The organism is Streptomyces sp. NPDC005803, assembly GCF_040630435.1.
In the GTDB taxonomy this organism is placed as follows: Bacteria; Actinomycetota; Actinomycetes; order Streptomycetales; family Streptomycetaceae; genus Streptomyces.
In genome coordinates this window covers 172488-398283 of record NZ_JBEXXO010000003.1, presented here as the reverse complement: position 1 = coordinate 398283, position 225796 = coordinate 172488, and the positions used below count along the sequence as shown (strand labels likewise).

General features: G+C 71.8%; 216 protein-coding genes, 1 tRNA gene and 3 pseudogenes (2 of these 220 only partly in view). 116 read left to right on the top strand and 104 right to left on the bottom strand.

Features of this window, described 5'->3' with window-relative positions; genetic code table 11:
- The 7 genes from ABZ454_RS07210 to ABZ454_RS07180 all read left to right on the top strand — a co-directional run.
- Positions 1-282 carry the final stretch of an MFS transporter gene (locus ABZ454_RS07210; RefSeq protein ID WP_359536436.1) on the top strand. The gene continues 924 nt to the left of window position 1, outside the view, so only the last 282 of its 1206 coding nucleotides appear in the window; its start codon lies beyond the left edge, outside the window; it ends in the stop codon at positions 280-282.
- A complete protein-coding gene (locus tag ABZ454_RS07205) occupies positions 251-1423 on the top strand; it encodes an acetoin utilization protein AcuC (RefSeq protein ID WP_356314334.1) in 1173 nt (390 codons plus the stop codon). The genes ABZ454_RS07210 and ABZ454_RS07205 overlap by 32 nt, the downstream gene beginning before the upstream one ends.
- A 109-nt stretch (positions 1424-1532) precedes the next feature.
- A complete protein-coding gene (locus ABZ454_RS07200; RefSeq protein WP_359536435.1) occupies positions 1533-2348 on the top strand; it encodes a phosphatase in 816 nt (271 codons plus the stop codon).
- Between the two features lie 128 nt (positions 2349-2476).
- Positions 2477-2689 carry a helix-turn-helix domain-containing protein gene (locus ABZ454_RS07195; RefSeq protein WP_123460011.1) on the top strand — a complete coding sequence of 71 codons (213 nt, stop codon included), beginning with the start codon at positions 2477-2479 and terminating at the stop codon, positions 2687-2689.
- A 110-nt stretch (positions 2690-2799) separates the two neighbouring features.
- Positions 2800-2898, top strand: a complete 99-nt coding sequence (locus tag ABZ454_RS07190) for an AURKAIP1/COX24 domain-containing protein (RefSeq protein WP_003948845.1) — start codon at positions 2800-2802, stop codon at positions 2896-2898.
- Between the two features lie 232 nt (positions 2899-3130).
- Positions 3131-4216 (top strand): NAD-dependent epimerase/dehydratase family protein, encoded by a 1086-nt coding sequence (locus tag ABZ454_RS07185; protein ID WP_356314325.1) that lies wholly within the window; start codon positions 3131-3133, stop codon positions 4214-4216.
- A 15-nt stretch (positions 4217-4231) separates the two neighbouring features.
- Positions 4232-5260, top strand: a complete 1029-nt coding sequence (locus ABZ454_RS07180) for a lysophospholipid acyltransferase family protein (RefSeq protein WP_359536434.1) — start codon at positions 4232-4234, stop codon at positions 5258-5260.
- A gap of 70 nt (positions 5261-5330) precedes the next feature.
- Here ABZ454_RS07180 and ABZ454_RS07175 read toward each other — a convergent pair whose 3' ends face one another.
- From ABZ454_RS07175 to ABZ454_RS07165, 3 genes are all read right to left on the bottom strand, one after another.
- Positions 5331-6527, bottom strand: a complete 1197-nt coding sequence (locus ABZ454_RS07175) for a DUF5667 domain-containing protein (RefSeq protein ID WP_359536433.1) — start codon at positions 6525-6527, stop codon at positions 5331-5333.
- A gap of 225 nt (positions 6528-6752) precedes the next feature.
- Positions 6753-7529 carry an ECF subfamily RNA polymerase sigma factor, BldN family gene (locus ABZ454_RS07170; RefSeq protein WP_123460007.1) on the bottom strand — a complete coding sequence of 259 codons (777 nt, stop codon included), beginning with the start codon at positions 7527-7529 and terminating at the stop codon, positions 6753-6755.
- Between the two features lie 365 nt (positions 7530-7894).
- Positions 7895-8848: an HAD-IB family hydrolase gene (locus ABZ454_RS07165; RefSeq protein ID WP_356314315.1), complete on the bottom strand. Its 954-nt coding sequence runs from the start codon at positions 8846-8848 to the stop codon at positions 7895-7897.
- Between the two features lie 148 nt (positions 8849-8996).
- Between ABZ454_RS07165 and ABZ454_RS07160 the strand changes: the two genes are divergently transcribed.
- From ABZ454_RS07160 to hemB, 6 genes are all read left to right on the top strand, one after another.
- On the top strand, positions 8997-9272 hold the full coding sequence (locus tag ABZ454_RS07160; RefSeq protein ID WP_359536432.1) for a glutaredoxin family protein: 276 nt from the start codon (positions 8997-8999) through the stop codon (positions 9270-9272).
- Between the two features lie 272 nt (positions 9273-9544).
- On the top strand, positions 9545-10312 hold the full coding sequence (locus ABZ454_RS07155; protein WP_359536431.1) for a redox-sensing transcriptional repressor Rex: 768 nt from the start codon (positions 9545-9547) through the stop codon (positions 10310-10312).
- Complete coding sequence (locus ABZ454_RS07150) at positions 10309-11805, top strand: glutamyl-tRNA reductase (protein WP_359536430.1); 1497 nt, start codon at positions 10309-10311, stop codon at positions 11803-11805. The genes ABZ454_RS07155 and ABZ454_RS07150 overlap by 4 nt, the downstream gene beginning before the upstream one ends.
- Positions 11802-12788, top strand: a complete 987-nt coding sequence (hemC, locus tag ABZ454_RS07145) for a hydroxymethylbilane synthase (protein WP_356314303.1) — start codon at positions 11802-11804, stop codon at positions 12786-12788. Before ABZ454_RS07150 ends, hemC begins: the two co-directional genes overlap by 4 nt.
- Entirely contained in the window at positions 12785-14452 is a 1668-nt protein-coding gene (locus ABZ454_RS07140) for a bifunctional uroporphyrinogen-III C-methyltransferase/uroporphyrinogen-III synthase (RefSeq protein ID WP_359536429.1), read from the top strand. The genes hemC and ABZ454_RS07140 overlap by 4 nt, the downstream gene beginning before the upstream one ends.
- A gap of 127 nt (positions 14453-14579) precedes the next feature.
- Entirely contained in the window at positions 14580-15578 is a 999-nt protein-coding gene (gene hemB, locus ABZ454_RS07135) for a porphobilinogen synthase (protein WP_356314297.1), read from the top strand.
- A gap of 19 nt (positions 15579-15597) precedes the next feature.
- Here the strand turns inward: hemB and ABZ454_RS07130 are convergent, their stop codons facing one another.
- Genes ABZ454_RS07130 through ABZ454_RS07115 form a run of 4 tightly spaced genes read right to left on the bottom strand, consistent with a single transcriptional unit; the run spans position 15598 to position 18073 of the window.
- The gene (locus tag ABZ454_RS07130) at positions 15598-16128 is read right to left on the bottom strand and encodes a HEAT repeat domain-containing protein (protein ID WP_359536428.1); all 531 of its coding nucleotides are present in this window, start codon (positions 16126-16128) and stop codon (positions 15598-15600) included.
- A gap of 50 nt (positions 16129-16178) precedes the next feature.
- Positions 16179-16967 carry a DUF4253 domain-containing protein gene (locus ABZ454_RS07125; RefSeq protein WP_359536427.1) on the bottom strand — a complete coding sequence of 263 codons (789 nt, stop codon included), beginning with the start codon at positions 16965-16967 and terminating at the stop codon, positions 16179-16181.
- A gap of 45 nt (positions 16968-17012) precedes the next feature.
- Positions 17013-17252 carry a DUF397 domain-containing protein gene (locus ABZ454_RS07120; RefSeq protein ID WP_359536426.1) on the bottom strand — a complete coding sequence of 80 codons (240 nt, stop codon included), beginning with the start codon at positions 17250-17252 and terminating at the stop codon, positions 17013-17015.
- Positions 17249-18073, bottom strand: a complete 825-nt coding sequence (locus ABZ454_RS07115) for a helix-turn-helix transcriptional regulator (protein ID WP_359536425.1) — start codon at positions 18071-18073, stop codon at positions 17249-17251. The genes ABZ454_RS07120 and ABZ454_RS07115 overlap by 4 nt, the downstream gene beginning before the upstream one ends.
- A 113-nt stretch (positions 18074-18186) precedes the next feature.
- Between ABZ454_RS07115 and ABZ454_RS07110 the strand changes: the two genes are divergently transcribed.
- Positions 18187-18582: an ATP-binding protein gene (locus tag ABZ454_RS07110; RefSeq protein WP_359536424.1), complete on the top strand. Its 396-nt coding sequence runs from the start codon at positions 18187-18189 to the stop codon at positions 18580-18582.
- A 27-nt stretch (positions 18583-18609) separates the two neighbouring features.
- Here ABZ454_RS07110 and ABZ454_RS07105 read toward each other — a convergent pair whose 3' ends face one another.
- From ABZ454_RS07105 to ABZ454_RS07095, 3 genes are all read right to left on the bottom strand, one after another.
- Positions 18610-19419, bottom strand: coding sequence for a HEAT repeat domain-containing protein (locus ABZ454_RS07105; RefSeq protein WP_359536423.1), 810 nt, complete (start codon positions 19417-19419; stop codon positions 18610-18612).
- A gap of 190 nt (positions 19420-19609) precedes the next feature.
- The gene (locus ABZ454_RS07100; RefSeq protein WP_359536422.1) at positions 19610-20347 is read right to left on the bottom strand and encodes a DUF4232 domain-containing protein; all 738 of its coding nucleotides are present in this window, start codon (positions 20345-20347) and stop codon (positions 19610-19612) included.
- A gap of 151 nt (positions 20348-20498) precedes the next feature.
- The gene (locus tag ABZ454_RS07095) at positions 20499-21254 is read right to left on the bottom strand and encodes a DUF4232 domain-containing protein (protein ID WP_359536421.1); all 756 of its coding nucleotides are present in this window, start codon (positions 21252-21254) and stop codon (positions 20499-20501) included.
- A 417-nt stretch (positions 21255-21671) separates the two neighbouring features.
- Here ABZ454_RS07095 and ABZ454_RS07090 point away from each other — a divergent pair, with 417 nt between their 5' ends.
- Positions 21672-23120, top strand: a complete 1449-nt coding sequence (locus tag ABZ454_RS07090) for a helix-turn-helix domain-containing protein (protein WP_359536420.1) — start codon at positions 21672-21674, stop codon at positions 23118-23120.
- A gap of 110 nt (positions 23121-23230) precedes the next feature.
- The gene (locus tag ABZ454_RS07085) at positions 23231-23656 is read left to right on the top strand and encodes a hypothetical protein (protein ID WP_359536419.1); all 426 of its coding nucleotides are present in this window, start codon (positions 23231-23233) and stop codon (positions 23654-23656) included.
- Positions 23657-23740: 84 nt separating this feature from the next.
- Here the strand turns inward: ABZ454_RS07085 and argS are convergent, their stop codons facing one another.
- Positions 23741-25513 carry an arginine--tRNA ligase gene (gene argS, locus ABZ454_RS07080; RefSeq protein WP_359536418.1) on the bottom strand — a complete coding sequence of 591 codons (1773 nt, stop codon included), beginning with the start codon at positions 25511-25513 and terminating at the stop codon, positions 23741-23743.
- A 134-nt stretch (positions 25514-25647) separates the two neighbouring features.
- Here argS and lysS point away from each other — a divergent pair, with 134 nt between their 5' ends.
- Positions 25648-27411, top strand: a complete 1764-nt coding sequence (gene lysS, locus ABZ454_RS07075) for a lysine--tRNA ligase (RefSeq protein WP_359536446.1) — start codon at positions 25648-25650, stop codon at positions 27409-27411.
- A gap of 146 nt (positions 27412-27557) precedes the next feature.
- On the opposite strand, the gene ABZ454_RS07070 is transcribed toward lysS, so the two are convergent.
- Together ABZ454_RS07070 and ABZ454_RS07065 are read right to left on the bottom strand one after the other, a co-directional pair.
- Positions 27558-28496 (bottom strand): ACP S-malonyltransferase, encoded by a 939-nt coding sequence (locus tag ABZ454_RS07070; protein ID WP_359536417.1) that lies wholly within the window; start codon positions 28494-28496, stop codon positions 27558-27560.
- 308 nt (positions 28497-28804) lie between these two features.
- Positions 28805-29635: a UbiA family prenyltransferase gene (locus tag ABZ454_RS07065; protein WP_359536416.1), complete on the bottom strand. Its 831-nt coding sequence runs from the start codon at positions 29633-29635 to the stop codon at positions 28805-28807.
- A gap of 395 nt (positions 29636-30030) precedes the next feature.
- On the opposite strand from ABZ454_RS07065, the gene ABZ454_RS07060 reads away from it, so the two are divergent.
- From ABZ454_RS07060 to ABZ454_RS07050, 3 genes are all read left to right on the top strand, one after another.
- On the top strand, positions 30031-30834 hold the full coding sequence (locus ABZ454_RS07060; protein ID WP_359536415.1) for a hypothetical protein: 804 nt from the start codon (positions 30031-30033) through the stop codon (positions 30832-30834).
- A 62-nt stretch (positions 30835-30896) separates the two neighbouring features.
- The gene (locus ABZ454_RS07055) at positions 30897-32003 is read left to right on the top strand and encodes a histidine kinase (protein WP_359536414.1); all 1107 of its coding nucleotides are present in this window, start codon (positions 30897-30899) and stop codon (positions 32001-32003) included.
- Complete coding sequence (locus tag ABZ454_RS07050; protein WP_356314251.1) at positions 31987-32661, top strand: response regulator transcription factor; 675 nt, start codon at positions 31987-31989, stop codon at positions 32659-32661. Before ABZ454_RS07055 ends, ABZ454_RS07050 begins: the two co-directional genes overlap by 17 nt.
- Positions 32662-32686: 25 nt before the next feature.
- Here ABZ454_RS07050 and ABZ454_RS07045 read toward each other — a convergent pair whose 3' ends face one another.
- Entirely contained in the window at positions 32687-34087 is a 1401-nt protein-coding gene (locus tag ABZ454_RS07045) for a PLP-dependent aminotransferase family protein (protein WP_356314248.1), read from the bottom strand.
- 107 nt (positions 34088-34194) lie between these two features.
- On the opposite strand from ABZ454_RS07045, the gene ABZ454_RS07040 reads away from it, so the two are divergent.
- The 15 genes from ABZ454_RS07040 (at position 34195) to ABZ454_RS06970 (ending at position 49961) form a co-directional block, all read left to right on the top strand.
- Positions 34195-35535, top strand: a complete 1341-nt coding sequence (locus ABZ454_RS07040; RefSeq protein WP_359536413.1) for a nucleotide sugar dehydrogenase — start codon at positions 34195-34197, stop codon at positions 35533-35535.
- A complete protein-coding gene (gene trpD, locus ABZ454_RS07035; RefSeq protein WP_359536412.1) occupies positions 35535-36653 on the top strand; it encodes an anthranilate phosphoribosyltransferase in 1119 nt (372 codons plus the stop codon). The genes ABZ454_RS07040 and trpD overlap by 1 nt, the downstream gene beginning before the upstream one ends.
- Positions 36653-37450 carry an indole-3-glycerol-phosphate synthase gene (locus tag ABZ454_RS07030; protein ID WP_359536411.1) on the top strand — a complete coding sequence of 266 codons (798 nt, stop codon included), beginning with the start codon at positions 36653-36655 and terminating at the stop codon, positions 37448-37450. Before trpD ends, ABZ454_RS07030 begins: the two co-directional genes overlap by 1 nt.
- On the top strand, positions 37447-38634 hold the full coding sequence (trpB, locus tag ABZ454_RS07025) for a tryptophan synthase subunit beta (protein WP_359536410.1): 1188 nt from the start codon (positions 37447-37449) through the stop codon (positions 38632-38634). The genes ABZ454_RS07030 and trpB overlap by 4 nt, the downstream gene beginning before the upstream one ends.
- Positions 38631-39428, top strand: coding sequence for a tryptophan synthase subunit alpha (gene trpA / locus ABZ454_RS07020; RefSeq protein ID WP_356314236.1), 798 nt, complete (start codon positions 38631-38633; stop codon positions 39426-39428). The genes trpB and trpA overlap by 4 nt, the downstream gene beginning before the upstream one ends.
- The gene (locus ABZ454_RS07015; RefSeq protein ID WP_359536409.1) at positions 39425-40585 is read left to right on the top strand and encodes a DegT/DnrJ/EryC1/StrS family aminotransferase; all 1161 of its coding nucleotides are present in this window, start codon (positions 39425-39427) and stop codon (positions 40583-40585) included. The genes trpA and ABZ454_RS07015 overlap by 4 nt, the downstream gene beginning before the upstream one ends.
- Entirely contained in the window at positions 40582-41706 is a 1125-nt protein-coding gene (locus ABZ454_RS07010; RefSeq protein WP_356314230.1) for a DegT/DnrJ/EryC1/StrS family aminotransferase, read from the top strand. Before ABZ454_RS07015 ends, ABZ454_RS07010 begins: the two co-directional genes overlap by 4 nt.
- A 5-nt stretch (positions 41707-41711) precedes the next feature.
- Positions 41712-42614 carry a sugar phosphate isomerase/epimerase family protein gene (locus ABZ454_RS07005; protein ID WP_356314228.1) on the top strand — a complete coding sequence of 301 codons (903 nt, stop codon included), beginning with the start codon at positions 41712-41714 and terminating at the stop codon, positions 42612-42614.
- Positions 42607-43914, top strand: a complete 1308-nt coding sequence (locus tag ABZ454_RS07000) for a M20/M25/M40 family metallo-hydrolase (protein ID WP_359536408.1) — start codon at positions 42607-42609, stop codon at positions 43912-43914. The genes ABZ454_RS07005 and ABZ454_RS07000 overlap by 8 nt, the downstream gene beginning before the upstream one ends.
- A gap of 33 nt (positions 43915-43947) precedes the next feature.
- A complete protein-coding gene (locus ABZ454_RS06995; RefSeq protein ID WP_356314222.1) occupies positions 43948-45063 on the top strand; it encodes an Ldh family oxidoreductase in 1116 nt (371 codons plus the stop codon).
- A gap of 56 nt (positions 45064-45119) precedes the next feature.
- Positions 45120-46433, top strand: coding sequence for a Gfo/Idh/MocA family oxidoreductase (locus ABZ454_RS06990; RefSeq protein ID WP_356314219.1), 1314 nt, complete (start codon positions 45120-45122; stop codon positions 46431-46433).
- Positions 46430-47095 (top strand): phenylalanine--tRNA ligase beta subunit-related protein, encoded by a 666-nt coding sequence (locus ABZ454_RS06985; protein WP_359536407.1) that lies wholly within the window; start codon positions 46430-46432, stop codon positions 47093-47095. Before ABZ454_RS06990 ends, ABZ454_RS06985 begins: the two co-directional genes overlap by 4 nt.
- Positions 47096-47236: 141 nt before the next feature.
- The gene (locus ABZ454_RS06980; protein WP_359536406.1) at positions 47237-48730 is read left to right on the top strand and encodes an anthranilate synthase component I family protein; all 1494 of its coding nucleotides are present in this window, start codon (positions 47237-47239) and stop codon (positions 48728-48730) included.
- A complete protein-coding gene (locus ABZ454_RS06975; RefSeq protein WP_356314210.1) occupies positions 48727-49326 on the top strand; it encodes an aminodeoxychorismate/anthranilate synthase component II in 600 nt (199 codons plus the stop codon). The genes ABZ454_RS06980 and ABZ454_RS06975 overlap by 4 nt, the downstream gene beginning before the upstream one ends.
- Positions 49296-49961 (top strand): NAD(P)H-dependent oxidoreductase, encoded by a 666-nt coding sequence (locus tag ABZ454_RS06970; RefSeq protein WP_356314207.1) that lies wholly within the window; start codon positions 49296-49298, stop codon positions 49959-49961. Before ABZ454_RS06975 ends, ABZ454_RS06970 begins: the two co-directional genes overlap by 31 nt.
- Positions 49962-49984: 23 nt before the next feature.
- On the opposite strand, the gene ABZ454_RS06965 is transcribed toward ABZ454_RS06970, so the two are convergent.
- The 8 genes from ABZ454_RS06965 to ABZ454_RS06930 form a co-directional block, all read right to left on the bottom strand.
- Positions 49985-51256: an amidohydrolase family protein gene (locus ABZ454_RS06965; RefSeq protein ID WP_356314203.1), complete on the bottom strand. Its 1272-nt coding sequence runs from the start codon at positions 51254-51256 to the stop codon at positions 49985-49987.
- Positions 51257-51258: 2 nt separating this feature from the next.
- Entirely contained in the window at positions 51259-51981 is a 723-nt protein-coding gene (locus ABZ454_RS06960) for a hypothetical protein (protein ID WP_359536405.1), read from the bottom strand.
- Positions 51978-53390: an AMP-binding protein gene (locus tag ABZ454_RS06955; protein WP_356314197.1), complete on the bottom strand. Its 1413-nt coding sequence runs from the start codon at positions 53388-53390 to the stop codon at positions 51978-51980. Before ABZ454_RS06955 ends, ABZ454_RS06960 begins: the two co-directional genes overlap by 4 nt.
- 187 nt (positions 53391-53577) lie before the next feature.
- A complete protein-coding gene (locus ABZ454_RS06950) occupies positions 53578-54177 on the bottom strand; it encodes a phosphoribosylanthranilate isomerase (RefSeq protein WP_359536404.1) in 600 nt (199 codons plus the stop codon).
- A 58-nt stretch (positions 54178-54235) separates the two neighbouring features.
- On the bottom strand, positions 54236-55510 hold the full coding sequence (locus ABZ454_RS06945; RefSeq protein WP_359536403.1) for an MFS transporter: 1275 nt from the start codon (positions 55508-55510) through the stop codon (positions 54236-54238).
- Entirely contained in the window at positions 55497-56780 is a 1284-nt protein-coding gene (locus tag ABZ454_RS06940) for a hypothetical protein (protein WP_359536402.1), read from the bottom strand. The genes ABZ454_RS06945 and ABZ454_RS06940 overlap by 14 nt, the downstream gene beginning before the upstream one ends.
- A gap of 39 nt (positions 56781-56819) precedes the next feature.
- Complete coding sequence (locus ABZ454_RS06935) at positions 56820-58034, bottom strand: ATP-grasp domain-containing protein (protein WP_359536401.1); 1215 nt, start codon at positions 58032-58034, stop codon at positions 56820-56822.
- Positions 58031-59047, bottom strand: coding sequence for a Gfo/Idh/MocA family oxidoreductase (locus ABZ454_RS06930; protein WP_356314182.1), 1017 nt, complete (start codon positions 59045-59047; stop codon positions 58031-58033). The genes ABZ454_RS06935 and ABZ454_RS06930 overlap by 4 nt, the downstream gene beginning before the upstream one ends.
- A 244-nt stretch (positions 59048-59291) precedes the next feature.
- Between ABZ454_RS06930 and ABZ454_RS06925 the strand changes: the two genes are divergently transcribed.
- Positions 59292-60062, top strand: coding sequence for a 3-oxoacyl-ACP reductase family protein (locus ABZ454_RS06925; protein WP_356314179.1), 771 nt, complete (start codon positions 59292-59294; stop codon positions 60060-60062).
- A 79-nt stretch (positions 60063-60141) separates the two neighbouring features.
- Here the strand turns inward: ABZ454_RS06925 and ABZ454_RS06920 are convergent, their stop codons facing one another.
- The 13 genes from ABZ454_RS06920 to ABZ454_RS06860 all read right to left on the bottom strand — a co-directional run bounded on the left by ABZ454_RS06920 (position 60142) and on the right by ABZ454_RS06860 (position 74166).
- The gene (locus ABZ454_RS06920) at positions 60142-61818 is read right to left on the bottom strand and encodes an NAD(P)/FAD-dependent oxidoreductase (protein ID WP_359536400.1); all 1677 of its coding nucleotides are present in this window, start codon (positions 61816-61818) and stop codon (positions 60142-60144) included.
- A gap of 65 nt (positions 61819-61883) precedes the next feature.
- On the bottom strand, positions 61884-63008 hold the full coding sequence (locus ABZ454_RS06915; protein WP_359536399.1) for a beta-ketoacyl synthase N-terminal-like domain-containing protein: 1125 nt from the start codon (positions 63006-63008) through the stop codon (positions 61884-61886).
- The gene (locus ABZ454_RS06910) at positions 63005-64228 is read right to left on the bottom strand and encodes a beta-ketoacyl-[acyl-carrier-protein] synthase family protein (protein WP_359536398.1); all 1224 of its coding nucleotides are present in this window, start codon (positions 64226-64228) and stop codon (positions 63005-63007) included. Before ABZ454_RS06910 ends, ABZ454_RS06915 begins: the two co-directional genes overlap by 4 nt.
- Entirely contained in the window at positions 64221-64487 is a 267-nt protein-coding gene (locus ABZ454_RS06905) for a phosphopantetheine-binding protein (protein WP_356314167.1), read from the bottom strand. Before ABZ454_RS06905 ends, ABZ454_RS06910 begins: the two co-directional genes overlap by 8 nt.
- Positions 64488-64566: 79 nt before the next feature.
- Entirely contained in the window at positions 64567-65001 is a 435-nt protein-coding gene (locus ABZ454_RS06900) for an ester cyclase (RefSeq protein ID WP_359536397.1), read from the bottom strand.
- Positions 65002-65080: 79 nt separating this feature from the next.
- On the bottom strand, positions 65081-65785 hold the full coding sequence (fabG, locus tag ABZ454_RS06895; RefSeq protein ID WP_356314161.1) for a 3-oxoacyl-ACP reductase FabG: 705 nt from the start codon (positions 65783-65785) through the stop codon (positions 65081-65083).
- A gap of 76 nt (positions 65786-65861) precedes the next feature.
- Positions 65862-66518 carry an HAD-IA family hydrolase gene (locus ABZ454_RS06890; RefSeq protein WP_356314158.1) on the bottom strand — a complete coding sequence of 219 codons (657 nt, stop codon included), beginning with the start codon at positions 66516-66518 and terminating at the stop codon, positions 65862-65864.
- 9 nt (positions 66519-66527) lie between these two features.
- Positions 66528-67565 carry an AfsA-related hotdog domain-containing protein gene (locus ABZ454_RS06885; protein WP_359536396.1) on the bottom strand — a complete coding sequence of 346 codons (1038 nt, stop codon included), beginning with the start codon at positions 67563-67565 and terminating at the stop codon, positions 66528-66530.
- A 50-nt stretch (positions 67566-67615) separates the two neighbouring features.
- Complete coding sequence (locus ABZ454_RS06880) at positions 67616-69052, bottom strand: MFS transporter (protein ID WP_356314152.1); 1437 nt, start codon at positions 69050-69052, stop codon at positions 67616-67618.
- Positions 69049-70176, bottom strand: a complete 1128-nt coding sequence (locus tag ABZ454_RS06875; protein ID WP_359536395.1) for an SMP-30/gluconolactonase/LRE family protein — start codon at positions 70174-70176, stop codon at positions 69049-69051. The genes ABZ454_RS06880 and ABZ454_RS06875 overlap by 4 nt, the downstream gene beginning before the upstream one ends.
- A gap of 482 nt (positions 70177-70658) precedes the next feature.
- Positions 70659-72059 (bottom strand): DUF2637 domain-containing protein, encoded by a 1401-nt coding sequence (locus ABZ454_RS06870; protein ID WP_359536394.1) that lies wholly within the window; start codon positions 72057-72059, stop codon positions 70659-70661.
- A 259-nt stretch (positions 72060-72318) separates the two neighbouring features.
- A complete protein-coding gene (locus tag ABZ454_RS06865) occupies positions 72319-73110 on the bottom strand; it encodes a DUF3558 domain-containing protein (protein WP_359536393.1) in 792 nt (263 codons plus the stop codon).
- 192 nt (positions 73111-73302) lie between these two features.
- Positions 73303-74166 carry a DUF3558 domain-containing protein gene (locus ABZ454_RS06860; RefSeq protein ID WP_359536392.1) on the bottom strand — a complete coding sequence of 288 codons (864 nt, stop codon included), beginning with the start codon at positions 74164-74166 and terminating at the stop codon, positions 73303-73305.
- Positions 74167-74336: 170 nt separating this feature from the next.
- Between ABZ454_RS06860 and ABZ454_RS06855 the strand changes: the two genes are divergently transcribed.
- The gene (locus ABZ454_RS06855) at positions 74337-75530 is read left to right on the top strand and encodes an RtcB family protein (RefSeq protein ID WP_359536391.1); all 1194 of its coding nucleotides are present in this window, start codon (positions 74337-74339) and stop codon (positions 75528-75530) included.
- A 45-nt stretch (positions 75531-75575) separates the two neighbouring features.
- Here ABZ454_RS06855 and ABZ454_RS06850 read toward each other — a convergent pair whose 3' ends face one another.
- From ABZ454_RS06850 to ABZ454_RS06840, 3 genes are all read right to left on the bottom strand, one after another.
- A complete protein-coding gene (locus ABZ454_RS06850; RefSeq protein ID WP_359536390.1) occupies positions 75576-76460 on the bottom strand; it encodes a hypothetical protein in 885 nt (294 codons plus the stop codon).
- A gap of 157 nt (positions 76461-76617) precedes the next feature.
- The gene (locus ABZ454_RS06845) at positions 76618-77376 is read right to left on the bottom strand and encodes an SDR family oxidoreductase (RefSeq protein ID WP_359536389.1); all 759 of its coding nucleotides are present in this window, start codon (positions 77374-77376) and stop codon (positions 76618-76620) included.
- A gap of 55 nt (positions 77377-77431) precedes the next feature.
- Positions 77432-77767 carry a YnfA family protein gene (locus ABZ454_RS06840; protein ID WP_356314113.1) on the bottom strand — a complete coding sequence of 112 codons (336 nt, stop codon included), beginning with the start codon at positions 77765-77767 and terminating at the stop codon, positions 77432-77434.
- Between the two features lie 89 nt (positions 77768-77856).
- On the opposite strand from ABZ454_RS06840, the gene ABZ454_RS06835 reads away from it, so the two are divergent.
- Both ABZ454_RS06835 and ABZ454_RS06830 read left to right on the top strand, forming a co-directional pair.
- Entirely contained in the window at positions 77857-78366 is a 510-nt protein-coding gene (locus ABZ454_RS06835) for a hypothetical protein (protein ID WP_359536388.1), read from the top strand.
- Positions 78367-78424: 58 nt separating this feature from the next.
- A complete protein-coding gene (locus tag ABZ454_RS06830) occupies positions 78425-78934 on the top strand; it encodes a MarR family transcriptional regulator (RefSeq protein ID WP_359536387.1) in 510 nt (169 codons plus the stop codon).
- A gap of 20 nt (positions 78935-78954) precedes the next feature.
- Here ABZ454_RS06830 and ABZ454_RS06825 read toward each other — a convergent pair whose 3' ends face one another.
- The 4 genes from ABZ454_RS06825 to ABZ454_RS06810 form a co-directional block, all read right to left on the bottom strand.
- Positions 78955-79710: a Mut7-C RNAse domain-containing protein gene (locus ABZ454_RS06825; protein ID WP_359536386.1), complete on the bottom strand. Its 756-nt coding sequence runs from the start codon at positions 79708-79710 to the stop codon at positions 78955-78957.
- A gap of 58 nt (positions 79711-79768) precedes the next feature.
- On the bottom strand, positions 79769-80608 hold the full coding sequence (locus ABZ454_RS06820; protein WP_359536385.1) for an NAD(P)H-binding protein: 840 nt from the start codon (positions 80606-80608) through the stop codon (positions 79769-79771).
- Positions 80609-80863: 255 nt separating this feature from the next.
- Entirely contained in the window at positions 80864-81394 is a 531-nt protein-coding gene (locus ABZ454_RS06815; RefSeq protein ID WP_359536384.1) for a GNAT family N-acetyltransferase, read from the bottom strand.
- Between the two features lie 39 nt (positions 81395-81433).
- Positions 81434-82255: a helix-turn-helix domain-containing protein gene (locus ABZ454_RS06810; RefSeq protein WP_359536383.1), complete on the bottom strand. Its 822-nt coding sequence runs from the start codon at positions 82253-82255 to the stop codon at positions 81434-81436.
- 89 nt (positions 82256-82344) lie between these two features.
- On the opposite strand from ABZ454_RS06810, the gene ABZ454_RS06805 reads away from it, so the two are divergent.
- On the top strand, positions 82345-82917 hold the full coding sequence (locus ABZ454_RS06805) for a TIGR03086 family metal-binding protein (RefSeq protein ID WP_356314093.1): 573 nt from the start codon (positions 82345-82347) through the stop codon (positions 82915-82917).
- Here the strand turns inward: ABZ454_RS06805 and ABZ454_RS06800 are convergent.
- Both ABZ454_RS06800 and ABZ454_RS06795 read right to left on the bottom strand, forming a co-directional pair.
- A complete protein-coding gene (locus tag ABZ454_RS06800; RefSeq protein WP_359536382.1) occupies positions 82850-83167 on the bottom strand; it encodes a hypothetical protein in 318 nt (105 codons plus the stop codon). The two genes, ABZ454_RS06805 and ABZ454_RS06800, sit on opposite strands and share 68 nt — an antisense overlap.
- A gap of 272 nt (positions 83168-83439) precedes the next feature.
- The gene (locus ABZ454_RS06795) at positions 83440-84306 is read right to left on the bottom strand and encodes a LysR family transcriptional regulator (RefSeq protein WP_359536381.1); all 867 of its coding nucleotides are present in this window, start codon (positions 84304-84306) and stop codon (positions 83440-83442) included.
- A 120-nt stretch (positions 84307-84426) separates the two neighbouring features.
- On the opposite strand from ABZ454_RS06795, the gene ABZ454_RS06790 reads away from it, so the two are divergent.
- Positions 84427-85026 carry a short chain dehydrogenase gene (locus tag ABZ454_RS06790; RefSeq protein WP_359536380.1) on the top strand — a complete coding sequence of 200 codons (600 nt, stop codon included), beginning with the start codon at positions 84427-84429 and terminating at the stop codon, positions 85024-85026.
- 284 nt (positions 85027-85310) lie between these two features.
- On the opposite strand, the gene ABZ454_RS06785 is transcribed toward ABZ454_RS06790, so the two are convergent.
- Entirely contained in the window at positions 85311-85919 is a 609-nt protein-coding gene (locus tag ABZ454_RS06785; RefSeq protein ID WP_359536379.1) for a hypothetical protein, read from the bottom strand.
- Between the two features lie 137 nt (positions 85920-86056).
- On the opposite strand from ABZ454_RS06785, the gene hemL reads away from it, so the two are divergent.
- From hemL to ccsB, 7 genes are all read left to right on the top strand, one after another.
- Positions 86057-87364, top strand: a complete 1308-nt coding sequence (hemL, locus tag ABZ454_RS06780) for a glutamate-1-semialdehyde 2,1-aminomutase (RefSeq protein WP_356313584.1) — start codon at positions 86057-86059, stop codon at positions 87362-87364.
- Complete coding sequence (locus ABZ454_RS06775) at positions 87361-88062, top strand: histidine phosphatase family protein (protein ID WP_356313578.1); 702 nt, start codon at positions 87361-87363, stop codon at positions 88060-88062. Before hemL ends, ABZ454_RS06775 begins: the two co-directional genes overlap by 4 nt.
- A gap of 393 nt (positions 88063-88455) precedes the next feature.
- The gene (locus tag ABZ454_RS06770; RefSeq protein ID WP_356313573.1) at positions 88456-89718 is read left to right on the top strand and encodes a hypothetical protein; all 1263 of its coding nucleotides are present in this window, start codon (positions 88456-88458) and stop codon (positions 89716-89718) included.
- A 67-nt stretch (positions 89719-89785) separates the two neighbouring features.
- Positions 89786-90394 carry a TlpA disulfide reductase family protein gene (locus ABZ454_RS06765; RefSeq protein ID WP_359536378.1) on the top strand — a complete coding sequence of 203 codons (609 nt, stop codon included), beginning with the start codon at positions 89786-89788 and terminating at the stop codon, positions 90392-90394.
- Positions 90395-90398: 4 nt separating this feature from the next.
- Positions 90399-91160, top strand: a complete 762-nt coding sequence (locus tag ABZ454_RS06760; protein WP_356313566.1) for a cytochrome c biogenesis protein CcdA — start codon at positions 90399-90401, stop codon at positions 91158-91160.
- A 6-nt stretch (positions 91161-91166) separates the two neighbouring features.
- The gene (locus tag ABZ454_RS06755) at positions 91167-92960 is read left to right on the top strand and encodes a cytochrome c biogenesis protein ResB (RefSeq protein ID WP_359536377.1); all 1794 of its coding nucleotides are present in this window, start codon (positions 91167-91169) and stop codon (positions 92958-92960) included.
- A complete protein-coding gene (gene ccsB / locus ABZ454_RS06750; RefSeq protein ID WP_356313559.1) occupies positions 92957-94042 on the top strand; it encodes a c-type cytochrome biogenesis protein CcsB in 1086 nt (361 codons plus the stop codon). The genes ABZ454_RS06755 and ccsB overlap by 4 nt, the downstream gene beginning before the upstream one ends.
- Before the next feature lie 69 nt (positions 94043-94111).
- Here ccsB and ABZ454_RS06745 read toward each other — a convergent pair whose 3' ends face one another.
- The 3 genes from ABZ454_RS06745 to ABZ454_RS06735 form a co-directional block, all read right to left on the bottom strand.
- A complete protein-coding gene (locus ABZ454_RS06745) occupies positions 94112-95677 on the bottom strand; it encodes a hypothetical protein (protein ID WP_359536376.1) in 1566 nt (521 codons plus the stop codon).
- Complete coding sequence (locus ABZ454_RS06740; RefSeq protein ID WP_359536375.1) at positions 95670-97790, bottom strand: hypothetical protein; 2121 nt, start codon at positions 97788-97790, stop codon at positions 95670-95672. The genes ABZ454_RS06745 and ABZ454_RS06740 overlap by 8 nt, the downstream gene beginning before the upstream one ends.
- A 166-nt stretch (positions 97791-97956) precedes the next feature.
- Positions 97957-99306, bottom strand: coding sequence for an aldehyde dehydrogenase family protein (locus ABZ454_RS06735; protein WP_359536374.1), 1350 nt, complete (start codon positions 99304-99306; stop codon positions 97957-97959).
- A 135-nt stretch (positions 99307-99441) separates the two neighbouring features.
- Here ABZ454_RS06735 and ABZ454_RS06730 point away from each other — a divergent pair, with 135 nt between their 5' ends.
- The gene (locus ABZ454_RS06730; protein ID WP_359536373.1) at positions 99442-99906 is read left to right on the top strand and encodes a MarR family transcriptional regulator; all 465 of its coding nucleotides are present in this window, start codon (positions 99442-99444) and stop codon (positions 99904-99906) included.
- A gap of 39 nt (positions 99907-99945) precedes the next feature.
- Here the strand turns inward: ABZ454_RS06730 and ABZ454_RS06725 are convergent, their stop codons facing one another.
- Positions 99946-100344 carry a PLD nuclease N-terminal domain-containing protein gene (locus ABZ454_RS06725; protein ID WP_356313534.1) on the bottom strand — a complete coding sequence of 133 codons (399 nt, stop codon included), beginning with the start codon at positions 100342-100344 and terminating at the stop codon, positions 99946-99948.
- 592 nt (positions 100345-100936) lie between these two features.
- On the opposite strand from ABZ454_RS06725, the gene ABZ454_RS06720 reads away from it, so the two are divergent.
- From ABZ454_RS06720 to ABZ454_RS06705, 4 genes are all read left to right on the top strand, one after another.
- Positions 100937-101647 carry a lytic polysaccharide monooxygenase gene (locus ABZ454_RS06720; RefSeq protein WP_359536372.1) on the top strand — a complete coding sequence of 237 codons (711 nt, stop codon included), beginning with the start codon at positions 100937-100939 and terminating at the stop codon, positions 101645-101647.
- 128 nt (positions 101648-101775) lie between these two features.
- Entirely contained in the window at positions 101776-103233 is a 1458-nt protein-coding gene (locus ABZ454_RS06715; protein ID WP_359536371.1) for a menaquinone biosynthesis decarboxylase, read from the top strand.
- Positions 103230-104147, top strand: a complete 918-nt coding sequence (mqnP, locus tag ABZ454_RS06710; protein WP_359536370.1) for a menaquinone biosynthesis prenyltransferase MqnP — start codon at positions 103230-103232, stop codon at positions 104145-104147. The genes ABZ454_RS06715 and mqnP overlap by 4 nt, the downstream gene beginning before the upstream one ends.
- Positions 104148-104229: 82 nt before the next feature.
- Complete coding sequence (locus ABZ454_RS06705) at positions 104230-104895, top strand: UbiX family flavin prenyltransferase (protein ID WP_356313519.1); 666 nt, start codon at positions 104230-104232, stop codon at positions 104893-104895.
- Positions 104896-104906: 11 nt separating this feature from the next.
- Here ABZ454_RS06705 and ABZ454_RS06700 read toward each other — a convergent pair whose 3' ends face one another.
- Positions 104907-105041 carry a hypothetical protein gene (locus tag ABZ454_RS06700; protein ID WP_356313510.1) on the bottom strand — a complete coding sequence of 45 codons (135 nt, stop codon included), beginning with the start codon at positions 105039-105041 and terminating at the stop codon, positions 104907-104909.
- A gap of 132 nt (positions 105042-105173) precedes the next feature.
- Here ABZ454_RS06700 and ABZ454_RS06695 point away from each other — a divergent pair, with 132 nt between their 5' ends.
- From ABZ454_RS06695 to ABZ454_RS06675, 5 genes are all read left to right on the top strand, one after another.
- On the top strand, positions 105174-105629 hold the full coding sequence (locus tag ABZ454_RS06695; RefSeq protein WP_311311891.1) for an Lrp/AsnC family transcriptional regulator: 456 nt from the start codon (positions 105174-105176) through the stop codon (positions 105627-105629).
- A gap of 49 nt (positions 105630-105678) precedes the next feature.
- A complete protein-coding gene (gene mqnE / locus ABZ454_RS06690) occupies positions 105679-106842 on the top strand; it encodes an aminofutalosine synthase MqnE (protein WP_356314355.1) in 1164 nt (387 codons plus the stop codon).
- Between the two features lie 122 nt (positions 106843-106964).
- The gene (locus tag ABZ454_RS06685) at positions 106965-107489 is read left to right on the top strand and encodes a GNAT family N-acetyltransferase (protein ID WP_359536369.1); all 525 of its coding nucleotides are present in this window, start codon (positions 106965-106967) and stop codon (positions 107487-107489) included.
- A gap of 152 nt (positions 107490-107641) precedes the next feature.
- On the top strand, positions 107642-107896 hold the full coding sequence (locus tag ABZ454_RS06680; protein ID WP_356313503.1) for a DUF4229 domain-containing protein: 255 nt from the start codon (positions 107642-107644) through the stop codon (positions 107894-107896).
- 430 nt (positions 107897-108326) lie between these two features.
- Positions 108327-109670, top strand: a complete 1344-nt coding sequence (locus tag ABZ454_RS06675) for a dicarboxylate/amino acid:cation symporter (protein WP_359536368.1) — start codon at positions 108327-108329, stop codon at positions 109668-109670.
- A gap of 133 nt (positions 109671-109803) precedes the next feature.
- Here ABZ454_RS06675 and ABZ454_RS06670 read toward each other — a convergent pair whose 3' ends face one another.
- Positions 109804-111003 carry an alpha/beta hydrolase gene (locus ABZ454_RS06670; RefSeq protein ID WP_359536367.1) on the bottom strand — a complete coding sequence of 400 codons (1200 nt, stop codon included), beginning with the start codon at positions 111001-111003 and terminating at the stop codon, positions 109804-109806.
- Between the two features lie 236 nt (positions 111004-111239).
- On the opposite strand from ABZ454_RS06670, the gene ABZ454_RS06665 reads away from it, so the two are divergent.
- Positions 111240-111875 (top strand): TetR/AcrR family transcriptional regulator, encoded by a 636-nt coding sequence (locus ABZ454_RS06665; RefSeq protein WP_359536445.1) that lies wholly within the window; start codon positions 111240-111242, stop codon positions 111873-111875.
- 6 nt (positions 111876-111881) lie between these two features.
- Here the strand turns inward: ABZ454_RS06665 and ABZ454_RS06660 are convergent, their stop codons facing one another.
- Positions 111882-112730 (bottom strand): MaoC/PaaZ C-terminal domain-containing protein, encoded by an 849-nt coding sequence (locus tag ABZ454_RS06660; RefSeq protein WP_359536366.1) that lies wholly within the window; start codon positions 112728-112730, stop codon positions 111882-111884.
- 2 nt (positions 112731-112732) lie between these two features.
- Positions 112733-114052 carry a 3-oxoacyl-ACP reductase gene (locus ABZ454_RS06655; RefSeq protein WP_359536365.1) on the bottom strand — a complete coding sequence of 440 codons (1320 nt, stop codon included), beginning with the start codon at positions 114050-114052 and terminating at the stop codon, positions 112733-112735.
- 76 nt (positions 114053-114128) lie between these two features.
- On the opposite strand from ABZ454_RS06655, the gene ABZ454_RS06650 reads away from it, so the two are divergent.
- Both ABZ454_RS06650 and ABZ454_RS06645 read left to right on the top strand, forming a co-directional pair.
- A complete protein-coding gene (locus ABZ454_RS06650) occupies positions 114129-115406 on the top strand; it encodes an acetyl-CoA C-acetyltransferase (RefSeq protein WP_359536364.1) in 1278 nt (425 codons plus the stop codon).
- Between the two features lie 97 nt (positions 115407-115503).
- Positions 115504-117417 (top strand): AMP-dependent synthetase/ligase, encoded by a 1914-nt coding sequence (locus ABZ454_RS06645; RefSeq protein ID WP_359536363.1) that lies wholly within the window; start codon positions 115504-115506, stop codon positions 117415-117417.
- Between the two features lie 56 nt (positions 117418-117473).
- Here the strand turns inward: ABZ454_RS06645 and ABZ454_RS06640 are convergent.
- Positions 117474-117932, bottom strand: a pseudogene (locus ABZ454_RS06640) (RNA-guided endonuclease TnpB family protein); the annotation flags it as partial.
- Between the two features lie 188 nt (positions 117933-118120).
- Here ABZ454_RS06640 and ABZ454_RS06635 point away from each other — a divergent pair.
- From ABZ454_RS06635 to ABZ454_RS06615, 5 genes are all read left to right on the top strand, one after another.
- Positions 118121-119074 (top strand): LLM class F420-dependent oxidoreductase, encoded by a 954-nt coding sequence (locus ABZ454_RS06635; RefSeq protein ID WP_359536362.1) that lies wholly within the window; start codon positions 118121-118123, stop codon positions 119072-119074.
- A gap of 10 nt (positions 119075-119084) precedes the next feature.
- On the top strand, positions 119085-119870 hold the full coding sequence (locus tag ABZ454_RS06630) for a glucose 1-dehydrogenase (RefSeq protein WP_359536361.1): 786 nt from the start codon (positions 119085-119087) through the stop codon (positions 119868-119870).
- A gap of 125 nt (positions 119871-119995) precedes the next feature.
- Entirely contained in the window at positions 119996-121117 is a 1122-nt protein-coding gene (locus ABZ454_RS06625; RefSeq protein ID WP_359536360.1) for an LLM class flavin-dependent oxidoreductase, read from the top strand.
- Positions 121118-121284: 167 nt separating this feature from the next.
- A complete protein-coding gene (locus ABZ454_RS06620) occupies positions 121285-123024 on the top strand; it encodes a D-aminoacylase (protein WP_359536359.1) in 1740 nt (579 codons plus the stop codon).
- Positions 123021-124484, top strand: coding sequence for an aldehyde dehydrogenase family protein (locus ABZ454_RS06615; RefSeq protein WP_359536358.1), 1464 nt, complete (start codon positions 123021-123023; stop codon positions 124482-124484). The genes ABZ454_RS06620 and ABZ454_RS06615 overlap by 4 nt, the downstream gene beginning before the upstream one ends.
- Before the next feature lie 6 nt (positions 124485-124490).
- Here the strand turns inward: ABZ454_RS06615 and ABZ454_RS06610 are convergent, their stop codons facing one another.
- The 3 genes from ABZ454_RS06610 to ABZ454_RS06600 are packed head-to-tail and all read right to left on the bottom strand — an operon-like array spanning position 124491 to position 125957.
- Positions 124491-124979 carry a hypothetical protein gene (locus ABZ454_RS06610; RefSeq protein WP_359536357.1) on the bottom strand — a complete coding sequence of 163 codons (489 nt, stop codon included), beginning with the start codon at positions 124977-124979 and terminating at the stop codon, positions 124491-124493.
- A complete protein-coding gene (locus ABZ454_RS06605; RefSeq protein ID WP_359536444.1) occupies positions 124976-125416 on the bottom strand; it encodes a sigma factor-like helix-turn-helix DNA-binding protein in 441 nt (146 codons plus the stop codon). The genes ABZ454_RS06610 and ABZ454_RS06605 overlap by 4 nt, the downstream gene beginning before the upstream one ends.
- A gap of 55 nt (positions 125417-125471) precedes the next feature.
- Complete coding sequence (locus ABZ454_RS06600) at positions 125472-125957, bottom strand: DUF3995 domain-containing protein (RefSeq protein WP_359536356.1); 486 nt, start codon at positions 125955-125957, stop codon at positions 125472-125474.
- A gap of 314 nt (positions 125958-126271) precedes the next feature.
- On the opposite strand from ABZ454_RS06600, the gene ABZ454_RS06595 reads away from it, so the two are divergent.
- Positions 126272-127525 carry an MFS transporter gene (locus tag ABZ454_RS06595; protein WP_359536355.1) on the top strand — a complete coding sequence of 418 codons (1254 nt, stop codon included), beginning with the start codon at positions 126272-126274 and terminating at the stop codon, positions 127523-127525.
- Between the two features lie 85 nt (positions 127526-127610).
- Here ABZ454_RS06595 and ABZ454_RS06590 read toward each other — a convergent pair whose 3' ends face one another.
- Positions 127611-129134 carry a CehA/McbA family metallohydrolase gene (locus tag ABZ454_RS06590; protein WP_359536354.1) on the bottom strand — a complete coding sequence of 508 codons (1524 nt, stop codon included), beginning with the start codon at positions 129132-129134 and terminating at the stop codon, positions 127611-127613.
- Between the two features lie 169 nt (positions 129135-129303).
- A complete protein-coding gene (locus ABZ454_RS06585) occupies positions 129304-129660 on the bottom strand; it encodes a hypothetical protein (protein WP_359536353.1) in 357 nt (118 codons plus the stop codon).
- 97 nt (positions 129661-129757) lie between these two features.
- Between ABZ454_RS06585 and ABZ454_RS06580 the strand changes: the two genes are divergently transcribed.
- Positions 129758-130603 carry an LLM class F420-dependent oxidoreductase gene (locus tag ABZ454_RS06580; RefSeq protein WP_359536352.1) on the top strand — a complete coding sequence of 282 codons (846 nt, stop codon included), beginning with the start codon at positions 129758-129760 and terminating at the stop codon, positions 130601-130603.
- Positions 130604-130697: 94 nt separating this feature from the next.
- On the opposite strand, the pseudogene ABZ454_RS06575 reads toward ABZ454_RS06580, so the two are convergent.
- Together ABZ454_RS06575 and ABZ454_RS06570 are read right to left on the bottom strand one after the other, a co-directional pair.
- Positions 130698-130871, bottom strand: a pseudogene (locus tag ABZ454_RS06575) (NAD(P)-dependent oxidoreductase); the annotation flags it as partial.
- 35 nt (positions 130872-130906) lie between these two features.
- Positions 130907-132412 carry a hypothetical protein gene (locus ABZ454_RS06570; RefSeq protein WP_359536351.1) on the bottom strand — a complete coding sequence of 502 codons (1506 nt, stop codon included), beginning with the start codon at positions 132410-132412 and terminating at the stop codon, positions 130907-130909.
- 130 nt (positions 132413-132542) lie between these two features.
- Between ABZ454_RS06570 and ABZ454_RS06565 the strand changes: the two genes are divergently transcribed.
- A complete protein-coding gene (locus ABZ454_RS06565; protein ID WP_359536350.1) occupies positions 132543-133307 on the top strand; it encodes a MerR family transcriptional regulator in 765 nt (254 codons plus the stop codon).
- 64 nt (positions 133308-133371) lie between these two features.
- On the opposite strand, the gene ABZ454_RS06560 is transcribed toward ABZ454_RS06565, so the two are convergent.
- Together ABZ454_RS06560 and ABZ454_RS06555 are read right to left on the bottom strand one after the other, a co-directional pair.
- A complete protein-coding gene (locus ABZ454_RS06560) occupies positions 133372-133869 on the bottom strand; it encodes a cupin domain-containing protein (protein ID WP_359536349.1) in 498 nt (165 codons plus the stop codon).
- A gap of 188 nt (positions 133870-134057) precedes the next feature.
- Entirely contained in the window at positions 134058-135026 is a 969-nt protein-coding gene (locus ABZ454_RS06555; protein WP_359536348.1) for a hypothetical protein, read from the bottom strand.
- 529 nt (positions 135027-135555) lie between these two features.
- Between ABZ454_RS06555 and ABZ454_RS06550 the strand changes: the two genes are divergently transcribed.
- Positions 135556-136059, top strand: a complete 504-nt coding sequence (locus ABZ454_RS06550; protein WP_359536347.1) for a GNAT family N-acetyltransferase — start codon at positions 135556-135558, stop codon at positions 136057-136059.
- 27 nt (positions 136060-136086) lie between these two features.
- On the opposite strand, the gene ABZ454_RS06545 is transcribed toward ABZ454_RS06550, so the two are convergent.
- Positions 136087-136527, bottom strand: coding sequence for a hypothetical protein (locus ABZ454_RS06545; protein ID WP_359536346.1), 441 nt, complete (start codon positions 136525-136527; stop codon positions 136087-136089).
- Between the two features lie 221 nt (positions 136528-136748).
- Positions 136749-137300 carry a hypothetical protein gene (locus ABZ454_RS06540; RefSeq protein WP_359536345.1) on the bottom strand — a complete coding sequence of 184 codons (552 nt, stop codon included), beginning with the start codon at positions 137298-137300 and terminating at the stop codon, positions 136749-136751.
- A gap of 280 nt (positions 137301-137580) precedes the next feature.
- Between ABZ454_RS06540 and ABZ454_RS06535 the strand changes: the two genes are divergently transcribed.
- Positions 137581-138780 (top strand): serine/threonine-protein kinase, encoded by a 1200-nt coding sequence (locus ABZ454_RS06535; RefSeq protein WP_359536344.1) that lies wholly within the window; start codon positions 137581-137583, stop codon positions 138778-138780.
- A 53-nt stretch (positions 138781-138833) separates the two neighbouring features.
- Here the strand turns inward: ABZ454_RS06535 and ABZ454_RS06530 are convergent, their stop codons facing one another.
- Positions 138834-140006 carry an alpha/beta hydrolase gene (locus tag ABZ454_RS06530; protein WP_359536343.1) on the bottom strand — a complete coding sequence of 391 codons (1173 nt, stop codon included), beginning with the start codon at positions 140004-140006 and terminating at the stop codon, positions 138834-138836.
- 170 nt (positions 140007-140176) lie between these two features.
- On the opposite strand from ABZ454_RS06530, the gene ABZ454_RS06525 reads away from it, so the two are divergent.
- The gene (locus ABZ454_RS06525; RefSeq protein WP_359536342.1) at positions 140177-141064 is read left to right on the top strand and encodes a LysR family transcriptional regulator; all 888 of its coding nucleotides are present in this window, start codon (positions 140177-140179) and stop codon (positions 141062-141064) included.
- Positions 141065-141114: 50 nt separating this feature from the next.
- On the opposite strand, the gene ABZ454_RS06520 is transcribed toward ABZ454_RS06525, so the two are convergent.
- Positions 141115-141537: a MarR family transcriptional regulator gene (locus tag ABZ454_RS06520; RefSeq protein WP_356313397.1), complete on the bottom strand. Its 423-nt coding sequence runs from the start codon at positions 141535-141537 to the stop codon at positions 141115-141117.
- A gap of 170 nt (positions 141538-141707) precedes the next feature.
- Here ABZ454_RS06520 and eno point away from each other — a divergent pair, with 170 nt between their 5' ends.
- A complete protein-coding gene (gene eno, locus ABZ454_RS06515) occupies positions 141708-143015 on the top strand; it encodes a phosphopyruvate hydratase (RefSeq protein WP_359536341.1) in 1308 nt (435 codons plus the stop codon).
- Between the two features lie 261 nt (positions 143016-143276).
- Here the strand turns inward: eno and ABZ454_RS06510 are convergent, their stop codons facing one another.
- From ABZ454_RS06510 to ABZ454_RS06480, 7 genes are all read right to left on the bottom strand, one after another.
- Positions 143277-144116, bottom strand: coding sequence for an HAD hydrolase family protein (locus ABZ454_RS06510; RefSeq protein ID WP_359536340.1), 840 nt, complete (start codon positions 144114-144116; stop codon positions 143277-143279).
- Complete coding sequence (locus ABZ454_RS06505) at positions 144113-144940, bottom strand: inositol monophosphatase family protein (protein WP_359536339.1); 828 nt, start codon at positions 144938-144940, stop codon at positions 144113-144115. The genes ABZ454_RS06510 and ABZ454_RS06505 overlap by 4 nt, the downstream gene beginning before the upstream one ends.
- Before the next feature lie 121 nt (positions 144941-145061).
- Positions 145062-145862: an HAD family hydrolase gene (locus ABZ454_RS06500; RefSeq protein WP_356313383.1), complete on the bottom strand. Its 801-nt coding sequence runs from the start codon at positions 145860-145862 to the stop codon at positions 145062-145064.
- Positions 145852-146655, bottom strand: a complete 804-nt coding sequence (locus ABZ454_RS06495; RefSeq protein WP_359536338.1) for an HAD family hydrolase — start codon at positions 146653-146655, stop codon at positions 145852-145854. The genes ABZ454_RS06500 and ABZ454_RS06495 overlap by 11 nt, the downstream gene beginning before the upstream one ends.
- Positions 146643-147800: an ABC transporter ATP-binding protein gene (locus ABZ454_RS06490; protein WP_359536337.1), complete on the bottom strand. Its 1158-nt coding sequence runs from the start codon at positions 147798-147800 to the stop codon at positions 146643-146645. The genes ABZ454_RS06495 and ABZ454_RS06490 overlap by 13 nt, the downstream gene beginning before the upstream one ends.
- Positions 147801-147804: 4 nt before the next feature.
- Positions 147805-149697, bottom strand: a complete 1893-nt coding sequence (locus tag ABZ454_RS06485; protein WP_359536336.1) for an iron ABC transporter permease — start codon at positions 149695-149697, stop codon at positions 147805-147807.
- 94 nt (positions 149698-149791) lie between these two features.
- A complete protein-coding gene (locus ABZ454_RS06480; RefSeq protein WP_359536335.1) occupies positions 149792-151009 on the bottom strand; it encodes an ABC transporter substrate-binding protein in 1218 nt (405 codons plus the stop codon).
- Between the two features lie 262 nt (positions 151010-151271).
- Between ABZ454_RS06480 and ABZ454_RS06475 the strand changes: the two genes are divergently transcribed.
- The 3 genes from ABZ454_RS06475 (at position 151272) to ABZ454_RS06465 (ending at position 154267) form a co-directional block, all read left to right on the top strand.
- Complete coding sequence (locus tag ABZ454_RS06475) at positions 151272-152585, top strand: phytase (RefSeq protein ID WP_359536334.1); 1314 nt, start codon at positions 151272-151274, stop codon at positions 152583-152585.
- Positions 152586-152657: 72 nt separating this feature from the next.
- Entirely contained in the window at positions 152658-153635 is a 978-nt protein-coding gene (locus ABZ454_RS06470) for an inorganic phosphate transporter (RefSeq protein WP_356313360.1), read from the top strand.
- Positions 153632-154267, top strand: coding sequence for a DUF47 family protein (locus ABZ454_RS06465; RefSeq protein ID WP_356313357.1), 636 nt, complete (start codon positions 153632-153634; stop codon positions 154265-154267). The genes ABZ454_RS06470 and ABZ454_RS06465 overlap by 4 nt, the downstream gene beginning before the upstream one ends.
- A gap of 88 nt (positions 154268-154355) precedes the next feature.
- Here ABZ454_RS06465 and ABZ454_RS06460 read toward each other — a convergent pair whose 3' ends face one another.
- Entirely contained in the window at positions 154356-155099 is a 744-nt protein-coding gene (locus ABZ454_RS06460) for a GntR family transcriptional regulator (protein WP_359536333.1), read from the bottom strand.
- A 160-nt stretch (positions 155100-155259) separates the two neighbouring features.
- Between ABZ454_RS06460 and ABZ454_RS06455 the strand changes: the two genes are divergently transcribed.
- From ABZ454_RS06455 to iolD, 6 genes are read left to right on the top strand one after another with little or no spacing between them, the layout of a single operon-like run.
- On the top strand, positions 155260-156258 hold the full coding sequence (locus ABZ454_RS06455) for a Gfo/Idh/MocA family oxidoreductase (RefSeq protein ID WP_356313351.1): 999 nt from the start codon (positions 155260-155262) through the stop codon (positions 156256-156258).
- Positions 156258-157115 carry a TIM barrel protein gene (locus tag ABZ454_RS06450; RefSeq protein ID WP_359536443.1) on the top strand — a complete coding sequence of 286 codons (858 nt, stop codon included), beginning with the start codon at positions 156258-156260 and terminating at the stop codon, positions 157113-157115. Before ABZ454_RS06455 ends, ABZ454_RS06450 begins: the two co-directional genes overlap by 1 nt.
- A 32-nt stretch (positions 157116-157147) precedes the next feature.
- A complete protein-coding gene (gene iolC / locus ABZ454_RS06445) occupies positions 157148-158092 on the top strand; it encodes a 5-dehydro-2-deoxygluconokinase (protein WP_356314346.1) in 945 nt (314 codons plus the stop codon).
- Complete coding sequence (locus tag ABZ454_RS06440; protein ID WP_359536332.1) at positions 158085-158960, top strand: deoxyribose-phosphate aldolase; 876 nt, start codon at positions 158085-158087, stop codon at positions 158958-158960. Before iolC ends, ABZ454_RS06440 begins: the two co-directional genes overlap by 8 nt.
- An 11-nt stretch (positions 158961-158971) precedes the next feature.
- The gene (iolB, locus tag ABZ454_RS06435) at positions 158972-159811 is read left to right on the top strand and encodes a 5-deoxy-glucuronate isomerase (protein ID WP_359536331.1); all 840 of its coding nucleotides are present in this window, start codon (positions 158972-158974) and stop codon (positions 159809-159811) included.
- Positions 159808-161664: a 3D-(3,5/4)-trihydroxycyclohexane-1,2-dione acylhydrolase (decyclizing) gene (gene iolD / locus ABZ454_RS06430; RefSeq protein WP_359536330.1), complete on the top strand. Its 1857-nt coding sequence runs from the start codon at positions 159808-159810 to the stop codon at positions 161662-161664. The genes iolB and iolD overlap by 4 nt, the downstream gene beginning before the upstream one ends.
- 865 nt (positions 161665-162529) lie before the next feature.
- Here the strand turns inward: iolD and ABZ454_RS06425 are convergent.
- A pseudogene (locus ABZ454_RS06425) lies at positions 162530-163015 on the bottom strand (DUF4157 domain-containing protein); the annotation flags it as partial.
- 229 nt (positions 163016-163244) lie between these two features.
- A complete protein-coding gene (locus tag ABZ454_RS06420; protein WP_356313339.1) occupies positions 163245-163922 on the bottom strand; it encodes an HAD family hydrolase in 678 nt (225 codons plus the stop codon).
- A gap of 116 nt (positions 163923-164038) precedes the next feature.
- Here ABZ454_RS06420 and ABZ454_RS06415 point away from each other — a divergent pair, with 116 nt between their 5' ends.
- Positions 164039-166621, top strand: a complete 2583-nt coding sequence (locus tag ABZ454_RS06415; RefSeq protein ID WP_359536329.1) for a bifunctional FO biosynthesis protein CofGH — start codon at positions 164039-164041, stop codon at positions 166619-166621.
- A 127-nt stretch (positions 166622-166748) separates the two neighbouring features.
- Positions 166749-167156, top strand: a complete 408-nt coding sequence (locus ABZ454_RS06410) for a hypothetical protein (protein WP_359536328.1) — start codon at positions 166749-166751, stop codon at positions 167154-167156.
- Positions 167157-167275: 119 nt separating this feature from the next.
- Here the strand turns inward: ABZ454_RS06410 and ABZ454_RS06405 are convergent, their stop codons facing one another.
- The gene (locus tag ABZ454_RS06405; RefSeq protein ID WP_359536327.1) at positions 167276-168184 is read right to left on the bottom strand and encodes an aminoglycoside phosphotransferase family protein; all 909 of its coding nucleotides are present in this window, start codon (positions 168182-168184) and stop codon (positions 167276-167278) included.
- Positions 168185-168474: 290 nt separating this feature from the next.
- On the opposite strand from ABZ454_RS06405, the gene ABZ454_RS06400 reads away from it, so the two are divergent.
- Positions 168475-169590, top strand: a complete 1116-nt coding sequence (locus ABZ454_RS06400) for an ADP-ribosylglycohydrolase family protein (protein WP_359536326.1) — start codon at positions 168475-168477, stop codon at positions 169588-169590.
- An 81-nt stretch (positions 169591-169671) separates the two neighbouring features.
- On the opposite strand, the gene ABZ454_RS06395 is transcribed toward ABZ454_RS06400, so the two are convergent.
- A complete protein-coding gene (locus ABZ454_RS06395) occupies positions 169672-171243 on the bottom strand; it encodes a sodium:solute symporter family protein (RefSeq protein ID WP_356313320.1) in 1572 nt (523 codons plus the stop codon).
- Between the two features lie 380 nt (positions 171244-171623).
- Complete coding sequence (locus ABZ454_RS06390; protein WP_356313317.1) at positions 171624-172406, bottom strand: SDR family oxidoreductase; 783 nt, start codon at positions 172404-172406, stop codon at positions 171624-171626.
- A gap of 79 nt (positions 172407-172485) precedes the next feature.
- Here ABZ454_RS06390 and ABZ454_RS06385 point away from each other — a divergent pair, with 79 nt between their 5' ends.
- Positions 172486-173415, top strand: a complete 930-nt coding sequence (locus ABZ454_RS06385; RefSeq protein ID WP_359536325.1) for a hypothetical protein — start codon at positions 172486-172488, stop codon at positions 173413-173415.
- A 143-nt stretch (positions 173416-173558) separates the two neighbouring features.
- Here ABZ454_RS06385 and ABZ454_RS06380 read toward each other — a convergent pair whose 3' ends face one another.
- From ABZ454_RS06380 to ABZ454_RS06370, 3 genes are all read right to left on the bottom strand, one after another.
- Positions 173559-173765 carry a DUF397 domain-containing protein gene (locus ABZ454_RS06380; protein WP_356313297.1) on the bottom strand — a complete coding sequence of 69 codons (207 nt, stop codon included), beginning with the start codon at positions 173763-173765 and terminating at the stop codon, positions 173559-173561.
- 242 nt (positions 173766-174007) lie between these two features.
- Entirely contained in the window at positions 174008-174877 is an 870-nt protein-coding gene (locus tag ABZ454_RS06375) for a helix-turn-helix transcriptional regulator (RefSeq protein WP_356313292.1), read from the bottom strand.
- Positions 174878-175138: 261 nt separating this feature from the next.
- A complete protein-coding gene (locus tag ABZ454_RS06370; RefSeq protein WP_356313289.1) occupies positions 175139-175861 on the bottom strand; it encodes a GPP34 family phosphoprotein in 723 nt (240 codons plus the stop codon).
- 179 nt (positions 175862-176040) lie between these two features.
- On the opposite strand from ABZ454_RS06370, the gene ABZ454_RS06365 reads away from it, so the two are divergent.
- The 4 genes from ABZ454_RS06365 to ABZ454_RS06350 all read left to right on the top strand — a co-directional run bounded on the left by ABZ454_RS06365 (position 176041) and on the right by ABZ454_RS06350 (position 182472).
- Positions 176041-178650 (top strand): serine hydrolase, encoded by a 2610-nt coding sequence (locus ABZ454_RS06365; protein WP_359536324.1) that lies wholly within the window; start codon positions 176041-176043, stop codon positions 178648-178650.
- Between the two features lie 303 nt (positions 178651-178953).
- Entirely contained in the window at positions 178954-180780 is a 1827-nt protein-coding gene (locus ABZ454_RS06360) for an MFS transporter (protein ID WP_359536323.1), read from the top strand.
- A gap of 143 nt (positions 180781-180923) precedes the next feature.
- Entirely contained in the window at positions 180924-181811 is an 888-nt protein-coding gene (locus tag ABZ454_RS06355; RefSeq protein ID WP_359536322.1) for an adhesin, read from the top strand.
- A 34-nt stretch (positions 181812-181845) separates the two neighbouring features.
- Entirely contained in the window at positions 181846-182472 is a 627-nt protein-coding gene (locus tag ABZ454_RS06350; protein ID WP_359536321.1) for an ATP-binding protein, read from the top strand.
- 161 nt (positions 182473-182633) lie between these two features.
- Here ABZ454_RS06350 and ABZ454_RS06345 read toward each other — a convergent pair whose 3' ends face one another.
- From ABZ454_RS06345 to ABZ454_RS06330, 4 genes are all read right to left on the bottom strand, one after another.
- Positions 182634-184721: a restriction endonuclease gene (locus ABZ454_RS06345; protein WP_359536320.1), complete on the bottom strand. Its 2088-nt coding sequence runs from the start codon at positions 184719-184721 to the stop codon at positions 182634-182636.
- A 204-nt stretch (positions 184722-184925) separates the two neighbouring features.
- Entirely contained in the window at positions 184926-186140 is a 1215-nt protein-coding gene (locus tag ABZ454_RS06340) for a glycosyltransferase (protein ID WP_359536319.1), read from the bottom strand.
- Complete coding sequence (locus ABZ454_RS06335; protein WP_356313270.1) at positions 186137-186937, bottom strand: MerR family transcriptional regulator; 801 nt, start codon at positions 186935-186937, stop codon at positions 186137-186139. Before ABZ454_RS06335 ends, ABZ454_RS06340 begins: the two co-directional genes overlap by 4 nt.
- A 114-nt stretch (positions 186938-187051) precedes the next feature.
- Complete coding sequence (locus ABZ454_RS06330) at positions 187052-188554, bottom strand: SulP family inorganic anion transporter (protein ID WP_359536318.1); 1503 nt, start codon at positions 188552-188554, stop codon at positions 187052-187054.
- A 525-nt stretch (positions 188555-189079) separates the two neighbouring features.
- Between ABZ454_RS06330 and ABZ454_RS06325 the strand changes: the two genes are divergently transcribed.
- Positions 189080-189532 (top strand): MerR family transcriptional regulator, encoded by a 453-nt coding sequence (locus tag ABZ454_RS06325; protein ID WP_359536317.1) that lies wholly within the window; start codon positions 189080-189082, stop codon positions 189530-189532.
- 306 nt (positions 189533-189838) lie between these two features.
- Entirely contained in the window at positions 189839-191392 is a 1554-nt protein-coding gene (locus tag ABZ454_RS06320; protein WP_359536316.1) for an FG-GAP-like repeat-containing protein, read from the top strand.
- A 132-nt stretch (positions 191393-191524) separates the two neighbouring features.
- Here ABZ454_RS06320 and ABZ454_RS06315 read toward each other — a convergent pair whose 3' ends face one another.
- On the bottom strand, positions 191525-191974 hold the full coding sequence (locus ABZ454_RS06315) for a hypothetical protein (protein ID WP_359536315.1): 450 nt from the start codon (positions 191972-191974) through the stop codon (positions 191525-191527).
- A gap of 383 nt (positions 191975-192357) precedes the next feature.
- On the opposite strand from ABZ454_RS06315, the gene ABZ454_RS06310 reads away from it, so the two are divergent.
- Positions 192358-192810 (top strand): hypothetical protein, encoded by a 453-nt coding sequence (locus ABZ454_RS06310; protein WP_359536314.1) that lies wholly within the window; start codon positions 192358-192360, stop codon positions 192808-192810.
- Between the two features lie 209 nt (positions 192811-193019).
- Here the strand turns inward: ABZ454_RS06310 and ABZ454_RS06305 are convergent, their stop codons facing one another.
- The 3 genes from ABZ454_RS06305 to ABZ454_RS06295 form a co-directional block, all read right to left on the bottom strand.
- Complete coding sequence (locus tag ABZ454_RS06305) at positions 193020-193622, bottom strand: hypothetical protein (protein WP_359536313.1); 603 nt, start codon at positions 193620-193622, stop codon at positions 193020-193022.
- 505 nt (positions 193623-194127) lie between these two features.
- Positions 194128-194826 carry an HAD family hydrolase gene (locus tag ABZ454_RS06300; RefSeq protein ID WP_359536312.1) on the bottom strand — a complete coding sequence of 233 codons (699 nt, stop codon included), beginning with the start codon at positions 194824-194826 and terminating at the stop codon, positions 194128-194130.
- Positions 194816-195682, bottom strand: coding sequence for a GntR family transcriptional regulator (locus ABZ454_RS06295; protein ID WP_359536311.1), 867 nt, complete (start codon positions 195680-195682; stop codon positions 194816-194818). Before ABZ454_RS06295 ends, ABZ454_RS06300 begins: the two co-directional genes overlap by 11 nt.
- A gap of 138 nt (positions 195683-195820) precedes the next feature.
- Here ABZ454_RS06295 and ABZ454_RS06290 point away from each other — a divergent pair, with 138 nt between their 5' ends.
- From ABZ454_RS06290 to ABZ454_RS06235, 12 genes are all read left to right on the top strand, one after another.
- Positions 195821-196150 (top strand): hypothetical protein, encoded by a 330-nt coding sequence (locus tag ABZ454_RS06290; RefSeq protein ID WP_359536310.1) that lies wholly within the window; start codon positions 195821-195823, stop codon positions 196148-196150.
- Between the two features lie 2 nt (positions 196151-196152).
- On the top strand, positions 196153-197502 hold the full coding sequence (locus tag ABZ454_RS06285; protein ID WP_359536309.1) for an FtsK/SpoIIIE domain-containing protein: 1350 nt from the start codon (positions 196153-196155) through the stop codon (positions 197500-197502).
- Positions 197503-197585: 83 nt separating this feature from the next.
- Entirely contained in the window at positions 197586-197774 is a 189-nt protein-coding gene (locus ABZ454_RS06280) for a hypothetical protein (RefSeq protein WP_359536308.1), read from the top strand.
- 77 nt (positions 197775-197851) lie between these two features.
- On the top strand, positions 197852-198529 hold the full coding sequence (locus ABZ454_RS06275; RefSeq protein ID WP_359536307.1) for a DUF2637 domain-containing protein: 678 nt from the start codon (positions 197852-197854) through the stop codon (positions 198527-198529).
- 12 nt (positions 198530-198541) lie between these two features.
- The gene (locus tag ABZ454_RS06270) at positions 198542-198727 is read left to right on the top strand and encodes a hypothetical protein (protein ID WP_359536306.1); all 186 of its coding nucleotides are present in this window, start codon (positions 198542-198544) and stop codon (positions 198725-198727) included.
- Between the two features lie 2 nt (positions 198728-198729).
- A complete protein-coding gene (locus tag ABZ454_RS06265) occupies positions 198730-198918 on the top strand; it encodes a mobile element transfer protein (RefSeq protein ID WP_359536305.1) in 189 nt (62 codons plus the stop codon).
- Positions 198919-198930: 12 nt separating this feature from the next.
- Positions 198931-199266: a SpdD protein gene (locus ABZ454_RS06260; protein ID WP_359536304.1), complete on the top strand. Its 336-nt coding sequence runs from the start codon at positions 198931-198933 to the stop codon at positions 199264-199266.
- Between the two features lie 93 nt (positions 199267-199359).
- Positions 199360-199545 carry a hypothetical protein gene (locus ABZ454_RS06255; RefSeq protein ID WP_359536303.1) on the top strand — a complete coding sequence of 62 codons (186 nt, stop codon included), beginning with the start codon at positions 199360-199362 and terminating at the stop codon, positions 199543-199545.
- 5 nt (positions 199546-199550) lie between these two features.
- The gene (locus ABZ454_RS06250; protein WP_359536302.1) at positions 199551-199745 is read left to right on the top strand and encodes a hypothetical protein; all 195 of its coding nucleotides are present in this window, start codon (positions 199551-199553) and stop codon (positions 199743-199745) included.
- A gap of 2 nt (positions 199746-199747) precedes the next feature.
- Positions 199748-201151, top strand: coding sequence for a replication initiator protein RepSA (gene repSA / locus ABZ454_RS06245; RefSeq protein WP_359536301.1), 1404 nt, complete (start codon positions 199748-199750; stop codon positions 201149-201151).
- Positions 201152-201153: 2 nt separating this feature from the next.
- Positions 201154-201366 (top strand): excisionase family DNA-binding protein, encoded by a 213-nt coding sequence (locus tag ABZ454_RS06240; protein ID WP_359536300.1) that lies wholly within the window; start codon positions 201154-201156, stop codon positions 201364-201366.
- The gene (locus tag ABZ454_RS06235; RefSeq protein ID WP_359536299.1) at positions 201366-202493 is read left to right on the top strand and encodes a tyrosine-type recombinase/integrase; all 1128 of its coding nucleotides are present in this window, start codon (positions 201366-201368) and stop codon (positions 202491-202493) included. The genes ABZ454_RS06240 and ABZ454_RS06235 overlap by 1 nt, the downstream gene beginning before the upstream one ends.
- An 81-nt stretch (positions 202494-202574) precedes the next feature.
- On the opposite strand, the gene ABZ454_RS06230 is transcribed toward ABZ454_RS06235, so the two are convergent.
- The 3 genes from ABZ454_RS06230 to ABZ454_RS06220 all read right to left on the bottom strand — a co-directional run bounded on the left by ABZ454_RS06230 (position 202575) and on the right by ABZ454_RS06220 (position 205109).
- Positions 202575-202647: transfer RNA gene (locus ABZ454_RS06230), tRNA-Arg, on the bottom strand.
- A gap of 360 nt (positions 202648-203007) precedes the next feature.
- On the bottom strand, positions 203008-203631 hold the full coding sequence (locus tag ABZ454_RS06225; RefSeq protein WP_359536298.1) for a glyoxalase: 624 nt from the start codon (positions 203629-203631) through the stop codon (positions 203008-203010).
- Positions 203632-203831: 200 nt separating this feature from the next.
- Positions 203832-205109 (bottom strand): M6 family metalloprotease domain-containing protein, encoded by a 1278-nt coding sequence (locus tag ABZ454_RS06220; RefSeq protein ID WP_359536297.1) that lies wholly within the window; start codon positions 205107-205109, stop codon positions 203832-203834.
- Positions 205110-205400: 291 nt separating this feature from the next.
- Here ABZ454_RS06220 and ABZ454_RS06215 point away from each other — a divergent pair, with 291 nt between their 5' ends.
- The gene (locus tag ABZ454_RS06215; RefSeq protein WP_359536296.1) at positions 205401-206063 is read left to right on the top strand and encodes a TetR/AcrR family transcriptional regulator; all 663 of its coding nucleotides are present in this window, start codon (positions 205401-205403) and stop codon (positions 206061-206063) included.
- A gap of 212 nt (positions 206064-206275) precedes the next feature.
- Complete coding sequence (locus ABZ454_RS06210) at positions 206276-207808, top strand: MFS transporter (RefSeq protein WP_356317801.1); 1533 nt, start codon at positions 206276-206278, stop codon at positions 207806-207808.
- 146 nt (positions 207809-207954) lie between these two features.
- Here the strand turns inward: ABZ454_RS06210 and ABZ454_RS06205 are convergent, their stop codons facing one another.
- On the bottom strand, positions 207955-208467 hold the full coding sequence (locus ABZ454_RS06205) for a MarR family transcriptional regulator (protein ID WP_356317803.1): 513 nt from the start codon (positions 208465-208467) through the stop codon (positions 207955-207957).
- A gap of 135 nt (positions 208468-208602) precedes the next feature.
- Here ABZ454_RS06205 and ABZ454_RS06200 point away from each other — a divergent pair, with 135 nt between their 5' ends.
- Positions 208603-209385 (top strand): class III extradiol ring-cleavage dioxygenase, encoded by a 783-nt coding sequence (locus ABZ454_RS06200; protein WP_356317805.1) that lies wholly within the window; start codon positions 208603-208605, stop codon positions 209383-209385.
- 52 nt (positions 209386-209437) lie between these two features.
- Here ABZ454_RS06200 and ABZ454_RS06195 read toward each other — a convergent pair whose 3' ends face one another.
- Both ABZ454_RS06195 and ABZ454_RS06190 read right to left on the bottom strand, forming a co-directional pair.
- The gene (locus ABZ454_RS06195) at positions 209438-210478 is read right to left on the bottom strand and encodes a questin oxidase family protein (protein WP_359536295.1); all 1041 of its coding nucleotides are present in this window, start codon (positions 210476-210478) and stop codon (positions 209438-209440) included.
- Positions 210479-210549: 71 nt separating this feature from the next.
- Entirely contained in the window at positions 210550-211104 is a 555-nt protein-coding gene (locus tag ABZ454_RS06190) for an N-acetyltransferase family protein (protein ID WP_359536294.1), read from the bottom strand.
- Positions 211105-211251: 147 nt separating this feature from the next.
- Here ABZ454_RS06190 and ABZ454_RS06185 point away from each other — a divergent pair, with 147 nt between their 5' ends.
- Positions 211252-212250: a sigma-70 family RNA polymerase sigma factor gene (locus ABZ454_RS06185; RefSeq protein ID WP_356317812.1), complete on the top strand. Its 999-nt coding sequence runs from the start codon at positions 211252-211254 to the stop codon at positions 212248-212250.
- Positions 212251-212412: 162 nt separating this feature from the next.
- Here ABZ454_RS06185 and ABZ454_RS06180 read toward each other — a convergent pair whose 3' ends face one another.
- Positions 212413-213393 carry a YafY family protein gene (locus ABZ454_RS06180; RefSeq protein ID WP_359536293.1) on the bottom strand — a complete coding sequence of 327 codons (981 nt, stop codon included), beginning with the start codon at positions 213391-213393 and terminating at the stop codon, positions 212413-212415.
- A 62-nt stretch (positions 213394-213455) separates the two neighbouring features.
- On the opposite strand from ABZ454_RS06180, the gene ABZ454_RS06175 reads away from it, so the two are divergent.
- Positions 213456-214994 (top strand): MFS transporter, encoded by a 1539-nt coding sequence (locus ABZ454_RS06175; protein ID WP_356317816.1) that lies wholly within the window; start codon positions 213456-213458, stop codon positions 214992-214994.
- Positions 214995-215112: 118 nt separating this feature from the next.
- Here ABZ454_RS06175 and ABZ454_RS06170 read toward each other — a convergent pair whose 3' ends face one another.
- Both ABZ454_RS06170 and ABZ454_RS06165 read right to left on the bottom strand, forming a co-directional pair.
- Positions 215113-215883: a DUF6227 family protein gene (locus ABZ454_RS06170; RefSeq protein ID WP_356317818.1), complete on the bottom strand. Its 771-nt coding sequence runs from the start codon at positions 215881-215883 to the stop codon at positions 215113-215115.
- Positions 215884-216016: 133 nt separating this feature from the next.
- The gene (locus tag ABZ454_RS06165) at positions 216017-217153 is read right to left on the bottom strand and encodes a P1 family peptidase (RefSeq protein ID WP_359536292.1); all 1137 of its coding nucleotides are present in this window, start codon (positions 217151-217153) and stop codon (positions 216017-216019) included.
- Positions 217154-217567: 414 nt separating this feature from the next.
- On the opposite strand from ABZ454_RS06165, the gene ABZ454_RS06160 reads away from it, so the two are divergent.
- The 6 genes from ABZ454_RS06160 to ABZ454_RS06135 all read left to right on the top strand — a co-directional run bounded on the left by ABZ454_RS06160 (position 217568) and on the right by ABZ454_RS06135 (position 223010).
- On the top strand, positions 217568-218713 hold the full coding sequence (locus tag ABZ454_RS06160; RefSeq protein ID WP_359536291.1) for an MFS transporter: 1146 nt from the start codon (positions 217568-217570) through the stop codon (positions 218711-218713).
- Entirely contained in the window at positions 218710-221034 is a 2325-nt protein-coding gene (locus ABZ454_RS06155) for a molybdopterin oxidoreductase family protein (protein ID WP_359536290.1), read from the top strand. The genes ABZ454_RS06160 and ABZ454_RS06155 overlap by 4 nt, the downstream gene beginning before the upstream one ends.
- Positions 221035-221041: 7 nt before the next feature.
- A complete protein-coding gene (locus tag ABZ454_RS06150; protein WP_356317826.1) occupies positions 221042-221644 on the top strand; it encodes a 4Fe-4S dicluster domain-containing protein in 603 nt (200 codons plus the stop codon).
- Positions 221641-222330, top strand: coding sequence for a Rieske (2Fe-2S) protein (locus ABZ454_RS06145; RefSeq protein ID WP_359536289.1), 690 nt, complete (start codon positions 221641-221643; stop codon positions 222328-222330). The genes ABZ454_RS06150 and ABZ454_RS06145 overlap by 4 nt, the downstream gene beginning before the upstream one ends.
- Entirely contained in the window at positions 222327-222704 is a 378-nt protein-coding gene (locus ABZ454_RS06140; protein WP_356317830.1) for a hypothetical protein, read from the top strand. The genes ABZ454_RS06145 and ABZ454_RS06140 overlap by 4 nt, the downstream gene beginning before the upstream one ends.
- A 96-nt stretch (positions 222705-222800) precedes the next feature.
- Positions 222801-223010 carry a hypothetical protein gene (locus tag ABZ454_RS06135; RefSeq protein ID WP_356317832.1) on the top strand — a complete coding sequence of 70 codons (210 nt, stop codon included), beginning with the start codon at positions 222801-222803 and terminating at the stop codon, positions 223008-223010.
- Between the two features lie 193 nt (positions 223011-223203).
- Here the strand turns inward: ABZ454_RS06135 and ABZ454_RS06130 are convergent, their stop codons facing one another.
- The 4 genes from ABZ454_RS06130 to ABZ454_RS06115 all read right to left on the bottom strand — a co-directional run.
- On the bottom strand, positions 223204-223818 hold the full coding sequence (locus ABZ454_RS06130; protein ID WP_356317834.1) for a hypothetical protein: 615 nt from the start codon (positions 223816-223818) through the stop codon (positions 223204-223206).
- Positions 223819-224082: 264 nt separating this feature from the next.
- Positions 224083-224916, bottom strand: a complete 834-nt coding sequence (locus ABZ454_RS06125; protein ID WP_356317836.1) for an S-methyl-5'-thioadenosine phosphorylase — start codon at positions 224914-224916, stop codon at positions 224083-224085.
- Between the two features lie 118 nt (positions 224917-225034).
- Complete coding sequence (locus ABZ454_RS06120; RefSeq protein WP_359536288.1) at positions 225035-225394, bottom strand: FmdB family zinc ribbon protein; 360 nt, start codon at positions 225392-225394, stop codon at positions 225035-225037.
- A gap of 66 nt (positions 225395-225460) precedes the next feature.
- Positions 225461-225796, bottom strand: the 3' end of a protein-coding gene (locus ABZ454_RS06115) for an MFS transporter (RefSeq protein WP_359536287.1). 948 nt of this gene lie beyond the right edge of the window; only the last 336 of its 1284 coding nucleotides appear in the window; its start codon lies beyond the right edge, outside the window — the gene reads right to left on this strand; its stop codon occupies positions 225461-225463.

Sequence of the window (225796 nt, the reverse complement as noted above, 5' to 3'; positions counted from 1 at the left end):
GGGCTCTGCGTGATCGTGCCTCAGACGTTCGCGGCCGCCGGGCGGATGTTCCCCGGGGCGAGCGATACCGCCATCGCGCGGCTGAACATCTTCAACTACGTGGGGTTCCTGGTGGGCTCGCCCCTGGTGGGGGCGCTCGGCGACGCGTGGAGCTACCGGGGCGCGATGCTCGTACCGATGGTGCTGGTGCTCGCGACGCTGGTGTACGCCAGGTCGTTCGGCGCGGAGCCCGCCCGATACGGTGGCGGGCATGAGCGGCCGCGCACAGCTGATGTGGGATGACGCAGTAACGGGATACGACTTCGGGGACACTCATCCCATGGACCCGGTCAGGCTCGCCCTGACGATGGGGCTGGTGCGGGCGTTCGGTCTCGACCGGGCGGTGGACGTCGTCGCGGCCAAGGCGGCCGGCGACTCGACGCTGCGGCTCGTGCACCGGCCGGACTATGTGGCGGCCGTTCGGGCGGCCTCCGCCGACCCGCGGGCCGCGGACCAGAGCTACGGGATCGGGACGATGGACGATCCGGCGTTCGCGGGCATGCACGAGGTGTCGGCGCTGATCGCCGGGCAGTCGGTGGCGGCGGCCGAGGCCGTGTGGCGGGGCGAGACCGCTCACGCCGTGAACTTCTCCGGCGGCCTCCACCACGCCATGCCGGGCGCAGCGGCCGGCTTCTGCATCTACAACGATCCGGCCCTCGCCATCGCGCGGCTGCTGGAGCTGGGGGCGGAGCGGGTCGCGTACGTCGATGTGGACGTGCACCACGGCGACGGGGTGCAGGCGGCGTTCTGGGAGGACCCGCGGGTGCTGACGGTGTCGCTGCACGAGCACCCGCGCACGCTCTTCCCGCAGACCGGGTGGCCGGAGGAGACCGGTGCCGGGGCGGGGGAGGGCGGCGCGGTCAACGTGGCGCTGCCGGCGGGTACGGGGGACGCCGGATGGCTGCGGGCGTTCCACGCGGTGGTGCCTGAGCTGCTCGCGGACTTCCGGCCGCAGGTGCTGGTGACCCAGCACGGGGCCGATACGCACTTCGAGGACCCGTTGGCGCACCTCGCGGTGTCGCTGGACGCGCAGCGGGCCGTGATGGCGGCCTGCCACGACCTGGCCCATGAGTACGCGCAGGACGGGCGCTGGGTGGCGCTCGGCGGGGGCGGTTATGCCGTGGTGGACGTGGTCCCGCGGTCCTGGACGCATCTGGTGGGGATCGCCGCGCACGCGCCCGTCGACCCGGAGTCGGTGATCCCGACGTCCTGGCGGGACGAGGTCTACGCCCGGACCCGGCAGCTCGGGCCGGCCCGGATGACGGACGGGCGTACCCCGTCGTGGAAGGCGTGGGAGGACGGTTACGACCCCGCGGACCGGCTGGACCAGGCGGTGCTCGCGACGAGGCGTGCGGCGTTTCCGCTGCGGGGGCTGCTGACCTGACGGCGGGTCGGATGCGGGCACGGGCGGGGGGTGTCGAGGGTTACGCCAACTGTGCGGCGTCATCCGGGTTTTGGCCCGTGGGCGCCGCCGGTGGGGCAGCATCGGCAGGGTGTTGAGCACCGGAGCGCTGCGTGCGCATCTGCTGGCGGCCCGGCTGGCCGGGCCCGTGGCCACCTCGCGGGAAGTGAGTCTGCGGAGTTACCGGCTGTTCGCGGCCGGGGACCCGCGGGTGACGCTCGGACTCGATCCCGGACGGCGCTGGGGGGAGCGGGACCTGCTGCGGCTGATGGCCGACAGGTGCGGGGTCTCGGACGATCCCGCGCATGTCTCCGGTCCCGATGTGATCGATCCGGAGCGGACGGTGGCCGGGCTGGAGGCGTTCGCCGAGCGGTTGTCGGACGTCGCGGCGCGGCGGGCGCCGGTGCTGTTCGGTACGGGGCATCCGCACCGTCTGCTCGGCTTCTACGCAGCGCTGGCAGACGCCTTGTCGGCGGTCGGGTGCGCCGTACTCACCCCCGCGCAGGGGCGACGTATCGACATAACGACCCGGTTCGGCGTACGCACGTACCACCTCGACTACGTACGGGGAGTTGCGCTGGTGCGCGAACCCGGCGTGCGGGTGCCCGGCGGTGGCACCGGCGCACACACCCACTCACCGCTGCCGCTGAGGGTGGCGCTGGAGGCGGCCGCGGATGCCCGGGGGCCGTTGCCGGAACTCGTCGTGGGGGACCACGGCTGGGTCTGCGGGGCAGGTCAGCTGGGTATCGAGGCGATCGGTCTGGCCGATACGGACGATCCGGCGCTGTTCGTCGGGGAGGCGGAGGGCCGGGTGGCGGTCGCCGTTCCGCTCGACGACGCGGTGCGTTCCGCGTACTACCTGCCGCTGACGCGCTATGTACTCAATCGGGCGTGTCTGTCACAGTAGGCGGCCGATCGTCTCTCCTCTTCCCCACTCGCATCACCCGCCCCTAATCTGGGGAGTGAGCGCACAACGACGAAGAGTCACCGGAGGGGAAGCCGGTGCGCGTCTCGTGCGGAAGGTACAGGTGGGTCATGGCTGCTGACAGCGAGAGGCCTCTCAACGAGGTCAAGTTTCTGACCGTGGCGGAAGTCGCCTCGGTCATGCGAGTGTCGAAGATGACCGTGTACCGCTTGGTGCACAGCGGTCATCTGCCGGCGATCCGGGTGGGCAGGTCCTTCCGGGTGCCGGAGCAAGCGGTTCACGAGTATCTCCGCGAGTCCTTCGTGGGGGTGGGGACGGCCTGACATTCCCCTCGGATTACGTACCTCACGCGGTGACGGGTAGGCTAGGCCGACGTAGGTCGTGTGGGCCCAGACGCCCCGCACCAGTGAAGAAGAAGTGAGCGAGGGTAGTCGTGGGCTCTGTTATCAAGAAGCGGCGTAAGCGGATGGCCAAGAAGAAGCACCGCAAGCTGCTCAAGCGCACGCGCGTTCAGCGTCGCAACAAGAAGTAAGCGAACGCAGTTCGTGAAATCCGCAGCCCTTCCGCCGATGAGGCGGGAGGGCTGCGGTGCTGTACGGGCGGGTCGCACGGCCGGTGCACGCATTCGGGCCAAGACGCGGCAGAAGGCTGCCGCGCAGGCGTCACAGGGCAACGTCCACCCGCTACGGTGACGACCAGGGGAGGCGCGTCCGAGCAGGACCCCCCTCCCCCTCATCACGGGAGACCGACGGAAGGCGCTGATCTTGGGGAAGGTCGTGCTCGTCACGGGAGCGGCCCGGCAGCTGGGCGGCCGGTTCGTGCGGCGCATCCAGCGTGAGCCGGACGTGGACCGGGTGATCGCGGTCGACGCGGTCGAGCCCGGGCACCAGCTGGGCGACGCGGTCTTCGTCCGCGCGGACATCCGCCAGCCCGCCATCGCCCGGGTCCTCGGTGAGCACGCGGTGGACACCGTCGTGCACCTGGACGTCAGCGGCAAGGCGCTCGGGGCCCAGGGGCGTACCGCGGTCAAGGAGACCAACGTCATCGGCACGATGCAGTTGCTCGGCGCGTGCCAGAAGTCGCCGACCGTCCGGCGGCTGGTGGTGAAGTCCAGTACGAGTGTGTACGGCTCCGCGCCCCGGGACCCGGCGGTCTTCCACGAGACCACCCCGCCCAAGTCCCTGCCCAGCGGGGGCTTCTCGAAGGACGCGGTGGAGGTCGAGGGGTACGTGCGGGGCTTCGCGCGCCGCAGGCCGGACGTGGCCGTGTGCGTGCTGAGGTTCGCGAACATCCTGGGCCCCGACCCGGACTCGCCGCTCGCCGACTATCTGTCGCTGCCGGTGCTGCCGACGGTGTTCGGGTACGACCCGAGGCTCCAGTTCGTCCACGAGAGCGATGTCCTGGACGTCCTCGGCATCGCTTCGGGCGAACCGCGGCGCGGGACGCTGAACAGCGGCACGTTCAACATCGCGGGGGACGGGGTGCTGCTGCTCTCGCAGTGCGCGCGGCGGCTGGGGCGGCCGACGATGCCGCTGCTGCTGCCGGCGGTCACCTGGGTCGGGCAGGCGTTGCGTGCCGTCGGCATGTCGGACATCTCGCCGGAGCAGATCCGGCTGTTGACCCATGGCAGGGTGGTCTCCACGGACCAGATGCGCGAGACACTGGGTTTCCGTCCGCGGTTCTCCACGGCGGAGACGTTCGCCGAGTTCGCGCGCAGCCGGGGGCCTGGGCTGCTGCCGCCCGCGGTGGTGGGCCGGGCCGTCGACAGGCTGGCCGCGATGCCGTTCGGCGGGGCTCCGGAGGTCACCGGGGCCGGCGGCGACACACACCCGAATCCGAGCGCCAGGTAGAGGAGCGCAGCGACGATGGCGGATGCCAAGGTCATTCCGTTCGACGACGACCGTTCGCGGTCGGGGGGCGTGCCGCGCGCCGCGCGCCGGCGGCCCTCGGGGCGCGGCACAGCGTCCGTGAGCGCCCTGCCCGGGCAGGCGGAGGCCGTGGAGCCGCCGGACGGCCCGGAGGAGGCCGTGGGGCCCCCTGGTGAGGCGGGAGGCGGTGGCTGGGACCGGCGGATCGCGGGCGGGCTCGCGTTCCTGCGGCGGCGGGTGACGGGCGAGTACGACGTCGACGAGTTCGGGTACGACGAGGAGCTCACCGACCAGGTCCTGATGTCGATGCTGCGGCCGGTGTACGAGAAGTACTTCCGGGTCGAGGTGAAGGGCATCGAGAACATCCCGTCGGAGGGCGGGGCGCTCATCGTGTCCAACCACTCGGGGACGCTGCCGCTGGACGGGCTGATGCTTCAGGTCGCGGTGCACGACAACCATCCGGCGGGGCGGCATCTGCGGCTGCTCGCCGCGGACCTGGTCTTCATGCTGCCGGTCGTGAACGAGCTGGCCCGCAAGGCCGGGCACACGCTGGCCTGCGCGGAGGACGCGGAGCGGCTGCTGCGCCTCGGCGAGGTCGTCGGGGTGATGCCGGAGGGTTTCAAGGGGCTCGGCAAGCCGTTCGGCGACCGGTACAAGCTGCAGCGCTTCGGGCGGGGCGGCTTCGTGTCGACGGCGTTGCGGGCCGGGGTGCCGATCGTGCCGTGCTCGATCGTGGGGGCGGAGGAGATCTACCCGATGATCGGCAACGCCAAGACGCTGGCGCGGCTGCTGGGTTTCCCGTACTTCCCCATCACGCCGACGTTTCCCTGGCTGGGGCCGCTGGGGGCGGTGCCGTTGCCGACGAAGTGGACGATCCAGTTCGGTGAGCCGATCCCCACGGACGGGTATCCGCTGGAGGCGGCGGAGGATCCGATGCTGATGTTCAACCTGACGGATCAGGTGCGGGAGCAGATTCAGCACACGCTGTACAAGCTGCTGGTGCAGCGGAGGTCGGTGTTCTTCTGAGGACGCCCCGGGGGCGGGGCGCTCGGTCCTCGGCCGCCGGACGGGCCTGACGGCCCGTCCGGCGATCGCGTCAGTCCTTGGCGTCCTCGGCGTCGATCCCGAGGCCGCCGATCAGGCCGGGGAGCAGCGGCGGCAGGGTGATGTCCGGTGCCGGGTCCGTGCTCGGTGTGGACTGCGCCGGTGTGGAGGCGTCGGGCGACGGCGGGTCGAAGAGTCCGTCCGTGCCGCCGCCGATCAGTCCGTCCGCCGGGGTGCTGCCCGAGCCCGACGGCCGGGGCGAGGAGCTGGTGCCCCTGCCGCTGTCGTGCGTGCCGCCCGGGGACGAGGGTGACGGGGCGTGCGAGCGGGAGGACGGGGAGGAGCCGTTGCCGGTGGCGCCGGACTCCTGGGGCCCGTCGTCGGTCTCCCGGGGGCGGGGGAGGAGCGATTGGAGGGGTGCGACCTCTTCGTCTATGGCCGCGAAGACCGAGCTCACCTGGTCGCCGACGTCCGTCAGCTGTACGGGGAGGCGGTCGCGGAGGCTGCTCCAGCTCTTGCGGTGGGCGCGGGAGAAGGAGTCGAGGGTCTGGATGGGCCCGATCGCGCCGTCCCGTTCGTAGGCGGAGTGGAGGAGGCGGTGGCCCTCGGTGGCGTCGTGGGTCATGCCGTTGAGCGTGCGCCTGACTTCGCCGAGCTGTTCGTGGTCGAGGTCGCCGGAGCGGGCGCGCTCCATCAGCCTGCGGGCTTCGCTGAGCCGGGTGGAGGCCTGGTCCAGGTAGACCTCGCCGCGGTCCGTGTCGCCGTCGGCCAGGCCGAGGTGGATGTCCTCCATGCCGCGCTTGAGCCCGTAGAGGGAGTCACCCGGCAGGGCGTCGGAACTGGCAGCGGCCACTCCGCCGAAGGCTCCCGCGGCCACACCGACGGTGAGCCCGCCGGCTGCGAGGCCCTTCGTCCAGCGCGATCTCGGTCGCAGTTTGCGGAGTGGCGAGGCCCGGTGGGCCCCCTTGGCCCGTTGCTCGGGCACCGTAGGGTCCGCGGACGCGCCACCCTCGGCGAACATGGCCTCCATGGCGGCGACGAGCTGGGCTCGCTGCACCACTTTGACCTCGGGATCCAACTCCGGCTTCGGTAGCTCACCGAGGCCGTTCGCCAGGGCCAACAGTGGTCCGGGGCCGGCCTGTTCGGCCGGGTCCTCGGGCTGTACGGCCGTCGCACCGCGGAGCGACTGCTCTTCCATGGCCTGGGCGAAGGCGTTCGCCCGCCGGTGTGCCGAAACGTTTGCGATCACTGGCGGCACCTCCTCTCGTCATGACGGTCGACTCCCCTGTGGGTCCGGAAGGTTGCACACCTTGAGCGCTTCCACTCGATCGAGTGAGTGTCTGCGGACAGGGGGTGACGACAGGGAGCCTGCAACCGGCACAACGAGTGGCGCGGCACTTGGGTTACGCACGAAGGATGATCGGACCAGTGTGTGAGGGGCGTGTCGCCGAGAGTGATTCGGCCCGGGGTGGGATCAGCGGGCATCGTCCGGGAGGAGCCGGGCGAGGGTGCGGACGGCGCGGTACTGCAGGGTCTTGATCGCGCCCTCGTTCTTGCCCATCACCCGGGCGGTCTCGGCGACCGACAGGCCTTGCAGGAAGCGCAGGGTCACGCACTCCTGCTGCTGGGGGTTGAGTCGGCGCACGGCTTGCAGCAGTGCGGCGTTGGAGAGGGACTCCAGGACGGAGTCCTCGGGGCTGCGCTCGACCTCGTTGGCGTCGAGCATTTCGCCGGTGGTCACTTCCAGTCGGAAACGACTGGATTTGAAATGGTCGGCGACCAGGTTGCGGGCGATGGTGACCAGCCAGGCGCCGAAGTCGCGGCCCTGCCAGGTGAAGGTGGAGATGCGCCGCAGGGCGCGAAGGAAGGTCTCACTCGTGAGATCCTCCGCCGTCGCCTTGCCGCCCACCCGGTAGTAGATGTAGCGGTACACGGTGTCGCTGTACTGGTCGTAGAGGCGGCCGAAGGCGTCAGCCTCACCGGCCTGTGCGCGCTCGACGAGATCCATCATGCGCGCGCTGTCGCTGTCGGCGGTCGGCCGACGAACGGTGGACGTGGTCGTTGCGCCGCGGTTGCTGCGTCTTCCGACCGCCGCGCCGCGTTCGGCCAGGGCGTAGCAGGGGCCGGCAGGTGCAGGGGTGGCAAAGGCGGGTACGGCGTACGCGGTGGGGACGAAGCCGCGCAAACGGTCGGCGACCGTTGCGCGCAGCGTAGCCAGGCCCGAGGCGTCAACCCCGACGTGTGGGTACACGGGACTCCCAGAGGCAGAGCTTCCATCACGTGCAGTGCGAAACCGTCACTCGTCGTAGTGAGTGGTGGGTTCCGGAATGCGTCTGAGGAGAATAACGCTTCGTACAGGCTGTGCTACACCCAGTTGCTAAAATCACCGATTACGTCGCTTCTGTAGCGACTAGACGGCGCATCGAGTCGCACGTCATGACCGGTTTCTGATCGGATTGCTTCGCGTTCTGTCGCGGGTGACGACAGGTTGTGGTCGGGCGTGGCTGATCCGACTGGCTGGAGCGGTGGGTGGGTAGGAGGTCCCGATTGGCGGCTGCGGGCCGGGCGTGGCCCGCAGCCGCCCGGGTCACGCCCGGGCGGCGGTGCGGGGCGGTGTCAGCGTCGGCGGCGGTGCAGCGCGACGGCCGCCGCGGTGCCGCCGGCGAGGGCGCCCACGCCGGCCGCGGCCGGGATGCCGACCTTGGCCGCCTTGCGGCCGGTCCGGTAGTCGCGCAGCCGCCAGTCCAGGGCGCGCGCGTGCTTGCGGAGCTTGGCGTCCGGGTTGATCGCGTACGGGTGCCCGACCAGGGACAGCATCGGGATGTCGTTGTGCGAGTCGCTGTACGCCGCGCAGCGGGCCAGGTCCAGCCCCTCCGCCGCGGCCAGGGCGCGGACGGCCTCGGCCTTCGCGGGGCCGTGCAGCGGTTCGCCGACCAGGCGGCCGGTGTAGACGCCGTCGACCGATTCGGCGACGGTGCCCAGCGCTCCGGTCAGGCCGAGGCGGCGGGCGATGATCGTGGCGGTCTCCACCGGGGCCGCGGTGACCAGCCAGACCTTCTGGCCGGCGTCCAGGTGGGCCTGGGCGAGGGCGCGGGTGCCGGGCCAGATGCGGTCGGCCATGTACTCGTCGTAGATCTCCTCGCCGATCGACATCAGCTCGGAGACGCGGTGGCCCTTGACGATCGACAGGGCGCTGTCGCGGGCGTCCTGCATGTGTTCGGGGTCCTCGACGCCGGCCAGCCTGAACCAGGCCTGCTGCCACGCGAAGCGGGTGAGTTCGCGGCGCTCGAAGAACTTCCGTTTGTACAGCCCGCGGCCGAAGTGGAAGATCGCCGCGCCCTGCATGACGGTGTTGTCGAGGTCGAAGAAGGCGGCGGCCCGGTCGTCGCCGACGACGGGGAACGCGGGCTCCCCGTCCTGCGTGCCGGGGGCGGCGAGGCCCTCGGGGCCGGCGGCCTGCTCGGCGGCGAGCGAGGACTTCCGTGCTGCCTCCGCCGCCGCTTCGCCGGCCAGCACGCTGCGTGCTGTCGCGGAACGCCTACGCGGGGTGAGCCATCCAAGAGCGGCCATGCCGTGAGCATAGCCAGTCGCCCGGCTCCTTCCCGGCCTGCCGGGATGCGGTGGCGTGAACTCTGGGAGTCGGACGCGTTGAACGGGTGACCGGGGGTGTGCCGGAGCGGGGCGGGAGCCGGGCCGGGGGCGGCGCAGAATGAGGGGTATGAGTCCGCTGCTGCGTCGTACGAAGAAGAAGCCCGCCGACCGCGTGGTGACCCTGGTCGGGAAGCCGGGGTGTCACCTCTGCGAGGACGCCAGGGCGGTGGTGCGGACGGTCTGCGAGGAGACCGGCGCGTCGTGGGAGGAGAAGGACATCACCGAGGACGAGGAGCTGTACCGGGAGTACTGGGAGCAGATCCCCGTGGTCCTCGTTGATAACGAACAGCACACGTTCTGGCGGGTGGACCCGGCGAGACTGCGCAGCGCGCTGCTTTCCTGAGGGAAACCCGGTTACCATCATGGGCGTTTTGAGTGGTCTCGGGGGCGTGGCTGTGAGGAGTGTGTTCCGCTTTGCCCCCTTCGGGCCTGCAACGGGCTGATGCGATCCAAGGTTCCTGGATCGCACGACGCGTGTGCGTGACCCCGGTCACTTTGACCGGACAAAACGGACACTATCTTTGTGCACGCGTTCACAAAGACATAGCCTGCATTCGACGGGGCGGTCTTGGGACATACGGCCGCCTGCAGCCCCGCTCATCCCGCAGGAGCACCGTGGCAACTGGCCGAAATCACCGACCGGCGACCCGTAGCCGAGGAATTCCCGAGGCCACCGTCGCCCGACTTCCGCTGTATCTCCGCGCGCTGACCGCGCTCTCCGAGCGTTCGGTCCCCACGGTCTCCTCCGAGGAGCTCGCCGCCGCGGCGGGGGTCAACTCCGCGAAGCTCCGCAAGGACTTCAGCTACCTCGGCTCCTACGGGACGCGCGGCGTCGGCTACGACGTCGAGTATCTCGTCTACCAGATCTCGCGCGAGCTCGGCCTCACCCAGGACTGGCCGGTCGCCATCGTCGGAATCGGCAACCTCGGCGCGGCGCTCGCCAACTACGGCGGTTTCGCCTCCCGCGGGTTCCGGGTCGCCGCCCTGATCGACGCCGACCCCGCGATGGCCGGAACGCCCGTCGCCGGGATCCCCGTCCAGCACGCCGACGACCTGGACCGCATCATCAGCGAGAACGGGGTGTCGATCGGCGTGATCACCACGCCGCCCGGCGCCGCCCAGCAGGTCTGCGACCGGCTCGTCGCCGCGGGCGTCACCTCCATCCTGAACTTCGCCCCGACCGTGCTCTCGGTGCCCGACGGTGTCGACGTGCGCAAGGTCGACCTCTCCATCGAGCTGCAGATCCTCGCCTTCCACGAGCAGCGCAAGGCCGGCGAGGAGACCGCCGACAGCGGCCCCGACCCGGCCGCGCCGCCCGTGCGCGCCGCGGCCAGCAGCCGGAAGGGACCCGACGGGGACATGCCCGCCGTGATGCCGGCATGAGTCTCCTTGTCGTAGGGCTGAGCCACCGCAGCGCCCCCGTCTCCGTGCTGGAGCGGGCCTCGCTGCCCGCCGACAGCCAGGTCAAGCTGCTGCAGGACACCCTCGCCGCGGAGCCCGCGGCCGAGGCCGCCGTCCTCGCCACCTGCAACCGCATCGAGCTGTACGCCGATGTGGACAAGTTCCACGCGGGTGTGGCCGAGCTGTCCACGCTGCTCGCCCAGCACAGCGGCGTCGGTCTGGACGAGCTCACTCCTTATCTCTATGTGCACTACGAGGACCGGGCCGTCCACCACCTCTTCTCGGTGGCCTGCGGACTGGACTCGATGGTCGTGGGCGAGGGCCAGATCCTCGGCCAGATCAAGGACGCGCTGGCGCTGGGGCAGGAGCTCCACACCGCCGGCCGGCTGCTGAACGACCTCTTCCAGCAGGCCCTGCGGGTCGGCAAGCGCGCCCACAGCGAGACCGGCATCGACCGGGCCGGGCAGTCGCTCGTCACCTTCGGCCTGGAGCAGCTGGCCGACGGCCGCGACCCCGCGGCCTGGGCGCAGGGCAAGCGCGCCCTGGTGATCGGCGCGGGCTCGATGTCCTCGCTGGCCGCCGCGACCCTGGCCCGTACCGGTGTCGCCGAGATCGTCGTCGCCAACCGCACCCGGGCCCGCGCCGACCGTCTGGTCGAGATCCTCAACCAGGCCGGCGGTACCGGGGTGGCCGCCCACGCCGTGGAGATGGCCGCGGTCGCCGACGAGCTGTCCCGTGCCGACGTCGTCGTCTCCTGCACCGGGGCCACCGGGCTCGTGCTGAGCGCCGAGGCCGTCGCCGGAGCGCTCGGACTGGAGTTCGACCCCGCGTACGAGGTGCCCGCCGCGTCCGTGCCCGCGCCCTCCGCCGAGCCGGACCAGCAGCACGCCGCGTGGGTGGAGAACGGTTCCGCCACCGCGACCGCGCAGACGCGGACCGTCCACCGGATCCCGGCCCAGTCCACCGGCCCCGTCCGCCTCGCCCTGCTGGACCTGGCGATGCCGCGCGACATCGACGGCGGCGCCGCCCGTCTCGACGGGGTGCGTCTCGTCGACATCGAGTCGCTCGCCGAGGCGTCCGCGGACGCCCCGATGGCCGCCGATGTGGACCAGGTGCGCACCATCGTCGCCGACGAGGTCGCCGCCTTCGGCGCCGCCCAGCGCGCCGCCCACATCACTCCCACCGTCGTCGCGCTGCGCACGATGGCCGCCGGAGTGGTCGCGGGCGAGATCGCACGGCTGGACGGACGCCTCCCCGACCTGGACGAGAAGCAGCGCGCCGAGATCTCGCAGACCGTGCGCCGCGTCGTCGACAAGCTCCTGCACGCGCCCACCGTGCGGGTCAAGCAGCTCGCCAGCGAGCCCGGCGGCGCCGGGTACGCGGACGCGCTGCGAGAACTCTTCGACCTCGACCCGCAGACGGTCGCCGCCGTCTCCCGGGCAGACCTGAACGACCCGAATCGAGGGCGGTCATGACCGACAACTCACCCCTGGGCGCGGGGGCCACTCAGCCGCTGAGGCTGGGGACCCGGCGCAGCAAGCTCGCCATGGCGCAGTCCGGCATGGTGGCCGACGCGGTCAGCGAGGTGACCGGGCGCGCCGTCGAACTCGTCGAGGTCACCACGTACGGGGACACCTCCAAGGAACTGCTCGCGCAGATCGGCGGGACGGGCGTCTTCGTCGCCGCGCTGCGCGAGGCCCTGCTGCGCGGCGAGGTGGACTTCGCCGTCCACTCGCTCAAGGACCTGCCGACCGCACAGCCCGACGACCTCGTGCTGGCCGCGATCCCGGCGCGCGAGGACCCGCGGGACGTGCTGGTGGCGCGGGACGGGCTGACCTTCGCGCAGCTGCCGTCCGGCGCCCGCGTCGGCACCGGCTCGCTGCGCCGCATGTCCCAGCTCAACGCGTACGCCCGCAGTCACGGCCTCGACATCGAGACCGTGCCCATCCGCGGCAACGTCGACACGCGTATCGGATTCGTACGAAGCGGTGAACTGGACGCGGTGGTACTCGCCGCGGCCGGGCTCAGCCGTCTCGGACGCAGCGGTGAGGTGACCGAGTTCCTGTCGGTCGACACCGTTCTGCCCGCTCCCGGCCAGGGAGCACTGGCGATCGAGTGCGCTGCCAGCAGCGCCGACCTCGCCGCCGCGCTCGCCGAGCTCGACGACCCGTACACCCGGGCCGCCGTGACCGCCGAGCGTGCCCTGCTCGCCGCCCTGGAGGCCGGCTGCTCCGCACCCGTGGGTGCGCTGGCCGACCTCCTGGCCGACGGTCAGGCTGTCAACGAACTGCGCCTGCGCGGTGTCGTCGGTTCCACCGACGGTTCCTCGCTGGTACAGATGTCCACCACCGGTCCCGTCCCCACGTCGCACGACGACGCGGCGGCCCTCGGTCGCGAACTCGCGGCCGAGATGCTCGCCAAGGGTGCGGCCGGTCTTATGGGGGAGCGAGCACTTTGAGCCCCACCGGCCACGCCGCATCCGATTTCCCGGTCCTGTCCGCAGGGCACGTCACCTTCCTCGGCGCCGGTCCCGGCGACCCGGGACTGCTGACTCTTCGCGCCGTCGAGGCGCTTGCGAGCGCGGACGTTCTTGTCGCCGAGCCGGACGTTCTCGGCGTCGTTCGCTGTCATGTGCGGGCAGGCGTAAGCACGCCTGAGCTGACGGTTGTTGACGCGCAGTCAACAGCCGCCGGTGTGCCCGTTCTCAGGGACGCGGTCAATCTTGTCATGGAGGCCGCGAAGGGCGGCAGGCGGGTCGTCCGTGCCGTCCCGGGTGATCCCGGCCTCGACGGCAACGCGGGCGCAGAGATGCTGGCCTGCGCCGCCGCGGGCATCCCCTTCGAGGTCGTGCCCGGTGTCGCCAACGTCGTGGGCGTACCCGCCTACGCCGGGGTGCCGCTGCGCGACGCGCAGGGCACGGACGTCCGCTTCGTCGACGCCCGTACCGCCTCGGACCGCTGCTGGAGCGAGGTCGGCGCGAGCGATTCCACGTGCGTGATCTCGACGTCGCTCGACTCGGTGGCCGCGGCCGCCGGTGAGCTGGTCTCGGCGGGCCGCAAGCCCGACACCCCGCTGACCGTCACGGTCGCCGGCACGACGACGCGCCAGCGCACCTGGACGGCGACGCTCGGCACGATCGCCCAGGTCTTCAAGCAGGGCAAGGTCCTGCCCTCGCCGGACGGGCACCAGCCCGTCATAGCCGTGGTCGGCGAGCGCAGCTCCGCCGCCCAGCGCGACCAGCTCGCGTGGTTCGAGTCCAAGCCGATGTTCGGCTGGAAGGTGCTCGTGCCGCGGACCAAGGAGCAGTCGGCTTCTCTCTCCGAGCAGCTGCGTTCGTACGGCGCCGTGCCGCACGAGGTCCCGACGATCGCCGTCGAGCCGCCGCGCACGCCGCAGCAGATGGAACGCGCGGTCAAGGGCCTGGTCACCGGCCGCTACGAGTGGATCGCCTTCACCAGCGTCAACGCCGTGAAGGCCGTCCGCGAGAAGTTCGAGGAGTACGGGCTCGACGCCCGCGCCTTCGCGGGGATCAAGGTCGCGGCCGTCGGCGAGCAGACCGCCGCCGCGCTCGTCGACTTCGGTGTGAAGCCGGACCTGGTGCCCTCCGGTGAGCAGTCCGCCGCGGGTCTGCTGGAGGACTGGCCGCCGTACGACCCGGTCTTCGACCCGATCGACCGTGTCTTCCTGCCGCGCGCCGACATCGCCACCGAGACGCTGGTGGCCGGGCTCATCGAGCTGGGCTGGGAGGTCGACGACGTCACCGCGTACCGCACGGTCCGCGCCTCGCCGCCGCCCGCCGACACGCGTGAGGCCATCAAGGGCGGCGGTTTCGACGCGGTGCTCTTCACCTCGTCCTCGACCGTGCGCAACCTCGTCGGCATCGCCGGCAAGCCGCACAACGTGACGGTCATCGCGTGCATCGGCCCGGCCACGGCGAAGACCGCCGAGGAGCACGGGCTGCGCGTGGACGTCCTGGCCCCGGAGCCCTCGGTGCACAAGCTGGCCGAGGCCCTCGCCGAGTTCGGCGCGCAGCGCCGGGACGCGGCGAAGGAGGCCGGTGACCCGGTGACGCGGCCGAGCGAGCGCCGTCCGGGTGCGCGGCGTCGTCGTACGACGACCTGATCCGGTCTGACGCCTGCGGGGCCCGGCTGCTTCTTCGTGAAGCGGCCGGGCCCCGGCCGTTTCCCGGTCCCTTTTTCCGGCAGCGGTGTCGGTAAGAGCGTGATGTGTACGGGTCTAGTCTCGAAGGATGACTGTGTACGGAAACTTCCCCGGCTCTCGCCCCCGACGGCTGCGGACGACCCCCGTGATGCGGCGGATGGTCGCCGAGACACGGCTCGACCCGGCGAACCTGATCCTGCCCGCCTTCGTGCGCGAGGGCATCAGCTCCCCCGTCCCCATCTCGGCCATGCCCGGCGTGGAGCAGCACACCCTGGACACCCTGCGGAAGGCCGCGGTCGAAGCGGTCTCGGCGGGCGTCTCCGGGATCATGCTGTTCGGTGTGCCGCTCGACGAGAAGAAGGACGCCCGGGGCACGGCGGGCACCGACCCGGACGGCATCCTCCAGGTCGGTCTGCGCGCGGTGCGCGAGGAGGTCGGTGACGACCTCGTCATCATGTCCGACCTCTGTCTGGACGAGTACACCGACCACGGCCACTGCGGTGTGCTGACCGAGGACGGCCGGGTCGACAACGACGCGACGCTGGAGCGGTACGCGGAGATGGCGCAGGTCCAGGCCGACGCGGGCGCCCATGTCGTGGGCCCCAGCGGCATGATGGACGGACAGGTCGGCGTGGTCCGGGACGCACTGGACCAGACCGGGCACGAGGACGTGTCGATCCTCGCGTACACGGCGAAGTACTCCTCCGCGTTCTACGGCCCGTTCCGCGAGGCGGTCGGCTCCTCGCTCAAGGGTGACCGCAAGACGTACCAGCAGGACCCGGCCAATGCCCGCGAGTCGCTGCGCGAGCTGGCGCTCGACCTCGACGAGGGCGCGGACATGGTCATGGTCAAGCCGGCCGGACCGTACCTGGACATCCTGGCGAAGGTCGCCGACGCGGTGGACGTGCCGGTCGCCGCGTACCAGATCAGTGGTGAGTACGCGATGATCGAGGCCGCCGCCGAGAAGGGCTGGATCGACCGCGAGGCGGCGATCCTGGAGTCCCTGACCGGCATCCGGCGGGCGGGCGCGCAGATGATCCTGACGTACTGGGCGACCGAGGTCGCGCAGAGGCTGCGCCGCTTCTGACGGAGACCGGTCCGCGCCCTCAGGCCGCGGGCTCCCGGCCCCAGGCCGTGAGGATGCGGGCGGCCTCCCGGCCCAGCGCCCGGTCGTCGGCCAGCCGGTGCAGCACCTCGGCCCGGTCGTCGCTCGGCCCGGCGTGGCTGAGCGCGGCAAGGGCGTTGTCCCGGACGAGCTGGTCCTCGTCGTCGAGGACGGCGGCCGCCATCGCGTCGTGGACCTCGGGGTCGTCCGCGTAGGGGCCGAGCGCCATCGCCGCGTACTGCCGCACCAGGTCCTCGTCGGGGCCGCGCATCACGGCCAGCAGCGCGCGGGCGGCCCGCTGCCGGTGCGCTTCGTCCGTGGGCGGCGACAGCCGCAGGGCCGTGGTGGCCTGCACCCTGGCGAGGTCGTACTCCTCGGTGTCCGCGGCCACCGAGGCGAGGAAGGCGACAGCGGCCGGGTGGTCGGGCCGCTCCGCGAGTATGTCGCTCATCCCCGCGACGAGTTCGCGTCTCCTGTCGCTCTCGGCGGGCTCAGCGCGGAACTCGTCGATGAGGCTCTGTGTCCGGTCCATGATGTGTGGGCTTCCCCGTGCGCGGCGGTGCATTCCCTCGGGGGCGCGCCTCAGTCCCACCAGAAGGACCAGCTTTCCCGGCCGAGCAGCGCGTCACTCGCGTACTTCTCCAGGCTGTCCCGCGTGGACTGCTGGATGTTGTCCGGACAGAAGGCGAAGTGCTCGGCGGCCAGGGCGCGTGCCTCCGCCTCCGTCGTGGGCGGGCGGGCCACGCTGACGGTCAGGGTGTCGAAGCCGAGCGCCACGACGCGTATGCCGAACCGGTCCTCCCAGGAGCGCAGGACCGCGCAGAGCCGGGCGACGTCGTTCTCGTGGTTGAGCGGGCCGCTCCAGCCGATCGCCGCCGGGATGTCCGCACTGCGCCTCGCCGGCACGAGTGCCAGGCGCGCGTCCTGCAGCGCCATGCCGTCGTCCGTCAGCATGTCGGCCATCTCGGCCGCCAGTTCCTCCGGGCTGTCCGGGCCGTCCTTCGCGGGGGCGGGCGCCAGCCCCGGCCAGGCGTTCTCGGTGTCGAGCTCGTCCTCCGCGTAGGCGTCCCAGACTTCGCTGAGGACGTCCTCGGCGTCATGGTCGCCGGGGTACGACGTACCGGCCGGGTCGAGGTCCCAGGCCCCGGGCCACCGGTCGCGGCTGCCGCCGTCGATCAGTACGGGCAGCAGCCCGAGACTCCGCCCCGCGTCGCGCAGCGCGGCCCAACTGCCCGCGGCCGCGGGCCCGTCCGCGTACCAGAGCAGCGGCTCGTGCCACGGCCCGTCGGTCGTGGCGTCCACGAGGGAGCCGGGCGGGAGGTGCAGCCCTGACGTGGCCAGGGACGGGAGCGGGTTCGGAAGCGTCGCCATGTCGAGGAGCGTACGGGCGGCCACTGACAACCGGTCGCTCGTCGCTCAGGAGCCGATGTGCGCGGCGAAGGCCGACCAGGTGGTGGGGGCGAGGGTGAGCGTGGGGCCTTCGGGGTTCTTGGAGTCGCGGACGTGGATGGCGGCGGGGTGCGCGGCGATCTCGACGCAGGCCCCGCCCTCGCTTCCGCTGTAGCTCGACTTCGTCCAGTCGTAGGCGACTTCGAGGCACTCCCCGCCGTCGCTTCCGCTGTAGCTGGACTTGAACCACTCAAGTGCGGTGCTCATAACTCTCCTAGCAGCCGGTCCAACAGGGCCTTCGTCTCTTCGGTGTTGAGGGCCTGTGTTCGCAGCATGGCATACCTCTGCGCGAGGATGCTGATCTCGTCGGGATCGGAGATGAGCTGGCTGCCGCGTTGGCTTTCCGTGTAGGCGATGCGTTGGTAGTCCGGTGTTTCCAGCAGGATGAACGGGCCGTCGAGACCCGCGTGAGTCGTCTGGGCCAGGGGCATGATCTGGAGCGTGATGCCCGGAGTTTCCGCGTAGACCCGCAGATGCCGCAGTGTCTCGTGGTACGTCTCGTCACCCCCGAGGCGGTCTCGGACGACGGCTTCGGAGACGACGAAGCTGGTCGTGGGCGGCACGTCGCGGCGCAAGATCTCCTGGCGCTCCAGCCGCTTGGTGACATGCACGTCGATTTCATGCCTGCTGAAGGTGGGGACTCGGCTGTCGAACACGGCGCGTGCGTAGCGCTCGGTCTGCAGCAGGCCGGGCAGGACCTGATTGGCGAAGAAGCAAAGAGCGAGCGCGCTCCGCTCCAGGTCCATGTACTCCTCAGCCCACGCCGGGATCAGATCCACCTCGGGCATGTTCTCCACCGCCGTCTCCAACGCCCCCTTGGTGTCCAGGACCGTGTCCATACGGCGGGCCATCGGCAACAGGAGGGCGCGCCGTCCCTGCTCGATCGAGGCGATGGTCTCCGGCTGGGCGCACAGCTGTTCGGCCAGCTGACGCTGGGTCAGCTCCGCCGCGACGCGGAACCGGGCGACCAGCGCGCCCACGAGTTTCATCGCCGACGCGTTCCTGCGCTGCCGCTTCCTGGGTTGCATACAGTCCCCACTTCCCACCCGCGTTCGTGCTTCACGCGCGCCAGGCCCGTACAAGAAATCTGTACGGGTGCGCATACTGCGACAGCCTAGTCACCGAGTGTGACGCTCGTCGCATGAACGAGACGATGCAACTTCCGTTGCTGCGCGAGCGGTTCTTCCGGCGTGAGCGCCGGTCGGTGCGGGCGGCCAGGGAGTTCGTGCGGGAGGCGTTGGCCGACTGGGGTGGCGGTGAGGTGCGGGCGGACGACGTGCTGCTGTGTGTCAGCGAGCTGGCCACCAACGCGCTGGTGCACGGCGTCCCACCGGGGCGTGGGTACCGGTTGATGGTGTGGCTGCGCGACGAGGGGCGGGTACGGGTGGAGGTGCACGACAGCGGTGACGGGGAGCCAGGGGTGCGCGAACCCGAGGGTGAGTCGGGGCGGGGGCTGGTGATCGTCGACGCGTTGGCGGACCGGTGGGGGGTGGGGGAGCGGGCGCCCGGGAAAGTCGTGTGGTGCGAGTTCGGCTGACCCGTCCGGCGGTGACACCGGGCCGGGTCAGGCCGGGGACAGCCGGTCGGTGAGGTCCACGGCTTCGCGTACGTCAGCGTCCGGGTCCTCGGACAGGCGCCGGAGCAGCGCGTCGACGCCGGGGGTCGACCAGCCGGCCACCGTTTCGGCCAGGGCCGTCCGGACGGCGGGGTCGGGGTGGCCGGCGAGGTGGGCCAGTTGGCCGACCGGGCCCCGGCGGCGCATCCCGAGCCAGTGGAGGGCCGCGCCCACCTGGGCCGGGTCGCCCGGGGTCCCGGCTTCGGCGATCCGCCTGAGGAGGACGGGGGTCGCGGGGGCGGGGCCGTCGAAGGGGTGCGGGCGGCGGCGGCGCAGGCGCTGCGAGCCGTATTCGCCGCGCATCCGGCAGCCGTGACAGGTGCAGGGCGGCCTGCCGTTGGAGTCGGGGAAGTAGCGCCAGCCGGTGACCTGGCGGACCGCGCGGACGCGGTGGACCTCGGCGCGGGTGACGGCGCGGGGGAGGAAGACCTCCCAGCCGCGCGGGTCCTCCATCGTGGCCACCCGGTGCACGGCGTCGCCCGCCGTGGTGGGGACGTGGGCCCGGCCCGGACGGTTGCTGTAGTGGCCGACGGTGACGGGTTCGTCGTCCGGCAGCCGGAGATGGACCGCGACGAGGCCACGGGGGCCGCTCCGGCGGGCGAGTTCGCGCAGCCACTGGTGGGTCAGCGTGTAGGAGGGCAGGACCGGGAAGCAGAACAGGCCCTTGTCGTCGTCCCGGCCGTGGCTGACGGCCCGTATCCCGGACTTCCGGATGCGGGCGGCGTTCGCGGCGGGAGTCAGGTGGACGAACATGGCCATGCCGCCGATGGTAGGGGCGCACAGCGGTGGGCTTCCGCGATTTTCGACGTGACGCAGGCGCGGCACCCGGGTGCCCGGACCGCGTGCGTGGTCCGCCGGGGCGTCAGGGGCGAGGGCGACGGGGGCGCGACGGCACAGGCGAACCGGCCCTGCCGCGCGTGGCGGAGGACCGGTTCGGGCGGGGCGGGGCTCAGTAGGCGAGCGCGTCCGCCATGTCGCTCTGCCAGTAGGTGACGAAGCCGTTGTCGTCCCAGGAGGTGCCGGCGGGGAGCGTCAGCTCGGCCGGGGTACCCGTGGAGCCCCCCGGGTTCTTGCCGGAGAAGTGCACCTGAAGGTGGCCGGCCTCGCGCGGGGCCGGTCCGGCGCCGGGCTCGCCGGTCAGACCGATGGCGGCGTACGCGGACTCACCCGGGGCCAGCGTCACGACGGCCTGCGGCCGGCTGCTCTCCAGGGTCGGGAAGACGGCCTGGGCATCGTCGAAGCGGAGCATGGGCGCGTAGTACGCGTAGCAGGGGCGGTCACCCGTGTTGGTCACCGTCAGCAGCAGGTGGTTGAGGGGGCGGCTCACCTTGCTGACGCTCGCCTTGGTGTTCCCGCCGGTGCAGGTGACCGGCGTGCGGTCGGTGGTGCCGCCCGTCCGGTGAGCGGAGCCGGTGGTCTTCTTCCCCTCGCTCCCGGCGGGGGGCGCGATGCGCTTGGGCGCGCTGCCGCCGGCGGTGTCGGTGCCCGTCCCGGCTGCGGCGGCCTCCTTCTCGGGGGCGGCGGCCGGAGACGGGGACTGCTTGGCGGCGGTGTGTGCTGCCGGAGCGGCCGCACCCGCCTTCCCACTGTCGCCGCTCCCGGCGTCGCTGCTGCACGCGGTGAGGGAGAGGGCGGCCAGGAGGGCGCCGGCGGCGAGGGTGGCGGTGCGGATGCGGTTGCTGCGCATGGTGGTACTCCCCGTGAAGTGAGATCAAGTGACGTGGTGTGAAGTGCGGTGGTGCGTGGTGCGGTGCTGTGAAGTGCGGTGCTGTGAAGTGCGGTGCTGTGGAGCGGTGGTCTGTGGGCTCGGTGCTCGGCCGGCCGTCCCCCGGGGCGGCTCAGTACTGGAGCGCGTCGTCCATGCTCGTCTGCCAGTAGGTGACGCTCAGGCTGCTGTCCACGTACACGCTCTTGGCGAGCGGCACCGTGACTGCCGAGCCGGTGCCGTCGGAGTTGCCGGCGCGGTTCTGGAAGCTGACGCTCAGGTCCTTGGTGGAGTAGCCGTTCGAGCCGCTGCCGTCGGCGGCGGAGGTCATGACCCCGGTGTAGACGGACTCACCGGGGTTGATGGTCCGTACCGCCTGGGGCTTGCTGTCCTCCACGGTGTTCGGGACGGACTGCGCCTCACCGAACCGCAGGTAGGGGTAGAAGTAGGCGTTGCACGCCTTCGAGCCGGTGTTGGTCATGGTGAGCAGCATGTGGTTGATGGGCCGCTGCACCTGGGTCATCGTCAACTTGGTGTTCGCTCCGGTGCAGGCCACCTGGACGGCTTCGTCGTCGCCCTGCGGCTTGTCGGTGGACGTGCCGCCGGCGGAGCCCGAACCGGAGCTCGACCCGGAACCTGAACCGGAGTCCGAGCCGGAACCGGCTGAGTCCTTGCCCTTGCCGGTGGACGGGGTGGCGGCGCCCTTGTCGCCCGAGGCGCCGGAGCTCCCGGCCGGCGTCCGGGGGGACGAGCCGGGCGAAGCGGAGGCGAGGGCGTCGTACGGCTCGGGGTCGTCGCCCTGGCAGGCGGTCAGGGACAGAGAGGCGATCAGTGCGACGGCTCCGAGAGCGGAGGTGCGGGCGGCGCGGCGGAAGCGGAGGTTACGCATGAGAGGTCTTTTCCCATCGGAAGGTGTCGTCGAGTGTGGAGCGCCGCTTTGGCGCACCGAGGACTGACGGATGTACTGGACAATGACGTGTGGTCAGAGGTTCCACAGGAGTGCGATGACGGTCGTGACCGAGGCGATCAGAACTGCTGTGGCCACTGCGTCGGTGAGGTCGAGTCGAGGACGAGTACGCACGGCGGCTCCCGGGGACGGGCAAGTTGGTGGGTGTACGAGTCGCGCTGCTCGCCCTTGCCGGGGTGCCGCTGCGGTGTGTTCCACCATCGTGTCCGGTGCTTCGATCCGGTGGCAACGGATGCCGGCCGGTACGGGACGCTGGAACAGAAAAGTGGCCTCTGACCTGCGATGACATCACCTGCCTGGGACGCCGTTCCGGGAGGGTACGAGAGGGGAACGGACAGGGTGGGCACGGAGATCCAGGACTTCGCGGCAATGCTCAGGGGGCTGAAGCAGCGCTCCGGCCTGAGCTACGGAGCGCTTGCCCAGAAGCTGCACATGAGCACGTCCACGCTTCACCGTTACTGCAACGGCGAAGCGGTCCCGCCCGACTACGCGCCGGTCGAACGCTTCGCGCGCGTGTGCCGGGCGCCGTCGGACGAACTGGTCGCGCTGCACCGGCAGTGGATCCTGGCCGACGAGGCGAAGCGGCGCGGGGCACGGAAAGAGGAGGCCGCCGGTGCGGCCCCGGCGGCCGGGCCCGTCGAGCCGGCGGCGGTGACGTCGGGCGCCGCGGCCTCGCCGGCACCGGAGGTGGTGGAGCCGTCGGGTCCGCCGGAGCCGGTGGACCGGCGGGGACCGGAAGCGGAACCGGAAGCGGAGCCGGTTCCGGAGTTCGTACCCGATCCGGCGGCGGCCGAGGATGTGACGCCGGATGCGCGGGACGCGTCCCCCGCGCCCGGCCGGGGCCGGCTGTCCGGCAAGAGGACGCGGGTCCTTCTCGCGGCAGTCGCGGTCGTGGCGCTCACCGTGCCCGCAGCCCTGGCGATCAACAACTTCACGGGCGACCGCACCCGCGAGGAGGGGATGAACGCGCCCCGCAGCGACACCCCGGCCATGCCGAGCCGCAGCCGCAGCGCGTCCGCGTCACCGAGTCCTTCGAAGCCCTCGCCGTCCACGACCAGTACCTCGGCGACACCCTCCGCCACGGCCGCGAAGTCCACCGCCCCCAAGGGGACGGGCCGGAAGGGAGCGGCGGGGGCCGGGTTCCAGGGGGTGCCGGTGGCCGCCACCATCAGCTCGTACAACTGGGATTCGCCCTGCGGGCAGTACTACCTGCTCGACCGGGATCCCCAGGGCATGCCGCCGGTGCCCGAGATCCAGGACCGGCGCAGCTGGGCGGCCCGGCTGGGCGGGGTGGACGGGGGAGACATGCTGCTCGAACTCACCCTGCAGGGAGTGTCCCAGCAGGCGGTCGTGCTGAAGTCGCTCCAGGTGCGGGTGGTGAGCCAGGCTCCGGCCAACGACTGGCCCGCGTACTCGATGGGGGAGGGCTGCGGGGGCGGCATCGTGCCGCAGACGTTCGACATCGACCTGGACGAAGCCCAGCCCGTCTCGCATCCGGTCGCCGGTGAGGACGCCGGCAAGGTCGTCCCGGCCAAGAACTTCCCGTACCAGGTGAGCTCCACCGATGTGGAGGTGTTCCACGTCAACGCGCACACGGAGGCCTCGGACGTCACCTGGTACCTGGAGATGGGCTGGTCCAGCGGGGGCCGGAGCGGGACGATGCGCATCGACGACAACGGCAAGCCGTTCCGTACCGCCTCCATGAGGGACCGGCCCGTGTACTCCTACACCCGCGCCACGGCCGAGTGGGAGGACATCTCGGATTCGCTGGAGGGGCAGGGCGACTGACCGGTCGGGAGGCATGCGGTCCCCCCTCCCGGGGAAGGCGAGCGGGACACGACCATGCGGTGCGCACGGATCTGCGTCCGGGCGCGCCGCCGCGGCGAAGGGAACAGCTCATGAACGAGTCCGTAGGGCTCGCACCGGACTCGACCGCGGTGATCACCGAGCCGGTGCCCGATCTTCAGCTCCAGCTGCTGGTCCAGTTGCTCGACCGGGAGATGCGCTCCGGGCTGCCCCTCACGCTGACCGTCCCCGCCGGTGTGCTGCACGGTGACGTGATCGGGCACGAGGCCTGGAAGGCGGAGTGGTCCAGGAGCCTGCGCCAGGTCGAGGGCGAGGGCGCCAACCTCATCGCCGAGTTCCCCGAGACGGTGGACCAGGGCATCAGGGAACTCGGCGCCGCCGACGGTGCGCAGCTGCCCCGGTGGATCCACCTGAGGGACGCCACCCTCCTCTTCGGGGGCACGGCGCCGCTGCGGCTCCCGCTGTGGCGCGGGCGGCTGTCCGACGTGTCCGGCTGGGCGCTCGGCCGGCCGGAGTGACGCGGACCCGCGGACGGAACAGGGGCGGGGCCCGGCACACACGGTGTGCCGGGCCCCGCCCCTGTTCGTCGGGACGCGCGGTGCTCAGAGGCGCTCGGGGGTCCTGATGCCGAGCAGCGCCATGCCCTGGTGCAGGGTGCGGGCGGTGAGCTCGACGAGGAAGAGCCGGTTCTCGACGACCTCGGCCGGGTTGTCGTCGCTCAGGACCTGGCACTGGTCGTAGAACGTGGTGAGGTGCGAGGCGAGCTGGTAGAGGTACGCGGCCAGCTTGTGCGGCTCGTAGCCCGCCGCCACCTCGGACAGCACCTCGCCGAACTGGTCCAGGTGCAGGCCGAGCGCCCGCTCGGCCGGGGCCAGTTCCAGCTCCGGGTGCGCGACCGGCTTCGCGTCGCCGGCCTTGCGCAGGATCGACCGGATCCGGGCGTACGCGTACTGGAGGTAGACGGACGTGTCGCCGTGCAGCGACACCATCTGGTCCAGGTCGAACTTGTAGTCCCGCACGGCGGAGGTCGACAGGTCCGCGTACTTCACGGCGCCGATGCCGACGTACCGGCCGTTCTCGACGATCTCCTCCTCGGACAGGCCCACCTTCGCGGCCTTCTCCCGGACCACGGCCGTCGCCCGCTCGACCGCCTCGTCCAGCAGGTCCTCCAGCCGGATGGTGACACCCTCACGGGTCTTGAACGGCTTGCCGTCCTTGCCGAGCACGGTGCCGAAGGCCAGCTGGTGCGCCTTGACGTCCTCGTTCAGCCAGCCGGCCCGGCGGGCCGTCTCGAAGACCATCTTGAAGTGCAGGGACTGCCGGGCGTCCACCACGTACAGCAGGGTGTCCGCCTTGAGGTTGCGCACCCGGTCGCGGATCGCGGAGAGGTCGGTCGCCGCGTAGCCGTAGCCGCCGTTCGTCTTCTTCACGATCAGCGGGGTCGGGTTGCCGTCCGGGCCCTTCACGTCGTCGAAGAAGACGCACAGGGCACCCTCGGAGCGGACGGCGACGCCCGTCTCCTCCAGGATCCGGCAGGTCTCCTCCAGCATGTCGTTGTAGCCGGACTCGCCGACGATGTCGGGGTCGCTGATCTCCATGTCGAGCTTGTCGAAGACGGAGTAGAAGTAGATCTTCGACTCGTCGACGAACCGCTGCCACATGGCGAGGGTCTCCGGCTCACCGGCCTGGAGGGCGACCACCCGGTCCCGCGAGCGGGCCTTGAAGTCCTCGTCCGCGTCGAAGAGGACGCGGGACGCCTTGTAGAGCCGGTTGAGGGACGACATGGCGGCCTCGCCGTCGGCCTTGCCGCCCTCGTGGTCCAGCTCGTCCGGGTGCTCGATCAGGTACTGGATGAGCATGCCGAACTGGGTGCCCCAGTCGCCGATGTGGTGGCGCCGGACGACGGACTCGCCGGTGAACTCCAGGATCCGCACCATCGCGTCGCCGATCACGGCGGACCGCAGGTGACCGACGTGCATCTCCTTGGCCACGTTCGGCTGGGCGTAGTCGATGACGGTGGTGCCGGCGGAGCCGTCGTACGGCACGCCGAGGCGGCCCCCGGCGTCCGCCGCACGGGCGGCGAGCGTCTCGACGATCGCCTTGTCCGTGAGCGTGATGTTCAGGAAGCCGGGGCCCGACACCTCGATGTCCCTGATCAGGTCGCTCGCCGGGAGAGCGCCGGTGACCTGGGCGGCCAGCTCGCGCGGGTTGCCCTTGAGCTTCTTGGCGAGCGCCAGGATGCCGTTGGCCTGGAAGTCGGCCCGGTCGCTTCGGCGCAGCAGCGGGTCCGCGGTACCGGCATCGGGCAGAGCTGCCGTCAGGGCGTCCGCCAGCTGCTGCTGGAGCGTGGAAGCGAGGGAAGTGACCGAGGCCATGGGCTGGCTGCCGTTTCCGTAGGGGTACAAGGGATGACCCCAAGTATCCCACGGCCCGTAAAGCCGTTTTCGCGCTGCGGGTGGTACCTGGGAGAATGGGCGGTGCCCCTATGAGTCCTACAAGAGAGAAGGACGTGCCGACCGTGGCTCAGAGTCAGAGCAGCACCGAGACCGACTGGGTCTCCCGCTTCGCGGACGAGGTCATCGCCGAATCGGAGCGTCGTGCGCCTGGCAAACCGGTCGTCGTCGCGTCCGGCCTCTCCCCGTCGGGCCCGATCCACCTGGGCAACCTGCGTGAGGTCATGACCCCGCACCTGGTCGCCGACGAGATCCGCCGCCGCGGGTACACCGTCCGGCACCTGATCTCGTGGGACGACTACGACCGCTACCGCAAGGTGCCGAACGGCGTCGAGGGCGTCGACGCGTCCTGGGCCGAGCACATCGGCAAGCCGCTGACCTCGGTGCCCGCCCCGGCCGGCTCCGCGTACGCGAACTGGGCCGAGCACTTCAAGGCCGCGATGACGGCGGCCCTGGACGAGCTGGGTGTCGAGTACGACGGAATCAGCCAGACGGAGCAGTACCTCGCGGGGACGTACCGCGAGCAGATCCTGCACGCGATGCGCCACCGCGCGGACATCGACGCCGTCCTGGACCGCTACCGGACCAAGAAGGACCCGGCGGCGGGCGGTGCCCAGGGCGGGAAGAAGCCGCAGCAGAAGAAGGTCGACGAGGCGGAGCTGGAGGCCGAGGCGGGCTCCGGTGCGGCGAGCGAGGACGACGGCAGCGGCGGTTCGGCCGGCTACTTCCCGTACAAGCCCTACTGCGGCAACTGCGAGAAGGACCTGACGACGGTCACGTCGTACGACGACGAGAGCACCGAGCTGAACTACACCTGCGCGGCCTGCGGCTTCGCCGAGACGGTCCGGCTGAAGGAGTTCAACCGCGGCAAGCTCGTCTGGAAGGTCGACTGGCCGATGCGCTGGGCGTTCGAGGGCGTGATCTTCGAGCCCAGCGGGGTGGACCACTCCTCGCCCGGCTCGTCGTTCGTCGTCGGCGGCCAGATCGTCCGCGAGGTCTTCGGCGGGGTGCAGCCGATCGGACCGATGTACGCGTTCGTCGGAATCTCGGGCATGGCGAAGATGTCCTCCTCCAGGGGCGGTGTGCCGACCCCGGCCGACGCACTGAAGATCATGGAGGCGCCGCTGCTGCGCTGGCTGTACGCGCGCCGCCGGCCCAACCAGTCCTTCAAGATCGCCTTCGACCAGGAGATCCAGCGTCTCTACGACGAGTGGGACTCGCTGGGGCGCAAGGTCGCCGACGGCTCCGTGCTGCCGGCGGACGCCGCCGCCTACGCCCGGGCGATCGGGACGGCCGCCGGAGAGCTGCCGAGCACGCCGCGCCCGCTGCCGTACCGGACGCTCGCGTCGGTCGCCGACATCACGGCCGGGGCCGAGGACCAGACGCTGCGCATCCTCAGCGAGCTGGACCCGGCGAACCCGCTGACCTCGCTGGACGAGGCCAGGCCGCGGCTCGACCGGGCGGAGAGCTGGATCACCACCCAGGTCCCGGCCGAGGCCCGCACCGTCGTCCGCGACGAGCCGGACAAGGAACTGCTCGGTTCGCTGGACGAGCAGGGGCGCGAGTCGCTGCGGCTGCTCCTGGAGGGGCTGGACGCGCACTGGTCGCTGGACGGGCTGACCACGCTCGTCTACGGCGTGCCGAAGACGCTGGCCGGCCTGGAGGCCGATGCCAAGCCGACGCCCGAGCTGAAGACGGCGCAGCGGTCGTTCTTCGCGCTGCTGTACCGGCTGCTGGTCAGCCGGGACACGGGCCCGCGGCTGCCCACGCTGCTGCTCGCGGTGGGGGCGGACCGGGTGCGCAGGCTGCTCGGCGCGTAGCCCTCGGGCGCGCGTCCCCGCGAACGGCGAAGGGCCGTCACCCGGCGAGGCGGGTGGCGGCCCTTCGCCGTCGTGCGCGGGGGCGGCTCTCGTTCGGTGGCGGGGAGGAGCGGGGCGGCGGCGGGCTGCTCGGGCCGGCCGGTGGTTCAGGCCGCGGGGGCCAGGGACGTCTGCGGGTCGGAGAACGTGTCGCGCGGGACCCGCGGGACGGTGGCCTTGGCGAGACCCGTCAGGGTCCTGCCCGGGCCGATCTCCATGAGGCGGTCGCAGGCCAGCTCCGTGGTGAGCGTGTGCAGGGTGTCCGACCAGAGGACCGGTGCCGTGAGCTGGTGGCGCAGCAGCAGCGCCCAGTGCGGTCCGCCGCGGTGGGCGCGGGCGTCCACGTTGGAGACGACCGCCGAATGGCCCGGCATGAACCGTGCCGTGGCCAGGGCTGCGGCGAACGGCTCGACCGCCTCGGACATCAGCGGGGTGTGGAAGGCGCCGCCGACCGTCAGCTCGACCACCTTCACGGCCCCCGCCCGCTCCGCCGCCCGGGAGCAGCGCTCCACGTCGGCCGCGCGGCCGGCGATCACCGTCTGCTGCGGGGAGTTGAGGTTGGCCACCCACACCTGGCCGCCGTCCGCGTGGATGTCGTCGACCACGAGCTGGGTCCGCGCCGCGTCCAGACCGAGGACCGCGGCCATCGCGCCGTCGGCGCGTTCGCAGGCCGTCCGCATCGCCGCACCGCGTGCCGCGATCAGGCGCACCGCGTCCTGCGGGTCCAGGATCCCGGCGGCGACGAGCGCGGAGTACTCACCCAGGCTGTGTCCGGCGCACGCGCCGGGGAAGGCGGCCAGCGGGTGCTGGCGGCGCAGCTCCGTCAGGGCCACCATGGCCAGGGCGAAAGTGGTCAGCTGGGCGTTGTCGGTGCGCCGCAGCGTCGCCGTGTCGGCGTCCAGCAGCAGGGCCTCCATGTCCCGGCCCGCGGCCTCGGAGATCTCCGCCACCACGGACCAGCCGGGGGTGCGGCGCCAGGGCAGGCCCATGCCCGGACGTTGCGCTCCCTGGCCGGGGAACATGAGCGCCAGTCGGGTGCTCGTCATCGTCTTCCGTCTCCTTCCTGCGGCCGGGAGCGATGCGCTACGGCGCGGTGAGGAACGCGTGTCCGTGCACTGCCACGCGTTTCCCGCCACTGGCAGCGGTGACTTTCCCATTCCCGGATCCCGCCGTCCGGACCGCATTGTTGCGATCCGTTGCTTTCTCCGGTGATGAAACCACCTCAACTGCCCCGGAGAGCACGTGCATTGCACTTGAGTGGTGGGTGAATGCGCCTTTGGGAGGGGGAGTGTTCCTTGTGTTTCCCGGGCCGGGTTCCGCGTGTGGTGGGGATTTCCGGCGCCGGACGGTCTGGTCAGACGACGGCTTGGCCGAGCAGGGCCAGATGCGCGCAGTGCTGCGTGACCATGAAGTAGCGGTACGGCCGTCGCCGCAGGTGGCGGGCGTCGCCGGCGTGGCCCGTGAGCGTCACGACGGCCAGGGCGATCCCGCCGGCCAGGACCACGGCGGCGGTGGGCAGTTGCTCCGGCGCCCAGCGCGACGCTCCGGCGGTGAAGGTGCCGCCGACGGTGCACGCGCCCACCGCGACGAGGACGCGGGTGCGCCGTTCGCCCAGGGTGACGGCCCAGGTCCGGCGGCCCGCGGCGGCGTCGCCCTCGATGTCGGAGAAGTCCTTGGCGACCGCGCCGACGAGCGCCATCCACAGGGACATGGCGAGGGCCGTCAGGAAAAGCGCGGGTGAGCGGGGTGAGACGCCGAGCGCGAGGGGCCCGGCGGCGTAGGTGAGCAGACCGGAGAGGAACACCACGCCCATCGCGGCGGGCGTGCGGTTCTTCCAGGCGGTGCGGGGTGCGGAGTAGGCGTGCCCGAGCAGCAGCATGGCCGCGCACAGCAGCGCGGGGCCGAGCCCGGCGCACGCCGCGGACACCAGTGACGCGACGGCCGCACCGCGTGCGACGAGCAGGGCGGTGCGGCGGGGCAGCCGGCCGCTCGCCAGTGGCCGGGCCGAGCCGTTGACCCGGTCCTCGTGGTAATCCATGCACCCGTTGTAGAGGTAGGTGTAGAAGATGGCGCCGAACCACGCGAGGGAGCCGAAGACCGCCTGGAGGGCCGACCGGGCGCCGAGGGCCGGATCCGCCGAAAGTGCCAGCGCGATACCGGCGAAATAGCGGAGCTGGAAAGCCATCAGAACGGCGGGGCGGGATTCTTCGATGCAGAGCCTCAGAATGCTTGGATTCCGGTACTTCGGGCCACTGGGTGCAGTCACAGGCAGTGGCCGTATCGTCGCCATAGGCATGCCCAGGAGCCTAGGCATCAGCAGGGCTGCCTGACTGTTCTGCAAATGAGCCATGGCTACCTCTAAAGGAACACGCAATACCGGCGGGTCGGATTCCGAATTATTCCTTCCGAGGGTCGCCCGCCCGCCGCTCTGGTACGCCGGACCACCGCCGAAGTGGACCCCCCGCCCGTCCGACACCCGCGCTTCGCTGGTGAGCAGGCGGGCGCCGTCCTTTCCGGCGCTCCCCTTCCCGTAACGGGCCGTTGGCAGCCCTGGTCCGTTTCCGACCCCGGGAAGCCGTCATGCGTACCCTGCTGTCCCCGTCCCTGTCCCTCGCCGGGCCTCCGTCCCTCACCCGGCCCCCCTCCCCTCCTCCGCCCCCGCCGCCGAGGGCCCCGGTTCTCGCGGCCGGGGAGATCCATGTCTGGTCCGTCCCGCTGGACCGTGTCCCGGCCGAGGGGGCGGAGGCGGTCCTCGATCCCTTGGAGCGCGCCCGTGCGGCGCGGATCCGTCACCCCGTCGCGCGGTGGCGCTACCGCCGTGCCCATGTCGCCCTGCGTACGGTGCTCGGCGGCTACCTCGGCGTCGCTCCGGGGGCGCCCCGTTTCACCCGCCGCTGCCCCGAGCCGGAGCTGTGCGGCGACTGCGGCCGCGGCCGGCCCGTGCTCGTGGACGGGCCCTGGCCGGACCTCGGCTTCAGCCTGTCGCACTCCGGGGCGGCCGCCCTGGTGGGTGTGGCCGGGGAGCCGGGCGCGGTCGGCGTGGACGTCGAACGGCTCCGCGCGTCCTTCGACTGGAGCCGGGTGCCCGCGGTCGGCGCACAGAACCGGATTGCTGGATTCCGCACCTGGACCGCGATCGAAGCGGTGGGCAAAGCGGCCGGAACGGGGCTGCGCACCCCCGTCTCGGTCGGGGAGCCGGGAGACGGCGGGCTGCGGCGTGCGCGCCGTTCGGGCGATCCGGCCGAGTGGTACGTCCACGATGTGGGCTGCCCCGATGGATATGTCGGCTGCGTCGCCACCGCGATGCCGCAGGCCGTGGTAAGCGTTTTCGCATGGCCTTCGCGCGGCGCGTCTCAAGACGTGGGACGTGTGGAGGCGTGTTGACATAACGTAACCGTAAGATGATGATCCGAGGGGCGGTATTCGTGAGGGTGGGGGATCCTTTGATGCATTCAGGTTTTATTGAATCCGATACGGCCGAACAACTCCTGGCCCGGACACCTGAATTACTGGCCGACTACCGGAGCCGGCTCGAAAAGATCAAAAGTCCCCTGGTCAATAATGCCGACATCTGGCGTACCTGCGCCCTGCAGGCCGAGCGGATCATCCGGGACTGCGCGGACAGCCTGCGGCACGGCCGGGCCGACGTGCGCGACCGGCTGATCCAGCAGGTCGAGGGCCTGGGGGTGGAGCGGGCGACCAAAGGCATCGACGCCGTGCACTCCATCCGCGCCGGGCTCCTCCTCTTCGACATCGTCTTCGACGCGCTCGGCAGGGCGATGGTGGACTCGCCCGCCGCGTTCGCCGGCTTCCAGGCCGGGGTGCGCACGTTGCAGCGGGGGATCGGCAGACGGCTGGAGGCCGGTGCGATCGGCCACGACACCTACCTGCTCAACACCGTGCGGGAGGTCAACGCGGCCAGCCAGCGGCAGTTGGCCCGTGAGATACACGACCACCTCGGCAACCACGTCAGCCTCGCCCTGCGGCGCATAGAGCTGCACGAACTGACCTGGGAATCCAGCCCGGACGAGGTCGCCGAGCGGATCGGGGCCGTCAAGGACACCCTGACCGAGGCGCTCGGCATCATCCGCGACCTGGTGACCCAGTTGCGGCGGGCCGACCGCGAAGGCACGTTGGAGTCGGCGTTCGCCGCGTTCCTGGAGTCCATGGAGATCACCCCCTCCAAGGTGCGGATCCAGGTCAACGGCAGTGAGGAGTGGGCCCCGCAGGACGTGCTCGACGAGGTGTTCCTGGTGGTGCGGGAGTGCCTGCGCAACTCCCTGGCCCACGCGGAGGCCCAGCACGTGCTCGCGGCGGTGGACATCGCCCCGTACAAGCTGGAGGCGTCGGTCGTGGACGACGGCCGCGGCTTCGACGTCTCGGCGGTCGCCACGGCGGGCCGGGCCAACGGGATCGCCTCGGCCACCGAGCGGGTCGAACTGCTGGGCGGGACCATCCTGTTCACCAGCTCCCCCGAGGACGGCGGCACCCGGGTCGCGATCACGATCCCCCTGATGGACCTCCCAGGTGATTCCGTTGAACCCGCGACCTGAGCTGATCCGCATCCTGGCGGCCGACGACCACACCCTGCTGCGCACCGCCCTGGCCGAACTGCTCAACGCGGAGGACGACCTCCAGGTCGTGGCCCAGGCGAGCAGCGGGCGGGGGCTCGTCGAGCTGGTGGAGCGGCACCAGCCGCACGTCCTGCTGCTCGACGTGGAAATGCCGGACCACCACCCCAGGGCGGCGGTACGCGGGCTGCTGGAGCGCTTTCCCGGTCTGCGGATCATCATCCTGACCATGTACGACGACCAGCCGCTCGTGCACGAGCTGCTGCAGCTGGGCGCCCGCGGCTATCTGCACAAGAGCGTCTCGCGCGCCGCGCTGCTGAGCGCCGTGCGCAACGCCGCGCGGGAGGACGACCAGATCACCATCCTGGTGCCGCGCGCGGGTTACACGGGCGGCGGCGAGCAGGCGCACGAGCAGGACGCCGGACCGGTCTCGCCGCGCGAACGCGAGGTGCTGACGTGTGTCGCGGAAGCCATGAGCAACCGTCAGATCGCGGCCCGGCTCGGCATCACCGAGGGCACCGTCAAGCGCCATCTGCGCAATATCTTCGACAAGTTGGACGCGGTTTCGCGCATCGACGCGGTGAACAAGGCGCTGGCCCAGAAGCTGATCGCCGCGCCCCGGGGCCGCTCGATGCGGTGAGAATCCGCCGTGCGGCCGCACCGGCTCAGCGGCGGCGCGCCTCTTCGTACGACGCGCCGATCGCCGCGACGGCTTCCGCGATGCCCGTCAGGGGCAGCGAGCCGTACCCCAGGAGCAGGCCCGGCTCGCCGGGCGGACCGCCGAACCGGAAAGCCCCTCCGCTGCGCACCAGGACCGAGCGGCGCAGGGCGCCGTGCACCACGGCAGCCTCGTCGGTGCCGGGGGGCAGCACGGCGTAGCTGTGCAGACCGGCCGCGCAGCCGATGATCCGGGCCTCCGGCAGGGACTCGTGGACGGCCGCGGCCAGGGCCTCGCGGCGGGAGCGGTAGCGGGAGCGGACGCGGCGCAGGTGCCGGTCCAGCAGGCCGCTGCGCATCAGCTCGGCGAAGGCCAGCTGGGTGAGGGTGTCGGAGCCCTGGTCCTGGCGGGAGCGCACCCGTTCCATCAGGGGGTACAGCTTCGGGGGTATCGCCAGCCAGCCCAGCCGCAGGCCGGGCACCAGGACCTTGCTCGTGGTGCCCGCGTACACCACCCGTTCCGGGTCGCCCTCCTGCAGCGCGGTGGGCCTGACCCCGCGGTCGAACCAGAACTCGCCGTCGTAGTCGTCCTCGATGATCCAGCCGTCCCGGGCCCGCGCCCAGGCCAGGAGCTGCTGCCGGCGCTCCGGCGACATCATGACCCCGGTCGGGAACTGGTGCGCGGGGGTGACCAGGACCGCGCGGGCGCCCGTGCGGTCCAGCGCCTCGACGACCAGGCCCTCCTCGTCGACCGGCACCGGCAGGGGGGTCAGCCCGGTGTCCAGGATGAACCGGCGCTGTCCGCTGTGCCCCGGCTCCTCGATGGCCAGTTCATGGATGCCGAGCCGCTGGAGGGAGTCGGAGAGCAGGGCCAGCCCCTGGGCGAAGCCCGCGGTGACCATCACCTGCGCGGGTTCGGTGTGCACCGAGCGCACCCGGCCCAGATACCCGGAGAGTTCGTTGCGCAGCTCCGCGATGCCGGCGACCGGGGGATAGTCCATGCCTTCGCGGCCGACGTTCTGCAGCACCTTCGTATAGGAGTTGAGCCACTCCTGGCGGGGGAAGTTCGACAGGTTCGCTATGCCGACCCGCAGATCCCAGCGCGCACTCGTCGCCGGACGGGAGTCCAGCAGGGAGGTGTCGCCGGCGCTCTCGGGCAGTTTCCGGGCGACGTGGGTGCCCGATCCGCGGACCGCGTCCAGATACCCCTCGGCGATCAGCTGCTCGTACGCCTCGACCACGACACTGCGGGAAAGCCCCAGGTCCAGGGCGAGTTGGCGGCTGGACGGCAAGCGTGAGCCGGGGTGCAGAACCCGGTCCTCGACCCTGGTCTTGATGGCGTTCTGCAGTTGTGCGGTGAGCGGTACTGCCGAGTCCCGGTCCACTTGGACCGACAGATGCCAGGCCATCTGGTCTGCTCCGTCTCCCCCGCAGTGGTCTGGGTGGTCCCCCTCGCCCACTGGCCTACTTGATCACGCCAACGGCCTTTATTTATAGCACTCAGAGGGAGAACACCATGGCTGAAATGACTGGCGTACTCGCTCCCGTGATCCATGGGCGGGACGGCGCGAGCCTCTTCGACGAGAAGATCGAGCGCCGCACCCTGCGGGTGGGAATCGTCGGCCTCGGATACACCGGTCTGCCCCTCGGGCTCGGGTTCGCCACGGCCGGTCTTCCGGTCCTCGGGCTGGACACCGACGCCGAACGGGTCGACCGGGTGGTGCGCGGCAGTTCCTATCTGCCGGATGTGAGCGATGCCGAACTCGCGGCGGTGAGCGCCCGGTTGAAGGCGACCACCGAGGCCGGCGAGCTGGCCGGCTCGGACGTCCTCATCGTCTGCGTGCCGACCCCGGTCACCGGCGACCAGCAGGCCAACCTGGACTACGTGAAGGCCGCGATGGACTCGGTGGCCCCGCTGCTGCGCCGCGGCACGCTGCTCATCCTGCAGTCCACCGTCCCCCCGGGCACCACGGCGGCGGCGGCGGCCACCCTCGCCCGCGCCACCGGCCTGGAGCCGGGCACCGACTTCCACGTGGCGATGGCCCCGGAACGGGTCGACCCCGCCAACACCAGCGGCTGGAACCTCGCCAACACACCGAAGGTGGTGGGCGGTCTCACCGAGGAGTGCACCCGCCGCGCGGCGGCCCTGTTCGGGCTGGTCTGCGAGACGGTGGTGCCGGTGTCGCGGACGGAGGTCGCCGAGCTGTCGAAGGTCTTCGAGAACACCTTCCGCCTGGTCAACATCAGCCTCACGCTGGAGCTCTCCGACCTGTGCCGGCAGCTGGACATACCGGTCCGCGAGGTGATCGACGCCGCCTCCACCAAGCCCTACGGCTTCCTCCCGCACTACCCGGGACCCGGGGTGGGCGGCGAGTGCATCCCGGTCGATCCGCTGTTCCTGCGCGAGGCCGCGGCGCAGGCCGGCACCGAGATGAAGCTGGTGGCCGCCGCGTTCGAGCGGGTGGAGCAGCGGCCGTGGCAGGTCGTGGAGCGGCTCGCGGAGCTGGTCGAGGCGCGCGGATCCTCGCTGCGCGGCGCCAAGGTGATGGTGGTGGGCGTCAGTTACAAGTCCGGCGTCGCCGACCTGCGCAACGCGCCGGCCCTGGACGTCATCCGCGGCCTGCGGGCCGCCGGGGCCGTCGTCTCGTACCACGACCCGCTCGTCGCGAACCTCTTCGTGGACGGCGAGCCGGTCACCGCGGCCGACTGGGCGGTGGTGGAACTGGCGCAGCTGGACGCGGCGGTGATGGTCACCTCCGTGCCCGGCCTGGAGCAGGACCTGCTGTGGGGCATCCCGCCGGTCGTCCTGGACACCCACAACAAGCTCGCGGCGGCCAGCAATGTGGCGGTGCTGTGATGGCGGCCACCCTGCTCGCCGGCCGTGCGCTCCCCGCCGTCACCCGGGACGCGGTCGCGGGCCGTACGGTGTCGGCCGAGGCGGCCCGGGCGGCGGTGGCGGAGCTGCTGGACGAGACCACGGACGAGGTGGACGCCGCTGCCTTCCTGACCGCCGTGGCGGTGGGCGGCGCGACACCGGTCCTGGTGGCGTCCGCGGTGGAGGCGGTGCTGGCGGTGGCCCGGCCGGTCGGCTGGACGGGCCCGGCGGTCGATGTGGTCGGCACCGGCGGTGACGGCAGCGACTCGGTCAACATCTCCACGCTGGCCGCCCTCGTCGCGGCCTCGGCCGGGGCGACGGTCGCCAAGGCCGGTAACCGGGCGGCGACTTCGCAGTGCGGGAGCGCCGACCTGCTGGAGGCCCTCGGGATCGACATCGACCCCGGGGAGCGGATCACGGAACTGCTGGCCGCGCACCGGTTCGCGTTCCTCTTCGCCCCCGCGCTCCACCCGGCGCTGCGCAGGCTGGCCCCGGTCCGCCGGCGGCTCGGCTTCCGCACCCTGTTCAACCTGTCCGGCCCGCTCGCCAACCCGGTCCCGCTGACGGGCCGGCTCATCGGCACGGCGACCCTGCAGGACCAGGAAGTCCTGGCGCAGGCCGCCCTGCTGCTCGGCCACCGCCGGACCTGGGTCGTCCAGGGTTTCGACGGAATGGACGAACTGACCACGGCGGGCCCCGCGCGGGTGCTCCAGGTGGACGGCGGCACACTCACCGCGTTCACCATCGACCCGGCCGGGCTCCCGCTGCGGCCGGCGGGCCGCGCCGAACTGGCGGGCGGTGACGCGGCACGCAACGCGGTCCTCGCCCGCCAGGTCCTCACCGGGACGGCCCCCGCCCCGCTGCTCGACACCGTGCTGCTGAACGCGGCGGCCGCGCTCCACCTGGCCGGGCGCGCCGACGACATGGCGTCCGCGCTGACCCTCGCCCGGAACGCCGTGGAGCGGGGAGCCGCGGCCGCCCTCGCCGACCGGCTCGCCCGGGCCTCGGACACCGGTCGGCCCGCCCGCACCACGATCACCGACCGGCTCGCCCGGACCCCGATCCACCCGACCGCCCCGATCACCCCGGAGACCACCTGATGGCCACGCACCTCGACGACATCGTCGCCGCGAAACGCGCCGCCTGGAGCGGCCCGGCGGCAGCCGACGCCGCAGCCCGCGGCCGCAAGGCGGCCGCCGTCCCCGGCCGGTTCGCCGCCGCGCTCGGCGGGGACGAGGTCTCGGTCATCGCCGAGATCAAGCCCAAGTCGCCCTCCAAGGGCCAACTGCTCGACCCCGCCATGGCCGTTCCCACCGCGAGGAGTTACCTCGCGGGCGGCGCCTCGGCCATCTCGGTGCTCGCCGACACGCCCTACTTCGGCGGCTCGCCCGAGCTGGTCCGCACCGTCGCGGAACACCCGGACGTCACCGTCCCCGTCCTCTTCAAGGACTTCCTGGTCGACATCCGCCAGGTGACGCTCGCCCACGACAGCGGCGCCGACGGCATCCTGATCATCGCCCGCGCCGTCGGCGACGCCCTGCTGACCGACCTGGTGCAGACCGCGCACGGCCTCGGCCTGGACGCCCTGGTGGAGACCTTCACCCAGGACGAGGTGGACCGGGCGCTGAATGCCGGAGCCCGCATCGTCGGCATCAACAACCGTGACCTGCAGACCTTCTCGGTCGATCTGGACAACTCGGCCAGGCTGCGCCGCGACATCCCGCGCGGCGTGCTGACCGTCAGCGAGAGCGGCCTGTCCGGCCGCCCCGCCATCGAACGCATCGCCGCGCACGGCTTCGACGCCGCGCTGATCGGCGAGTCCCTGCTCAGCAGCCCCGACCCCGCCGCCCAGCTGCGGTCCTACACCGGGGTCCCGATTCTGGAGGTGGCCTCGTGAACGGCCGATTCGGCGAGTACGGCGGACAGTTCGTCGCGGAGACCCTGGTGGGCCCGCTGCAGGAACTGGAGGCGGAGTACCAGAAGACGCTGCTCGACCCGGAGTTCACCGCGGAGCTCGACAAGCTGCTCAAGATGTTCGTCGGCCGGCCCACGCCGATCACCGAACTGCACCGGCTCGGCGCCACGGAGAACGGCGTCAAGCTCTGGCTCAAGCGCGAGGACCTCACCCACACCGGCGCCCACAAGATCAACAACTCGATCGGGCAGGCGCTGCTCGCCCGCCGCCTCGGCAAGAAGCAGATCATCGCCGAGACGGGCGCCGGCCAGCACGGTGTGGCCGTGGCCGCGGCCTGTGCCTACCTCGGCCTCGACGCCACCGTCTACATGGGCCGGGTCGACGCCGAGCGCCAGGCCCCCAACGTGCAGCGGATGAAGCTGCTCGGCGCCCGCGTCGAGCTGGTCGACCTGGGCACGGCGACGCTGAAGGACGCCATCAACGCGGCGATCCGCGAGTGGATCGCGCGGCCCGACACCACGCACTACCTGCTCGGTTCGGTCGTCGGCCCGCACCCCTTCCCGACGATCGTGCGCAACTTCCAGTCGGTCATCGGCCGGGAGGCCCGCGCCCAGTTCCTGGCGGAGAACGACCGGCTGCCCGACGCGGTCGTGGCGTGCGTCGGCGGCGGCTCCAACGCGGCGGGGATGTTCAGCGCCTTCCTCGACGACCCGGTCCGGCTCGTCGGCGTACAGGCCGCCGGTGAGGGCAAGGGCGGGCAGGGCGGTCACGCGGCTCCGCTGCTCTACGGCGACCCCGGCGTGCTGCAGGGCACCCGCACCTACCTGCTGCAGGACGACGACGGGCAGATCCAGCTCACCCACTCCATCGCCCCCGGCCTGGACTACGCGGGCGTCGGCCCCGAGCACTCGCACTACAAGGACACCGGGAAGGTCGAGTACATCTCCGCCTCCGACAACGAGGCCCTGGACGCGTTCGTCGCCCTGAGCTCCCAGGAGGGCATCCTCCCGGCCCTGGAGTCCGCGCACGCGGTGGCCGGCGCCCTGAAGGTGGCCCGCCAGTGCGCGCCCGGCAGCACCGTCCTCGTCAATCTCTCCGGCCGCGGTGACAAGGACCTCACCTCCGCCATGGCCGCCCTGAAGCAGCGTGAGGAGACCTCCCGATGAAGCGCCTCGAACAGACCTTCACCGACAACCGGACCAAGGACGAGACCACCCTGGTCGCCTACATCACCTCCGGCTACCCGCTGCTCGGCGAGACCGTCGGCCTCATCTCGGCCGCGGTGGAGGCCGGCGCCGATGTGATCGAGCTCGGTGTGCCGTTCTCCGACCCGCTGGGCGACGGCCCGGTCATCCAGGCCACCGGACAGGCCGCCCTGGACACCGGCACCACCGCCGCCGCCACCCTCGACGTCGTCGCCGAGGCGCGTGCCGCCGGGGTGGAGGCGCCGATCGTGCTGATGGGCTACTGCAACCCGTTCCTGCGCTACGGCCTCACCCAGCTGTACGACGACGCGAGGTCGGCCGGGGTCGACGGGTTCGTCGTCCCCGACCTGCCGGTCAGCGAGGGCGCCGAGTGGCTGGCGCAGGCCGAGGCCACCGAGCTGGGCCAGACGTTCTTCACCGCCCCCGGCAGCTCGGCCGAGCGCATCGCGGCCTCCGCCGCCGCCTCCCGGGGCTTCCTGTACGTCCTCGCGGCGAACGGCGTCACCGGCGTACGCAAGGACCTCGACCCGGGCATCGACGCCTACCTGGAGCGGGTGCGCGCGGCCGGCGACACCCCGATGGCCGTCGGGTTCGGCATCTCCCGCCCGGAGCACGTGGCGGCGCTGCACGGCAAGACGGACGGCGTGATCGTGGGCAGCGCGCTGCTGCAGGCCGTCGGCGCCGCCCGGGACGCGGCCGGCCGCCGCCAGGCCGTCACCGGGCTGATCTCCTCCCTCAAGGCGGCCACGCGATGAGTGAGGCCACCGCCATCCCGTTCTTCAGCGGCGCCGCCTCCGCCCGCCGCGACCGCTCCCGGCTGGAGGCCATGGTCCGCCAGGTGGCCGCCTCCGGCCGGTTCACCTCGGGCCCGGTCACCGCCGAACTGGAGGCCGCGATCGCCGCCCGCACCGGCGCCCGGCACGCGGTGGCCGTGGCCAACGGAACCGACGCCCTCGTCATCCTGCTCCGGTCGGCGGGCATCGGCCCCGGCGACGAGGTGATCGTCCCCGCGTACACCTTCTTCGCCACCGCCTCGTCCGTCCTGCACGTGGGCGCCGATCCGGTGCTGGTGGACGTCCTCCCCGGCAGTTACGCGATGGACCCGAAGCGCGCCGAGGCCGCGATCACCGCGCGCACCAAGGCGATCATGCCGGTGCACCTGTTCTCGCAGATGGCCGACATGGAGGTGCTGAAGGACCTGGCCGACCGGCACGGGCTCCTCCTGCTGGAGGACAGCGCCGAGGGCATCGACATGCGGGCGGGCGGGGTGCACGCGGGCCTGTGGGGGAGCGGCGGGGTGCTCTCCTTCTTCCCCACCAAGACCCTCGGCTCGCTCGGTGACGCGGGCATGCTGCTCACGGACGACGACGAGATCGCGGCCCGCGCCCGGCGGCTGCGCCTGCATGGCCAGGGCACGGACGGCGCGTACGACACCGACGGTGCGTACGTCTACCAGGAGCTCGGCTACAACAGCCGGTGCGACGAGCTGCACTCGGCGTTCCTGCTGCACCGCCTGGAGCGGCTCGGCGAGGAGATCGGGCGGCGCGCCGAGCTGGCCGCCCGCTACGACCGGCTGCTGGCCCCGCTGGCCGACACCGTGACGACCCCGTGGATGGCGCCCGCCAAGACGCCGAGCAACCAGGTCTATTACGTGTACCTCATCGAGTGCGACCGGCGGGACGAGCTGGCCGCGTACCTGGAGGCCCACGGGGTCGGCACCGAGGCGTACTACCCGCGCCCGCTCACCGACCAGCCGCTGCTCGCTCCGCTGCCCGGCTCCCGCCACCCCGTCCCGGTGTCCGACGCGGCCGCGCGGCGCGCCCTGGCGCTCCCCCTCTACCCCGACCTCACCGACCAGCAGGCCGACCGCGTCGCCGCTCTGGTCCACGCCTTCTACGGAGCCGCATCGTGACCACCGTCATCCCGTACTTCGACTGGCCCGCCCGCTCGGCCGACTGGGCCGACGACCTCGTGGAGGTCTTCCAGGAGGTCGCCGAGAGCGACGAGTTCATCCTCAAGTCGCGGGTCGAACGCCTGGAGGCGGAGATCGCCGGGCGCACCGGCGCGGCGCACGCGGTGGCCGTGGCCAGCGGCACCGGAGCGCTGACGGTGGTCCTGGCCGCGCTCGGTCTCGGTGACGGGGACGAGGTGGTCACGCCCGCCTTCTCGTTCGTCTCCACCGCCTCCACCGTCGCCCTGCGCGGGGCCCGCCCGGTCTTCGCCGACGTCGAGTACGAGACGGGCCTGCTCGACCCGGCCGCCGCCGAGGCCGCCGTCACCGACCGCACCCGGGCGCTGCTGCCGGCCTATCTGTTCAGCGGCTCCCCGAAGATGGGCGCCTTCGCCGACATCGCCGCCCGGCACTCCCTGCACCTGGTCGAGGACAGCGCGATCGCCCTCGGCGCGGAGGCCGACGGCAAGCCCGCCGGCCGGCACGGGCACGCCGGGGTGTACTCCTTCTTCCCGGCGAAGCCCGCCGGCGGCATCGGCGACGCGGGGATGATCGTCACGGACGACCCCGAGCTCGCCCGTACCGCCCGGATGCTGCGCAACCACGGCCAGCCCGCCGGCAAGCGCTTCTACCACGAGCTGCTCGGCTTCAACTGCCGGATGGACGAGCTGACCGCCGGCTTCCTGCTGCGCAAACTGCCCCATCTGGACCGGCTGCTGGAGCGGCGCCGCGAGATCGCCGCGGTCTACGAGGAGGGCCTGCGTCCGCTGGCCCCGGCGCTGCTGCCCCCGCCGGCCGGTTTCGAGGGGCGTTCCGTCTACACCTACGTGGTGCGGGCCCAGCAGCGCGAGGAGCTGCGCCGCCACCTGGCCGGCCAGGGCATCGAGACGGCCGTCTACTATCCGCGCCCGCTCCACCTGCAGCCCGCGTTCGCCCACCTCGGCCACCGCCCCGGTGACTTCCCCGTGGCCGAGCAGCTCTCCCGCGAAGCGCTCGCACTGCCCCTGCACCCGGACATGGCGCCGGGGGCGGCCGAACGGGTCGTGGCCGCGGTCAACGACTTCTACGCGGCGGGGAGGTGACCGCGGTGACTGTGCGAGACGTCCGGGGCATCGGCGCGGACCGGCTGTGCGGCATCGGTGACGAGGCGGCCTCCGACCTGGCCGGCCAGCTGGCCATCCACCGCGAACTGGGCATGGACGCGATCGAGCTGCGTACCGTCGACGGCCTCGGCCTGCACGAGCTGTCCGCGGGCGACGCGGCCGACCTGGCGCGGCGCACCATCGTCGCGGGTCTGAGGGTGCCGGTCGTGGACACCCCGGTGGGCTCCTGGTCCACCACGGTCGCCACCGGCATGGACGACGAGCTGGCGGTGCTGGAGCGCTCCGCCAAGGCGGCGGCGCTGCTCGGCTGCGACCGGCTGCGGGTCATGTCGTACCCCAACGACGGCCGCCCGGAGCGTGAGTGGCGCACCGAGTCGCTGCGCCGCATGCGGATGCTGGCCCGCGAGGCGGAGCGGCTGGGCGTGACCCTGCTGCACGAGAACTGTCAGGGCTGGGCCGGGCAGAGCGCGGCGCACACCGTGCGCATGCTGGAGGAGGTCGCCAGTCCCCGCCTGCGGCTGCTGTTCGACACCGGCAACGGCCTCGCCTACGGCTACGACTCCCTCGGCTTCCTGCGGCGGGTGCTGCCGTGGGTGGACCACGTGCACATCAAGGACGGGATCCGCTCCGGCGGTACGGCCGCGTTCACGATGCCCGGCGAGGGCACCGCCCGCGTCGCGCAGTGCGTGCGGCTGCTGGAGGAGCACGGCTACAGCGGCCACTACAGCCTGGAGCCCCACCTGGCCCATATCCCGCACCTCGGTCTGTCGGGCGATCCGGCCGCACTGGCCGACGGCTACCGGGAGTACACCCGTCGCTGCGCCGGGCTGCTCGGCATCGACACCACGGACAGCCGTACGTACTGGGAGGAGAGCCACCATGGCTGAGACGGCCCGCACCACCCGCACCGGCGGCGGCCTCGCCGCCGCCGACCTGGAGTGGCTGACCGAGCTGATGGCCGTCGACTCGGTCTCGCCGCTGGAAGGCGGCCCCATGGACGGGGCGGCCCGCGCGCAGCGCGTCTTCCTGGCCGGCGCCGCCGCGCGCGGCTTCCGCACCGCACTGCACCGGCCGCCCGCGGCCGAACTCCTCGACCGCCCCGAGGTGCCGGCCACGGTGCGGGAGGCGGCCGACCGGGACCTTGCCGCGTTCCTGGCCGGGCAGCCCTCCGTGGTGGTCGCGCAGGGGGCCCCGCAGCCGCAGGAGCGGCGGATGGTCGTCAACTTCCACATGGACACGGTGGGTCCGCACGTCCCGCCGCGCCTGGAGGGGCGCGTCCTGCACGGCCGGGGCGCCGTCGACGACAAGGGCCCGGGCATCGCCGCCGCGGCCGGGATCGCCGCCGCCTTCGCCGAGGACCCGGGTCTCGACGGCCGGATCGAGGTGCAGCTCGCGTCCGTGCCCGGCGAGGAGGGCGGCGCGATGGGCACGTACGGCACGCGTGCGCTGATCGACGCGGGGTTCACCGGCCGTCTGATGGTGTTCGCCGAACCCACCGGCAACACCTTCATGGACGGCTGCACCGCCGCGATGACCCCGCGGATCACGGTGCTCGGCCAGGACTCCACCGACGACCACCCCGCGGACGGCCACAACGCCACCGTGCTGCTGGGCTTCCTCGCCGACTTCCTCGCCCGCAGGCTCGGCCCGCTCGCCCACGGCATGGGAGCCAAGCTCTGCGTCGCGGGCCTGCACACCGGGACCGCCCACAACCGGGTGTACGGGGACGGGCAGTTGCTGCTGAACATCGCCTACCCGGCGACCGAGCAGGCCGAACTGCTGGCCGCCTCCCTCGAAGTGCTGATCGAGGAGGCCCGTACCGAGTTCGCCCACCTGCACGCCCACGACCCGTTCAGCCGCCGCACGGTGAAGGACTGGCGCCGGATCGTCCGCCTCGACTGGCTGAAGCAGGGCCTGCCCACCCTGAACAACCGCGACGCCGAAGCCGAACTCCTGTTGAACGAGGCCGGGTTCGTCCGCCACGACGGCCTCGCCGACGGTTCCGCGTTCACCTGCGACGCGATCTGGGCCCCGGGCCCCGGCCGCTACGTCGTGGCCTGCGGACCCGGCCGCCTCGACGCCAACGGGGCGCACACCGACAACGAGTTCGTGCACCTGGACGACCTGGACACGTACGCCCTGCGCATCAAGGAACTGGTGCACGCGTTCGCCGCCCGCACCGCCTGACCGACCGACCCGCGATCAAACAGAGGACTTGTCATGACCGTCCGCGTTCCCCTCGCCGAGCTCACCGCCTTCGTCCGCAACGTCCTCACGGAGTGCGGTCTGGACCCCGAGTCGGCGAGCACCGCCGCCGACGTCATCACGTACGCCGACGCGAACGGCTTCACCACCCACGGCACCAACGGCCTGGTGAACATCTACGCCCCCCGCCTGCTCGACGGCCGGATCGCCGCCGGCGCCGCACCGCGCGTCGTCCAGGAGACCGCCGGGGCCGCCCTGCTCGACGGGGACCGCGGGCTCGGCCTGGTCACCATGGACCTGGCCATGGACCTCGCCATGGCCAAGGCGCGGCAGACCGGCATCGGCATGGTCGCCGTACGCAACAGCACCCACTTCGGCAGCGCCGGCTACTACACGCAGAAGGCGGCGGCCGCCGGTCTGATCGGCCTGGCGATGACGAACTGCGGCGCCCAGGGCGTCGCCCCGCCGCTGGGCGGCACCGTGCGGATGCTCGGCACCAACCCGCTCAGCGCGGCCGTCCCGGTGACCGAGGGCGCCCCCTTCGTCCTCGACATGAGCACCACGGTCGTCGCCACCGGGAAGATCAAGGCCGCCCACCGGGAGGGCCAGGAGGTCCCGCAGGAGTGGCTGATCCGCCACGACGGCACCCCGACCTCGGACCCGGCCGACTTCATGGCCGAGGAGGCGGACGTCGCCTGGCTCGGCGGGCCCGCCGCGACCGGTGGCGCCAAGGGCTTCGGGCTCGCGCTGCTGGTGGACCTGCTGTGCGGCCCGCTCGCCGGCGCCGCCTACGGCCCCCGGCCCGGTGTGCTGAAGGGCGAGCCGGCGGGCGACGACAACGTCGGCCACACCGCGATCGTGATCGACCCCTCCGCGTTCGGCTCCGCCCGGGCGATCGCCGCCGAGAACCGCATCCTGCTCGACACGGTCGCGAACTCCCCGGCCGCCGCGTACGCCACGCGCGGCGTCACCTATCCGGGAGCCCCCGAGGCCCAGCGGTACGCGCGGTCGCAGCGCGACGGCGTCGAGCTTCCGGGACCGGTGGCCGCAGGCCTGGCCGCGCTCGCCGAGCAGCTGACAGTGCAGGCACCCGCCGCGCTGACCGGGCGGACCCTTCAGCCGGCCGCCTGACGTTCGAGGCACGCCACCATCCACCATCCACGCGTCACGGAAGGGACCGAACCATCATGCGTATCGGAGTGATCGGAGTGGGCGTCATCGCCCCCTTCTTCCTGCAGGCCATCGAGGACGACCCGGAGCTGCGACTGACCGCCGTCTGCGACCTCGACCAGGGGAAGCTGACCGGATTCGCGCCGGGGACCGTCATGTTCACCGACCACCGTGACCTCCTGGCCTCCGGGCTGGTGGACGGTGTGGTCGTCACCCTGCCCAACCACGCGCACGCCCCGGTCGTGGCCGACGCCCTGCGGGCCGGCGTCCACGTCTGCTGCGAGAAGCCGCTGACCGTCTCCGCCGCGGACGCGCACCGCCTGATACGGCTGGCCGACGAGCACGGCACGACCCTGTTCACCGCCTTCCACCGCCGCTACAACACCCATGTGCGGGACCTGGCGGCGCGGCTGCCGGACCCCCGGCTCATCTCCCACGTCACCAGCCGGTACCAGGAGAAGATCGAGGAGCACACCGGCGCCGACCGCTGGTACCAGGACCTCGACCGCTGCGGCGGCGGCTGCGTCATCGACAACGGCCCCAACGCGCTGGACGCCCTGGAGACGGTGCTCGGCCCGCTCACGCTGACCGACGCCACGATCGGGGACGTCCGCTCCGGCGTCGAGTTCTGCGCCGAACTCCACCTGGCCACCGCCGGCGGCATCCCGGTCCATGTGGACCTGGACTGGGCCCTGGAGACCGGTGAGCGCAAGGACATCACCGTGCACCTCAAGGACGGCCGGGAGCTGCACGCCGACATGCTGGACGGCTTCGAGGCGTTCAAGTCCTCCCTCGACCACGAGTACGCGGGGATCATGGCGGACTTCCACCGGGCGGTGCGGGACGGCCGGACCGCGCCGGACCGCGGACCGCACATCGTCGATCTGGTCGAGGAGGCGTACGGCATCGGACGGACGAAGGAGCAGCGCCTGCGGATGAGCTCCAAGGAACCGTTTTCGGCCCATCTGGTGAAGCTGCTGTTCCACCGGCGCTCGGACCGGGGCATGCGGCTGTCGCCCTGGCAGTCGCGCTGTGTCCGGGCGGGGGACGTGCACGAGCTGGTCACCACGACCGACCGGCCCTCCGCCACCGGGGACCGCGTCGACCACGTGGGGTTCCTGGGCTTCGCCGAGTTCCCCGCGGGCACGGTGATCGACCGGGGCGACGTGGTCGCGGGCCCGGGCGGGCCGATCGGGCGGGTGGCCGGATTCGACGAGTGCCACGCGCCGAACCACTACAACATCCTGATCGACACCGAACGCGTCCTCACCGCCGAGGACTTGAACCTGCACACCCTGGACACCCTCACCTTCTCCGGAGGAAGCCGATGACCACCCCCACCTTCCGCAAGGTCGCCGTGACCCCCGAGGCCCGCGCGCTCGTGCCCGGCGTCCACGTCCTGACCCTGGAGGCGGAGGTCGCCGCCGCCGGCCCCGCGCCGGCCGACGAGGTCTGGGCCGAGGCCCACGCCCAGTGGTCCGGGGCCAGCCGCTCCGAGGTGCGCGCGGCCCCGAACGTCGCCGCCTACCGGGAGCTGAGCCGCCTGCTCGGCAGCCACCCCGACAAGCGGCCGCCCTCCGTGCAGGCCCTCGTCGACCGGGGGCTGCGGGCCAAGCCGCTCGGCGCCTGGCCGCGGATCAACCCGGCCGTCGACGCGGTCAACGCGGTGGCGGTGCGCAGCCTCGTCGCGCTCGGGCTGTTCGACCGGGACAAGCTGGAGGGCGAGGTGGCGCTGCGGCTGACCGACGGCACCGAGGAGTTCACCGCACTGGGCGCGGACGGACCGGTGACCCTGGAGGCGGGCGGGCTGGTCCTCGCCGACGAGAAGCGGGTGCTGTCGCAGTTCGCCCACCGGGACGGTGTGCACCAGGCGGTGACCGAGGAGACCCGCCGGGTGCTGCTGCTGGCCTGCGCCGTCCCCGGCGTCGGCGAGGACACCTGCCGGGACGCCCTGCTGGAGGCCGCCGCACTGCTGCGCGGGACAGCGCGGTAGCGGCCCCCGGGGTCCCCCGGGCGAGGCGGCCAAGTGGTCCGCCGCCGCCCCGGAACAGTGGACTGCCGGGCCGGTACGCGCTGTTGGTTGGCTGGACTCACGTCGCTGACCGACCCACGTACCGAAAAGAGACCGCCCACGATGACCATGACCGCCGTCGAGCCCGCCGCAGCACCTCCCCGGGCGGTCGCCGCACCCCTGCGGGTGACCGTGGCGCGGACCGCCCTGCCCCCGCACGCCCCGCTCGCCCTGGGCGCCGAGCTGCGCCGGCTGCTCGGCGAGGACCAGGTGTTCCTCTTCGAGAGCCTGGCCGGCCCCGACGAGGACTGCCGCTTCGCCGCGGTCGGCGCCGAGGCGCTGGCCCGGATCACGGTGCGGGACGGGCAGGCCGTCCTGGACGGGGCGCCGGAACTGGTGGACCGGCTGCGCCCGCTCGCCGACCGCGCCCGTGACGGCGTCCGGCACCTGCTGGAGGCGGTGAACGGGGCCTTCGCCGTGGAGACGGACGTACCGCTCGACACCTACGCCTTCGGGTTCCTCGCCGTGTTCGGCTACGAGGCCGCCTGGCACCTGGAGAAGCTGCCGCCGCGCGCCCCCGGCCATGACCCGGAGATCACCCTCACGCTCTTCCGGCACGTCGTCACCTACGACCTGGCGACCGGCGAGAACCACCAGCTGTACGCGCAGGCACCCGAGTTCGGCGGCCCCGGGGTGCTCGGCGCCGACCTCTCCGCGCTGGTGCGCACCCTGCCCGGCGAGGACGAGGCCCCCGAGCCGCCCGCCCCCCAGCCGTACTCGGTCCGCCGCACCGTCGGCCGCGAGGAGTTCACCGACCGGGTGCGCCGCTGTCTGGAGCACATCAGGGCGGGCGACGTCTACCAGATCCAGATCGGCCACCGCATCGAGGTGACGACGCCGCTGCCGGCCATCGACGCCTACCGCAGGCTGCGCCGGAGCAACCCGTCGCCGTACATGTACCTGGTGCCGTGGGCGGGACGCACCCTGGTCGGGGCCAGCCCCGAGCTGCTGCTGCGGATCGAGGGCCGGACCCTGGCGATGCGGCCCATCGCCGGCACCGTCGCCCGGGCCGCCGACCCCGCCGAGGACGCCCGCCGGGTCGCCGCGCTGCTCGCCGACGAGAAGGAGCGGGCCGAGCACATCATGCTGGTCGACCTGTGCCGCAACGACGTGGCCCGGGTGTCCGTGCCGGGCACCCTCGCGGTCGAGCGGATGCTGGCCGTCGAGCACTTCGCCCAGGTCCACCACCTCGTCTCCACGGTCAGCGGAGAGCTGGCCGGCGGCGCCGACGTGTGGTCCGCCCTGCGCGCCACCTTCCCCGCGGGCACCATGACCGGGGCGCCCAAGGTCCGCGCCATGGAGCTGATCCAGGAGATCGAGGGCCGGCCGCGCGGCGCCTACGCGGGCGCGCTGGGCCTGATCGACGTGCGCGGGCACGCGGCGACGCTCGCCCTGTGCATCCGTACCGCCGTCCACGACCCCGGCACGGGAACGTACGCACTGCAGGCTTCGGCCGGTGTCGTCGCCGACTCGTCGGCCGAGGGCGAGTGGCGCGAGACGCTGATCAAGATGAGCGCGGTGTACGCCGCCCTGACGGGCGAGGGGCTGACGGCATGAGGATCCTGCTCGTCGACGCACGCGACAGCTTCGTCCACATCATCGACCACTACCTGCGGGAACAGGGCGCCCGCACGGACGTCGTCACCGCACACGCGCACACCCCGGCCGAGCTGGCGGCCCGCCGCCCGGACGCGGTGGTGCTCGGCCCCGGCCCCGGGCACCCGGCCGATTCCGGCCATCCGGAGCTCGTACGCCATTTCGCGGGCCGGGTCCCGCTGCTCGGGATCTGCCTGGGCCACCAGGCCATCGGGCTCGCCTACGGCGGCCGGATCGAGCGGGCGGCGCGCACCGTGCACGGCAAGACCAGCCGCCTCGCTCACGACGGCTCGGGCGTCTTCGCGGGACTCGCGGACCGTACCGAGGTCACCCGCTACCACTCGCTGGCCGTGGCCGACCCGGTGCCCGACGCGCTCGTGGTGACGGCACGGGCCCGCGAGGACGGCTGCGTGATGGGGCTGCGCCACCGCCGGCTCGCCGTCGAGGGCGTGCAGTTCCACCCGGAGAGCATCACCACGCAGACCGGATCAGCGTTCATCGCCAACTTCCTCGAAGGGATACAGCCATGGCCGACCACGGTCCCTGGGCGTCGATAGCCGCTCTCAACGGCTCCGAACGGCCCGACGGCCTCACCGGACGGGTGCTGCGCATGCTGGCCGCGCAGGCCGCCGAGCACGGCGTGCACCTCGATGTGATCCCGCTCGCCGAGTACGACATCACGCCCTGCGGGCCGTGCGGCGACTGCAACGTGCGGCCGTTGCCGTGCTCGCTGGACGACGACGTGCCGGCCCTGGTGGACCGGCTGATCCGGGCCGACGGGGTGCTGTACGCGGCGCCGGTGCACGGCTTCGGGCTCGCGGGCGTGATGCAGAACTTCATCGAGCGGGCCGGGGTCGGGCACCTGCGGTTCGACCGCCCGCTCGCCAACAAGGTGGCCGGAGTGGTGGTCACCGGCCGTCGCTACAGCCACGACCGGGTGTACGGGCAGCTCATCGACAACGTCCTGCTCAACCGGATGATCGTGCCGGGCAGCGGCTTCCCCGCCTTCGTGCACGACCAGTTCGCGCCGGCCGAGGACCAGGAGGGCCTGGCCGCCGCGCGCGGACTGATCGAGCGCATGATCGACCTGTTGCGGATCCTGCTGCTGCCGCACGGCGGCCGCGGGGACACCGCACGGCTGCTGTCGCTGCCCCGCAACGAAAGGGCCGGGCTGCTCAGCCCCACGGGGTGAACAGCCCGGCCCGGACGGCCGCTTCAGACGGCGGGCGGTGCCTCCGGTCCCGCCGCGTGCCGCCCGCCGATCAGGACCGACCGCAACGCGCCCTTGTCCTGGAGGACGGTCATGTCGGCCGCCGGGTCGCGGTCCCACACCACCAGGTCGGCGAGCCGGCCCGGCGCCACCACCCCGGCGTCCGCGCCGCGCCCGGCCAGCTCCGCGCCGTTGCCGCAGGCCCACTTGATGACCGTCTCGGGCGCGATCCCGGCCCGCTCCACGTACATCACCAGCTCGTCCGCGTAGGTGCCGTGCGGGGTCCACGCGAAACCGAAGTCGTCGCCCGGCACGATCTTCAGGCCGAGGCCCTCCGCCAGGGGCAGGAAGCGCAGGGTGTTCTCGATCTCGTCCCGGAAGTCCAGGGACTCCAGGTAGTCGGGGGCCTTGCCGAACCGCTCCCCGAGGGCGAGCAGGCGGTCGGGCTGGAACAGGCTCGGCACCACGAACACGCCCCGCTCGGCGATCTGGTCGAGCGCCCTGTCGTCGGCGTAGGTGGCGTGGTCGATGACGTCGACACCGGCGGCCAGCGCGTTGCGGATGCCGGCCAGGCCCCGGGAGTGGGCCCGCACCCGGGCGCCGCGCCGGTGCGCGGTCTCCACGACCGTGGACAACTCCTCGCGGGTGAACAGAAGTTCGTCGGAGCGCGCGTTGGGGAAGGTGTCGTCACCGGAGGAGAACACCTTGATGATCTCGGCGCCCTCGTCGATCTCCTCCTCGGTGTACTTCACCAGGTCACCGAGGACGTCCACCACCGGCATCAGTTCGCGAGGCATCCGCTCCTTGAGCTCGGGTGAGCGCCGTCCCGGCGGACCCGACACCATCAGATCGCGGCTGCACGGGGTGATGCGCGGGCCGGCCAGGACACCGGCCTCGATGGCGTTCTTGAGCGCCATGTCGATCCCGGCGACCGATCCGGCCCCGACGAACGCGGTGTATCCGCAGCTCAGCAGGTCCGTCGCGTGCCGCGCGGCGTGCAGTGCGACCTCGGGCACCCGGTACTTGAACAGGGTCTCGCGGCCGGTGGTGACGTTGACGTACGCGATGTGGGTGTGCCCCAGGGTCATGCCGGGCAGCACGGTGGCCCCGGCCAGGTCCCAGCGGAGGAAGTCACCCTCGGCGGGGACCTGTGAGGCCGGCAGCACGGCCTCGACGCGCTCGCCCGCCACCAGGACGGATCGGGCGGGCACCGAGGCGCGTCCCAGGCCCTCCTGGACGGTGACGTCGTGCAGCAGCAGTCGGCGGTCGGTGGTCACGGTCAACTCCCCAGGGACGGGCGGACGCCTTCGGAACGGATGAGCACCGCGGGCCCGAACACCATCCACACCATGGGGACGCCCGGCCGTGAGACCTGGAACTCCAGTCGGTGCGCGGCGCGGCCCGGTTCGTTGGTGACGGCGGCGTCCGCGCGTCCCTCGGCGACCAGCTGGGCCGCGTGGATGGTGGACTCGGCGGGCACCCAGGCGATGTCGTAACCGCCCCGGCCACCCTCGGCCCCGTCGAGCAGCTCCACCAGACGGCGGGTCTCGTGCAGGGTCGCCAGCCGCAGGACCCCCTCGTGCAGACCCGGTGGCGGGGTCGCGATGCCGTACTCGGGGGTCGGCGTGGAGAAAGTGGCGTCCAGCCGCAGCCGGGGCGACCAGAAGAAGCGGGTCGCGCACTCGGCGGCCGCCGGCACCAGCGCGTAGGCGGGGCCGCCCCGGCCGCCGACGGCGGCGAGCAGTTCCTCGAAGGAGTCGTACGGCACGGGCTCCACGACGGGTCCGCCGAGGTGGGCGAGCCGGTACCCGAGGCGGGCGAGGGCGACCATCGAGGTGGTGCCGTCCGGGCCGAGGGTGCCGACCCGCAGGGTGCCGGGCCGCAGCAGGGGCGAGTGGGGTATGCGGGCGGGCTCCCACAGGATGGGGAACGGCGTCGCGTCGGAGTCGGCGTCGGTGTCGTCGTCGCGGATGCCGAGGCCGCGGAACAGGGACTCGGTCATGCGCGGTGCCCCCGGGCTCCGGCGAGCCGGCGGGCGGCGGCCGTCTCGTGGTCGACGGCGGTGCGCCGGTCGTGGATGCGCGCCGCCTTCCAGCTGACGAAGGCGCCGGTCGTGGTGACCGGGTCCAGCTCGTCGGGCACCTCCACCCGGCAGCGCACCCCGAGCGCGTCGGCGACCCGCGCCGCGTGCGCGGCCCCCATCCCGGGCTCGGGCCCGTCGGGCAGGTCGAGCCGGACGGTGATCAGGTCCTCGCCGTGCGCGTCCCGGTCGATGACGACCTGGTAGCCGTAACTGTGGTCGATCCGCCCCAGGACGGCCTGCTCGATCTGCCAGGCCTGGAAGCTGTGCCCGCCGAGGACGATCCGGTCGCGCGTGCGGCCGACGACCCGGATGACGGGGCCCTGGATGCCGCAGCCGCAGGTGTTGGCGGAGAGCTCGACCAGGTCGCCGGTGCGGTAGCGGATCAGCGGCTTGATCCCGTCGATCAGCATGGTGACGACCAGCTCTCCGGTGCCCCGGTCGCCGAGTGCGGCGCCGGTGTCCGGATCGACCAGCTCGGCGATGTAGTTGGGCCGCGCCAGGTGGAGCCGGCCGTGTGCGCAGGCCGAGGCGACGACCAGGGTCTCCTGGGAGCCGTAGAGGGCGTTGTAGGTGCGGGCGCCCCACGCCTGGTCGATCTGGCGGGCCAGGTCGGGGGTGCACATCTCGCCCGTGACCAGGAAGACCTTGACGGCGAAGTCGCGGCGCGGGTCCAGCCCCTGGTCGCGGGCGGCCCGGGCCAGCGAGAGCGCCACGTTCGGGGTGCAGAACACCACGTCCAGGGCCAGGTCCCGCATGAGCTGCAGCGCCTTGGGGAAGCCGATGACGGGGGAGTACGGCCAGATCTTGGCGACGGCCGAGCCCACGTTGCGGGCCACGTCGCCGAGGGTGTCGCCGAGCGAGTGCACCTCGGTGGGGCCCATCACGCCGACGCGGGGGGCCCGGTCGCCGAAGACGTCCGCGAAGATGTTCCGCCAGCTCTCCGTCACATGGGCGTTGGAGGCGATCACCTCGCGCGGGTCACGGGGGCAGGGGGTGGCCGGGCCGGTGGTGCCGGTGGTCTCGTAGTAGAAGCAGGCCTCGTCGAGATCACGGCTGAGGACGTCGGACATGGCCGTGCGCAGATCGTCCTTCGTGGTGAAGGGCAGCGCGCTCAGGCCCTCCAGGGTGAGCCCGGCGGCCGGTACGCCGGCCAGGTGCCGGGCGTAGAAGGGGGACCCGTCCTGCGCGAGCGCGACGACCGCGCGCAGCTGCTGCCGCGCCCACGCGCTCCACTCGTCCTCGCCGAGTTCACCCGCGGTGTACCGGTCGTGCAGGGTCAGATAGCGCTCGATGAAGTCGCGGTGCTTCCCGGATGTGGGCAGCCACATGGATCCCCCAGGTGATTCGGCGGGTGCGGTGGACGTCAGTGCCGTGCACCAGGTGCGTGCCTGGGTGCGCCCGTACGCGTCCGGGAAGCGGCTATCCGATAGTGCGGGCCGCACCGACCAGCCCTCAATCCGCCTTAGGAGGCACTCCGTTCGCTCTTGGTGGCATGGCGGTGGCGGGCGTGGGCGATCACGCCGCCGCCGCGGCCGTGGTCACGAACCGCCGGATCAGGTCCGGGTCCTTGACGCCCCGGGAGCGTTCGACCCCGCTGGAGACGTCCACCCCCCAGGGCCGCAGGCCGGTGACCGCCCCGGCGACGTTGTCCGGGGTCAGCCCCCCGGCGAGGAGCCACGGACCGGTGGGGGAGGCGCCGAGCGCGGCCGGGTCCCACCGCTCGCCGGAGCCGGGCCGGGGCGAGTCGATGATCAGCAGGTCCTCGCCGAACGCGCCGGTCTCCAGCGGCGCCCCGCTGCCCGGGGAGGTGGCCCGGATCAGCCGGAAGCCGTCGGCGCGCAGCGCGGCGAACGCCTCGGGGGGCTCCGCCCCGTGCAGCTGAACGGTGTCGACGCCCGCCTCGGCGGCGGCACGGCGCACCTCGTCGAGCGGTTCCCCTCGGAACACGGCGACCGTGGCGGTCCCCTCGGGCACCTGGGCGGTCAGGGCGCGTACGGCGGACGGGGCGACCTGGCGGGGGCTCGGCGTGAGGACGAAGCCGATCGCGTCGGCCCCGGCCTCGACCGCGGCCGCCACGTCCTGCGGGCGGCTCAGGCCGCACACCTTGATGTACATGTCTTCTCCTGGGTCCGGGACGGGAACGGGACGTTCATGGTGTCAGGGCCGTCGGTGCTCACGACCGGACGGCGGTACGCGAGCACAGGAAGGCCAGCGCCCCCGCGGTCAGCCCGCCCGCCGTCAGGGCCAGCGCCGCCCGCGGTCCGGCCGCGGACGCGAGCAGCCCGCCGAGCAGCCCGCCCACCGGGATGACCGCCCAGGTGAGGAAGCGGAAGGTGGCGCTGACCCGGCCGATGAGCTCGGGGGGCACGGTCGCCTGGCGCAGCGTGATCGAGTGGATGTTGAAGACCGCGATGCCGAAGCCGTTGAGGACGTAGCTGATGCCGAGGAGCGCGTATCCGAGTCCGCTGCCGGAGCCGGGTGCGAGCGGCAGCAGCAGGGTCGCGGTGGAGGCGACCACCATGCCGAACACCATGGCGCGTCCCACGCCGAGCCGTTGTCCGAGGCGGCCGGCGGACAGGGCGCCGCCGAACGCGCCGATGCTGCCGGCCGCGATGATCATGCCGAGACCGGCCGGGCCGAGCCGCAGGACCCGGATGCCGTAGAGCGGGAAGACGACCAGGACGACGTCCCAGAGCAGGTTGTACAGGGAGGCGTGCAGCATGATCACGCGCAGCAGCCTGCTGTCGAGCGTCATGCGCAGCCCGGCGGCGATGTCCTTGCGTACGGAGGAGCGGGCGCCGTCCGGGCGGGCCGGCCGGGTCTCCGGGGTGCGGATGCGCAGCAGCATGGCGGCCGCGAAGAGGTAGCCCAGGCAGTCGACGAGGATGGCCACGGGCGCGGTGAGCACCTGGATCAGCGTCCCGCCGAGCCCCTGCCCCGCGGTCTCCGCGACCGAACGGCTGGCCTGCAGCTTGCTGTTGCCCTCGACCAGTTGCTCCTTGGCCACCAGGGAGGGCACGTACGCCTGGTACGCCACGTCGAACAGGGCGGTGAGCACCCCGGTCGCGAAGGCCACGGCGCACAGGGCCCAGACGCCGAGCCCGCCCAGCCAGGCGAGCAGCGGCACGGCGGTGAGGATCGCGGCCCGCCCGAGATTGGCGGCGATCATCAGCGGGCGGCGGCGCACCCGGTCGGCCAGCACCCCGGCGAACAGGGTGACGCACAGCACCGGCAGGTACTGGGCGCTGTTCAGCAGCCCCAGCTGGGCGGGGCTCGCGTCGAGCAGCACGATGGCGGTGACCGGCAGGGCCAGCTCGGTGACCCGGGAGCCGAGCAGGGAGACCGTCTGTCCGGCCCACAGCCGGCGGAAGTCCCGGTGGTGCCAGAGCCCGCGGGGCGGCTCCGGGGCCTGCCGCCCGGCCCGGTCGAGGAGCTCAGCCGACGACATGGGCTGCCTCCCGGACGGACGGTTCCCCGGTGGCGGCGGGCTGCTCGTCGAGCGGGTGCCAGTCGAGCCGGTAGGAGGCGAGTGTCTGGCGGATGGCCGCTTCGACCTCCGTCGAGCGGCCGGCCCGGTAGCGGAACGTGCCGGCGGTGTGCACGGCGCCGCCGTTGCCGCTGAGCACCGTGCCGGGGGGCGGCAGTGTCTCGGCGTAGAGCGCGGGCACCCGGCCCACCAGTGAGGTCACGGCGTCCACGACGGCCGGGCGCACGGGCGGTTCGGGCATCATCAGATACCCGGCGACCGGGCCGTTCAGGTCCATCGGCCGCGTCGTGACGTCCTCGCCCAGCTGCACCAGCGCGGAGGCGGCGACCAGGTCGAGTCCGTAAACCTCCTCCCAGATGACCCGGACCTGACCGCCTCCGGCCCGGGCGCCGATCTCCAGGAACACCAGGTCGTCGCCCTCGCCCGAGGGCCCGGTGGTGCGGAAGACCTCCAGGTGGAAGACGTCGTCGGTGAGGGCGAGGGCGGCGCACACCCGCTCGGCGAAGTCCGTCACCCGGCTCTCGAAGTCCGGGTCGTCGTTGGCGACCGAGCTGAAGGCCGTGCCGGTGGCGAAGTCGAGGCAGTTGCCGCCACAGCGCCAGGCCCGCGAGGTCAGCAGCCGGCCGCCCCGCACCACCCCGTCGATCTGGTAGAGCACCCCGTCGATGAACTCCTCGCACTGGGCGTCGGCGAGGCCGGCGCCGTCCAGCAGGGCGTCCAGCTGTTCGTCGGAGCGGACCACGTGCACGCCCTGGCTGTCGGCGCCCGCACGCGGTTTGAGGACGAACGGATAGCCGTGCCGCGCGGCGAACTCCCGCACCAGGCCGGCCGTGGGCGTCTCCTGGAAGGCGGGCACCCGGAGCCCCGCCGCCGCGACCAGACCCTTCATCACGACCTTGTCCCGCACGGCGGCGACCTCCGCGGGGCCGCGCCCCGGGATGCCGAAGCGCCGGCGGATCTCGCCCGCGGGCTCCAGGTCGAACTCGGAGAGCGCGAGGACGTGGGTGAACGGTCCGTACAGCTCGACGAGTTCCGCGGTCTGTGCCAGGACCTCGCCGGTGTCGGAGAGGTCGGACAGCACCCGGATGTCCTCGGCCAGCTCCTCGTCCAGCGGCGGGCGGCCCGCGGCGGTGGTGAGGTAGGCGACGCGGTCGGCGGTGTGGTCGATGTAGCGGTGGTACTCCGCGAAGGAGTTGGTCCAGCGGTTGATGATGAGGACATGGCGGTTCATCGGGTCTCCGGATGGTTCGTGGACGGTCCTGCGGATGGCTCAGCTGAAGGTCACGGCACTTTCGGCGCGTTGCAGCACCCGGGCCGTCTCCCGGTACGAGGCGCCCGCGGCGAGCACGTAGCCGAGCCGGCCCGCCGAGCTGCCGGGGTCCGGCAGCGCACTGCCCGGGGGCAGGAGGACGCCTATCTCCCGCACCCGCGGATCGGACTCGATGACCGGGTCGACGCGGAACTCGCGGTAGGTGTCGAGGCCGGGCCGCAGGAAGTAGCGGATGCCGGCCCGGGCGCCCGACCGGCGGGCGGCCGGCTGAGGATTGGACAGGCCCAGGTAGCAGCGCAGCATGATCTCGTAGAGGTCGTGGCCGCAGGCCAGGCGCAGCAGGTCGGGGATGCGGTCGCCGGGCAGCCGGGCCGCCACCTCCATCAGCAGCGGGCCGCGGGCCGACATCCGCAGCTCGGCGTGGAACGGGCCGATGCCCAGGGCGACGGAGTCGAGGACGCGGGTGATGTAGGTCCTGATCTCCTTGGCCGACGACGTCTTCAGCTGGGCCGGCACGATGTGCCCGACCTCGACGAAGTGCGGTTCGGCCCCGAGGATCTTCTCGGTGATGCCGAGGATGTGCACCCGGCCGTCCTCGACGTACCCCTCGACGCTGTACTCCGGCCCCTGGACGTACTCCTCGACCAGCACCAGACCGAGGCCGCCGCGCGACCCGTCGGGCCGCCCGGAGCGCAGCGCCCTGCGGAACGCGCCGACGGCCTGTGCCGGTGAGCCGGCCCTGCGGACGTCGAGGCTCCCCGACTGGTCGACCGGCTTGACCACGCACACCGGCCCGAGCTCCGCGTACGCGGCGGCGGCCGCACGCGCGTGGGAGACGATGCGGTACCGGGGCTGGTCGAGACCCGCCGCGTCCAGGGCCCGGCGCATCCGGTGCTTGTGGCGCAGCGGTTCCACGCCCGCCGGGTCGATGCCGGGCAGGCCGAGCGCGGCGGCGGCGTGGGCGGCGAGCGAGACGAAGTGTTCGAAGCCGGGCAGGACGGCGTCGAGCGGGGTCTCGGCGTGCAGGGTGCGGACGAGGTCGAGTACGGCGGCCTGGTCGGAGGTGTCGGCGTTGATCACCCGGTCGGCCTTCGACGGGTCGTCGCCGGGCCCGGCGAGGGAGCTCAGGACGAGGACGGTGTGGCCGAGTTCGTGGGCCCGGGTCACCAGCTCGAGACCGGAGGAGCGGGGCTCGATGATCAGGACGGTACTCATGCTGCTTCCTGCGGGGCCGGGGCGCCGGTGCCCGCGAACGCGGCGGCGCGGGCGGTGTCGAGGAGTTCCATGGACTCCAGGTGCAGGGCGAGGTCGCTGCGCGGGGCCGCGCGCTCGCCGCGGAAGTGGGCGTACGCCTGCTCGATGAACCGGGTCAGGGGGGCGTCCTGGACGACCCTGCGGACCGGGCGGCCGGCGATGCGGACCTGGCCGAAGTCGTCGTCGCCGGAGACGGGGTAGTCCGCCACGAGCGTTCCCTCGGTGCCGTGGATGTGCAGCCGGCGGCGGCGTACCGGCGAGGCGAGATCGGTGTACAGCGTGGTCCGCGCGCCGGAGGTGTGCCGCAGCGTGACCTCGGCGCCGCCCAGCCGGGAGAGCCGTCCCGAGGGCAGTGGCAGGTCCCAGCCGCGTGACGCGGTGACCTCCGCGACGGGCCCCGCGAGGTGCAGGGCGAGCAGCAGCTGGTGCGGCAGCTCCACCTCGAAGGCGCTGCCGTGGCCCTGGGTCTGCAGCGAACGGCGGAAGCGCGGCTTGCTCTGCTCCATGTGGTACGAGACCGGCTCACCGATCGTCCCCGAGGCGACGAGCTCCTCGGCGGCCTCGGTGACCTTGCTGGCGGGCCAGACGCTCATCGGCAGCACCACGGCCCCGGTGGCCTCCGCGAGGTCCACCAGGTGGGCGGCCTCCTGCACGGTGTGGGCGATCGGCTTCTCCAGGATGAAGCGCTGGGCCCCGACGCGCAGGAGCTGCTCCAGGCAGTCCCGGTGGGCGTCGGGCGGGACCGCCACGTGGAAGACGGCGTCGGCGACCCGGTGCCCCGCCGCCCACAGCGCCGTCACGGCGCTGCGGACGTCGGGCACCCACTGGCCTCCCGACACATCGGCGGGGCGTGGATCGACGGCGATCACCGTCGACCGGCCGCCGGTGATGTCCCGCAGTGCGCGATGGTGCAGATCGCGGCCCGCGTGTCCGTATCCGACGATGACGGAAGGTGAATTGCCTTTCTTCCTCATCTGTTTACCGCCCTTCGCTGTCGTAGTGACTGGAGCTTCGCAGCGGGCCGGGCGGTGCTGCCAGGCCAATTCTCCTGACCCCTGGCGGACCACTTGGAACGGCCGGTGATGCCTCGAAAGGAACATGGCCGGCCGCCGAGGTGGTAGCGGCCACAACACATTCTCGACAGGGGCCGTGGATAGGCTTGTCCGGCGTATTCGGAATTGCCGTGCCATTCAATTCACCTGAAGAAGGAGACAATTGATGAGCCTCGAAGGCCGGGCCGCCCTGGTCACCGGTGGTTCCCGCGGCATCGGGCGGGCCATCGCGCTCCGTCTCGCGGCCGACGGCGCCGCGGTCGCCGTGAACTACCGCTCCCGAAAGGACGAGGCCGAGCGCACGGTCGAGGAGATCACCGCCCGCGGAGGGCGGGCGATAGCCCTGCGGGCCGACGTGTCGGAGCCGGACGCCGCCCAGCAGTTGGTGGACGAGGCCATGGCCGGCCTCGGCGGACTTCACATCCTGGTGAACAACGCCGGGGTGGCGCGCGACGGTCTGCTCTTCGACCAGGCGCCCGAGGACTGGTGGGAGGTGCTCAGGGTCAACGTCGGCGGCGTCTACCACTGCACGCGGGCGGTCGCCGGTCACTTCATGTCCCAGCGCGAGGGCAACGTCATCAACATCTCCTCGGTCATGGGCGAGGGCGGCTGGGTCGGGCAGTCCAATTACTCCGCCTCCAAGGGGGCGGTCAACGCCTTCACCCGGGCCGCCGCCGTCGAACTGGCCCGCTTCGAGGTCCGGGTCAACGCGGTCCTCGCCGGGTTCACCGCCACCGACCTGATCGGCGGGCTGCTGGAGAAGGACGGCGGCCGGGCCATCAAGCGGCAGCTGCCCCTGCGCGACTTCGCGACCCCCGAGCAGGTGGCCGGCGCGGTCTCCTTCCTGGCCGGCGAGGACTCCACGTACATCACCGGCGAACTGCTGCGCGTGGACGGCGGCTGGGCGGGACAGCTCGGCCTGGGCCGCGCCAAGTAGCGGAGCGGCGCCGCGCGTCGCGGCGAACCGAAGGGGCCCCGGGGGAATGTCTCCCCCGGGGCCCCTTCGGTCGCCCGGTTCAGCCGATCCGGGCCAGTCCGCGGGCATTGCGCCGGCCGCTGCCCCGGGAGACGGCCAGCGGGTCCCAGTCCTCCGCGCGCTCCGGGAGCAGGTCCGGGTCGCCCAGGAGCGCGCCCCGGTGGACCTCGGCCATGAGGCCGCGGCCCAGGATCTGTCCGGCCAGGGCCATGCCGCCGGCCGCGGAGCCGGTGATGCCGGTGCCGTGGCGGGTGTTGGTGCCCACCATGTGGAGGCCCTCGATGGTGGTGCGGGTGTCGGGGCGGCTGCCCGTACCACCCCACTGGGCCAGTCCGTAGGGCGTGCCGCCGGTGGCCAGGGTGTAGCGCTCGTGGGTGATGGGCGTCGCCGTCTCCAGGTGCACGATGTGGTCGCGGAACGGACCGATCGCCTCCTCCGCCGCGCTCAGCATCGACTCGGTCAGCTCGGCCTTGCGCCGCTGGTAGCCCTCGTTGCGCCGGTACCGCTCCCCGGCCGCCGGCCCCTTGCCCACCCCCCAGTAGTCGTAGGACGGCGGACACAGCGTCATCACCTGGAAGTTGCTGTGCCCCGGCGGGCAGACGGCCGTGGTGCCCGGGTCCTTCAGCGAGGCGAACGAGACGAACAGGAAGGGCACCGGACTGATGGTCTCCCGTGCCAGCTGTTCGTAGTAGCCCTCGATGTCGTCGTCCCGGTACCACCACAGGTTGGCGTTCGGGCGGGCCGGGAGCTCCTTGTCGATCGCGACGTAGAGCGTGGCCAGCGGCAGCGCCATCTTCGCCTGCCGGGTCCTCGACACCACCCTGCGGCCGAAGTGCTCCTCGCCCACGAGGTCGAACACCGTCCGGGAGTAGTCCGCGTTCGACACCACCAGGGCGGAGCGGTGGACGTCGCCGTCCGTCATCCCCACCCCGGTGACCTTGCCGTCCTCGACGAGGATGCGCTCCACCCGGCTCCTGGTCCGCAGTTCCCCGCCGTGCGCCTCCAGCGCCTCGACCAGCGCCGCGGCGAGCACCTGGCCGCCGCCCTCCGGGTAGTAGGCGCCCCGCAGGTAGTGGTCGGTGACCGCCGCGTGGGTGGAGACGGTGGCCTGGCGCGGCCCCATCCCGTAGTTGGGCGACTGCGCGGCGAGCACGGTACGGGCCCGGGGGGTCAGCCCGCAGTGGTCGAAGAGCTCGGTGAGGGTCCGGCGCCCCCACTCGGCGGTCACCGGCGTGCGCGCCAGCAGATCGGCCAGGGACGGCTCACCGTCCGACAGCATCATCGAGCGGGTCTCCGCGGCGACGGCCGCGCAGATCCGGGTGAACCGCTCGATGCCGGCGCTCTGTCCCGGCAGCGCCGCCGTCAGCCGCTTCGTGTAGGCCTCCCAGCCCACGGGCACGTCCACCGTGAGGTTCGGCAGGACGATCCGGTCGAAGCCGCCCCGGTCCATCTCCCGGTAGGTCACCCGTCCGTCGAGCCCCAGACCGGAGAAGATCGCCGGCAGCACCCCGCCCGGCCCGCAGTCGCCCAGGTAGTGGACGCCCACGTCGAACTCGTAGGCCCGGCGGCGGCGGAAGACATGGCTGTTGCCCCCCGCCACGTCGTGCTGCTCCAGCACGAGGACGCGGCGGCCGCTCACGGCCAGGTACGCCGCACACACCAGGCCGCCCATGCCGCTCCCGACGACGATGGCGTCCCACTCATCCCGCTTCACCATGCAGCTCAACCGTCCTGTTCTTGTAGGCGGGACTCAGGTTCTTCCCGGCTTCTCCCCGACGGGGCTCAGACCCGCTCGCGTACGACCAGCGCACCGGCGTTGCCGTCGTGGCCCACCGAGGTGATCAGCCCGACGCGGGGGGTCCGGCTGCCTGGCGTGCTCTGCCAGCGGGCGAGCAGCGCCGCGAGCTGGAGGGCGCCCGAGGCGCTGTACGTCTCGCCCAGCACCTCGGTGACGCGCACCGGCTCCGGCAGCCGGCCGAGGGCGAGGCGCACCGCGCGCTCCTCCAGCCGGCCGAGTCCGACGTGGTCGCCGGCGCCCAGGGACACGTCGGCCACGTCCTCGGCCGTCACCCCACTGCGCTGGAGGGCCCGGTCGATGGCGGCGCTCAGGCCCGACGTCAGGCCGCGGCGCACCCCGCCCCGTCTGCCGGCCCCGGTCCAGCCGTAGAAGCCGGCCTCGCAGGCGAGGAGGTCCGCGAGGACCGGTTCCCCGGCGGACTCCTCGGCCCGTACGACGAAGACGGCGCTGCCCTCGCCGACGGGAGCGGACTCCCGCAGCGTCCCGGCGTGGTGCCAGGCCCAGGCGGTCGGGGCGCTGAGTTCCTCGGCGCCGCCGACGAGCAGTTCCTCGGCGCGCCCCGCCGCCATGGCCAGCCGGGCGTGGCGGAAGGCGTAGAGACTGGCGGTGCGGCCGCCGGCCACCGTGGCGTTCAGGCCCTTGAGCCCGTGCCGGATGGCCATCTGGCCGGCGCTGCAGTTCATGACGCTGCCCGCGAACTTGCCCGGGTTGATCAGGTAGGGCTTGTCCAGGGTGAGCGTCTCGTACAGCAGGTCGGAGTAGCCCGCGATGCTGCCGGTGTTGGTGGCCAGCACCACGCCGGTCCTGGCCGGGTCCGTGCCGGCCGCGGCGGGTCCGGCCGCTTCGAGCGCCTGCTTGCAGGCGACCAGGCTCAGGCCGGCGAGCCGGTCCAGGTTCTTCGTCCCCTTGCGTCCCAGGTGGTCGGCGGCCTTGAAACCGGCGACCGGCCGGACCGGACGCGGCGGGTACGCCGCGTCCGCGCCGGCTACGGCCTGGGGCACGGGGCCCCGGTCCAGCGCTCCGGCCAGGGGCGCCAGCCCGTAGCCCGCGCTGGAGACCACTCCGACGCCGACGACCGGCAGGGGCTGCACGGGCGCGGCCGTGGTCACAGGTACCTCCCGAGGATGGTGATGACGTTGTTGCCGCCGAACGCGAAGCCGTGGTTCTGGACGATCTCCACCCGCGCGTCCCTGCCCCGGCCGGGGACGCAGTCCACGCCGGGCCCCAGCTCCGGGTCGGTCTCGACCAGGTTCGCGGTGGGCGGCAGGAACCCCTGTTCCAGGGCGGTGCAGCAGGCGATGGCGCCGAAGCCGCTGGCCGCGCCCATGGTGTGGCCGAGCATCGACTTGATCGAGCTGATCGGCGGCAGCCGGTCGCCGAAGACCTGGCGGACCGCCCGGACCTCGGTCGCGTCGTTGGTCGGCGTGCCGGTGCCGTGGGCGCAGATGTAGTCGATCTGGTCGGGGACGACCCCGGCGTTATGGTGTGCGGCCCTGATGCAGTCCGCGATGCTGGTGGCGTCCGGGTGCACCATGTGGGAGGCGTCGCAGTTGGCGGCGTACCCGAGCACCTCGGCGTAGATGCGGGCCCCGCGGGCCAGCGCGTGGTCGAGCGGTTCGAGCAGCAGCGCCGCCCCGCCCTCGCCCGTGATGATGCCCGAACGGTTGGCGTCGAACGGCTGCGGCAGGTCCTCGGCCATCGCGCCCAGGGCGTAGAACCCGGCATGGGTCAGCCGGTTCACCGAGTCGGCGCCGCCGGCCAGCATGAAGTCGGCCTCGCCCAGGCGCACCATGTCGAAGGCGTACCCCAGCGCGTAGTTGCTGGCCGAGCAGGCGGTGGGGATGGTCTGGGCGTCGCCGCTCAGGCCGAGTTCGGCGTTGACGGCGCCCGCTATCTGGCCGGCCGGCAACTGGCCGACCAGGCGCGGCTCCAGGCCCTTGAGGCCCTGGGTGACCCACTGGCCGCCCAGGCTCTGGGCGACCGCGGACTCGCCGCTGGTGGTGCCCATGATCGAGCCGGACCGGCCGGCCGAGAGCAGCAGGGGGTCGATGCCGGAGTCCTCGACGGCCAGCCGGGAGGCGGCGGCGGCCAGGAGCGCGCTGCGGCCCCACCGGTCGGGGTCGAGGTGGTGCAGGAGGGCGGCGGGGTCGAAGTCGTCGACCTCGGCTGCCTTGCGGCTGGGGAACGGGGTGGCGTCGAAGCTACGGGCCGGTCCGATGCCGACCCGGCCCGCCCGGAGGGAATCGGCGAAGTCACGCACGCCGATTCCGACCGGGCTGACCGCTCCGAGTCCCGTGATGACGACTCGGCGCAGGGTCGACTCAGGCATTACGTGCGCATCCCTCGACGGCGAGCAGCAGCGCTCTGAGCGTGGTCAGGGACTCGAGGTCCTCCTTGGGCAGGACGTAGCCGAGTTCCTTCTCTATTCGGGAGACCACGGTTATCAGCGTGAGCGAGTCGCTGTCGTAGTCGTCGATGAACAGACCGTCCTCGGTGAGCTCACCGTCTTCCAGTTCCAGTTCCTCGTTGACGATGTCGATGACGCGGTTTTGCAGTTCGGCATCCAGTTCCACGGTCTGCACGGTCATGATGGATCCTTTCGTAAGGAGAGAACGTGAAGGGGTTTCGCGCCGGATCTCAGGAGACGGGCCGGACGGGCCGAAGTGGTCAGGCGGCGGCCGGGGTCGGCGGCGTGAGGGTGAGGGCGCCGATCTGCGTCAGCAGCAGCAGGTCCTGGCGGAAGCCCCAGTGCTCGACGACCTTGCCGTCCTCGATGCGGTAGATGTGGGACTGCTCGACGTCCACGTCGCGCCCGGTCGGCGCGATGCCCAGGAAGTCGCCGGTGTGCTTGCCGGTGAAGCGCAGCCGCAGGACGGCGCGGTCCCCCTCGGAGAAGCTGTCCAGGTGCTCCCACGTGGCGCCCTCGAACGCGCTGTGGACCCAGCGCGCGGTGCCGAGGTAGCCGTAGGGGCCGTTCGGGACGCCGGCCTGGGCCTCGTGGTCGACGAACTCGTCGGCCACGTACTTCAGGGCGGCCTCCTCGCTCAGGTCGTTGAAGATCAGGCCCATGTTGATGGAGAGGTCGAGTGCTTCGGTGCTCATCTGATTACTCCTCGAACGGTGGGAGGGAACCCGGGGAGGTACCCCGGAAATCTGTCGGTCGCGGACCCGGCGGGGCGGCTCAGTGCCCGGCGCCCAGGCCGCCGGTGACCGGGATGACCCCTGCGGTCACGTACGAGGCGTCCTCGCCGGCGAGGAAGCGCACGGCCGCGGCCACCTCCTCGGGGGTGCCGGTGCGGGCCAGCGCCGTCCTGGCCAGGGCCGCCTGGCGGCGCGCGTCGGTGACGTGCTCGACCATGTCGGTCTCGATCATTCCGGGGGCGACCACGTTGACGGTGACGTTGCGCCGGCCCAGTTCGATGGCGAGCGACCGGGCGAAGCCGATCAACGCCGCCTTGGCGGACGCGTAGTTGGTCTGCCCCGGCGCGCCGGACATGCTGTTGATGGACGACATGTAGATCAGCCGGCCCCAGCGGGCCTTGATCATCGCCGGGACGACCTCGCGGGTGACGCTGACCGCCGCCTGGAAGTTGGTCTCCATCACGGCCCGGAAGTCCTCCTCCGGCATGCCGATCAGCAACTGGTCGCGGGTGATGCCCGCGTTGGAGACCAGGATCTCGACGGCGCCCTGCTGGACGGACACCTCCTCGACCGCGGCCTTGACCTGGGCGGCGTCGGTCACGTCGCACCGTACGGCGAAGAAGCCGGGCGGGGGCTCACTGGAGTGGTAGGTGATGGCGACCTTGTGGCCCTCGGCCGCCAGGGCGCGCGCGGTGGCGAGCCCGATGCCCCGGTTTCCGCCGGTGACGAGTACGGAGCGGCTCATGTGCACTTCCTCCTGGTGGGGCGCCGCGGGCCTTGCGGCCGGGGCCGGATCGCGTTCGGGGTCGGGCAGGGGCGCCTCATGCGACGCCGTCCCACAGGGAGGCGAGCTGGGCGCCGGCGCTCTCGGCGTCGAGGAAGAGCACCGACTGCCAGCCGGCCGCCTCGGCGCCGGCGCAGTTCTGCGGGAGGTCGTCCACGAGGACGCAGAGCTCCGCGGGTACGCCCGCCCGCCGTGCGGCGAGTTCGAACATGCCGGGGGACGGTTTGCGGTGCCCCACCTCGAAGGAGAGGAGCACGTCGTCCCAGAGCCCGGAGGGCTCGATCATGCGCCGCCAGTACGGGTCCCAGGCGGGCACCATGTTGGACAGCATCCCGACGAACGCCCCGCGGTCCCGCATCTTGCGCAGCTGGGCGATCCAGGCGTGGTTGGTCTCCCGCCCGTCGAACCAGGCGTCCGCCATCGTGGTGAGGCGGAGCGTGACGCCGTGCTCGGCCTCCAGCACGTCGCCGATCTCCTGGAGCCACTCCTCCTCGGTCACCACCGGGGTGTCGATCGGCTCCATGATGTCGCTGGTGCCGTACCGCGCGGTGACCGTGGCCAGGGCGCGGCCGAGGATCTCCTGGTCCAGGCCCATCGACGCGCAGAACGTCTTCATGGTGTGGGCGAGCGGAGGGGTGAGGACCCCGCCGAAGTCCGACCAGACTGCCAGCCGGGGTGGTGTGGTGTCAGACATGCCAGGTCCTCAGGATCCGTGGAGGTGGGAGACGTCGGCGACGGTGACCGTGAGTTCCGCGATCTCCTGGGCGTCCTGGCGGAAGCCGACCCGTATCGCGTGCAGGCCGCCGGCCCCCTCGGGGTCCGGGGTCGCGGTCGCGGTCAGCGGGGCGTCCAGTTCGGCGAAGCGCTGGAACCCGCCCTCGTAGCCGACGGCGCAGAGGGCGGCGGAGCGGTCCGTGGACCTCGCGGCCTCCGCGGCCCCCGAGGCTCCGGCGGTGAACAGCGCCAGCTGACGGGCCGCCTCCACCAGGGTCATGGCCGGCAGATGGTCGTAGGAGTGGTCGAACAGCGCCGGGTTGTCGAAGCGCGGGGCGACCTGGGCCGTGACGGCGCCCGCGGTGAACTCCGGCTCGGTGAGGACGACGTTCAACGGGTTGTCGCGGCCCACCAGTTCCGGCGCCACACGCCGCACGCCGCCCGGCACTTCGGTGAAGTCCGAGCTGAGCGGCGCGGGCGTGCCGCGCTGGGCGTGGCGCAGGATCTCGTTCTCGTCCCCCTTGAGGAAGAGCACGTCCATGGAGTGGTCGCCCACGTGCACGTCACCCATGTAGATCCGCTGCTCCAGCCGGCCCTTGCGGTACCGGCCGTTGTGCCGGGCGGTCTTGCCGTAGAAGTCGGTGTCGACCCGCGGCGGCCCGGCCTCGCCGCCGATGCGCAGCGCGTGCAGATTACGCAGGGAGAACTGGAAGGCGTGCACGATGGCCAGGGTCCCGGCCGGGACGCCGGCGTTGGTGTGGGAACCGGCGATCGCCGCCTGCCGGCCCGCCTCCAGCAGCAGCAGGGAGTCGTGCAGCTTCGGCTGCTGCCGGTGGTCGCTGTAGTAGAGGTGGGTGAGCGGCAGGTGGATGCCCGCGGTCACCGCCATCGGCCGCACACTCCTGACGTCCGTGACGAAGACCTCGGAGATCGCGGAGCGGTGGGCGAGGGAACGCTCGATCGTGCGGCCGTACTCGATGGCAGGGGCCACGGACGTCGTGGCGTCTTCCAGCACCTGGGTGGTCATCGGTTCCTCCGAACCAGTTCTCGGGGTGATCTGCCGGGCGGCGGGCCGGGTCAGCCGACCGTGACCGACACCGGGTTCTCGTCGCTCGCGCCGTCGCCGGCCCGCTCCGCGCCGCGCCTGATGAACAGGCCGCTCACCGCGCCGAGCATCACCACGACCACGCCGATCCACAGGGCGGCCTCCAGGCCGTCGGTGAACGCCGCGGCCGGGTTGCCCGAGGTGTTGTCGGCGAACTGACGGCTGAAGACGGTGGTGAGTGCGGCCACACCCAGGGCGCCGCCGAACTCCCGGCTGGTGTTGTTGGCGCCGGACGCCTTGTTCTGCTCGTTCTCCGGCACCGCCGCGATCACCGTGGCGGGGTTGCCGGCGAAGACCAGGCCCATGCCGATGCCGGCCAGCGCCAGCGCGGGCACCAACGAGCCGTAACCGACGTCGGGCGTGACGACCAGGGCGATCCAGCCCAGGCCGACGCCCTGCAGGGCGCAGCCCGCCGCCTGCAGCACTCCGCCGCCGATCCGGTCCACGAACTGACTGGCCACGGGCACCACGAACATCGGCGCCAGCGTCCACGGGATGGTGCGCAGACCCGCCTCGAAGGGGGAGTAGCCCATGGGGCCCTGCAGGAACTGGGTGAGGAAGAAGATCGACCCGAAGACGCCGAAGTACATCGTGATCGACACCACGTTGCTCAGCACGAAGGCCGGCGCGCGGTACATGTGGGCGGGGATGAGCGGGTGCTTGCTGTTCCGCTCGGACACGATGAACGCCACGGCCAGGACCACCGTGAGGGACAGCCCGGTGAGGGTGGTGGGCTGCGTCCAGCCGTGGTCGGCGGCCGAGACGATGCCCCAGACGGCGGAGACGACCGAGCCGGTCACCAGCACCATGCTCGGGACGTTCAGGCTCCGCTCCTTGCCCCGGCTCTCGCTGACCGCCCACAGGGCGAGCGGCAGCGCGATCACGCCGACCGGCACGTTGATCCAGAAGATCCAGCTCCAGTCGATCTTCTCGGTCACCAGGCCGCCCGCGAGCGGACCGGCCGCGATGCCGAGACCGTTGACGCCGCCCCACACCCCGACGGCCAGGTTCCGCTGCGCCCGGGAGACCGCGCCGACGGCCAGGGTGAGCGACACCGGGAGGATGGCCGCCGCGCCGGCGCCCTGGAACACCCGGGCGATGACGAGGGTGACGACCGAGCCGGCCATCGCACAGGCCACGGAGGACACCGTGAACAGGGCGATGCCGCCGAGGAACACCCGGCGGCGGCCGAACCGGTCACCCAGTGCCGCGCCGGCCAGCAGCAGGCCGGCGAAGGCCAGCACGTAGCCGTTCATGACCCACTGCAGTTCGGACTGCTTGACGTCGAAGTCCTTGCCGATCTCCGCCAGCGCGTTCGTGACCACGAGGTTGTCCAGCGAGACCATGAACATGGGTAAAGACGTGGCGACGAGGGCCCAGAGGACGCCTCGGCTCTTGGTTGTCGTCATCGGATCGTCCCCTTGCTGCTCGTGGAGGTGCTGCTCGTGGATGCGCCCGTGGGGCGGTGGCCGTGGTGCGGTGTGGTCGAGCGGGGAAGGCGGCGCAGGACGATCCGGTCGGAGGTCTCCCCGACCAGGACCGTGCCCACCTCGCCGCTGAGCACGTAGTCGCCGTACGGCGTCACGGCGACCGTCGTGGGGCCTCCGGTGGGCCACGGCGCCACCTGGGAGCGGACGGTGGCGCTGCGCCAGCCGTCGCGCGAGGCGACGACCGTGACGGCGTCCACTCCGCCCGGCGCGCCGACGGCTTCACCGATGGAGTTGGTGACGACGACCAGGGAGCCGTCGGGGCGCAGCGCGAGGCCGTCGGTGCCCACCAGCGGCCGGGGCAGGGCCACCTCGGCCACCCGGCGGCCGGCCGGGGCGTTCGGGGTGATCCGGAACATGGCGCCGTTGTCGTAGCGCAGGGCCAGCAGGTAGCCGTCCGGGTGCCACGTGATGCCGTTCAGGCCGACGATGTCCGCGGCGAAGCGCGGGTCGGTCACCACCGGGGTGACGTGGCCCGCGAGGTCGATCCGCTGGAGCGTGGCCGACACGGAGTCCGTGACGTAGATGTTGCCCTGCGGGTCGAAGGTCAGGTCGTTGGCGAACGTGCGCGCGAGCCCCTGGGCGACGTCGATGCGGCGCTGCAGCTTGCCGGTGTCCAGGGCGAAGACGGCCACACCCGAGGTCGGCGGCTGGTCCCCGACCTCCAGCCGCTGGCGGATCCAGAAGTCGCTGTAGGCGACGAGGATGCGGTTGCGCGCGGTGTCCACCCGGATGCCGAGGGTGGAGACCATGCCGAGGCTGGGCGCGAGCTCCTCGACGGTGCCGTCCAGCCGGATCACCGAGAGGGTGCCCTTCAGGGCGGAGCCCACCAGGAAGGCGCGACGCGTGGGGTCCCAGGCGACGCCCTCCGGGTAGACGTCGGCCGCCCGGGTGTCGATCACGTCCGGCCCGGTGTGACGGCCGGCGACAGCCGCCGCCGGGGAGGACGAATCCGCCAGGGCGGGGGCCGGAAGTGCTATCGGCGCGATCGCCGTGAGGACGGCCGCGGAGGCGAGCACGGCTCTTAGCGGGAGGGCGCGGGACACGGTGTTCCTTTCATGGTGGGTCGGCGGGAATCCGCCCCGCGCGGCGTGAAGGGGGAATGCGCGCGGGGCATTCGGATTCCGGCGGTGCGAGGGGCGCGGAAAGGCGGAAAGGGCGCTGTGAGGGGAGGGAAAGGGATCGTGCACCGGGCGTTTCCTCCCGGCGGTTCCTGCGGTCGATTCCGGCGGTCGCTTCTTACGGTGGGGGGACCGGGAATTACGGGGCGGTGAGGCGCCCTCGGTCGTGTTCACTGCGGCACACCATCGAATCTAGGCGGGCCGCCGCACGATATGTAGAGGACCTAGGACGTACCGGGACTGTCTCCTTCGAGGCATTCCCGGCCCGCGGTGAGGTGCGCGGTCGTCCGCGTACGCGCACGGCTGAGGGCCGCCACCCGGTGATGCGGGTGACGGCCCTCAGCCGTTGCTGTCGTGCGTGCGTGCGGCCGGCCCGCCTGCCGGCTTCCGGCGGCGGGGGGCGGCGGCTACGCGATGTGGTCGGCCTCGAGTTCGGCGTGGTAGCGGTTCTTGAAGCCCTGGATCAGCTGGCGGAGCAGGGCCGCGCTGCGCGGGTGCCGCACGTTGTGGCGGTCCGACAGGTGTATGTCGAGGACCTCGATGCTGGGGTACGTGCTGTGCTGGTTCACGAACTCGGCGAAGACCTGGTAGGCGACCTCGCTGAAGTCCGCGTCCTCCTGCGCCCACTCCTCGGCCCACTCGTCCGCGGCTTCGACGACGGGCTTCGGCTGCTGCTCCTGGACCGGGAACCGCTCCTGCACCGGAGCCTGGGCCTGGTCCGGGACCTGCGCCTCGTCGCCCTCGGGGGACGGCGGCCCCTGCTCGGTGCGGGGGCCGGGCACGGCGCCGATCGTGCCGACGTTGCCGAGCGGCCGGGTGCGGCCGTTGGGGCCCGTCGGGATCATGACCGGGGTGGGCTCCAGCCCCTCCACGTACGTGGGGTTGTACGAGCCCTCGTACGCCCCGTCCGGAGCCTGCGCCGCGAACCAGGGGCTCTCGTGCGCGCCGGGCCCCTCCGCGAGCTGCGGAACCGGCTGCTCGTCGGGCCACTCGCCGGGAACCGTCGGGGCGTACTGCTCCTGCTGGGGGGCGGACGCGAGCTCGGGCTGCGGGGCCTTGTCCGTGACGGCGGCGGCCGCTTCCACGGCGACCGGTGCCGGGGCCGGCGGCAGCAGGACGGGTTCGACGCCGGCGGCCGCGAGACCGGCGGGGCCCGTGTCGGCGAGCGGGACGCCGTACTTGGCGAGGCGCAGCGGCATCAGGGACTCGACGGGGGCCTTGCGGCGCCAGTTGCGGCCGAAGCGGGCCTGGAGGCGGGCCTGGTAGATCAGCCGGTCCTGTTCGAGCTTGATGACCTGCTCGTAACTGCGCAGCTCCCACAGCTTCATCCGCCGCCACAGCCGGAACGTCGGCACGGGCGAGAGCAGCCAGCGGGTGAGGCGGACCCCCTCCATGTGCTTGTCGGCCGTGATGTCGGCGATCCGGCCCACCGCGTGGCGGGCGGCCTCGACCGAGACGACGAACAGCACCGGGATGACCGCGTGCATACCGACGCCGAGCGGGTCGGGCCAGGCGGCCGCGCCGTTGAACGCGATCGTCGCCGCGGTCAGCAGCCAGGCCGTCTGACGCAGCAGCGGGAAGGGGATGCGCAGCCAGGTCAGCAGCAGGTCCAGTGCGAGCAGGACGCAGATGCCGGCGTCGATGCCGATCGGGAAGACGAGCGAGAAGTCGCCGAAGCCCTTCTCCAGGGCGAGCTCGCGCACGGCCGCGTACGAGCCCGCGAAACCGATCGCCGCGATGAGCACCGCGCCGGCGACCACGAGCCCGATGAGTATCCGGTGCGTGCGTGTCAGCTGCATCGCGGCCACCCGCGATCCCCTCCCCGTTTCTCCGTCTCCGACGCCCGCTCCAGCGGGGCGACTTCGAGTTCTGGCGGGCACAGCCTGGCACATGCCGGCGCGGGGCGTCGCGCGGGGAGGGGCGAAGTCCGGTTCTCGGACGAGGACCGGACTCCGTGAGGCCGCTTCCGTACGCGGTCGCGGGGGCCGCCGGACGGCACTCCGGAGGTCTGGTGTGCCGCTTCACCGGCCGGGCCTCCCCGCCCTCGGGGAGAGGGGCCGGGGCCGGTCAGCCCGTCTTCTTCGCGGAGGCGGAGGCGGAGGCCTTGGCGGACCCGGAGGGCTTGGGCGAGCCGCTCGGCTGTCCGCCGTCGTTGGCGGCGGCCACGGCGGCGACCGCCTCCTTGGCGGCCTTCTCGGCGCCCTTGAGGATCTCCTCGGCGGACGGGGTCTTGGCGCCCGCGTAGCCCGCGCCGTTGTAGTTGAGCGTGACGACGACGTTCCCCGTACGGGCGACGACGGTCACGTACTTGAAGTCCTCACCCGTCTTGGTGAGGTCGTACGTGATCTTGGTGGCTTCCTCGCCGATGGAGCCGACGGGGGCGGTGGCGAGCTTCTTGGCGCCGTCGGCCGCCTGGGCCTTGGCGACCTGCTTCGTGTAGTCGGCCTGGGCGCGCTCGGAACCGCTGCCCACGGCCTGGTCGGACGCGAAGCGGCTGAAGCCGACGTCGAGCCAGCGGTACTGGGAACCCTTGACGCCCTTGTCGGCGAGGCCGTTCCACGAGCAGCCGCCTCGGACCGCGGTGTCGCTGGACTTGCCGCGGGTGCCCTTCTTGTTCTTGGCCGAGGGCACGAGGGACTTCACCGTGTTCGCGGTGACCGACGCGCACGGGTCGGGCAGCGCGGCGAACCTGGCCGGCGCGACGGCCGCTTCCGACGACTTCGCGTCCGGTGCCGCGGACGAGGAGGAGGCGTCGTCCTTCTTGCCGTCGGAGTCCGACGAGCAGCCGGCGACGACGAGCATCACCGGTACGGCGGCGCAGGCGAGTATGCGGGCGAGTCGCGGGGCTGATCGGTGCATGGTTCCTTCACTCGGGTGGCGCGGCGGTCGGGCTGCCAGACGGTCGGTGGGCGTGGTCGGTGGGCTCGGCGCGGTGGCCGGCCGACGGGTGGTTCCGGAGGGCCACGGTACGACGGACGGGCGCCGGATGCCGCCTCGGCCGGACGGCCCGCGGGGCTTCCCGCGGGCTGTCCGGGGCGGCCGGGGGCGGGGTTATTCGCTGAGCCTGTCGACCAGCTTCTGGCCCAGTGCCTGGGCCTTCTCCTGCAGTTCCCTGCTGTCGGGGATCTCGGTGGAGAGGGCCGGCTGCGCCGTGTACTCGATGGTGACGATGACGTTCGATGTGCGGAATACCACGCTCACCGTGCGGTGTTGTGCGGCGGAACCTGCCCGGGTGAGTGAATCGTCCAGAAACGCACTGTCTCCGAGCCGGTCGAGGACGCGGGGCTGGAGGTTCTCGGCGGGGCCGCCGGCCGTGCCGCCCGCGGCGTCACCCGCGCTGCCGGTAGCGCCGGCGGACGGGTCGGTGCCGCTGCCGGGTGTCGTGTCCGGCTTCCCGGCGCTCTTGCCTCCGGTGTTCCCGTCACCCGTCGGGGTGTTCCCGGGCGATGCCGTGTCCTTGTCCGCGGCGTCGGGCAGGGGGGCGGACAAGGGGATGTCCGCGGCCTCCTGCTTCTTCGCGTACACCTCACGGGCGCGGTCGTCGTCGCTCACGGAAGGGTCGTAGGAGACGACGCGCTCGAAGTCGATGGCGATGCTGCGCGAGGCGTCGGGCGCGTCGGACGTCCAGCGGCAGCCGACGCGGCGGTCCGTGTCGAACGTGCCGGCGGGTGTGCCCTGGTACACCTTCTCCTGCTGGGCCTCGGGCAGGAGCGCGGCGCCGGGCAGGAGGTCCCTCAGGGTGGCGAGGGGGATGGTGCGGCAGGCCTCGGGAAGGGTGCGGTACCTGCCCGGGGGCGCGGCGGAGACGGTCAGGGTGCCGGGCTTGCTGTCGGTGGCGGATGCGTCGCCTTCGGTGCCGGAACTGCAGCCGGCGACGAGTGCGGCGATCAGCACGGCGCCGGGTACGTACGCCATTCGTCGCACGGTCCTGGGCTCCCTTCGCGCGAAAAACGGTTGCCGCTCGATGGCGGCCGATGGACACAATGTGTATCGCACGCGCCGCCGTGAATGCCGGTCGACCGACTCATTTGCCGACCTTGGCACCGGTTTTGCGCTTTCAGACTTTTCGGGGGAATCGAGGGATTATGTCGTATGTAGAGGTACCGGGCGCGAAGGTTCCCATCCGTATGTGGACTGATCCGGCTTCGGTCGAGGACGTCGCGATGCAGCAGCTGCGCAACGTCTCCACCCTGCCATGGATCAAGGGCCTGGCCGTGATGCCGGACGTCCACTTCGGCAAGGGCGCCACGGTCGGATCGGTGATCGCGATGCACGGGGCGGTCTGCCCGGCGGCGGTGGGCGTGGACATCGGCTGCGGCATGTCCGCGGTGAAGACCTCGCTGACCGCCAACGACCTGCCCGGGGACCTCTCCCCGCTCCGGTCGAAGATCGAGCAGGCCATTCCGGTGGGCCGGGGGATGCACGACGAACCGGTGGACCCGGGCCGGCTGCACGCGCTCGCGGCGACCCGCTGGGACGACTTCTGGGCGCGGTTCGACGGGGTGGCCGACGCGGTCAAGTTCCGTCAGGAACGTGCCGCAAAGCAGATGGGAACGCTCGGCGGGGGGAATCATCACATCGAGGTCTCCCTGGACGAAGCCGACGCCGTATGGCTGACACTGCACTCCGGATCGCGGGCCATCGGCAAGGAGCTCGCCGACTTCCACATCGGCCAGGCACAGAGACTGTCGCACAACCAGGGCCTGGTCGACCGCGACCTGGCTGTCTTCCTTGCGGACACTCCGGAGATGGCGGCCTACCGTAACGATCTCTTCTGGGCCCAGGAGTACGCGAAGTACAACCGCGCGACGATGATGTCGATCCTGAAGAGCGTGGTGCGCAAGGAGTTCAAGAAGGCGAGCGTGACCTTCGGCCAGGAAGTCAGCTGCCACCACAACTACGTGGCGGAGGAGCGGTACGAGGGCATGGACCTGCTGGTCACCCGCAAGGGGGCGATTCGGGCGGGCAGCGGTGAACTGGGGATCATTCCGGGCTCGATGGGCACGGCCACGTACATCGTGAAAGGCCTCGGCAACGAGAAGGCGTTCAATTCCGCCTCGCACGGAGCGGGCCGTCGAATGAGCCGTAATGCGGCCAAGAAGCGGTTCTCGACACGTGACCTGGTGGAGCAGACCCAGGGCGTGGAGTGCCGCAAGGACTCCGGCGTCGTGGACGAGATCCCCGCTGCCTACAAGCCCATCGAGCAGGTCATGCGGCAGCAGCGCGACCTGGTCGAGGTCGTCGCGAAGCTGAAGCAGGTCATCTGCGTGAAGGGCTGAAGCGTGGGCGGAGGCCGCCTTGGACGGCCTCCGCCCACGCTCGGGCTACTGGCTGGGTGTCCCGTCAGCGGGTGTGGGGATCTGGCCGGATTTCAGCCGCCACAGCCGCATCGAGCAACTGGCCTCACTCCGGTCGAGTTCAGGCGCCGCGGCGACGGCGCTGTCGAGCCGGACGAGGACCTCGTCCTCCCAGGGCTTCCAACGCCGGTTCTTGCCGCGGGGCTTCACCCCCGGAGGGCGCTGCCAGGCGAAGACGGTTCCGGCAGCCTCCTGTTTGCGGCGCAGCGCGAGGCAGCCGGGGTAGTAGAGGTGTTCGGCCAGGCGTACGGCGGCTTCCATGGTGTACATGACGTTGTAGATGCCATCACGAGCGTTGCGTTTGATGTAGCGCTGAGCCCCGGTTACCTGCTTTGTGTAGAAGCAGAGGTAGGCCCCCACGGCTGTGCTGGCCGTGGTCAGGGAAACGAAGGGGAATCCCTGGCCAGTGATGCCCACTGACCCGTCTGCGTCGATGACTCCGCGAAGGTAGTCACGGGCTGAGAAGTCCACCCGGGGCGGCGTGATGCGCCGCGACTTTCGCCCGTAGGGGATCCCCAGCTCATTGATCAAGGACCTGGCTTCCAGGGAGCAGAGGGACCAGATCGCCGAGTGGTGGCGGTCGGCGAAGTTAGTGGCCCGGATGCGCTCGGTGATGCTGCTGTGGTACGGGGTCAGCCGCTGGAACTCACGGAGAATCGCGACGTCCCGCACGTTGATTTCGACGGTCAGGCGCCCCTTTTGGCCGGATCCGGCGGAGAGATGGCCGTCTGCTTGAACGAAACCGAACATGTAGCTGTATTCGGGATCGGTGAGGTCTATGAACCCTGTTGAGCGGGGAACGAGATCGCTGACTTCGAAGAGTGCGGGCGCGTTAAGGTCGTGCTCAGCCACGGGAAGCCTCAGTTCCTCGGTGGTGAGGCTCTCCGCCGGGATTACAGTCCCGGCGGAGAGCCGTCTGTATGAAGTTGTGACCGAGCGTATGCCGGGCGGGCGACATCGCTTCGAGTGATCGAAAGGATTCGCCCGGACGGGTGATACGTGAATTTCGTCAGACCGTGCGGTGCACCTTGGAGTTGGAGGCCTGGGCGCGGGGGCGGACCACCAGGAGGTCGATGTTCACGTGGCTGGGCCGGGTGATGGCCCAGGTGATCGTGTCGGCCACGTCGTCCGCGGTGAGTGGGGCGTCGACGCCCGCGTAGACCTTGGCGGCCTTCTCGGCGTCGCCGCGGAAGCGGGTGGTGGCGAACTCCTCCGTCTTGACCATGCCGGGGGCGACCTCGATGACGCGGACCGGGGTGCCGACGATCTCCAGGCGCAGGGTCTCCGCGAGGACGTGTTCGCCGTGCTTGGCGGCCACGTAGCCGCCGCCGCCCTCGTAGGTGGAGAGACCGGCGGTCGAGGACAGGATGACCACCGTGCCGTTCCCGCTCGCGGTGAGGGCGGGGAGCAGGGCCTGGGTGACGTGGAGCGTGCCGATGACGTTGGTCTCGTACATCTGGCGCCAGTCCGCCGGGTCCCCCGTGGCCACGGGATCGGCCCCGAGCGCGCCACCGGCGTTGTTGACGAGGACGGCGAGGGTGCGGAACGCGGTGGCGAACTCGTCGACCGCGGCACGGTCGGTCACGTCCAGGGCGTAGGCCGTGGCCTCGTGGCCGGCTTCGGTGATCTCGGCGGCGAGCGCCTCGATGCGGTCCTTGCGGCGGGCGGTCAGCACCACGCGGAAGCCGGCGGCCGCCAGTTGCCGGGCGGTCGCGGCACCGATGCCGCTGCTCGCTCCGGTGATGACGGCGATGGGGGATGCGGCCATGGCGGGCTCCTCGGACAGCTGATCGGTTACGGGGTCAGGATAGGCAGGGGCGCGGTCAGTGGTCGCGGGGGGCGTACATGATCACGGCCATGCCGGCCAGGCAGATCAGCGCACCCGTCACGTCCCAGCGGTCCGGCCGGTAGCCGTCGGCGGCCATGCCCCAGGCGATCGACCCCACGACGAAGACCCCGCCGTACGCGGCGAGCACCCGCCCGAACTCGCCGTCCGGCTGGAGGGTCGCGACGAAGCCGTAGGCGCCCAGGGCGATGATGCCCGCGCCGATCCAGGCCCAGCCGCGGTGCTCGCGTACCCCCTGCCAGACGAGCCAGGCGCCGCCGATCTCGAAGAGGGCGGCGAGGACGAAGAGGGCGAGGGAACGGACCACGGACATGCGAGCAGGGTGTCACGGGGGCGTTCCCGAGGACGCGCCGGGACAGTGGGTATATAGGGATAATTCGTGATGATCTGTATCTTCGGGTCATGGGAGTGACGCGCAAGGCTCTGCTGGGAGTGTCCGCTGCGGCGGCGATGGCGTCGGCGGTGGCGCTGGGTGTGGGCGGGACGGCCGCGGCCGTCGGTGCGCCCGTGGTGCGGAGCATCGGATCGGAGGCGGATGTGTCGCACCACGGGCATGTCTCGTTGTGGGGCACCGGGCTCGGGATCTGGCTGCGCAGCGAGAACCGCGGGCCCTCGGACCTGGCCGGAGTGACCGTGCGGCTGCGGATCTCCGTACCGCTGGCCGGACGCCAGGAACTGCCGCAGGAGTGCCTGCAGGCCGACCGGGCGACCGTGCTGTGCCGGACGGGCAGGTTGCCCGCGGACGCTTCCGAGCAGCGGCAGCTCGCCCTCGAACTGCAGCTCGCGGGCCGGCCGGCGGAGGTGGTCGTCCGGATCGACACCGTGTGGAGCGACGGGGCGACGGACCGGAATCCGAGGAACAGCGAGCACGAGGTGCTGGCGCCCGCCACGGGGGACGAGTACGTCTTCTGAGGCCGGCCCGCGCGCGGTCACCGCGGCGGGGAGGGTGCCTGCTCCGTACACTCTCCGCATGCCGCAGAAGTCACCCGTCCCGGGCCGTGGCGTGCTGCTGGCCGAGCTGGCGGTCACGTCGCGCCGCTACATGGCCTCGTACGCCTTGTTCAACCAGGCCCTGGCCGACCACCTGCGGCTGCACCCCACTGATCTGCAGTGCCTGAACCTGCTCGGCCTGGAGGCGGAGCCCGTCACCACGGGCCGTGTCGCGGAGCTGACCGGACTCACCACCGGGTCGGCGACCCGGCTCGTCGACCGGCTGGAGCGGGCCGGATATGTGACCCGGGCGCGGGACACGGCGGACCGGCGGCGGGTGCTCGTGGCGACCGTGCCTGAGCGGATGGCGGAGTTCGGCGCGGTCTGGGAGCGGCTGAACGGCGGCTGGGCGGCCCTGTTCGAGGCGTACGACGACGACGAGGTCGCTTTCCTCATCGCCCATATGCGCCGGACGGTGGAGCTGGGCGCGGCCCAGATCGAGAGGCTGCGCGACGACGGCGGGGACGACGGCGGAGCCGGCGGCGGGTAGGGCCGGAAGGCGGTGCGGACTCAGCCGCCCGCCGCACCCGGTCCGGCCAGGGCGCTGCCGAACTCGCGGACCGCTTCGCTGACGATCGCCTCCAGGCGGGCGTGGTGGGCGCCGCGCCAGTAGACCCGGTCGCACTCCGTGCACTGGGCGAAGACGTCGTACGACCGCTGCGTGCCGTGCTCCAGCCGCGCGCTGACGGAATCCTTGTCGGCCGCCGCCAGCGGCCCGTTGCACGCCGTGCACCGCGTCCACGGCGCGAGGTCCGGCGCGAAACGCTCCAGCACGTCCCGCAACTGCGCCTCGGGGCGGTCGCTGTAGACGTACGCCCCCGCCCAGATCTCCCGCCGGTGCAGCAGTCCCCGGTCCCGGGAGAGCAGGACCCGGCGCTCCCGCGCCGAGCGGCCGGCCAGCGCGGGATCGCCGATGTCCTCGCTCTCGTACGCCGCGTCGACCCCGAGCAGGCGCAACCGCCGTGCGAGCGTGCCGAGGTGGACGTCGAGCAGGAAGCGCAAGGGGGCGCCCGGCACGTGCTGCGGGCGCTGAACGGCCCGGACCTCGACCCGTTCGCCCGCCGCGGGGATGTGCGAGACCGGCACGGGGCGCCCGTCGACGAGGAGCTGTCCGGCCTCGGTGAGCGGGACCCCGAGCGATTCCACGACGTGGCCGAGGGTGGACGAGCCGTCGGTGGTCACGGCCGTCCGGCCCCGGCGGCGCTCGTGCGCGACGAAGAGACGCAGTTCGGGGGCGACTTCGAGGTGGATCTCGGGTCCGTTCACCCGGTCAGGATGCCATCGGGGCCGGGCACCGGCCAGGGCATTCGGCGAGGGACGGGTGTCAGGCGCGGAACGCGGCGGCGTGGCCGGCGGCCCAGGCCGCGAACGTACGGGCCGGACGGCCGGTCAGCTTCTCGATGTCGCCGGTGAGCTCGGCGGGGGAGCCGGCCGTGGTGGCCCAGTAGTCGAGCAGTGCCTCGGCGATCTCCTCCGGCAGGGAGGGGGAGACGCTCTCCTTCCAGGCGGCCCTGCTCACGGTGCGGACGGTGACGGGGCTGCCCGACGCGGCGGCCAGGAGTCCGACCTGCTCGGCGGCGGTGAGGGATTCGGGTCCTGTCAGGTGGTACGCCGCGCCCCGCAGCCGCGTATCGGTGAGGACGGCGAGTGCCGCTTCGGCGATGTCGGCCTCGTCGATGGGGCTGGTCCGGCTGTGCGGGTAGGGCAGTTCGACGGGGCGGCCGGACCGGAAGGACTCCGACCACTGGTAGGCGTTGCCCGCGAAGGCGCCGGGGCGCAGGAAGGTGGTGGTGAGGGGTGAGTCGCCCAGTGCCTGCTCCATGGCGTGGTGGGAGGCGGCGATCGGGTCGGACGCGGCATCCGGGCCGAGGACCGCACTGGAGGAGAGCAGGACGATGTGCGCGACGCCGGCGGTCCGCGCGGCGGCGAGGAACTCGGTGACGTGGGACGGCTCGGCGTAGAGGAACACGGAGCCGACCCCTGCCAGGGCGTCCGCGAAGGTGCCCGGATCGCTGAGATCGCAGGCCACGGAGGGGACGCCGGGCGGCAGCGAGAGCTCGCCGGGGTTGCGGGAGGCGGCGCGCACGGCGTGGCCGCCTCGGTGCAGGAGCGACACGAGCGTGGAACCTACGCGGCCGCGACAGCCGGTGACGAGGGTGAGCATGGTGACGGATCTCCTCGGTAAGGGGGCCGGTGTGGGCTCCGCGAGGCTGAGCCCTGGTTCGTGCGCACCGACCTGCGGGCGAGATGTATCTGTGAGACGCATAATCTGCGTGACGCAGATAAATATCCAGGAGGTGCCCACGCCCATCAAACGGTTATGCACCCCGCCCCTGGCACCACGTCCCGCCCGTGGCGCCGGCCGCCCCGGTCTCGCCCCCAGCCCCCGGCGTCCCCGCCGGCCCGCTCCCTGTCCGGGTCAGCGATCCGGGTGGAGGTCCAGCCGCCAGTCGTTGGTCAGCAGCTGGTGTCCCGGCGGGTACTCGACCTCGCACTCGCCGATGAGGGCGAAACCCGCCTTGCGGCACACCCCGTTGGACGCGCCGTTCTCCACGGACGGGTAGGCGTGCAGATAACGGTGCTTGTGCTCGGCGCGCGCCTGTTCGGCCACGGCCGCCGTCGCGGCCGACGCGATGCCCCGGCCCTGGAACTCGGAGAGGACGGCCCACCCCGTCTCGTACACCTCCTGGCCCTGCCAGGTGCGCTCCCAGAAGCCGATGGTGCCGACGGCCTCCGCCACGCCGGGCAGCGCGATGCGGAACATCCTGCCCCGACCCTCGCGGTCCGCGCTCAGCGCCACATAGCGGGCATGGCGTCCTACGAGCTGCTCCTCCGACTCGGGGCCGCCCAGGTGGTCCATCAGCTCCGGTGCGTTGGCGCGGCGGAGCAGCTCCAGGTCGTCCGGCGACCAGGGCTCGATCCGTACGGGTGATGCTTCGGTGCGTTCCATGCCAGAACTGTAGGGCGGGCCACTGACAGTCGAAGGGCGTCAGCGGGCGCCGAGGGCGGTCGGTGGGACGCCGACCGTCGCCGTGAAGTCCCTGACCAGGTGCGCCTGGTCGCTGTAGCCGAGATCCGCGGCGAGTCGCGCCCAGTCCACCGCCGGGTCCGAGGCGGCGCGTTCCATCGCCTCGTGGATGCGGTAGCGGAGGATGACCCACTTGGGGCCGACGCCCACGTACGTGGCGAAGAGCCGTTGCAGCGACCGCACCGACACCCCCTCGCCGCGGGCCAGTGCGTCGACGCGGCGGACCGTGCGGTCGCTGCGTACCAGGTCGACCAGGGCCATCGCCCGGTCGGCCTGCGGATCCGGTTCCGGGCCGAGCGCCAGCAGGTACGCGTCGAGCGCCGCGACCCGCGCGTCCTCCTGAGCGGGGTCCAGTACGGCGGACGGCGGGGCGGGCGGGGCGAACACCTCGGCTGCCGGTACCCGGCGTCCCGTCCAGACGGACACCGGCCGGTCCGGCGCGAACGGCCGGAAGCCGCCCGGCCGGAACTGCACACCGCAGACCCGCCCCCGCCCCTCGAGCTTCTGCGTGAAGAGCTCCAGGCCGATGCCCGAGACCTCCGCGAACCCGGCGTCCTCGTCGCCGCAGCCCGCGTACCGCTCGAAGACGAGGTTGACGCTGGGGTGCGGGACCACGTGGGAGGCGTACGGCGCGCGCAGGTCCCAGTCGATCAGCCAGTAGTGCTCCAGGTAGGGGCGCAGTGCGGGCGCGGGCTCGCGGCGCCGGAAGCGCACGTGCGTGAAGAGCTCGGGGGCGTCGACGATGCCCCGGGTGTCGCGTCGGGGACCTCGGGAGCCGGGCATGGCTGCCGATCTTATGACGCGGTCGCTCCCGTGTCCCGGGTGGCGCGTTTCTTCAAGACGCGAGCCGTCGCCGGATGCATGGTCGAGGCATGAAGAAGATCAGTGAATTGCTGGATGCGGCTGTCGGCAGCGCGCTGCCCGTGGTGCGGGGGACCGAGGACAGTCAACTGGACGCTCCCACGCCGTGCGCGGAGTACGACGTCCGTGCCCTCATCAGTCACCTCGCCCAGGTGGTCGTCAACTTCACCGCGCTCGCCGCCCGGCAGGACGCGGACTTCGGTGCGACCCCGGACGCGGTCACCGGGGACTGGCGCGAACGCTTCGGCGAGGAGACGGCCGCGCTGGTCGCGGCGTGGGCGGCGCCGGGCGCCGAGGAGGGGACCGCGGGCTCCATGGGGTTCCCCGCCCGGACGGTGGGGCACATGGTGCTCGGTGATCTGACCGTGCACGGGTGGGATCTGGCGCGGGCCACGGGCCAGGAGTTCGTGCCCGACGCGGACGTGGTCGACGAGATCGGCCCCGCCCTGGAGGCGATGGCTCCGAAGGCCCGCGAGGCGAAGATGTTCGGCGAGCCGTTGCCCGTGCCGGAGGGGGCTAGCCCCTTCGCGCGGGTGCTGGCGCTGACCGGTCGGGATCCTGACTGGCAGCCGCCCCGGGCCTGACATCGGTGGCCGGAACGGGCGTGCCCGTCGCCGGCGAGCCGTCGTAGAGCGTGCCGAGGGCCTCGTAGGCGCCGGCCACGATCCGCTCGGCGTCCACGAGCATCGCGCGCTCGGCGAGGCGGGCCGCCTGATGGGTGTACGGGGACGGCGGCGCCGGGTGCCGGCGCCGCCACCAGCTCTCGCACACGGCGTAGACGCCACCGGCGAAGACCAGCACGGGAATGGACAGAGCCGGCAGAGTGTCGTGCACGGCGGGCCTCCCTCAGTGTCGATGCCTCCTGCATCGGCAGGTCCGGCAGGTCCACTGAAGATCATCCTTCGGCCAATGAATGGCCGGATGTGGCCGGTTGAGGCCCGCCCCCGGAGAAGCGGCGCGTCGGGGGGACACCTGTGGGGTCGTGTGTGCGGTGGCGGTCCGCTCAGCGGGATGTGTGTTCGGCGGGAGTGCGTTCGGCGGGCGCGGGGGTGGCGGCCGAGGGGGCGGCGGGCAGGCCGGGCCCGGACGCGCCGGGGGGACCGGCTTCAGGCGCTGACCACTTCCCGGACCGCCGCGACGAAGTCCTCCGTTCGCGGATGCGTGGGGTGGGCGGGGCGGGCGAGGTAGACCGTGGCGGCAGGGGCGTCGGCGAGCAGGACGAAGCGGACGCCGGGGTGGCCGTGGCTCTCCGCCGTGCCCGCCGCGCCCAGGCCGAACGCACCGCCGGTGGCGATGAGGTTCAGCCACTCGTCCACGTTGCCGACCTCGACCGTCCGGGCCGGGCGCCGGTCCGCGGGCCAGAGGTCCGGCGAAGCGGTGCCGGTGTCCGGCCACAGGGCCAGCGGGAGGTCCGGGCGGGCGGTGAGTTCGGCCAGCAGCACCCGGTCCCGGCCCGCGAGCGGGTGGTCGTCCGGCAGGGCGGCGACCCGGTCCTCCGTGTAGAGGGCCTCCGTCCGGATGCGCGGATCGGCGGGGACGGTGCGGAGCACCGCGACGTCGGTGTCTCCGGTGGCCAGGCCGGCGGTGCTGTTGTCCTGCCGGACCACGTCGAGCCGGACATGGGGGTGTGTGCGGCGCCAGGAGCGCAGCAGCGGGACGGTCTGCTGCCCGAGCACCGCACAGGTGTAGCCGATCCGCAGGGGGCGGGAGACCGTCCGGGTGTCGGCGAGGGCCGCTTCGAGGTGGGCGAGGATCGCCCGTCCGTGCCCGAGCAGGGCCGTTCCGGCCGAAGTGAACACCAGGCGCCGGGAGGAGCGGTCGACGAGCTGGACGCCGACCCGCGCCTCCAGTTGGGCGAGCGTGCGGGAGAGCGCCGGCTGCGTCATGTGCAGCCGGGCCGCCGCGCCGGTGACGGTGCCCGCCTCGGCCAGCGCGTCCAGGGCTCTGAGATGGCGCAGCTCCACATCATCCATGCCTGCGGAGCATAGTCCCTGCCCAAACGGCATTTCCGGCCCGGGAACGCGGTCCGTAGCGTCGCAGACGTCCGGGTGATCTCCCGGACTTCGTTTCGGAGACGTCAGGGATGGTGGGTCATGAGGATTCTTCTGGTGGGCGCGGGCGGCACGCTGGGCGGTGCGGTGCGCCGGGCGCTCGTGGCGCGCGGCCACGAGGTGATCGGTGTGGGCCGCTCGGGCGGCGATCTGGTGGCCGACGTAGCCCGCCCGGAGGAGGTGGCCCGGTTGTACGCGGAGGCCGGCCCGCTGGACGCGGTGGCGGTCGCGGCGGGCGACGCCGTGTTCCGGCCGTTGGGTGAGCTGACCGCCGACGACTTCGCGGCGACCTTCCGCGGCAAGGCGCTGAGCCAGCTGGAGCTGGTCCGGCAGGGCGCCCGGCACGTCGCGGCGACCGGGTCGTTCACCCTGGTCAGCGGGGTTCTCACCGAGGAACCGATCGTGGCCGGGGCAGCCGCGTCCGCGGCCAACGGAGCGGTGGAGGCCTTCGTGCGAGCCGCCGCGATCGAGCTCCCGCCCCGGCGGATCAACGCGGTGAGCCCCACGGTGGCCGAGGAGTCCCTGCCTTCGTACGGCCCGTTCTTCGCCGGTATGGAGGCGGTCCCGGCGGCCCGCGTGGCGACGGCGTACGTCCGCTCGATCGAGGGCGCGCAGACGGGGCAGGTCTATCGGGTCCGGTGAGGCGATGACGGACGCGTGATCCGCCGCATGCGGTTCACCCCGTGGCACGACCGAACGGGGTGAACCGCGGGTCGGGCGGGGGTGCGGTGAACCCCCGGGTCCAGCGGCGAGCGGGGTGAACCCGGGCTCGGCGGGGGGTGCGGTGAACCCCGGGTCCAGCGGCGAGCGGGCCGCCCCGCGGACCCGGCAGGCGCCCGCCTCGCCCCGGCTCAGGGCAGCCCCCGGCGGTCAGTCGCCTCGCCCCGGCTCAGGGCAGCGCCGGCAGTAAGCCGCCTCGCCCCGGCTCAGGGCCACACCAGGCAGTACGCCTGATGCCCCGCGTCGTGCAGCCGGTGGCTGAAGTCCTGCCACTCGTGGAGCAGTTGGTAGACGTTGAACGCGTCACGCGGGCCGCCCCGGTCCGGGACCGTCGACCAGATGAAGGCCGCGGCGCCCACGGACTCCTCGCCGACGCCGCGCAGCGGGTCGACGACCGTCATGGGGAGCTTGACCACCGCGTAGTCGGGGTGCAGGACGACCAGCTCCAGCGGCGGGACCTTGTGCAGGGGTATGCCCTGTATGCCGGTGAGGACCATCGCGGCCACCGTCTCCGGCTTGATCTTGGTGAACATGCCGCCCATGCCCAGCTCGTCGCCGCCGAGCTCCTCGGGGCGCATGGAAATGGGCACGCGTGCGGCCGTGGCCCCGTCGGGGGCCCCGAAGTACTTGTAGGTCACCCCCACCCGGCCACCACTCCTGCTTCCGGCTCCGCCACCCACCTGCGCACCACCGACCTGCGCACCACCGGCCTGTATGCCCTGCCTGCGCTCAGCCTCGCGCCGGTGCCGACCCCGCCGGGCAGGCTCGGGCCCCAGGTCGTCGGTCCCTTCGCCCACTCCGCCACCGCGATGCATATCTCATCCACCCGACTACTAACTAGGAGACACAGCCCCGCCGCGCAACCCGATCATCGTGTCAGTGACCTCCCCCACGGGCGTGCGGTGAAACACCGGTCCGCAAGTCCGTCCGCGGCTCTGACACCATGGCATGTGTGAGCTTTCCCTATGACGCCCCAGTTTCGCAGACGCTTTTCGACCGCGCGTCCCTCGTGACGCCCGGTGGCGTGAACTCTCCCGTACGTGCCTTCCGGGCCGTGGGCGGTACGCCCCGCTTCATGGTCTCCGGTAACGGTCCGTACCTCACCGATGCCGACGGGCGTGAGTACGTCGACCTCGTGTGCTCGTGGGGGCCGATGATTCTCGGCCACTCCCGCCCCGAAGTCATCGCCGCGGTCCAGGAGGCCGTCGCCCGTGGCACCTCGTTCGGTACGCCGGGTGAGGGCGAGGTGGCGCTCGCCGAGGAGATCGTGGCCCGGGTCGAGCCCGTGGAGCAGGTACGGCTCGTGTCGTCCGGCACCGAGGCGACCATGTCCGCGATCCGCCTCGCCCGTGGTTTCACCGGCCGGGCGAAGATCGTGAAGTTCGCCGGGTGCTACCACGGCCACGTCGACGCGCTCCTCGCCGCCGCCGGCTCCGGGGTGGCCACCTTCGGTCTGCCCGACACGCCGGGGGTCACCGGCGCACAGGCCGGCGACACGATCGTGCTGCCGTACAACGACCTGGAGGCCGTACGGGCCGCCTTTGCCGCGCAGCCCGGCGAGATCGCCTGCGTGATCACCGAGGCGTCGCCGGGCAACATGGGCGTCGTGCCGCCGCTGGACGGCTTCAACGCGGGGCTCAAGGAGATCTGTGCCGCCAACGGCGCGCTGTACATCTCCGACGAGGTCATGACCGGGTTCCGCACGTCGAAGGCCGGCTGGTTCGGCGTCGACGGGGTGCGCCCCGACCTGATGACGTTCGGCAAGGTCATGGGCGGCGGCTTCCCGGCCGCGGCGTTCGGCGGGCGGGCCGACGTGATGGCGTACCTGGCCCCCGCCGGCCCCGTCTACCAGGCGGGCACGCTCTCCGGCAACCCGGTCGCCACGGCCGCCGGCCTCGCCCAGCTGCGTCTGCTGGACGACGCCGCGTACGCGAAGGTCGACGCGGTCTCCGCGGAGATCCGGGGGCTGGTGAGCCAGGCCCTGGACAAGGAGGGGGTCGCCCACACCGTGCAGGCGGCGAGCAACATGTTCTCCGTCTTCTTCACCGACCGGCCCGTCCGGAACTACGACGACGCCAAGCAGCAGGAAGCTTTCCGCTTCACCGCGTTCTTCCACTCGATGCTGGCGCAGGGCGTCTATCTCCCGCCGTCCGCGTTCGAGTCGTGGTTCGTCTCCACCGCCCATGACACCCGGGCCGTGGAGCGGATCGCCGCCGCGCTGCCCGCCGCAGCCCGCGCCGCATCGGAGGCCACCGCATGAGCGAGACCAGCAACAGCGCCGGACGCAAGGACATCACCGTCGTCCACCTGATGCGTCACGGAGAGGTGCACAACCCGGAGGGCGTGCTGTACGGGCGCCGTCCCGGCTACCACCTCTCCGAGCTCGGCCGGCAGATGGCCGACCGGGTCGCCGAGCATCTGGAGAAGCGCGACATCACGCATGTCGTCGCCTCCCCGCTGGAGCGCGCCCAGGAGACGGCGACGCCGATCGCCAAGACGCACGGCCTGGACCTGGTCACCGATGAGCGGCTCATCGAGGCCGCCAACGTCTTCGAGGGCAAGACCTTCGGTGTCGGCGACGGGGCGCTGCGCAAGCCCGACAACTGGAAGCACCTCACGAATCCCTTCCGGCCGTCCTGGGGTGAGCCGTACATCGAGCAGGTCGTACGGATGATGGGCGCGCTGGACGCGGCGCGCGACGCGGCACGCGGCCACGAGGCGGTGTGCGTCAGCCACCAGCTGCCGGTCTGGATCGTCCGCAGCTTCGTGGAGCGGCGGCGGCTGTGGCACGACCCGCGCAAGCGGCAGTGCACCCTCGCCTCGCTGACCAGCTTCACGTACCAGGGCGACAAGATCGTGTCGGTCGGATACTCGGAGCCGGCCCGGGACCTGGTGCCGGCGCATCTGCTGGCCGGGGCGAAGCCGGTGAAGGGGGCGTCGAAGGGGTTCGGCGCGTAGCCGGTCCTGGGGCCTGGGGGCCGGCCCGCCCGGTGGTGTGGGGGCGGGCCCGGGGGCGGCCCGTCACCCGCTCCGTCCCCGGTGTGTCCCGTAGCCGTACGGGCGCGGGGCCCCCTCGACGGGCTTGACCGGGCCGAGCGGGGCCCGGGCCGAGACCGGGCCGTTCCCGGCCCGTTCTGATCGTGTGGGCCGACCGGGCGGAATGCCGCCGTCCGGGGTTTCGGCCTGCGCTGTTCAGGGGTCTGCGGAGTCGATCTTGCGTTCGGTCATGGCTGGGGGCTGGTTGCGTAAAGAATTATGTGCTAATTCGCGGAACCACCGTGTTGCTTCACCCATCTAAGCCTTTGCCAGTTTGTATGGACTTGGGGCAAAACGACCGCAGATGGGAACGGTATGCGCGACATCAGCCGAAGGGGTTTGCTCGGGGCCGGACTTGGGGCTGCGGCCGCCGTCGGGATGGCGGGCTGCGGTTCCTCCAGTACCTCCCGTACGGGGGGAGCGGGGCCGGACAAGGGTGCCAAGGGTGAGAAGGGCGCCGACGGAGCGGTCAAGGGCAAGGGCCCCGCCAAGAAGGATGTCCGCGCCATCGGTGACGGTTCCACCGCCGACACCGGGAAGCAGCCGCGCCAGCCGCCCGCACCCGTTCCGCTCGAACCAGGCCAGACGCCGCCGCAGTTCGTGATCTTTTCCTGGGACGGCGCCGGCGAGGTCGGCAACGGACTGTTCCCCCGTTTCCTGGAACTCGCCAGGGAACACGACGCGGCGATGACCTTCTTCCTCTCCGGGATCTATCTGCTGCCCGAATCGAAGAAGTCGCTCTACCGCCCGCCCAACAACCCCATCGGCGCCTCCGACATCGGCTATCTCACCGACGGTCACATCAAGGAGACGCTGAAGAACGTGCGTCAGGCCTGGACCGACGGCCACGAGATCGGGACGCACTTCAACGGGCATTTCTGCGCCGGGTCCGGCTCGGTGGGCAACTGGTCGGCCTCCGAGTGGCAGAGCGAAATCGATCAGTCGATCTCCTTCGTCACCGAATGGCGCACCAACACCGGCTGGACCGACCTCGATCCGCTGCCTTTCGATTACCGCAGGGAACTCGTCGGCGGCCGCACCCCCTGTCTGCTCGGACAGGACAATCTGCTGCCCACCGCGAAGAAGCTGGGCTGGCGCTACGACGCCAGCTCGCCCGGTGGCACCCAGGTGTGGCCCACCAAGCGCATGGACGTGTGGGACCTGCCGCTCCAGGGCATCCCGTTCCCCGGACACAGCTTCGAGGTCCTCTCCATGGACTACAACATCCTGGCCAACCAGTCGAGGAATTCGACCAAGGGAATGCCCTCCCGGTATCCGGGCTGGCGCAACCAGGCCACCCAGTCGTACATCAACGGTTTCCAGCGCGCGTACGAGACGAACCGTGCGCCGTTCTACATCGGAAACCACTTCGAGGAGTGGAACGGCGGCATCTATATGGATGCCGTCGAGGACGCCCTCAAGCACATCGCGGGGAAGCCCGATGTGCGCCTCGTCTCCTTCCGCCAGTTCGTCGACTGGCTCGACGTCCAGGACCCGGCGGTGCTCGCGAAGCTTCGTACGCTGGAGGTCGGACAGGCGCCCGAAGGCGGCTGGAACACCTTCTTTAAACAGGCCTGACAACGGGCTTTACGGGCACCGAGGGGGGTGCCCAAGATCTCGGGAACCGCCATGCGAAACTTTTCACATGAGCTATGGCCGCCCCTCCCGACGCCGCTCCACCCTGCTCGCCGCACCTGCCGCGGCCGCCGCGCTGGCGCTGACGCTGACCGCGTGCGGATCGGACGGCAAGACCGGCGGCGGCGGTGACACGCACTTCGTCACGGGCAGCGGCGGGATCTCCACCGTGGCCAAGGGCGAGCGCGTCGACGCACCGGAGCTCGACGGCGAGAGCCTGGACGGCACACAGCTCGACCTCGCCGACTACAAGGGCAAGGTGGTCGTCCTGAACGCCTGGGGCTCGTGGTGCGGCCCCTGCCGCCTGGAGGCCAAGCACTTCGCGAAGGTCGCCGGCGAGACCGCCGGCCAGGGCGTGCAGTTCCTCGGGATCAACACCAGGGACCCGCAGAGGGGCCCGGCGATCAGCTTCGAGAAGGACTGGAACGTCACCTACCCCAGCTTCTACGACCCGGCCGGAAAGCTCATGCTGCGCTTCCCCAAGGGCACGCTCAACCTCCAGACGATCCCCTCCACGCTCGTCATCGACCGGGACGGGAAGATCGCCGCGCGCTCGCTGGCCGCGCTCGACGCCACCAAGCTGCACACGATGATCGACCCGTTGATCGCGGAGAAGTGATCAGGTGATCGCCCTCGCCGCCGCCACCCAGAACGAGACCGTCCTGAGCGGGGCCCTGCTGGTCGCCCTGCCCATCGCCCTGCTCGGCGGACTCGTCTCCTTCTTCTCCCCGTGCGTCCTGCCGCTCGTCCCCGGCTACCTCAGTTACGTCACCGGGGTCAGCGGCACGGATCTCGGCGATGCCCGGCGGGGCAGGACCGTGGCGGGGGCCTCGCTGTTCGTGATCGGCTTCACCGCCGTGTTCGTCTCCGGCGGCGCGCTCTTCGGCTACTTCGGCCAGACCCTCCAGGAGTACAGCGGCACCCTCTCCAAGGTGCTCGGCGTGCTGATGATCCTGATGGGGATCTTCTTCATGGGCCTGATGCCCTGGATGACGCAGCGCGAGTTCCGCATCCACAAGAAGCCGGTCACCGGGCTGGTGGGCGCCCCGCTGCTCGGCGCCCTCTTCGGGATCGGGTGGACCCCCTGCCTCGGTCCGACACTCGCCTCCGTCAACGCGCTGGCCTTCACCGAGGCGACCGCCGGACGCGGCGCCATACTCTCCGTCGCCTACTGCCTCGGCCTGGGCGTGCCCTTCGTGCTCGCCGCCGTCGCCTTCCGCAAGGCGCTCGGCGCGTTCAGCTGGGTCAAGCGCCACTACGTCTGGGTCATGCGCATCGGCGGCGGCATGATGATCGTGACCGGGCTGCTCCTGCTGACCGGCGCGTGGGGCAGCATGATGCAGGAACTTCAGGGCTGGTCCAACGGCTTCACGGTGGGGATCTGAGTACCGATGAGCAACACCAAGTCCAACCCTCCCCAGGAGCGCGAGCGCCCGGACGAGCGGGAGGTCCGCGCGGAGCAGGACCGGGAGACCGCCCGTGAACTCGGCGCCGCCGGCTCCCAGCTCTCCACCGCCCCGCGCGAGGAGGCCCTGGCGAGTCTTCCCGCCATGGGCGTCGTCGGCTGGGCCCGCTGGTTCTGGCGTCAGCTCACCTCCATGCGGGTCGCGCTGATCCTGCTGTTCCTGCTGTCGCTGGGCGCCATCCCCGGCTCGCTGATCCCGCAGAACAGCGTCGACGAACTCAAGGTGCAGACCTTCCAGAAGGCCCACACCACCGTCACGCCGATCTACGAGAAGCTCCAGTTCTTCGACGTCTACAGCTCCGTGTGGTTCTCCGCGATCTACATCCTGCTGTTCGTCTCGCTCATCGGGTGCATCGTGCCGCGCACCGGTACGTTCATCGGCCAGCTGCGCAGCCGGCCGCCGCTCGCCCCCAAGCGCCTGACCCGGCTGCCCGCGTACACCACCTGGCGCACCGAGGCCGAGCCCGCCGAGGTCCACGGGGCCGCGCTCGCGATGATGCGCAAGCGCCGCTACCGGGCCCATGTCGCCGGGGACGCCGTCGCCGCCGAGAAGGGCTATCTGCGCGAGGCCGGGAACCTGATGTTCCACATCGCGCTCATCGTGATGCTGGTGGCCTTCGCCGTCGGGCAGCTCTTCAAGTCCGAGGGCGGCAAACTGGTCGTCGAGGGCGACGGGTTCTCCAACACGATCACCCAGTACGACGACTTCAAGTCCGGGTCGCTCTTCGACAAGGACTCGCTGGCCCCCTTCAGCTTCACCCTCGACGACTTCATCGGCACGTACGAGCGCAGCGGCCCGCAGATCGGCACGCCCCGCACCTACGAGGCCCGCGTGACGTACTCCAAGGGCGCCTACGGCAAGCCGCGGAAGTCCGTCATCAAGGTCAACGAGCCCCTCGTCGTCGACGGCACCAAGGTCTATCTCAACGCCCACGGCTACGCCCCCGTCGTCTCCGTCAAGGACGGCAAGGGCAAGGAGGTCTACAAGGCCGCCGTGCCGCTGCTGCCCCTCGACAACAACGTCACCTCGTCCGGGGCGATCAAGGTGATGGACGGCTACCGCGACAAGAACGGCAAGAAGACCCAGCTGGGCTTCCAGGCGTTCTTCGTGCCGACCTTCGCGGGCGAGGGCAAGGGGACGATGTTCTCGCAGTTCCCCGCCGCCGACATGCCGGTCCTCGCGCTCAACGGCTACTACGGCTCCCTCGGCGTGGACTCCGGGCTGCCGCAGAACGTGTACCAGCTCGACAAGTCGAAGATGAAGGAGTTCAAGGACTCCGACGGCAAGCAGCTCAAGAAGCGGCTGCTGGTCGGCGACACGATGGAGCTGCCCGACGGCGCCGGCTCCATCACCTTCACAGGACTCCAGGAGTGGGCCAGCTTCCAGATCTCCGAGCAGCCCGCCAGCGGCTGGGCGCTCGCCGGAGCCATCGGCGCCATCGCGGGACTCGCGGGCTCCCTGTTCATCCAGCGGCGCCGGGTCTGGATCCGGGCCGTACGCGGCGCCGACGGCGTCACCGTCGTCGAAATGGCGGGGCTCGGCCGCAGCGAGTCCGCGAAGCTTCCCGAGGAGCTGGCCGATCTCGCGGTCACGCTCAACGCCGAGGCGCCCACGGCGCCCGGCTCAGACACCGACCCCGACCACGACACCGATCCGGACTCCGACACCTCCGTCGTCGCCGCGTCCTCCGCAGAGCCTTCCGAAGGGGCTGAGAAGTGAATCTCGCCGCCGCAACCAACGAGAACCTGGCACACACCAGCAATGTGCTGGTCTACTCGTCGATGGCCGTCTACACCCTGGCCTTCTTCGCGCACATCGCGGAGTGGGTGTTCGGCTCCCGCAGCAAGGTCGGCCGCACCGCCGCCGCGCTGACCACCGAGGAAGCGGCCGCCGCCGGCACGGTGAAGGTCCAGGTCGCCCGGAAGGGCGGGACCACCGCCGTACTGGAGCGGCCGACGATCGTCACCCGCTCCGCGGCCGGCTCGCGCGACGTGCCCGACGGGCCCGGCGCCGCGGGCGGCACCTTCAAGGGCGACCTCTACGGGCGGATCGCGGTCTCCATGACCGTGCTCGCGTTCCTGGTGCAGGTGGGCGGGGTCGTCGCCCGCGCCCTGTCCGTGCAGCGCGCCCCCTGGGGCAACATGTACGAGTTCTCCATCACCTTCTCCACGGTGGCGGTCGGCGCGTACCTGACCCTGCTCGTCCTGAAGAAGAACGTCCGCTGGATGGGCCTGATCCTGGTCACCGCCGTCCTGCTGGACCTCGGCCTCGCGACCACGGTGCTCTACACCTCCAGCGACCAGCTGGTGCCCGCGCTGCACTCGTACTGGCTGTGGATCCACGTCTCCACCGCCATCATCTGCGGCGCGGTGTTCTTCATCGGCGGCATCGGCACGCTGATCTACCTCTTCCGCGACAGCTACGAGAGCAAGATCGCCAACGGGCAGGAGCCCGGCGCGTTCGCCCAGTCCGTGCTCTCCCGGATGCCGTCCGCGTCGAGCCTCGACAAGTTCTCGTACCGGATCAACGCGGCGGTCTTCCCGCTGTGGACGTTCACGATCATCGCGGGTGCGATCTGGGCCGGCGACGCCTGGGGCCGCTACTGGGGCTGGGACCCCAAGGAGGTCTGGTCCTTCATCACGTGGGTCGCGTACGCCGCCTACCTGCACGCCCGGGCGACCGCGGGCTGGAAGGGCCGCAAGGCCGCCTACCTGGCGCTGATCGCCTTCGGCTGCTGGATCTTCAACTACTACGGCGTCAACATCTTCGTCACCGGCAAGCACTCCTACGCCGGCGTCTGAGCCGCACGGACACCACGGCTGCCCGTCCCGCCCCTTCGGCGGGGCGGGCAGCCGTTCGCGTGCCGGGGATCAGCGCGCCGAGGACGGCGGCAGGCACTGCTCCTTCGGCGGCGCCCCCTCCGGCCAGGCCAGCGCCGCGAACCGCTGGTGCGGCGGGTCCGGTGCCAGCTCCACCACCGGCACCGCCTTGTTGTACGGGTTGCCGTGGTTGTCCAGGCAGATCCAGCCGCCGGCCCCCCGCACCCGCAGGGAGCCCTTCACCCGGGGCCACTGGCCGCCCACGTCCTCCAGGCCCGGCAGCTGCTCCCCGTCGGCTGTGGCCCGCCGGATCCCCGCGACCGCCAGTGTCATCGCGTCATGGGCGATGATCAGCTGCCCGTCGGTGAGGTCGTCGTGCCCGGTCGGCCCGATCGGCCCGATCGGCTTCCGGCCCACCTCGGCCAGCAGGTCGGTGAACGCCCGGTAGTCCGCCGCCGATCCGCCCGTCGGCTCCTTCTTCCCCGCCGTCACCGGGGGCCAGGCGTCCGGATGCGCCAGCGAGGCGTAGCGGACCGTCACCCGGCGCCGCAGCGCGTCGCGGTCGAGCTTCTCGTCGTCGCCCAGGTACGAACCCTCGTCACCGGTGAGCACCGTGAAGCGGCGGCTCTGGCAGCCGCGCGCGCCCAGTGCGTTGACGAACTGGCGCAACTGGACGTGGCGCCCCGCGAAGAACACGGTGTCCGCGTCGGTGTCGCAGATCAGATGGGTGATCTGCTCGAAGGTGTTGGCCGTGGTGCCCTCGTCGTACGGATCGGCGCGCGAGGTGAACAGCTCCGGCTCGTAGCGCGACCCCTTCAGCAGGTTCCGGAACGCCGACTTCAGGGTGTCCGTGTAGTGGTCGCCGCTGCGGGTGTCCTGCACCAGCAGCGCCTTGTCCGCCTTCACCTCGCCGAACGAGGCGAGGGCGCGGGCCTCGTCCCGGTTGGTGGGTGAGACCCGGGCCAGGCCCGGGAACGGGTCGCCGGCCGGGCCGTTGGCGATGTCGTCGGCGGTGATGGTGGAGCCCACGACCGGAATCCCGGCCCCGGTCAGCTCCTTCACCGCCTCCTTGGCCTGCGTGCTGCTGATCGCCACCCCGGACACCGCGCGCAGCCGGTCCGGAGCCCCCGTCATCGTCAGCAGCCGGTCCACCGCCGGACGCCACCGCAGACCGTTGTCACCGGTGTTGGCGAGCACCACCCGGATCTGCGGGACCTGCCCGTTCGCGTGGTGGTTGGCCCGGTACTGCGCGGCGAACGCGCCCTGGAGCTCGCGCAGCACCTTCCCGCGCATCGACGCGTCGGTCGACGTCAGCGGGAGGAGCAGCGCGACGGTCGCGTACCGGCCCGCCTTCAACGTGGCGTTCTCCCGGCCGATCGCCGCGGCGGCCGACGTCAGCTGCGACTGCCCGAAGTCGTAACCGTCCCCGGACACCCCGACGCACTCCTCGCTGCCCTGCGGCCGGGCGACCCCCGGCGCGCAGGACCGGTCCTCGGGTTCGGTCAGGCGGTCGGCGCCGTACCAGCCGGCCGTGACCAGCAGGGCGCCCACCACCGCCGACGTGACGATCTTCTGCCGGGTGGTCCACCACAGGCGGTAGCGCAGCGGGTTACGCATCCGGGCCACCGTCCCCGGGGCCGTGCGGCCCGGTGCGGGCCGGCGCGGGCGCGCCCGGCGGCATGGACAGCGCCCGCCAGTCCCGCAGATCGTGCGGCCAGTGCGTCGCCGCGTCCCAGAGCACCGCGTGCCCCGTCGGATGCCTGCCGGACAACTGCCGCAGCTCGTGCGCCATCTTGTCGATCACCTCTTCGTCGGGCAGGGCCAGCGGATCGGACAGCAGCCAGACGGCGTGCAGCAACCGCCGCAGCTGCAACTGGAGTTCGGCGGCCCGCTCGTCGAGCCCGGCGAGTGCCGCCCGTTCGTCGTCCGACGTCACGGACCGGCCCAGTGCGACGGCCCGCCGCGGATCGGGGCCGGCGCTGCCCGGCGGACGGGGGAAGGGGGCCGAGGCGATGAAGCGCAGCGCGTCGAGCCAGCGCAGCACGTCCGGCCGGGCGAACTGCACCCGCAGATGCGTCACACAGTCCTCCGTGCCGCCCAGCACCAGCTCCTGATGCAGCCGGTGCGGCTCGCTCGGGCAGCTGCCCCCGGCCGCGTACGCCGAACGCAGCGTCTCGTGCACCGCGCGCCACGCCGCGTAGTACGGCGGGTCGTCGTCCTGGAACCGAAGCCGGTGCAGCAGCAGCGACCGCAGCAGCGGATCGGCGACGAAGTGCTCCGGCCCCACCGGCCAGTCCTCCGACCGCAGCTCGTCCCGCACCCGCAGGGCCACGTCGCCGTCCAGCGACTCGCCGCGCAGCCGTGTCGTGGCCAGCAGCCGGGCCGAGTCCTCGCCGTGCGCGGCGGCCAGCACGCTCAGCACGTCCGGCCGCTGCCCGGGCAGCAGCCGCTCCAGCAGCTCGTCGGCCACCCGCACCGGCGGCCGGTCCTCCCGCAGCTCCACCGTGCGCTCCAGCAGCGCCCCCGGCACCAGCCGGCCGGGCTCCGGCGACTCGCCCGCCGCCTGCGCCAGCAGGGCCACCCCCAGGGGCCGGCCCCCCGTCAGCCGGTGTATCCCGCGCGCCAGGCCCGCGGGGGTGCGGCCGCGCGGGTCGTGACGGTCGAGTGCGGAGCGCACGTGGGCGGCGTCCAGCGGGGTGAGGTCGACGGCCAGGATCCCGGAGGTCACCTCCGTGCCCCGCGTCCAGTGCGAGGCGTGCGCCACCTCGGGGAGCCTGCGGCGCACCGCGTGGCTCAGCCCGGCGTGGTCGCGGATGCGCGAGGAGGCGAACACCGCGATCCGGTCCCGCACCCCGCTCGCGCGCTGACGCAGCAGTGGTTCGACCAGCTGGCGGCCGAGCGGCGAGTGGGCGTTGTCGAGGAGCAGGACCGGGCGGCCCCGCCGGGCGCCGCGCGCCATCCCGCGGTAGGCCCGCACCAGGTCCGCGACCAGGGCCAGCACCAGGTGGTCCTCGGCGCGGCGGCGCAGATCGCCGCCCCGCTCGAAGTCGACCGCGAGCTGCCGCAGACCGATCCGCCCGTTGCCGCCCGCGTGCGGATACGTCCCGTACCAGTCCGCCGAACGCCGCTGGAACCGGTTGAACGTTTCCTCCAGCACCGTCTCCACGGTCGCCTCGGCCACCATGCCGGCCATCGGCGCCATGGAGTCGAAGGCCCCGGCCGCCAGCTTCGTCAGCACTTTGGTGACCCAGCCGGTCGCCGCGTCGCCCCGGGTGTCGAGCGTGGCCAGCACGGGCCCGAGCGACTGCAGATCACGCTGCGCCCGCGACTCGTCCTCCCGCCGCCAGGACACCGAGGCCACCGCCACCAGTCCCAGGCTCAGGCGCGGGAACTGCACCGGGCGGGCCGCGTGCACCCGTGCCGTGAGCTGGGTGGCCAGCTCCGGCAGCACCCCCGTCACGGGCGTCCAGCCGGGCCCCGGATCCGCGGGGGGCAGCACGGCCTCGCAGTCCACGAGGGCGAGGGGAGTGATCTCCCGGTACAGGCTGCGCAGTTGTTTGAGCACGGCCGTCTTGCCCATGCCGCGGCCGCCGGTCAGCACGGCGACGGGCGGGTCGTCGCCGTGCTCGCAGACCACCCGCCGCGAACCGTGAGGAGTGAGACCGGTCAGGCGCGCCGCAAGTCCGTCGTCACCGAAAATCGCCTCGCGCCCGTACAGCTCTCGCTCCACAGCACCCCCCGTGCCGAAGCCCGCCCTGACCTGTCACTTCGTCAACACCAGGATATCGGTGGTGTGTTGGAGGAAGGTGAAGATTTTCGAACGATCGGGGCGGAGCGGGCCGGGTGCGGCGGGGCGGTTCAGCCGTCGCCGGCCGTCCCGCCCCGGCCGGCCGCGCTCACGCGGGCATCGGGGTGTCCAGCACCGCCTTGCGGTGGCTGAACGTCTCCAGCGAGTACCGGCCGTGGTAGCTCCCCGTCCCGCTCTCGCCGACCCCGCCGAACGGCAGGTCCGACACGGTGAGATGGGCCAGCGGCAGCCCGATGCCGACCGCGCCCGATGAGGTCTCCTCGATCAGCCGCTCCCGTACGGCGTCCGCGTCGGTGAACGCGTACAGCGCCAGCGGCTTGTCGCGGTCGTTGATGAACGCGATCGCCTCGTCCAGGCCGCCGACCGTCACGATCGGGAGCACCGGCCCGAAGATCTCCTCCCGCATCACGGGCGCGTCCGGCGCCACGTCGGCCAGCACGGTCGGGGCGATGTACTTGCTGTCGCGGTCGTACGTCCCGCCGGTCACCGTGCGGCCGGAGCCGAGCAAACCCGTCAGCCGGTCGAAGTGCCGGTGGTTCACGATCCGCCCGTACTCCGGGTGTGTCGAGGCGTCCGCCCCGAACAGCCCCTCGACCGCGGTGGCGAGGGCGTCCGCGAGGGCGGCGCCGGTCTCCGGGTCGGTCAGTACGTAGTCGGGGGCGACGCACGTCTGGCCGGCGTTCAGGAACTTGCCGGCCGCCAGCCGGCCCGCGACCGCCTTCAGATCCGTGCCCCGGTCCACGAACACCGGTGATTTGCCGCCCAGTTCGAGCGTCACCGGCGTGAGGTGCTTCGCCGCGGCGGCCATCACGATCCGGCCCACGGTCCCGTTGCCCGTGTAGAAGACATGGTCGAAACGCTCGGCGAGCAGCGCGGTGGTCTCGGGCACCGCCCCTTCCACGACGGCGACCGCGTCCGGGTCCAGGTAGCGCGGCAGCAGCCGCGCGACGGCGGCGGAGGTCACGGGCGCCAGCTCGCTCGGCTTGGCCACGACCGCGTTGCCCGCCGCCAGTGCGCCGACGACCGGGGCGAGCAGCAGTTGCACCGGGTAGTTCCAGGGGGCGATGACGAGGACGACGCCGAGCGGGTCCTGCACGGTGTGCGCCTTCGCCCCGCTCAGCGAGGCCGGTACGGGGGCGGGCTCGGGCCGCAGCCAGCCGGCCAGGTGCTCCAGTGTGTGGTCGATCTCGCGGATCGTGAAGTCGATCTCGGTGCGGTACGCCTCCTTGCGGCTCTTGCCGAGGTCGGCGTGGAGCGCGTCCGCGAGCTCGTCGCCCCGCTCGGTCAGCAGCGCGCGCAGCTGCCGCAGCTGGCCCGTGCGCCAGTCGAGGCTCTTGGTGCGGCCGGTACGGAAGGTGGCGCGGAGGCGGGCGACGGTCCCGGCGGGGGACTCGGCGGGGCGGGGGGTGTCGTGGACACCGGACGGTACGGAGGACATGGGGGTACTCCTTGCGGCGCGGAACGCGGGTGCGGCTCAGAGCTTGATATGCTCAAGCAATTACTTCCATGTAACTGCCAACAGTTGAGCATGTCAAATAAACTGCGGCAGCCGCCGAACGAAGAACGGCCGACCATGACCACGGAACCGACGCCCCGCGCCGCCACTGCTCCTGACGACCGAGCCGCCGCCTCTCCGGACGACCTGCTGGAGCCGCTGGCCCTCGTCGTCCGCGGTCACCATGACGACCTCACCGCCGTCGCCGCCCGCCACGGCCTGTCCACCTCGCAGGCCCGCGCGCTGATCGCGCTCAACGCGCCCATGCCGATGAGCGCCCTCGCCGCCCACCTGGTCTGCGACGCGTCCAACGCCACCGGCCTCGTCAGCCGGATGGAGACCCGCGGTCTGGTCCGCCGGGCCCCGGCCCCCGGTGACCGCCGCTCCAAGGTGGCGACCCGCACCCCCGAGGGCACGGCGCTCGCCCACACCCTCCGCGCGGAGATGCGCGCCGTGCGCGGGGCGCTCGAAGCGCTCACTCCGGAGGAGCGCACAGCGCTGCTGCCCCTGCTCAACCGGCTGGGGCAGCTGCTGTACGCGTGATCAGGCCCCGTGCCGGGGGCGTCGTGAGCCGGTCCCGGGTCAGGGCGCCGGAGGGGTCGACCCCTCCGGCCCGCCCTCGCGCCGCTTGAGCTCGTCCTCGCGGCGGCGCAGGTCCGCCTCCCAGTCCTTGAGGACCGCCTCGTCCTTCTCGTTCTCGCTCTTCAGCGACTTGAGGAAGTCGGGATTGTCGTCCGGCGCCACCCACTGCTGCCGGTGGTTGCGGTGCCATTCGGACGGCGTGCGGCCTCCGGCGGGCACCTGGCGCAGCTTGCCCGCGGCCAGCCACACGATCGGGCCGACGATCCAGAACAGCAGGATGATGAAGACCCAGGCGACCTTGGGCAGGTGCTTGGCCTCGTCCTCCGGGGTGTTCAGGCAGTCGATGAACGCGTAGATCGTCAGCGCCAGAGGCAGGAGATAGATCAGGGCCCGGAGCATGGTGGAAAGGTCCCCCCGAGGAGATTCGGCGGGGCCGATGCCCCGCCCGGTGACGCGCCCAGAGTAGCGGGCGGGTGATGCCGGCGGCCTCGCACGCTACGGAGCGGGCTCCCTGGCCCGGTGCGGCTCACTTCCCCGGCCGCGGTCTCCCTCGGCCGTGGCATCCGGGCCGTGCGCTTCCTCGTCGACGAAGGGTTCGCGCGCCCGCGCCGCGTACGGCTCGCCCTGTTCGTCGGCGCCGCGGCTGTCATGGCCGTCCCTCAGCTTCGGGCGTCAACACGGTGGAGGCGGAAGCCTGGTGACGGCGCGTCAGTTCCCACTCGCGGTGAGGCGGTGTCCGGCTGCGCGCTCTCTTGACGGGGGTCCGGCCGTGAGTATGGTCTAGACCTAGGGCCGGACAGGCCCTCCAGGTGAGCCTCGGTCGCCCGTGCGCGGCCGATGGCGCGCGAAGGGATTGCGGGGCGGCGCCCCCTCGCCACCGGCCGCATCCGCGTGTGCACCGTGTCCGGTACCTCACGCCACGGGACCGCGCCGGTGCGGGCGCGTCCTGATGCTGCCGCCCCCCGGCAGCCCCTTCAGCGAAGGAGTCGGCATGAACACCAAGCGCGGACTGGCCTTAGTGATCGGGGCGGGGATAGCCCCCCTCATCGCCGTGGCCCTCCCCGCCACCACCGCGAGCGCGCACGGATACGTGTCCTCGCCCCCGAGCCGTCAGGCCCAGTGCGCCACGGGCCTCGTCGCCTGCGGCTCCATCAGGTACGAGCCGCAGAGCGTCGAGGGGCCGAAGGGGCTGCAGAGCTGCAGCGGCGGCCACGCGGAATTCGCGGAGCTCGATGACAACAGCAAGGGCTGGAAGGTCACTCCCGTCGGCAGTTCCGCCGACTTCTCCTGGCAGCTGACCGCCCGGCACGCCACGAGCAGCTGGCAGTACTTCGTCGGCGGCACGAAGGTGGCGCAGTTCAACGACGGCGGCGCCCAGCCCGGGGCCACGGTCACCCACCGGGTGAACTTCGGCTCCCTCACCGGCCGCCAGAAGGTCCTCGCCGTCTGGAACATCGCCGACACGGCCAACGCGTTCTACGCCTGCGTCGACGTGCAGATCGGCGGCGGTGGCGGCGACCCGGGTGACCCGGGTGACCCGGAGGATTGCGCGGCGCCGGCCTGGGACGCCGGACGCGTCTACAACGCCGGGGACACCACCTCCCTGAACGACCACACCTGGCGGGCCAAGTGGTGGACGCAGGGCGAGCGGCCCGGCACCACCGGCGACTGGGGTGTCTGGGAGGACCTCGGCGCCTGCTGACGTCCTCACCCCGGCCGGGCCCCGGCACGGAGCCGCCTCTCCGCGGGACACCGCGGAGAGGTACGGCGGCCCCCGACGCGGGGGGAGCCCCGGCGGCCGACGCCAGGGGGGATGACAGACTGGACGGCATGGCTTACGACGATCTTCGATCCCTCCTCCGGGCTCTGGAGCGCGAGGGCGAGCTCAAGCGCATCAAGGCCGAGGTCGACCCCTACCTGGAGGTCGGTGAGATCGTCGACCGGGTCAACAAGGCCGGCGGACCCGCGCTGCTCTTCGAGAACGTCAAGGGCTCGTCGATGCCCCTGGCCATGAACGTCTTCGGCACCGACAAGCGCCTCCTCAAGGCGCTCGGGCTGAAGTCCTACGCCGACATCAGCGACAAGATCGGCGGGCTGCTCAAGCCGGAGCTGCCGCACGGCTTCGTCGGCGTCCGGGAGGCCTTCGGCAAGCTCGGCACGATGGTGCACGTACCGCCGAAGAAGGTGAAGCCGGAGAACGCCCCCGTCCAGGAGGTCGTCCTCACGGGCGACGACGTGGACCTGGACAAGCTCCCCGCGCTGTTCACCTGGCCCAAGGACGGCGGCTCGTTCTTCAACCTGGGCCTCACCCACACCAAGCACCCCGAGACCGGCGTACGGAACCTGGGGCTCTACCGCCTCCAGCGCCACGACCGCCGCACCATCGGGATGCACTGGCAGATCCACAAGGACAGCCGCAACCACTACCAGGTCGCCGCCAAGCGCGGGGAGCGGCTGCCGGTCGCCATCGCCTTCGGGGCGCCGCCCGCGGTCACGTACGCCTCGACCGCACCGCTGCCCGGGGACATCGACGAGTACCTCTTCGCCGGGTTCATCCAGGGCAAGCGCATCGAGATGGTCGACTGCAAGACCGTGCCGCTCCAGGTCCCGGCCAACGCCGAGGTCGTCATCGAGGGGTGGCTGGAGCCCGGGGAGATGCTTCCCGAGGGGCCGTTCGGCGACCACACCGGCTTCTACACGCCGCGGGAACCGTTCCCCGCGCTGACCATCGACTGCGTGACCATGCGGAAGCGGCCGCTGCTCCAGTCCATCGTGGTCGGCCGGCCGCCGACCGAGGACGGGCCGCTGGGGCGGGCCACCGAGCGGTTCTTCCTGCCGCTCCTCAAGATCATCGTGCCGGACATCGTGGACTACCACCTGCCGGAGTCCGGTGGTTTCCACAACTGCGCGATCGTCTCGATCGACAAGAAGTACCCGAAGCACGCCCAGAAGGTGATGAGTGCGATCTGGGGCGCGCACATGATGTCGCTGACGAAGCTGATCGTCGTCGTGGACTCCGACTGCGACGTCCACGATCTGCACGAGGTGTCCTGGCGGGCGCTCGGCAACACCGACTACGCGCGCGACCTCACCGTCGCCGAGGGGCCCGTCGACCACCTCGACCACGCCTCCTACCAGCAGTTCTGGGGCGGCAAGGCGGGCATCGACGCGACGAGGAAGTGGCCCGAGGAGGGCTATACCCGGGACGGGGGCTGGCCGGACATGGTCGAGTCCGACCCGGACACGGCGGCGAAGGTCGACCGCCGTTGGAAGGAATACGGACTGTGAGCGCCGCCGAAGCGACCCTGGGCTCCGGGCCCGCGCAACCGAACAGCAAGGTCAAGGCGTTCCTGCGGCTCGTGATGATCGAGCACTCGGTCTTCGCGCTGCCCTTCGCGTACATCGCCGCCCTGACCGCGATGTTCCTGGACGGCGGGTCGGTCCAGTGGGTGACCCTGCTGCTGGTCACCGTCGCCATGGTGGGGCTGCGGACGTTCGCGATGGCCGCGAACCGGATCATCGACCGCGAGATCGACGCCCGCAATCCGCGCACCGCGGGCCGTGAGCTGGTGACCGGTGCGGTGTCGGTGAGGTCGGCGTGGACGGGCGCGCTCGTCGCCGTCGTGGTGTTCCTCGGGGCGGCGGCCCTGTTGAACCCGCTCTGTCTGGCGCTCGCGCCGCTCGCCGTGGTGCCGATGGTCGTCTACCCGTACGGCAAGCGGTTCACGAACTACCCGCACGCCATTCTGGGCATCGCGCAGGCCATGGGGCCGGTCGGCGCCTGGCTGGCGGTGACGGGCAGCTGGTCGTGGGACGCGGTGATCCTGGGGCTGGCCGTCGGCGTCTGGATCGGCGGCTTCGACCTGATCTTCGCCTGCCAGGACGTGCAGGCCGACCGCGCCCACGGCGTGCTGTCCGTCCCGGCGCGCTTCGGTGTGCCGGCGGCGCTGTGGGGGGCGCGGGTCTGCCACGTGGTGACGACGGGCCTGCTGGTCTGGTTCGGTCTTGCCGCGGAGGCCGGGCTCTTCTACTGGGTCGGCATGGTGATCGTCGCGGTGGCCTTCGTGTACGAGCACCGGGTGGTGCGCCCGCACGACCTCTCACGGCTGAACCGGGCGTTCTTCCAGGTCAACGGGTTCATCGGGATCGCGCTGTTCGCGTGTGCGCTGCTGGACCTGCTGGCGCGGGGTCTGACGGTGTAGTACCCGTCGCGGGCCCCAACTCCTGACGCGCCGGTGCGTCGGGGTGCCGGATAGGCTCGGGGGTGTGGATTCCGGGACTTCAGTGAGTCAGCAGCAGCGAAAGCCTTGGATTGTCGGGGTTTCGGGCGCTTCGGGCACCCCATTCGCCGCCTCCGTGCTGCGCGGTCTGCTGGCCGCGGGGGAGAGCGTCGATCTGGTGGTGAGCCGGGCCTCGCGGCTGACGCTGCTGGACGAGACGGGGATCGCGTTCCGCGACGCGCACTGGCGGGAGGACCTGGCCGGCTGGCTGGCGCGGGGAGCGGACGGCAAGCCGCACACCTTCGACGTGGACGTGTCCGGGGTACGGCACTGGGCGGCCGGCGATCTGGCGGCGGGGCCGTCCTCGGGGTCGTACCCGGCGAAGGGGATGCTCATCGTGCCCGCGTCGACGGCGTGTGTGGCCGGGGTGGCGCTCGGGCTCTCGAAGGACCTGCTGCAGCGGGCCGCGAGCGTGACGCTCAAGGAGCGGCGGAAGCTGGTCGTCGCGGTGCGCGAGACGCCGCTGAACGGCCAGACGCTGAGGCACATGGTGACCCTGGACGAGGCGGGCGCGGTCGTGCTGCCCGCCTCTCCGGCGTTCTACGCGGGTGCGACGCACATCCAGGATCTGGTGGACTTCGTCGCGGGGCGGGTGCTGGACGCGGCAGGGGTGCCGCACCGGCTGTACCGCCGCTGGGAGGGAGAGCTCGGTGGCGGCTCTCGCGGCTGACCCGGGCGGGGTCAGCGCTTCTTGGGGGCGCGCGGGTTGCGGGTCCTGTCGACCCGGTGGGCCGCGGCGGGCTGGTGGGCACGCGAGCGGTTGGCCAGGTCCTGCAGCTCGCGCATCCGGGCGTAGGCCATCTCGATCGTGTACACGGTGTTCTCACTCCTGAGGATTCGAAAGCGTTTTTTGGAAGTTCAGAAAGATTTGCAGGCTCTGAGGCCTGTGCGCCTTAGATTCTACACGTAGACTCGCGATACTGCTGAACAATGGAAGGTTTCAGTCACATGGACGCGGTGGACAGGCAGCTCATTCAGGCCCTCAGGGAGAACGGCAGGGCCTCGTACGCCGAGCTGGGGCGGCTCGTCGGGCTCTCGGGGCCCAGCGTCACCGACCGCATCAACCGGCTGGAAACCGCCGGTGTCATCACCGGATACCGCGCCACCGTCGACGCGGCCTCGCTCGGCCTCGGGGTCACGGCCCTGATCGGCATCTCGCTCTCGGACGCCGCCGACCACGAGGACGTCGCGCGCCGGCTGAAGGACCTCGCGGAGATCGAGGACGCCTGGTTCATCGCCGGCGACGACTCCTACATGCTCAAGGTCCGGGTCGGTGACGTCGACGGTCTGGAGAAGACCATTCGCCGCCTCAGCGGCACCAAGGGCGTCTCCCGGACGCGTACCACGATCGTGCTGTCCACCAAGTGGGAGAACCGGGTCGGCGACCTCCCGGAAGAGGGCTAGGCGTACGGTGAGCTGAGTTCGTTACGGAGAGAAAATGGGAGGCGCCCTAGTGGACGCGGGACTCAAGCGCGAGCTGGAGCAGAAGGTCCGGGACGGTGAGCGGCTGACCCGTGAGGACGGGATCGCGCTCTACGAGTCCGACGACCTGGCCTGGCTCGGCGGTCTGGCCCATGAGGTGCGTACGCGCAAGAACGGCGACGTCGTCCACTTCAACGTCAACCGCCACCTCAACATGACCAACGTGTGCACCGCCTCGTGCGCGTACTGCTCCTTCCAGCGCAAGCCGGGGGAGAAGGACGCCTACACGATGCGGATCGAGGAGGCCGTCCGCCTCGCGAAGGCGATGGAGGGCGAGAGCCTCACCGAGCTGCACATCGTGAACGGGCTGCACCCCACCCTGCCGTGGCGCTACTACCCGCGTTCGCTGAGCGCGCTGAAGGAAGCGCTGCCGCAGGTCTCCCTCAAGGCGTTCACCGCCACCGAGATCCACCACTTCGAGACCATCTCCGGGCTGTCCGCCTCCGAGATCCTCGACGAGCTCATCGAGGCCGGTCTGGAGTCGCTGACCGGCGGCGGTGCGGAGATCTTCGACTGGGAGGTCCGCCAGCACATCGTCGACCACGCCACCCACTGGGAGGACTGGTCGCGCATCCACCGGCTCGCGCACGAGAAGGGGCTCAAGACCCCGGCGACGATGCTGTACGGGCACATCGAGGAGCCTCGTCACCGCGTCGACCACGTGCTGCGGCTGCGTGAGCTGCAGGACGAGACGGGCGGCTTCCAGGTCTTCATCCCGCTGCGCTACCAGCACGACTTCGTGGACATGAAGGACGGCAAGATCCGCAACAAGCTCCAGGCGCGGACGACGATGGCGACCGGCGCGGAGGCGCTGAAGACCTTCGCGGTCTCCCGGCTGCTGTTCGACAACGTCCCGCACGTCAAGGTCTTCTGGGTGATGCACGGCGTGCAGACCGCCCAGCTCGCGCTCCAGCACGGCGCGGACGACATGGACGGCTCGGTCGTCGAGTACAAGATCACGCACGACGCGGACAACTACGGCACGCCGAACAAGCTCGGCCGTGACGACCTGCTGGACCTGATCCGCGACGCCGGTTTCCGTCCCGTGGAGCGCAACACCCGGTACGAGATCATCCGCGAGTACCCGGGCCCGGACGCGGAGCGGCGCGAGTCACCGCAGCCGATGCGGGTCTGACCCGGCGGCGCGCCCCGTCGCGCGCAGCGTGAACGAAAGCTCCGGCCGCCGTCCCCGGCCGGAGCTTTCTCGCGTTCCGGACGGTGGTTGAGCCGACCAACCGTAATGGTTAATCTGCGCCTATGGCACTTACGTTTGAGCTGGATCCGAAGTTCGACCGGTCGGTTCGCGACGGGATAGCCGCGCTCTGGGCCGATGTGTCCAACGCGGGGGGCGCGGTGGGCTTCGTGCCGCCCGTGACGGCCGACGACATCCGGCCCGAGCTGGTCAAGCACCTGGTCGCCATGGCCGAGGGCCGCACCCGGCTGCTCGTCGGCTACGACGAGGAGGGCGCCGTCGCCGCCACGGCCTTCCTCGCCCACAACACGCACCGGCTCATGGGGCACTGGATCTGGCTCTACACCGTCATGGTCCACCCCCGTCACCAGGGCCGCGGCTACGGACGCGACCTGATGGCCGCGGCCGCCGACGCCGCGCGCACCATCGACGGCATCGAGGCGATCCGGCTCACCTGCCGGGGCGGCACGGGCGCCGACCGCTTCTACGGCGCCTGCGGTTACAAGGAGGTCGGGCGGGTCCCCGGGGCGATCCGGGTGGCCGAGGGCGATGACCGCGACGACATCATCATGCTGCTGCACCTCGGCTGAGCGCGCCCGCGGCCCCGGCGCGCGGTTATGCGCAGCCTGCCGAACTGATCGATTGTGGGGCATGCTTCACTGGTCGGGCAGGACTGTCGTACGTAGAGAGAAGGCCAGCTGTGTCCGCTGCCAAGCCGAGCGCAACGATCCGGTACACCGCGATGCGTCTCAGCATCTTCGTCGGCTGCTTCGTCGTCGCCGCCATCGCCGTCAACTTCGGGCTCATCCCCTCCGGCGCGGGAGGGTCCAACATCGTCTGGGTCATCCTGCTGGCGCTGGTGCTCTCCGCGCCGCTCAGCTACGTACTGCTGCGCAGGCAGCGTGACGAGATGTCCGAGCAGATCGTGTCCTCGGTCGACCGCGCCAAGGCCCGCCTCGAAGCGAACCGCACGCGCGAGGACAGCGTCACCCAGTAGTGGTTCCGTGAGGGCGACGTAAGGGCTTTGTAAGCTTCCTCACACTCACCCCCTTTCTCTTCGAAACCCCGGCACCGGAGCGAGCGCTCCTGTACTGGGGTTTTCGTGTGTCCGGAGCCGGGTCCGGGTCGCGGCGGCCCCGTGAACGGCTCGGCGGCCGCCCCCGGGGCCCAAAGAACACCTTTGAGGTTCTCAAAGTTCAAGTGTTAACGTGTTCGACATGAAGACTGCTGTGCGCCTCCGACCTGCCGCGAGCACCCCGCTCGTGGAGCGCCTTCATGTCGATCTCTGCCGCTGTATGTCCGCGGTCTGTTGCCGCAACGTCTGAACCGGCATCATGCAGCGGCGCCGCCCCTGACGCGGGCGCCGCACCCCCGTCCCCCGCACACCGTCCCCGTGCGTCCCGATGCGTCACATCTGGAGTGTGTCCGTGTCCGCGAACCCCGCGTCCACCACCACCGATGAGCCCTCCGGCTCCGGTTTCCGCATACCCAAGGTCCCCTTCTGGGCCCAGATCGTCGCCGGCCTCGTGCTCGGCGTGCTCCTGGGCTGGCTGGCCCGCAGCCAGGACATCAGCTGGCTCTACACCACGCTCGACAAGGTCGGCCACATCTTCGTCCAGCTGCTGAAGCTGGCCGTCGCGCCCCTCGTCTTCTTCGCGATCCTGGTGTCGATCACCAACCTGCGCAAGGTCAACAACGCCGCCCGGCTGGCCACCCGCACGCTGCTCTGGTTCATGATCACCTCGCTCATCGCGGTCGCCATCGGCCTCGCGATCGGCCTGATCACCAACCCGGGCTCCGGCACCGGCCTCACGCCGAAGGACGGCAAGCTCCCGGAGCACTCCGGGTCCTGGCTCGACTTCCTGACCGGCATCATCCCGGACAACGTGATCACGCCGTTCACCGAGCTGAACGTCCTCCAGATCGTCTTCATGGCCGCCGTCGCCGGCATCGCCGCGCTGCAGCTCGGTGAGAAGGCCCAGCCGATCCTCACCCTCAGCGAGTCCGTCCTGGAGCTCCTCCAGAAGGCCCTGTGGTGGGTCATCCGCCTCGCCCCCCTCGGCACCGTCGGCCTCATCGGCTACGCCATCGCCGACTACGGCTGGGACCTGATCGGCAAGTACGCGACGTTCACCGCCGACGTCTACATCGGCTGCGCCCTGGTGATGTTCGGCGTCTACCCGCTGCTGCTCGCCACCGTCGCCAAGGTCAGCCCCCTCCAGTTCTTCAAGGGCGCCTGGCCCGCGATCCAGCTGGCCTTCGTCTCCCGCTCCTCGGTCGGCACGATGCCGGTCACCCAGAAGGTCACCGAGCGCCTCGGCGTCCCGAAGGAGTACGCCTCCTTCGCGGTCCCGTTCGGTGCGACGACCAAGATGGACGGCTGCGCCGCGATCTACCCGGCGCTCGCCGCGATCTTCATCGCGCAGATCTTCGACGTGCAGCTGGGTGTCGGTGACTACATCCTCATCGCGTTCGTCTCGGTGATCGGTTCGGCGGCCACCGCCGGTCTGACCGGCGCCACGGTCATGCTGACCCTCACGCTGTCGACGCTGGGCCTCCCGCTGGAGGGTGTCGGCCTGCTGATGGCGATCGACCCGATCCTGGACATGATGCGGACGGCTACGAACGTGGCCGGCCAGGCGCTCGTCCCGGTGATCGTCTCGGCCCGCGAGAAGATCCTCGACCACGACGCGTACAACTCGGCGACGGCCTCCCCGGTCGACGACGAGGCGCCCGCGCCCGAGCCGGAGCGCGTGCCGGTCGCCGCCTGAGGCAGGGCCGGGACGGCCTGCCGACACCGCTGGAGAAGCCCTCCGCCGAGCCTGTGCGCCGGCGGGGGGCTTCCGCGTGTCACGGGGAACCGGGGCGTGGACGTCCGCTGCGCGCCCCGGTCCCGGCGGGCTGTCAGGGGTGCTGGACGACCACTTCCGGGTTGGCCGGGGAGGGGCCGTCGAGGAGCGGCTGCTCCCGGCCCCGCAGGTGCAGGTCGAGGAAGGCCGCCACGTAGTCGCGGGTGATCCGTGCCGAGCGGTCACCGGAGAGCGGCGCCTCGGGGTCGACCGGCAGGCCGAGCTGTTCGCCGAGTCCCGGGATGTCCGTGAAGGTGAAGTGACCGGAGCCCTGGACGGTCAGCCAGCGCTTCCAGCCGTCCAGGCGCTGCCAGCCCTCGTCCCAGGATTCGTCCCCGCCCGTGGGGTGGTGGAACGAGTCGGTGCCGAGCATGAGGAACGGGCGGCCGCCGAGTCCCGAGCGGGGGATCGGGTCGAAGAAGGTGCCGTCCATGTTGACCCCCGCGTCGACGCGGGGATCGGCGAGCATCGCGGAGGCCGCGGCGCTGCCGCCGATGGAGTGGCCCACGGCGGCGACCCGCCGCCGGTCGATCATGTGCGACTTCTTCCAGGCGGGGCGGGGGCCGGTCAGCCGGTCGAGCACGAAGGAGAGGTCGTCGGCCCGCCCGGTGGAGACGGTCTTCAGCACCTTCCGCTCGGCCGCCTCGTCCGGCGCGGCCTCGGCCACGTCACAGGCCGCGCACGTCAGCACCCGCCCGCCGGGGAAGGCGGTGCCGGTGGACTCGTAGGCGTGATCGACGCTCGCCACGACGTAGCCGCGGCTCGCGAGGTCCTCCGCGAGGGAGGTCAGAGTGGCGCGGGGCGTGCCGAAGCCGGGGGAGAGCAGGACCAGCGGGAACCGGCCGTGGGCGGCGCGGGCGTCCGCGCGGGCGTGGGTGGAGGTGGAACTGACGACGGTGGCCGGGACGATGCCGTCCAGTCCCCGCTCCGCCAGCATCAGCCGGGCCTCCTCGGTGCTCATGTAGGAGGCGGGGCCGCTTCCGCCGCCGGGCCGGGCCGGGTAGTGGACCGACACCATCAGTTCGCGGTCCCCGGCCCCGGGGACCCAGGGGTCGGTGCGGCTGTGGTCGGTGAGGTGCAGGACGTCGGCGCCGACGGCGTACGGGCCGGTCGGGCGGGGCAGTTCGAGCGCCACGGCGGACGCGGCCGGCGTGGGTAAGGGGGCGGACACGGCGTGGGCGGTGACGGCGGGCGTGGCCAGCAGGACCAGGGCGGTGAGGGCGGCGGCTGTCCTTCTGCGGAGTCTGATCGTCATACCTACGGACCCTAGGGGCGGGCCTCGTGCGAAGGCGTCGGCCTCCGGTGTGATCCGTGGGATACCGGAGTCGTACGTCGCGCCCGCGGTGTGGTCCCGTGGGACGACTTCCGGTCGCCGTGACCGGCCCGCCCCCCTGCCGCACCCCGGGGCCCGGGCCCGCCCCGTACCCTTACCGAGGAGTAGCGCAGCGGGGGCGGGAGGAAGTCGACGTGGGTGCTGTGAAGAGCAAACGGATGCCGCGCGCGGTGCGTGAGCAGCAGATGATGGACGCCGCGGTACGGATTTTCGGGCAGCGCGGTTTCCGTGCCGCCTCGATGGACGAGATCGCCGAGCTGGCCGGGGTGTCCAAGCCGTTGGTCTACCTCTACCTGAACTCCAAGGACGAACTCTTCTCCGCCTGCATCAGGCGTGAGGCGAACGCCCTGGTCGCGGCGGTGCGGGCGGGGGTGGAGCCGGGGCAGGCGGCGGATCGTCAACTGTGGGAGGGGCTGCGGGCCTTCTTCACCCACACGGCGCGGAACCCGGACGGCTGGGCGGTGTTGTACCGGCAGGCGCGGACGCACGGGGAGCCGTTCGCCGGTGAGGTGTACGTGATGCGCGAGGAGATCGTTGCGTTCGTGACGGGTCTGATCGGGGCCGCCGCGCGCGAGGTGCACCATGATCCGGCCCTCGCGGACCGCGATGTGGCGGGACTGGCCCAGGCGTTGGTGGGCGCCGCGGAGTCGCTCGCCGGGTGGGCGAACGAGACTCCGGGCGTCTCGGCCAAGGAGGCGGCGGCCACCTTGATGAACTTCTCCTGGGCCGGTCTGGAGAACCTGATGAACGGCCGCCCCTGGCTGCCGCCGGGGCAGTCCGGGGGGCCGGCCTGAGGGCGGTCAGCGCTCCGCGGGCCTGGCGGCCGCCGTCCCGGTCAGGTGGACGCGGTCGCCGTCGCGGAGCTGGAAGGCGGCGCCGTCCGAGGCGTAGGTGACGGTGCCGGGCAGCAGGACGGGGGCCCTGAAGTCGGCCCGCACCGAGTGGACCAGGTGGGGCCGCGGGGCCTCGGCGAGGCAGCGGGCCACGGTCCACATGCCGTGGGCGATGGCGCGGGGGAAGCCGAACAGCCGGGCGGTCAGCGGGTACAGGTGGATCGGGTTGCGGTCGCCGGACGCGGCCCCGTAGCGCCGCCCGAGGTCGGCGGGGAGCCGCCACTCGGCGACGGCGGGCAGCGACGCGGTCTCACCGGCGGGCGGGGCGGGGGCCGCCGGGGCCGTCCCCGTACGCGTCGCGTGGCGCGACAGGTAGCCGCTGCGGGACTCCCACACCAGCTTGCCCGCCCGGCGCGCCTCGGTGACCACGGTGACCTCGGTACCGCGCCGGTGCGGCGACAACTCCTCGGCGTGCACCATGAGTTCGAGTGGGTCCGAGGGGTGGAGCACCTCGTGCGCGGTGATCTCGATCCACGTGTGCACGAGTCCGGTGACCGGCAGCGGGAAGCGCCGCCGGGTCATGAGCCGCATGGCGAGCGGGAAGGCCAGGACGTGGGGGTACGTCACCGGCAGGGCGTCCGGCCCGGTGAAGCCGCAGATCCTGCGGTACGCGGCCAGGGGGCCGGGGGCGACCGGTACGGCCGGCAGGCGCGGGCGGTCGGACGGCAGCGTGGCGCCCGGCCTGCCCGCGCGTTTGAACGGGGAGGTGGCGGCGCCGCGCGCCAGGGAGAGGGGCAGGCTCGGTGTCCGGGTCACCCTCACGCTCCCAGCAGGCTCTGGCCGCAGACCCGGACGACCTGGCCGTTGACGGCGCTCGACGCGGGCTGGGCGAACCAGGCGGTGGTCTCGGCGACGTCGACCGGGAGGCCGCCCTGCGCGAGGGAGTTCATCCGGCGGCCGGCCTCCCTGATGAGGAGGGGGACGGCCGCGGTCATCTTCGTCTCGATGAAGCCGGGGGCCACCGCGTTGACCGTGACGCCGTGGTCGGCGGCGGCGCGCGGGGCGAGCGAGCGGACCAGGCCGATGATGCCCGCCTTGCTGGCCGCGTAGTTCGTCTGGCCGTTGTTGCCGGCGATGCCCGCGATGGAGGCGGTGGCGACGATCCGGCCCCCGCGGTTGACCGTGCCGGCCTTCAGCAGGGCGTCGGTGGTGCGCAGGACGCTGTCCAGGTTGACGTCGATGACCGAGGCCCAGCGGTCGGCGGGCATGTTGGCGAGGCGCCGGTCCCGGGTGATGCCGGCGTTGTGGACGAGGATGTCGAGGCCGTCCGGGACCGCGGCGGCGATCCGTTCGGCCGCGTCGTCCGCGGTGATGTCCAGCGGCAGGGCGGAGGCGCCGAGCCGGTCGGCGGTGCGGACCAGGTCCTCCTGGGCCTGCGGGACGTCCAGGCAGATGACGTGGGCGCCGTCCCGGGCGAGGACGGAGGCGACCGAGGCGCCGATGCCGCGGGCCGCGCCGGTGACCAGCGCGGTGCGGCCGGTGAGCGGGGCGGCCCAGTCGGCGACGGGATCGGGAGCGGCGTCGGTCACCTCGATGACCTGACCGCTGATGTACGCCGACCGGGGGGAGAGCAGGAAGCGCAGGGTGGACGCGGCGCCGGCGACCGCGCCGGGCGCGATGCGCACCAGCTGCACGGTGGCGCCCTTGCCGATCTCCTTGCCGAGGGAGCGCACGAACCCTTCGAGGGCCTGCTGAGCGGCGGCCTGGTGGTGGTCGTCCGGGGACGGGCGCACCCCGAGGACGACGATGCGGCCGCCGGGGGCGAGTGAGCGGACGACCGGGTGCAGGGCGGCGTGCACCGCCCCGAGCCCGGCGGCGGTGTCGACGGCCGTCGCGTCCAGGACGATTCCGGCCGGCCGGTCGGCGCGGGCCACGACCTCCGGGCCGCAGGCGGCGAGGACGGCGCCGAGTTCGTCCGTGACGGCGGAGTCCCCGGCCGTGAGGTGGACGACCGGGCCGGGAAGCGACGGGGTCTCCAGCGTCCAGCGGCGCAGCCGCTCGGGCTGCGGCAGGCCGAGCTTCCGGGTCAGAAACCGGCCGGGTGCCGTGCCGGTGAGGTGCAGATAGCGGTCGGCCATTGTCCAGACTCCCTGCTCGGTCGTAGATTTACTCTGGAGTAAGGTTACTCAAGAGTCAGGAGTTGGTCGAGATGAGTTGGTCGAATTGATCCCCCTCGCACTCCCGCAGCCCCGCCGGGTCGCGGTCATCGGCGGCAGCCGCATCCCGTTCGCACGCTCCGACGGCCCCTACGCGCAGGCCTCCAACCAGCAGATGCTCACCGCCGCGCTGGACGGTCTGGTCGAGCGGTTCGGGCTCCAGGGGCAGCAGGTCGGCGAGTTCGCCGCGGGCGCGGTCCTCAAGCACAGCCGGGACTTCAACCTGGCCCGGGAGACGGTGCTCGGCTCCCGGCTCGACCCGCGCACCCCCGCCTACGACATCCAGCAGGCTTGCGGCACCGGCCTCCAGGCCGTCATCGCCGTCGCCGACAAGATCATGCTGGGGGCGGTCGACTCCGCGATCGCGGGTGGCGCGGACACCACGAGCGACGCGCCGCTCGGCGTCAACGACGAGCTGCGCCGGCTGCTCCTGTCGGCCCGGCGCGCGAAGTCGACGGGCGGCAAGGCCAAGGCCCTGGCGGGGGTGCGTCCCCGGCACCTCGTCCCGGACATCCCGCGCAACGCCGAGCCGCGCACCGGCCTCTCGATGGGCGACCACGCGGCGGTCACCGCCCGGCAGTGGGAGATCGGACGGGCGGAGCAGGACCTGCTCGCCGCCACCAGCCACCAGCGGCTCGCCGCCGCGTACGACCGGGGGTTCCTGGACGACCTCGTCGTCCCGTACCTCGGCCTTGACCGCGACCAGAACCTGCGCCCCGGCTCCACCGTGGAGAAACTGGCCACGCTGAAGCCGGTGTTCGGCACGGACCATCCGGACGCGACGATGACCGCGGGCAACTCGACCCCGCTCACGGACGGCGCCGCGACCGTGCTGCTGGCGAGCGAGGAGTGGGCCGAGCGGCACGGCCTGGAACCGCAGGCGTACCTCTCCCTGTACGAGACGGCCGCGGTCGACTACGTGGACGGCGAGGACGGGCTGCTGATGGCGCCCGCGTACGCCGTGCCGCGGATGCTGGAGCGGGCCGGTCTGACGGTGGAGGACTTCGACCTCTTCGAGGTGCACGAGGCCTTCGCCTCCCAGGTCCTGGCCACCCTGGCCGCGTGGGAGAAGCAGGGGCTGGCGCCCGTGGACCGGGACAAGCTCAACGTGGCGGGGTCCTCCCTCGCCACCGGGCACCCGTTCGCGGCGACGGGCGCACGGATCGTGGCGACCCTCGCCAAACTCCTCGCGGAGCGGGACGCCCCGGGCCGCGGACTGATCTCGATCTGCGCGGCGGGCGGACAGGGAGTCACCGCCATCCTCGAACGCGTCTGAACGGTAGAGAAGTTGAGCACGGTCCGGCGCAGGCATCAGGGCCTGCCGCCGGACGGACCAGGTGAACCCGCCCGACCCCGATGCCGAGGAGCCGCACGTGTCCACGCGATCCGCCCCACCCACCGCCCCGTCCACCCCCGTCCTGGTCGAGCCGACGAAGGTCAGGGCCGCCGACGGCAGCGTCCAGCAGGTCTCCGTACCGGCGTTCGCCCGGCCCGTCCGCCGCGGCTCGCTCGCCGAGATCCCGTTCGACAACGCCCGTGAGGCCCCCGCGGACGCCGTGCTCAGCCGCAAGCAGCCGGACGGCACCTGGCAGGACGTGACGGCGGCGGAGTTCGCGGCCGAGGTCCTCGCCGTCGCCAAGGGCCTGATCGCGGAGGGCCTGCGGGGCGGCGACCGCATCGCGATCATGGCGCGCACGACGTACGAGTGGACCCTGCTCGACTTCGCGTCCTGGGCCGCCGGCCTGGTCACCGTCCCCATCTACCCGACCTCGTCCGCCTTCCAGGCCCGCTGGATACTCCAGGACTCCGGCGCGGTGGCCTGCGCCGTCGAGACGGCCGAACAGAGTCGAGTCATCAGCCAGGAACGCAAACAGCTCGGCGGCCTGGCCCACCTCTGGCAGTTCGACACGGGCGCGCTCGGGCGGCTGAAGAAGCTCGGCGAGGACGTCCCCGACGCCGTCGTCGCGGCCCGCCGCGCCACCCTGGAGCCGGAGTCTGCGGCCACCCTGATCTACACCTCGGGCACCACCGGCCGCCCCAAGGGCTGCGTCCTGACGCACGGCAACTTCTTCGCCGAGGTCGACAACGCCATCGAACTGCTGCACCCGGTCTTCAGGTCCGTCAGCAAGTACCCGGCGTCCACCCTGCTGTTCCTGCCGCTGTCGCACGTCTTCGGCCGGATGGTCGCGATCGGCTGTCTGCGCGCCCGGGTCCGCCTCGGCCACGCCCCGTCGATCAGGACCGAGGACCTGCTCGCCGACCTGGCCGGCTTCAAGCCGTCGTTCCTGCTGGCGATCCCGTACGTACTGGAGAAGGTCTACAACACCGGCCGGGCCACCGCCGAGAAGATGGGCCGGGCCTCGTCCTTCGACCGGGCGGCCCGGATCGCCCAGCGCTACGGCCAGGCCGTCGAGGCGGCCGAGCACGGCACGGGCCCCGGCCCGGGCGTGGGTCTGCGGGCGGCACGCGCGCTGTACGACCCGCTGGTCTACCGCCGCATCCGGGCCGCGCTCGGCGGCCACGTCCGCCACGTGATCTGCGGCGGTTCCCCGCTGGGCCGCCGGCTCGCCGCCTTCTACGCGGGCGCCGGCATCGAGATCTTCGAGGGCTACGGCCTGACGGAGACCACCGCCGCCGCCACCGTCACCCCGCCCCTCAAGCCACGCCTGGGCACGGTCGGCTGGCCCCTGCCGGGCACCGCCGTACGCATCGCGCCGGACGGCGAGGTGCTGCTCAGCGGCGGCCAGGTGTTCCAGGGGTACTGGGACACCGCACGCGGCGCGGCCGTCCCCGTCCTGGACGGCGGCTGGTTCGCCACCGGGGACCTGGGCGCGCTCGACGAGGACGGCTACCTCACGATCACCGGCCGCAAGAAGGACATCATCATCACCTCGGGAGGCAAGAACGTCACCCCGGCCCCGCTGGAGGACTGGCTGCGCGCCCACCCGCTGGTCAGCCAGTGCATGGTGGTCGGCGACAACCGCTCCTTCGTCACCGCCCTGATCACCCTGGAGCCGGACGGGCTGGCCCACTGGCGCCAGATGAAGAAGAAGGGGGACGTGCCGATCGGCGAGCTCGTCCACGACGAGGAACTGCGCTCGGCGCTGCAGCGCGCGGTGGACGAGGCCAACCGGCTCGTCTCGCGCGCGGAGTCGATCCGCAAGTTCACCGTACTGACCGTGGACTTCACCGAGGAGGGCGGCCATCTGACGCCGTCCCTGAAGCTGAAGCGGGACGCGATCGCGCGGGACTTCGAGGCAGAGATCGAGGAGCTGTACCGGAAATGACTTCCGCTCCCCGCCCAATGGACGGGGATTCCTGCCACGGCTGGTTGGCCGTCTCGGCGGGTTCCTGCTTCTTCGCGCTGTGCCGGGATCAGGGATCCCGGTCTTACCTGCGCTCGACAGGCTGATACCGCCAGTCCGGCGGCCAGTGCGACGTTGACCGCCGCGTTGATGTCCCGGTCCAGGACTGCCCCGCCCCCCTGGCACTGCCAGACACGGACGTGTAGGGGTTTGGGGCCGTCCTTGGTACCGCAGGCGGAGCAGTCCTGGCTGGTCGGCTCGAAGCGCCCGATCCTGATGAAGTCTCGCCCGCACAAGGCGGCCTTGTACTCCAGCATCGCGACGAACGACGCCCACCCCGCGTCATGCACGGACTTGGCCAGACGTGTGCGGGCGAGTCCTTTGACCGCCAGGTCCTCCACAGCCACCGCTGGGTTATCGCGGATGATCCGTGTGGAAAGCTGGTGGTGGAACTCGCGCCGCGCATCAGCGACCTGCGCATGAGCACGGGTAACCCGTCAGGTTATAGCTGTACATAAGAACATTCGTGCCGATTGTCACCGGCCCGCGCCGCTGGCGATCCCCTGAGTGCCTACTCGCCGGCCACCCCTTGCCTGATGAGGCGTCAGGTACGACGATGACCCCGCTTGTCATGTGACGAGCCGTCAGATTCGTGTCAGGGTCACCAGGGGAAGGAGGCCGTTCGGTGCCGATACCGCCCACCGGACCGCTGTCGTACGGGATGCAGCTTCCGGTCCAGTCGCAGAGCGCCATCTACGCGGAGCCGTGGGAGGCCGGCGCCACCCCGGCCGACCTCGCCGAGATCGCCCGCACCGCCGACCGTGCCGGCTTCACCTATCTGGCGAGCTGTGACCATGTCGCCATCCCCCGCAGGCTCGCGGGGGCGATGAGCACCGTCTGGTACGACCCCGTCGCCACGCTCGCCTTCCTCGCGGGGATCACCGAGCGCGTGCTGCTCATGAGCCATGTCGCCGTCGTCGGGCTGCGGCATCCGCTGGCCACGGCCAAGCAGTACGCCACCCTCGACCACCTCAGCGGCGGCCGGCTGATCCTCGGGGTCGGGGCCGGGCACGTGCGGGAGGAGTTCGAGGCGCTCGGGGCGGACTTCGACGGGCGGGGCGCCGTTCTCGACGAGAGCATCGACGCGCTCAAGGCCGCGCTCGGCCCCGACGAGTACCCGGAGTTCGCGGGGGAGCGGTTCGCCTTCAGCGGGCTCGGGCAGCTGCCACGGCCCGCTCAGGAGCGGGTGCCCGTCTGGGTGGGCGGGTCGTCGCCCGCGGCGGTGCGGCGGGCCGCCGTGCGCGGGGACGGGTGGCTGCCGCAGGGGGACCCACGGGAGAAGCTGCCCGCGCAGATCGGCCGGCTGCGCGCGCTCCGCGAGGAGGCGGGGGTCGCCGAGCCGATCGTCGTCGGGGCCATCACCGAACCGCTGTACGTGGGGGAGCCGGGCTGGTCCGTGGGGCGGCGCACGCTCAGCGGGAAGCCGGAGGCCCTGGCGGAGTCGCTGCGGGAGTACGGCGCGATGGGCGTGCACCAGATCCAGGTGCGCTTCCGCAGCCGCGGCAGGAATGAACTGACCGACCAGATGGCGGCGTTCGCCGCCGACGTCGCACCTCACCTCGACAACCTCGACAGGTAGGAGTCAGGCCATGGGCAAGCTGGACGGGCGGGTCGTGCTGATCAGCGGCGCGGCGCGCGGGCAGGGTGAGCAGGAGGCGCGGCTGTTCGCCGCCGAGGGTGCGCGGGTGGTGCTCGCCGACGTGCTCGACGAGCAGGGCGAGGCCCTCGCGAAGGAGCTGGGCGAGGACGTCGCGCTCTTCACACACCTGGACGTGAGCCGGGAGGCGGACTGGCAGGCCGCCGTGGCCGTGGCGAAGGACGCCTTCGGGAAGATCGACGGGCTGGTCAACAACGCGGGGATCCTGCGCTTCAACGAGCTGGTGTCCACGCCGCTGGAGGAGTTCCAGCAGGTGGTGCAGGTCAACCAGGTGGGGGCGTTCCTGGGGATCAGGACCGTCGCGCCCGAGATCGAGGCGGCCGGCGGCGGGACCATCGTCAACACGTCCTCCTACACCGGGCTCACCGGCATGGCGTTCGTCGGCGCGTACGCCGCGACCAAGCACGCCGTGCTGGGTCTGACCAAGGTGGCGGCCGTGGAGCTGGCCGCGAAGGGCATCCGGGTCAACGCCATGTGCCCCGGCGCCGTGGACACCCCGATGACCAATCCGGCGGCGCTGGACCCGGACGCGGACCCCGAGGAGACGGCGGAGGCCGTGGGCGCGCTGTACAGGAAGCTCGTGCCGCTCGGCCGGATCGGCCGGCCCGAGGAGGTGGCGGCGCTCGCGCTCTTCCTGACCTCGGACGACTCCTCGTACATCACCGGTCAGCCGTTCGTCATCGACGGAGGGTGGCTGGCCGGCGTCAGCCTCTTCTGACCGGGCCGCCCGAGCGCCGCGACCTGACGAGCCATCAGGTATTGACGGGTCGGGGTGTCGGTGGAACAGTCGGACGCAGCAGAATCTGACGGTGTGTCAGAAACGATTGAGGACGGTGAACCCCCTTGGAATTCGGGCTCTTTGTACAGGGGTACGTGCCCGCCGCGCGGGCCAAGGCCGACCCCGGGGCAGAGCACAAGGCGCTGATCGAGGAGACCGAGTACGTCATCCAGGCGGACAAGTCCGGCTTCAAGTACGCCTGGGCCTCCGAGCACCACTTCCTGGAGGAGTACTCGCACCTGTCGGCCAACGACGTGTACCTGGGCTATCTCGCACACGCCACCGAGCGCATCCACCTCGGCTCCGGCATCTTCAACCCGCTCGCCCCGGTCAACCACCCGGTGAAGGTGGCCGAGAAGGTCGCCATGATGGACCACCTCTCGGAGGGCCGCTTCGAGTTCGGCTCCGGCCGCGGGGCGGGTACGCACGAGATCCTCGGGTTCATGCCGGGCATCACCGACATGAACCACACGAAGGAACTCTGGGAAGAGACCATCGCCGAGTTCCCCAAGATGTGGCTCCAGGACGAGTACGTCGGCTTCCAGGGCAAGCACTGGTCGCTGCCGCCGCGCAAGATCCTGCCCAAGCCGTACGGGAAGTCGCACCCGGCGATGTGGTACGCGGCCGGCTCGCCGCCCTCGTACGCCATGGCCGGGAAGAAGGGCCTCGGCGTGCTGGGCTTCAGCGTGCAGAAGGTCTCCGACATGGAGTGGGTCGTCGAGTCCTACAAGAACGCCGTCAAGGACGCCGAGCCGGTCGGTGACTTCGTCAACGACAACGTGATGGTGACCTCGACGGCGATCTGCGCCGAGACCCACAAGAAGGCCGTCGAGATCGCGGTGGGCGGCGGGCTGAACTACCTCCAGTCGCTGCTGTTCCGCTACCACGACACGTTTCCCCGGCCGGAGGGGATCCCGGAGTGGCCGGAGCTGCTGCCGGAGTACTCCGAGGAGATCATCGAGCTGCTGATCGCCGAGGAGCTGATGATCTGCGGCGATCCGGACGAGGTGCTGGGGCAGTGCCGGCGGTGGGAGCAGGCGGGCGCCGACCAGCTGAGCTTCGGGCTGCCGATCGGGATCAGTCCCGAGGACACGATGAACTCGATCAAGCTGATCGGTGAGCACGTCATTCCCAAGATCGACACGGACCCGGTCCACCGGACGACGCGGTTCCGCGACGCGGCCTGACCGCGAGCCGCTCCGGCTGTCGAGGAGCGGAGGTCCGGGGGCGGGGCCCCCGGTCACACACGGGCGGCGTCTTCCCGGACCGCCGCTCCACGGGCCGGGGTGCGTACCGCGGCCGTACGCACCCCGGCGCACACCTTTGCCCCGGACACCACGGGAGGGACCCCGTCATGCTCGACCACCTCATCCGCGGAGCGACCGTCGTGGACGGCAGCGGCGGGCCCTCCTACTGCGCGGACGTCGGCATCCGCGACGGACGCGTCGCCGTCATCGCGGAGCCCGGCACCGTCGCCGAGGACGCCGCGAACTCCGAGGACGCCACCGGCCTCGTCCTCGCGCCCGGCTTCGTCGACCCGCACACCCACTACGACGCCCAGCTCTTCTGGGACCCGTACGCCACCCCGTCGATGAACCACGGGGTCACCACCGTCGCCGGCGGCAACTGCGGGTTCACCCTCGCCCCGCTCCACCCGGACCGTCCCGAGGACGCCGACTACACGCGGCGCATGATGGCGCGGGTCGAGGGCATGGCGCTGAAGGCCCTGGAGGAGGGCGTCGACTGGAGCTGGTCCAGCTTCCGCGAGTACCTCGACGCGCTCGACGGGCGGATCGCCGTGAACGCGGGCTTCATGGTCGGGCACTGTGCCCTGCGCCGCCACGTCATGGGCGCGGACGCCGTCGGCGGGCAGCCCACCCCCGCCCAACTGGACGCCATGCTCGCCCTCTTCCACGACGCGATGGACGCGGGGGCGTGGGGCCTGTCCACCACCCAGTCCTCCACGCACTCCGACGGCGACGGGCAGCCGGTCGCCTCCCGGCACGCGCTCCCCGAGGAGCTGCTCGCCCTGTCCCGGGCCGTCGGGGAGCACGAGGGCACGCAGATCGAGGCGATCGTGGCCGGCTGCCTCGACCAGTTCTCGGACGAGGAGATCGACCTCCTCGTCGACATGACGGCCGCCGCCGGACGCCCGCTCAACTGGAACGTCCTGACCATCGACGCCGCCGTCCCCGCACGCGTCCCGCGCCAGCTGATCCCCAGCGAACGCGCCCGCCGCGCGGGCGGCCGCATCGTCGCGCTGACGATGCCGATCCTCACCCCCATGAACATGTCCCTCGGCACGTTCTGCGCCCTCAACCTGATCCCGGGCTGGGGCGACATCCTCGCCCTGCCCGTACCCGAGCGCATCGAGCGGCTGCGGGACGCGGACACCCGGGCCGAGATGCTGCGCCGCGCCGACAGCAAGGAGGCGGGCGTCTTCCGCCGCCTCGCGAACTTCGGCCGGTACGTCATCGGCGACACCTACAGCGCGGCGAACGAGGGCCTCAGCGGCCGTGTCGTGAAGGACATCGCCGCCGAGCGCGGACTGGACCCGTTCCACTGCCTCGTCGAGATCTGCGCGGCCGACGACCTGCGTACGGTCCTGTGGCCGATGCCCACCGACAACGACCCCGACTCGTGGGCGCTGCGGCAGCGCACCTGGGAGCACGAGGACGTGCTGCTCGGCGGCTCGGACGCGGGCGCCCATCTGGACCGGATGTGCGGCGCCCCGTACACCACCCGCTTCCTCGGCGACTGTCTGCGCGGCCGCAAGCTCGTGCCGCTGGAACGGGCCGTCAAGATGCTGACCGACGACCCGGCCCGCCTCTTCGGCCTCCGCGACCGCGGCCGCGTCGAGGAGGGCTTCCACGCCGACCTCGTCCTCTTCGACCCCGAACGCGTCGACGCGGGGCCCGCCACCCTCGTCCACGACCTGCCCGGCGACAGCCCCCGGCTGGACTCCAAGGCGCTCGGCATCGTGTCGGTCCGCGTCAACGGGGTGGAGACCCTGCGCGACGACAAGGTGACCGGCGCGGTCCCCGGCACGGTGCTCCGTTCCGGCCGCGACACCCGGACGGTGAGCACGACATGACCACGGCGCCCCAGCGGCTGTTCATCGACGGCGAGTGGACCGAACCGGCCGCCGGCCACTACGAGGTCGTCGACCCGGCCACCGAGGAGGTCGTCGGTCTCGCCCCCGAGGCGAGCCGCGCCCAGGTGTACGAGGCGGCCGCGGCGGCCCGTGAGGCGTTCGGCGCCTGGTCCCGCACCCGCCCGGAGGAACGCGCCGCGATCCTCGACCGCGCCGCGGACCTGATGCAACGCGACTTCACGGCCAACGCGGCCCTCGCGCAGGCGGAGAGCGGCGCCACCACCGGGACGGCCCGCGGGATGCAGGTCGCCGTGGGCGCGGCCCGCTTCCGGCGGTACGCCAAGGGAGCGCTGGAACCGGTCGAGGAGGCCGTGCCGCCGCAGATCAACGAGGCCGGGCCGATGGGCCGGGCCGGCATCTTCGGGGCGCTCGCCGGCCGCCGGCCGGTCGGTGTCGTCACCTGCGTCACCTCGTACAACAACCCCTGGGCCAACCCGGCCGGCAAGGTCGCGCCCGCGCTCGCGATGGGGAACACGGTCGTGGTGAAGCCGGCCCCCCAGGACCCGCTCTCCGTCTACCGGATGGCCGCGGCGCTCGCGGAGGCGGGCGTGCCGGCGGGCGTCGTCAACGTGGTGAGCGGCTCCGGCGCGGAGGCGGGTGAGGCCGCCGTGGACTCCCCGGACGTCGACATGGTCAGCTTCACCGGTTCCACCTCCGTCGGGCAGCGCATCGCGGAGGTCTGCGGCCGGCACATGAAGCGACAGCTGATGGAGCTCGGCGGGAAGGGCGCCGCCGTGGTGCTCGACGACGCCGACCTCGACTCGGCGGTCGCGGGCATCGGGACGACGTTCTCCTTCTACAGCGGTCAGATCTGTACGGCTCCGACCCGCGTCCTGGTCCAGCGGGGCGTCCACGACGCGCTGATCGAGAAGCTCACCGCGTACGCCGGGCATCTGCCGGTCGGCGACCCGAGGGCGAAGGGCACGGTCGTCGGCCCGGTCATCTCGGCGGCCCACCGCGACCGCGTCGAGTCGTACGTGGAGCTGGGCCGCAAGGAGGGCGCCCGGGTCGTCACCGGCGGCGAACGCCCGGACCCGACCGGCCGGGGGTTCTACGTCGCGCCGACCCTGCTGGCCGACTGCACCAACGACATGCGCGTGGCGCGGGAGGAGATCTTCGGTCCCGTCGTGGTGGTCGTCCCCTTCGACGACGAGGAGGAGGGCGTCGCGCTGGCCAACGACAGCGACTACGGACTGATCGACTACGTCTGGTCCGGCGACGTGGCCCGCGCCTTCCGCATCGCCCGGCGGCTGCGCGCGGGCGGGGTCGGGGTGAACACCATCGGCCGCAATATGGAGGCCCCGTTCGGAGGGTTCAAGCGGAGCGGTGTCGGGCGCGACGTCGGCTCGTACGCGCTGCACGCGTACAGCGAACTCCAGGCGATCGTCTGGCCGGGCTGAGGGGCCTCACCCCCGCGCCGTGAGGCGGGCGTCCAGCCTGCCGAGCACCGTGCGGCCCGCCCGGCCCACACCGACCGGGACCAGGGCCGCCCGACCCGGCACGCGGACCCCACCGGTGAAGGCGACCACGGTGTGGCCGGGGGTGGTCTCGGACGGGGCGGCCGCGATGCCGATCAGGACGAAGCGGCTCTGCAGCCAGAGCCAGCCGGGACGGCGCACCCCGCGGAAGCGGGCGTCCATTCCGAATCGGCTGCGGGCCACTGCCTCGACCCGGTCGCCCTCGGCGCGGGTCAGCTTGAGGCGCCGCATGTCCGGTATGAGGAGAGCGAGTTCCCCGTCGATGTCGGCGAGCAGCGGCTCCACGGCCGCGCAGGGTGCGGGGATCTCCCGGGTGGTGACCCGGGCGCCGCGCACCCCGGCCGCGAGTGCGCGCAGCCGTCGCACGGGGTCCAGTGGCGCGGCCGCGGGCCACGAGGGGAGGGGGGTGTCGGTCATGACGTCCATGCCTTCCGGAAGGAGTCCCGGGCCCGGTGCAGGCGGGACTTGACGGTGCCCACCCGCAGGTCGAGCAGGGCGGCGGCGGTCTGTTCGTCCAGGCCCTCGACGTCGCGCAGGACCAGTACGGCCCGGTGCTCGGGGGAGAGCCGGGCGAGGACGTCACCGATGTCGGTGCCGAGTTGCGGATCCCCGCGCTGGGGCAGCGCGGTGAGGTCGACGGGCATGGACCTGGCGGTGCGCCGGGCGACTCTGACCGCCTCCCGGCAGGCGATGGACCGCACCCATCCGTACAGGGCTGCCGGTTCCCTGAGAGTGCGCAGGCCACGGAAGACGGCGACGAGGGTCTCCTGGACGGCGTCCGGTCCGTCGGCCAGCGCGATGGGGGTGCAGATGCGGGCCGCGTACGGGGCGAGGACGTCCAGCAGCTCGTTCATCGCGAGGGTGTCCCCGCGCTGGGCGGCCACCACCAGGCGCGTGGCGCGGGCGTGGTCATCGGGCACGGGCGGGGATGTCCTCCCTGGCCGTCACCCGGAGTGCGGCGGCCGCGAGCAGCAGGCAAAGGGGGGTGTACAGAGACCAGTTGAGCAGATGGAACGAGGCTCCGGCCCTGGCGTCCAGCCCCGTGCGCAGCCCCAGCGCCCACCCGAGCCCGGCCGCCCCGCGCAGTGCGGTGCCGCAGGCGACCGCGAGGGTCCCGGCCTGGAGCAGCCGGCCCAGCCGGTGGGCGCGGCCCAGTCGGGCGCGAGCGGTCACCAGGGCCGCACCGCCGAACAGGACGGCGGCCAGCGGGAGGACGACCGGCGGTGTGAACGGGGCGTCGATGCCGAGCACGGCGTACGAGAGGGAGGTGGCGTCCCCGGCGGGCCAGGTACTGCCCGTGGACCAGAGGACGTGCAGGAGTCCGTCGGCGGTGAGGACGCCTGCGACGGCGGTGGCCGCGGCGCGGCGGGTCGGCAACAGGTGTTCGGGTATCACGGGGGCTCCTCCGCGGGGCTGTGGACAGCGGTGACGTGGTGTGTCACCCCACAGAGGAAGGGGAACGCGGATTCGTTCCCGTGACCTTCGGGATCCGGAGCGCGGGCGAGTATCTCGCTATCAAGTATCTTGACATCGAGAATAATGCCCGGCAGGCTTCCCCCGGTCTGCAAGTCTCTTGATGTCGAGATAACCGGGGGTGGGCGGTGCGCCGCACGGCGGGAAGCGGAAGTTCGGGGAAGGGGCGGCGCGGCGGCGGTCAGGGGCTGTTGGCTCAGTTGCGGAATCCGCCCGGCGGCCGGGATTCCCGGATCATGCTGCTCGCCCTGGCCGTCGACCGCACCGGGTCCGGCCTGTGGGCCGCCTCGTCGGTCCTCTACCTCACCTTCGTCACGCACCTGAGCCCCCAGCAGATCGGGGTGCTGCTGGGGGCGGCCGGGGTGGCGGGCATTGCCGGTTCACCCCTGGCGGGACGGCTCGCCGGACGCTTCCCGGTCCGCCCGCTGCTGATCGGCTGCCACCTGCTCCGGCTGGTGACTCTCCTCCTGGTACTGACGTGCACCGGATTCGCGGCCCTGCTCCCCGTCATCGCGGCCACCTATCTCGGCGACCGGGCGGCGAAGACGCTGGAGATGCTGTTCGCCACCCGCGCGGCGGGCGAACGACGGGCGGCCTACCAGGCGTTGTCCCGCAGCGCGGCCAACGCCGGCTACGGCGTCGGTGCGGGGCTGGCGGCCGTCGGCCTGGCCGTGGGCACCACGGACGCCTACCGGGCCATGATCCTCGCCAACGCGCTGTCCTTCGTCGTCGCCGCGCTCCTGGTCCGGCGCACCGGGGAGCCGCGCGACACGGTGACGGCCGAGGTGGCGCGGGCGATGGGTCCGGCCCCCTCGGCCTCCGACGCAGGCCCCCGCGAGCCCGACCGGCCGAAGGGCCCGTGGCGGGACCGCGGCTACCTCCGCTTCGTCCTCCTCGACATCCCGATGAACCTCGACGACTCGGTCCTCGGGGTCGGCCTCCCCCTGTGGCTGGCGAGCAGCACCTCCGCACCCCATGCCCTCGTCCCGGCCGTCCTGGTCATCAACACCGTGCTGGTCGTGACGCTGCAACTGACGGTGTCCAGGCGGGCGGAGGGGCCGCACCGCGCGCTGCGCACGGTGCTGCTGTACGGGGTCCTGATGTTCGCGTGCTGCGCCCTGCTGGCCGCCGCCGCCCGGTGCGGGACCTGGACGGCGGCGGCGGTCCTGCTCGCGGCGGCGGTGCTGGTCACCCTGGCGGAGCTGATGCGGTCGGTGAGTTCGTGGGAGCTGGCCGTCCTGCTCGCACCGCCCGACGCACGCGCCGCGTATCTGGGTGTGGCCGGCATGTCCCAGTCCATCCAGAAGTCCGCCGGGCCGCCGCTGCTGACCGGGGTGGTGATGGCGGCCGGACCGGCGGGCTGGCTGGTGCTCGGGACGGTGGTCGCGGGGCTGGCCCTCGTACAACAACGCTTCTGCGCCCAGCGGTTGCGCGCCCTCGCAGCCACCTCCCTGAGCCATCCGGCCACGCCCGTCCGGCAGGCTCTCTAGCCCCCGTCGCTGTCCGGGCGAAGCGCCAGGTCCTGGTAGTGCTTGGTCATGTGGGTGCGGGGTCCGGCACCCTCATGACCAAGCACTACCGGCCCTCCAGGAACACCGGATTGGTGAGTGCCGCAAGCGCTCCGGGCAGCCCGGGCACGGAGGCCGGATGGCGGACCTCGGCGCGTACATAGGCGGCGTAGGCAGGCGTCGTCCCCCACTGCACCGTCCCCGTGCCCGACTCCGGGAGCGTGGCCGTGAACAGGGTGCCCTGGTCGGTGACGAAGTGCGCGGTGCAGCCGGGTGCGCCGGTGACCTCCAGCCGTACGGTGACGGGGGTGTCGTCCCCCTGGACCCGCAGCCGCTCACCGATCCCGGCATGGTGCCCGCGTCCGCCCGAGGTGCCGAAGGACAGGGTGACGGCCGACGACTCGGCGATGTAGGACCGCCCGGCCCGGATCCCGGCCACGACGGCCTCGCGAGAGAGCTCGTCGGCGAGCACGACGGTCTGCGGGAGACCGACCTTGTCCGGCTCCCGATGGGCATCACTGTTGCCCATCGCCGGAATCCACGGCCGGGAGGAACGGACTGCCGCCACCAGCGAGTTGTCCCACTCGGCGAGGGCGATCTCGTCCTCCGGCGTGTACGCCCCGTTCCACACCTCCACCGCGTCCGCCTCGCCGAAGCCGAACTTCCAGTGGCAGCCGATGCAGGTGGCGTGCGGGTGGGCGGGCACGACGAGACCGCCGGCCCGGCGCACGGCCCTGGCGTAGTGCCCGAACCGGTTGTCCCGGGCCCGGTAGCGCCAGTCCACCCAGGTCCCCGGATCCGTGCCGAGCGCGACCACGTGCCCGTTGCGGGTGGTGACCTCCTCGCCCGTCAGGACGAGCAGGTCGTCGCCCCACAGCCCGGCCCAGGCGCCGTGTGCGGAGCTCGTGTTGTGCTCGCTGCTGTTGATGAAGTCGAGTCCGGCCGCGCGCGCGGCGGCGGCGATCTCGGCCGGGGTCCGCTTGCCGTCCGAGTGGACGGAGTGCAGATGGCAGTCCCCGCGGTACCAGGCCCGCCCGCGCCCCTTCGCACGCTCCGGCGGGTAGACGGGCTCCGGCGTGGACCCGGCAGGGCCCAGGCGCAGCGTGATCGTCACCTCGTACGGCAGCCCGTCGGGCGCGACGGTGTACGGGCCGAGGGCGATGTGCCAGGTCCCGGCGCGTACCGGCCCCGCGAGGTAGCCGGGGGTCGCCTCGTCCGCCCGGATGAAGAAGCTGCCGCGCGCCCCGCCGGACCACCCCCGGAACCCCGGCCCGCCCAGCCCCGTGCCGCGCTCGTCGAAGATGCCGATGTCGAGCGCGTTGCCCTGCGTGCCGGCCGGTACGGGCAGCTTCTCGTACGTGTACGAGACCGCGATCTCGGCGACTCCTGGCGGCACGTCGACGGGCAGGTAGACGTAGTCGGGCGACCCGGTGGGCAGGACGCCGCGCACGGTACGGGTCCTGGTTGCGTCTTCCGGGGCGTCTGCGGCGTCGGCGAAGCTCACGGTGCCCAACGTCAGGGCGGTGGCGGCCGTGCCGACGAGCAGGCCGCGCCTGGCGATCGGGCGGTGCGCGGGATGCGGTGCGGGCATGTGAGGTCTCCCGGGGCGTCATGGACCTGGACGGGTTCGTCCGTCCCCCGACACCGTGCCGGGAACCCGTGAACGCCGCGTGAACGCCGGTGATCCGACGGGACGGGAGCCGGGAAGCCGGGTGAATCCGCATCCCACGCCACCGGCCGGGCGGCGTGGGATGCGGACTTCAGGAGTTGCGCCGTGAGCGCGAGACGAGCACGAACGCGATGATGCCGACCACGACCACGGCCAGCACGATCCCCAGGATCAGGCCGCCCCCGAACCCGCCCGAGCCGTGCTTCCGCCGCTTCTTCTTGCTCTTGCTCTTGCTTTTGCTCGTGTACGGGTGCGCGGCCTCGCGCACCCCGGTGTGGACGGCCGCCGCCGCACTCACGTGCCCCGTGCCCTGGACCGAGGACGCGGTACGGGACACGGCGGCCACGGAAGCGGGCGTGACGGCCGACGCGGCGGCGGGTGCGCCGCCGACGAGTACGCCCGTCAGGAACAGTGCGGTGAGAACGGTGCGGGTGCGCGTACGGACCATGAGGATCGACCTCCCCCGAAGTCGCCGAAGGCTCGGCTTTGCGCACCGTACGGCATACGTTTGAGCCGCCACCAGACAACGACGGAGGTGTCCTCGTATGCGGATCGCCACAACGATCTTCCTCACCGACGAAACGATCACACCGGTGCGGCTCGCGCACCAGCTTGAGCAGCGGGGATTCGCCGGGCTCTATCTTCCGGAGCACACGCACATCCCGGTGAGCAGGGAAACTCTTTACCCGGGGGGCGGCGACCTGCCGCCCGAGTACGGCCGCACCCTGGACCCCTTCGTCGCCCTCGCCCAGGCCGCGGCGGTGACCGAACGGCTGGCGCTCGGCACCGGCATCACCCTGATCGCCCAGCACGACCCGATCGATCTGGCCAAACAGATCGCCACCCTCGACCACCTCTCCGGCGGCCGTTTCACGCTGGGCCTCGGCTTCGGCTGGAACGTGGAGGAGGCGGCGGACCACGGCGTGCACTGGTCGACGCGCCGGGAGCTCGGCCGGGACCGGATGGCGCTGATGCGGGCCCTGTGGTCCGAGGAACCCACGGCGTACGAGGGGGAGTTCGGCTCGGTGCGGGCGAGCCACGCCCACCCGAAGCCGTTCCAGCAGCCCCGTGGCCCGGTCATCGGCCCGCGCACCCTGATCGGCGGCGCGGCGGGTCCGAAGCTCTTCGCGCACATCGCGGAGTACGCGGACGGCTGGATGCCGATCGGTGGCCGGGGCCTGACGGAGTCCGTCCCCGGGCTCCGTACGGTCTGGGAGTCGGCGGGCCGCGACCCGAAGGACCTCCAGGTGATCCCGTACGCGGTCCTGCCGAGTCCGGGCAAACTGGCCCACTACGCGGACCTGGGCATCGAGGAGGTCGTCCTCCAACTGCCGCCCGCCGCCGAACCGGAGGTCCTGCGGGCGCTGGACGCGTACGCGGAGTACCTCTAGGGCGCGATGCGGAAGTGCTGGTTACAGCTACTCGAACGGGGCCTGTGACCAGCACGGTCGCTTCCCGGGCGGCAAGTGGCCGGTCAGTGCACCAGTCGATCACGCCCGTCAGGTCCTCCTCGCCGCTGCCCTCGGCCAGGCGGCGGCGCATCAGCTCGAAGTAGGGGCTGAAGCGTTCCGGGCTGACCCCCTGCTGCTCGGCGGTGCTCGGGAAGGCCGGCGTGCCGGCCACCTGCATGGCGAGGCTGGAGACGACACCCTTGGTGTAGGCCGGCCCGGGACAGCGGAGCCCCCCTCCCCCGGTCACGGCACCGGCCCGGACCGTTCCCGTCCGGCCGTGGCGACCAGCCGGTCCATCGTCGCGAGGGGCAGGGCGGGATTCGCGGCGGCCCGATGGGCGAGCTCGGGGTCGTCGAGGAGCGCCGCGATGCGGTCCTGCGGCAGCCGGGGGTGGCGTGCCGCGTCCGCGCGGACCTGCGGGTCGGGGTCGCGGGTGAGGCGGTCGGCGGTGTCCGCCGGCATCCCGGCGTCGAGGAGGGCCAGCCGCCGCACCGCCGGATCGTCGTCGTCGGCGAACCGGGCGAGTCCGGTGCGGGGGAAGTTGCCGTGACCGGTCAGATGCCACCGGTCACGGCCGGTGTACTCCAGGAAGCAGCGGAGCAGCAGCGCGGCCGGGGCGTCCGGATGGTTCTGGCCGAGCAGCACCCGTACGCCGAGGTCGGTGTCGTCGGCCAGGCGCGCCACCAGGCCGGCGGGCAGGGTGGGCACGCATGCGGCCCGCCGCCGCAACAGCGGGTGCGCGGACAGCGCGAGGTCGCGGGTCTGCTCAGGGCCGGGCAGTGCTTCCGGGTCGTACACCGGCAGGTGGCCGTACCACTCCTCCTGCGGGACCTCGTAGTCGATCGCGGCACGCTCCGCCTCGCTCCACGCCGGGTGTACGGAGACGGCCAGGCGCACCGCGGGATCGGGGTCCACGGCGAGTGCGCGGCGCTCGGCCGGCCCCAGGTCGGACCGCTCGGCGACCCGGGCCCGCACCTCGGCGTCGGGGTGTGCGGCCAGCAGCGCCACGGTCTTCGCCGGCGTACTGGCGTTGGCGGCGATCAACCAGGGGCTCTCGTCCCACGCCTCCGCGATGACATCGGGGGCCAAGGCCCCGTACATCAGCAGATGGGTGCGCGCATGGCAGTGGTGTGCCGGCAGGTCCTCCCGCACCGCGTCCGGGTCGCGGAGCTGTTCGTACCGGCGCCGGGAGTCGGCGGCCGCATCCCGGACGCCTTGATCCGGATCGGTCAGGAGCGCGTCCCGTACGCCGGGCGCCAGCGAGGCCCAGGAGTGGGCCCCCATCCTGCGCACCGCCGGTGAGGGGTGGGTGGCCATCGCACGCCGCAGACCCGGTGAGATCTGACGCCCGAGCCCTCCCCGCCATTCGTCCTCGTACGTCTCGATGATCCGCACGACGGTCCGGTCCGGCAGCGGCCGGGGCCGGCACACGTCGGCGGCCCGCGGCTCGGAGGCCAGATGCGCCCGTACGAACCACTCCGGATCGTCCACCAGCCGGGCGCGCTGCTCCGGATCGACGTACGGGTTCCGGGCGAAGAAGCTGCGCGTGTCGCGGTCCGGGTGGGCCACCGCCGCGTCGACGACGGGGCCGGGCAGGACCCGGTCCCGGCACAGCACCATCCGTACGGCGTCCGACCCGTCCGCGAGGAGCCGCAGCAGGACGTCGACGGGCGCGGCCGGATTGAGCGCCAGACCGGCCAGGCGGCGTTCGGCCGGACCGGCGGCTGCCCATATCTGCTCTGGAGTCACAGCGGATGATCCCACGCGCTGCCCCGCGTGCACGGCCCGTCGTCGGGCCGGGGTTGCGCTTTCCGCTGCGTCAACTCCTACGGTCGTGTGTGGGGCCGGAGGGACCGGCCCGGTGCGGGGAGGCGCGGCCATGGCCTGGTCGATCGCGGAGGTGGCGCGGATGTCCAGAGTGACGTCCCGGACGCTGCGGCACTACGACGAGATCGGCCTGCTGCCGCCGGCGGGTGTGGGGAGCAACGGGCACCGCTTCTACGAAGAGGCGGGGCTGCTGCGGTTGCAGCGGATCCTGCTGATGCGGGAGCTGGGTCTGGGGCTGCGTGAGATCCGGCGCGTGCTGGACGAGCGCACCGACCCGGTGAGCGCACTGCGCGAGCACCACAGGCGGTTGCGTGAGGAGCGCGACCGGCTGGACACGCTCGTGCGGACGGTCGAGCGGACCATCGCCGAACTGGAGGAAGGAAAGGACGGCGACGGGATGACGAAGATCAACAGGCCGGAGAACCTGTTCGAGGGCCTTGAGCACACCGCGGAGGAGGATGCCGAGGTGCGTGAGCGGTGGCCGAAGGCGTGGGAGGAGTCCCGCCGGGCCAGGGACACGATGACCGATGCGGACCAGGAGGCGTGGCAGCGTGAGGCCACCGCGCAGATGATCCGTCTCGCGGAGTTCATGGTGGCGGGCACGCCGGCCGACGATCCCGCGGTGCAGGCGGAGACGGAGGCGCACTACCGGGGTGTCTGCCGGTTCTGGACCCCGAACGCGGAGGCGTACAAGGGCCTGGCCCGGACCTACGTGGACGATCCCCGCATGCGGGCGAACTTCGACCGCATCGCCGACGGCCTGGCGGCGTACCAGGCAGAAGCGATGACGGCCTACGCCGACGCCCGCCTGAGCTGAGCGAGCTGAGCTGACGGGCGGGGGAACGGTGCGAGCCGGAGGGCTGCAGACCTCCGGCTGCCGCCTACTTGCCCCGCGCCCCGTCCCACGCCGTGCTCCCGAGGAAGTACGTGTCGTAGAGCTCCTGCACTTCCAGCAGGCTCTCCGGGGTGACCTCGCCCAGCGCGATGCGCTTCAAGTGGCGGAAGTACTCGAAGCGTTCGACGCCCGGCGTGATGACGATGAGGATGTCGGCGTCGCACCCGGGAGCGGCGGCGAAGGCGTGCGGGAGCCCCGGCGGGACGACGACCAGATCGCCGGGCTCCGCGGTGACGACCTCGTCGCCGGAGAGGAACTGGGCGGCGCCGTCCAGCATGTAGAACATCTCGGCGGAGTTGTCGTGGCGGTGCGGACGCGCGCCGTCCGCGCCGCCCGCGAGGGTGACCCGCTGGGTGGACAGGGCCCCGCCGGTCTGGCTGCTGTCGGCCAGCAGACGGATCGTGGCGGGGGCGCCGCCGACCACCTCGGCGTCGGCGGAGCGGACGATCACCGACGAGGAGAAGTCGGGCAGGACGAGGGACATGGGCAACTCCCGTGGGCGAGCAGTGATCCTCTGCGCGATCGGCAGAGCATAGGTCTCCCGAGGATAGGTCGCCCGAGGACAGGTCGAGAGGGGACCGGTCGACAGGTGACAGGTCGACAGGTGGCACGGAACGCGGGCATGGCGGCCTCTGAGACGCCGCGCTGCCGCTTCCGCCGCCCTCGGCGGGCTCAGGCCGGTCCGGTGCGGTACGGATCGCCCTCGCAGTCGTCGCACCTGCCCGGCTCAGGCGCTCTGAACGCCCGGTCGCAGTCGTCGCAGTTCTGCAGGGGCACGGGCCGGTAGGCGGCAGGCAGGCAAGGCCCGGACGGGAGAAGCGCGGTGAGCCGGTGCCGCACCAGCTTCGCCGGGAAGCGCACGGGCCGGGGCAGGTCCTCGGTGAGGGCCTTGCGCACGGCGGCGGGCGAGGCGTCCCGCTCGAACCAGGCGGCGACCCCGGGAGCGAGGAAGTCGATGTCGGCTTCGGTGAGACGGAGTCCGGGATCCTGGCGTTGCAGCCCGACGAGGAGGAGCGCGGCGGCGCGGAGGAACTGGGGCCTGGGTTCGAGCGGCTGGGGGAGCGGTGGGGGCGGCGGCTTCTTCGCGGTGGGAGGGGGCACGCGAGGCGGCGGTGCGGGTGTGGGTGCGGGGTGCGCGGGAGGGGGTGGTGCGGGGGCGGGTGCGGGCGATGGCGCGGGCGGTGGCGCGGGCGCGGGGTGCGCGCGAGGCGGCGGTGCGGGGGCGGGCGGTGGCGCGGGGGCGGGTGGTGGTGCGGGCGCGGGGGGCGGTGCCGGGCGGGGTTGGCTCGGCTTGACCGTGTGCGTCTGGTTGACCGTGTGCGTCTGGGCCTTGCCTCGGGCGGCGGGGTCCGGGTGGTTGTACGACACGGTGCGCGTGTAGACCCGGCCCTCCGGCGAACGCTCCCGCGTGCGCGTCAGGTAGCCGTGCTGCTCCAGCTCCCGCAGCGCACCGGCGATGCGGTGCTCACTGTCGGCGGGGAGGCGGGCGGCCAGGGCCTTGATGCCGATCCGGGCTCCGGGTGGCAGGGACTGGATGTGCAGGGCGAGGCCCCGGGCGGCGAGCGAGAGTTCGCGGTGCTGGCTGAGGTGGTTGCCCACGACGGTGAAGCGTTCGGTGTGGCGGACGTTGACATGTTCCACACCGCATGGCGGGGCGTAGGGGGCCGCGATAACCTGCGAGGCATCCATCAGGAAGTTTTTGCCTTCCTCGTTGGTCAGGCCCCCGCCTCGGGATTGCTGTCCCGGCGGGGGCCGTCAGAAGTCGTGATTGGTGCGGCGAGCATATGCCAGGCAACCCGGTGAAAATCCAGCCCAGTTGGCGAACCTCACCCGTGCGGGTGACGGGGACGCCGGTGGGGTTGGGTGGGTATTCAGTTCTCTCCAAGAGCCTTTAAAAGCCTTTACGTCGTGGGCCACCGCGACGCGGAGAGCCGCGACGTGAGCGACCGGGTCGCGGTTTCCCGCGACCCGGTGACACGCGTTCCGGATCAGCCTGACGGGCGTGGTCGACGAAGCCGGACCGGGCGTCCGGGGTCACGTCGACGGGGGCCCCGGACGGCCGGCCCGGAGTCGTGGACCGTCGTGCTCCGGGGAGGGGGCGAGGAGTTGAGAGCGATGCGGGACGCGCGGTGGTGAGGCGCGTTTGCGGTGCGGCGGGCAGAGTGGGGGCATGTCTACGTACAAGACGATGTCGTACCACCTGGAGACCGAGCGGCTGATCCTGCGGCCGTGGGCCGAGTCGGACGCCGCTGAGCTCAGCGAGCTCGTCGCCGAACGGGGCAAGGACGCGCCCACGGTCGAATACACCCGGACGGTCATCAGGAAGCTGCTCACCGAAACGGCGACCACGGGGTTCGCGCTCCTGCCCGTCCAGCGCCGGGACGAAGGCGACTTCATCGGCTACTGCGGGTTGATCACCGGCCGCTCCACCGTGGAGGAGCCCGAGATCGCGTACGAGCTGTTCCGGCGCGCGCATGGCCGTGGCTACGCCACCGAGGCGGCCGGGGCCGTGCTCGACGCGGCTGTCGCGACGGGGCGCAAACGGCTCTGGTCGACCGTCGCCACGTGGAACACGCCGTCGCTCCGCGTCCTGGAGAAGCTCGGGTTCGAGCGGGATCACGTCTCCACGGAGGACAGCGGCGAAGTGGTCTGGCTCACCCTCGCGTTGCCCTGACGGGGGCGCGCACGCCATCCGCGTGACTCAGCCGGCGGGGGCGCGGGAGGGCGAGTCGGACGTCTGCGCGCCGAGAGCCAGGGCCACGTAGCGCATGTGCGCGGGCGCGCACGCGACCAGGAGGTCGGCCTGCCCGTCGCGGCACTCGGCGAGCTGCCAGGACGGAGGGATGCTCCGTGGATCCGTGCGGGACCGGCGGCGGATCCGGACGATCACGAGGTGCTCGGTCGGCAGGGCCCTGCGCCGGAGCTCCTTCACCTCGGTGGGCGAGACGTGCAGTGTGGTCCGGGACGCGGAGAGGAAGACGGGGACCGGTCGGCAGTAGGGCCGGTCGCCCAGGAGGTAGGCCTCGAAGGTCACTTCGCCACCGTCCGCGAACGCGCGTTCGCGGGCTCGTTCCCGGCGTCGCTTCCCGGGGAGATCCGGGATCAGCTGGTCGAGCGCCAAGGCGATCAGGTCTGCGATCACGTCTGCGTCATCTCTGCGAGGGAGGGGCGAGTGCCGCCGGGGAAAGGTGCGCGGCGAGGGGCCTGGAGGTTCTGGGAGTCGCGGATGTGGATGGTGGCGGGGGAGGCGGCTACCTCCGAAGCCGAACCACCGATCGGACGTTGGAGAACAACTTCTTCGAGCACGTACGTCAGGGTGGGCGAGGGCCGGCCCCGACCGAAGGGGGCGAGGTCAGGGCCGGGTCAGCGCACCGGGTCGGGGGCGGCGCCCTTCGCCTTCATGCAGGCGTCCTCGAAAGCCGTCAGGCTGATCTCACCGTTCTTGTCGAAGGTTTGGTACGTGGCGACCAAGGTCCAGCCGCGCTGCTTGAGGACCGTCCGGCGTGTGTGGATCGCCCTGTCGCCCCGGTCGTTGCGTTCCGTCTCTGTCCGGGTTTCCTGCCAGTCGCGCTTGCGCAGCTCGTTGACCGCCGCCTTGTGGCGAGGGACATCGACCGGCGTGGCCTCGGTTCCGAATCCTTTGAAGCTGACGGCGCACGATCGTGGCGAGTCGGCGGGGGCATCTTCGTACCCGCTGCCCCAGTCAGGTGCGTTCGCAGGAATGCCCGCCTCGGCGGCCGAGGCCGTGACGTCGCTGCGCACGATGTCTTTCGTGAGCGGCCCGGTGCCCTTGGGCCGGGGCGGCGTCGATATCGGGGTGACGGCCCCCTCGGTGCCCGCGTCGCTCGTGCCGCAGCCTGCAGCTCCGAGCGCGATGACCGCTACGGCCACAGCGGCCCACTTCGTCCTGCGCACAGTCGTACCCTCCCGAGCCGCAGGGGCCGTGCGCCCCGCGAGCAGGAGAGGAGTGTGCCACGGGGGAGGGACAGCGTCGGCCCTGACGCCTGGCTGCTCCGCCAACGGGAGAGCCGGGCGCCCACTACTGAATGTGCGGGGATGCCGTGGACGGGGAGCGTGGGGCACCCCGAGCCACTCCACCCGAGGCCGCCTGTTCGGGCCTGCGGTCCCGTACCTCCTGCCCACCACACCTACGTCATACTGATGCGCCGGAGCCACAGGGGGAGGCGCACAGCGCATGGAGTACGGGGCGGACGGCGCGGGCCTTCCGGAACGCATCGGCGGATACGTCGTGGAGCGGGAGCTGGGCGCCGGGGGGATGGGCGTCGTCTATCTGGCGCGCTCCCGCGGCGGGCGTGCGGTGGCCGTGAAGGTGGCGCGCGCGGAGCTCGCGACCGACCCGCACTTCCGTGAGCGGTTCCGGGCCGAGGTCGAGGCCGCACGCAGCGTGGGCGGCTTCCACACGGCGCCGGTGGTCGACGCGGACCCGGCGGCGGCCGCGCCGTGGCTGGCCACGGCGTACGTTCCCGGCCCCACGCTGGCCGCGCTGGTCGCGGCCGAGGGGCCGATGGGCGAGGCGCGGCTGCGGCAGCTGGGCGCGGCGCTCGCCGAGGCGCTCGCGGCGATCCACGGGTGCGGCCTGGTCCACCGTGACCTGAAGCCCGGGAACATCATCATGGCCGCGGACGGGCCCAGGGTCCTGGACTTCGGCATCGCGCGGGCGCTGGAGTCGACCCGTCTGACGGCCACCGGCATGGCGTTCGGGACGCCGGGGTTCCTGGCGCCCGAGCAGGCGCAGGGGCAGGAGGTCAGCGGGGCCGCCGACGTCTTCGCGCTCGGGGCGGTGCTCGTCGCGGCGGCGGGCGGCAGCGCGTTCGGGGCGGGCACACCGATGGGCCTGATGTACCGGTCGGTGCACGAGGCGCCGGATCTGGCGGCGGTGCCGGAGGGGCTGCGGCCGGTCGTGGCGGCGTGCCTGGCCAAGGAGCCCGGCCGACGCCCGACCCCGGAGGGCTTGCTGGACCTGTTCGTGCCGGGCGACGCCGTACCGTACTCGCCGACGCGGGCGGCTCCGCCGCTGCCTGCCTACGCGCCGTCCAACGCCGTCCTGCCGCACCAGGCGCCGACCGTGTCCGCCCCGGCGGGATACGGGGCGCCCGCCGGGGCGAGCGACATCGCGTTCGTGGCCGTCGCCTCGGACAGCTCCCTCCTGATCGACGCCGTCGGGGTCGAACTCGGCACGCCGATGGGCGACTTGCGGTTCACCTGGGCCCAGATCGGCACGGTCGAGTACGCGGCCGAGGGCCCCAAGCACCTCAGGGTCGTCGTCCGGCTCCACGACGGCACCGTGTATCCGTGCCTGCTCGCCGCCCGCAAGCGGGCCCGCCTCCAGGAATGGCTGGAGGACCTGCCGTTGATCCTGGAGTACTACCGGTAGCCGCCGGCCGTCCGGAGGGTGCGACGGCCCTGCGCCGGGCCGTGGCCGGGGGGTCAGGGCGTGCGCTGGGGAGCGGTCAGGACCCAGGCGGCGAAGGCCTCGACGCCGTCCACGACCGCATCGAAGCGCGCGGAGTGGTAGACGTCGAACGAGTGCTGCCCGCCCGGAAGTTCGGCGTAGACGACGGCATGGGCCGAGGCCTTGCGCAGTTCGGCGACGAAGTGCCGGGCGCCCTCGACGGTCCCCAGCGCGTCCTTGGTGCCGTGTGCGATGAGGAACGGCGGCGCACCAGGATGGATGTAGCCCTGGGGCTGCGGCGGGGGCGGCGGCTCGTTGGGCGGGGCGCCGAAGTAGTGGCCGTAGTAGCCGTAGAGACAGATCGCCGCGGTGACCGAGGTGTCGGCCGACTCGAACCCGGGCTGGAACGCCGGGTCGTTCGGTGTGAGCGCGCACAGACCCGCCATGTTGGCGCCGGCGGAGCTGCCCGCCACGAACAGCCTCGACGGATCGGCGCCGTACGCGACGGCGTGTTCGCGGGCCCAGGCGATGACCTTCTTGGCGTCGATCTGATGACCGGGGAAGGAAGTCTCGGGGTACAGCCGGTAGTTGGCGCTGACGCACACCCACCCCTGGCCGGCGAGCCGGTACAGCAGGGGCCGCGCCTCGCGGTTCTTCCGTCCGCTCCGGTAGCCGCCGCCGTGGAAGTGGATCAGGACCGGGGCGTTCTGCGGCGCGTCGCGGCGGCGGTAGACGTCGAGGAGGTTGCGGCGTCCGGCGTCCCCGTACCGGATGTCGGGAATCCGCTCCACGCCCCGCCGTCGCACGAAGGCCGGGAGCAGCAGGATGCGGAGCCAGGGCCGGTGGCGGCGCAGCGGTACGCGCACGCGGTCCCGCCAGCCGGTCCCGAGCCCCTCGTCGAGGGCGCGCCCGACCACCTGGTCCGTGTGCAGTCCCCGCCGGGCGGCGACGGCCAGGCCGAGCGCGGTGACCGCGGCCACCACGACCGTCGCCTTGGCTCCCGCCGAACCCAGGTCGCCCTGGGCGGCCGCCAGGGCCGTGGAGGCGGTCAGCGCGAGGATGCCGAGGAACGGCACCTCGTTGAGGACCATGCCGGACCAGAAGCTCAACCGCGCCAGCGGCTGGGGCCGGCGGGGCGCCACCACGGCGAAGAACGTGCACCAGGCGAGGAACGCCGTCGTCCCCACGTACCCCATCGGCATGGTCATGTCGCTGCCCCCGTCACCTCTGCCTGGATTCCCCCGGCGTGCCGGCGCGGCGTCGCTGACAGCGAGTCGCTCCTCCGGTGCCCCACAGTCTTCCCGCCGGCCGTATGCCGCATCAACGACGGTCCTGATAACGTCTTTTAACTCTGAGATAAAGAATCCGGGGCGCGCGCATGGAGATGCGAGAGATCGAGATCTTCCTGACACTGGCGGAGGAACTGCACTTCAGCCGTACGGCCGAGCGGCTGCGCATCAGCCCGGCCCGCGTCAGCCAATCGATCAAGAAGCAGGAACGGCGCATCGGCGGGGCCCTGTTCTACCGCACCACCCGTACTGTTCGCCTCTCCCCTCTCGGCGAGGAGCTGTACCACGCGCTCAAGGGGGGATACCAGCAGATCATGCGGGGGATCGCTACGGCGCAGGCCGCCGCCGAGGGCGCCTCGGGCACGCTCACCCTCGGCACGCTCGGCCCGTACTCGCTGCAGATCAGGGACACGCTCGATCTCTTCCGGTCCCGCCATCCGGAGGTCCGTCTCCAGCACCGCGAGATCCAGCCCGCCTCCCCGCTGGACCTGCTCACATCGGGCGACCTGGACGTGGCGCACCTGTGGCTTCCGGTCGACGAGCCCGGCCTGTCCGTCAGCCCGACGGCGCACACCTCCGCCGTGCTGCTGATGACCTCCGCCGCTCACCCCTTCGCGTCGCGGGAGTCGATCTGCCTGGAGGATCTCGGCGACTGCACCGTGGTCGAAGGCCGGTCGATCCCCACGGCCATGGAGCACGTCTTCAATCCCCGGCACACCCCCTCCGGCCGTCCCGTTCGCCGTGGCCCGCAGGTCTCCACCTGGCAGGAGACGCTCAGCGTCGTCTCGTCGGGCCAGGCGGCCGCCGGGGTCACGGCCGAGGTGGCCGACTTCTACACCTGGCCGAGCCTGGCCTTCGTCCCGATCCGGGACGCAACGCCCTGCCGGTGGGCCTTCGTATGGCGTAGCGCCGACGAGGGACCACTCGTGCGTGCCTTCGTCGGAGCGTCCGTCGATGCGGATCGCCCGGTGGCGTAGGACGTGTGCGTCGCGTCGCCGCACCGTCGGCGCCGCTCCCCGGACGTCGGTCAGCGGGTGGCGAGCCGTTCCAGCAGGGCGGCGCTCCGTGCCAGCAACTCCCGCTCCTCGTCGCTGAGTTCGGCGTCGATGGCCTGGGCGAGCCAGCCCGCCCTGCGGCCGCGCTCCGCCTGGAGTGCGGCCCGGCCCGCGTCCGAGAGTTCGACCAGTGATTTGCGGCCGTCCGTGGGGTGCGCGCGGCGCGTGACCAGGTTCTGTTCCATGAGCAGCCCCACCGCCCTGGCCATCGACTGCGGGCGCACGCGCTGATCGGCGGCGAGGTCGCTGGTGGTCATGGCGCCGTCGCGGTCGAGTGCCCCGAGTACGGCGACCTGGCCCAGCGGGATGCGGTCCTCGTGCTTGACACGTCGGGTGAGCTTGCCCATCGCGGTACGCAGTTCGGCGGCGATGGCGGCGGCTTCCGGGGTGGGCATAGGGCACTTTACCCCGCTGGTCAGCTGCGCAGCCGATCTGTGCAGCGAGGCTGCACAGCAGAGCTGTACAGCAAAACTGATCAGCATTGCTGTAGGGTTTGCCTCGTCGGGCTCAGCGCCAGCGCTGTCGCAGCCGGGGCCACGGCACACGACGACGAGAAGGAACTCCCATGTCCGCACAGGCAGCCGGGACCCTCCACACCACCATCGAGACCGTCACCGCCCGCCGGATCATCGACAGCCGGGGCAACCCCACCGTCGAGGTCGATGTCGTCCTGGGGGACGGGTCCCTGGGGCGCGCGGCCGTCCCCTCCGGCGCTTCCACCGGGGCCCGGGAGGCCGTGGAACTACGCGACGGGGACGCCGCGCGCTGGCACGGCAAGGGCGTCGACCGCGCGGTGGCGCACGTCAACGGGGAGATCGCGGCCTCCGTACGCGGCCGGGACACGGTCGACCAGGCGGGCCTGGACGCCGCACTGGTCGCCCTCGACGGCACCGCCACGAAGTCCCGGCTCGGCGCCAACGCGATCCTCGGCGTCTCCCTCGCCGCCGCCAAGGCCGCCGCGGCGGCTCACCGCGAGCCGCTCTACCGCTACCTCGGCGGCGCGGACGCCCACCTCCTGCCGCTGCCGATGATGAACATCGTCAACGGCGGCGCCCACGCGGACAATCCGCTGGACTTCCAGGAGTTCATGATCGCGCCCGTCGGCGCGGACACCTTCGCCGAAGCCGTCCGTATGGGCAGCGAGGTCTTCCACACCCTGCGCCGCGATCTGCTGACCGCCGGGCACTCCACGGGCGTCGGCGACGAAGGCGGCTTCGCACCCGCGCTGCGCACCGCCGAGGAGGCGCTCGACTTCGTGATGGCCGCCATCGAGCGCACCGGCTACCGCCCCGGCGCGGACATCGGCCTGGTCATGGACCCGGCGACGTCGGAGTTCTTCCGCGACGGGGTGTACGACTACGCGGGCGAGGGGGTCCGGCGCACCCCCTCCGAGCACGCCGACTACCTGATCAAGCTCATCGACGCCTACCCCGTCGTCTCCATCGAGGACCCGATGGCGGAGGACGACCTGGACGGCTGGCGTGAGCTGACCGCCCGCGTCGGCGACCGCTGCCAGCTCACCGGCGACGACGTGTTCTGCACCAACGAGACGCTGCTGCGCGAGGGCATCCTCACCGGCGTCGGCAATTCGGTCCTGGTCAAGGTGAACCAGATCGGGACCCTGACCGAGGCGCTGACCGCGGTGACCACGGCCCACCGGGCGGGCTGGACGGCCGTCATGTCGCACCGCTCGGGCGAGACGGAGGACACCACCATCGCCGACCTGGCGGTCGCGACCGGCTGCGGCCAGATCAAGACCGGCTCGCTCTCCCGCTCCGACCGCACGGCCAAGTACAACCAGCTGATCCGGATCGAGGAGGAACTGGGCGACTCGGCCCGCTACGCAGGCCGCTCCGCGATCCGCCAGGCGTGAACGACCGGCGGAAGCAGGACCGCGCGGGCCCGCCGATCGGGGGCGGGGGCCCGCGCGGCGGTCCGTTCCGCGCGGCGCCCGCCGCGACCGCGGTGCGCAGTGGTGTGGGCGCGGTCCGGGGCCGGGGCGCCGCGCGTGCGGCTGCCGGGCGCCTCCCTCACCTTCGACAGCGCACCGCCGCGCGGCTCTGCCCGGACCCGCGCCCGCCCGGTCCGGCTGACCGGCCCGCCCGGCTGACCGGCCCGTCCGGGCTCAGCGGGTTCACGGCAGTGGTCCGTCGAGGATGCGTTCGACGAGGTCGGCCACCGCTCCCTCGGAGCAGGGCGCGACCACGATGTCCGCCGCCTTCAGGACCTGGGGGTGGCCGTCGCCGACCGCCGCGCCGAGGCCCGCCAGGCGCACCATGCCGGTGTCGTTGGGGTTGTCGCCGATCGCCGCTATCCGGGCGATGTCCATGCCGTAGCGGCCGGCCAGGACGCGCAGCGCGGCCTCCTTGCCCGCGCCGGGCGGCAGCACCTCCAGGTAGGTGTCCTCGGACCGGACGAGCAGGGCGTCCGGGCAGTGGACGGTCACGAGTTCGGCCGGCCGGTCCGGGGCCTGGCCGTCGGAGATCAGCATCACCTTGGTGGGCGGCCGGTCCAGCGGCGGATCGCCGAGCAGGACGATGCGGTCGCGGCGGGCGTAGTCGGCCAGGACGGGTGCGTCGCGCAGGACGTGGGCGTCGCCGCCGCTGAAGCCGACCGCGCCCACGCCCTCGGGGAGGGCGGGCAGGACCAGGTCCCGCAGCGGGGGCCAGACCGCACCCAGGTCCAGGTCCAGCAGGCGTTCGCCGGTCAGGGGGTCGGTGATGCGGGCCCCGTTGTAGAGGATCATCGGCGTGTCCAGGCCGAGTTCCCGGTGGTACGGGGTGGCCGACTCCTCGTTGCGGCCGGTGGCGATGAAGACCGTGCCGCCGCGTGCCCGGTAGCGGCTAAGCGCCTCGACGCTGCGGGGGACGAGGCCGAGGTCCCGGTCGACGAGGGTGCCGTCCAGGTCGGTGACGATCCAGGCGTGGCGGGGCCCGGCGCCACGGCGGGCCCCGGCCTCCCCGGGGGCGGTCACCGGTCCGTCCCGGCGGCCCGGGCGGTGTACCAGGCGGTGAACTCGCGCAGGGCGGTGGGCTCCAGGTCGCGGGTGTGGGCCAGGTAGCACGGCTGGTCCCAGCCCGGGGCGCCGCCGAACGGCACGTAGGTTCCGCCCGCCTGTCCGACGAGCAACTGGGCGGCGCAGACGTCCCACGCGTTGACGGTCGTGCCCAGGGCCGCGTCGCACCATCCCGCGGCCACATGGGCGAGGGTGAGTGCGGCGCTGCCGGTGCGGCGGACGGTGCCGTAACGGGAGACGAGGCCGGCGAACCGTACCGGGGACTCGGGGTCGCCGGCGGCGAGCTCCCTGCTGTTGGGGAATCCGGTGATCAGCAGGGCGCGGCCCTCCTGCGTCGTGCCGGCCGATACGAGCGGCCGCTCGCCCAGCCAGGCGCCGGTGAGGTCGGCCGAGAAGACGTGGCCCGCGATCGGGTCCACCACGGCGGCGGCCACCGGGCGGCCGTCGAGGACGGCGCCGATCGCGGTGCAGAAGAACGCCAGTCCGTGAGCGAAGTTCGCGGTGCCGTCGATCGGGTCGACGTACCAGGAGATCCGTCCGCCTCCGTCCCGGCGGCCGCCCTCCTCCCCGATGACCGTGCTGTCGGGCACCTTGCCCAGCAGGGCGTGCCGGATGCGTTCCTCGGCCCGCCGGTCGTGCTCGGTGACGGGGTCGTGCTCGTCGCGTTTGAACTCCACGTCCATCCGGCCGCGGAACGCCGTCCGCAGGTCGGGTGAGACCGCGAGCGCGGCCTCCACCGCCACGGTGCGCAGGTGGGCGGAGAGTTCCTCGGTCTCGTTCATGCGTGTGCCCCTCGGTCGGCCATGTGGTCGCTCTCGTTCATGCGGGTTCGCCCCGGGCGGGACGGTGTCCGCTCCCGGGGCCGGGTGCTCCGCCGGCCGGGTACGCGGTCTGCGCCGCCGGTCATGCGGGTGCGCTCCGGCCGGCCCCGGTCAGGGCGGTACGGAGCAGCTCCAGCAGTCCGTCGCCGTCATGGACGACCGCGTCGGGCTGCGGACGGGCGGTGGGGTCGAGGCGGTCCTCGGGGCGCATCAGCACCGTGCGTCCGACCCCCGCCCGCCGCCCGCACACCACGTCGCGGTCGTAGTTGTCGCCCACGTACCAGCAGTCCGCCGGGTCCGTGCTCAGGGCCTGGGCGGCCAGCAGGAGCAGGTGCGGGCCCGGTTTGCGCAGTCCGGTCTCGTCCGAGTAGGCCTGCACGCCGAGGTAGGGCGCGATGCCGCCGGCCTGTGCCGCCTCCCGGTTGAGCGCGCCGACCAGGGTGTTGCTGACCACGCCGGTACGGACGTCGTGCTCCCGGCACAGCCGCAGCACCTCGGCCATGGCGGGGTCCGGTGTCTTGTCGCTCTCGGCCAGCACCAGGGCGCGGCAGAGCCCGGTCGCCTCGGCCGTCACGGCCGCGCGGGCCGGCCCGGGCCAGTCGGCGGCGATGAACTCGGCCCACAGCTCGCGGTGGGTGACCTCGCGGGGAGCTGCGGAGCGGGCGTTGCCGTTCTTCCAGTCGCCGTAGGCGGCCCGGCCGGCCCGGATGTCGTGGAGCACCCGTTCCCGGGTCAGGCCGGTCAGGCCGCCGGCGAGGGCGAGCACGCGGTCGGCGAACGCGGGCAGCCGCTCGGGGTGCTTGACCGACCGGACGAGGACGCCGCCGTGGTCCAGGAGCAGGGCGCGCGGCGGGCCGCCCCGCCCCCCGGCCCTACGCCGCACCGTCGGCTCCCGTGCCCGGCCGCGCGCACGCGGCGACCAGCAGGTCGCGGAGCGCGTACGGGTCGGCGACCACGGCGTCGGGCCGGACCCTGACCACGTACGGGCGCTCGTAGGTGCCGCGCGCCTCCATCAGGACGCTCGCGCCGACGCCGGCCCGGCGCCCGCACAGCACGTCGCGGTCGAAGTTGTCACCGACGTACCAGGTGCGGGAGGCCGGGACGTCGAGGGCGCGGGCCGCGAGGTGGATCATCTCCGGGTTGGGCTTACGGACGCCCGCCTCGTCGCTGTAGACCTGGAGGGCGAACCGCTTGTCCAGGCCGGTGTTCCGCAGGTAGTCGCGGTGCACGGAGCCGCTCAGGGCGTTGGAGACGACGGCGACCGGCAGCCCGTACCGGTCGGCGGCGTCCAGCAGTCCGTCGATGCCGGGCCGGGTCTCGCGGTCCTGGCGCAGCTCGCCCTGCCGGTGGCACAGCGTCAGGGCGTGGGCGGTGACGAAGGCGCGGGCGGCCGGGGGCCAGTCGGCGGCGACGAACTCCGTCCAGTAGCGGTGGGCGGTCATCTCGACGGGCGCGGCCGGCCGGGACATGGCGTTCTTCCAGTGCGAGTCGGCGGCGGCCGCGGCCTTGAGGTCGCAGACGATGTCGTCGTGCGTCAGGTCGTGGCAGCCCGCGGCCACGAGGTCGTGGTGCAGTTCGGCCGCCAGTTCCCCCGTCCAGGAGGGGCGGTTGGTGGTGGCGACGACGACTCCACCGAAGTCGAGCAGCAGGGCTGCGGGGCGGATCAGCTGGTCCACGGTGCGGTGTTCTCCTTGCTGGGCCGGGTGGCGGCGAAGTCCGGAAGCCGGGCCTGGGCGCCGTCGAACAGGTGCAGGTCGGTCAGGTCCACCGAGCAGCGGACGGTCTCGCCGGGGACCGCGCTCACCGGCAGGAAGGACACCAGGTACAGCTCGGTGTCCGCCGCGTCCAGCGACACCGTGGTGCTGGACCCGGTCGGCAGCACGGTGGTGACGGTGGCCTCGAACCCCAGCACCCCGTCCGGCGACGGGCCGGCGGCCGAGGCGCGGGCGGACATCCGGATCGACTCCGGCCGGATGCCCACCGTGCGCAACGCGCCGTTCAGCTCGCCGCGTTCGGCCACGACCCGGTCGTGGACGGCCCCGCGGTACGGGCCGTCGTCATCGGTCCCGACGTCGAAGAGGTTCATCGGGGGGCTGCCGACGAACTGGGCCACGAAGGTGTTGGCCGGGTGGTGGTAGACCTCCAGCGGCGGGGCGAGCTGCTGCACCTCGCCCTTGTTCATCACGACCACGTGGGTGGCCATCGTCATGGCCTCCAGCTGGTCGTGGGTGACGAAGACGATGGTGTGGCCGGTCTCGTCGTGGAGCCGCTTGAGCTCGGCCCGCATCTCCAGGCGGAGCTGGGCGTCGAGGTTGGACAACGGCTCGTCCAGCAGCAGCACTTCGGGGTCGGTGACCAGGGCCCGGGCCAGGGAGACGCGCTGCTGCTGGCCACCGGAGAGCTGGGCGGGGTAGCGGTCGGCGGCCCAGTCGATCTGCATCATCTTCAGGGCCTTCATGGTGCGTTCGGCCCGCTCGGCGGCCCGCACCTTGCGCACCCGCAGACCGAACTCGACGTTCCTGGCCACCGTCAGGTGCGGCCACAGGGCGTAGTTCTGGAAGACCAGCCCCATGTCGCGCTCCTCGGGGGGCACGAACACGCCGCTCTCCACGCTGTCGCGGACCCGCCCGCCGACCTCGATGGAGCCCGCGTCGAGGTGCTCCAGGCCGGCGATCATGCGGAGCGTCGTGGTCTTTCCGCAGCCGGAGGGGCCGAGCAGGCAGGTGAAGGACCCGTCGGGTATCTCCAGGTCGAGATTGTCGATGGCGGGGGGATGGGAGCCGTAGCTCTTCCGCACCGCGGTGAGCGCAATGGTGGGCATGGCGTCAGCCTCCGAGTCCCGAGGACAGGTTGGTCCTGGTCAGGCGTTGGGTCAGGTACGTGGCGAGGAAGGAGATCAGCGAGATGACGAGCACCACCGCGTTGGCCATCTGGTCGTAGGCGTAGTCCACGAGGTTGATGGAGAGCGTGGTGAGCAGCTGGGTGCCCGTGGTGGTCAGCATGATCACGATGCTGAGTTCCTTGAGCCCGGAGATGAAGGGGAGCACCACCCCGGTCACCAGCGCCCCGCGCTGGATGGGGATGACCACCTTGCGCATGCGGGTGAACCAGCCGGCGCCCGTCACCTGGGCGGCCTCCTCCGGTTCGGGGCCGAGCTGCATCATGGCGCTGATGCCCGACCGTGAGGAGTACGGGAGGTGGGTCACCGCGAGCACGATGACGAGCAGGGTGATCGAGCCGTACAGGGCCGGGACGGGCCCTCGTCGGACGGCGAACAGGGTCAGGAACGCGGCGGCGAAGGCGATGCCGGGGACCATGTAGGGCAGGAAGCTGATCTGTCTCAGCGCGGTGCCCATCCTGCCGGCGCCCGAGCGCACCACGACGTAACCGATGAGCAGTCCGACGGCCCCGCAGATCAGCGAGGCCAGCCCGACGATGCGCAGGCTGTTCCACGCGGCGTCCCACAGCTGGGTGCCGCGCAGCACCCCGTGCGGGAAGCCGGGGGCGCCGGCGATGTGTTCGCCGATCCAGTACTTGAGCGTGAAGTTGTCGAGGCTGAACACGCCGGGGGTCTTGCTGATCGTGGACAGCGCCAGGGTGGCGACGGGGACCACGACACCCACGGCGAGGATGCCCAGCGCGACGGCCGTCGCCGCCGGCCGCCAGCGGCCGAGGGGGCTGATCCGGTCCATCGCGCCCTTGCCGCCGACGGTCACGAACCGGCGCTGTTCGCGCACCAGCCGGGTGTCGATGATGATCACGACGATGCCGATCGCCACGATGACGCCGGCGAGCACGGCGGTCACGCCCTGCTGGTGGTCGTGGACGGCGCGGAACAGCGAGGTGGACAGCAACTCGTAGTTGACCGGCAGCCCGAGAATGTACGGCGTGCCGAAGGTGCCCAGGATGCGGCCGAAGACCAGCAGCACGGACGAGGACAGGGAGGGCAGCATCAGCGGCAGCGTGATCCGCCCCAGCACGGTGCGGCGCCTCGCCCCGAGGACGCGTGCGGAGTCCTCCAGCTGGCTGTCGATGCGCCGCAGCGCGTTGCCGAGCAGCAGGAGGACGAAGGGGTAGTAGTGCAGCCCGAGACAGATGATGATCGGTACGGCGCCGTAGGCGAGCCAGTCGGGGGTGTGGACGCCCCAGGCCTCCAGCAGGCCGATCTGGCCGCCCGAGCTGTCGTTCTTGAACAGCGCCAGCCAGGCCAGTGCGAACGTCCAGGACGGCAGCATGTAGGGGACGACCAGGGCGGTGGACAGCCACTTGCGGCCCGGTATGTCGGTACGGGTGAGCAGCCAGGCGGCGGTGCCGCCGAGGAGCACCGCGAGCAGGGTGACGCCGAGGGCGACGACCACGGTGTGCCGCAGCGGCTCCCAGAAGAGGATGTCGCTGACCGGGGAGCGGAAGACGCGCCACAGGTAGTACCCGGTGAGCGCTCCGACCGACTGCCCCGACTTCCCGTCGTCACCGGCCTGGACCCGTGCGGCGTCGGAGAGCACCGCGACCAGCGGCGCCACCACGAGGTAGGCGAGCAGCAGGACGAGCACGCCCCCGACCAGGTAGGTCGGTTCGTGGCGCAGCACGTTCAGGCGGTAGCGCAGTCGGTTCAGCCGCCCTGTTCCGCGTTTCCCGGCCGGTCCGCCTCCCCGGGCGGGGGCGCGGTCGGAACGGGGCGGATCGGCTGCTCGGGCGGAGTCGGGATCGGCCACGGCCATGGGCGTTCTCCAGTAAGGGTGCGGGGTCCGGCCGGCCCGTCGGGGGAGGCCGGGCCGGCCGGAAGGGTTCACGGGGCGGGGCGTGCCGGGGAGGTCAGCTGTGGCTGAGGCGCCACAGGTCCTGCATGGCCTCGGTGTCGGCGAAGTCCTTCGCCAGGTACGTGGGGTCGAAGGCGAACAGCTCCTTCTTCCAGTCGGTCAGCCCGTCCGGGGTGAAGGCCCCCTGCTTGACCGCGGTGCTGCCGGGAATGCCGCCGGCGCCCATCTCGTGGCCGATGCCCTCCTCGGTGAGGATGAAGTGGGTGAAGAGCTTGGCCGCGTGGGGGTGCTTCGTCTTGGAGGCGATCGCCGAGTACTTCGGGTAGAGGTATCCGCTCCACGGCTTGAGCGTGTCGCAGACCCGCATCGAGTAGTTCTTCTCCTCGATGTCACGGAACTTGGCGTTGGACACCAGTCCGATGCGCGGCTGCTTCTGGTTGGGGGACGCCACCGCGGCCGCCACGTCGTCGTCGGCGGAGGTGAGCACGGGGGAGTTCTTCGCCAGCCTGACGACCCACTCCTCGCCCGCCGTCTTCTGCGAGGTCTTCAGCTCCTCGCCGGGGTGCGCGGCACTGTGCGCGTCGCGCAGGGCCTGATCGGCGCCGTTGGACAGCTGGTTGAACCACTCGACGATGTTCGGCTTGCCCAGGGGGTCCTGGAGGGCGACCTTGCCCTTCCACTCGGGGCCGACCAGGTCCCAGACGTTGTCCACCGGGCAGCCCTTGGGGAAGAGCCTCGGGTTGTACACCCAGACGTTGGCCTTGGAGAGCACGAGCAGCGGGCTCCGGTTCGCCGCCGGGACGTTCTTGGACAGGTCGGCGGGTATCCAGGTGTACACGACCTTCTGCGGCAGCAGCTCGCCGACGAGGCTGGGACCGTCCTCGTACAGGGTCATGTCGATGGTGACGTTGTCGGCCTGCGCCTCCCGGGTCATCTTCTCCAGGGTGTCGCCGACCTTGTTCTTCACCCCGGTTGTCTTGATCCCGTACTTGGCGCTGAACGCCTTGGCGACCTTGGTGATGTCGCCGGAGCTGTCGTAGACGGTGAGCGACCCCTCCTTCTTCGCGGCCGCCACCAGGGCGTCCAGGTCGAAGCCGGCGGGATCGTCGATGACGGCGGACGGGGCCGCGCCGCCCCCGGCGGGGGCGTTGTCGCCCTGCCTGCTCGAAGGGGCGCAGGCCGCGGCGCCGGCGAGGACGGCAACCAGGGCCGCGAGCGCGATTCTTGGGACCGGTCGCTGCGAGCCACCGATGCGGGGAGTGCTGCTGGACAATGCCTGACCTCCTGCGTGGGCCCGGCGGAGCCGGGCTGCTCCTGGGTGGGTCGGCCTTCTCCGCAAGGCGGTCGGGGCGACTTGGGGAGCAGCTTCCGCCCGCCTTCTTCACTATGTCAAGACATGCTGATGTAACTCTGTGGAAATCCAGGCGGGTTGGGCGTCCCCGGCGAGCCACTCCGGTCCGCGGCCTTTTATGTCAGCACATACTTATGTACTGTCCTGGCCATCCCGCACCGCCCAACCCACTTCGGGAGGCACGATGCACCTGCCCAGACGTCTGACCACCGCCGCTCTGGCGGCGGCGACCGCCGCACTGATCGCGGCAATGGTGAACCCCGCGGCTGCCGCGAACACCCCTTCCGTGTACGCCGTCAGCGAGACCCCCGCCCTGTTCGACGACGCGGCCGGCGGTGACGCCAACGCGGACGACCCGGCGATCTGGTTCAACGCCGCGGACCCGGACGCCAGCCTCGTGATCGCCACGGCCAAGCAGGGCGGACTGCGCGTCCACGACCTCGACGGCCGGGAGATCCAGTCGTTCCAGGCCCCCGCCGCACCCGGACCGGAGAACGAACCCGGCCGGTTCAACAACGTCGACCTGCTGTCGGGGCTGAAGATCCAGGGCAGCCGCACCGACGTCGCCGTCGTCTCCGACCGGGGCCGCGACCGGCTGCGGATCTACGGCATCGACCGTCACCACCCCGACGCGCCGCTCACCGACCTGACGGACCCCGCCGCCCCGCGCGTCTTCAGCGCCACCGAGGCGGACGTGGACGAGCAGGAGAGCGCCTACGGGCTCGCCACCTGGCGCAACGCCGCGACCGGCCGGTACTACGCGCTCGCCAGCCAGCGCCACACCACACGCCTGGCCCTGCTGGAGCTGACCGCGACGGCCACCGGAAAGGTCACCTACCAGCGGGTCCGGACCCTGGACCTGCCCGCCTCGTTCGACATCGGCGGCGGCACCCGCTGGACCCCCTGTGACGAGCCCGGCCGCACCCCCCAGGTCGAGGGCATGGTCGTGGACGCCGAGCGAGGCGTCCTCTACGCGGCCCAGGAGGACGTCGGCATCTGGCGGATGCGGGCCGACCTCACCGGATCGCCCCGGATGGTCGACAAGGTCCGCGAGTTCGGCGTCCCCGGCACCTACGACCCGGTGGCCGACGAGTGCACTCCCGGCACGGACCCGGGAGTGGGCGGCAAGCGCATCACCGCCGACGTCGAGGGACTGACGATCTACCAGGAGGACGACGGCGAGGGATACCTGCTCGCCTCCAGCCAGGGTGACAACACCTTCGTCGCCTACGAGCGCGAGGGCGACAACGACTACGTCGGCAACTTCCGGGTCGCCCCGGCGGCCTCCGGCGGCGCCGGCGCGATCGACGGCTCCGAGGAGTGCGACGGCGCGGCGGTGCTCAACGCACCGCTGGGCGACGGGTACCCGCACGGGCTGCTGGTGGTCCACGACGGCTTCAACGCCCCGGACGAGACCGGTGAGGACGGAGAGGTCCGCACCGACACGAACTTCAAGTTCGTCGACTGGGACGACGTGGCCGACGCGCTGGACGACTGACGGCCCGCGGGGCGGCGCGCACACCGGGTCACCGGGTGCGCGCCGCCCCCACCACGTGAGGTAGACGCTTCCTTGACCACCACCATCGCGCTCGTCATCACGGCCGTGGCCTTCGTCCTCGTCTGCGGCGCCAACGACGGTGCCTCGCTGCTGGCCATGGCCGTACGCCACAGCAGCGGCTCGGCCGTTCCGGTCCTGCTGATGCTGACCGCCGCCGTGGCGGCCGGGCCCGCCCTGTTCGGGGTGCGGGTGGCCCGCACCTTCACCGACGGCCTGATACCCGGCGACGCCGCGCATCCCGCCCTCATCTTCCTGTGCGGGGCCGCGGCGGCCCTGGTACTCGTCCTCCTCCTGACCTGGCGGGGCATCCCCACCTCGATCACGCTGGCCGTCCTCGGCGGACTGGCCGGCGCCGGCTCCGGACTGGGTGAACGGCCGCAGTGGGCCAGGCTCGGCCTGGTGCTGGGGATCGCCGCGGCCGCGCCGCTGGTCGGCGCCGCCGCCGGGTTCGCACTGGGCCGCGGCGCCCGCCGCGTACCGACGGTGGCCGGGATGCCGCGCCTGGTCCACGCAGCGCACCTGGCGGCCTTCTGCTGCCAGTGCCTGGCCTACGCGGCCAACGACGGCCAGAAGATGTTCGCCGTCGCGGCCGTGGCGTCGGCCGGTCACGTCGGCGGCAGCCTGGACACGCCCCCCGGTCTCCTGCCGGTCGCCGCGGTGGCGCTGGTCTTCGCGGTGGGGACCGCCCTCAGTCTGCGCCGGGTGTCCGGCGGGGCATCGGTCCGGCTCCTGGCGGCCCGCCCCTGGCAGGTCGCCTCGGCGGAGATGGCCTCCTCCGCCACGGTGTTCTCGAGCGCCGCCCTGGGCGCACCGGTGAGCATGACCCAGGCGGTGATCGGCGGACTGGTGGGCGCGGGCGCCAGCGAAGGGGGCCGCCGAGTGCGCTGGCAGTTCTCCGTCCCGCTGATCACCGCATGGGGCGTGACCCTGCCCGCCGCCTACGCCGCCGGCCTGCTGGCCGGACTGCTCACCCGAGGAGTGACCGCATGAGTCTGCGCAGAATCGTCGACGACCTCACCGGCCGTTCGCACCACCAGCTGACCGACCTGCTGGCCACCCAACTCGACGCAGCCATCGAGGGGGTGGGGCTGGCGTCCGCGATGTCCGAGGGCACGCTCACGCCCGCCGAGGCCCGCGAGGCCATGGTCGACGTCGAGCACCGGGGCGACACCGGCCGGGCCGGACTCGTCGCCGGACTCGCCGTCGCCCTGACCACGCCGATCGACCGCGAGGACCTGTACCGCTTCTCCCGAAGCGTCGACGACGTGCTGGACAACCTCCGCGACCTGGTGCGGGAGACCGATCTCTACGGCGCCGAGGGGAACCCCGCGGACCTGCCGGCGCTGGCCGGCGTGGCGGAGGGCCTGGCCATGCTGCGCGGCGCCGTCCAGGGGCTGGCGGACCGGCCCCGGGAGGTGGACGCGGCCACCGAGGCGGCCCGCAAGTCCGCCGGACAGGTGCGCAGGCACTACCAGCTGGCCATGGCCGAGCTGCTGCGGCAGGAGGTCGGCGCCGACACCCTCACCCGGCGCGAACTGCTGCGCCGGCTGGACGTGGTGGGGCTCCGGCTGGGGGAGTCCGTGGCCGCCCTGTCGGACGCCATGCTCAAGCGCAGCCACTGAGCGGGCGGCCCGGTGCGGGTGGCCCCTCGGTCCCCGGCCCCCGGACCGGCGGCCCGGGTCGGACCCGCCCGCCGCCGCCCGCGGCTGTTCAGTGGGCGGTCAGCGTCATCTCGAAGGAGTACCGGGACGCCCGGTAGAGGTGGGAGCCGAACTCCACCGGGCGTCCCCCGTCGCCCTGGACCGTGCGCTCCATGGTGAGCAGGGTGCCGCTGCGGCCCTCGCCCAGCAGGCGGGCCTCCGCCGCCGTGGCCCTGCGCGCCCCGATGTTCTGACGGGCCGTGCGCAGGGAGATGCCGGCCCGCTTGAGCAGTTCGTAGAGCCCGTGCGCGGTGAGCTCGTCCTCGGTCAGGGTCAGCAGGTCCGCCGGCAGGTGGTTCTGCATCACGGCGATGGGCTCGTCGTCGGCGTAGCGCAGCCGGCGCAGCGCCACGGTGGGCGTGCCCGGATCGAGTCCGAGTGCGACCGCGACGGCGCCCGTGGCGGGGACGGTCTGCATGGACAGCACCTCGGTGCGGGGCCGGCGGTCGTCGCGCTTGAGGTCCTCGAAGAGGCTGGTCAGCTCGATCTGCCGGCGCACCCGGTTGTTGACGACCTGGGTGCCCACGCCGCGCTTGCGGGCGAGGAGCCCCTTGTCGACGAGGTGCTGCATGGCCTGGCGCATCGTCGGACGCGAAAGACCGAACTTGTCGGCCAGCGCGATCTCGTTCTCCAGCCTGGTCCCGGGCGCCAACGTGCCCGATTCGATGAGCTGTTGGAGCTGCTGCGCGACCTGGAAGTACAGCGGTACCGGACTGCTGCGGTCGATGCTTATCAGCCTGGTGATGGGTTCCATGAGGGCTCCTCGAAACGTAGAACCAGGCGTTCAGTATGCCGCACGGTTCGACGCAAGCTCTGTACGTATATATGTCAGAACAAATGCTTGACGCGTTGTGAGTGCCGGGATACAAATCAGGGACAGCATCCACTCCTCCTCGAACCGGAGGCATTCGCGCATGCGCATCGGACTCATCGGTACCGGCCGCATCGGCACGTTCCACGCCGAGACCCTGATCGGACTGCCCGCCGTGACGCGGGTCGTCCTCCACGACGCCCTCGAACGCCAGGCGCACGACCTGGCCGTCAAACTCGGTGCCGAACACGCCCCCGACCTCGACGGACTGCTGGCTTCCGGTCCGGACGCCGTCGTGATCGCCGCCCCCACCGCCGCCCACGCGGACCTCGTACGGGCCGCCGCCGGCGCCGGCGTGCCGGTCTTCTGCGAGAAGCCGATCGCCGGCACCCTCGACGAGACCCGCACCCTGCTGGCCGAGCTGGACGGCACCGGCGTCCCGCTCCAGGTCGGCTTCCAGCGCCGCTTCGACGCCGGCTTCGTCGCGCTGCGCGACGCCGTCGCCGCCGGTGAACTCGGCTGGCTCCACACCGTCCGGGCCTGCACCGCCGACCCCGCGCCGCCCCCGGCCGGATACCTGCCCGCGTCGGGCGGCATCTTCCGCGACTGCGCCGTGCACGACTTCGACATCGTGCGCTGGGTCACCGGCCGCGAGGTCGTCGAGGTCAGCGCCACCGGCGCCAACCGGGGCGAGCCCTACTTCACCGCCGCCGGAGACGTCGACACCGCCGTCACCGTCCTCACCCTCGACGACGGCACCCTCGTGACGTGCACCGCCACCCGCTACAACGGCGCCGGCTACGACGTACGGATGGAGGTGGCCGGCTCCACCGGCACGCTGGCCACCGGCCTCGACCCGCACGCCCCTCTCCGCTTCACCGCCGGCGGACCCGAGCCCGCGGCCGTCTCCCACGACGGATTCCTCAGCCGCTTCCGCGACGCGTACGTCGCGGAGCTGACGGCCTTCACGGAGGTCGCCGCGGGCCTGCGCCCCAGCCCCTGCACGGGGGACGACGCGCTGGCCGCCCTGCTGGTCGCCGAGGCCGCCGACCGCTCGTGCCGCACCGGCCGCCCCGTGCGGGTAGAGGAGGCGGGCCGATGATCCGCGTCGCCGGAGCGCCCATCTCCTGGGGTGTGTGCGAAGTCCCCGGCTGGGGACACCAGATGAAGCCGGAACGGGTGCTCGACGAGATGGCGGCGGCCGGTCTCGCCGCCACCGAGTTCGGGCCTGACGGCTTCCTGCCGCAGGACCCCGAGGCCCGCTCCGCCCTGCTCGCGGGGCACGGACTGGCCGCCGTGGGCGGCTTCGTCCCCGTCGTCCTCCACGCCCCCGGCCACGACCCGCTGCCCGGTGTCCGGCGCGCCCTGGCCGGGTTCGGGTCCGCACGGACCCTGGTCCTGGCCGCCGCCACCGGATCCGACGGCTACGACGCCCGCCCGGAGCTCTCCGCCCGGGAATGGGACGCCCTGCTGGCCAACCTCGACCGGATCGCCGCCCACGCCGGCGCCGAGGGCCTCACCACCGCCCTGCACCCGCACATCGGCACGATGGTCGAGGGCCCGGCGGAGGTCGAACGCGTCCTCACCGGCAGCTCCGTCCCCCTCTGCCTGGACACCGGACACCTGCTGGCGGGCGGCAACGACCCGGTGGACCTGGCCCGCCGGGCCGCCGACCGGATCGCCCACGTCCACCTCAAGGACGTCGACGCGGCACTCGCCGCCCGGGTCAGGGCCGGGGACCTGACCTACACGGCAGCCGTCCGCACCGGCCTCTACCAGCCGCTCGGCCGCGGTGACGTCGACATCGCCGCGATCACCACCGCGCTGGACGCGGCCGGCTACACCGGCTGGTACGTACTCGAACAGGACACCGTCCTCGACGCCGAACCCGCCGCGGGCGAGGGGCCGCTGGCCGACGTCGTGGCGTCCCTCGCCCACCTGCGCGAGGTGACCTCGTGACAGCTCCGGGCCGAGCGCCCGAGGTCCTGGCCATGGGACGGCTCGGCGTGGACCTCTACCCGCTCCAGCAGGGGGTGGGCCTCGCCGACGTCGACACCTTCGGCAAGCACCTGGGCGGCAGCGCCGCCAACGTGGCCGTCGCCGCCGCCCGGCACGGCCGCCGCACCGCCCTGATCAGCCGCACCGGACAGGACCCCTTCGGCGACTACCTCCGGGCCGAGCTGGGCCGTTACGGAGTCGACGCGGCCCGGGTCCACCCGGTCGCCGGACCCCCGACCCCCGTCACCTTCTGCGAGGTCTTCCCGCCCGACGACTTCCCCATCTGGTTCTACCGCCCGCCCGGCACCCCCGACCTCCAGATCCGCCCCGGCGAACTGGACCTGGACGAGGTGCGCGCGGCCGGACTGCTCTGGGTCACCGGCACCGGGCTGTCCGCCGAACCCAGCGCGTCCGCCCACCTCGCCGCCCTGACCGCCCGCGACCGCTCGGGCATCACCGTGCTCGACCTCGACTACCGGCCCCGGCTCTGGTCCTCCCCGCAGGCCGCCGGGCCCGCCCTGCGGGCCGCCCTCGCGGGGGCCACCGTGGCCGTCGGCAACCTCGACGAGTGCGAGGCGGCCGTCGGCGTACGCGACCCGGACGCCGCCGCCGACGCCCTGCTGGCCACCGGCATCGAACTGGCCGTGGTCAAACAGGGCCCCGCGGGGGTGCTGGCACGCACCGCCACGGAACGCGTCGTGGTCGCCCCCCACCCCGTCCGGGTCGTCAACGGACTCGGAGCGGGCGACGCCTTCGGCGGCGCCCTGTGCCACGGCCTGCTCGCGGGCTGGCCACTGACGCGGACCCTCCGCTTCGCCAACGCCGCAGGCGCCTACGTCGCGGGGCGGCTCTTCTGCGCCCCCGACATGCCGACTACCCCCCAGGTGGAGGACATGATGGAAGACGCCCACTCCCACGGGACGGCACCGCATGCGTGACGGAGCACTGCAGACCCTGATGGAGACCCGGGCCCGGCGGCCCGAGGCGATCCTGGAGGCGGCGAAGCGGCGCAGCCGGCGCCCGATGATCCAGCCATCCGGCCGGCTGATGCTGGTGGCCGCCGACCACCCGGCCCGTGGCGCCCTCGCCGTCCGCGGCCGGCCCGACGCCATGGCGAACCGCGCCGGACTGCTCGACCGCCTGCTGACCGCCCTGGAACGCCCGGGGGTGGACGGCGTGCTCGGCACCCCCGACGTCCTGGAGGACCTGCTGCTGCTCGGCGCCCTGGAGGACAAGGTCGTCATCGGCTCGATGAACCGCGGTGGCGTACCCGAGACCGTCTTCGAGATGGACGACCGCTTCACCGCCTACGACGCCGCCTCGATCGAGGAGATGGGATTCAACGCCGGGAAGATGCTCCTGCGCATCGACCCGTCCGACGCCGCCACCGCCGACACCCTGGCGGGCTGCGCGACCGCCGTCTCCGCCCTCGCGGACCGCCGGCTGACGGCCCTGGTCGAACCCTTCTGGGTCAAGCGCGGGCCGGACGGGCGAGCGGTCAACGACCTGCGCCCCGAGGCCATGGTCCGGGCCCTGGCCATCGCCCAGGGGCTCGGCCGCACCTCCGCCTACACCTGGCTGAAGGTTCCGGTGGTCGACCACATGGAGGCGGTGATGGAGGCGTCGACGCTGCCCGCGCTGCTCCTCGGCGGCGACCCTCCGGGCACGCCCGACGAGACGTACGCCTCGTGGGAGAAGGCGCTCCGGCTCCCCACGGTGCGCGGGCTGGTGGCCGGCCGGTCCCTGCTCTACCCGCCCGACGACGATGTGGCCGCCGCGGTGGACACCGCCGTCGGCCTGCTGTGAGAGGAGGCGCGATGGACGGCCATCAACCCGCGGGCAGCACCGCGAACGGCCCCTGGACCGTGGACACCGGCATGCGGCACACGGGACTCAGGGTGCTGGAACTCGCCCCCGGCGGCGCGCAGTCGTTCGGCACGCAGGAGCGCGAGGTGATCGTGCTGCCGCTCTCCGGCTCCTGCTCCGTACGCTGCGGCACGCGGGAGACCGTGCTGGCCGGGCGCCCCGGCGTCTTCGAGGGCGTGAGCGACTTCGCGTACGTCCCGCGCCGCAGCGACGCCGTCATCAGCAGCCCCGGCGGCGGCCGTTTCGCGCTGGCGAGCGGCACCGCCCGGCGGGACCTGCCGTTCCGCCACGGCCCGGCCGGGGCGGTGCCCGTCGAGACGCGCGGCGCGGGCTCCTGCCGCCGGCAGGTCAACAACCTGGCCAGTGCCGACGGCTTCGCATGCGACCGGCTGATCGTGGTGGAGGTCCTCACCCCGGACGGGAACTGGTCCAGCTATCCGCCGCACAAGCACGACGAGCACACCGCGACCGAGTCCGCGCTGGAGGAGGTCTACTACTTCGAGATCGCCCGGGGCGGCTTCGGCACGCACCGGCTGGGCGGCAGCCCGCCCGGCCCCGCCGGGGTGACGGCCGAGGTCCGCACGGGTGACGTCGTGCTGGTGCCGGACGGCTGGCACGGCCCGTCGGCCGCCCTGCCCGGCTACCCGATGTACTACCTCAACGTGATGGCCGGCCCGCACGACGAGCGCGCCTGGCGGATCACCGACGACCCGGCGCACGCCTGGGTACGTGAGACCTGGGACGGCGCTCCGGCCGTCCCCGCAGCACCGTCCGCGGAAGGGGCAGCATGATCCGGCTCACCGTCGCCCAGGCACTGGTGCGCTTCCTGGTCGCCCAGCACACCGAACGGGACGGAGTGAGCCGGCGCCTGTTCGCCGGCTGCTTCGGCATCTTCGGGCACGGCAACGTGGCGGGCCTCGGGCAGGCGCTCTGGGAGAACCGCGACCTGACGTACTACCAGGCCCGCAACGAGCAGGCGATGGTGCACACCGCCGCCGCCTACGCCCGGATGTCCGACCGGCTCTCGACGTTCGCCTGCACCGCCTCGGTCGGGCCCGGGGCCACCAACATGATCACCGCCGCCGCGGGGGCCACCATCAACCGGCTCCCCGTGCTGCTCCTGCCCGGGGACACCTTCGCCACGCGCGTCGCCGAACCGGTGCTCCAGCAGCTGGAGACACCGTGGGCCGGCGATGTGACCGTCAACGACGCCTTCCGGCCCGTCTCCCGGTACTTCGACCGGATCGGCCGCCCCGAGCAGCTGATGGGCGCCGCCCTGGCGGCCGTACGCACGCTCACCGATCCGGTGGACACCGGCGCGGTGACGCTCGCGCTGCCCCAGGACGTGCAGGCCGAGGCCCATGACTGGCCGGAGGAGTTCCTGGCCCACCGGGTGTGGCGCATCGACCGGCCGGCCCCGCAGGCCCAGGTGCTGGCCGACGCCGTCCGGATGATCCGGGCCGCCCGCCGCCCCCTCGTCGTGGCCGGGGGCGGGGTCGTCTACGCGGGCGCCACCGAGGCGCTCGACGCCTTCGCCCGCGCCACCGGCATCCCGGTCGCCGAGACCCAGGCCGGCAAGGGGGCGCTCCGGCACGGCCACCCGTGTGCGGCCGGCGCCGTCGGGCACACCGGCACCACGGCGGCCGACGCGCTGGCCCGGGAGGCGGACCTGGTGATCGGGATCGGCACCCGCTACAGCGACTTCACCACCGCCTCGCACACCCTGTTCGCCGACCCCGGCGTCCGGTTCCTCAACATCAACGTCGCGCGGCTCGACGCGGTCAAGCACGCCGGACTGGCCGTGGTCGCCGACGCCCGCACCGCCCTGGAGGCGCTGACGGCCGAGCTGGCCGGCTGGCAGGCGCCCCCGGAGCACCGGGCGCGGACCACGGCGCTGGCCCGAGACTGGGACGCGGCCGTGGACGCCGCCCACCACCTGGGCCACACCCCGAAACCCGCGCAGTCCGAGGTGGTCGGAGCGGTCAACGAGGCGGCCGGCGAGGACGGCGTCGTGGTCTGCGCGGCCGGATCCCTCCCGGGCGACCTGCACAAACTCTGGCGGGCGGCGGACCCGAAGCAGTACCACGTCGAATACGGCTACTCCTGCATGGGGTACGAGATCGCCGGCGGGCTCGGCGTGAAACTCGCCGCCCCGGAGCGCGAGGTCTTCGTCATGGTGGGCGACGGCTCCTACCTGATGATGGCGCAGGAACTGCTGACGGCCGTCTCCGAAGGGGTGAAGCTCATCGTGGTCCTCGTCCAGAACCACGGCTTCGCGTCGATCGGGGCGCTCTCCGAGACGGTGGGCGCGCCGCGCTTCGGCACCTGGTACCGCTACCGCGACGCGGACACCGGAGCGCTGGAGGGCGACCGGCTGCCCGTCGACCTGGCGGCCAACGCGGCGAGCCTGGGGGCGGACGTCCTGCGCGTCGCCGGCGTCGCCGAACTCCGCAAGGCCCTCACGGAGGCCAGGGCCTGCGACCGGACCACGGTGATCCACGTCGAGACCGACCCGATGGTGCCCGCGCCGTCCTCCGGGGCCTGGTGGGACGTGCCGGTCGCGGAGGTCTCCGACGCACCGGAGACCAGGGCCGCCCGTGAGGCGTACGCGCGGGCCAAGTCCGCCCAGCGGCCGTACCTCTGAGGGCCGGGCCGCCGGGCCGGTGCCCCGCCCTTCGCGGGGGCCCGGCCCGCTCCTACGTCTCGGTTGCCGGCGGCACGTAGGTGTCCGCGTCGGCCCGGTCCCAGTCCTTGTGACCGGCGTCCTCGATCTCGTACATGTTCTTCTGCGTGACGCCGGCCCACCGGATGAAGGCGTCCAGCGCCTTCATCGCCGTGATCAGCTCGAAGTAGAGGAGTCCGTACTCGTTCTTGGTGTTCGTGAGCCAGGTGTTGAAGGCGCTTCGCGCCTGGCCGTTTCCCAGGCGGTTGTTCCGGATCTTCGTCACCGCGTCCGGGTCGAAGACTCTCGCTTCGAGGAAGTGGCTCCATGCCGAGGAGGTGGCGTCCAGGTCGCCGAGCGCCCATCCCTCCGTCCCCGCCGCCGCGGCCTTCTCGGTCAGGTCCCTGGAGAAGGCTCCGAACGTCGCCGCGTTCGCGTCCGGTCCGGCGACCGAGTCCTCCGCCAGGGTCGCGATGAACGAGTAGTGGGGCACGCTGCTGTCGTGCGGATGGCCGAGGTGCCCGGCCCGTGCGGCCGTGGCCTGCACGGCCGTGACCGCGGCCGACAGCGCGGCGTATTTCGCCTTGAACTTCCCGTTGAGGTGGGCGCTCTTACGGAAGGCCTTCGTGGTGGCGTCGTCGAGCGTCGAAGGGAGCGCCCGTGCGCGCGCCTCGAGCGACGTGGCGATCTGCGCGGCCGTGTTGTCCAGGGCGTTGAACACGTGGTCGCCCTGCGCGTGACCTCCCGCGGCGACGCGCTGGATCGCGGCGACCGACGGGCGGGCGTGCCCCGCGCCCGTGCCGGCCGCACTCCCGACGGCCCTCTGCACCTGCGGGACCGGCCCTGACATGACGCGGTGGGCGTTGGCCTCGGCCTCGCGTTCGAAGCGGTCGCCGGGGTCGCTGATCGCCAGCCCGTTGCCGTTGTCGGTGCCGGAGACGGCCCCTTGCCGTTGCTGGATCACGTGGGTGAGTTCGTGCGCGAGGGTGTGCTTGTCCCCGCCGCTGTCGCCGATGACGACATGGTTGCCGGACGTGTAGGCGCGGGCCCCGACCCCGGCGGCCGAGGCGCGGGCGGCACTGCCCTCGTGGATGCGGACCTCGGAGAAGTCCGCGCCCAGGCGGGACTCCATCTCCTCGCGCAGCGGGGCGCCGAGCGGCCTGCCGGACCGGGCCAGCACCTCGTGGACGGCGGACCGCTGGACCGGGGCGCCGGTCGCCGGGGTCTGCTGGTGGCCGCAGTCCGCTCCGTGCCGGTGCTGTGCGGACGCGTGCCCGGCCAGTTGCAGCATGTGCAGCACCGCGGCGTTCCCGACGCTGCGTTGCAGGGCCATGACGCCGTCGTGGTCCACCGGGGCCTGGACCCGCGGGGGCGGCTGTTTACGGGGGACCTGGTCAGGGCCTCGCTCGTGCAACAACGGAACGCCCCTTTCGACGACGACACAGACCCGTACGACGAAACACCCCGTGGGCGGTGTCCGGCAGGGGCGCGGGGGCAGGCCCCGGGCAGACCTGATGTCCGCACGGGCCTGGTCCCCCCGCCCGCAACGGCGGGGAGGACGCCTACAGGGCCCGCAACACCCTCGGACGCGGCGGCTCCGGCACCTTGCTCAGCAGGGCCGGCAGCTCCGTCAGGGCGTTGATGCGGAAGTCCACCGTGTCCACCACATCCGGGTGGTCCGCCCACCAGTAGCCGCAGGCGCCCCGCCGGATGTGCGCCGCCAGCAGCCCCGAGGACTTGGCCGGGAACAGGTCGCCCGCCGGGTGGTCGCCCACGTACAGCGTCGACCGCGCCTGCGAGCCGGCTGCCTCCAGGACCCGGGCGAAGAACTCCGGGTCCGGTTTGGCGACGCCCCACTCGTCCGAGGTGACCACCAGGTCCGCGGGCAGGTCCAGTGCCCGCAGCAGTTCCCCGGCCCGCACGGTCCCGTTGCCCGCGACGATCACCCGTACGCCCAGCGCCCGCAGCTCGGCCAGCGCCGGCCGGACGTCCGGGTAGAGGTCCGACTCGTCCAGGTGCTCGCCGCGCCCGGCGGCGGCGCGGGCCATCGAGGCCTCGGTGACGTCCATGTCGGGGCGCAGCAGGGTCAGCGCGTCGGCGCTGTCCCGCCCCTGGACGACCGCGGCCCCGACCAGCGCACTCAGCGTGTGCGGCGGGACGCCGAGCCAATTGGCCCAGGACGCCCAGTAGCGGTCGTCGCGGACGAGGGTCTCGCCGATGTCGAAAACGATCGTTTCCATCACCGGGCCGAGCCTACGGGTCGGGGGCCCGTGCGCGGCCGAGGCACCAGGGACGCGCGGGACCTGCGGGAGATCCGGCTGGTCATCAGGCGACTCCTCGCTCGTATGCTCGGTTCATGACCGATCCTCAGCGCGGACGCCCCACCACCAACGCCATGCGACGCGCTCTCAGGCGCGCCCGTGACGGAGTGGCCCTCGATGTGGCCGAGGCCGCCGTCCTGCTCCAGGCGCGCGGCGACGACCTGACGGATCTCGCCGCGTCCGCCGCCCGGGTGCGGGACGCGGGACTGGAGGCGGCGGGCCGGCCCGGCGTCATCACGTACTCCCGCAAGGTCTTCATCCCGCTGACCCGGCTCTGCCGCGACAGGTGCCACTACTGCACCTTCGTCACCGTGCCCGGCAAGCTCCGGCGCGAGGGGCACGGCATGTTCCTGTCCCCGGACGAGGTCCTCGCCATCGCCCGCGAGGGTGCGGCGATGGGGTGCAAGGAAGCGCTGTTCACCCTCGGCGACCGGCCGGAGGACCGCTGGCCCGAGGCGCGGGAGTGGCTGGAGGCGGAGGGGTACGACGACACCCTCGCGTACGTACGCGCCATGGCGATCCGCGTCCTCGAGGAGACCGGACTCCTCCCGCACCTCAACCCGGGCGTGCTGACCTGGACCGACCTCCAGCGCCTCAAGCCCGTCGCGCCCTCCATGGGCATGATGCTGGAGACGACCGCGACCCGCCTGTGGTCCGAGCCCGACGGCCCGCACCACGGCTCCCCGGACAAGGAGCCGGCCGTGCGGCTGCGGGTCCTGGAGGACGCGGGCCGGTCCAACGTCCCGTTCACCACCGGCATCCTCATCGGCATCGGCGAGTCGTACGAGGAGCGCGCCGACTCCCTCTTCGAGCTGCGCAGGACCGCCCGCGCCTACCACGGCATCCAGGAAGTCATCGTCCAGAACTTCCGCGCCAAGCCCGACACGGCGATGCGCGCCATGCCGGACGCGGAGCTGGAGGAACTGGCCGCGGCCATCGCCGTCGCCCGCCACATCCTCGGCCCGTCCGCCCGCATCCAGGCCCCGCCGAACCTCGTCGACGCGCAGTACGCGCTGATCGTCGGCGCGGGCATCGACGACTGGGGCGGCGTCTCCCCGCTCACCCCGGACCACGTGAACCCCGAGCGCCCCTGGCCGCACATCGACGAGCTCGCCGCGCGGACCGCCGAGGTGGGCTTCGACCTCCGCGAACGCCTCACCATCTACCCGGAGTTCATCCAGCGCGGCGAGCCCTGGCTCGACCCCAGGCTCCTCCCGCACGTCCGCGCCCTCGCCGACCCGGAGACCGGGCTCGCGAAGGAGGGGGCGATCCCCGTCGGCCTCCCCTGGCAGGAACCCGACGAGGAGTTCGGCGCCTCCGGCCGCACCGACCTGCACCGCACCATCGACACCGAGGGCCGCACCGGTGACCGGCGCGACGACTTCGACGAGGTGTACGGCGACTGGGAGGCGCTCCGCGAGGCCGCCGCTCCCGGCATGGTCCCCTCCCGCGTCGACACCGACGTGAAGGGCGCGCTCAGCCAGGCCGCCGCCGACCCGACGCGACTCACCGACGACCAGGCCCTCGCCCTGCTGCACGCGGACGGACCCGCCCTCGACGAGCTCTGCCGGATCGCGGACACCCTGCGCCGGGACGTGGTCGGGGACGACGTCACCTACATCGTCACGCGCAACATCAACTTCACCAACGTCTGCTACACCGGCTGCCGCTTCTGCGCCTTCGCCCAGCGGCGCACCGACGCCGACGCGTACACCCTCTCCCTGGACCAGGTGGCCGACCGGGCCGCGCAGGCGTGGGACGTCGGCGCGGTCGAGGTCTGCATGCAGGGCGGCATCCACCCGGACCTGCCCGGCACCGCGTACTTCGACATCGCGCGGGCGGTGAAGGAGCGCGTGCCCGGCATGCACGTGCACGCCTTCTCGCCGATGGAGGTCGTCAACGGCGCCACCCGCACCGGCCTGTCGATCCGCGACTGGCTGCTCGCCGCGAAGGAGGCGGGCCTCGGGTCGATCCCCGGCACGGCGGCGGAGATCCTGGACGACGAGGTCCGCTGGGTCCTCACCAAGGGCAAGCTGCCCACGGCGACCTGGCTCGAGGTCATCAGGACCGCCCACGAGGTGGGCCTGCGCTCGTCCTCCACGATGATGTACGGCCACGTCGACCAGCCCCGCCACTGGCTCGGCCACCTGCGGACCCTCGCCCGCCTCCAGCAGGAGACCGGCGGCTTCACGGAGTTCGTGACCCTCCCCTTCATCCACACCAACGCGCCCGTCTACCTGGCCGGCATCGCCCGCCCCGGCCCCACCGACCGTGACAACCGCGCCGTCACCGCGATGGCCCGACTCCTGCTCCACCCGCACATCACGAACATCCAGACGAGCTGGGTGAAGCTGGGCACGGACGGCGCGGCGGAGATGCTCCGCTCGGGCGCCAACGACCTGGGCGGAACGCTGATGGAGGAGACCATCTCCCGCATGGCCGGGTCGAGTTACGGCTCGTACAAGTCGGTGCAGGACCTGGTCGCGGTGGCCGAGGCGGCCGGCCGGCCGGCGAAGCCGCGTACGACCCTGTACGGCGAGGTCCCCGAGGAGCGGATCACGGCGGCGGCGGCCTCGGACGGGCATCTGCCGGATCTGCTGCCGGTGGTCCCGCAGTAGCGGGGCGGGAGCCGCTTCCGGAGCCGCGTGGCGGACTCCGGGCTCCGGAAGCGGTGGCCCTCAACTGCCCCGGCCAGGACGTCACTCACATGGGTGAGCTCTCTCTTCGGGCGGCCCCGGGCGATGCGTGCGGACATATGCTCCCGGCAAGGACGAACCCGGCGCTCGGGGGCACTTCGAGCGAGGGAAGACGCTGTCCACCGCTCTGCGGGACGTACCGGAAACCATCGCCGATCCCCTTGTCGAACTCACCGCACAAGGCCTGGGCAACCGCCCGGCCGCACAACAGTGGAGGAACCTGGTGGCCGTGGACCTCTCTTTCTACAAGTCCTTCATGGCAGAGGAAATCCGGGACGAGGGCCGTACGGAGGGCATTGCGCAGGGCATCCTCCTCTTCCTCGCGCAGGCGGGCGTCGATGTCTCGGACGAGGCACGCGAACGGATCACCACCTGCGGTGATCTGGACACCCTGAACCGCTGGCTCCTGCGCGCCCCCACCGCCAGGTCGACCGAGGACGTCTTCGCCGAGAAATAGACAGTGCCTCGGCCGGACGAGCCGGTGCTGCGGCTCGTACGGCACCGCCCCGCGACGGAACGGCTCGGCGCGGGGCGGACGCTCTGCGGGTGGCCGGCCGCCTCGGGCGGATCGGCAGGTCAGCCGAAGCGGTCGTGGTCGGCCAGCACGGCCTCGATGACCCGCAGTTCGTTGCCCGCTCGCACCCGGTCCGCGCCGATGAGCCCCGTCAGGTTCAGCAGCGCCTTCCACAGGGCCCAGCCCCGGGCCCGGGCCCAGGTGCCGTCGTCCTGGCCGACCGCGTGCCGGAACGCCTCCCGGCTTTCACCGGAGAACATCCCCCACGCGATGACCAGGTCGCAGGCCGGGTCGCCGACCCCCGACGTACCGAAGTCGATGACGGCGGACAGGTCGCCGCCGTCGACCAGCAGGTTGCCGGAGGCGATGTCGCCGTGGAACCACACGGGTTCCCCGTGCCACTCGGCGGTCAGGGCGGCGTCCCAGACCGCGCGGGCCCGGTCCGTGTCGACATGGCCCTCCGACGCGGCCAGACAGCGCCGGGTCTCCTCGTCGTAGTGGGCGGGAGACGCGCCCCGGTACCAGCTGTGCTCGCCGGCGAGCGGACCGCCCGTCGCGTCGCAGCCCTGGAGGGCGAGGACGAAGCCGGCCACCTGGACCGCGAACCGCGGGAGATCGCCGATGCGGCCCCGAGCCGCGGTCTCGCCCCGCAGCCAGCGCCGGACCGACCACGGATACGGATAGCCCTCGCCCGGCGCGCCCAGGGCGAGCACCGGGGGCACGGCGACCGGCAGCCCCGGAGCGAGGCGCGGCAGCCAGTGGTGCTCCTTCTCCACCGCGGGGACGTAACCGGCGGCCGTCGGGAGGCGTACCGTCATCGCGTCGCCGAGGCGGTAGGTGCGGTTGTCCCAGCCGTCGACCTCGACCGGGGTGACGGAAAGAGCGCTCCACTGCGGGAACTGAGCGGCGATCAGGCGCTTCACGAGTGCGGCGTCGATTCCGGCGCGACCGTCGGGACGGGAGGATGCCATCGTGCGATCATCGCGCGCGGTGCCCGGACGGCACAACGGAATTTGGCGCCGGCGCCCGTCGGGAGCGGGCCGTCGAGAAGCTCTCGGACGTCCTGCGGATCGCGCACGGCAGGGGCGGCCGGACGCAGCGGCAATCCCCGGAGATTGCCGCGCAAAACTGAACCGAACCAGCAACTTCGTACATACCGTTCCGCCCCCGTCGGCCCCCTCTCCGTTCGATTACAGTGCTGCGCAGTCACCGCGCAGTCGCACACGGGAGCGCACCGGCCGGAGACGGGGAGGGGCACGGGGTGAGCGCAGGGACCACAGCCGTCTGGGGCCGTGCCGAGCAGCAGGACTTCCGCAGCCGGGTACGCGGCGCACTGCTCGGCGGCGCCATCGGCGACGCGCTCGGCGCGGGGGTCAGCGGGCTCACGCTGGAGGAGATCCGCGAGGCCCACGGCGCCGACGCCGTCACCGGGTTCGTCCCCGCACACGGCGGACGCGGCTGCGTCACCGCCGTCACCCAGCTCACCCTGTTCACGGTCGACGGGCTCATCCGCGCCCAGGTGCGCCGCGACACCGGCGCCTGGCACCCGCCCACCGATGTGCACCAGGCCCATCTGCGGTGGGCCGCCACCCAGTACGACTGGGGGCCCGACGAGCGGCGCAAGGACAACGGCTGGCTCGCCGGGCAGGAGTGGCTCTACAGCCGCCGCGCGCCCACCCGGGAGTGCCTGGGCGGCTTCGGTGACACCGTCATGGGCACCCTCGACCGGCCCAAGAACCCCACCGCGCGCGACTCGGCCGCGCTCACCCGCTCCGCGCCGTTCGGACTGCTCGTCGGCTGGGAGCCGCAGCTCGTGCTCCAGCTGGCCGTCGAGTGCGCCGCCCAGACCCACGGCCACCCCACCGCCCTGCTCTCCGCGGGCGCCCTCGCCGTGATCGTGCACGGGCTGGCGCGCGGCGAGACGCTGGACGGTTCCGTGCAGCACGCCCTGGGGCTGCTTGCCGGGCGGCCGGGCCACGAACCCGTCACCGAGGCGCTCCAGCAGGCCCTCGGGACCGTGCGCCAGGGCATTCCGGGCCCCGCCCTCATCGAATCGCTGGGCGCCACGGACGCCGCCGAGGAGGTGCTCGCCGTGGCCGTGTACTGCGCCCTCGTCGGCGAGGACGTCCGGCACGGGCTGCGGCTGGCCGTGAACCACGGGGGGCCGTCCGCGGCCACCGGGGCCCTGTGCGGGGCGCTGCTCGGCGCGCTGCACGGCGAGACCGCGCTGCCGCCGGCCTGGCTCGCCGAACTGGAGGGGCGCGCCACCCTCCTCGAACTCGCCGACGACTTCGCCATGGAGATGACGCAGGGGCCCGCCCTGCACGGTCCGGCAGCCGCCGCCCCGGGCTGGCTGGCCCGTTATCCGCGCGGCTGACGTCTGGAAGCGGGCGGGGGCGGGGTCACGGAAGCCGCCGCATCCATGACCCCGCCCCTCACTTCCGTACAGCCGCAGGCGTCAGTCCTTCACGCCCTCCGCGACCGCCACGTCCTCGGGACCGCGCTGGACCGGCAGGGCCGCACCGGTCGCGGAGTCCCCGCCGTCCGAGTTGATCTGCTCGATGATCGCGTCGCGCTCCGGGGTGTCCTCCGGCTTGACGAAGCCGATGACGATGTAGAGCACCAGCGAGATCGCCAGCGGCAGCGCCACCTGGTACTGCAGGGCGACGCCCGTCTTCACCGAACCGTCGAAGTTGTAGTTGGTGAAGTAGAACGCCAGCAGGCCCGCCGCCCAGCTGGTGAGCGCCGCCGTCGGTCCCGACTTACGGAACCTGCGCAGCAGACCCAGCATGAACGGGATCGCGATCGGACCCATCAGGCCGGCGACCCACTTGATGACGACCGAGATGATGTCCTTGAACGTCGGCGAGTTGATCTGGGTCGCCAGCGCCATGGACAGGCCCAGGAAGCCGAGCGTGGAGAGGCGCGCGGCCAGCAGGCCGGCCCGGTTGCTCCAGTTGCGGGCCGCCTTGGAGAAGACCGGGGCGATGTCGCGGGTGAAGACCGCCGAGATGGCGTTGGCGTCCGAGGAGCACATGGCCATCGTGTGCGAGAAAAAGCCGACGACGACCAGGCCCAGCAGACCGTGCGGAAGCAGCTGCTCGGTCATCAGCGCGTAGCTGTCGGAGGCGTCCGGCTTCTGCGCGTGGACGAGCAGCGGGGCGCACCACATCGGGAAGAAGAGGACCGTCGGCCAGACCAGCCACAGGATGGCGGAGAGCCGCGCCGAGCGGGTCGCGGAGGCGGCGGAGTCCGTGGCCATGTAGCGCTGGGCCTGGTTCCACATGCCGCCGTTGTACTCGAAGGTCTTGATGAAGAGGTACGCCAGCAGGAAGGTCACGGTGTACGGACCGGCCGTCGGGTCCGTGTGGCCCTCGGGCAGCTTGTCCCAGACGGTCCACAGGGTGCTGAAGCCGTCGAGCTTGCTCATCGCGGTGACGAGCATCGCGATGCCGGCGAACAGCTGGATGACGAACTGCCCCAGCTCGGTGAGCGCGTCGGCCCACAGACCGCCGACCGTGCAGTAGACGGCGGTGATGATGCCGGTGATGAAGATGCCCTGGGTCAGGGTGATGCCCGTGAAGACGGAGAGCAGGGTGGCGATGGCCGCCCACTTGGCGCCCACGTCCACGATCTTCAGCAGCAGACCGGACCAGGCGAGCGCCTGCTGGGTCTGGATGTTGTAGCGGTTCTTCAGGTATTCGAGGGGCGAGGCGACGTGCAGCCGGGAGCGCAGCCGGTTGAGCCGGGGCGCGAAGAGCTTGGCGCCGATCCCGATGCCGATGGCGATGGGGAGCGACCACGTCACGAAGGACGTGACGCCGTACTGGTACGCGATGCCGGCGTAGCCGGTGAACATCACGGCGCTGTAGCCGGACATGTGGTGCGAGATGCCGGACAGCCACCACGGCATCTTGCCGCCGGCCGTGAAGAAGTCGCTGACGTTGTCCACACGCTTGTGGGACCAGAGCCCGATCGCGATCATCACGCCGAAGTAGCCGATGAGCACGACCCAGTCGAGACTGTTCATGTGCCCCCTCCTGGGGTCCGCCTTGTGAACGGGTACGCACTTCGTCAGTACGGCCGCTCAGCGGGGCCCCCGTGCGGGAGCGGGGACATCGGGGATTGAACCGCCTGTTCGGTACCTCGGTCAAGGTTTTCGGCGGTCAGGGATGTGAACACGGATCAGTTAGTCGAACGTTTTTACCTGTTCTTGACCCACGAAGGCGTTGTCGTGAGCGTGACGGCGGCCACACGATGAGCGGGCACTTCGTCAGGCTGTGCAGAGAGATCAGAGAACGTCCAGGAGCGCCGAAGAGCACAAGAAAGACCGCACGGGATGCGGGTCCCGTGCGGCCGAGAAGGAGGAGGACCGACCTTGCCGAACTCCCCGCGGAGCGCGCCCGGGCGTCAGCGCATCAGCTCCCCGGCGTTGACCAGCAGGGACTGCCCGGTGATCGCCCGAGCCCGGTCGGAGGCCAGGAAGACGGCCGCCTCCGCCACATCGCCGTCCGTGGCCAGCTCCGGAAGCGCCATGCGCTCCGTCAGCCTCCCCAGCACCTCGGCCTCGGGCACCTGCTCGGTGTGGGCGGTGAACCGCACGTAGGCCTGCACCGGCGGCCCCCACATCCAGCCCGGCAGCACGGTGTTCACCCGGATCCGGTGCGGTCCGAACTCCCACGCCATGGAGTACATCGCCGAGGTGAGCGCACCCTTGGAGGCCGCGTACGCCGCCTGCCGCACCTGGGACGGCGCCGCCACCGCGGACTGCGTGCCGATGACGACGACCGAGCCGCCCCGCTCCTTGAGGGCGGGCAGGCAGGCGCGCGTCATCCGCAGGGTGCCGAGCAGATTGACGTCGACGACCGCCTTCCAGGTGTCCAGGTCGGCATCCTCGACGCCGCCGAAGTAGCTGTCCCAGGCGGCGACATGGACCACCGCGTCGATCCGCCCGAACCGTTCGACGGCCAGCGCCGCGAGCGCCTCGCACTGGGCCTCGTCGGTGATGTCGGTGGCCAGGTGCGCGGTGTGCCGCCCCTCCGGGTCGATCTCGGCGGCCGACTTCGCGAGATTGGCCGCGGTGCGCGCCCCGAGCACCGCGTCACCGCCGTCGCGCACGACCGTGGCCGCGATCCGGTGCCCGAGCCCGGCGCCCACCCCGGACACGATGACGGTCTTTCCGGCGAGCAACATCGGCGCCTCCCGGCTCTGGCAGTTCGTCTGACGGGGCGTCAGAGTAGGTCCCTCCGGCGGAGTACGGAAGGGGAACGGCATGAGCGAGGGAACGCGGGGCGAGGAAGCGCGGGACGGCGGGACGCGGGGCGAGGAAGCGCGCGAGGGCCGAACGCGGGGCGAGCGGGCACGGGACGGCGGGACGCGGAGCGGGACGTACGCGGAGCTGGCCGCGCTGGGGCCGTACGGAGTCCACCCCGGCCACGCGCTGATCACCATGGTGGAACCGCACCCGGGGCACGAGTTCGCGTACAACCGCTGGTACGAGGACGACCACTACTACGCCGGTGCGATGGCGATGCCCTGGATGTTCGCCGGCCGGCGCTGGGTGGCCACCCGGGAGCTCCAGGAGCTTCGGTACCCGGACAAGTCCGCGATCGCCCAGCCGGTCACCGCCGGCTGCTACCTGTCCACGTACTGGGTGACGGACGGACGCTACGACGACCACATGAAGTGGACCGTCGGCATCAACAAGCGGCTGAACCGGGACGGCCGGGTCTACCAGGACCGGACCCACGTCTTCACGGCGTTCCAGGACCATGAGGCGACGGTCTACCGGGACGGGGCCGCGGGGCCCCGGGACTTCCACGCCCTCGACCATCCGTACCGCGGACTGGTCCTGGAGGTGATCGACGCCGAAGGGCCCGCCGAGCGGGCCGAGTTGCTGGAGTGGCTGCGTGCCCGGCATCTGCCGGGGCGGCTGAGCGGGTCGCCCGCCGCGATGGTGACCGTCTTCCGGCCCACGCCGTTGCCGGGGGACCGGATGACCTATGTGAAGCAGGTCGAGGGCGTCGACACCCGGCTGACCCTGCTCTGGTTCCTCCAGGAGGATCCGCGAGCGTGCTGGGCGGAGCGTTTCGCCGGGCTCGACGCGGCGGTCTCGGAGTCGGGACTGGGGCGGGTGGAGCTGGTGGCGCCGTTCGTCCCGACCGTGCCGGGTACGGACCGGTACGTGGATCAGCTGCGCTGAACCGGACGACGCGGGGCGCCGTGCGGTGGTACCGGGTCCCAAAAACGCGCGGGGAGCCCTCTCGGCCAGGACGGCGAACCGGACGAGAGGGCTACCGGCAGCACCTGAATCGGTGCGGCGACGCGGCCTAAGGGAAACACCGGTCAGGCGTCGACGGAGCCCTTGGCGACATCGCGCACGAACGCGTTCCAGGTGCCGGGGACGAAGGTGAGCGAAGGGCCCTCGGGGGCCTTCGAGTCACGTACGGCAATCGCCTGCACAAGAGGGGACCTGACTTCGACGCAGGCGCCGTTGCCCCCGGAATACGACGACTTCGTCCAGTTTTCCGTAGCACCCTGACGAATGGCCATGTTCACTCCGGTTCAGAGAGTTGGTGAGCGCCAGCGGATTTCCCGTTGGCGTGATCGACGCTACTCGCCAAGCGCGCCCGATGAAGGGGCCGTTCACTCGACCGGATGGTATGAACCAGGCAGGTCTTCCCTTACGAGGTGGCGACGGTGTACCGTGCCGTCGCCCCACTCGTGACATCACTTTATTCCGTGCATAACGGACGGGGCGGGCTGGCTGGTTTACGGCCCCGTGCAGCGGGAGTTCACGCCGTCTTCAGGCGCGTGTACTCCTTCGCGATCCCGTCGATGAAATGCCGGCTGTGCTCCACGTTCAGCGCCTGCGCCCGCAGGTGTTCGTACATGACGCTGTACCTCTGCACGTCGTTCGCCTTCTCCAGGTAGAGGTCGCTGGTGACGCCCTCGATATAGACCACACTGGAATCCGCGGCGTCCGGGAATTCCAGAATGGCGTACTGGCCGCTGATGCCCGGGTGTGCTCCCATGTCGAAGGGCAGCACCTGGACGGTCACGTGCGGCAGGTGCGACAGCTCCACCAGACGCTCCAGCTGCTCGATCATCACCTGCTTGCCGCCCACCAGCCGGCGCAGCGCGGACTCGTCGATGACCGCCCACAGCCGCAGGGGGTGTTCGGTGGCGGTGATCCGGTCCTGGCGGCGCGAACGGACGCTGACACGCTTGTCGATGTCCGACTGCGGAGCCTCCGGCAGCGCGCCGTTGATCAGCGCCTCGGCGTACTGCCGGGTCTGCAACAGGCCGGGGATCACCTGGGGTTCGTACACCCGCAGCGACTCGGCGTCGGTCTCCAGGCCGATGTAGACGCTGTACGGGATGTCGCCGAAGGCGTGCCACCAGCCCTGCTGGCGGGAGTCCTTGGCCATCTGCATGAGCGAGTCGACGATCCGGTGGTCCTCGACCTCGTAGACCCCGCAGAGATCGCGTACGTCGCGCTGGCTGATGGAGCGGCGGCCGTTCTCCAGGCGGCTGATCTTGGACTGCGAGACCAGCAGCCGCTCCGCGACCTCCTCGGCCGTCATGCCCTTGAGCTCGCGCAGTCGGCGCAATTCCTGACCCAACCGGCGTCGCCTGACGGTGGGATTGACGTTGGACGGCACGGAAACGGCACCTCCGGCTATGTAGCTGTGCGTATCTACTGCTCAGCAGATTGCCACCCGGGCCCCCGGCCGCGCTGGGAAACGGCCACACGCAGCGGCGCGGGGCAGCCGGTGGTACCGGCTGCCCCGCGCTTGGTGCGGCTCCCGAACCGGGTCTTGGGGACGACGGCGCGGCGGTATTCGGTTGGTGCGGTGGTGCCTTGCGGTGCACGTGGTGCTGGGTGGTGCGGATGCTGCGTCGACGCCTGTGCGGCCCTGGTCCTAGTGGGCCGCGGTGTGCGCCATGCTGTCGCGGCGTGACTGCGACTGCACTTGCTGTTGCAACGGAACGCCGGCCGCCTGGTTGCGGCGCGGTTGTGCGACCGCCCCGTTCTGGACGTCCATCACGGCGTGCGCCACGAGGCCGCCCATCGGGTCGTGTCTGATCAGGTCCCGGAGCCGGGAGCGCGAGGAGCGCCCCTCGTTCCCGGGGTACAGGTGCTTGCCGAGTCCGACCGCGTGGGCCAGTGCGGCGAGCGCCGCGGTCCGCGGGTCCGGCGGTACGCCGGTGCGGATCGCACTGTCCAGCCGGGCCCTGATGTCCCGGCTGATCGCCGTGTCCGTCGCCTGGTAGCGAGTCGTCGGCAGCACTCCGCACATCTGGCCCGCCACGGCATGCACCATGCCGCACCGCTCCAGATGAGCGAGGTAAATCTGGCGGAGCCCCAGCCGGGGTCCGCCGATCCAGTGGACGGCCCGGACCGGGCTGCCGCGTCTGCGCAGCAGTTCCAGTGCGGAGTCCAGAGTCGGATCTCCTGTCGGCCGTGGCATCACCACGGCGATACGATCCCCATCAGGGGCTATCCGTCCTGCCAGAGCCAGCTCTACTAGCTGGGCTCCGGCGAGGCCGAGGTCGAGCGACTGCGGCTGCGCTGTGGTACCCGTGGTCGGGTCCAGAGCGAGCAGCAGAAGCTCCTCCGGAATTGTTCTGCGGCTCCTGCCCATCCATGCCTCCCCGCGTGGATGAGTGACAGGGTGACCCCTCTCACATCTGTCTGTCGAGAGCGCCTGGGTGCTTTGGATGGGAACCAGTAGGTATGTCGTTCTCGTCTAGCAGCCCGGCCAAGGGTTCACACGGGACACTGGTAGATGGTTCGGACAGCGCGGGGATGTCCCCGCGCCGCATGGAGGAGGCATCGGTGGCGGGCGAGTCCCCCGACAAGTCGGAGCAGCAGAAGTCGTCGGGAACGACTCGGAGCGAGGCCGATCCGCGCCTTGCCGTGTTCCGTGAACCCGCCTCTCCGGCGGATGCCGGAAGCGGTGCGGACACGGCGACGGCGGTTTTCCGTACGCCCCGGCCCGGGCCGGAGGCGCCGGACGCCGACGACCGGGCTGTGGACGAGGCGGACGGCGAGGCACCGGCGGGCGCCGCTGCCGGCGCCACCGCTGACGCCGGAGCGGAGTCCGGGGCCGAGCCCGAGGCTGCTGACGTCGATGACGCGGCTGAGGGTGCCGACGCCGGCGCGCGTGCCGAACGGGACGCGGACGGCGAGGGCGACGCCGCCGACGACGCCGCGGAAGCGGATGAGGTGACTCCTGCGGAGCCCGAGGCCGCTGGAGACGTCGAAGGGGCCGCTGAGGCCTCGGAAGGCGCTGAGAGCCCGGCCACGGCCCCCGAGGCCGGTACGGGCCCTGCGAAGGCGTCCGAGGAGCCCGCAGAGGGCGTGGAGCCGACGGAGGGCGCCGAGCCCGAGGAGGACGATGCGCGGCTGCGTGACGCCGTCGCCGCATGGGTGTCCACGGACGGGGACGGCGACGGGGAGAGCGCCGCGCCCGGTCCCGACGCTGACGCGCCCGCTCCTGACGCCGCTGCCGCGGAGTCCGGGGAGGGTGACGTACCGGCCGGAGACGAGGCGGCCGACAACAAGGCAGCCGTGGACGAGACGCCGGCCGAAGCCGCCGCGTCGAAGGACGCCCCCGCCGACGAGGACACCACCGTCGGCGACCCGGCCGCCGACTCGGCTGCCGAAGAGACCTCCACCGACGCGGACTCCACCGACGCGGACTCCGCCGAGGAGACCTCCGCCGACGAGACCTCCGGAGGCGCCGCGCCGGACAGCGCTGCCGGGGCGCGCGTTCCCCGGACCCGCGAGGAGTCCGGCGAGAAGGCGGTGCTCGCCGGTGACGCGGGCGGCATCGATCAGGCGACGGCCGTCTTCAAGGCGCCCAGGCTGCCGCGCGTCGACCAGCCGACGACGGCGCTGAAGATCACCCCGCCACCGGCGGAATCCAAGCCCAAGCCCAAGCCGGAGACCGAGTCCCGGCCGGAGTCCCCTGCCGAGCGGACCAGCAAGTTCGTACCGCTGCGCGCGGACGACGTGCGGCCGGCCCCCGCACCCCGCACGCCGGAGACCCCCGCTCCCGTGCCGGTGCCGCCCGGCGCCGGTCAGCAGCCGTCCGCCGCCTCGCTCAGCGGTGCCGAGCGGACCCGGCAGCAGCCGATGCCGCCCCGGCCGCCGCTCGACCTGCTGGCGGAGCTGACGAACACCCCGCCGCCGCCGGAGACCCCGGTCCGCACGGCCGTGCGCCGGGTCAAGATCTGGACACCGCTGGTCATCCTGCTGCTCATCGCGTTTGCGATCGTGCAGATGGTGCGCCCGCTGCCGACGCCCGCACTCACGATGACGGCGGAGCCGGCGTACACCTTCAAGGGCGGCGACCTGAACCTCTCCTGGCCGGAGCAGGGCCAGTCGGCGATCACCGTGGACGGTGTCGGCTCCTTCGGTTCGGCGGGGGCGCAGAAGCCGGCGCCCATCGCCAGCGTCGCCAAGATCATGACGGCGTACGTGATCCTCAAGGAACACCCGATCACCGGCAAGGAGCAGGGCGAGAAGATCACCGTCGACCAGCAGGCGGAGGACGAGTCCAAGGCCGAGGACGAGTCCACCGCGCCGATCAGCAAGGGCCAGCAGTTCACCGAGAAGCAGATGCTGCAGCTCCTGATGATCCCGTCCGGGAACAACGCCGCGCGCCTCTTCGCCCGCTGGGACTCGTCCGAGACCGAGTTCATCGGGAAGATGAACGCGGCCGCCAAGGACCTCGGCATGTCGGGCACCACGTACACGGACCCGAGCGGGCTGAAGAAGACGACGGTCTCCACCGCCGCCGACCAGCTCAAACTGGCCAAGGCCGTGATGCAGAACGAGATCTTCCGGGAGATCGTCGACACCCCCCAGATCGACATCCCGGGCGTCGACGGGACGATCTACAACAACAACACGATCCTGCTGAAGCCGGGCGTGAGCGGCATCAAGACCGGCTCCTCCACGCCGGCCGGCGGCAACCTGGTCTGGTCCGCCAACACGGTCGTGGACGGCAAGAAGCTCTGGATCTACGGCGCGGTCATGGGACAGCAGGCGGGCACCGGTCAGCCGTACGACAGTCTGGCGATGTCGCTGGACAACAGCCTCAAGCTGATCGAGGAGGCGCAGAAGGCCGTGACGTCCGCCACCGTCGTCAAGAAGGGCGACGTCGTCGGATACGTCGACGACGGCTTCGGCGGCCACACCCCGCTGGTCGCGACCGCCGACCTCAAGGCGAAGGGCTGGCCGGGTCTCAAGGTCGAGCTGTCCGTGCAGGGCAACGGCGAGGAGATCTCGCGCAGCATGACGGCGGGCACGAAGGTCGGCGTGGTGACCGTGGGGACGGGCCCCGGCAAGGTCAGCGCCCCGGTCGCCCTCCAGCAGGATCTGCGGGACCCGGGCTTCGGCCAGAAGCTGACCCGGATCGGCTGACCCTCACACCGGCGCCGGGGGCGCCCCGCGGGACCGGCCTCCCGCGGGGACCCCTCCGGCGCCGGGCTCCGACGGCCGTGGCTGCCGCGTCCGGCGCGCCCGCGCCGCCCGGCGGCCGCGGGGGGACGGTGCTCACCGGGGGTGCGAGGTACTTCACGGGCCCTTCCGGGGCGGCGGCGGGAGTGTGCGTGTTAGCGTCCCGGGGGCAACGCGTGGACCCTGGGACGCGTCTTTCCGCCCATGACACCCGAGCAGGCAAGCCGGCGGTTCCAACGCGTCCGGGAAGGGACGGGGAGAGTCGCAGTGACCACGGCCGAGCCGACACGGGCGAGCAGCACCGCTTCCGCGAGCTCCGCGGGCGGGGCGGACGGAGCGGGCGGTCCGGACGGGACGCCCCGGTTCGCCGAGGGGTTCGGCGGCCTCAAGCAGCGCTGCCTGGAACACCCGGTGCTGCTGACGACCGCGGTCGCGGCGGCCGTCCACATGCTGTGGTTCCTCTTCTTCGCCAACAGCGGCGGCGACATCGCCGCCCAGGACGCCTGGGCCGAGTTCGTCGGCCGGCACCCCGGGACCGCGTACAACCTGGCCTGGTACGGGGGCATGCACCCCGTCTCGTACAGCGTCGTCTCGCCGTATCTGATGTCGCTGCTCGGTGTCCGTACGACGATGATGATCGCCGGGACGGTCTCGGCGGGGCTGACCTCGCTGATCCTGTACCGGGTGAAGGCGGTCCGCAATCCGCTGGCCTGCTCGCTCGCGGGTGTCTTCGCGTATCTGTGCAACGCGCTGTCGGGCCGGGTGACGTTCGGGCTCGGCATGATGTTCGCCGTCGGCGCGGCGGCGGCGGTGTTCTGCTGGCCCCACCGCTGGCGGTACAAGCGCTGGGCGAAGGCGGCCGTCGCCGCACCCCTCGCGGCGCTCGCGACGGCGGGCAGCCCCGTGGCCGGGCTCTTCCTCGGGGTGGTCGCGGCCGCGCTGTTCCTGAACAAACGGCGCCCCGGCGCGTACGCCCTGGGGCTGGCGCCCGTCGCGGTGGTGGCGTTGTCCGCGTGGCTGTTCCCCTTCTCCGGCACGCAGCCGATGTCGATCGCGACGCTCTCGCTGCCGTTCGTCTTCGCCTGGCTCGTCTTCTTCCTGGTCCCCGGCGACTGGAAGACGGTGCGCACCGCGGCCGCCGTGTACGGCACGGGCACGCTGCTGACGTATGTGATCGACTCGCAGATCGGCTCGAACGTCTCGCGGATGGCGATGCTGTTCGCCGGTGTGGTGCTGCTCGCCGCGCTGCCGTACACGGTGCCGCGCTCCCGTAAGTGGTACGCGCTGGTCATCGCGTTCGCCGGCCTGAACTTCTGGATCGGGTTCAAGGGCATCGACGACATCGTCCGGACCGCGCCCACCGCGTCCTGGGCGCGGGAACTGGCTCCGCTGGTCGACCAGCTCCAGAAGGTGGGGGCCGACCGGGGCCGGGTCGAGGTGGTTCCGCCGAGCAGCCACCGGGAGGCGGCCGCGATGCTGCCGTACGTCAATCTGGCCCGCGGCTGGAACCGGCAGGCCGACATGGAGCGCAACCCGCTCTTCTACGACGACACCCTGAACCCCGTCAACTACCGGGAGTGGCTCGACCGCTGGGCCGTCCACTACGTGGTGCTGCCGACGGGCGACCCGGACTCCAGCGGCGCCGTCCAGGAGGCGGAGCTGGTCGCCAAGGGGCAGCCCTACCTCAAGGCGATCTGGTCGGACGCCAACTGGCGGCTCTTCGCGGTCGACAGCCCCGTGCCGATGGCCGATCCGCCGGCGACGGTGGACGAGGCCGGTGCCGGGGAGCTGACCATCCACGTGAAGGAGGCGGGCCGGGTGCTGATCCGTATCCCGTACTCGCGCTGGCTCGCCGTCGTGGACGAGGAGGGCAAGGGCGTGGAGCGGCCGCAGGAGACCGAGGCGTCCAAGCAGCGCGTGGACGAGGACACCCCGAGGTCCTTCGTCAACACCAACGGCTGTCTGATCAAGCTGGACGAGGACGAGCACGGCGACGAGTGGACGGAACTGCTGGCCCCGCGCCCCGGCGTGTACCGGCTGGGCGCGCCCTACCAGCTGTCGCCCGGGACGCCGTGCCCGGACGAACTCCGCTGAGGACTGTCGCCTGATCCCCGGCGGTGCGGGGCCCCGGGGAGCAATTCCGTGCGATCTCTCCCTGCGGGGGTGCGGCCCTGGCAGGGTGTGCTGCCATGAGGTGCCAACAGTGCGGCGGCGAACGACGTGGTGCGCTGCCCGGTATGAGCTGTCCCGACTGCGCGTCCGTGCAGCGGGCCGGCAGCGGTGACGGGGCGTGGATCGCCCGGGAGACGCTCACGGGCCGGATCTCCACCCTGCCGGGGAGCCGTAAGGCCTGGCTGGCGGCCGGGGTGGTGGTGCTGACGGGCTCCCTGGTCACGGCGGTGTCGCTCATCGCGTCGGCGGGCGGCGAGACCCGTACCGGGGCGGTCGGCCGCGCGGGCGGCGGGGCCGGCGAGCGGGTGGGCGGCGCCCCCACCCGGATCAGCCCCCCGACCGCCGGACCGGACGCCCCCGGGGCCGCGTCCTCGCCGGCCGCCACACCGTCGGGGTCCGAGGGTGCGACGCCCACACCCCCCGCCCCCTCGGGGCAGCCCGGTTACCGCTACACCGCGTGGGCGGGCCCCGGCTGCTCGACGGGGGAGTACCGCGAGGGCGGACGCTTCGAGAACGGTGACGCGGGCTGGTACACGGTGGCCTCGGGCGGTTTCCACGGCGGCACGTGCGACGGCCGGTTCAGCGCCGTCCCGATGTCCGGCAGCCCGGACGAGGACCGCGGCAACACCGCCACCTGGTCCTGGCACCTGGGACCCGGCTACCGGGAGTGCGCGCTGACCGTCTTCGTCCCGCGCTCGGACCGCGACCGCGACGTCGCCGGGAACCCCACGGTCTACCGGGTGCTCTCCGACCCCGCGGACGCGGACTCGGCCTACACGGGCTTCGCCGTACGCCAGACCGTGCACCGGGGCAGCGCGGTCGACGTGGACAGCTACCCGGTCAAGGGCGACACCTTCGCGGTCCGACTGGTCGACCGGGGCCGGGACTGGGGCAGTACGCAGCTGGTGGGCGCGCATCACGCGGCGGCGCAGCTGAGGGCCTCCTGCCGCTGAGGGGCCGTCCGCCGGGTGGGGGGATACTGCCTCGATGGACACATCGAGGGCAGCATGGCGCAACACGACGCACGACTGGGCGGGCGTCGTCGATCTCGGTCATCTCGAAGGCATCCGGCGCGACCCCGCCGCGTACGCCCCCGGGGGCGCCGCGCACCTGATCCTCGAAGTCCTCGCGTACGCCGCCGACGAGGCGGAGAGCAACGGCGGAGGGCACGCCCTCGTCACGCTGCACCCCGACGGTTCGGTGTCCGTGGCGGACGACGGGCGGGGCACCGACACCCGCCGCGACGAGCGGGGCGAGGTCGTGAAGAAGCCGGTCATGGCCACGAAGGACCTGAGGTTCTTCGACCTCCCCGAAGCCCCGACGCTTCCCGACGGGCACCCGCGGCGGGGCATGTCCGTCGTCGCGGCCCTCAGCGAGCACCTCGTCCACACCAACCGCCGCCGCAACGGCTCCTGGACCCAGCGCTACGAGCACGGCGTTCCCGTGACCGGTCTGGATCCGGTCGACGACGACGGCACGACGGGGACGCTGGTCCGCTTCCGTCCCGCCGGACCCCTGCGTGCGGGGGCCCGCCCGGCGGCGGCCGAGCTGGTGCGGTGGGCCGCGTCGTGGCAGGACCTGACCGTCGAGGTCGACGACCGGCGCCACGGCTGACGCCCGCGCGCGTCCGCGGCGGCCCGTAGCGTCACGCGCACCGGGCCCGGCCGTCGTCGCGCCGGTACACCGTGATCCGCCGGCCGCGTTCGGTGAAGCCGCGCGCGCCGCCGCCGGCCGGCAGGCGGAAGCGGTGCGTTGCCCGTGCCCGCTGCCAGGCGCTAATGCACCTCGATGCCGTACTCCTGGACCAGTTCCTCCAAGCCGCCTCGGTATCCCTTGCCTCCGGTGACGAACTCCCAGTCGCCGTTCGCCCGGCGGCGGAAGGAGCCCAGGACGAGGGCGGTCTCGCCGCTGCGGCCGTCCGAGACGTCCAACTGGTCGAGTGGGCTTCCCTCGGAGTCCAGCAGGCGGATGCCGGCGTCGGCGAACCCGGACAGGTCGGCCGCGGGGTCGGCGACGGGATCCACCGCGGCGATGACGACGAGCCGGTCGGCCCGCGCCGGCAGGGAGTCGAAGGAGACATGGAGGGCGGCTCTGTCCGGCGCGACGGGGACGAGCGCGCGGACCGTGCCGTCCGGTGTGCGGGGGTTGTTGAAGAAGACGAAGTGGTCGTCGTCCAGGACCCGGTTGCCGTGGCAGACGAGCGCGCACACGTCCAGGGCGACGTCGCCCGACCAGTACATGCCCAGCATGTTGTGGTCGTCCGCACCGCTCGCGGCGTCCGGCGCCGTCCGCTGGGCGGGAACGGGGCGTTCTCCGCTGCCGAGCCGCCCGCGCAGCCCGTGGCGGTGCAGCAGGTCCACCAGCTCGGGGCCTGCCACCAGTTCCAGTGGTTTGCCGTGGGCGAACGTGTGCGAACCCGGACCGAACCCGGACGTCGTCACCAGCACACCCTTGTTGGCGCCGGCGTCCTGAACGGTGCCGTACAGGTCGCGGACCGCTGTCGGGGGCACGGTGTTGCGGTAGCGCTTGACCTGGACGACGATCTTGCCGCCGCGAATGGGGGCCGGGTCGAGCGCGTCGACGTCCACGCCGCCGTCGTTCGAGCGCTGCGTGGTCACCGCCTGCATGCCCATGGCCCGGAACAGGTCGGCGACCAGCGCTTCGAAGGCGAGGGGATCCATCTCGTACAGATCCGGCTCCTCGTCACCTCCGTGGGTGACGACGCTGTTGCCGACCTCTTCGGGACGCCGGCCGGGCCGCACGGGGGCGTACTGGTCGGGACGGGACGACAACTGTCCCCGGAGGCCGTCCACCAGGCAGTTGACCGCGTTGACCTGTTCCAGGTGCAGGGCGGCGAACGTCGCGCGGGAAGCCATCACCGTGCCGAGGAACATGGGCGCACGCCTGCCGGTCGCCGGGTCGTGATCGTCCACGAACCCGTTCAACGCGACCGACTCCAGCGCGCCGAACTCGTCGGCCGCGAAAAGATCGCGCAGGACCAGCAGGAGGCACTGGGCGAGCACGTCCCGGTACAGGGCGCGGCGCTGCGTGACCGGCCGGGGCGACTCCTTCTCCTGATCGGCGTTGATCAGGTAGCGCACCGACTTCGCCTCCGGGACGACGTCGTACGTGGGCAGCTCCCAGTTCAGGACCAACTGCCGTGCCCCGGAGTCGTATGCGGCGGACACCTGACGGGGCAGGTCCTCCGGCCAGCCGGTCGAGGCGTAGAGGGCGGCCGAGAAGTACTCCACCGCCGCCTCGGCATCTCCGTCGCGCAGCCCCCTCGTCATCTCGGCGGTGCCGGCGTTGTGCCGGCGGATCCCGGCCAACTGGGCGTCCGCCCACTGCTGGTACTGGAGCTGGTAGGTGGCCAGCTGGTGCCGGCGCTGCGCCTCGGCGGCCTGCGCGGCCTGCCAGTCGTGCTCGAACCTGGACCGGGCCTCCGCCTGTGCCTGAGCACGCCGGGCGGCCGTCCAGCCGCCGCCTTGCGGCTGGTACCGGTACTCGTTCGGGTCCGGCATCGGGACGGGGTGCGCGAGCTGTCCCGGGGAGAAGGCCTCGACCCGTTCCTCCCGCGTGAGGGCCGTGGCCCTGAACGCCGGGGCGCGGCATCCCGCCGCCAGCAGGCCTCGCAGCGACTCGACCCGTGCGTCGAGTTCCGCCGTGCGCCGCCGGGCCTCCGCCTCCCGCTGCTCCCGGTAGGCCGCCTTCTGTTCCCGGACGCTGCGCGCGAGATCTCGCTGGTAGGCGCGTTGTTGCCTCTCCTGGTCCCGTTGGTGTCTGGCTTGCGCCTCACGTTGACGTTGCTGTTGGCGCTGGGCTTCAGCCCAGACACCGACCAACCCATCGGAGCGACGGCTCATGCTCTACAGGCCCTCCCCACCAGCGACCCGGCGTACGCGCACGGACCCTGGCCCCCTAACCAGCAGTGATGAGGTGACTTTAGTGGGCAACCGCACGCATGCTCACGCCCTTTGCCCCAGATGCCCTCCACTTCGGTCTCCGCCCTTGCGCACCCCGCGAGGGCCGGGCAGGGGCGGTTCTCGCCGCCGGACCCTGGCCGGCCGTCAGCCGCCGGTCAACTGCGCGACGGCCTTGAGGACCCGGCCCGCGCCGTCCTCGGTCGCCATGTGCTGGGCGGCTCCCGCTGCGGCTCGTGCGTACGTCTGCTGCCGCACGACCCGGTCGAGTGAGCCGGCGAGTCGTTCGGCGGTCAAGGACGCGAAAGGCAACGGGTCGGCGGCGGCGCCGAGGGCGGCGAGCCGTCCGGCCCAGAACGGCTGGTCGGCCGTGACGGGCACGGTGACCGCGGGAACCCCGGCGCGCAACGCGGCGGCCGACGTGCCGGCCCCGGCGTGGTGGACCACCGCCGCCAGCCGCGGGAACAGCAGGGCGTGCGGTACGTCCCCGATGGTGAGCACGTCGTCGCCGTCCGCCGCGAGCCCCGCACGGCCGGCCTGGAGGATGCCGCGCAGCCCGGCGCGGCGCAGGGCCCGTACGGCGATCTCGCTCAGCCGCTCCCCGTCGCCGGCCGCCATGCTGCCGAAGCCGATGAGGACGGGCCGGGGACCGGCGCCGAGGAAGTCCTCCAGGTCCGCCGGCAGCCGTTCGGCGTCGTCGTGAGGGGGCCACCAGTTGCCCACCACGTCCAGGCCGGGGCGCCAGTCGGAAGGGCGGGGCACCAGTGCCGTGCTGAAGCCGTGCAGGACGGGCCACCTCGCCCGCTCCTGCCGTCGGCGCATGCCGGGAGCGGAGACGGGAGGCAGCCCGAGGCGGCGGCGCAGCTCCGTCACCGCCTGCGCGTAGACGCGGTCGGCCATGCGCAGCGCGAAGCGCCCGGCCAGGCGGTTGGCGGGCCGGCCCAGGGAACGGGAGCCCGTGACGACGGGCGGGAAGTCGCCGGTCGGCGCGGTGGGCTGGAGGTACACGCCGAGGCTCGGTGTGCCGGTGGCCTCGGCGAGGTGCCAGCCGAGCGGGGCCGTGGTGGCAGACAGCAGGAGCAGATCCGTGCCGTCGGTCATCGCGTCGGCGAACCCCTGGCCGAGTGCCGTGACGAACGCGGCGGCGGTACGCATCAGCTCGCGCTTGCCCGTCACGCCACCGCGCCCCCGTGGATCGGCGGGGAGACCGCGGAACTCCACCCCGGCGTCGCGTACGAGCGGCGCGAAGGCGTCCGTGGTGGCGAGGGCGACGTCGTGCCCGGCCCGCCGGAGTTCGGCGCCCAGCCCCGTGTACGGCGCGACGTCCCCGCGCGATCCGGCCGCTGCGATCAGGATGTTCACCGGTGCTCCTCGACGTCGGTACGGCTCTCCGTGCGGCGGGCGGCGTTGGCGTGGACCGCCTTGCACGTGTAGGCGGCCAGCCCCGGGCGTTGCTGCGAGGGCGGTACGACCAGGGCGAAGGCGCGCGGGTCGCCGAGGAAGTCGTCCGCGATGCGCCGGTGCATGTCGGGCGGGCAGGAGGTGAACCAGCGCGAGATGTGGATGCGGTGTTCCTCGGCGAGGTCCATGGCCCGCTCGCCGTCGCTCGGCTCCCCCTCGTCGAAGGCCGCGAGCAGCTCCGCGCGCCAGGCGGTGGCCTCCCGCATGAGCCGGCGCCAGTCCTCCTTGGTGTGGGCGGCGGCGCGCGCCATCGCCTCGCGCTGTCCCTCCGTGTGCGCCCACTTGCGTTCCGCCTCGGTGGCGTAACTCAGGTCGAAGGTGATCTCGCCGAAGACCTCGAAGCGCTCCTCCGGTGTCAGGGTGACCCCGGTTTCCTGGACCTCGATGGCCCGCTCGGCCACCTCGGCCAGCTGACGCAGCCTGGCGATCTCCTCGCTCAGCTGCCGTTGCCGGGCGCGCAGGTGTTCCAGGGCGTTCGCCTGCGGATCCTCGAAGATCGTGGCGATCTCGTCGAGGGAGAAGCCGAGCTCGCGGTAGAAGAGGATCTGTTGGAGACGGACCAGGTCGGCGTCACCGTAGAGCCGGTAGCCCGCGTGGCTGCGGCCGCTGGGCGACAGCAGCCCCGCCTTGTCGTAGTGGTGCAGCGTGCGCACGGTGACCCCGGCGAATGCCGAGACCTGTCCCACGGAGTAGCTCACGCCCTTCCCCTTTCGTCAGACACCGCTTCAGCTTCACGCCTGACGTAAGGGGAGGGTCAACCGGTGGGGGACGGACCCGGGGCGCTGCGCGGTTCCCGGGCTCAGGGGCGTGGGCTAGTGACTGGTGAGTTCGCCCGTGAGCTTGCCGTGCAGATCGGCGCTGGGGTCGTTCAGGCCGATGATCTCCACCGTCTTGCCGCGCTCGGCGTATTTGGTCTCGATGGCGTCCAGGGCGGCCACCGACGAGGCGTCCCAGACGTGCGCGGCGGACAGATCGATGACGACCTTCTCCGGGTCGCCGGCGTAGTCGAACTGGCCGACGAGGTCATTGGACGAGGCGAAGAAGAGTTCGCCGGTGACCGCGTAGACGACGCGCCCCCCGTCGGGGTCGGTGACGGCGCTGACGTTCGCAAGGTGGGCGACGCGCTTGGCGAAGATGACCATCGCCGTGACCGAGCCGACGACGACGCCGATGGCGAGGTTGCTGGTGGCGACCACGCAGGCGACGGTGATGACCATGACGGTGATCTCGCCGGCGGGCATGCGCCGGAGGGTCCTGGGGGCGATGGAGTGCCAGTCGAAGGTGCCGAAGGAGACCAGCACCATCACCGCGACCAGCGCGGCCATCGGGATGTCGGAGACGACTGGACCGAAGACGATGCACAGCACCATGAGGAAGGCGCCGGCCAGGAAGGTGGACAGGCGGGTGCGGGCGCCGGAGACCTTCACGTTGATCATGGTCTGGCCGATCATGGCGCAGCCGCCCATGCCGCCGAAGAAGCCGGTGACGATGTTGGCGATGCCCTGTCCGATGGACTCGCGGGTCTTGGAGGAGTGGGTGTCGGTGATGTCGTCGACCAGCTTGGCGGTCATCAGCGACTCCATCAGGCCGACCAGCGCCATGGCGAGGGCGTAGGGGGCGATGGTGGTCAGGGTGTCCAGGGTGAACGGCACGTCCGGCAGGCCCGGCGTCGGCAGGGATGAGGGCAGGTCGCCCTTGTCACCGACGGTCGGCACCGCGATCCCGGCGGCGACGGTGATCACGGTGAGGACGACGATGGAGACGAGGGGGGCCGGGATGACCTTGGTGACCTTCGGGAAGAACACCATCAGGGCGAGGCCGCCGATGATCAGCGGGTAGACGGCCCAGGGCACGTCATGCATCTCCGGGACCTGGGCCATGAAGATCAGGATCGCCAGGGAGTTGACGAAGCCGACCATCACGCTGCGCGGGACGAACCGCATCAGCTTGGCCACGCCGAGGGACCCGAGCGCGATCTGGAAGGCGCCGGCCAGGATCACGGTCGCGATGAGGTACCCGAAGCCGTGCTCGCGGTTCAGGGGTGCGATCACCAGGGCGACAGCGCCGGTCGCGGCGGAGATCATCGCCCGCCGGCCGCCGACGATCGAGATCGTCACGGCCATGGTGAACGAGGCGAACAGGCCGATCGCCGGGTCGACCCCGGCGATGATCGAGAACGAGATCGCCTCGGGGATCAGCGCGAGAGCGACGACGAGGCCCGCGAGGACCTCGGTGCGCCAGACCTTCGGATCGTTCAGCCAGTCGGGGCGCAGGCCGCGCAGCCGCGCGGCGGGAGACACAACGGAAGAGGACAAGGGAGAAGAAACCTGTCGGGCTCGGGCACGCCCCGCTCCGGGGGAGGCGGACGTGCGCGGGAGGACGCGGAGAGGCCCGGTCGGCACCCCGCGGATGACCCGCCGGAGGCGGGCCGGACGTGCGTGGGGACGGAGCGCGGGGCGGTGCCGAAGCACGCGTCCGGACGCGCTCACGTCCTGGCGCGAGAAGTCATGGCGGGCAGGGGGCGGCGGTGGGCGTCAGGGGCTCGCGCACGCTCTCTCCTGCGAAAATCGGGTCTTCGGGCCTCGGGCCCCAGCAACTTCGGATGGCCTTCCAGCCCTCCAGCCGGCCTTCCAGTCAGCTTTCCAACTGGCATTTCAGCCGTGCGGCCGTGAGGTCTTCGGGTTCTGGCCGGGGGCGACACCGGCCCCGACACGGCACTGCGGGGCAGCGCGAGCCGCCCTCGTCAGCACTAACTCTACCTTAACGTTAGAGTAGGGATGGGTGGGGTCGTGCCGGGGGTGCGGCCCACCGACCGACGAGAAGGGCCAGGGAGCACGGGCGTGGACGACAAGCACATGCAGATCGGCGAAGTCGCCGCGCGGACGGAGCTGTCCCTGCGCACCATCCGGCACTACGAGGAAACCGGCCTGGTCACCCCGTCCGCGCGCTCCCAGGGCGGCTTCCGCCTCTACACCGAGAGCGATGTGCAGCGGCTCATGGTCATCCGCCGGATGAAGCCGCTCGGCTTCACCCTCGACCAGATGCGCAACCTCCTGTCCGTCACCGACCGCCTGGACGACGACGACGCCCTCGACGCCGCCGAGCGGGAGGGGCTGCTGGCGCGGGTGCGGGAGTACGAGCAGGCCGCCACCGAGCAGGTCGACAAGCTGCGCGTCCAACTGGCCCGCGCAGAAGACTTCTCCGCCACCCTCCGCTCCCGCTTGGAGCAGCCCGCATCCCTGCCCGCCCCGGAACACCCGACGGTCCGGGCAGAGCCCTCCCCGGTCCGCTAGACGCCGGATCGAGTCCCCGCGCGGCCCCGCCGGCCGGCCCGCCCGGCCATGCACCTCACCTCACCCCACCCCCCCGTCTCGGGAGCGTCCGCAAAGCCCCCCGCGCCACCGCTCGTTCACCAGACCGCGCGGGGCGAGCGAGATGCATCGCCGCCCCCCGCTCCGCCGAGTGACCGGTCGAACGGTGTCCGACCTGCCGAGTAGGGTTCGGTTCTCGGACGGCCGGAGCCCCGCGGAGCGCAGTGGCACCGCCGTCATGGCGATCCTGGGGGGATCATGCGTACACGATTCGTTCTACGCCGGTGGGTGAGCACGAGCACCGCCGCGGCCGTGCTCGCGCTGGGAGGGGCAGGCGTCGGGCAGGCCGCGACCGGGGCGCAGGCGGCGGAGCCGCAGCAGCGCGTCGTCTACTCGGAAGAGACGACGGTCGACGGCATGCTGACGCATTCGCTGGTGTCGATGAACGCCGACGGCACCGACCGCCGGCTCCTGGTCCCGACCGGTGACGGACTGCCGCACGCCAAGTACTCCAACCCGGTCTTCTCGCCCGACGGGCGGCACCTGGCGTTCATCAGCGAGGACGGGTACGCGGACATCTGGGTCGCAGGCCCCGACGGCAGCGGAGCACGTCCTGTCGCCATGGATGTCCAGGACCCCGACGGATGGCTGAAGGAGCTGGCCTGGGGCCCGGACAGTGACATGCTCTACCTGGGCTTCCAGGCCATGCCCGGGCACGACCGCCTGCGGCTGATGAAGGTCAACCTCGACGGCAGCGGTCTCGGCTACGTGCTGCCCGACCAGCCGTACGTCTTCGACGGCCAGCCCTCGGTCGCGCCGAACGGCACGCTGGCCTTCCTGCACGGCAGCACCATCTCGGTCTACGACCCCCGCCAAGGCGGTACGCCCACCCTGCTCACCTCGGGCCTCCAGCCCGCGTACTCGCCGGACGGCACCGAGCTCGCCTTCGTCCGGCAGGCGTCGGCGGGGCCCCAGGTGTTCGTACGCGACCTGGCCAGCGGCCGGGAAACCCAGATCACCAACGATCCCGGCGGGGTGATCTACCCGTCGTGGTCGCCCGACGGAACCAAGCTGGCCTACCTCGCCGGCGGCACGGAGATGCGGCTGACGGTCCATTCCGCCACCACTGCCGGTGGCCCGGGCACAGCGCTCACCGGCGCCGACGTCCAGGGCGACGGACGCCCTGCCTGGGTCATCCCCACCCGCACCACCAGCCCCGGAAGAGACCTGACGGGTGATGGCCGGGCGGATCTGGTGGGCCGTGACGGCGCGGGTGTGTTGTGGCTGTACGCGGGGACGGGCAAGGCGTCGGCTCCGTTCGCCGGTCGGGTCAGGGTCGGCGGGGGTTGGGGCACGTACAACGCGCTGTCGGCGGTGGGGGATCTGACGGGTGATGGCCGGGCGGATCTGGTGGGCCGTGACGGCGCGGGTGTGTTGTGGCTGTACGCGGGGACGGGTAAGGCGTCGGCTCCGTTTGCCGGTCGGGTCAGGGTCGGCGGGGGTTGGGGCACGTACAACGCGCTGTCGGCGGTGGGGGATCTGACGGGTGATGGCCGGGCGGATCTGGTGGGCCGTGACGGCGCGGGTGTGTTGTGGCTGTACGCGGGGACGGGTAAGGCGTCGGCTCCGTTTGCCGGTCGGGTCAGGGTCGGCGGGGGTTGGGGCACGTACAACGCGCTGTCGTCGGTCGGGGACCTGACGGGTGATGGCCGGGCGGACCTGATGGGCCGTGACGGCGCGGGTGCGTTGTGGCTGTACGCGGGGACGGGCAAAGCCTCCGCTCCGTTCGCCGGGCGCATCAGGATCGGTGAGGGCTGGAACACGTACAACGCGCTGAGCTGAGCGCGGGCCGCATCCCCTTGCGGAAAGGGCCAGTTCGGAGGAGAAACCCTCTGAACTGGCCCTTGGCGCTGCGTCCTCGGTTGCTTCGAGGACGAAGCGGGCCAGAGCTCAAGCGATCGCCGCCGTCAGCCGCTAGGCATTCCCCGTCAGAAGGCAGGGGGGTTCGTCGTTGTCTGCGTCGCCCACAGGGGTCCAGAGCATCAGAGTCTTTCCATGCCGCAGGGCATCAAGGACGTCTCCCACCTCATCCCCCTGGGGGCCTTTGGTGTCGAACGACAACCGGACGGCGGTCCCCGCGTTGCCGGAGTCGTCCTTCCAGGTGCCGGAGCCCGACCGGGGCCCTGTCCAGTTCAAGTCCGAGGCGCCCATCCAGTCGCCGCATACGTCTTCGGCGGTGAACGTCCCATCTGGCTTCAGCGTCAGGGTGCCGCCGTCGGCGTCGGTCCATGTAGTGATGAGTTCAGCCGGCTTCAGCACGACCGATTCGCCCTCGGGCGGCGGCCGGTTCCAGATCCTGCCGCAGGCGGTGAGCGCGAGAGCCACGGCAAGGAGGACCACTGCGGTCCGCTGGGAACGCGACACGCTCCACCTCCAGCGGTTTCGACAGGGCGCACACACATGAAAGACCACCCCTCAATGTTGAGGGGTGGTCTTCTTCGCTTGTGCCCCCGGCAGGATTCGAACCTGCGACACCCGCTTTAGGAGCGAGGTGGGGCGAGTTGGGGGCTGACCTGCGGCTTACCGACTTCGCCGTCTGTTGATTGCGGTCCCTGTCCGTAGCCGCTGCTCCCCGTGAGGCCCCGCCCGATCTGGCGCGGTTGTGGCACGGGAAGAGCTGATCCGTAGCTTTGGATGCCAGCCCAGCTCGGCGCCAGTTTTTTGGCCCTCAGGTGAGCGCGTAGAGCATCATGTACGGGACTGCGATCACGCGCCAATCGTGAACATCCGTTACTGGGGAGGGGCAGATGTCGAGCACCACTGACTGGCTCAGTGCGACGGGCGGGATTGTTGGAGCCATCGGTGGGCCTGCTGGTATGTGGGCTGCCTGGAATCAGCACAGGATGAACCGCCGCCGCAGATTCGGGCCACCAGAAGAGCTCGTGGGCTTGCTCGGCAAGATTCTCGATGTCGCACACGATGTCACTCTCAGCTACCGAGATGAAGCTTGGCTGGAGGCGTCCGGCTTGCGGCCAGCATCAGAACGGGTCGATGAGTTGTCGCACCTGGTCACCGATGGAGTGCTTCGTCATGGGCTTCGGCTCGTCACGGGGAACGCGGGCCTGGTACTCGGAGCGACCACGGATGAGGATCAGTCTCCAGAGCGGAGTGTAACCACCGTGACGAACCAAGCCAGGTATGCGGCGGAACTCGACAAGTGGGCTAAAGACACCCTGGGTGACCTCCGACGTCAACTGTGACGGTCAGCGGAGTCTCAATGACCTAGTCAGGTCGATGGTGCGCCGTATCAGTGCGACGGCGCACCAAGCTCGATGCAGGCTTTGCGATCTGGCCCCACCCTTGTCAGATCAGTCAGTGAGCACTGTCGACGCCGGTTTACGAGGCCCCTGCCTACGTTGATGGTCGGCTGGCATACGGCCTCAATCGCACCTTTCCGTGCCCGTAGGTTTCAGGTACTGATGTCAGGGTTCGTCGCCCCGGTTGACAGCTCATTCGGCGATGCCGATGAGGTGGCTGTCCTGCGTCGTGACACAAGCCTGCGCCATGCTGAGACCTCTGGTCGCGTGACCTCGCGGATGTACGCCTTGCGCCCCTTGCTCAGCAGGGTGATGGCTTCCCCAATGCCCTTAGGATCCCAAGTCTCAAACAGATCATCGTGACTCTCCGGGACTCTGACGAGCCGCTCAAGCCTCTTGATCGAGGCTTTGACCTCATCAATGCCTTGGAAGTCAGGCAAAGCGTGGGACTCAACTCGGGCTCGGCCGATCGGTTCCAAGATCGCAAAGACGTACGCTTCACGCTGCTTGAAGTCGGTCGCATCTATGTCCCCGAGCGCCGCCATGTAACGGTTCCCGGCATCGGCAGCCTCGATGAAGTATTTGAGAGTGATCTCGAATCGCGGGACATCGAACTTGGCTACCTTTAGCCTTCCCTCCCACCGAATCCGATCCCGTGCCACTCCTCGCTGCGTCCACCGAGTGACGCCACCAACGATGAGCGCTGCACCCGCTGTCAGAAGCGGCCCAACAGTGGCAATCGAGTCAAGGTCCATGAAAGCATGTTGCACGAAATACCCCCTACAGACACCCAAATAGCCCGACCCACCACTTACCCCGGCTCCCATCCCGTCCGCCTTCGGCCCACACGTCGTGGAGCGGTCGTGGTTCAGGGCGTCAAGGTGGAGCGCGCCACTGTACGAACGACCTTGACGCCCTGGGCCGCGACTGCTCGGCTCTGCCTGGGTCGAAGGTGGTCGGGATGGGAGCTCCAAGACGCTCGCCCCGCTCCGGCCGGCACTCGCGAACGGTGCCCCGTCCATCCCGGAGTCTGAGCGCCCCCGCCGGAGGCATCCTCTTGAAGCCGCGGGCTTGGTTCTCGTCTCATGCCCCCGGGCCTATCCAGTTGTGGGCGCGCGTCGGCGGCGGCAGCGCCGAGCGGGCCGGAGGCAGGAGCGCGGGCGCAGCCAGAGCCGGGAAGCGCGCCCGGCGGAGCGGAGCGCAGCCGGGTGCCTTGATGAGGTAGAGAAACCTGTAACAACTCCGTGGGAAGCGGGGCCGTCAGTTGCTCGCGTGAGGGCGGATCGCGTCGGCAATGGCCTGCATGGACTCGGTGATCGCTTCGGCTCTTGCTTCGGCGAACACCTGGCGCTTGCGTGACTTGTTGGCGTAGCCGATCGCCGTGCTGCCCACCGCATGTGCAGCCTGGATGTCTGTCAGTGAGTCGCCGATCAGAGTGCACAAAGTGGTGTCCACTCCCAGGCGTTCAGCGGCCGTGATGAGTGAATGCGGGTTGGGCTTCATGAGTTCGGGGTGCGCCTTGGGGCGGCCAACAATGGCCAGCACATGTCCTGCTAGCCCATGCTGATCAAGGAATGAACGAACGCACTCGGCAGAGTTGTTGCTCACCACCGCGATTTTCCGCCTCGCTGCTCGGACGGCTTCGAGCGATGCGACTGCTCCCGGGGTCGGGGCACCCGCGACTCTGACCGCTTCGACCTCGGCCGCGGTGAGAGCGTGTTCGACCTGTAGCCCGATCGCTGCATCGGCCTCATGTGTGAGCCGCAGGACTTCCAGAGGATCATCGATGCCACTTAGCTTCCTGCTCAGGGCCGGTTCACTACTGGCTGCGAGCAGGGCCAGGTTCCGTGCAACTTCTGCCGCGGGGTGACCAGCGAACACATCGCAGATTGGACCGTCGAAGTCGAACAGGACTGCATCGGCGTTGACCAATACGGCACTCAGGGCTTCAGTGTCCATCAAGGTCGAACTCCCTCGCGATGGTCTCCCACACACTGTCGAACCACATGCTGGCCTGCTGGACCTGCTGCGTCCCGCTCGACGACTCGCTGTCGTTGATGGAGTGGTGGAAGAGGACCGTGTCCTTCCCGACCAAGTCGTAGATCTCGATGGCTTCGCCCTGGGCTACGACCTTGTTGGGCTTGATCGGGTAGTAGCCGAAGAAGGCATCTTCCTGGTTGATGACGTACAGCTTGAAGAACTGCGTTCCGCTGTGAACACGCACGTCGACGCGCGTTTCGGGCACCAAGCCGAGGTGGCTCAGTTCCGCCATCGAGTCTCGGATGCTGCGGGCGTACCCAACCATGATGTCGTGCATCCGGGCGCGCAGACGTTCGTCATCGCCGCAGTCTTCGCGGCGTACTGGGGCGGCCTGCGCGACGGCCATGTCCGGGACGAGTATGCGAACAGTGATGCTCGATGGAGTCAGTCTGCCGACTCGGATCTTGTCCATCGGTTCTTGCAGTGCGCCGTGCAGGGTCTCGCTGGAGAATCCGGCAAAGTCGATGGTTACGGCGCTGCTGGAGAACGCTTGCTCGACGTAAGGCCGTAGCCCTGCAGGCCTCTCGGTTCGGTTTCGAACGAACACGCCGCTTCCCTTGCGCGACACCACCAAGCCTTCGTCTTCAAGGTCCCTCAGCGCGCGCTGGATGGTGGCTCGGGCGAAGCCGTACAGCTCCGTTAGTTCCTTGTGAGACGGCAGCTTTTCGCCGGGCCCGAGCCGCCGCGTCCGAATGGCTGCCCCCAGGCTGCTGGCCACCTGCTCATAGGGCGGTCGGTCGTCGTCAGGGTCCAGGGGCTCGGGAGTGAAGGTCATGCAGCGATGCTACGCCGTTGAACGGGCATTGAGGCAGCCAGGACAGTCAGGTGTTGACCTGACTAGCCAGGCTGTGTACGTTGGTCATGTAGCCATCAAGGCTAGCCAAGTCAGCCACCTCGCTTTGGGGAGAACCTCATGCCGTCGTTCAAGATTGATGTTTCGACCGCTGTCGTGTTTGTCGCGACGCCTCCGACTCCGAAGCTCGTGAGTAAGCAGACCGGTGAGATCGCGATGGACCGGGAGACCGGTGCTCCGCTGGCGACCGTGGGCCTGCTGATCTCGGACGAGGGGGAGGGCAACCTGTACCAGGTGACCGTTCCGAGCACGGGTGTCCCGGAGGGCCTGGCCCCGGGTACGCCGGTCACGGTGGTTGGGCTCAAGGCGCGGGACTGGGAGAACACGTTCAACGGGCAGACCCGGCACGGGATCAGCTTCCGCGCGGTAGCGATCACGGCAGGTGTCTGACCATGCCGGACCTGACCATGATGATCGAAGCTGCGGGGGCCTTATCGGCTGTCGGCGGCCTCGGTTACGCGAAGGCTCGCGCACCGCGGGTGTTCTGGTCGCTGGTGGGCTTGCCGGTCGCCCGGGTTCGGTTCGCGGCTACGTACCGGTCGACGATGGATGTGTGTGGGCTGACGGTTCAGCCGTCCAGGCTGCGGGCGTTCATGGTTCGCAACGTGGCCCGTCGCCAGGATGTGCAGCCGGTACCGCCGAAGGTTCGCCGGGTCCGCGGCTCCTCGACGGGGATGCGGGCGATACTCCGCCTCCCTGCCGGTTTGGAGCCCGCGGACGTGGCTGCGGCCTCGGAACGGCTGCGGCACGCCTGGGGCGTCCACTCCGTCCACGTGGTGGAGGTCAAACCCGGCTTCGTCGAACTCCGCATGACCGGGTACGACGTCCTGCGGCGAGTGAAGATGCCGCGCCGGCTGCCCCGGAAGCTGGTCGGCCCCATGGTGGTGCCGGTGGCGTTGCGGGAGGACGGTACGGCGTTCGTGCGGGACTACAAGAAGATCCCGCATGGCCTGACGCTGGGCGCGAATCAGTCGGGTAAGTCGATGTTCCAGCGCAACCTGATCACCGGTCTCGCGAAACTCCCGGTCGGCCTGGTCGGGATCGACTGCAAGCGCGGTGTGGAACAGCGCGGCTTCGCCCCTCGGCTCTCCGCGCTGGCTACCACCCCGGATGAAGCCTCCAGCCTGCTGGAAGTCCTGGTCCGGGAGATGGAAGAGCGCTTCGACGCCCTGAGCTCCCACGGCGTCTCCGACCTGTGGGACCTGCCGGCCAAGGTGCGGCCGGTGCCGCTGGTCGTCCTGGTCGACGAGGTGGCCGAACTGTTCCTGACCGCGGTCAAGAAGGATGAGGAACGGCGCGATCAGATGGTGATGCGCCTGGTCCGTCTCGCGCAGATGGCCCGCGCGGTCGGCATCTATCTGGAGGTTTGCGGCCAGCGCTTCGGTTCCGAACTCGGCAAGGGTGCCACGATGCTCCGCGCCCAGCTCACCGGCCGCGTGGTGCACCGCGTCAACGACAAACAGACCGCCGATATGGGCCTGGGCGACATCGCCCCGGACGCGGTCTTCGCCGTGACCACGATTGCGCCGGACCGTCCCGGTGTGGCGGTGGCCGGCGACTCCTCCGGCGGCTGGTCCCGCATCCGCACCCCCGAAATGACCGCCGCCGAAGCGGTCGCAATCTGCCGCGACTACGCGCACATGACCCCGGACATCGCCGCTCTGGCCCCGTTCCGCCCGGTCGTCCGCACCACCCCGGCCCCGGCTGCGCCGCTGGCCAAGCCGCGCCCGGTCACCGAGTAACACCCCCGAACTCCCGGTTGGCGTGACCGTCTCGCGCCAGGTCCCTACCCCGCCCATGCCCGGAACCGAAAGGAACCACCGCCATGGCCACCACGAAACGGACCACCAAACCCACACCCCAACCCTCTGCCGAGCCCGGCGACTGCAAGCCGTGCGGTGGGACCGGAAACGTCCCGACCACGGTGCGGGTCGGTCGCAAGCGCCGCCCGGTCGGCCAGCAGGACGGCCTCTGCCTCAACTGCTTCGGCTCCGGCACCGACCCGAACGCCTGACCCCTGCTCCGGGTGCTGGGCGGTGAACACCACATCCCGCCCGGCCCCGGCACCACCCCAGATTGGAGGTGAAGACCATGTTCCGAACCATCCGCTTGGATGCCGTGCTGGTCCAGGCGGTCATCGCCGGTGCGCTGTCGTTCTCGCATCTGCATGACCTGGCTGAGGCGGCCGGCCAGGACGGCTGGAAGGCTTGGGCCTATCCGATCAGCGTGGACCTGCTCCTGGTCGCCGCATGGCGCCGGATGCGGACCCACGCCGACAACCGCCCGGCCTGGGTCTGGTTCGTCATCGCCCTGACCGCATCGTTGGGCGCGAACATTGCGACCGCCGGAATGCTCGACCTCGGCGACGTCCCGGCCTGGCTCCGCATCCTTGTCGCCGGCTGGCCCGCCCTCGCCTTCCTCGGCGGAACGCTCCTCGCCCACACCCCCGCAAGTGTCCCGGCCGAAGGTGAACCGGCCCCGGTCACCGCACCGCTCACCGCCCCGCACCCCGAACCGGTCCCAGACGTCACGGTCGAGCGCGCACCCGAACCGGTCGCGGAACCGGCCCCCGAACTTCCACCCGCTGCCGCTCCAACTCCGGTGCCAGCCACAACGGCCGCGGTTCCTCCGGCACTGCTCGATCACGCCCGGAAGCTCGCAAACACGCACCACGCCACCACCGGCAACCGCATCGACACCGAGACTCTGCGCGCTCGCCTCGGCGTTCCTGCCCCGCTCGCTGACGCCATCACAGCCCAACTCACCTGAAAGGCAACCGACATGGCCATGCACCGATTTACCAGCGTCTCCGAGTTCCTCAGCGCCGCACGCGAGATGGTCGAGAGCGGCCGCCCGACGCTGGCCCGGCTCCTCGTGGAGGAGGCCGCCGACCGCACCACTGACCCGGTCGAAGCCGACCGCATCCGTGCCGAGTGGCTCGGCCCCAACCACAGGAAGCAGGGCTGATCATGCCGCGCCCGAACCGCTTCACCGACGTGGTTCGTATCGGCCCCGTGCGGGTCGGCACGCACTACGACGGGCGGGGCCGCACGAAGCACACGGCCGCTTGCACCGCCCCCGGCTGCAACTTCTCCGCCGACTACCACGGCCGTGCCGCCGCCGAACTCGCCGCCAAAACCCACCGCTGCAACGCCTGAGAGGAGCAAGCCATGTTCACCCCGAAATACCCGACCCCGGACACCGCCCCCACTGCCGGTCAGTCCCTCGTCCGACCGCTCACCGGCCTCGTGCACCCGCCGGCGTGCGACTGCCACCACACCCCCGCCACCACCGCCCCGGCCTCGATGCCTGCTCCGGCGACCCGGTCCACGGTGCAGCTCACCCCCGGCACCCTCGCCGTAGCTGTCGCCGGCGGAACCGCCGTGGTCCTCGTGGTCGGTGCGGTCCTGGTCTCGATGCTCCTCGCGATCGCGATCACCGCCGCATCCGTCGCGATCTGCGCGGTCGTCCTGCGCTCCCTGCTCAACAATCATCAGCAGCGCTAGCAGCCCCCGGGGCGGCCTCAACCGCCAAGTTTCCGCCGCCCCGGGCGCCCAACCCACTTCCTGATCCAACGGACCCGAAAGGGAGATCCCATCATGCCCGAGAACACCCTGCCCCGGCCGATCTGCGGCCACTGCGACGGCTTCCCCCAGGTCGCCATCACCACCGGCCAGACCACCCCGGACGGCGAGCGGCACACCATCACCGCCCACTGCCCCGCCTGCCGCGGCGTCGGCCACGCCACCACCCCCGTCCGCGCCTACGCCCGCGCCGGGAAGTGACTGCGATGGCCGACCTGACCCCGACCCCGGACCGCCCCGGCCTGCACATCAGCAAGCCGTCCCCCAACAGCCCCGCCACCGGATCGGCCGTGTGCCACTGCGGTGCTTCGGCCACCGCGACCGGTGACACCGCGGTCCGCGCCCTGGTGGAGGGCTACACGACCAACCACGGGCCCGCCCACAACCGCACGGGACGCTGACCATGACCAACACCGCCACCGCGGCGGGCCTGGACCCGACCACCCTCGCCGACGTGCTGAGGGTGGCCGGGTCCACCGGCTTCGACCGCTGGAACGAACAGATCCGCCGCACCGGAGGATGCGCACAACCCATCCACCTCACCGGCGCAACCAAGACCACCGACCGGGCCACCGGCACCCTGCTCCACCACTACACGACCGACACCGAGCCCGGCGGCCGGTTACGCATCGCCTGCGGCAACCGCCGCGCCTCCCGCTGCCCCGCCTGCGCCTGGACCTACGCCGGCGACACCTACCACCTCATCCGCGCCGGCCTCACCGGCGACCCGGACAAAGGCACTCCGCACACGATCCGGGATCACCCGCGGGTCTTCGCGACGCTCACCGCCCCGTCGTTCGGTGCGGTCCACAACCGGCCCGGGAACCGGCCCTGCCGCTGCGGCACCCACCACCACGACAACGCCCCCGAACTCGGCACCCCGCTCGACCCGGCACGGTACGACTACGCCAGTGCGGTGCTCTGGAACAACCACGCCTCCGACCTGTGGCGCTACTTCACGATCTACCTCCGCCGCGAAATCGCCCGCCGCGCCGGCCTCACCCAGAAAGCCGCCCGCGAACAGTCCCGGCTCTCCTTCGGGAAAGTCGCGGAGTACCAAAAGCGCGGCGCGGTCCACTTCCATGCCGTGATCCGCTTCGACGGACCCGACGGCCCGGACTCACCCCCGCCGGCCTGGGCCACCCTCGACCTGCTCGACGACGCGATTCGTGCGGCTGCCGCCCGGGTCGAAGTCACCGTGCCCGCGAACGAGGAAGCCGGATTCATCACCCCTTGGGTACTGCGCTGGGGCACACAGCTCGACGTCCAGCCCATCGGCGCGTTCGGCAACGGCGAAGACCTCACCGAGCAAGCCGTGGCCTCCTACGTCGCCAAATACGCCACCAAGGCGGCCGAGACGACCGGGACCGTGGACCACCGGATCGGCAACACGGAAGCGCTGATCCTCCTCGACGTCCCCGACCACCCGCGGCGGCTGATCGAAGCGTGCCTGGACCTCCACCACGCCTACCCCGACCGCAAGCTCCGCGACTGGGCCCACATGCTCGGCTTCCGCGGCCACTTCTCCACCAAATCCCGCCGCTACTCCACCACCCTCGGTGCCCTCCGCCAGGTCCGCGCCGACTACCGGGCCGCCCAACAACGCGAAGCGCTCGGCCTACCCGATCCGGACGACCACCCCGAGGCAACCACCCTCACGCTCGCGCACTGGGCCTACGCCGGCCACGGCCACACCCCCGGCGAATCCTGGCTCGCCGCCAACATCCACCGCGACATCCAACACAACCGCGACACCGCCCGCGAAGCACGTGCCGAACTCGAAGCATTCACAGAAGGGGAGTGGTGAGCATGGCCGACCACCTGCTGACCGTGGAACAAGTCGCTGACCGACTCGGCACAACCGTGCGCTTCCCCCGGCGGCTGATCGAGGAACGCCGGATCACCTTCGTCAAGGTCGGCCGACACGTCCGTATCCCCGAGACCGCCGTAGCGGCCTTCGTCATGGCCAACACGGTGGAACCGGTGACGACCCGGCGAGCCGGACTACGGAGGGCTGCCTGATGGCCAACAAGAAGGGGAACCGCCGGCGCTTCGGCTCCGTCCGGCAACTGCGGTCCGGCCGCTGGCAGGCTCGATACCGTGACCCTGCGACGGGGCAGCTCCGCAGTGCCGAGCAGACCTACGCGACCAAGACAGACGCAGACCTCGCGCTGACCCACATCGAGGCGGACATCTCGCGCGGTCAGTGGGAAGATCCGGACAAGGGTGCCGTCCCCTTCACCGAGTACGCCGATGCCTGGCTTCGGGACCGCAAGCTCGCCGACCGCAGCAGGGAACGGAACGAGGCAGTCATCCGGCTGCACATCACGCCGACGTTTGGATCCGGATCTCTGGCCGATGTGACCACGTCCCGCGTCCGGGCCTGGCGCGGAAAGCTGCTCGCGGCCGGAGTGGGGGAGCCGACGGTCGTCAAGGCTTATCAGGTCCTCCGAGCGATCATGAACACGGCGGTTGATGACGAACTGATCCGTCGTAACCCCTGTCGGGTCAAGGGCGCAGACCGCTACGACGTGCCCGAGCGGCCTGTGTTGACCGTGGCTGAGGTGTACGCGGCTGCCGACGCCATCGCTCCCCGGTACCGGCTGCTCGTCCTGCTCGCCGCGTTCACCACGCTGCGCTTCGGTGAGCTGGCCTCTCTACGCCGCCGCGACATCGATACCGCCGGGCGCGTGGTCCTGGTGCAGCGCGCTCAGGCCGAGATGCAGAACGGCAAGCTCTTCGATAAGGCTCCGAAGTCGGCGGCCGGCGTCCGCCCCGTCGCCTTCCCGGACGAAATCCTGCCCGACGTCATCGAGCACCTGGAGCGCTACGCGGGTGCCGGTCGCGACGGCCACATCTTCCTCGGCCCCCAGGGCGGACAGCTGCGGCGCAGCAACTTCCGGGACGACTGGATCAAGGCGCGCAAGGCTGCGGGCATCTCTACGGACGTCCACTTCCACGATCTACGGCACACGGGGAACAACCTCGTCGCTGCGACGGCGAGCACGCGTGAACTGATGACGCGCATGGGGCACAGCACGGCGCGTGCGGCACTGATCTATCAGCACATGACCGCCGACCGGGACCGCGCCATCGCTGACCGGCTGGGGGCGATGATCCGCAAGCAGCAGGGAGATACCGAGACGTAGTGGCACGCCCGTGGCACGGGCGCGATCATGCGAAAGGGCCAGTTCGAGAGGATCAAGCCTCGGAACTGGCCCTTAATGCTGTGCCCCCGGCAGGATTCGAACCTGCGACACCCGCTTTAGGAGAGCGGTGCTCTATCCCCTGAGCTACGAAGGCGGGGCTTGTCCGAAGCCGGCCGGGGACCCCAGTGGGGCATGCCGGGCGGCGGGAGACGAGCGCCCTGGTCAGGCTTCCCACGGGGCGGTGTCGGGTGGGGTCCGGAGGGACCGTTGCCCGGGCAGGTGCCCTGAAGGTCGACTGACCGCTGACAGCCTAGCGGATGGGGATTGCGCAGGTCGCCCCCGTTACTGCTGAGTGCCGTTTCGCCTTCGGACCACGCCTGCTGGGCTGCGAAGTGATGTGCGCGGTGCGGTGGCCCTCCCACCATGCCCCGCGACGATGCTCGGGGGCTTCGTCCGAGTCGTACGGCTGAGCCGGCTTCCCCTGGCGCGGGGCTCGGCCCCTCAGCCGGGTGGATCACGGTGCCGACGTCAGGGACGCGGGTTCCCAGCCGAAACCGTCCGGGTCGGTGAAGGCGCCGGCGTCGCCCACGACGGCGAGGCGGTGCGAGCCGGTGCCGTCGACCGGGACGCCGACGTCCTTGGCGAGGGCGCGGCGCCCGTACAGAGCGAGCTTGACGGGGCTGCCCTGGGTGTCGAACTCCACGTACTTGCTGCCGAAGCTCTTGGCGACGGTGAGGCCGCGCTCCACGTAGAAGCGCTTGCTGGCGGTCACGCTCGCAGCGCCCAGGAGAAGGACCATCTGGTCGATCCGGCCGGTGGCGGGGGCCGTGTCCTTCTTCGCCGATGTCGCGATCTTCCAGATCGTTCCGTCCGGGGCCTGGACGACGCCGCCGTAGCCCCAGAACGACTTCGAGGCCGGCTTCAGCGAGGTGGCGCCGGCGTCCAGAGCGGCGTCGACGAAGCCGCGGACGTCGGCCGGCTGGGACATGGTGAGCGACAGCGAGAATCCGCGGAATCCGGTGGTGGGCGCGTCCGAGCTGCGCAGGCCTACCCGGGAGTCCAGGCCGAGGGTGGTGTAGAAGCGGTGGGCGGCCGCGGTGTCGGCCACCTCGAGGGTGAGGGATTCGATGGAGGTCATGTGCTTCACGCTAATTGCGGGCCTGCTGGGGTGCTTCTTGATTCCTGACCGGTTCGGTACGGCGGTCGGTGAGCCCGGGACGGTGGAGTCCGGGACGGTGGGATCCCGGGCGGTGGAGCCCGGGAAGTGGGATCCCGGCCGGTCTGTCCCGGCCGGTGGGGTGACAGTCGTGGGGTGCCTGGGCGGGGGAGGCCGGGCGGTCACAGGCGCGTGACGCGTACGCGGTAGTCCCCCTTGGAGCCCTTCTCGACCACCGAGATGCGCACCCCGTTGGTCCGGTCGATGAAGGTCTGGCCGGGCTGGAACGGGGCGTCGGAGAGTTCGGCGTGCACGTTGGGCAGCCGGGTGCAGCCGCTGCTGTCCCTGGTGCTGTCCGTGACGGACACCGGCCCCTGACCGGTGTCGACGTCCGAGCTCACCTTGTAGATCAGCACGCCCGGCCGGCACACCTCCTGGTCGTTGCCGGCCTGGGTGCGCACCTCCACCGCGTAACCGGTTTCGGCGGTCAGCGGTACGAACGCCAGCTTGGTGCCGCCGTGGGTGGCCAGCGGTTCCAGGACGTGGTCGCTGGTGCCGGGCCCGGAGGCGCAGCTGACCTGGTTGTTGTCCAGCCAGCCGAGCTTCCACTTGTGCCAGCCCAGCAGGTCGTTGTTGGCGCCCCAGTCCTCCGACATGATGTCCCAGTGCCCGACGGAGCCCCCGCCCTCCATCGTGTAGAGGTCGGGGAGGCCGAAGACGTGGCCGTTCTCGTGCGGCAGCACGCGGTAGCCGGTCTGGGGGTACGAGCCCGAGCCGTCGTCCTGGCGGCTGTAGACGAAGGACGCGTTGGAGAGCGGGATGCCGTCCGCGTACGGGGCCTCGTCGTTGCCCGAGAAGGTCACGGACAGCACGGTGTCCAGGGCCGAGGGCCCGGCGTTCGGGGTGACCAGGATGTTCACCAGGTCGTATGCGGTGAAGTCCACCAGCGGGTCGGCGGCGGCGACGATGTCCTGGACGAGGTGGCGGTAGCCCGGCTCGTACGGGGAGCCGCGCTCTATCCCGTACTCCGCGAACGGCAGGGGCATTCGCAGCCAGGACTTCACCGGGGCTTCGGGCACGTAGGTGAGCCGCCCGTACGAACTGGTGCGGAACCAGTCCGTGGTCTGCGGGAAGAACTCCGCCAGCCGGTCCGTGGCCGGCCCCTTTCCCGGCGCGTCCGGGAAATCGATCATCAGGTTCAACGCGTGGATCTGGCCGGTGGAGCGGACGTAGCCCGGCTGGGTGGGCATGCCCTCCGACATCTGCACCCCCATGGCCGCCGATATCCGGCACGGGCCGAGACCGGCCGACCGGGTGGCGGTCATCGGCCCGGCGGAGGCCCGGCTGGGGAGGGGGAGAGAGCTGCTGGCGGAGGCGAAGGCAGCGATGACCAGGGCCGTTGCCGCGCCGAGGACGACCGGGTGGCGGTGTTTGCGTATCCGGTGGCGGGGCTGCTGCATAGAGGCGCCTTCGGGTCCGCGGCAGCCGGCCGACCCTGACTGCGCTCTGCCGATCAGCCTTAGCCGGGCGGTGCGGCACCGCGCGTTGGGTGCGCCGATCGGTGGGTTTTTTCGGCAGAGTCGGGTGGTGCGCGCGATGTGACGCAGGTCACAGGAGTGCCCGGAAATAACCGGGGAGCATTTCCCCGTTTGCATCGGTGTCCCCGCGAAACGGGGAGGCGGTCCCCGGTTACGCGGAGGCCGCCGGAACCACCCCGTAACCGAAGAGCCAGGAAGAGAAGGAGCGCCGCCGTGGACACCGTCGCCCGCACCGCACCCGGAACCGCGCAGTCGCGTACGCCCCGCCCGCGGGCCGACGCGCTGCGCAACCGGGAGCGGATCGTGACGGCCGCGCGCGAGATGTTCGTCGAGTTCGGCCCCGAGGTGCCGCTCGACGAGGTCGCCCGCCGCGCGGGCGTCGGCAACGCCACCCTCTACCGCAACTTCCCCGACCGGGCCGCACTGACCCACGAGGTCGTCCTCGCGGTCACCTCCCGCACCACCGACCGCGCCGAGGAGGCCGCGGCGGAGGAGCGGGACCCCTTCGTCGCGCTCAGCCGCTTCGTGCACGCGGCGGCCGACGAACGCATCGGGGCCCTGTGCCCGATGCTGTCCGGCGGCTTCGACAAGGACCATCCCGAACTGCTCGCCGAGCGCCGGCGCCTCGAAGAGGCCGTCGAAGGGCTCGTCGCGCGCGCCATGTCCGCGGGGCGCCTGCGTACCGACATCGCCGTCGGCGACGTACTGGTCGCCCTCTCCCAGCTCACCCGGCCGCTGCCGGGCATCGCCTGTCCGAACATCGACCGGTTCACCCACCGTCACCTCCAGCTGTTCCTGGACGGACTCGAGGCTCCGGCCCGGTCCCGACTGCCCGGAACGGCGGCGACCTTGGAGGACCTGCGGCGCACCGGCTGACCACCGCGCCGGGCGGGTTCCCGAACCGGACGCCCGCCCGCGGGTCCGCCATGCCGCGACCACAACTTTCTCCCTGACCAGAGCCCGGCACGCCCGGCCCAGCCCAGCTCACTCCACCCTCGCTTCTGCTTCCGCCGGCCCGCACCGGCCCTCACCGCATCCACGGTTCACGATCCCGCGCGCCTTCCGCGCGTCCTTAGGTGGCTACTCCCATGTCAAAAACAGCTGATCTCCGACTCCCGGACCCCAGTCGCTGGAAGGCGCTGGCGTTCATCGCCCTCGCCCAGTTGATGGTCGTGCTCGACGCCACCATCGTGAACATCGCGCTTCCGCACGCCCAGACGGACCTCGGCATCACCGATGCCAACAAGCAGTGGGTCATCACGGCCTACGCCCTCGCCTTCGGCGGACTGCTGCTCTTCGGAGGCCGGATCGCCGACCTCTGGGGCCGTAAGCGCACCTTCGTCGTCGGCCTGATCGGTTTCGCGCTGGCCTCCGCACTCGGCGGCGCGGCGCAGAACCAGGGCATGCTGTTCGGCTCCCGCGCCCTGCAGGGTGTCTTCGGCGCGCTGCTCGCCCCGGCGGCCCTCTCGCTGCTCGCGGTGATGTTCACCGACGCCAAGGAGCGCGCCAAGGCGTTCGGCATCTACGGTGCGATCGCCGGTGGCGGTGGCGCCGTCGGCCTGATCCTCGGCGGTTTCCTCACCCAGACCCTGAACTGGCGCTGGACGTTCTTCGTCAACATCCCGTTCGCGATCGTCGCCGCGGCCGGTGCGTACTTCGTGATCCGCGAGCCGGCCGGCAGCCGTAACCGCGCGTCGCTCGACATCCCCGGCGTCGTCCTGTCCGCCCTGGGTCTGGTCTCGCTGGTGTACGGATTCACCCGCGCCGAGTCCAGCGGCTGGTCGGACGCGCTGACCATCGGAACGTTCATCGCCGCCGGTGTGCTGCTGCTGGCGTTCGTCCTGACCGAGACCAAGGTCAAGTCGCCGCTGCTCCCGCTGCGCGTCGTGACGGACCGCAACCGCGGTGGCGTCTACCTGTCGCTGGGTCTGGCCATCATCGCGATGTTCGGCCTGTTCCTGTTCCTCACGTACTACCTGCAGGTCGTCCAGGGCTACTCGCCGATCCGGACGGGCTTCGCCTTCATGCCGATGATCGTCGGCATGATCACCGGCTCGACGCAGATCGGCGCCCGGCTGATGACGCGGGTCCCGGCCCGCATGCTGATGGCCCCCGGCTTCCTGGTCGCCGCCGTCGGCATGCTGCTGCTCACGCAGCTGGAGGTCGACACGTCCTACGCCGCGGTCATCCTGCCGGGCCAGCTCCTGCTGGGTCTGGGCATGGGTACGGCGTTCATGCCCGCGATGTCGCTCGCCACGCACGGCATCGAGCCGCGTGACGCGGGTGTCGCCTCCGCGATGGTCAACACCTCGCAGCAGGTCGGCGGTGCGATCGGCACCGCGCTGCTCAACACCATCGCCGCCTCGGCCGCCACGGCGTACGCCACCTCGCACGCCGCACTCGGCGCCACCGACCCGGAGCTGCTGAAGCTCCAGTCGATGGTGCACGGCTTCACCGGCGCCATCTGGTGGGCCGTCGGCATCCTGGCGGTGGCCGCCGCCATCGCGGGGACCTTCATCAACGCCGGCCGTCCCTCGGCCACCACGACGGCCGGGGGCACCGGTTCCGGTGACGCCGAGGGTGTCGAGGACGAGTTCAGGGTCCCGGTCGTCGCGCACTGACGCCCGTGCGTGAAGGCCCGCGACCCCTGTGACGCGGTGTGAAGCGAGCTCTGCCCCGGTTCCGTTCGTACGGAGCCGGGGCAGAGGCGTGTGCGGAAGCCGTTCGTACGGAGCCGCAGCAGAGGCGTGTGCGGGAGGCGGGGCGGTCAGCGCAGCCAGGGGAGGTCCGCGTCGGTGCCCTCCGGCTGCAGTCCGGCGGCCATGACCTGCATGATCTCGCCGAGCGCGCGCACCTGCTCGGGGGTGAGCCGGTCGAACATCGCCTGGCGCACGGCGCTGACGTGGCCGGGGGCCGAACGGCGGAGCATCTCGTAGCCCTCGTCGGTGAGGACCGCGTTCTGGCCGCGCTTGTCGGACGGGCAGTCCTCGCGGCGCACCCAGCCGCTCTTCTCCAGCCGGGCAACCGCGTGCGAGAGCCGGGAGCGGGTGATCTTGGCGTCCTTGGCCAGTTCGGTCATGCGCTTCTGGCGGCGGGGGGCCTGGGAGAGCTGGACGAGCAGACCGTAGTAGATGTGCGGCATGCCGGCGTCGCGCTGCAACTGGCGGTCGAGGTGGTCCTCCAGGAGCGTCGTGGCGTGCAGATACGCGCGCCAGACGCTCTGTTCTTCGTCGGTGAGCCAGCGTGGCCCGCCGGGGGGTGCCGTGGTCATGTACTCCACTGTACGACCTTTTCTTGAAAGTTGAACTAGATAGAGCTAAGGTCTCCGAAGGTAGGAACTTGAAGATTAAAGAAAAGTCCCTGCCGAAGACCCCGGTAGAAGACTTACCTTGAGTAGCAGCAGATGGGGAGTGTCATGACAGTCACCGCGGAGCGCATGCCCGCCCTCTATCTCTCCCACGGCGCACCGCCGCTGGCCGACGACCCCGTCTGGCCCGGCGAACTGGCGGCCTGGTCCGCCGGGCTGCCGCGCCCCACCGCTGTTCTCATGGTCTCCGCCCACTGGGAGGAAGCCCCGCTCGCGCTCGGTGCCACCGAGACGGTTCCGCTGGTCTACGACTTCTGGGGCTTTCCCGAGCACTACTACCAGGTGCGGTACGCCGCGCCGGGTGCCCCCGCACTGGCCGAGAGCGTCCGCAAGCTGCTGCGGAGCGCCGGGACGCCGGTCCAGGACATCCCGGACCGGGGCCTCGACCACGGGGCGTACGTCCCGCTGGTGGAGATGTTCCCGGCGGCCGACATCCCGGTGCTGCAGGTCTCCATGCCGACGCTGGACCCGCAGAAGCTGATGGACATCGGGCGCAAGCTCGCGCCGCTGCGCGACGAGGGCGTCCTGATCGTCGGCAGCGGCTTCTTCACCCACAACCTGGCCGCGCTGCGGCACCAGGGTGGCGGCACTCCCGCCTGGTCGGCGGAGTTCGACGACTGGGGGCACCGCGCGCTCCAGGCGCAGGACATCGACGCGCTGCTGGACTTCGCGCACAAGTCGCCGGCGGGCCGGCTGGCGCACCCGCGCACCGAGCACTTCGCCCCCCTCTTCGTCACGCTCGGGGCCGCGGAGCAGGAGCTGGACCAGGCGCGCAGTGTGATCGACGGCTTCTGGATGGGTCTGGCCAAGCGCTCGGTGCAGTTCGGCTGAGGCGAGGGCCCTCACCGGCCGGGCCGGACCTGCAGGTGAGTGAGGGCGGGTGTCAGAGCGCCGGGGGGTTCAGCTCGACCGACCGGAGTGCGGCGGCCAGTGCGGTCGCGTCACCGATGTCCAGTGCGGTGTCGGTGAACTTGATGGTGTGGTCGTCGCCGTGCGCGGCCGCCCGCGCGAAGACGTCCTCGGGGGACAGGCCGCCGGACACGGCCGGGTACTCGGCGGGCCGCGCCGGGGAGTACGCGGCGGTGACCGCCGCGCTCGCCGCCCAGGCGGCCCCCAGGCTCGGCGCCCACAGGTCGCGGGGGAGTGCGGGCAGGGTGCGCAGCACGGCGTTGGGGGCGGTGGCGGCGTGCACGAGCATGATCGGCGCGCCGTATCCGTACGTCGCGTAGCGATGGGTGGCGGCCCGCACCAGTTCCCGCAGGCGGTCGCGCGCGGTGTCGGGGTCGGTGGCGGCCCGGCCCGGCCACTGCGGGAACGCGGTGAGCTGGTCCAGCCGGTGCCGGATGCCTCCGCTCTGGTCGGGTACGGGCGCCACGGCGTCCAGCGCGGTGGCGGCGTCGGCTGCCGGGGCGAGCGAGGACAGCGGGGGGAGCGGCTGGTGGCGGGCCGCCCAGTAGCCGAGGGCGTGCGCCAGCTCGGTCACGCGGGGCGCGTTCTGCGGTGCGCCCAGCAGCGTGCGCACGCTGTGGCCGACCCGGATGACCGGGTGCGTGGCCCCGGCCGCTATGCCGGGCAGCAGCCGCGGCCACCACTCGGCGAGGACGTCGCGCCAGGGGCGGTCGGCCGTCTCCCGCTCGAAGTACACCGCCCAGTCGGCGATGCGCCGCGGATCACCCAGCGCCTCCCGCCAGTTCTCCGGGGTCACCTCGGCGACCGGGTCCGGCATGTCCTCCAGCTTGTCCCGGTAGTGGTCCAGCCACCGGTGCACCGCCGGGGCCTGGCCGTGGCGCACCAGCGCCTCGACGGCCATCGGGGCGTGGTTGCTCAGCCATCCGCCCCGCTCGGGGCCTGAGGTGTGGAGTCGCTGCAGTGCCTCGTCGAGCGTGCCGGACGTGTCGGAAGGGGTGTGCGTCGTGAGGTCCATGCCGCCTCACCGTAGGCGCGGCGCCGCCGCCGGGTAACGGTCTGCGGTCCCGGGTGGGGCGGGCGCCGGGACTAGGTCTGCGGTCCCAGTTGTTTTTCGTACCAGGCCACGTCCCAGTACCGGTCGAACTTCCGGCCGACCTCCGTGTACGTACCGATGTGGTGGAAGCCGAAACGTTTGTGCAGACGGACCGAGGACTCGTTGGGCTGGGTGATGCCCGCGTACGCGCGCCGCAGGTCCTCACCGGCGAGGGCCTCGAAGAGCGCCGAGTAGAGGAGGGTGCCGACGCCCCGGCCGGTGGCCTCGGGGGAGCAGTACACGCTCACCTCGACGGAGGTGGAGTACGCGGCCTTGGGACGGAACGCGCTGCTGGTGGCGTAGCCCAGGATCCGCGGGGCCGCACCGCTCGTTTCGTCCACATTGCGGACGTCCTGAGCAACCAGAAGCCGGTGCTTGCCGTCTTCGGGGTGGGAGCGCAACCACGGCAGCCGCTGCTCCGGGGTGAAGGGCGTGACGTCGAATGTGAGAGCGGTCTCACGTACGTAATGGTTGTAGATGTCCGTGAGGGCCTCCAGATCGCTCCCGAGGCCCGCCCTGACCTGCACTTCCGTGACCGGTGGTGTCATGTGCCCTCCCTGGTGGCGCGACAGGGTACTGCATGATCGCGAAAGTGAACGCCGGTCATGGGAATTCTGTCCGGATTCCAGTCGTTGTTTCCATCGGATGCAGGGCACCCGAAAAGGTGTCGCGACCTACTCAGCAAGGGAGCTCGCATGGCAACCCGTGCCGTCGCCCGTCGTTCGTCCGCCACCGGCGGGACCAACCGGGCAAGCAGTGTTCGCGCCGTGGGCGGGGAGATCGCCGATCGCGACCTGGTCGGCATGTACCTGGACGAGATCGCGCGCACGCCGCTGCTCGATGCCGCCAAGGAGGTCGAGCTGTCGCAGACCCTGGAGGCAGGCGTTTTCGCGCGGCAGGTGCTCGACGGCGCAGTGGAGAGCGACGCCGGCGGGGCCTCGCGCGAGGAGCTGGAGGCGCTGGTCGCCGAGGGCGAGCGCGCCAAGGACATATTCATCCGTTCCAACCTCCGACTCGTCGTTGCCGTCGCCCGCCGCTATCCCCGGGCCGGGCTGCCCCTGCTCGACCTGATCCAGGAGGGCAACGCGGGCCTGGTGCGCGCGGTCGAGAAGTTCGACTACGCCAAGGGCTTCAAGTTCTCCACGTATGCGACGTGGTGGATCCGGCAGGCCATCACCCGTTCCATAGCGGACCAGTCGCGCACGATCCGGCTCCCCGTTCACCTGGTGGAGGAGCTCGGCCGGATTCGCCGGGTGCAGCGCGAGTTCAACCGTGAACACGGGCGCGACCCGGAGCACGCCGAGATCGCCGCCGAGCTGGACTCGACCACCTCACGGGTGGGTGACGTCCTGGACTGGGCCCGCGACCCGGTCAGTCTGAACATGTCGGTGGACGACGACGGCGACACGCAGTTCGGTGATCTCCTGGAGGACACCTCCGCCGTATCACCCGAGCAGTCCGTGATGACGCTCCTGCGCAGCGAGGAGCTGGAGGAGCTGATCGGCAAGCTCGACCACCGCACCGCCTCGATCATCCGTATGCGGTACGGCATCGAGGACGGCCGTGAGCGGACCCTCACCGAGGTGGGCAAGCAGCACGGGCTCACCCGCGAGCGGATCCGCCAGATCGAGAAGCACGCGCTGCTCGAACTGAAGCGAATGGCTCACGACACGGGCTTTGACGCTGCGGCATGAGCCCGCGTCCAGTAACCTCCGAATTGGGCCGCTTCACATCGGTGGCCCCCTGAGCTGAGTCCCGGCGCCCACCCCCCCTGGCGCCGGGGCTCATCCCTTTTTCCGGCCGTGTGCCGTGGGTCGACAGCCCCTGGCAGCGGGTCCCTACGGCACGCCGAGGGACTACGAGGCCGGAGCCGCCGAGGGCGCGGCCGCGCGGGTGAGCCGGCCGCCCAGCTCGTGCAGGTGGGTCACCAGCTGCGGCGGCTGATGCACGGTGAACTCGCAGTCCACCAGCGCCAGGCGCAGCGCCACCCACTCCAGCGAGTCGGTGAGCACCGCCCGCAGCCGGCAGCCGTGCTCGCCGGTCCGCTCCAGCGGGCCGATGGAAGCGGGCAGCCGCGAGGTCACGAAGTCGGCGGGGGCGGCGAAGCTCACGTCGATCGCCAGCTCCGGCTGCCTGCGCGCCATGGAACTGCTGAGGAACTCCGCCGCGTCACCCGTCGGCAGCTCACGCGGGGTGAAACGGGCGCCCGTCGCGAACGGGTCACTCACCCGGTCGACCCGGAAGGTGCGCCAGTCCTCCCGCTCCAGGTCGTACGCGACGAGGTACCAGCGCCACCCGGTACTCACCAGCCGGTACGGCTCCACCTGCCGCCTCGTCTCGGCGCCGTCCCCCGCGCGGTAGGCGAACCGCAGCCGCTCCCGCCCGGTGACCGCCGACGCCATCACGGTCAGCGTCCGCGGGTCGATCGTCGAGCCGTCGCCGCGGGCCAGCGGCATCGTCGCGTTCTGCAGGGTGGACACCCGGTGGCGCAGCCGGGAGGGCAGCACCTGTTCCAGCTTGGCCAGCGCCCGTACGGAAGCCTCGTCGACGCCCTCGATGGCGTGGCCGGCCCCGGCCCGCAGGCCCACCGCGATGGCCACCGCCTCCTCGTCGTCCAGGAGCAGCGGCGGCATCGCCGTGCCGGCCACGAGGCGGTAGCCGCCGACCGAGCCGCGTGACGCCTCGACGGGATAGCCCAGGTCGCGCAGGCGGTCGATGTCGCGGCGGATGGTGCGCGGGCTGACGTCGAGCCGGTCGGCGAGTTCACTGCCCGGCCACTCGCGCGGCGTCTGGAGCAGTGACAGCAGATTCAGCAGTCGTGCCGGGGTGTCGGTCATGTCACCCAGGATGCCCGCCCATCGGGTCATGATCTGGCCTAATGCACCTTTAACTTTCTCATATGACTTCTTCCGCATCCCTGCCGTCGCCGGCGGACGCCCCCGCGGCCCCGGATCCGTCGGACCGCCGACGGTGGTTCGCGCTGGCCATCGTGATGACCGCCGCCTTCATGGACCTGGTGGACGTCACGATCGTCAACATCGCCATCCCGAGCATCACCGAGGACACCGGCGCCTCGTTCAGCTCGATCCAGTGGATCACCGCCGGGTACGCCCTGGCCTTCGCCGCCGGTCTGATCACCGGCGGCCGGCTCGGTGACATCTACGGCCGCAAGCGGCTCTTCCTCATCGGGATCGGCGGCTTCACCCTGGCCTCGGCGCTCTGCGGGTTCGCCGCCAACCCGGAGATGCTCGTCGCCTCACGCATCCTCCAGGGCGGCACGGCCGCGCTGATGGTGCCGCAGGTGCTGTCGATCGTGCACGCCACCTTCCCCGCGCACGAGCGCGGCAAGGTCTTCGGCCTCTTCGGCGCGATCGTCGGACTCGGAGCCGTGTCCGGCCCGCTGCTGGGCGCCCTGCTCACCGAGTGGAACATCGCCGGTCTCGAATGGCGCCCGATCTTCCTGATCAACCTGCCGGTCGGCATCGCGGGGCTCATCCTGGGCCGCACGTTCATCACCGAGTCCAAGGCGCCGAAGGCACTCCGCCTCGACCTGGTCGGTGTGGTGCTGGTGACGCTGGGGATGCTCATGCTCATCTACCCGCTGACCCGTGGCGAGGAGCTGGGCTGGCCGCTCTGGGGCTATCTGTCGATGGCCGGCAGCATCGTCGTCTTCGCCGTCCTCGTGGTGTTCGAGCGGGCGAAGGCGAGCCGGGACGGTTCGCCGCTGGTCGAGCTGTCGCTGTTCCGGGTCAAGAGCTTCGCCGCGGGCATCGCCGTGCAGCTGACCTTCGGCGTCGGCCTCGGCATCTTCTTCCTGGTCTGGACGCTGTACATGCAGGAGGGGCTCGGCTGGAGCGCGCTGCGGGCCGGCACCACCGGCATCCCGTTCTCCGTCGCCGTCTCGGTCGCCGCCGGCATCTCCGTACAGAAGCTGGTGCCGCGCTTCGGGCGCAAGGTGCTCCAGGCGGGGGCGCTGCTCATGATCGCCGGGCTGCTGCTCTACATCGGGGAGTCGGACCGCTACGGCATGGGGATCACGTCCTGGCAGATGGCCCTGCCGCTGGTGGTCATGGGTGTCGGCATGGGGCTGATCGTGGCCCCGCTCGCCGACGCGGTGCTGTCCGAGGTGCCCAAGGAACACGCGGGATCGGCCTCCGGGCTGTTCAACACCGTGCAGCAGATGGGCAACGCGCTGGGGCTCGCCCTGGTCTCGGTCATCTTCTTCGGGGCGATGGGCGACAAGCTGACGCCGCCGCAGATCGGTCCGGCGTTCGCGGACGCCTTCGAGCAGTCGCTGTGGTGGGTGGCCGGCGTGCTCGCGGTCATCTTCCTGGTGATGTTCGCCCTGCCGGCCCGGCCCGTACAGCACGTCGAGGGCGGCGGCGAGAGCGCCGGCACCGTCCAGGAGCCCGACAAGGAGCCGGTGCTGACGCACTGAGCAGGCGGAAACGGAAGCGGAAGCGGAAGAACCGATGGTGCCCGCGCCCCACCGAGGGGCGCGGGCACCGTCATGTCCGGGCCGGGACCGGCACGGGCCGACCGGACCCGGGAGCGGGTCAGCAGATGCGGGCGCGGCTCTCCATCGCGCCGCGTGCGGTGGCCTCGTCGCCGTACACCTCGCACATGTGGCGGCCGTCCGGCGTCGCCGTGTGCTCGACCTCCCACAGGCTCGTCTCGCTGCCGTCGAGAAGCAGGAACGCGTGCTCGTACAGCGTGAACCCCGCGTCCCGTCCGTCCACCTGGAACTGCCGGCCGAAGACCTGGGTGATGTGGTGGGCGAACGCGGCCCGCAGCCGGAGTGCCGTCTCCTCGCCCGGCACGTCCCGGTTCTCCGCGCGGCGCAGCACCCGGCGGGCGTGGTCCGCGGAGTTGTCCGGGGCGTACGTCCGGGGCAGCGGGGCCGGCGGCGCCGCCATCAGGGCGGCGAGGATCTCCAGGTCGGCCTGCGGCCCCTCGTCCCCGAAGAGCGGGCCCTCGCAGAAGCCGCCGGTCAGCCGGGCCGCCGCGATGTGCACGTCGGCCTCGTCGTCGTACACCTCGTGCTGCCGCCGGTCGGGCCGCGCGCCGAAGCCCGGGGCGGCGGCGTCGCGCGGGCCGCAGTGCGCCAGCTCCCACAGGGTGAGCGGCGTGCCGTCGGCCAGCAGGTACGTGTGCCGGTAGGTCTCGCGGTGCAGGTGGGAACTGTGGTGTGAGGAGTGCAGGGAGCTGCTGTGGGCGAGCGCGGTGCCGAGCCGCTCGACCGTGCTGTCGGGCAGGTCGAACGAGTTGAGAGCCCGTCGCAGGATTCGCTCGAGGTGCTGCTCGGTTGTCTCGTACGGATCGCTCAAGGTGCTGTCTCCAGGCCGTTGCCGCGTGTGACTCGATGCGTGCTCAACGTAGTCCCTGGGTCTGACATCGTGACCGGGGTTGGGAAAAACGTACCGTGCGCGCGGATGGTTCCCGCTGCCCGGCCGAACTCCCCTATGCGGACGGTGAGTCGGTTCCGTGCCCCGTACGGTCCGGTGACTGTGCCGATCTCCGGGGCGTGCCGTAGAGGTCGCCGTACGCGAGGTAGGTCGCGCCGCCGCCCCGGCCGTCGACGCCCGTCGCCGCCCGCACCGCCTTCACGATGGCCCGGGTCACGGCCTCCGCACCCGCTGCCAGCAGGTCGTTGAGCGCGAGCGGGTCCGCCGGATCCAGCGGCCGCCCGCCGGTGGCCAGGGCGAAAACGGTGTCCCCGTCGCTCATCAGATGTACGGGACGGATGGCGCGCGCCAGCCCGTCGTGCGCCGTCCCCGCGAGCTTCTGCGCCTGCGCGCGGCCGAGCTCGGCGTCCGTGGCGACGACGGCGAGCGTGGTGTTGAGCGGGGGGCGCGTGTTCGCGTCGTGCGCCTGTGCCAGGCGCTGTCGCGCCGCCCGGTGGACGTCCGGCGCGGGGGCGACGGCCGGCTCGGCGCCGCCGTACTCCCCGTACAGCACCCCGGTACGGGGATCGAGGACCGAACCCGCCGCGTTCACCACGGCCAGCGCGGCCACCGTGACCCCGGACGGCAGCAGGACGCTCGCCGTGCCGACCCCGCCCTTCAGCTGCCCGGCGACCGCACCCGTGCCCGCACCGACGCAGCCCTCGGCGACCGCGGCGCCCGGCTCCGCGCGTGCCGCGTCCTCCACCGCCGCCCGGCCGGTCGAGGCGTCCGGCCGGGCCCGCCAGTCGCCGCCCCGCCCCAGGTCGAAGACGCAGGCCGCGGGGACCACCGGCACCACCTGGGACGGATCCGGGCCGACCCGCACGCCGCGCCCCCGCTCCTCCAGCCAGGCCATCACCCCGGATGCCGCGTCGAGGCCGTACGCGCTGCCGCCGGTGAGGACCACGGCGTCGATGCGCTGCACCAGATTGCGCGGATCCAGTGCGTCCGTCTCGCGGGTGCCCGGGCCGCCGCCGCGTACGTCGACGGCCGCGACCACGCCGCCCTCGGGTGCGAGGACCACGGTGGTGCCGCTGAGCGCGCCTTCGCCCGCGACCCGCGCATGCCCGACGCGCACCCCGGCGACATCGGTCAGCGCGTCCCTCCGGCGGGGCGTCGGCGGCGGCGGGGTCGAGGTGTCCTGGCCGGTCATCCGGTGCTCCTCTTGGTGCGGGTGACGGGGAGAGCGGGGCCGTTCACGGTGAACGTACCCGGGGGACGGGGACGGCCGGAACAACAGGCGCGTGGAGGCGGTGGCAGGGGAGGGGCGCGGAGGTGGTGACAAGGAAGGGGCGCGGAGGCGGTGTCGACAGGGACGGGCGCAGGCGGCGTTGAGAGAGGCGCGCGGAGGCGGTGTCGACAGGGACGCGCGGAGGCGGCGTTGAGAGAGGCGCGCGGAGGCGGTGTCGACAGGGACGCGCGGAGGCGGCGTTGAGAGAGGCGCGCGGACACCTGCGGCAGGCGCGGCAGGCCGACTGCTCACCCGGACGTCGTCGGATCGCGACGCGCTCACCCCGTAGCGCCACAAAACAGGACTAATATCCTCTTACCGCCCTACGCTGACGGGGTGACCGAGCCACCAGAAGCCTCCGCCGAAGCCGCGCAGCCCGCCCCCGGCGCCAGCACCGCCGGCGCGGCCGTCGTCCCGACGCCCGCCGGGGGACCAGTCCGCGGGCGCCCCGTCGTCCCCCGGTCCGTCACCGCCCGTGCGACGGCGGCCGGGGTGATCGTCTCCCTCCTGCTGATCGTGGCCATCGTGCTCGGCAGCAGGCTCCTGGAGAACTTCGACTCCGCGCTCCTGCCGTACGCCGTGGCCACCGTCTTCCTCGCCTTCGGCGTCGCGTACCGCTACACGGTCTGGATCTCCGCACCGGGCGCCCGACGCCTGTTCAACAAGGGCTGGGGCAGCCTGTTCTCGGCCGCCAACTTCCGCAAGGCGCCCACCGCCCTGCCGAAGATGACCGCCACGTACCTCGGCTTCCAGAAGTTCCTCGGCGCCCGCTCCCACGCCCGCTGGGCCGCCCACCAGCTGATCTTCTGGGGCTGCGTCCTCGCCTCGCTGATCACCTTCCCGCTGACCTGGGGCTGGTTCACCTTCACCTCGCACACCGGGTCCGGGCCCGGTTACGAGATGCGGATCTGGGGCTTCAAGATCATCGGTTTCGACTCCCTGGACTTCCTCGGCTGGCTGATGTTCCACGGCCTGGACATCGCCGCCGTCCTCGTCATCCCCGGCGCCTCCTACTTCCTGTGGCGCCGGATGAAGGACCGCGGCGCCATCACCGGCCAGCGTTTCGGCTACGACCTGGTGCCGCTCATCGCGCTGATCGTCATCTCGGTGACGGGCCTGCTCCTCACCTTCTCGTCGATCTTCCTGCACGGCGGGGGGTACGAGTTCCTGGCGATCCTGCACATGGTGTCGGTGGTCTTCACCCTCATCTACATCCCGTTCGGGAAGTTCTTCCACATCGTCCAGCGCCCCGCCGCCGTCGGCATGCAGCTGTTCAAGTACACCGGCCGGCAGGACGAGGAGGTCTTCAGCTGCCGTCGCTGCGAGGAACCCATCGACACCGCCCCGTACGTGGAGAACCTCCGCGGCACCATGCGCGATCTCCGCCTCGGCTTCGACGAGTGGGCCGAATACTGCCCGCGCTGCAAGCGGGTGCTGCGCGGCAGCGCCTACCTCTCCCAGGTGAAGAAGGGCTTCAAGTGACCGCGGACCCGCGAGCAGCCGACACCCGTGCGGTTGTCCCCCTCGACCCCTCCCTCGCCCCGCCGGGCACCCGTGGCTTCCGGGACGCCGGCGGCATCCCCGCCGACCAGTGGCACGCCGACCAGAACGGCGAGACGCTCGTCCCCACCCACTGCTGCTTCTGCGGCATCCAGTGCGGCATGTATCTGCGCGTCGACCGCGGCGGCAAGGTCTTCGGCGTCGAACCCCGCAACCACGACATCAACCGGATGCGGCTGTGCCCCAAGGGCATCAACGCCTACCAGCAGGTCAACCACCCCGACCGGCTGACCGCCCCACTGATGCGCCGGTCCCGCGACGAACCCTTCCGCGAGACGTCGTGGGACGAGGCACTCGACTTCACGGTCTCCGAGATCCAGCGCATCCAGGACCGGTACGGGAAGGACGCCTTCGGGCTCTTCGGCGGTGCCAGCCTCTTCTCCGAGAAGACCTACCTGGTCGGGAAGTTCGCCCGGGTCGCCCTGCGGACCCGGCACGTCGACTACAACGGCCGCCTCTGCATGGTCAGCGCCGCCGCCGCCAACAAGCTCGCCTTCAACATCGACCGGGCCGGCAACCCCTTCGCCGACATGCTGCTCACCGACTGCCTGCTGATCGCGGGCTCCAACGTCGGCGAATGCTTCCCCGTGCTGTCCCAGTACGTCTGGGGAGCGCGGGACCGCGGTGCGACCCTCATCGTCATCGACCCCCGCGAGACGGCCGTCGCGCGCACCGCCGACATCCACGTCGCGTTGAAGCCCGGCACCGATTCGGCGTTCTTCAGCTCTCTGCTCTGCGTCGTCATCCAGGAGGGCCTGACCGACGAGGACTACCTCGCCGCCCACACCACCGGCTGGGAGGAAGTGCGGGCCAAGGCGCTCGAGTACCCTCCGTCCCGCGCCGCGGACATCTGCGGAGTCCCGGCCGAACAGATCGTCCAGGTCGCCCGTACCTTCGCCCGTGCCCCCAAGGCCATGGCCTGGCACGCCAGGGGGATCGAGCACCAGTCCCAGGGCGTGGAGAACTGCCTCTCGGTCATCAACCTCTGTGCGGCCACCGGACACATCGGCAAGCCGGGAGCGGGCTACGGCACCCTCACCGGTCAGGGCAACGGGCAGGGGGGCCGCGAGCACGGCCAGAAGTCCGACCTCCTGCCCGGCGGCCGTTCCATCAACAACGAGGAGCACCGCCGGCAGATCTGCGAGATCTGGGGCATCGAGGAATCGGAACTCCCGCTCGCGGGGACCTCGATGATGGAAATGATCTGGCAGATGCAACGCGGCGAGATCCGCGGACTGATGGGCGTCTGCAACAACCCCATCATCTCCCTGCCGAACTACCCGGTGGTCAAGGAGGGGTACGACGCCAACGAATTCCACGTCCAACTCGACTTCTTCCTCTCCGAATCAGCGGCCAACGCGCATGTCGTCCTCCCCGTCACCACCTGGGCCGAGGACGAGGGGGTGATGGCCAACGCGGAGGCCAGGGTGGTCAAGCACAACAAGGCCCAGGACCCGCCCCCCGGTGTGCGGACCGACACCTGGGTGATGTGCGAACTCGCCCGGCGCCTCGGTGCGGGCGACAAGTTCGAGTTCAGCGGCTCCCGTGATGTCTTCGACGAACTGCGCGCCGCCTCCGCCGGCACCGTCATCGACTACTCGGGCATCACCTACGAGCGGCTCGAGGAGACCGGCGGCATCTCCTGGCCCTGCCCGTCCACCGACCACCCGGGCACCCCCCGGCTCTTCGAGGACGGCAGGACCTACCACGCCGACGGCAAGATCCATCTGCAGGTCGTCGAATGGCACCCCCCGATGGACCCGTACAGCAACGAATTCCCGATGTCCCTCACGACCGGACGCACCGTCGCGCACTTCCTCTCCGGCAACCAGACCCGCCGTCTGGGCGCCCTCGTCGAACAGACCCCGCGCCCCTGGGCCGAGATCCACCCCTCCCACGGCTTCCGCAACGGCGAACCGGTCCGCGTCGTCACCCGGCGCGGCAGCGCGGCCTACCCGGCCCTGGTCACCGAGGCGATCCGTCCCGACACCGTCTTCATCCCCTACCACTGGCCGGTCCCCACCTCGGCCAACGTGCTCACCATCGACGCCCTCGATCCACGGTCGAAGATCCCGGAGTACAAGGTGTGCGCCTGCCGCATCGAGCACGCCGACGCCGTCGACGACGTGCCCGCGCCTCCCGTAGCGCCCGGCCGTGTCGCCTACCCGGAGGCCCAGGTCTCCCGCACCGACCCGCTGCCGCCCTCCTCCCCGCAGGGGCGCGGCACATCGGAGAGGAGCTGATGTCCGCATGATGGGCCGAACGATCTTCATCGACCCGGGGCGCTGCATCGGCTGCCAGGCCTGTGTCTCCGCCTGCCGGGAATGCGATTCGCACCGCGGCAAGTCGATGATCCACCTCGACTACACCGACGAGGGCCAGTCCGTCGCCTCCCTCCCCACGGTCTGCATGCACTGCGAGGACCCCGTCGCCCCCTGCGCCGAGGTCTGCCCCGCCGACGCGATCCTGGTGACGGCGGACGGGGTGGTGCAGCAGGCGGACACCACCCGCTGCATCGGCTGCGCCAACTGCGTCAACGCCTGCCCCTTCGGCGTGCCGAAGATCGATCTCGAGGCGAAGCTGCAGTTGAAGTGCAACCTCTGCTACGACCGCACCGCCTACGGTCTCGCCCCCATGTGCGCCACCGTCTGCCCGACCGGGGCGCTCTTCTACGGAACCGTCGAGGAGCTGCAGGCCGAACGCCCCGGCGTCCAGGTCGCCGACTCCTTCGTCTTCGGCGAGAGCGAGGTCCGCACCGGCGTCGCCATGGTCGTCCCCGCCGACCGGGTCCAGTGGCCGGTGCCGGGCGGCCTGCCCGTCGTGGAGATCAACGGGAAGGACGTCCGCCGATGAGCGTCACCGAACAGCCTTCCCCCGGGGACCCGCGCGAGGCCCTGCACGACCGGATCGCCGCGGACTCCCTCACCACCCGCCGCGACTACCTCCGCATCGTCGCCACCGTCTCCGGCGGTCTCGCCGTCGGCGGTCTCGGCGTCGCCGCCGGCATGCTCCCGCGCCACGGCGACCCCGAGGACAGCAAGGCGCCGGCGCCGAAGAGGGTCTCCGCCCAGTTGCTGCCCGGTGAGTCCGTGGCCTTCAGCTATCCGGAGGAGGAGGACAAGGCCGTCGCCGTGCGGCTCAACGACGGCACCCTCGTCGGCTACTCGGCGATCTGCACCCACCTGGCCTGCGCCGTCCTGTGGCAGAAGGACCGGGGCTCCGAAGGCGAGCTGTACTGCCCCTGCCACGAGGGCGTCTTCGATGCCCGTACGGGTGAGGTCACCGCCGGACCGCCGCCCCGCGGACTGCCCAAGGTGGTCCTCACCGAGCAGACGGACGGCAGCGTCTGGGCGATCGGCACCACCCGCTCCGGCGAGAGCATCGAGCAGGGGCTGTGCCGCCAGCTCGGCGACGACCGCCCGGACCTCGCCGCCCGGATCGGCTGCCCCGGAGTCCGCACGGGCGCCGAGGCCCCCGAGGCCGCCGCCACCTCCCGTACCGCGGCCACCCGGCCCGAGACCTCCGGCAGGCGGACATGAGCGACCCTGAGCAGCCGACCGGCCCGCGCTACCCGGAGTACCACCCGGGCAGCGCACGGCCCGAGCTCAACCGGCCCCTCCACGAGCGGTACCCGCAGATCCGGTCCACCAGTGGCTACGGCGACCCCCGCGTCCGCCACACCGGGCCGGGACCGGGGGCCGGCACGGACCAGGAGCCGGAGCGGTCCTCGAAACTGACGGCACGGCTGGTCCTGGCCATGACCGTCGTCATCGGGCAGCTCTGGGGGCTCACGGTCATCATCGACGAATGGATGGAGGGCAACACCGGCACCGCGTGGTGGGGGGCCGGTTTCCTCTGTCTCTCGTTCCTCGTCGTGCTGGGGCTCTGGTGGCTCGACCCCAAGGACCGATGAGCGGCGCCCTGCCGGGAGGCGCCACCGGAGCCCTGCCCCACGGAGGGGGCTCTCCGGTGCGCCGCCGCTCTCGTCGGTCGGCCGTACCCTGGAGGTATGAGTACCGCCCCTGCCCCCGGACCGCGCGATGCGAAACCGAGCGCGCCGGACCGGCCCGAGCCCAAGCCGGCGCTGGTCTTCGACGATCCGCTGGACCAGCAGTCCGCGGACGATACGGACCGAGGGTGGGGTGAGCGGGCCCCTTCCGCCGGCAGCGCCGCCGACCTGGCCCGCTTCCTCGACGAGAAGCCGCCCCACCACATCTGAGCCCACGGCTCGCGGCTCCGCTTGTGCTTCCGCACGACGCGGCACGCGGTCTGCGGCTTCTGCTTGCACTCCTCGCACGACGCGCCACGCGGTCTGCGGCTCTGCGCGCACCCCTCGCACGGGGCAACACGCGGCCCGCGGCTGTGTTCGCCCTTCTCGCCCGAGGCGGCCCTCGATCCGCGACCGGCAGGAGTCAGCACACGATCACCGCGAACCCGGCCGCCGAGATGCCCGCACCGGCCAGCGCCGCGGCCGTCGCACGCGGCACGGAGAGCACGATCAGCGCCCCGCTCTCCGCGGACCCCTCCGTAGAACCGTCGGCGGCCGCCGACGGCACCTGGGTCACCCGCGCACCCCTCGCCACCACCCGGGAGCCCGCTCCGGCGCCCTCGGACGCGATCACATCGACGCGGTCTCCCGGCCGCAGCAGGCGCACGGTCGCCGCGTCGGCGATCCGGACGGGGGCCGACACCAGACGGACCGGCGGTGCCACCCGACGCGGAGCCGCCGTACCGGCCTCCTCGGCCGCACCCTGCCTGCCGCCGGTCCCGGCCGCGCTCCCGGACGCACTGCCGCCGAGTCCTGAAGCGGCCAGCGCGGCAGCCGTCAGCGCCATTCCCGCGGCCATCGCCCGCCGCTGCCGCCACACCGCCCGTCGCAACCGGTGCCCCCTGCCCCCGCGCACCCGTAGCGGGGCGAACGGCGGCACCCCGCACGGCGGTGGTGCGGGGGCGGGCAGGGGCGGAGACGTGGAGGGGGGACGGGACGCGGACTGCGGGGACGTGGGGGAGGGGCCGTACGGGAGCATGCCAAACACCGCCTGGGGTGAGGGAGTTCGGAGAACGGGGGGAAGCGAATCGTGCGGCCCGGCCGAAGGAGACCGGCCGGACAACCCCCACGATCCACCACCCGCGAGATTCCCGCCGGGCCCTGTGGACAGCCCACAGGATGTGGAAAACTCCGTCACCAGCTTGAGGGCGCGCGAGACCGGCTCACGGGCAGGCGGGACCCGCCCGAGGGGTCAGGCCAGCCCCACCCCAGGCTCACCCCAGAGCACGCAAGGGCAACCCCGTTACGGCAGCACGATCCCCGTATCGAGTCCGTCCAGCGCATGAGCGCACAGGCAGTCCCGGTCCTTCTCCGCCGGCAGCGCGGCCACCGCGTCGAAGAGGACCGCGCGCAGCCGGTCGACGTTGGCCGCGAAGACCCTGAGCACCTCGTCGTGGGAGACGGCCTCGCCGGCCTCCGCGCCCGCGTCCAGGTCCGTCACCAGCGTCATCGTCGTGTAGCAGAGGCCCAGCTCACGGGCGAGCACGGCCTCGGGGTGCCCGGTCATCCCGACCACCGACCAGCCCATCGCGGCGTGCCAGCGCGACTCCGCCCGGGTCGAGAAGCGCGGCCCCTCGACGACCACGAGCGTCCCGCCGTCCACCACTTCCCAGTCCCGCCCGCGCGCCGCCGCGAGGGCGGCCTTGCGTCCCTCGGGGCAGTACGGGTCGGCGAAGCCCAGGTGCACCACGTTCGGCGCCACCCCGTCCGCCCGGGTCTCCCCGTCGTAGAACGTCTGGACGCGGGTCTTCGTACGGTCGACCAACTGGTCGGGCACCAGCAGCGTCCCCGGCCCGTACTCCGGCCGCAGTCCGCCCACCGCGCACGGGCCGAGCACCTGGCGTACGCCGACCGAGCGCAGCGCCCACAGGTTGGCGCGGTAGTTGATGCGGTGCGGCGGCACGTGGTGGCCGCGGCCATGACGGGGGAGGAAGGCGACCCGGCGGCCGCCGATCTCGCCGAGGAAGACGGAGTCGCTCGGCGCTCCGTAAGGGGTCTCCACGCGCACTTCGGTGACGTCCTCCAGGAAGGAGTACAGCCCCGAACCGCCGATCACACCGATCTCTGCGTTCACCATGCGGTCACACTAGGCGTTCGCCCCGCGCTCGACGCAGCCGGGCGGACAACGCCGAGAACCCCACCGATCGGATCGGTGAGGTTCCGGTGAAGCCAGGTGAGACGGTCGGGCCGGCGCCTCAGGCGGCCGACGAACCGCTCGACGAGGACGACGAAGAAGAAGAGGACGCCGAAGAGGACGCCGTGGAGGAGCCGGAGGAGGCCGTCGACGCGGAGGACGACGACTTCCCGTCCGATCCCGTCGAGGACGACGAACCGGACGCCTTCGCAGCGGCCGGGGCGGGCGTGCTGCTCGACGACGAACCGCGGCTGTCGTTCCGGTAGAAACCGGAGCCCTTGAAGACGATGCCGACCGCCGAGAACACCTTCTTCAGGCGTCCGTTGCAGTTCGGGCACACCGTGAGGGCGTCATCGGTGAACTTCTGCACCGCTTCGAGGCCCTCGCCACACTCGGTGCACTGGTACTGATAAGTCGGCACTTGTTCCTCCTGGCACTCTGACTCGATGAGTGCTAACGACGCTCCATACTGACGTATTCCTCGGGATCAGTCCACCGTGACCGGCCCGCGGTGACCGATCCCACGTGCCACGGTCCGTCCCGAACCCCTCGGCAGCAGCCGTGAACTCAGCGCCACCAGGGTCACCAGGGCCAGCACCGTGCCCACCAGCGGCACCAGGAAGCCGGTGCTCGCACCATGGGCGTCCGCGAGCCGCCCGGCCACCGTCACCGCGGCCGCCTGGCCGAGCGCGACCGCACCCGTGAGCCAGGTGAAGGCCTCGGTCCGCGCGGAGCCCGGCACCAGCGCCTCGACCAGGGTGTAGCCGCTGATCAGGGCGGGGGCGATGGAGAGGCCGACCAGCAGTCCGAGACCGGCCAGCAG

Coding starts and splice junctions, on each gene's coding strand:
- ABZ454_RS07205 (WP_356314334.1), top strand. CDS start 251: ATGAGCGGCCGCGCACAGCTGATGTGGGATGACGCAGTAACGGGATAC.
- ABZ454_RS07195 (WP_123460011.1), top strand. CDS start 2,477: ATGGCTGCTGACAGCGAGAGGCCTCTCAACGAGGTCAAGTTTCTGACC.
- ABZ454_RS07180 (WP_359536434.1), top strand. CDS start 4,232: ATGGCGGATGCCAAGGTCATTCCGTTCGACGACGACCGTTCGCGGTCG.
- ABZ454_RS07165 (WP_356314315.1), bottom strand. CDS start 8,848: ATGGCCGCTCTTGGATGGCTCACCCCGCGTAGGCGTTCCGCGACAGCA.
- ABZ454_RS07160 (WP_359536432.1), top strand. CDS start 8,997: ATGAGTCCGCTGCTGCGTCGTACGAAGAAGAAGCCCGCCGACCGCGTG.
- ABZ454_RS07150 (WP_359536430.1), top strand. CDS start 10,309: ATGAGTCTCCTTGTCGTAGGGCTGAGCCACCGCAGCGCCCCCGTCTCC.
- hemC (WP_356314303.1), top strand. CDS start 11,802: ATGACCGACAACTCACCCCTGGGCGCGGGGGCCACTCAGCCGCTGAGG.
- hemB (WP_356314297.1), top strand. CDS start 14,580: ATGACTGTGTACGGAAACTTCCCCGGCTCTCGCCCCCGACGGCTGCGG.
- ABZ454_RS07130 (WP_359536428.1), bottom strand. CDS start 16,128: ATGGACCGGACACAGAGCCTCATCGACGAGTTCCGCGCTGAGCCCGCC.
- ABZ454_RS07125 (WP_359536427.1), bottom strand. CDS start 16,967: ATGGCGACGCTTCCGAACCCGCTCCCGTCCCTGGCCACGTCAGGGCTG.
- ABZ454_RS07120 (WP_359536426.1), bottom strand. CDS start 17,252: ATGAGCACCGCACTTGAGTGGTTCAAGTCCAGCTACAGCGGAAGCGAC.
- ABZ454_RS07115 (WP_359536425.1), bottom strand. CDS start 18,073: ATGCAACCCAGGAAGCGGCAGCGCAGGAACGCGTCGGCGATGAAACTC.
- ABZ454_RS07110 (WP_359536424.1), top strand. CDS start 18,187: ATGAACGAGACGATGCAACTTCCGTTGCTGCGCGAGCGGTTCTTCCGG.
- ABZ454_RS07105 (WP_359536423.1), bottom strand. CDS start 19,419: ATGGCCATGTTCGTCCACCTGACTCCCGCCGCGAACGCCGCCCGCATC.
- ABZ454_RS07100 (WP_359536422.1), bottom strand. CDS start 20,347: ATGCGCAGCAACCGCATCCGCACCGCCACCCTCGCCGCCGGCGCCCTC.
- ABZ454_RS07095 (WP_359536421.1), bottom strand. CDS start 21,254: ATGCGTAACCTCCGCTTCCGCCGCGCCGCCCGCACCTCCGCTCTCGGA.
- ABZ454_RS07085 (WP_359536419.1), top strand. CDS start 23,231: ATGAACGAGTCCGTAGGGCTCGCACCGGACTCGACCGCGGTGATCACC.
- argS (WP_359536418.1), bottom strand. CDS start 25,513: ATGGCCTCGGTCACTTCCCTCGCTTCCACGCTCCAGCAGCAGCTGGCG.
- ABZ454_RS07070 (WP_359536417.1), bottom strand. CDS start 28,496: ATGACGAGCACCCGACTGGCGCTCATGTTCCCCGGCCAGGGAGCGCAA.
- ABZ454_RS07065 (WP_359536416.1), bottom strand. CDS start 29,635: ATGGCTTTCCAGCTCCGCTATTTCGCCGGTATCGCGCTGGCACTTTCG.
- ABZ454_RS07060 (WP_359536415.1), top strand. CDS start 30,031: ATGCGTACCCTGCTGTCCCCGTCCCTGTCCCTCGCCGGGCCTCCGTCC.
- ABZ454_RS07055 (WP_359536414.1), top strand. CDS start 30,897: ATGCATTCAGGTTTTATTGAATCCGATACGGCCGAACAACTCCTGGCC.
- ABZ454_RS07045 (WP_356314248.1), bottom strand. CDS start 34,087: ATGGCCTGGCATCTGTCGGTCCAAGTGGACCGGGACTCGGCAGTACCG.
- ABZ454_RS07040 (WP_359536413.1), top strand. CDS start 34,195: ATGGCTGAAATGACTGGCGTACTCGCTCCCGTGATCCATGGGCGGGAC.
- trpD (WP_359536412.1), top strand. CDS start 35,535: ATGGCGGCCACCCTGCTCGCCGGCCGTGCGCTCCCCGCCGTCACCCGG.
- ABZ454_RS07030 (WP_359536411.1), top strand. CDS start 36,653: ATGGCCACGCACCTCGACGACATCGTCGCCGCGAAACGCGCCGCCTGG.
- trpA (WP_356314236.1), top strand. CDS start 38,631: ATGAAGCGCCTCGAACAGACCTTCACCGACAACCGGACCAAGGACGAG.
- ABZ454_RS07015 (WP_359536409.1), top strand. CDS start 39,425: ATGAGTGAGGCCACCGCCATCCCGTTCTTCAGCGGCGCCGCCTCCGCC.
- ABZ454_RS07000 (WP_359536408.1), top strand. CDS start 42,607: ATGGCTGAGACGGCCCGCACCACCCGCACCGGCGGCGGCCTCGCCGCC.
- ABZ454_RS06995 (WP_356314222.1), top strand. CDS start 43,948: ATGACCGTCCGCGTTCCCCTCGCCGAGCTCACCGCCTTCGTCCGCAAC.
- ABZ454_RS06990 (WP_356314219.1), top strand. CDS start 45,120: ATGCGTATCGGAGTGATCGGAGTGGGCGTCATCGCCCCCTTCTTCCTG.
- ABZ454_RS06985 (WP_359536407.1), top strand. CDS start 46,430: ATGACCACCCCCACCTTCCGCAAGGTCGCCGTGACCCCCGAGGCCCGC.
- ABZ454_RS06980 (WP_359536406.1), top strand. CDS start 47,237: ATGACCATGACCGCCGTCGAGCCCGCCGCAGCACCTCCCCGGGCGGTC.
- ABZ454_RS06975 (WP_356314210.1), top strand. CDS start 48,727: ATGAGGATCCTGCTCGTCGACGCACGCGACAGCTTCGTCCACATCATC.
- ABZ454_RS06970 (WP_356314207.1), top strand. CDS start 49,296: ATGGCCGACCACGGTCCCTGGGCGTCGATAGCCGCTCTCAACGGCTCC.
- ABZ454_RS06960 (WP_359536405.1), bottom strand. CDS start 51,981: ATGACCGAGTCCCTGTTCCGCGGCCTCGGCATCCGCGACGACGACACC.
- ABZ454_RS06955 (WP_356314197.1), bottom strand. CDS start 53,390: ATGTGGCTGCCCACATCCGGGAAGCACCGCGACTTCATCGAGCGCTAT.
- ABZ454_RS06950 (WP_359536404.1), bottom strand. CDS start 54,177: ATGTACATCAAGGTGTGCGGCCTGAGCCGCCCGCAGGACGTGGCGGCC.
- ABZ454_RS06945 (WP_359536403.1), bottom strand. CDS start 55,510: ATGTCGTCGGCTGAGCTCCTCGACCGGGCCGGGCGGCAGGCCCCGGAG.
- ABZ454_RS06940 (WP_359536402.1), bottom strand. CDS start 56,780: ATGAACCGCCATGTCCTCATCATCAACCGCTGGACCAACTCCTTCGCG.
- ABZ454_RS06935 (WP_359536401.1), bottom strand. CDS start 58,034: ATGAGTACCGTCCTGATCATCGAGCCCCGCTCCTCCGGTCTCGAGCTG.
- ABZ454_RS06930 (WP_356314182.1), bottom strand. CDS start 59,047: ATGAGGAAGAAAGGCAATTCACCTTCCGTCATCGTCGGATACGGACAC.
- ABZ454_RS06925 (WP_356314179.1), top strand. CDS start 59,292: ATGAGCCTCGAAGGCCGGGCCGCCCTGGTCACCGGTGGTTCCCGCGGC.
- ABZ454_RS06920 (WP_359536400.1), bottom strand. CDS start 61,818: ATGGTGAAGCGGGATGAGTGGGACGCCATCGTCGTCGGGAGCGGCATG.
- ABZ454_RS06910 (WP_359536398.1), bottom strand. CDS start 64,228: ATGCCTGAGTCGACCCTGCGCCGAGTCGTCATCACGGGACTCGGAGCG.
- ABZ454_RS06905 (WP_356314167.1), bottom strand. CDS start 64,487: ATGACCGTGCAGACCGTGGAACTGGATGCCGAACTGCAAAACCGCGTC.
- ABZ454_RS06900 (WP_359536397.1), bottom strand. CDS start 65,001: ATGAGCACCGAAGCACTCGACCTCTCCATCAACATGGGCCTGATCTTC.
- fabG (WP_356314161.1), bottom strand. CDS start 65,785: ATGAGCCGCTCCGTACTCGTCACCGGCGGAAACCGGGGCATCGGGCTC.
- ABZ454_RS06890 (WP_356314158.1), bottom strand. CDS start 66,518: ATGTCTGACACCACACCACCCCGGCTGGCAGTCTGGTCGGACTTCGGC.
- ABZ454_RS06885 (WP_359536396.1), bottom strand. CDS start 67,565: ATGACCACCCAGGTGCTGGAAGACGCCACGACGTCCGTGGCCCCTGCC.
- ABZ454_RS06880 (WP_356314152.1), bottom strand. CDS start 69,052: ATGACGACAACCAAGAGCCGAGGCGTCCTCTGGGCCCTCGTCGCCACG.
- ABZ454_RS06865 (WP_359536393.1), bottom strand. CDS start 73,110: ATGCACCGATCAGCCCCGCGACTCGCCCGCATACTCGCCTGCGCCGCC.
- ABZ454_RS06860 (WP_359536392.1), bottom strand. CDS start 74,166: ATGGCGTACGTACCCGGCGCCGTGCTGATCGCCGCACTCGTCGCCGGC.
- ABZ454_RS06855 (WP_359536391.1), top strand. CDS start 74,337: ATGTCGTATGTAGAGGTACCGGGCGCGAAGGTTCCCATCCGTATGTGG.
- ABZ454_RS06845 (WP_359536389.1), bottom strand. CDS start 77,376: ATGGCCGCATCCCCCATCGCCGTCATCACCGGAGCGAGCAGCGGCATC.
- ABZ454_RS06840 (WP_356314113.1), bottom strand. CDS start 77,767: ATGTCCGTGGTCCGTTCCCTCGCCCTCTTCGTCCTCGCCGCCCTCTTC.
- ABZ454_RS06835 (WP_359536388.1), top strand. CDS start 77,857: ATGGGAGTGACGCGCAAGGCTCTGCTGGGAGTGTCCGCTGCGGCGGCG.
- ABZ454_RS06830 (WP_359536387.1), top strand. CDS start 78,425: ATGCCGCAGAAGTCACCCGTCCCGGGCCGTGGCGTGCTGCTGGCCGAG.
- ABZ454_RS06820 (WP_359536385.1), bottom strand. CDS start 80,608: ATGCTCACCCTCGTCACCGGCTGTCGCGGCCGCGTAGGTTCCACGCTC.
- ABZ454_RS06815 (WP_359536384.1), bottom strand. CDS start 81,394: ATGGAACGCACCGAAGCATCACCCGTACGGATCGAGCCCTGGTCGCCG.
- ABZ454_RS06810 (WP_359536383.1), bottom strand. CDS start 82,255: ATGCCCGGCTCCCGAGGTCCCCGACGCGACACCCGGGGCATCGTCGAC.
- ABZ454_RS06805 (WP_356314093.1), top strand. CDS start 82,345: ATGAAGAAGATCAGTGAATTGCTGGATGCGGCTGTCGGCAGCGCGCTG.
- ABZ454_RS06795 (WP_359536381.1), bottom strand. CDS start 84,306: ATGGATGATGTGGAGCTGCGCCATCTCAGAGCCCTGGACGCGCTGGCC.
- ABZ454_RS06790 (WP_359536380.1), top strand. CDS start 84,427: ATGAGGATTCTTCTGGTGGGCGCGGGCGGCACGCTGGGCGGTGCGGTG.
- ABZ454_RS06785 (WP_359536379.1), bottom strand. CDS start 85,919: ATGCATCGCGGTGGCGGAGTGGGCGAAGGGACCGACGACCTGGGGCCC.
- ABZ454_RS06775 (WP_356313578.1), top strand. CDS start 87,361: ATGAGCGAGACCAGCAACAGCGCCGGACGCAAGGACATCACCGTCGTC.
- ABZ454_RS06770 (WP_356313573.1), top strand. CDS start 88,456: ATGCGCGACATCAGCCGAAGGGGTTTGCTCGGGGCCGGACTTGGGGCT.
- ABZ454_RS06765 (WP_359536378.1), top strand. CDS start 89,786: ATGAGCTATGGCCGCCCCTCCCGACGCCGCTCCACCCTGCTCGCCGCA.
- ABZ454_RS06755 (WP_359536377.1), top strand. CDS start 91,167: ATGAGCAACACCAAGTCCAACCCTCCCCAGGAGCGCGAGCGCCCGGAC.
- ABZ454_RS06745 (WP_359536376.1), bottom strand. CDS start 95,677: ATGCGTAACCCGCTGCGCTACCGCCTGTGGTGGACCACCCGGCAGAAG.
- ABZ454_RS06735 (WP_359536374.1), bottom strand. CDS start 99,306: ATGTCCTCCGTACCGTCCGGTGTCCACGACACCCCCCGCCCCGCCGAG.
- ABZ454_RS06730 (WP_359536373.1), top strand. CDS start 99,442: ATGACCACGGAACCGACGCCCCGCGCCGCCACTGCTCCTGACGACCGA.
- ABZ454_RS06725 (WP_356313534.1), bottom strand. CDS start 100,344: ATGCTCCGGGCCCTGATCTATCTCCTGCCTCTGGCGCTGACGATCTAC.
- ABZ454_RS06720 (WP_359536372.1), top strand. CDS start 100,937: ATGAACACCAAGCGCGGACTGGCCTTAGTGATCGGGGCGGGGATAGCC.
- ABZ454_RS06715 (WP_359536371.1), top strand. CDS start 101,776: ATGGCTTACGACGATCTTCGATCCCTCCTCCGGGCTCTGGAGCGCGAG.
- ABZ454_RS06695 (WP_311311891.1), top strand. CDS start 105,174: ATGGACGCGGTGGACAGGCAGCTCATTCAGGCCCTCAGGGAGAACGGC.
- ABZ454_RS06685 (WP_359536369.1), top strand. CDS start 106,965: ATGGCACTTACGTTTGAGCTGGATCCGAAGTTCGACCGGTCGGTTCGC.
- ABZ454_RS06680 (WP_356313503.1), top strand. CDS start 107,642: ATGCGTCTCAGCATCTTCGTCGGCTGCTTCGTCGTCGCCGCCATCGCC.
- ABZ454_RS06670 (WP_359536367.1), bottom strand. CDS start 111,003: ATGACGATCAGACTCCGCAGAAGGACAGCCGCCGCCCTCACCGCCCTG.
- ABZ454_RS06665 (WP_359536445.1), top strand. CDS start 111,240: ATGCCGCGCGCGGTGCGTGAGCAGCAGATGATGGACGCCGCGGTACGG.
- ABZ454_RS06655 (WP_359536365.1), bottom strand. CDS start 114,052: ATGGCCGACCGCTATCTGCACCTCACCGGCACGGCACCCGGCCGGTTT.
- ABZ454_RS06630 (WP_359536361.1), top strand. CDS start 119,085: ATGGGCAAGCTGGACGGGCGGGTCGTGCTGATCAGCGGCGCGGCGCGC.
- ABZ454_RS06620 (WP_359536359.1), top strand. CDS start 121,285: ATGCTCGACCACCTCATCCGCGGAGCGACCGTCGTGGACGGCAGCGGC.
- ABZ454_RS06615 (WP_359536358.1), top strand. CDS start 123,021: ATGACCACGGCGCCCCAGCGGCTGTTCATCGACGGCGAGTGGACCGAA.
- ABZ454_RS06610 (WP_359536357.1), bottom strand. CDS start 124,979: ATGACCGACACCCCCCTCCCCTCGTGGCCCGCGGCCGCGCCACTGGAC.
- ABZ454_RS06605 (WP_359536444.1), bottom strand. CDS start 125,416: ATGAACGAGCTGCTGGACGTCCTCGCCCCGTACGCGGCCCGCATCTGC.
- ABZ454_RS06595 (WP_359536355.1), top strand. CDS start 126,272: ATGCTGCTCGCCCTGGCCGTCGACCGCACCGGGTCCGGCCTGTGGGCC.
- ABZ454_RS06590 (WP_359536354.1), bottom strand. CDS start 129,134: ATGCCCGCACCGCATCCCGCGCACCGCCCGATCGCCAGGCGCGGCCTG.
- ABZ454_RS06585 (WP_359536353.1), bottom strand. CDS start 129,660: ATGGTCCGTACGCGCACCCGCACCGTTCTCACCGCACTGTTCCTGACG.
- ABZ454_RS06580 (WP_359536352.1), top strand. CDS start 129,758: ATGCGGATCGCCACAACGATCTTCCTCACCGACGAAACGATCACACCG.
- ABZ454_RS06565 (WP_359536350.1), top strand. CDS start 132,543: ATGGCCTGGTCGATCGCGGAGGTGGCGCGGATGTCCAGAGTGACGTCC.
- ABZ454_RS06560 (WP_359536349.1), bottom strand. CDS start 133,869: ATGTCCCTCGTCCTGCCCGACTTCTCCTCGTCGGTGATCGTCCGCTCC.
- ABZ454_RS06550 (WP_359536347.1), top strand. CDS start 135,556: ATGTCTACGTACAAGACGATGTCGTACCACCTGGAGACCGAGCGGCTG.
- ABZ454_RS06535 (WP_359536344.1), top strand. CDS start 137,581: ATGGAGTACGGGGCGGACGGCGCGGGCCTTCCGGAACGCATCGGCGGA.
- ABZ454_RS06530 (WP_359536343.1), bottom strand. CDS start 140,006: ATGACCATGCCGATGGGGTACGTGGGGACGACGGCGTTCCTCGCCTGG.
- ABZ454_RS06525 (WP_359536342.1), top strand. CDS start 140,177: ATGGAGATGCGAGAGATCGAGATCTTCCTGACACTGGCGGAGGAACTG.
- ABZ454_RS06520 (WP_356313397.1), bottom strand. CDS start 141,537: ATGCCCACCCCGGAAGCCGCCGCCATCGCCGCCGAACTGCGTACCGCG.
- eno (WP_359536341.1), top strand. CDS start 141,708: ATGTCCGCACAGGCAGCCGGGACCCTCCACACCACCATCGAGACCGTC.
- ABZ454_RS06505 (WP_359536339.1), bottom strand. CDS start 144,940: ATGAACGAGACCGAGGAACTCTCCGCCCACCTGCGCACCGTGGCGGTG.
- ABZ454_RS06490 (WP_359536337.1), bottom strand. CDS start 147,800: ATGCCCACCATTGCGCTCACCGCGGTGCGGAAGAGCTACGGCTCCCAT.
- ABZ454_RS06485 (WP_359536336.1), bottom strand. CDS start 149,697: ATGGCCGTGGCCGATCCCGACTCCGCCCGAGCAGCCGATCCGCCCCGT.
- ABZ454_RS06475 (WP_359536334.1), top strand. CDS start 151,272: ATGCACCTGCCCAGACGTCTGACCACCGCCGCTCTGGCGGCGGCGACC.
- ABZ454_RS06465 (WP_356313357.1), top strand. CDS start 153,632: ATGAGTCTGCGCAGAATCGTCGACGACCTCACCGGCCGTTCGCACCAC.
- ABZ454_RS06460 (WP_359536333.1), bottom strand. CDS start 155,099: ATGGAACCCATCACCAGGCTGATAAGCATCGACCGCAGCAGTCCGGTA.
- ABZ454_RS06455 (WP_356313351.1), top strand. CDS start 155,260: ATGCGCATCGGACTCATCGGTACCGGCCGCATCGGCACGTTCCACGCC.
- iolC (WP_356314346.1), top strand. CDS start 157,148: ATGGGACGGCTCGGCGTGGACCTCTACCCGCTCCAGCAGGGGGTGGGC.
- ABZ454_RS06440 (WP_359536332.1), top strand. CDS start 158,085: ATGCGTGACGGAGCACTGCAGACCCTGATGGAGACCCGGGCCCGGCGG.
- iolB (WP_359536331.1), top strand. CDS start 158,972: ATGGACGGCCATCAACCCGCGGGCAGCACCGCGAACGGCCCCTGGACC.
- iolD (WP_359536330.1), top strand. CDS start 159,808: ATGATCCGGCTCACCGTCGCCCAGGCACTGGTGCGCTTCCTGGTCGCC.
- ABZ454_RS06420 (WP_356313339.1), bottom strand. CDS start 163,922: ATGGAAACGATCGTTTTCGACATCGGCGAGACCCTCGTCCGCGACGAC.
- ABZ454_RS06415 (WP_359536329.1), top strand. CDS start 164,039: ATGACCGATCCTCAGCGCGGACGCCCCACCACCAACGCCATGCGACGC.
- ABZ454_RS06405 (WP_359536327.1), bottom strand. CDS start 168,184: ATGGCATCCTCCCGTCCCGACGGTCGCGCCGGAATCGACGCCGCACTC.
- ABZ454_RS06395 (WP_356313320.1), bottom strand. CDS start 171,243: ATGAACAGTCTCGACTGGGTCGTGCTCATCGGCTACTTCGGCGTGATG.
- ABZ454_RS06390 (WP_356313317.1), bottom strand. CDS start 172,406: ATGTTGCTCGCCGGAAAGACCGTCATCGTGTCCGGGGTGGGCGCCGGG.
- ABZ454_RS06385 (WP_359536325.1), top strand. CDS start 172,486: ATGAGCGAGGGAACGCGGGGCGAGGAAGCGCGGGACGGCGGGACGCGG.
- ABZ454_RS06380 (WP_356313297.1), bottom strand. CDS start 173,765: ATGGCCATTCGTCAGGGTGCTACGGAAAACTGGACGAAGTCGTCGTAT.
- ABZ454_RS06370 (WP_356313289.1), bottom strand. CDS start 175,861: ATGGGCAGGAGCCGCAGAACAATTCCGGAGGAGCTTCTGCTGCTCGCT.
- ABZ454_RS06365 (WP_359536324.1), top strand. CDS start 176,041: ATGGAGGAGGCATCGGTGGCGGGCGAGTCCCCCGACAAGTCGGAGCAG.
- ABZ454_RS06355 (WP_359536322.1), top strand. CDS start 180,924: ATGAGCTGTCCCGACTGCGCGTCCGTGCAGCGGGCCGGCAGCGGTGAC.
- ABZ454_RS06350 (WP_359536321.1), top strand. CDS start 181,846: ATGGACACATCGAGGGCAGCATGGCGCAACACGACGCACGACTGGGCG.
- ABZ454_RS06345 (WP_359536320.1), bottom strand. CDS start 184,721: ATGAGCCGTCGCTCCGATGGGTTGGTCGGTGTCTGGGCTGAAGCCCAG.
- ABZ454_RS06310 (WP_359536314.1), top strand. CDS start 192,358: ATGTCGAGCACCACTGACTGGCTCAGTGCGACGGGCGGGATTGTTGGA.
- ABZ454_RS06305 (WP_359536313.1), bottom strand. CDS start 193,622: ATGGACCTTGACTCGATTGCCACTGTTGGGCCGCTTCTGACAGCGGGT.
- ABZ454_RS06300 (WP_359536312.1), bottom strand. CDS start 194,826: ATGGACACTGAAGCCCTGAGTGCCGTATTGGTCAACGCCGATGCAGTC.
- ABZ454_RS06295 (WP_359536311.1), bottom strand. CDS start 195,682: ATGACCTTCACTCCCGAGCCCCTGGACCCTGACGACGACCGACCGCCC.
- ABZ454_RS06290 (WP_359536310.1), top strand. CDS start 195,821: ATGCCGTCGTTCAAGATTGATGTTTCGACCGCTGTCGTGTTTGTCGCG.
- ABZ454_RS06285 (WP_359536309.1), top strand. CDS start 196,153: ATGCCGGACCTGACCATGATGATCGAAGCTGCGGGGGCCTTATCGGCT.
- ABZ454_RS06280 (WP_359536308.1), top strand. CDS start 197,586: ATGGCCACCACGAAACGGACCACCAAACCCACACCCCAACCCTCTGCC.
- ABZ454_RS06275 (WP_359536307.1), top strand. CDS start 197,852: ATGTTCCGAACCATCCGCTTGGATGCCGTGCTGGTCCAGGCGGTCATC.
- ABZ454_RS06270 (WP_359536306.1), top strand. CDS start 198,542: ATGGCCATGCACCGATTTACCAGCGTCTCCGAGTTCCTCAGCGCCGCA.
- ABZ454_RS06265 (WP_359536305.1), top strand. CDS start 198,730: ATGCCGCGCCCGAACCGCTTCACCGACGTGGTTCGTATCGGCCCCGTG.
- ABZ454_RS06260 (WP_359536304.1), top strand. CDS start 198,931: ATGTTCACCCCGAAATACCCGACCCCGGACACCGCCCCCACTGCCGGT.
- ABZ454_RS06255 (WP_359536303.1), top strand. CDS start 199,360: ATGCCCGAGAACACCCTGCCCCGGCCGATCTGCGGCCACTGCGACGGC.
- ABZ454_RS06250 (WP_359536302.1), top strand. CDS start 199,551: ATGGCCGACCTGACCCCGACCCCGGACCGCCCCGGCCTGCACATCAGC.
- repSA (WP_359536301.1), top strand. CDS start 199,748: ATGACCAACACCGCCACCGCGGCGGGCCTGGACCCGACCACCCTCGCC.
- ABZ454_RS06240 (WP_359536300.1), top strand. CDS start 201,154: ATGGCCGACCACCTGCTGACCGTGGAACAAGTCGCTGACCGACTCGGC.
- ABZ454_RS06235 (WP_359536299.1), top strand. CDS start 201,366: ATGGCCAACAAGAAGGGGAACCGCCGGCGCTTCGGCTCCGTCCGGCAA.
- ABZ454_RS06225 (WP_359536298.1), bottom strand. CDS start 203,631: ATGACCTCCATCGAATCCCTCACCCTCGAGGTGGCCGACACCGCGGCC.
- ABZ454_RS06220 (WP_359536297.1), bottom strand. CDS start 205,109: ATGCAGCAGCCCCGCCACCGGATACGCAAACACCGCCACCCGGTCGTC.
- ABZ454_RS06210 (WP_356317801.1), top strand. CDS start 206,276: ATGTCAAAAACAGCTGATCTCCGACTCCCGGACCCCAGTCGCTGGAAG.
- ABZ454_RS06200 (WP_356317805.1), top strand. CDS start 208,603: ATGACAGTCACCGCGGAGCGCATGCCCGCCCTCTATCTCTCCCACGGC.
- ABZ454_RS06195 (WP_359536295.1), bottom strand. CDS start 210,478: ATGGACCTCACGACGCACACCCCTTCCGACACGTCCGGCACGCTCGAC.
- ABZ454_RS06190 (WP_359536294.1), bottom strand. CDS start 211,104: ATGACACCACCGGTCACGGAAGTGCAGGTCAGGGCGGGCCTCGGGAGC.
- ABZ454_RS06185 (WP_356317812.1), top strand. CDS start 211,252: ATGGCAACCCGTGCCGTCGCCCGTCGTTCGTCCGCCACCGGCGGGACC.
- ABZ454_RS06180 (WP_359536293.1), bottom strand. CDS start 213,393: ATGACCGACACCCCGGCACGACTGCTGAATCTGCTGTCACTGCTCCAG.
- ABZ454_RS06175 (WP_356317816.1), top strand. CDS start 213,456: ATGACTTCTTCCGCATCCCTGCCGTCGCCGGCGGACGCCCCCGCGGCC.
- ABZ454_RS06165 (WP_359536292.1), bottom strand. CDS start 217,153: ATGACCGGCCAGGACACCTCGACCCCGCCGCCGCCGACGCCCCGCCGG.
- ABZ454_RS06150 (WP_356317826.1), top strand. CDS start 221,042: ATGATGGGCCGAACGATCTTCATCGACCCGGGGCGCTGCATCGGCTGC.
- ABZ454_RS06145 (WP_359536289.1), top strand. CDS start 221,641: ATGAGCGTCACCGAACAGCCTTCCCCCGGGGACCCGCGCGAGGCCCTG.
- ABZ454_RS06140 (WP_356317830.1), top strand. CDS start 222,327: ATGAGCGACCCTGAGCAGCCGACCGGCCCGCGCTACCCGGAGTACCAC.
- ABZ454_RS06135 (WP_356317832.1), top strand. CDS start 222,801: ATGAGTACCGCCCCTGCCCCCGGACCGCGCGATGCGAAACCGAGCGCG.
- ABZ454_RS06130 (WP_356317834.1), bottom strand. CDS start 223,818: ATGCTCCCGTACGGCCCCTCCCCCACGTCCCCGCAGTCCGCGTCCCGT.
- ABZ454_RS06125 (WP_356317836.1), bottom strand. CDS start 224,916: ATGGTGAACGCAGAGATCGGTGTGATCGGCGGTTCGGGGCTGTACTCC.